This is a genomic window from Streptomyces sp. NPDC107765 (genome assembly GCF_055657085.1).
The window spans coordinates 1-225,132 of the sequence record NZ_JBVKBL010000008.1 but is presented as its reverse complement, the minus strand read 5'-3'; the positions used below and the strand labels follow the sequence as shown (position 1 = coordinate 225,132).

The window sequence follows — 225,132 nt, the reverse complement described above, 5'->3', positions numbered from 1 at the left end:
AGCCGAGCGCCGGGGTGCGCCGGGCGGCCGCCTCCATCACCACCAGGCCCCACCCCTCGACCAGCGACGGATGCAGCAACAGCCAGGCGGAGCAGAGCAGTTCGTGTTTGCGCCGTTCGGAGATCCGGCCGGTGAAGGTGACGCCCGGGCCGGCCAGCGCGGTCAGCCGGGCGCGTTCCGGCCCGTCGCCGACGATCACCAGCCGGCCGCCGGTCACCGGCCGGACCCGCTCCCACAGCCGCAGCAGCAGATCGATCCGCTTGTACTCGACGAGCCGGCCCATGGCCAGGAACAGCGGCTCGGGCGCCTTCGGGACCAGCGGCGCCGGTTCCTCCACGCCGTTGTGCACCAGCCGGATGCGCCCCGGGTCCACGCCCAGCTCGTGCAGCGCGGCCGCGGTCGAGCCGGAGACCGCGACCATCAGGTTGCGGCGGTGCGCGCCGGCCAGTGCCCAGTGCTCCAGTTGCCGGCCCAGCCGGGCGGCCGGTCCCGGGTAGCGCAGCCGCCACAGATCCGTGTGGACGTGGTTGACCAGGCACAGCGTCGGTCCGCGGTGCCACAGCGGGGCGAGGTACGGCATGCCGTTGCAGACCTCGACCAGCAGGTCGCAGCCGCCGACCCGGCGGTCCAGGTGGCGCGGCGCGCGCAGGAAGTGGCCGGCGTCGCCGCCCGCGGACACCACCCGGTAGTCCCGGTCGAAGGCGGGCCCCCCGCACACCAGGGTGACCTGGTGACCGTGCGCGGTCAGGCCCTCGGCGATCCGGTCCACCAGCAGCTCGGAGCCGCCGGCAGCCGGATTGCCCAGGTCGCGGCGGGCGAGGAAGACGATCCGGCGGGGGAGCGGGGGCGGGCCGCCGGCGGGGGGACCGGCGTCCGCGGCCGGGGCGAGCGAGCGGGCGGGGGAAGCGGGCCGTACGTGTGGGGGCATGGGCGGATCCAACTCGTCTCAGGGTGCGGTACCGGGGGTGGGGGACGTACTGCGTGCTGAGTCGTGCGGGCCGTGCTGCGCCATGGGGTGGACAGTTTTGGGCCGGGCGCCGGGGCGCGGCTACTCACCGGGGTGACAAAATCCGCGCGTTGTTGAACTGACGGTTCATCACTTCACTCAAGGGGCGTCGCTCCGGCGGGCGCCGCCCGTCATGCGGTGCTGTCCGTGCGCCGCCGTCCCCGCGCCACCCGGAGCGCCCCGCCGGCCGTCAGCAGCCCGCCCGCCACCGCGGCGCCCACCGGCAGCGTCCCGCCCACCAGCGCCAGCTTGCCGCTGTCCGCCGCCGCCAGCCGCAGCTGCGCCCGCCGCGTCGCCGGCGTGAACCGCAGCCGCTCGCCGCGCAGCAGGGTCACCGCGTCGTGCCGGCCGCCGGGCGCCCGCAGCGTCTTGACCGGCGAGATCACCGCATCCACGATCCGGCCGGTGCGCTGCTCGGCGACCAGCTCGATACCGGAGTTGGCGTACCACTCCTCGGCCTGGATCTGGCCCTGCCGCGGCCGGCCGACCAGCCGCCCGGGGACCTGCCGGCCACCGGTCCTGGTGGCCGGCACGGTCCCGGTGAAGCGGTAGAGCACGAGCCCCCCGGCCCGCCGTTCACCGGCGAAGCGGAGCGGTACGGCGGCGCCCAGCGTGTTGTCCCACCAGCGGTATCCGGTCCGCCGCAGATCGAAGGGGAACTTCAGGTAGGCATCGCCGTCGAAGCGGGTCGGGGCCTCGCCGCAGCAGTGCACCGGGGCGTTGCTGCGCCGGTCGGTGACCCAGCGCTCGGTGGTCCACTGGAACGCCCGGCGTGGATCCTTCAGAGCCAGCGTCTTCGGGGTGTCGACCGTGGTGGAGACGTCCCACACGGCCCGCCCGCTCTTCCCGCTCGCCGCGACGTCGCCCAGTACGTGCCGGGTGAGGGTGATCCGCTGCCGATCCCTGGTGCGCAGGGCGTCGGTGTCGAAGTAGCTGCCGGTGCCGGTGAAGACGGTGGTGACGTCGACGTCGACCGGGGTGACCTTCGCCCGCGGCGTGACGTACCAGGTCAGCAGGGGGGCGAGGACGAGCAGGAAGACGCCGAGGCCGAGCAGCGCCAGGGACATCGGGGCGGCGGTGCGGGCGCCGGTGACCGTGGTGGCGGGGGCCGGGGGCGGGGCGGAAACGGAGGTGGGGGAAGGCATACGGGCACTCCTGGAAGCGGTGGGGGATCACGCTCTGGTGCACGTGCGGAAGGGGCGGGCGGCCGTCCCGGGAACGGCGTCGGACGGGCCGGGCGCCCATGGGCCGGGAACGTAAGGGAACTCTTGACAGACCGTCAATGCCCTTCCACACTCGGCAGTCACCACGACCGAGTGGTGCCGCGCTGTGGGACGCGGTACGAGCCGGACCCCGCATCGCACCCCTGGGGACCGCGCCGTGTGCCGTACCGACCCGACGGAGACCGCTTGAGGTCTCCGGCCCCGACGAAGGGCTCGCCGCGCCATGCACCGGATGCTCGCCGCCGCACTGACCGCGCTGACCGCCGCCGCCCTGGCCGTCGGCGCCGCGCTCGGTATCGCCGCGGCGCTCGACGCCACCCCCGAACAGCCCAATGTGCCGCTGGTGACCTTCGACCGGGCCGGCGAGTAGGCGGGCGGTATGCGCAGCGCGGCCGGCCGCCGCGTACGAAGGAGGTCCTCGGCATGGTGACCGCCGTCCGCTCGGCCTGGCGGGACGTCCCGTCCTACCAGGTACGGCAGTTCGCCACCCTGGCGCTGGCGGAGGTGCCCACGCTGGCTCAGGACATCCTGCGCGAGATCCGCCATGAGTACCCCCAACTACCGCTGGTTCCGGACGAGTTCGGGGAGCCACGGGCGCTGGTCGGCATCCGCCAGTCGCTGGAGCACTTCGTCACGCACCTGACCACGGGACCGGACCGGCCGCACGTCCACCCGCGGGTCTTCCAGGAGTTCGGCCGCGGCGAGGGCGTCCAGGGCCGCAGCCTGGACGCGCTGCAGGCCATCTACCGGCTGGGCGTACGGCTGGCCTGGCGGCGGCTCGCCGAGATCGGCCAGCAGGTCGCCATCCCCGCCCCGGCGATGTACGAGCTCGCCGAGTCCGGTTTCGAGTACCTCGACGGGCTGGTGGCCGAATCCGTCCGCGGCTATGCCGAGGCCGCCGCCCGCCAGGCCGGGGAGCGGCTGCGGCAGCAACGCCGCCTGATGGAGCAGCTGTTCGGCCTCGCGGCCACCCGTACGCGACGCAACGGAAGCGGAACGGCCGGTCCCGGGCCGGCCGGAACCGGCGGGGTGCCGGCGGCGCTCGCCGAACGCGCCGCCCGGCTCGGCTGGCCGCTGCCCGAACGCGTCGCGGTCGCCGTCCTGCTGCGCCCGGACCGCGCGGCGGTGGCCCCCGCCGTCGCCCCGGACGTCCTGCTGGACATGGAGTGCGAACGGCCGCGGATGGTGGTGCCGGAACCGGACGCCCCGGGCCGGCGCGAGCTGCTGGGCCGGGCCGCGGCCGGCTGGTCGGGCGCGCTCGGCCCGGTCGTCCCGCTGCCGGCCGCCGCAAAATCGCTGCGCTGGGCCGGGGCCGCGGCCGACCTGATCGAGGGCGGACTGCTGCCGGCCGGGGAACTGCTGCAGTGCACCGAACACACCGAGGCGCTGGTCCTGCTGCCGCCCGAGGAGCTGATCGACGACCTCACCCGCCGCCGCCTCGCCCCCCTCGACGGCTGCGGGCCGACCCACGGGCGGCGGCTCGCCGAGACCCTGCTCGCCTGGCTGGAGACCCGTGGCGGCGCCCCGGAGATCGCCGCCCGGCTCGGCGTCCACCCCCAGACCGTGCGCTACCGGCTGCGCCAGATTCGGGAGTTATGGGGACCGGAGGTGGACGATCCGGACCGCCGCTTCGAACTGGAACTGGTGTTACGGGCCAGACGGCTCCGTGGGGAACTCAACTGAGCCCAGGGCCTTGCCCGTTGCCCCGGCAGACGCCCCTACCCGGCTCCGCCTTCGACCAGTACCGCCATGCCGTCCAGGAGACGCGCCAGACCGAACTCGAACAGCGTCTCGTGGTTGAAGGAATCCTCCGGGGCGCCGGAGACCGCCGCGTACATGGGGTACGCACCGGACTGGAAAATGCCCTCGAACTCCGGCTCCAGCGCGGCCATCCACTGGTCCTGGTCCATCCCGGTCTCCTGCTCGGCCTCCAGGTCCTCCTCGAAACCGGCGGCGGTGGACATCACGAAACCGACCAGCGTCACGGCCATGTGGAGCTGCGTCACCGGGGTCATCCCCTCGACCCGCCCCACGGTCCACTCGATCAGCGCCATCGCCCGCGGCATCGGCTGCGGGCGGCTGATCGACAGGTACTTCGCCAGCCACGGGTGCCGGCGGTAGAGCGCCCACTGCAGCCGCGCCCCGGCCTCCATCCGTTCGCGCCAGCCGTCCGGTGCCGGATCGGGCAGTTCCACCTCCGCGAACACGGCGTCCGCCATCAGCAGCTCCAGCTCGTCCTTGCCGGCCACATGGCGGTAGAGCGCCATCGACGACACCCCGAACTCGGCGGCGACCCGGCGCATCGACAGCGCGCGCAGCCCCTCGGCGTCGGCGACCTTGATCCCGGCCCGGACGATCCGCTCCCGGCTCAGCCCGCTGTCCGCGTCCCGCGGCCGCCGCTCCCGCGGGGCCGGACCGGGCGCCGTCCGGGGCTGCGGCTGCGGCTCGGCCACGACCGTCCCCACGCCCGGCACCGCCCGTACGGCCCCCTCCTGACGCAGCGTCGTCAGCACCTTCGTGGCGGTGGCCATCGCCACCCCCCATTCCTGGGTGATCCGCCGGGTCGACGGCACCCGGTCGCCCGGCGCCAGCTCGCCGGCGTCGATGCGGCGCCGGATCTCCGCGACGATCCGGCGGTAGGGCGGTGCGCTGGGCTGCGCCACAGGGCGGCCTCCTCCGTATTGGTGCCGTATCAGCTCGGTGCCGTATCGGCGCCTCTCCCTGCCGTACTAGTGCACCAGAGCCTCTCCACTGGCGCCGACCCTAGCAGCGCGGTGCATCCCCAGCCCGCCACCTGCGGCTCTTCGACCGCGTGCACTAGGCAGGTGCACTAGTGTGATGCACCTCCAATTCCCTTGCTATCCCTGATGTTTGCACCGTAAGCCGTGCGTGCTTACTGTGTCACTCATGTCGTTTACCTCGTACACATCCCCTGCCCCTGCCCCTGCCCCCGAGCCGCGGGCCGGCCGCCGGGAGTGGATCGCCCTCGCCGTCCTCCTGCTGCCCTGCCTCCTGGTCTCCATGGACGTCTCGGTGCTCTACTTCGCCGTGCCGTTCCTGACCGCGCAGCTGGAACCGAGCAGCATCCAGCAACTGTGGATCCTGGACGTCTACGGATTCGTCCTGGCCGGCCTGCTCATCACCATGGGCGCGCTGGGCGACCGCATCGGGCGCCGCCGGCTGCTGCTGTTCGGCGCCCTGCTCTTCGCCCTCGCCTCCGGGGTCGCCGCCTACGCCCGCAGCGCCGAAATGCTCATCGCCGCCCGGGCGTTGCTCGGTGTCGGTGGCGCGACCCTGATGCCGTCCACCCTGGCGCTGATCCGCAACCTCTTCCACGACGCCAAGCAGCGCGGCAAGGCCATCGCCATCTGGTCGGCCGCGACCATGGGCGGGATCGCCGTCGGACCGGTGCTCAGCGGGCTGCTGCTGGAGCACTTCTGGTGGGGCTCGGTGTTCCTGATCAACACCCCGGCGATGGTGCTGCTGCTGGTCTCCGGGCCGCTGTTGCTCCCGGAGTTCAAAAACCCGACGACCGGCCGCTTCGACCTGCCCGGCTCGCTGCTCTCCCTGCTCGCCATGCTGCCGATCGTCTACGGCATCAAGGAGATGGCCCGCAACGGCGTGTCCGTCCTGCCCGTCCTCGCCCTCGTCGTCGGCCTGCTGGCCGCCGCGGGCTTCGTGCACCGCCAGCGCACCGCCCGCCACCCCATGCTCGACCTCGAACTCTTCCGGCACCGCGGGTTCAGCGTCTCGGTGCTGATGAACCTGCTGGCGATGTTCGCGATCGTCGGCTGCGCGGTCTTCTTCACCCAGTACCTGCAGACCGTACGGGGCATGAGCCCACTGGAGGCCGCGCTGTGGAACCTGCTGCCGACCCTCGCCGTGGGCGGCATGGCCGCGGTGGCCACGGCGCTCGGCCAGCGGATGGACCGGGCGCACGTCATCGCCCTCGGCTTCGTCCTCGCGGCCGGCGGCTTCGTCTGGCTCTCCTTCGTGGAGCCGGGCTCGGCACTCTGGTACGTCCTGGTCGCCTCGTCGGTCTACGCCTCCGGCCTGGTGATGGTGGCGTCGCTCGGCAACGAACTGGCCCTCGGCGCGGCGCCGCCGGAGCGCGCGGGCTCCGCCTCGGCCGTGCTGGAGTCCGGCACCGAACTGGGCGGCGCGCTGGGCATGGCGCTCCTGGGCAGCATCGGCAGCGCCGTCTACCGCGGCCACATGGACGACGCCCTGCCGGCCGGCCTCCCGCAGGGCGCGGCCGACGCCGCACGCGAGACGCTGGCCGGCGCCGCCGCGGTGGCCGCACACCTCCCGGCGCAGGCCGGCCGGGCGGTGCTGACCGCGTCCCGCGCGGCCTTCACCGACGGTCTGCAGACGGCCGTGCTGAGCGCCGCGGGCGTGATGCTCTGCGCCGCCGTACTGGCCGTGGCGCTGCTGCGGGGCGTACGTCCCGCGCCGGCGGAAGCTCCGGCGGACACGGCCCCTGCCCCGGCCCCCTCGGGAACGGTCAGCTGAAGTCGAACTCGCCGGTGCGGGTCCGCTTGAGCTCGAAGAACTTGTCGTAACCGGCGAGGAGGCGGGCGCCGTCGAAGACCCGCACCGCGTCCTCGCCGCGCGGGATCGCCATCAGCACCGGCCCGAAGAAGGCGACCCCGTCGATGTGGATCGTGGGCGTCCCGACGTCCTCGCCGACCGGGTCCATGCCCTCGTGGTGGCTCTTGCGCAGCGCATCGTCGTACGCGTCGCTCTCGGCCGCACGGGCCAGCCCGGCCGGCAGCCCGACCTCGGCGAGCGCTTCCTCGATGACGGCCGCGGTGTCCTCGCGGCCGTTGTTGTGGATACGGGTGCCCAGCGCGGTGTAGAGGTCGCGCAGCACGCCCTCGCCGTGCTCCTGGGCCGCCGCGATGCACACCCGCACCGGGCCCCACCCGGAGTCCAGCAGCTCGCGGTACTTCTCGGGGAGGTCCGTGCGGCCCTCGTTGAGCACGGACAGGCTCATCACGCGGAACCGCAGGTCCAGCTCGCGGTGCTGCTCGACCTCCAGGATCCAGCGGGAGGAGATCCAGGCGAACGGGCAGATGGGGTCGAAGTAGAAGTCGACGGAGTGGCGGGAGGCGCTGGGCTGTGTCATACCGCGACCCTAAGCCGCCACCGGCCCGCCCGCCCGGTCCACCTGGCCACGGTGATCGTGGGCCAATTGCCGCGTCTCCTGCGCGTCTCCTCCGCGTCTCCTCCCGCCTCCTCCGGCGTCTACTCCGCGGTGCCGCCCAGCATCCGCTGCAGCAGCTCCTTCAACAGCGTGCGCTCGGCGATCGTGAGCTTGCCGAGCGGCTCGCGGGCGAAGTGCAGCGACGTCCGCAGGGCCTCGGCGGTCCGCGCGCCCTCGTCCGTCGCGGCGGCGAGCTTGACGCGGCGGTCGTCCGGGTCGGGCCGGCGCTCGACCAGGCCGCGGGACTCCAGGCGGTCCACGATGCCGGTGACGTTGGACGGCTCGCACTTCAGGCAGTTGGCGATCTTGCGCATGGGCTGCGGCCCGACCGCGAGCAGGCTGAGGACCCGGGCCTGCGTGCCGGTGAGGGAGTGCTCGGCCGCGGCGTGCTCGTACTCCTCGTGGTAACGGGCGACGACGGTGCCGATGAGATCGACGACCTCGACGGTCAAGGAGTCTGGACGCGGTGTCATGCGGACCAGGATAGCCGATTACTTGACATCATGAAATATCGAGTCCATGGTTGTTTCAGCACCTGAAGCATTAGGAGGATGGCTCTCATGTCCGCACTGCCCACGACCAGCCGCGAATGGCACCTCGTCGCCCGCCCGCACGGCTGGCCCACCCCGGAGGACTTCGCGCTGCGCGAGGCCGCGGTGCCCGAGCTCGCCGAGGGCCAGGTCCTCGTCCGCAACCAGCACTTCTCCGTCGACCCGTACATGCGCGGCCGGATGAACGACGTGAAGTCCTACGTCCCGCCCTTCCAGCTCGACGAGCCGATGGACGGCGGCGCGGTCGGTGAGGTCATCGCCTCCCGCGCCGACTCCCTCGCCGTCGGCGACCACGTCCTGCACGGCCTCGGCTGGCGCGAGTACGCCGTCGTGGACGCCAAGCGGACCGCCAAGGTGGACCCGTCGCTGGCCCCGCTCACCGCCTACCTCGGCGTCCTGGGCATGCCGGGCCTGACCGCCTACGCGGGCCTGCTGGAGGTCGCGTCCTTCAAGGAGGGCGACGCCGTCTTCGTGTCCGGCGCGGCCGGTGCGGTGGGTAGCGAGGTCGGCCAGATCGCCAAGCTCAAGGGCGCCTCCCGGGTCATCGGCTCGGCCGGCTCCGACGAGAAGGTCAAGCTCCTGGTCGAGGAGTACGGCTTCGACGCCGCCTTCAACTACAAGAACGGCAACGTCACCCAGCAGCTGAAGGAGGCCGCGCCCGACGGCATCGACGTCTACTTCGACAACGTCGGCGGCGACCACCTCGAAGCGGCCATCAGCGCTCTCAACGTCCATGGCCGGGCGGCCATCTGCGGCATGATCTCGATGTACAACGCCACCGAGTCGAGCCCCGCGCCGCGCAACCTCGCCATGGTCATCGGCAAGCGGCTGCGCCTCCAGGGCCTGCTGGTCAGCGACCACTCCGCGCTGCAGCCGCAGTTCGTCGAGGAGGTCTCCGCCTGGATCCGCTCCGGCGAGCTGAAGTACAGCGAGACCAAGGTCGCCGGCATCGAGCGCGGCGTGGACGCCTTCCTGGGCCTGCTCCGCGGTGAGAACACCGGCAAGATGATCGTGAGCCTGACGGAAGCCTGAGCGATCACCGGCGGCGGCCGCCGGACGGCGAGCCCTCCTCGCCGTGCCCTTGCGCGGGCCCGTTAGGCTCGGCGGCAAGCCGTCGCGATCCGTGGGCGCGAGTCGCGGCGAACCACAGGAGGATTTCCTATGTCCATCCAGACCGTCGACGTCGTCTACACCGCCGTCGCCACCGCTGAGAACGGCCGTGACGGCCGCGTCGCCAGCGACGACGGCAAGCTCGACGTGGTCGTCAACCCGCCCAAGGAGCAGGGCGGCAGCGGCGCCGGCACCAACCCCGAGCAGCTGTTCGCGGCCGGTTACAGCGCCTGCTTCCAGGGCGCGCTCAGCGTCGTCGCCCGCCGGGAGAATGCCGATGTCTCCGGCTCCCGGGTGACCGCCAAGGTCGGCATCGGCAAGACCCCGGACGGCGCCTTCGGCCTCACGGTCGAGATCGTCGCCTCCATCCCCACGGTCGACGCCGCCACCGCCAAGGACCTCGTGGAAAAGGCACACCAGGTGTGCCCGTACTCCCACGCCACCCGCGGTAACATCGACGTCAAGCTGACGGTCGCCTGACCATCGTCTGACGGTCGTCTGGCGGTCGTCCGACCGACCGCCGCGGCGAGTCTCCTGCAGAGGCGTCTTCCGCAACGGCATCTCCCGTGACGGCATCTCCCGTCACGGAGCCTGCCGTACCGGCATTTCCCGACGGCGATTCCCGTAACGGCGTCTCCGTCCACGTGCCAGGGGCCGCATCCCGGACCGACCCGGGGTGCGGCCCCTTTCATCTGCGGAGCCTGCCTGTCGAGTTGCGTATGCCGAGCCTGGACGCCGAGCCCGTATGCCGACCTTGGGCGCCGAGCCCGTATGCCACGCCGCGTCACGCCCCCTCGCATGACCTCATAGGCCCGCCGCGCACCCCCCATGTGGCGCAGGCCACACGTACCGAACCTTGACGCCCCCGCCATGTAATCGATTTCGTAGCCCTCACGACACCTCGTGAAAACGATTACACGCCGATGGCGAGAGTCTCCCCACCCGAACGGAACAGAACAGAACGGAACGGCAACGGCGCATGGCGAACATCAAGGACGTGGCAGAGCGGGCAGGGGTCTCCGTGGCCACGGTCTCCCGGGTCCTCAACGGGCACAGCCCGGTCGCCGAGACCCGCGACCGGGTGCTCGCCGCCGTAAGCGAACTGGGCTACCGCCCCAACAACGTCGCCCGCGCCCTGCGCACCGCCCGGACCGGCGCGCTCGGCCTGATCATCAGCGATCTGACCAACCCGTTCTTCACCGAGCTGGCCGACGCCGTCGAGGACGCGGCCCGCAGCCTCGGCTACAGCCTGGTCATCGGCAACGCCGGCGAACGCCCCGAGCAGCAGGACGACTACATCCGCACCCTGCTCGACCGCCGGATCGACGGGCTGCTGGTCAGCTCGGCCGGTACCGGTTCGGCGATGCTCCGCGAGGTCGTCGCCTCCGGTACCCCGCTGGTCCTGCTGGACCGCAGCGTCCCCGGCATCGACGCCCCCTGCGTACGCGCCGACGGCCGCGCCGCCCTCACCGAACTCGCCGGCCATCTCGCCGCGCTCGGCCGCCGCCGCCCCGCGATCATCGTCGCCCCGGCCGGCACCCCCACCGGCGACGAGCGCCTCGCCCTGTTCCGTACGGCGCTGGCCGACCACGGCATCCCGCTGCCCGACGAACGGGTCGGCGCCACCCCCGACCTCCAGCCCACCGGCGGCCGCCAGATGATGCGCGGCTTCCTCGACCTCCCCGAGCCACCGGACGCGGTCCTGGCCACCGACAACCTGATGGCGCTCGGCGCGCTGGACGAACTCCGCGCCCGCGGACTGCGGGTCCCCGACGACATGGCGCTGGTGGTCTACGACGACGTGCCCTGGTTCGCCCACACCGATCCGCCACTGACCGCCATCGCCCAACCCACCCGCGACCTGGGCCGGGCCGCCGTCCGCACCCTGCTCGCCCGGATCGAGGGCCGGCCCGCCGAATCGGTACTGCTCCCGGCCCGGCTCGTGTCCCGCCGCTCCTGCGGCGAACCGCCGGTCGGCTGACGGGTGGGCGGCACGTATGCCTCCGACCCGCGGACGGCACGTACGCCTGCCCCCGTGGACGGTACGTACGCCTGCCCCCGTGGACGGTACGTACGCCTCCGACCGGCGGCATCCCGCCTCGATCGACTCCGGTCCCCGTGCTTCGCAACAGCCAGACCAGAGAGCAGCCAACGCCAGCAGCCAGTAGCCGGCAACCAGCAACCAGCAGCCATCAGCGAAGTCGCACGAGGACGAGAGGGGCAGCGCATGACCGGCGTCAACGATGACGTTCCGGACGGCATACCGGATGGCGTGCCGGACGGCATACCGGCCGATGTGCGGGGCGGTGCACCGGATCGCGTATCGGCCGAGGTGCCGGACGACGCACCGGCCGACGTTCCGGACGGTCGCGAACTGCTGCGTGTGGAGGGGGTGACCAAGTCCTTCCCGGGAGTGCGCGCGCTGGACGGCGTGGACCTGAGCCTGCGCGGCGGCGAGGTGCACGTCCTCCTCGGGGAGAACGGCGCGGGCAAGAGCACGCTCATCAAGATGCTCTCCGGCGCCCACCGCCCCGACCAGGGCCGCATCCTCGCCGCCCCCGGTACGGAACGGCCCGACGCGGGGCCCATCACCAGGCCCACCAGGCCCCGGACCAGGCCCGGCACCAGGTCCACCACCAGGCCCGGCACCCGGCCCGACGCCCCGCCCGGCGGCCTGCGCGAGGTGCACATCCGCTCGGCCCAGGACGCCGAGCGGCTCGGCATCGCCACCATCCACCAGGAGTTCACCCTCGTCCCCGGCCTGACCGTCGCCGAGAACCTCTTCCTCGGCCGCCAGCCGCGTACCCGCCTCGGCCTCATCGACAAGAAGACGATGCGGGCCCGCGCCACCGAACTGCTGCGGCGCGTACGCCTGGACGTCTCCCCGGACACCCCGGTCGCCGAACTGGGCATCGCCCGCCTCCAGATGGTCGAGATCGCCAAGGCACTCAGCGTCGACGCCCGGGTGCTGATCATGGATGAGCCGACCGCGGTGCTCACCTCCGAGGAGGTGCAGACCCTCTTCGGGATCGTCCGCGAACTGCGCGCCGCCGGTGTCGGGATCCTCTTCATCACCCACCACCTGGAGGAGATCGGCGCGCTCGGCGACCGCGTCACGGTGCTGCGCGACGGCCGCTCGGTCGCCCAGGTGCCGGCCTCGACCGGCGAGGACGAACTGATCCGCCTCATGGTGGGCCGGGACATCGCCGAGCAGTACCCGCGGCAGCGCCCCGACCGGCCCGGCCCGCCGCTGTTGCGGGTCCGCGGCCTGACCCGCCACAGCAGTGGGACCGGACCGGTGTTCCAGGACGTCGACTTCGAGGTGCGGGCCGGTGAGGTCGTGGGCCTGGCCGGACTGGTCGGCGCCGGCCGTACCGAGGTGGCCCGGGCCGTCTTCGGGGTGGACCCGTACGACGCCGGCACGGTCGAGATCGACGGCGAGCGGTTGGCCCGCGGCGACGTCCGCGCCGCGATGCGCGCCGGGCTCGGCCTCGTACCGGAGGACCGCAAGGGCCAGGGCCTGGTCCTGGACGCGTCCCTCCAGGACAACCTCACCCTGGCCCGGCTCACCCGCGACACCCGCGGCGGGCTGGTGGACCGCGGCGCCCAGCGACGCCGAGCGGCCACCGTGGCCGAGCAGTTGAAGGTCCGGATGAGTGGCCTGGCGCAGCCCGCCCGGACGCTCTCCGGCGGCAACCAGCAGAAGATCGTCATCGGCAAATGGCTGCTCGCGGACACCCGGCTGCTGATCCTCGACGAGCCCACGCGGGGTATCGACGTCGGCGCCAAGGTCGAGATCTACCAGCTCATCAACGAGCTGACCGCGTCCGGCCGGGCGGTCCTGATGATCTCCAGCGACCTGCCGGAGGTGCTCGGCATGAGCGACCGGGTGCTGGTGATGTCCCAGGGCCGGCTGGCCGGTGAACTCACCGCCGAAGAAGCCACCCAGGACGCCGTAATGGAACTGGCCCTCCACACGGCCCACGACACCGACCGCACCAGAAGCCACGACACCTACCGCGACCGGGACCGCGGCACCGATCGCGGCAGGGCCCACGGCACGGACGGAGGCAGGGCGTCCGACACCGACAGCGGGAGGGCGTCCGACACCGACCGCGCCCAGGGCGCCGACCGACGCAGGGCGCCTGACACCGGCCCCGTCACGGCCCCCGACACCGACCCTGGCACGACCGATGACACCGATCGCGGCAGGGCCCACGGCACGGACGGAGGCAGGGCGTCCGACACCGACAGCGGGAGGGCGTCCGACACCGACCGCGCCCAGGGCGCCGACCGACGCAGGGCGCCTGACACCGACCCCGTCACGGCCCCCGACCCCGGCACGACCCACGACACCGACCGCGGTAAGGGCGCCTGACACCGACCCTGGCACGACCGATGACACCGACCGCGGCAGGGCGCCTGACACCGACCACCGCACGGCCCCCGACACCGGCCACCACAACCACCCCGACAAGAGCGCGACGGAGGGCTCTGATGTCCGCTGAGTTGAAGACAGGAGCCGCCGCTGAGGCGGTGGGACGGGCACCGGACCGGCACCCGGGCGGCCGCCGGCCCGCGGAGTGGTTCTCCCGGGCGGTCCTCAAAAACGGCCCGCTCGGCGGCCTGGCCGCCCTGGTCGTGGTGATGGCCGCGCTCTCCAAGGACTTCCTCAACGGCCAGAACCTCCTCAACGTCGGCGTCCAGGCATCCGTCACCGCGATCCTCGCCTTCGGCGTCACCTTCGTGATCGTCTCGGCCGGCATCGACCTGTCCGTCGGATCGGTCGCCGCGCTCGCCGCCACCGTCGTCGCCTGGGCCGCCACCGGCCAGGGCCTGCCCGTCTGGATCGCCGTACTGCTCGGCCTCGCGGTCGGCGCGGGATCCGGACTGCTCTCCGGCGCACTGGTCGCCTACGGCAAACTGCCCGCCTTCATCGCGACGTTGGCGATGCTGTCCGTGGGCCGCGGTCTGGCCCTGGTCATCTCCGGCGGCTCGCCGATCCCCTTCCCCACCTCGGTCAGCAGGCTCGGTGACACCCTCGGTGGCTGGCTGCCGGTACCGGTGCTCGTCATGATCGGCATGGGGCTGGTCGCCGCGCTGATCCTGGCCCGTACATACGCCGGCCGCGCGATGTTCGCGATCGGCGGCAACGAGGAGGCGGCCCGCCTCTCCGGCATCCACGTCAAGCGCCGCAAGCTCGTCATCTACGCGCTGTCCGGACTGTTCGCGGCGGTCGCCGGCATCGTGCTCGCGGCCCGCCTCACCTCCGCCCAGCCCCAGGCGGCCACCGGCTACGAACTGGACGCGATCGCAGCCGTGGTGATCGGCGGGGCCAGCCTCTCCGGCGGCTCCGGCAAGGCATCCGGCACCCTCATCGGCGCGCTGATCCTGGCCGTGCTGCGCAACGGCCTCAATCTGCTGAGCGTTTCGGCCTTCTGGCAGCAGGTGGCCACCGGCCTGGTCATCGCCCTCGCGGTCCTCCTGGACACGCTGCGCCGCCGGAGCACGCGATGAGGCCGGGGGCATGGGCGCGGACGGCCGCGAAGGGTGCCCGCGGGGAGGGCCGTCGGGACGCCCGGAGGGGTGCTCGTAGGGAGACTCACGGGCGTGCCCATAGTGGGAGGACGCTCGCGACGGCGACGGCGATGGCGGCGACCCTCACGGCGGCCCTCGCGCTCACCGGCTGCGACCGCGGCGGCAACACCGACCTCGGTCTCGCGCTGTCCACGATGAACAACCCGTTCTTCGTCGGCATCAAGAAGGGCGCACAGGCCGAGGCCGACGCCCGCGGGCTGCACATCAACATCACCGATGCCCAGAACGACCCCACCCAGCAGATCAACCAGATGGAGACGTTCACCAGCCAGAACGTCAAGGCCGCCATCATCAATCCGGTCGACTCGGACGCCGCCGTCCCGGCCGTCGGTGTCGCCAACCGGGCGAAGGTGCCGGTCATCTCCCTCGACCGCGGCGTCAACGGAGGCACGGTCGGCTCGACCATCGCCTCCGACAACGTCGCCGGCGGCCGGCTCGCCGCGAAGACGCTGGCCGAATCGCTCGGTGGCAAGGGCAAGGTGGCCTTCCTCGAAGGGCAGCCCGGCACCTCCGCCGCCCGCGAACGCGGCCGCGGCTTCGAGGAGGGCCTGAGGAAGTACCCCGGCATCCAGGTCGTCGCCCGCCAGCCCGCCGACTTCGACCGCACCAAGGGCATGGACGTGATGACCAACATGCTCCAGGCCCACCGCGACCTCGCCGGTGTCTTCGCCGCCAACGACGAGATGGCGCTCGGCGCCGCCAAGGCACTGGGCGGCCGGTCGGGCAAGGACGTCAAGGTGGTGGCGTTCGACGGCACACCCGAAGGCATCACGGCCGTCCGCAACGGCACCCTGACCGCCACCATCGCCCAGCAGCCGGAACTCCTCGGCAAACAGGCCGTGGACTGGGCCCTGAAGGCCGCCCACGGTGAGAAGCTGCCGCAGTCGGTCAAGGTCCCGGTGGTACTGGTGACCCGTAAGAACGCGGCCACGTTCGACGGCGGATGAGGCCCAACCCACCCCCAGTCCCGAACAGACCCGCCACGGTGACCGGACCCACTCCCCACACAGGACAGCAACGACAGGCACTACAGCAACAGCACGCGCGACAACGACAACACACACGCGAGAGCAACCCACGGAAAACCACACGCCACAACCACACACGTGTCAGCAAAAGCCTCGACAGCAACATCGTCGACTGCGCCAACCTGACAGCAACACCTCAACTGCAACAACACGACTGCAACCACACGACCAACGCACCACACACGAGAACAGAAAGAGAGCGGCGCATGGACAGCCACCGGCAGGACCGGGCGACGCTCGGAAACGGGAGAACGGCGCATGTATGACGTCCTGGTGGTCGGCTCGGCCAACGCGGATCTGACGGTACGGGTCGAGCGGCGACCCGGCGCGGGGGAGACCGTGCTCGGCACGGACCTGGTCGAATCGGCCGGCGGCAAGGGCGCCAACCAGGCGGCCGCCGCGGCCCGGATCGGCGGGCGCACCGCGCTGCTGGCCCGGGTCGGCGGCGACGCCTACGGTGAACTGCTGCTGCACGCCCAGCGCGAGGCGGGCACCGATGTCACGCCCGTCATCGTCGACGAGACGGCCCGCACCGGCACCGCGATGATCATCGTCGATCCGGACGGCGACAACAGCATCGTCGTCTCCCCAGGCGCCAACGCCGCCCTCACCCCGCAGGACGTGGCCGCGGCGAAGCACACCATCGCCGCCTCCGCGGTGGTCTCCCTCCAGCTGGAGATCCCCATGGAGTCCGTACGGGCCGCCGCAGCCACCGCCGAACAGGCCGGTACCCGCGTCGTCCTCAACCCCTCCCCGGCACCCGAGACGGCCCTTACCCCGGAACTCCTCGCGGTGGCCGACCCGTTGGTGGTCAACGAGCACGAGGCCCGCCAGCTCTCCGGCCGCGCCGACGGCACCCCCGTCGAGTGGGCTCGGGCACTGCACGACCAGGGTGCCCGCTCCGTCGTCGTCACCCTCGGCGGCGACGGCGCACTGGTCCTGGACGCCGCCGGAGCCACCGAGGTGCCCGGCGTACGCGTCAAGGCCGTGGACACCACCGGCGCCGGCGACGCCTTCACCGGTGCCCTGGCCACCCGACTGGCCCGCGGCGACACCCTCCCGGAGGCCGCCCGCTTCGCCGTACGGGTCGGAGCCGCAGCGGTCACCAAGCCGGGCGCCCAGCCGTCCTATCCCACCCGCGCCGAACTGGAAGCCATGGTCCCGGAAACCGCCCAGGACACGGGTGACGGCAGCTAAGGCGCGTGCCGGCCTGAGGCGGCCACCGTCCCGGCTGGGCCGGCGTGCGGCCACCGCCCCGGGCCGTGGCGACCTGAGGTCACCGTCCCCGGCCTTGCCGGGGACGGCCCCGGCCCCCTACCTCATGGGGCGGCAGGACCGGGCGACCGACTGACACCTGCCCTCTTCTACCTCTCCTAGCTACCCCTCCCTCACTAACCCTCCCTTGCTACCTGTCCTTTGCTACCGCTCCTTTTGCTACGAATCCCTGGTCACCAGCCCTTTCACCCTTCCTCCCTCAACTCCTTCGGCCCGTACAGCGCACGGTCCGCGCCGGTCGCCACTGCCCAGTAGCGGTCGCCGTAGGACCAGTGCCACCACTCCGTCGGATAGTTGACCAGCCCGGCGGCGTTGAGCGCGGCGCTCACTATGCGACGGTGCTCGCGCGCCGCGGGGGACAGGCCCGGCGCGGCCGTGTAACAGGCACCGTCGCTCTCCTCCGGGGAGGCGTTGATCGGTGTCCCCATGTCGACCTCTTCGCCGTCGGCGGTGACGAGCGTGAGGTCCACCGCACCCCCCGCACTGTGCGGGGCTATCTCCGGCGGGGACACATACCGGCTGGCGGCCTCATGGACCCGCGCCCCGTCCCAGTCCGGGTGCGCGGCGCGCAGTTCGTCCGCGTACTCCTCGAAATAGCGTCGCTGGAGGCCCGGCGGGCGGTACCCCTCGACGAACTGCAGCCGCAGCCCGTCCGGCAACGTCTGCTGCGCTTCCAGCAGCCGCCGCAGTACCCCCTCCCGCAGATGCGCGAACGCACCCTGCTCGTCGCCCCGGTCCGCGGCCACCAGCAGGCCGGGCGCCGCGGTCCGTACGTCCACCAGCGGCTCACCGCACTCCTCGACCGGTATCGCCGCCACCGCCGGGTCCGACATCAGCGTGATCCGGTCACGGGCGTCGCTCAGCACCAGCTCCGCACCGTCGCCCGGCACCGGCGCGGTCCACTCGGCGGCCGCCGCCACCCGCTCACCCGACGGCAGCCAGACCCCGCTCAGCCCGCAGGCCGGCCCGGGACTGCCGACCTCCATCCCGTTGGCGAGCACGACCAGGAGTCCGTGCTCGCGGGCCATCTCGCCGTACCGCGCCACACGCTCCGCCGAATCGTGGAAGGCGCTGGAGAGATACACCCGGCAGCCGTCCGCCGCGGCCCGCGCCGGCACCTCGGGGAAACTGTTGTCGAAGCACGTCGCCAGCGCGAACCGGATCCCGCCGAGGAAGAAACGCCCCGCAACGCTGCCCCGCGCGAAGACCTTGCTCTCGTCCTCGGACACATGGACCTTGTCGTAGCGGGTCAGCAGAGCACCGTCCGGCCCATAGACGAACGAGGAGATCGTCGGCCGGCCACCGGGCTCCACGGCCCGGCCCGCAGCGTTCACCACCGCCGCCACCCCGCTCGCCCGGCAGGCGTCCCGGACCGGCGTCAGCCGGGCATCGTCGGGAGCGACCGTCAGCCGGTCCGGATCAGCCGCTATGAGCCGCAGGTCGTAGTGCGTCAGGGCGAGTTCGGAAAAGACCACCAGGCCGGCGCCACGGCTGGCGGCCTCCCCGATGAGCGCGGCCATCCGCGCGGCGTTGGCCTCGATATCCCCTGGCACGGGGGCGAACTGTGCGGCTGCGGTGATCATTCCCCCATGATGCCCGCCGTGACCCCGACGCGTGCGGGCCTGTGGATAACTCTTCGCAGGCCCGCACGCGCCGGCTGTTCGCCCCCCCCGCCCCCCTCGTCCCCTCCTTTCGCTACGAGGTACCGGCCTGCGCGCCGCCCGCCGAGTCGGCCGCAATCGTCACGATCTCCCGCACCTGCCGGGTGATCGCCATCCGGTTCTGCACCAGGACCGGGTCGGTGACCTGCCCGTTCGTCGGATCCGTGTTGTCGGGCCCGAACTCCAGGACGGGGGTGTGCAGATGCCCGCCCGGCAGCGTCGGACGCCCGACCGCATCCCGCAGCAGTGTCGCCCGATAAGCGATCTCATTGGACAGATAGTCCCCACCGCCCCCGGCCCGGGCGGTCGATCCCGGAGTCGGCCCGTCCGGCCGCTCGACCGGCGCCGTGCCGCCCGCCGGGATCTCCGTCACGGCGGTGTGATCGACCACTGGGTACGGCCCGGTACCGGCCGCCACGATCCGCGCGTACGGCAGGCTTGTGGTCGTCCACTGCGGCTGCGGCGTCACGGTCGGTACCCCGGGAGGAATCGGCACGGTCTCCGTACGCGACTCCCGCACATTGTCCGGATAGCCGCCCCGCCACGCCCCATTGGTCCGCTCCACGTCGAACCGCCCGGGCCGCCCCTGGCTGATCGTCGTGAACAGGTCCACCTGCCGCGGCCCGCGCCGGAAATACGGTGCCAGGGTGCGTTCCACCGTCCCCCGCGCGAAATCGGCCCACCGTACGGGGAAGACCGCGGCCTCGATCCGGGCCGGCTCACCCGACGCGGTCCGAATCGTCGTCCCGTCCAGCGCGAGCGCCGCCGCTCCCGACGGATTGCTCCGCCGCGGATCGGCATCCAGCTGGAACGGGTCGAACCCGGTCACCACGATCCGCAGCAGGCGCTTGCCCGCAGGCAGCACGATCGAGTCCTGGCCACGTGAACCGCGCTCCAACGCACCGAGCAGCGCCTCCCGTTGAGCGGCCGACAGGTCAAAGCCCGGCCGCCACTGCCGCAACTCCTTCGACATCCCCAACCGCGCCCAATACAGCGGACGGTCGTCGTCCCGACTGAGATCGCCGCCCGCGGGCCCACGCCCCTGTGCCCGGTCCACGGCACGCCGCCACAACGCCCGCCCCTCCGTCTCCACATACCGTCTGGCCTGCGGGTACGTGCTCATCTGCGCCAGCCCACGGGCGAACTCTCCTGGCCATACGGCAAACCCACTGCGCCGCAGGATCTCCTGAGGGGCGGCCTGCGTCAGTCGGCCCTCCTCCACGGTGAGGTCCGTCGTCGTAGCCGTATTGGCGGCGGTTATGGGTCTCGCGGAGGCCCTGGGCGCTCGGGAGGTTATGGAAGCTGCGGTGGGGGTGGCGACGGCAGTGGTGGCAGCGGTGGCGGTGGTGGCGGTCGTTGTGGTCGCCGGGGTCGCTGCGACCGATGGGCTGGGAAGGGACAACGGAACGGCGGCCAACAGCGCGGCACCGAGCGTGCGCAGCCCAGCAGTTGAGCGCCCGGGGTTCGCCATGGGTGAGGGGTTGAAGAGCGATCTCATGGGGTGAGTAAAGCGGGGGAGCGGGACGCGAGGGTAGAGGGCGGGTGCAAGGCCCTGCGCGGCCACGGATAGGGTTTCCCGTCCGGTTCCGGTTCCGGTACCCGCCCGGTTTCGGCCCGGTTCCCGCCCGGGTTCGGCCCGCTCCCGCGCGGCAAGCGCTCGTCGGGGCACTGTTTTCGACTCGCTTGCGGGCCCTGACCGGGCTCGATGCCGTACATGACAGGGCATGTACGTGCTTGTGCTCCACACAACTCAGGGGGATCTCTGTGGCCACCCCGCCACCACCGCACGGCCCGCACCCGTACGCTCCGCCGCCGAGCCAGACCGGCTCGAACCCGTACGGCCCGAACCCGTACGGCCCACCGCCGGGTTACCCGGCATCGACGCCCGCCCCGGCCCCGATCCCGGCCGCCCAGGCACCGCACGCGTACGCGCACCCTCAGCAACCCCCGGCGCCCCAGCAGCACCCGCAGTACCCGTCTCACCAGTACCCACCCCAGCACTCACCCCAGCACTCACCCCAGTACCCGCCCCACCAGCACTCGGATCCGTACGCCCAGCCGTATGGTGTGGCCGCCGCCCCCGCCCCCGCCCCCGGTTGCGTGTTCTGCGGTGCGCAGCCGGCCGTCCAGGCCACCGTGCGAGGCCATCAGGGCATCCTCTACGTCATGCGGTTCCTCAGTCGCAGCGGCATGTTCTGCCGTTCGTGCGGACTGGCCACCTACCGGGAGATGTCGGCGAAAACCCTGTGGCAGGGGTGGTGGAGCCCGCTCTCCGTGGCCATCACACCGCTCACTCTCCTGATGAATCTCGGCCCCCGGGCCCGCTTCCGCAAACTGGCACCTCCGATGGGGGGCTTCCGGCCCGCGCTCGATCCGGGCAAGCCGCTCACCCGCCGCCCCGAGGCGATGCTGTTTCTGGTGCCGATGGTGCTGCTCGCACTGCTGCTGCCGGTGCTGTTCGTCATCGGCCTGCTCGCAGACGACCCGTACGACAGCTCGTCCACTACGGGAGGGGAGAAGGCACAGACCCTCATCGTCGGCGACTGCGTACACAATGACGGCAATTGGCACGACCAGGACCTGCGGACACTGGACTGCGGATCGGCCGATGCACAGTTCAAGGTGACCCGCACCCTCGACTCCTCGGGGGACCAGTGCGCCGACGGGGACTACCTGGCCGACACCAAGTACAGCTCGGACGGGATGACGAGCTCCTGCCTCACCCCCCTCCGGTAGACGTCCGGCGGCCCTCCCGTCCGCCGACCCGCCCGTCACGTCCTCCGCCGGGTACTTTCTCCCTCGCTCGTGCCGTCGCCCCGGTCGTCGCCCGTTCCGTGGCCCGTGCCGTCACTCGTCCCCTCGCCCGTCCCGTCGCCCGTGTCGTCACTCGTCCCCTCGCCCTCCCCACCCCGGAGCAACGCCACAAAGTCCCGGAACGCCGCCGGCATATCGACGTTCTCCGGGTCCAGCAGCCACTGCAGTTGGAGCCCGTCCATCACCGCGACCAGCAGCGGAGCCGCGCGCTCCGGCGTCAGGCCGCCGGGCAGCCGGTCCCCGAACTCGGCCCGCAGCGCCGCCGCCATCGCCGCGCGTACGGTCCCGAACCGGGACTCGAAGAAGGCGCGGGCCGGGTGGTCCTCGGTGACGCTGTCGGCGGACAGGACGGTGTAGGTCTGGACGATGCCGGGGCGGGTGGCGTTGTAGTCGACGAGCTGGGCGAGCGTGTCGGTGCGCCAGGTGCCGGACGCGGCGGCGGACGACGCCAGATCCCAACGGTCGCGCGCCTCCAGCACACCGACCAGCAGCAGTTCCTTGGTGGGGAAGTGGTGCAGGAGCCCTTGCTGGGTCAGCCCGGCGCGCTCGGCGACGGCGGCCAGCGAGGTGCGGCGGTAACCCCGCTCGGCGATGAGTTCCATGGCGGCCTCCAGGATGGCCTCGCGCCGCTCCGCGCGCTGGGCCTCCCGTCCGCCACCGCCCCGCCGCGGTCCCGTCCGACCGTCGCGGGAGGCGCCCTGATCTCGTGCAGTCACCGGCCGAGCGTAACCCCGGAGTGGAGAACTCGTACGGGCGAGGTAACGGACAGGTCACAATGCCTACCGTTCGGGAGGTTGACGGATCAGAATCCGGCCAGGGGACGCCACATGACGTCCCGGGCGGGGCAGTAGATCGCACAGGTCCCACAGGTCCCACAGGCCCCAACAGCCCGACAACCCCAGCAGCCCAACCGCCCCGCCAGCCCCTACAGGCCCGCCAGCCCCAACAGGTCGAACAGGATCAACAGCGAGACCGGAGAGCTGTATGACCGACGCCCAGTCAGACCGCCCGTCCCGCGACAACCGCCCGTCCCGCGACGCCACCCCCGTCCATGCCTCCACTCATGCGGATTCACACACCGAGATGCACGCCGACGACCACACGGAGGCATACGGCGGGATGCATGCCAGCGACCACACGGAGTCATACGGCGAGGCGCGCTGCGGCGACCACACGGAGGCATACGGCGAGACGCACCCCGGCGAGCACGAGAATGCACTCGCAGCCGAACACGCCGCGGCCGTCGAACGCGCGCTCACCGCGCTCGACCTCGACACCAAGGTCCGGCTGCTGTCCGGTCAGGACATGTGGACCCTGCCGGCCGTCCCCGAGATCGGCTTGCGGTCGCTGGTGATGTCGGACGGCCCGATCGGCGTACGCGGCCAGCAATGGAGCGCCGAAGACCCCTCGGTCGCCCTGCCCAGCCCCACCGCCCTGGCCGCGACCTGGGACCCCGAACTCGCCCGCCGCGCCGGGCACCTTCTCGCCCAGGAGGCCCGTCGCAAGGGAGTGCACGTCCTTCTGGCGCCGACCGTCAATCTGCACCGCTCCCCCTTGGGCGGCCGGCACTTCGAGTGCTACTCGGAAGACCCGCTTCTCACCGGCGCGATCGGCACCGGATACGTACGGGGGGTGCAGGAGGGCGGCGTCGCCACCACGGTCAAGCACTTCGTCGGCAACGACGCCGAGACCGACCGGCTCACCGTCGACAACCGCATCGCTCCCCGCCCGCTCCGCGAGCTGTACCTCGCGCCGTTCGAGCACATCGTCACCCACGCCCGCCCCTGGGGCATCATGACCGCGTACAACCAGGTCAACGGCTCGACGATGACCGAACACCGCTACCTCGTCCAGGACGTCCTGCGCGGCGAATGGGGCTTCGACGGCTGCAACGTCTCCGACTGGACGGCCGCCCGTGACACCGTCCGGGCGCTGCGCGGCGGCCTGGACGTAGCGATGCCCGGCCCGCGCACCGTCTACGGCGCACCGCTCGCCGAAGCCGTCCGAGCCGGCGAGGTGGCCGAGAACGAGGTGGACGACGCGGTCCGCCGCGTACTCCTGCTCGCCGCTCGTACGGGATGCCTCGCGGGCGTACCAGCCGCCGTCGCCCCGGCCGACGTCCCCCAGTATGTCGACGGCCCCGCGATGGCCCGCGAAATCGCCCGACGCGCGTTCGTCCTGCTCCGCAACGAGCCGATCGCCGGTGAACCACTGGCCGACGCGCCGGTAGCGGACAAACCAGCGACCCAAGCGCCGGCAACCGAGACGTCGGCGACCCAGACGTCGCTCACCCATGCGTCGGTAGCGGATGAGGCGATGACCGCCCCACCAGTGGGCGCCGCCCGCCGAGTACTGCCCCTCGACCCAACGACGATCCGCTCCCTCGCCGTCATCGGAGCCACCGCGCGCGACGCCCGCGTCCTCGGCGGCGGATCCGCGACCGTCTTCCCCGACCGGATCGTCACCCCGCTGGACGGGCTACGCGCGGCCCTGCCCGACGACGTCGAGGTCACCTTCGCCGTCGGTGCCGACCCGCGCACCCGGATCCCCCACGCCCGTGCAGGGTTCACCCTGCACGCCCGTTACCTCGACGCGAACGGCAACCTCCTGGCCGAAACTCCGCAGTTCGACGGGAAAGTGCAGGTGATGGGCCGCTTCCCCGACGGCGTCACCCGGCACAACCTCAGCGCCGTCGAACTGACCGGCACCTACACCCCCCACCTCGGCGGCGCCCACACCTTCGCCGTCGCCGGCACCGGCGCCCTCCGGCTGACCGTGGGTGGCATGGTCCTCTTCGACGACACCGTTGTACCCGAGGGCAGCGACCCCTTCGAGGCGTTCATGAAACCCGCCGAGCAGCAGGTGACGGCGGAACTGGCAGCGGGGGAGCGGGTCGACGTCACCCTGCGGTTCGTACCGCGCAGCCTCGGGCTGGGGGAGGGGCTGGACGCGCTGAACTTCACTCTCGGCCACAACGCGCCGCAGCTCGACGCGGACGCCGAGATCGAGGAAGCGGTCCGCGCCGCGGCCGCCGCCGATGTCGCGGTCGTGGTCGTCGCCACGACCGAAGAGGTCGAGTCGGAGGGCTTCGACCGACGCGATCTACGGCTTCCCGGCCGCCAGGACGAGCTGGTCACCCGCGTCGCCGCGGTCAACCCGCGCACCGTCGTCGTGGTCAACTCCGGTTCCCCGGTGGAACTGCCCTGGCGCGAGCAGGTAGCCGCCGTCCTGCTGAGCTGGTTCCCGGGACAGGAGGCAGGCACAGCACTCGTCGATGTCCTCCTCGGGACCCACGAGCCCGGCGGTCGACTCCCCACCACCTGGCCGGCCCGCCTCGACGATGCCCCGGTCACCACCGTCACCCCCACCAACGGCCAACTCACCTACTCCGAAGGCCCATTCATCGGCTACCGCGCCTGGCAGCGCTCCGCGTCCCTCCCCACCCCCGCCTACCCCTTCGGCCACGGCCTCGGCTACACCGACTGGGAGTACGAGTCCCTGGACACCACCCCCGACTCGGTACGCGTACGCCTGCGCAACACCGGCCCCCGCCCCGGCCGCGAAACCGTCCAGATCTACCTGGCCCCCACCCCCACCACCCCGAACGGCGCTGAGCCCACTCCGACCGCAACCGCCGACGCCACCCCGCCCACCCTTCACGGCATCGAGCTCGCACCGTACACCGCCACGTCCGGCACTGGCCCCGCCCCGATGGCGACCGCCGACGCCACCCAGGAGGCACCCGAACGACCGGCCCGCTGGTTGGTCGGCTTCGCCGTCGTCGAGGCCGGTCCCGGTGAGTGCACCGAGGCCGAAATCCCGCTCCCGGACCGTGCCTTCGAGATCTGGGACGAGGAGGCAGACGACTGGCGCCGCATCAAGGGCGTCTACACCGTCGAGGCGGCCCACAGCCTCACCGACTGCCGCCTCACAGCGGAGGTCACCGCCGCTTGACAGCCGAGAAGCACCGCGCCCTGGCAGCCCAGGTCACCGCCACCAGCCCAGGTCACGGCCACCTGACAGCCAGGGCCGCCGGTCACCGCCGCCTGGCTCAAGCCCCGGGCCTGGGCCCCGCCCCCGCCCCCCACCTCCTCCTCCCACGGTGTTCCTTTGCCAGCCCACGCGACATGCAGCGCGTCCACATCGCGGCACCCTGCCTACAGCGCGTCTACATCGAGGCACCCCGGATGCAGCGCATGCATATCGCAGCCCCCTGGCTACAGCGCATCCATATCGCGGCACCCTGGCTACAGCGCGGCCACAACACGGCACCCCGGCGCGCTGCACCCACTCGCCCTGCCGGTGCAGCACCGCGCACGCCCGCTCGAGCCCACCTCCCTGCCAGGAATCCGCATCAGCCCTGGGTCGGTATCAGCCCGGACCGCATCGACACCAAGAGGTGGAGCCGACAGGCCGCGACAGGTGCCCACCAGCGAAACAGGTGCCCACCAGCGTCGACAGGTGCCCGCAGGCGACGACAGATGACAACAGGTGACGACAGATGGCGACGACCAGTGGGCGATGAGAAGACCGCGACCGCGATCGCGACCGGTCCTTAAGAGGTCTGCACCGACACATCGCCTCCGCTCGTGTGGGCCGTCACCTTGTGCGGGGAGTGCGGGTCCGTCGGTACGGAGACCTTGCTGGTGCCGCCGGAGGTTGTGGCCTTGACCGCGTAACTTCCCTTCGGGAGGCGGACGGTGACGTTGCCTCCGCTGGTGCGGGCCGAGATGTCGTCTGGCATCGTGGTCAGCGTCAGGTCCACGTCTCCGCCGCTGGTTCTGGCCTGGGCTCTGCGGGCCGTGGAGTCCGCGATGGTGACGTCACCGCCGCTGGTCTCCGCGTCGATGGCGCCCGAGGTGCCGCGGATGGTGACGTCTCCGCCGCTGGTGTGCAGACTGACGGAGGCATCGCGCGGCAACAGCACCCGGAAGTCCACCTCGCACTTGCGGCCCATGCCGCAGTCCTCGGCCTTCAGGGTCAGCCGGCCGTCCTTGACGCTGTGTGCGGGAGTTGGCTTGCGGTCGTTGTAGCGGTACTTCTCCGTGACCTTCACCGAGCCGCCGGCCGCGACCGGGACCACCTCGATGTCCCCGCCATGGGTCGTCGCCGAGAGAGCAGTGATCTTTCCGTCCACGGTGTACGTGCGCTTCGCCTCTTTGGTCGGGCCGAAATCGGAGAGCGAGCAGCCGGCCACCAGCGCGGTCAACGCCGCACAGGACAGGACGATATGAGGAGCGCGGAGGCGGGCCATGGTGATACGTCTCCCGAGACGAAGGGAAGGGGACCGAAGCGGTTCCGGCCGGGTGGGCCGGACACTGATCATCTTCGGGTATCGCGAATCGGGAATCGTCACCGCAGGGTATGACCTTTGGCATCACCGCACGGTATGAGAAGCCCCTAGGGGATGGCCCCCAGGACCCCTAAGGGCTGCCCCCTGGGCTGCTCTCTGGGGAGGCCCGCAACAGCCCCCGGCTCACGCCGCGCCCTCCTCCCGTGGGCGTACCGAGAAGCGGTACACGGTCTCCGAGTGGTAGACCTCGCCGGGGCGCAGGACGGTGCTGGGGTAGTCCGGGCGGTGGGGAGAGTCCGGGAAGTGTTGGGTCTCGAGGGCGAGGCCGGCCGCCGGTCCGTAGGGCAGGCCGGAGAAGCCGGTCAGGGAGCCGTCGAGATGGTCGGCGGTGTAGAGCTGCAGACCGGGTTGCGTCGTGGCCAGCTCCAGGGCGCGGCCGGAGGCCGGGTCGTACAGCTCCGCGACCGGACGCGGGGTGGTGGTCACGCCGCCGTCCAGCACGAAGTTGTGGTCGTACGGGCCACCCACCGCGCGGGCGGTCCGGAAGTCGAAGCGGGTGCCGGCGACCTCGGCCGGAGCGCCGGGCAGCGGAATGCCGGTGTCGTCGACGGGCGTGTAGCGGCTCGAGGCGAGCCGCAGCTCGTGCCCGGTGGCGCTGCCGCTGCCGTCCCCGCCCAGGTGGAGGTAGGTGTGGTTGGTGAGGTTCACGACGGTGGGGGCGTCGGTGTGCGCGTCGTAGGAGAGGTGCAGGGCGCCGCCGTGCGGGCCGGGGGAGAGGGTGTAGGCCACCCGCACGTCCAGGTTGCCGGGGAAGCCCTCCTCGCCGTCGGGGCTGACCCGGCGGAGCTCCACTCCGTTCTCGATCTGCCGGGCGTCCCACACCACGCGGGAGAAGTTGCGCGGCCCGCCGTGCAAGCTGTTGCGCCCGTCGTTCGCCGTCAGCGGGTACGTCCTGCCGTCGAGGGGGAAGGCAGCCCCGGCGATCCTGTTGGCGTAGCGGCCGACCAGCGCGCCGAAGTGGGAGCCGCCGTGGGCCACGTAGGAGGCCAGGTCGCGGAAGCCGAGCGCCAGCTGGCCGGACCTGCCGTCCCGGTCCGGGGCCTCGACGGTCTGGACGATGCCGCCGTACGTCAGGATCCGCACCCGTAGTGCGCCCGGTCCGGTGCCCGCCTCCAGGGTCCAGCGGTCGACGCCGGTTCCGTCGTCCAGCGTGCCGAAGGGTTCCCTGCTGACCTGCGTCTTCATGGGCATGAGCCTATGCCTGGCCGGAAGTGGATGCCTGGGTGGAGGCGTTCTGCCGCGCGCCCACGGGACACGTGTTGCCCACGTGCGCACCGTCCGCACCACGTGCAGACCATCCGCCCCACGCCGCAGACAGTCCGAACACACCATCCGCCCCCGCCGCACACCGCCGGCCCAACACGCCGAACCCCACCGCCCAATGGGACGGGCCCGCCGGACGGGCCTGCCGGACAAGCCTGCCGAACGGGCCCGCCGCACGAGCCTGCCGAACAGGCACGCTAGGCCGCCCCGCTGGACCGACCGACCCGCTGGCCCCACCGCCCCGCTGGACCCGCCGCCCCGCTGACCAGCCCCGCTACCCCTGCCTGCGCGTGATGGTCCGGAACGCCAGCTCCGCCAGTTCCTTCTGGCCGCCGGCTCCCGGGTGGAACCAGTCCCAGGTGCTCAACTGGCGGCCGGTGAAGCGGTAGTCGAAGACGGCGGGGTCGAAGCGGCACAGCGGGTCCTTGCCGCAGACCTTGGCCAGCACCGAGTTGTAGGCCATGACCCGCTCCCGCACCTTCTCCCGCCGGTCCTGGGCCGGCTTCGTCAGGTCGTCCGGGTGCTGCAGCATCGAGCCGCAGATGCCGAGCTTCCAGACTTCCTTGCCGAGCGGGTTCTTGCGCCCCTCGGACCACAGCCGCAACAGGTCGGGCACCGACGCGACATAGACCTGTGTGTGCGGCAGAGAGCGCCGCAGCGCCTTAAGGGAGCGCGTGAAGTCGGCGCGGAAGGAGGCGGTGGGGGTCATCGCCCCGACGTTGGGGCGGCAGGCGTCGTTGGCTCCGATCAGGACCGTGACCAGTTCGGGCTTCCGTACGGCCGCGGCGGCTACCTGGCCGGGCAGGTCGTTCATCAGGGCACCGGCCCGGGCGAAGTTCCAGCTGTGGGTGGCGGGACGTTTCAGCAGGCGACTGGCGAGGCTGTCGACCTTGGGGTCGGTGCCGGTGGACCAGGAGACCTCGGGGCACTCGGAAAGGATGGTGCAGGCGTTGAAGCCGACGGTGATCGAGTCGCCGAGCGCCGCGATCGAGCCGGGGTGGGTGCGCCAGGCGGGCGCCTGTTTCGCCTGGCGGCCGGTCGACGGGCTGGAGTGGGGACGTGCACCGTCGCCGGCACTACAGGAAGCGAGGGCGAGCAACAGGGTGGAGACCGCGGAGACGGCGGTGACGGTGCGTGTGCGACGTGCGCGACGACTGTGGCGACGGAGGCGAAAGGGCCGATCGATCTGGGTCATCCCCTGTCCCCTCCGGCGTGCGAGTGATATCTCTTCGGGTACCGACGGTACGTCACCCCCTCGTCCGGCACCGCGCGGTAGCTTTGCCCCGTGCCTGCCGGGCGGTGACCCAAAGTGGCACGTGCGGTCGGCACAGACAAATTACATCACGTCATTTCCTGTCCCTTTTGCGGCAAATTCCGCCTAATGGTGTTTACTGTAGGTCACCTCGCAGGCTGGTGCCGAAGTGATCACTGGGGCAGAATGACAACTGTCCCGGCCGCAACCGGAACGGGCACGAGGCCGCTGGGGAAGGCGAACCTCGAACCGCACTGGAGGTCCCGGTGACGACACGTGGAGTTCTGTACGTCCACTCCGCTCCGCGCGCGCTGTGCCCGCACGTCGAATGGGCCGTGGCGGGCGTCCTCGGAGTGCGCGTCAACCTCGACTGGATCCGGCAGCCGGCGTCGCCGGGCACGTGGAGAGCGGAGTTCTCCTGGCAGGGCGAGGCCGGTACGGCCTCCAAGCTCGCCTCCGCGCTGCGCGGCTGGCACCTGCTGCGCTTCGAGGTGACCGCGGAACCCTGCGCCACCGCTGAGGGGGAGCGCTACAGCTCCACCCCCGACCTGGGCATCTTCCACGCCGTCACGGGCATCCACGGCGACATCCTGATCCCCGAGGACCGGCTGCGCGCCGCCGTCGCCCGCTCCGCGCGCGGCGAGACCGAGCTGGCCGCCGAGGTCGCCAAGCTCCTCGGCAAGCCCTGGGACGACGAACTGGAGCCCTTCCGGTACGCCGGTGAGGGCGCCCCGGTGCGCTGGCTCCACCAGGTCGTATGAGCGGCGAGGCACCCGTGCGCTGCGTTCCCCAGGTCGTATGAGGAGTCAAGCACCCGTCTGCCGCCTCCACCAGGACCTTCACTAGGACGCTGCCTCCATCAGGGCGCCTGACGCCCCGCCGCCGCGTCCGGAGGGCGACACACCGCCCCGGTTGTCCTGGAGTGCGCTCGAAGACTTAGCGTGCCCTCATGGCCGACAACAACTCTCCCGACACTCTGTCAGTAGCCGTCCTGGGCACCGGAATCATGGGCACGGCGATGGCCCGCAACCTCGTCCGGGCCGGGCTGGACGTCCGTGCGTGGAACCGTACCCGGGCCAGGGCCGAGCCGCTGGCGGCCGACGGGGTGCGGATCGCCGACACGCCCGCGGAGGCGGTGGGCGGCGCCGATGTGGTGCTCACCATGCTGCTCGACGGGGACGCCGTCCTGGACGCGGTGCGGCAGGCCGCCCCGGCGCTGCCCGCCGGCGCCCTCTGGCTCCAGATGAGCACGGTGGGCGACGAGGCGCTCGACCCGCTCGCCCGTTTCGCCGACGACCACCGACTGCGGTTCGTCGACGCCCCCGTATTGGGCACCAAGGCACCTGCCGAGAAGGGTGAGTTGACGATTCTGGCGGCCGGCGCGCCGGACGTGCGGGAGCGCGCCGAGCGGGTCTTCGGGATCGTCGGCAGCCGCACCCAGTGGGTGGGCGAGGACGGCGCGAGCGGCGCAGCCAGCCGGCTCAAACTGGTCGTCAACAACTGGGTGATGACCCTCATCACCGGCACGGGGGAGACCATGGCGCTGGCCAAGGGGCTCGGCGTGGACCCGCGCGAGGTGCTCGCGGCGGTCGCCGGCGGGGCGCTGGACGTGCCGTATCTGCGGATGAAGTCCGACCTGATCCTGTCCGGTGAGTACCCCGCGAGCTTCACCGTCTCCGCCGCCCGCAAGGACACCCGCCTGATCACCGAGGCCGCCCACCGGGCCGGCGTGCGGGTGGATCTGGCCGAGGCGGCCGCCGAGCGCTTCCGGCGGGCCGAGGCGCAGGGGCACGGCGACGAGGACGGCGCCGCGGCGTACTTCGCCAGCTTCGACGACTGAGAGCACCCGACCGGGAAGACGGAGGGCCCGCCCGGTGAATGTCACCGGGCGGGCCCTCTCACGCGTCCAGCGGCGCGCCTCAGACCGTGCGGAAGGCGAGCACGACGTTGTGGCCGCCGAAGCCGAACGAGTCGTTCAGCGCCGCGATCGTGCCTTCGGCCGGCAGCTTGCGGGGCTCGCCGCGGACGATGTCCGCGTCGGCCTCCGGGTCGAGCTGGTCGATGTTGATCGTCGGCGGGGCGATGCGGTTCTTGAGCGCGAGGATCGTGGCCACCGACTCGATGCCGCCCGCGCCGCCCAGGAGGTGGCCGGTCATCGACTTCGTGCTGGTGATGGCCATGTGATCGACGTCGTCACCGAACGCCTTGCGCAGCGCCCTGAGCTCACCGACGTCACCGGCCGGGGTCGACGTCGCGTGCGCGTTCACGTGCACGATCTCCGCCGGGTTGAGACCGGTGTTGTCGATCAGGTTCGTCAGCGCCGCCGCGATGCCGTTGCCGGACGGCTCGGGCTGCGTGATGTGGTGTGCGTCGGCGGAGATGCCCTGGCCGATGGCCTCGGCGTAGATCGTGGCGCCGCGGGCCTTGGCGTGCTCCTCGGACTCCAGGACGATCACGCCGGCGCCCTCGCCGAGCACGAAGCCGTTGCGGTCGACGTCCCACGGGCGGGAGGCGCCCTGCGGGTCGTCGTTGTTCTTGGACATCGCCATCATGTTGCCGAACGCGACGATCGGCAGCGGGTGGATGGCGGCTTCCGTGCCACCGGCGACGACGACGTCGGCGCGGCCCGAGCGGATCATCTCGATGGCGTAGCCGATGGCCTCGGCGCCCGACGCGCACGCCGAGACCGGCGTGTGCACACCGGCGCGGGCGTTGAACTCGATGCCGACGTTGGCGGACGGCGAGTTCGGCATCAGCATCGGCACGGTGTGCGGGGAGACGCGGCGTACGCCCTTCTCCTTGAGCACGTCGTACTGGTCGAGCAGGGTCGTCACACCACCGATGCCGGAGGCGATGACGGCGCCCAGACGGTCGGGGTTGACCGACGTGTCCTCGCCCGCCTTGGCGGTGAAGCCCGCGTCCTTCCAGGCTTCCTGGGCCGCGACGAGCGCGAACTGCGCCGAGCGGTCCAGCTTGCGGGCCTGCGGCCGCGGGATGATCTCGGACGGCTCAACGGCGATCTGCCCGGCGATGCGGACGGGCAGCTCGGCGGCCCAGTCCTGTTCGAGGGTGCTCACGCCGGAACGTCCGGCGAGCAGGGCCTCCCAGGTCGAAGCGCTGTCGCCACCCAGCGGTGTGGTTGCGCCGATACCGGTGACGACCACGGTGCGATTGGTCGCGTTCACGGGAATTCTTACTCCACGGGTAGAGGGGTCTGAATCGACGGCGCCACCGCGGGGTGGCGACATGCGCGGGAGCTGGATCAGCTCTGGTGCTTCAGGATGTAGTCGGTCGCGTCGCCGACGGTCTTGAGGTTCTTGACGTCGTCGTCCGGGATCTTCACGTCGAAGCGCTCTTCGGCGGCGACGACGACCTCGACCATGGACAGCGAGTCAACGTCCAGGTCGTCGGTGAAGGACTTGTCCACCTGGACGTCCTCGGTGGGGATCCCGGCGATCTCGTTCACGATCTCGGCGAGACCGGCAACGATCTCTTCCTGAGTGGCGGCCATGATGGCGCTCCTTCGGTCATTTTAAGGGGAAACTGCGTTACTTGCGGTGAAGATCCGTGCGGCGCCCGGCACGTCCGGAGACGGACGGTGCTGCGCAGATCTTGCCTAGGGGAGGGTAACGACCGTCGCGGCGTACACGAGACCCGCCCCGAAGCCGATGACCAGCGCGGTGTCGCCGCTCTTGGCCTGTCCGGTCGCCAACAGCCGCTCCATGGCGAGCGGGATGGAGGCGGCCGAGGTGTTGCCGGTGGTCTCCACGTCGCGGGCGACCGTCACGCTCTCCGGCAGCTTCAGAGTCTTCACCATCGAGTCGATGATCCGCATGTTGGCCTGGTGCGGGATGAAGACGTCCAGGTCGTCCGGATTGACTCCGGCCGCGTCCAGCGCCTGCTGGGCGACCTTCGCCATCTCGAACACCGCCCACCGGAAGACCGCTTGGCCCTCCTGGGTGATGGCGGGGTACCGGATCTCCTCCAGGGCGGGGCGCGCCTCGGGTCCGTCGCCTCCGGGGGTCGGCGTGGAACGGTAGACGTCCCAGCCGAGGGTCTGCTTGATCGTTTCGGCCTTGTCGCCCTCCGAGCCCCAGACCGTCGGGCCGATCTCCGGCTCGTTGGCCGGGCCGACGACCACCGCGCCGGCGCCGTCACCGAACAGGAAGGCCGTCGCACGGTCCTCCAGGTCGGTCAGGTCCGACAGCCGCTCGACGCCGATGACCAGGACGTACTCCGCCGAACCCTCCGTCACCAGGCCCTTGGCGAGGGTCAGTCCGTAGCCGAAGCCCGCGCAGCCCGCCGAGATGTCGAAGGCGGCCGGCTTGCCGGCGCCGATGCGGTGCGCGATCTCGGTCGCGATCGCCGGGGTCTGCTTGAAGTGCGAGACGGTGGAGACGATCACGGCGCCGATCTGCTCGGGCGTGATGCCGGCGTCGGCGATGGCCTTGCCGGACGCCTCGACCGACATCTGCGCCACGGTCTCCTCGGGGCCCGCCCAGTGGCGGGTCGCGATGCCGGACCGCGAGCGGATCCACTCGTCGGACGAGTCGATGTGCTTGAGGATCTCCTCGTTGGGCACGACACGGGTCGGCCGGTAGCCGCCGACGCCCATGATCCGGGCGTACGGAGCGCCCTTGGAGGGCTTGATCTTCGAGGTCATGCGCTTCGGACTCCTATTCGACCGGTGCCGAGCCAGCTGCGGTGGCGGCGGACGCCTCGGCGATCAGCGTGCGGGCCGCGTCGAGGTCGTCGGGCGACTTGAGGGCGAGGGTCCGCACGCCGGGCAGGGCGCGCTTGGCCAGGCCGGTGAGCGTGCCGCCGGGGGCGGCCTCGATGAGCGCGGTGACGCCGAGCGCCTTGAAGGTCTCCATGCACAGGTCCCAGCGCACGGGGTTGGCCACCTGGCCGACCAGCCGCTGCACCAGTTCCTGGCCGGAGGAGACCAGCTGCCCGTCCTTGTTGGAGACGTAGCGGGTGTGCGGATCGGCGACCGACAGCGAAGCGGTCGCGGATTCCAGCGCGGAGACGGCGGGTGCCATGTGGTGAGTATGGAACGCGCCGGCCACCTTCAGCGGTACGACCCGGCGAGTGCCTTCCGGCTTGTTCTCGACCAGCGCGGCGATCTGCTCGGCGGTGCCGGCCGCGACGATCTGGCCGGCGCCGTTGACGTTCGCCGGGGTCAGGCCCAGCCGCTCCAGATGGGGGAGCACGACGGCCTCGTCGCCACCCAGGAGGGCGGCCATGCCGGTTTCGGTGACGGCGGCGGCCTCGGCCATCGCCAGGCCGCGGCGGCGTACCAGCCCCATCGCGGCCTCGTCGGAGAGCGTGCCGGTCAGCGCGGCGGCGGCGAGCTCACCGACGCTGTGGCCGGCCGCGGCGCCCACCTTGGAGGAGAAGTCGTCGGCCGTCGCGAACAGCTGACGGGTGGAGATCAGGGCGGACGCCACCAGCAGCGGCTGCGCCACCGCGGTGTCGCGGATTTCCTCTTCGTCCGCCTTCGTGCCGTAGTGAACCAGGTCGAGGTCGATGGCGGCCGACCACTCACGGAGCCGGTCTTCGACACCGGGGAGGTCGAGCCAGGGGGTCAGGAAGCCGGGCGTCTGGGCGCCTTGGCCGGGAGCGACGAGTACGAGCACCCTCACACTCTCTCTTGTGGGTGGTTCCGCCCGCCCGTGGGGACAAGGACGAAGAACCATCGGGGGAATTGTTGGTCTCCGACAAAAGTCTAGAGTTGCGCCTCACCGTCAGCCAGACGCCCCAGAATCAGTGCGATACGGAGGGTGAAGGCCGAGCGCACATCGGAGGGTGACCACCCGGTGACGTCCGTCACACGTCGCAGCCGATAGCGCACGGTGTTGGGGTGCACGAACAGCATCCGGGCCGCGCCCTCCAGACTGCTCGCCTGCTCAAGATAGACGCTCAGCGTCTCCAGGAGCGCCGACCCGGCTTCCTCCAGCGGTCTGTAGATCTCCTCCACCAACTGCTCCCGCGCGACCGGGTCCGAGGCCATCGCGCGTTCCGGAAGCAAATCGTCCGCGAGCACCGGGCGCGGCGCGTCCGGCCAGGCCGCGCACGCCCGCAGACCGGCCGCCGCGGCCTGTGCGGAACGGGTCGCCGCCAGGAGGTCGGAGACCACCGGGCCGGCCACCACGGGACCGGCGGCATACGGGCCGATCAGCGCCTTCGCCGCCTTGAGCGGATTGTCCGAACCGCCCGCGATCACCACCAGGCGCGAGCCCAGCACCCCGGTCAGCACCTGCAGCTTGGCGTGCCGGGCGGCCCGCCGGATCGCCTCCACGGTCAGCTCGCTGTCGCCGTCCGGGGCGGTGCCCAGCACCACGCACACGTGCTCGGGGGAGTTCCAGCCCAGCGCCGCCGCCCGGGAGACCGCGCCCTCGTCGGCCTCCCCCGAGAGCACCGCGTTGACCACCAGCGACTCCAGGCGGGCGTCCCAGGCGCCGCGGGCCTCGGCGGCCTGCGCGTACACCTGGGCGGTGGCGAAGGCGATCTCCCGGGCGTACACCAGGAGCGCCTCGCGCAGCACGGACTCGTCGCCGGGGGCCGCGACCTCGTCGATCGCCGCCTCCATGACCTCGATGGTCGTCCGGACCATCTCCACGGTCTGGCGCAGCGTGATCGCCCGGGTCAGCTCGCGCGGCGCGGTGCCGAAGACGTCGGTGCTGATCGCCTGCGGGGTCTCCGGATGCCGGAACCACTCGGTGAACGCGGCGATACCGGCCTGGGCGACCAGGCCGATCCAGGAGCGGTTCTCCGGGGGCATCGCGCGGTACCACGGCAGCGTGGCGTCCATGCGGGCGATGGCCGCGGCCGCCAGCGTGCCGGAGGAATTCTCCAGGCGCCGGAGGGTCGCGGAGTGCGGGTGCGCGTCGCGCGATGCGGGTTCAGACACGGGACAAGCCTGCACTATCGGGGCGAGGAGGTGAGGGGGCGGGGCTACCGTGGGCCCATGATTCAGGTGCGCAGGGGCGAGGAACGCTATCGGGGCGGCGATCCGGACGCGGGGATCGAGTCGCTGCACGCATTCTCCTTCGGGCCCCACTTCGACCCGGACAATCTGCGCTTCGGTGCACTTATCGCCTGCAATGAGGAGCGGCTGGCGGCCGGTGCCGGCTTCGACGAGCATCCGCACCGCGACACCGAGATCGTGACCTGGGTGATCGAAGGTGAGCTGACCCACCGCGACTCGGCCGGACACGAGAGCACCGTACGGCCCGGCGATCTCCAGCGGCTCAGCTCCGCCGGCGGCGTGCGGCACGTGGAGCGCAACGCGGGCGGGGCCCCGCTGCGCTTCGTCCAGATGTGGCTGGCCCCGCAGGAATTCGGCGGGGAGCCGGCGTACGAGATCGTCCGCGGCATCGCCGACGGCACGCCGTACGCGGTCCCGCGGGCCGGCGCCCTGCTGCATGTGCGCCGTCTCACGGACGGCGAGCGCACCGCCGTCCCGGACGCGGAGCGGGTGTACGTGCACGTCGTGCGGGGAGCGGTCGGGATCGGCGGGCAGCGCCTGGAGGCGGGCGACGCGGCGCGGATCACGGACCGGACCGGGCTGGAGCTGACGGCGCTGGCGGCCGCGGAGTGCCTGATGTGGGAGATGGGGCCGGAGCCGGCCTACGGGTGAGCGGGCGGCAGTGGCGGGGCCGGGCGGGCGCGGTTCCGCTTCGTCGTCCTACGGGGGCGCGCGCCCGGCCGCCGGCCGCGTCAGACCGCCGCGTCAGACCGCCCGCGCCAGCTCGTCCAGCACCGCGTCGGTCAGCTTCGGCCAGACCTCGATCGCCCACGGCCCGAAGGCCCGGTCGGTCAGCGCCACACAGGCGGCCCCGGCCTCCGGGTCCACCCACAGGAACGTCCCGGACTGCCCGAAGTGCCCGTAGGTGCGGGGCGAGGACCCGGCGCCCGTCCAGTGCGGCGACTTGCCGTCGCGGATCTCGAAACCCAGCCCCCAGTCGTTCGGCTTCTGGTGGCCGTAGCCCGGCAGCACGCCCGTCAGCCCGGGGAAGGCCACCTGCGTCGCCTCCGCGAGCGTCTGCGGCGCGAGCAGCCGCGGCGCCTGCAGTTCGGCCGCGAACCGGATCAGGTCGGCGACCGTGGAGACGCCGTCCTTGGCGGGCGAGCCGGGCAGTTCCGTCGCGGTCATGCCGAGCGGCGCCAGCACCGCCTCGTGCAGATACTGCGGGAAGGGGATGTCGGTCGCCTTGGCGATGTGGTCACCCAGCACCTCGAAGCCGGTGTTGGAGTAGATCCGACGGGTGCCGGGGGCGGCCATCACGCGCTGCTCGTCGAAGGCGAGGCCCGAGGTGTGCGCGAGCAGATGACGGACCGTGGAACCCTCCGGTCCGGCCGGCTCGTCCAGCTCGACGGCGCCCTCCTCGACGGCCAGCAGGGCGGCGTACGCGGTCAGCGGCTTCGTCACCGACGCCAGCGGAAACCTCTGCTCCAGAGGGCCGTACGATCCGGCCACCGACCCGTCGGCTCGTACGACGGCGGCCGCAGCGGTGGGCACCGGCCAGTTCTCGATCATCCGCAGGCTCTGCATGCTCCGAGCCTAACCTCCCCAAATTCAGGTCAAGTCTGCGCCCGATCCGCGCTTGCTTGGAGTGCGCTCGAACTCTCTAGCGTTGAAGACGTCGCAAGGCATCCGGCGCAAAGCCGTGAGGTCCGCGGCGAAGTCGAGAGCAATCCGGCGAAACAGGGGAGACGGTGCATGACGGTCACGCAGAGCGAACCGGTCACGAGCAGCGTGGCAGCGACCGCCGAACGGCCGGTGAGGGCCCGCAACTGCGGCTCCCCGCCGCCCCCGCACCCCAAGCCCACCGGCCAGGACCGGTACACGATCAGCGAGGTCTCGGAGCACACCGGGCTCAGCGCCCACACCCTCCGCTGGTACGAGCGGATAGGCCTGATGCCGCACGTGGACCGGACGCACACCGGGCAGCGCCGCTTCCGCAACCGTGACCTGGACTGGCTGAGCCTGGTCAGCAAGCTGCGGCTGACCGGCATGCCGGTCGCCGACATGGTCCGCTACGCCGAACTGGTCCGGCAGGGCGAGAGCACCTTCGCCGAGCGTGAGCAGCTGCTGACCGCGCACCGCGAGGACGTGCGGCAGCGCATAACGGAGCTGCAGAGCACGCTGGACGTACTCGACTACAAGATCGACATCTACGCCGACGCCCGGCGGGCATCCGAGAGGTTCTGAGGTTTCATGGGTAGCGAGAAGATCGAGACGGTCGAGCTGGGTACCGGCGGCCCCCGCGTCGGGGTACAGGGCCTCGGCTGTATGGGCATGAGTTTCGCCTACGGGCCCACGGACGCCGACGAGGCGCGGGCCACCCTGGAGCGCGCGCTGGAGCTGGGCGTGACGCTGTACGACACCGCCGACATGTACGGCAGCGGGGAGAACGAGAAGTTCATCGCCCCCTTCATCCAGGCGCACCGCGACGAGGTCGTCCTGGCCACCAAGTTCGCCATCTCCCCCGACCCGGACGCCCCGGACGACCCGTACCGGCGCATCATCCGCAACGACCGCGCCTACATCCGCCAGGCCGTCGAAGGCAGCCTCCAGCGGCTGGGCGTGGACGAGATCGACCTCTACTACATGCACCGCCGCAATCCGGACGTCCCCCTGGAGGAGTCGATCGGGGCGATGGCCGAACTGGTCACCGAGGGCAAGGTCAAGCACCTGGGGCTGAGCGAGGTGACCGGCAGCGAACTGCGCGCGGCGCACGCCATCCACCCGATCGCGGCCGTCCAGTCCGAGTGGTCCCTCTTCAGCCGGGACATCGAGGCCGGCGTGGTGCCCGCCGCGGCCGAGCTCGGCGTCGGCCTGGTGCCCTACTCGCCGCTCGGCCGCGGCTTCCTGACCGGCGCGTTCGTGCACGCCGACCAGGAGCTCAGCACGGACGACTTCCGTCGGACCCAGCCGCGCTTCACCGGCGACAACGCGGCCGCCAACGCCGCACTGCTGGAACCGGTCCGGACGGTCGCCGACGCCCACGACGCCGCGCTCGGCCAGATCGCCCTGGCCTGGGTGCAGCAGCAGGCCGCCGTACACGGCCTGGCCGTCGTCCCGATCCCCGGCACCCGCAAGCGCCACCGCGTAGAGGAGAACACCGCCGCCACCCGCATCCGGCTCACCCACGAGGAACTGGCCCTCCTGGAGCCGATCGCCGACAAGGTGGCGGGCGAGCGCTACGCGGACATGACGCACACGTCGGCGGGGCGGGAGTAGCTCGCGGTCGGGGCGGGTCCTCACGGGGCGTCCTCACGGGGCGGGCGCTCACGGGGTGGTTCGCTCGGGGGGTTGGGCTCCTCATGAGGGGCCGCTCATCGAGGGGCCGCTCACGGGGGTGTCCTGCTGGGGCGTCGTCCGGGTGTCCTGCTGAGGCTTTCGGCCGGGGCGTGCTGCCTGGGCGTTCCGGTCGGTCCGTGGGCTCGGGTGGCTCGGTGGCGTTCCGGGCGGTCCGTGGGGTCCGGGCAGTTCGACAGGCACGGCCCCCGGGCTGCCGCGCCCCGGCCCTACGCCAGCCCCAGCGCGAACGCCGCGAACGCGGTGGCCAGGAGCGCGGCGAGGGCGCGGCGGGCGCGGGTGACGTCCGTCCAAGGGGCCTCGAAACGGCGGGTGCTGCGGGCGATCAGCAGCAGCGCGACGGCGAAGACCGGCAGCCAGGCGAGCCGGACGAGGATCCACCCCGGCGTGACGGGTGCGACGGTCAGACCGGGCACCGCTCCGAGGAAGGAGGCGGGCACCGCCGCGGACAGCATCGCCGTCTGGTGCCAGCACAGGATCGTCATCGCCGACAGGTTGATGACCACGACCGGCGCCCACAGGGCGGGCCGGCGCAGGAGGCGGGCGATCCGGTCCCGGAGCAGGATCGCGGCACCGGACTGGGCCGCCGCCAGCGCCAGGACCAGCAGCGACGGCGGATGCGAGTTCGTACGGTCCTGGCCGGGGACGCCCACCATGCTCGCCGGGTAGTGGAAGAACAGCAGCAGCGCCGCGAACAGCGCCGCCCCGCCGAACAGGAGCGTCCAGGCGGCCCGCCGACCGAGCCGCCGCTCACCCCACGAGACGCCCAGCTGGTAGGCGAACATCCAGCCGGGGAGCAGATTCAGCAGGCTCAGCCAGGACGGCATGGCGTCGGCGAACGGCCCGTAGCGCAGGAAGTCCACCGCCGCCACGGCCACCAGCAGCGGCGCGGCAGCCCAGGCGCCCATACGGCCCGCCGCGCGGACGCAGTACGGCGTCAGCGCGGTGATCGCCGCGTACACGCCGACGAACCACAGCGGCTGGATCACCAGCGTCGCGCCCGTCCGCAGGGTCGCCTCCGGCACGCCCACGCTGTACAGCAGCGGCAGCAGCGCCGCCCATACGGCCGTGACGCCGAGCACCGGCCGGCCAAGTCTGACGAGCCGTCCGCGCAGCCAACTGCCCACGGACTCGCCGCGTCCGGTGGCGCGTCGGTAGGACAGCACCGAGGCATAGCCGCCGACCAGGAAGAAGATGCCGAGCATCTGCAGCACCCAACTGGCGGGCGCGAGTAAGCCCAAGGCGGTCAGCGGACTGGCGTTGTGCAGCGCACCCTCGGCGTCCAGGGTGAAGCCACCGAGCAGCCAGTGGCCGGTGGGTACCGCGAGCAGCGCGAGCGCCCGCATCCCGTCGATCGCCCGGTCCCGTTCCGCGGGGGTGCGCGCCTCGATCGCGCGGACGGCTGAACGGACTGTGGAGGTGGTTTTCATGGGTCCTTGGCCTCTGCGTCCTGAAGGTGGATGGTGCAGGGAGGTGCCGGGTGGTGCAGCGGTGCCGTGAGGGTGGGCCGTGCAGTCGTGCCGCGAGGGTGGTGGTGCGGGGGTAAGCGGCGGGGTGCCTCGGCGCCGTGCCGCGCCGGGCTGCGACCTGCCACGCCATGCGGTGCCGTGCCGCGCCCCCGCTTGTGCGCGTCAGCTGACCCGGCCGTACCGGCCCAGCACGATGGCCGCGAAGTTCTGGAGTGAGTCCGTCCCGGGGGCGAGGTAGCCGGTGTGGCCCTCGGCCCGCTTCGCGGAGACGTGCCGGGCGCCGAAGGCGGGGTCGGTGGGGTCCTCGCCGTGGCCGAGGCCCAGCAGCTCGACGTTCGGGATGTCGCCGATCCAGTCGGACGCGTCCCGGGCCGCCCAGACCCGGGCCGAGGTGTGCAGTTCCGCCACGCCGTCCCGCCGCATACCGGGGGAGCCGAAGACGATCAGATCGGCGACGCGACCCTGACCACCCAGCCGCGGCACCGCCAGTCCGCAGACCACCGAGCCGTAGCTGTGGCACAACAGGGCCGGTGCCGGCACGCCGGTGGCCGCCAGCCCGGACAGGAAGCGGGCCAGCCGGGGCGCACCGGCCTCGGCGAGCCGGCCGGTGGCGGCGTCCGGACCGATGCCGACCGGGGTGGTGTACCCGACCCAGGCGATGACGGCGGTACGCGTCCCGGGCGCGTCGGCGGTCATCTGGGTACGCAGCGACCTGGCCATCCCGGTCGGCGTGCCGTACGGGTCCCTCGCGCGGTCGAACGACGCCAGGTCGATGTCCGAGCCCGGCACGATCACGGCGGTGTGCTCCGCGGCAGCCAAGTCGCCGTAAACCTCCGCCACTTGACCACGTCCCCGCGGGTCGAAGGCGAGGATCCGGTGGCCGGGCTTGAGCAGGGCGGCACACCGGTCGGCCGCCTTCCTGGCCTGCTGGTGGTCCTGGAGGGTGCCGGCCGGATCCGTGGCACGGGCCAGCTGACGGGATCGTTCTTCCCTCAGGGCAAGGGAGTTGGCCGTGTACCGCAGCGCGATCGGGGCGCCGTCGAGATTGCCCACGGTGAGCGGGTGCCGGACGGCGAGAGCCTGCTGCTGGGCGTCGGTCAGCGAGGCGAAGAAGCGGGCGACGGCGGCGGGTCGGGCGGTCGCAGGGTCCGGCAACCGCACGCCGAGGGAGTGGTCCGCGCGCCAGGCGGCGGCGCCGGGCGGCGGGCCGGTGACGGCGGTCTGCGCGGAACCTGCCGCCCAGCCGCCGGTTCCGGCGGCCACGGTCACCGCGAGCGCGGCGGCGATCAGCGTGCGCTTGCTGCGTCGTGCGACGGTGCGCAGCACGGACATGGTGTGTCTCCCTCTCCCGTTGGTGTGGCGGAGGAAAGGTAAGGAGACGGTGTATGACACGGCGTCACACCGCGGAGCCAACTCCGGGGTGATACCGGGGTAGGGGGTCCGGCACCGCGCTCGTCCTCAGGAAGGAGCGCGCGAGGGGGCTGTAGGGGGAACGTAGGGGGCTGTAGGCGCAACGTAGGGGGCGTAGGCGGAACGTAGGGGGCGGCGTACGGGTTGCGGTGGGCGGGAGGGGTACGCGAATCGCGTCAGGGGCGGGCGACGGGCCACGGTGCCCCAGCCACCGGCCCGAAGAGGACCGGCAACCGTGACCGCCTCTACCGAGGGCTGTCGCCCCACCGCTCCCACTGCAACGCCAACGCCAACGCCAGCTCTAGCTCCAGCTCCAAGGAGAGCTTCAACTACAGCTCCCTCTACTGCTCTAGTTGCCACTCCCCGGCGCCACCAGCCCCGACTCGTACGCGAAGATCACGGCCTGCGCGCGGTCCCGCAGTTCCAGCTTGGCCAGCACCCGGCCGATGTGGGTCTTCACGGTCTGCTCGGCGAGGATCAGCGCCTCGGCGATCTCCTGGTTCGACAGACCGCGGGCGATCAGCTCCAGCACCTCGGTCTCCCGCGGGGTCAGGCCGTTCAGCCGCAGCGAGGCACGGTCCTTGCGGGGGGCCGGCCGCTGGCGGGCGAAATCGGCGATCAGCCGCCGGGTCACCGACGGTGCCAGCAGGGCTTCCCCCGCCGCCACCACGCGCACCGCGGAGATCAGATCGGCAGGCGGGGCGTCCTTGAGCAGAAACCCCGAGGCTCCCGCGCGCAGCGCCTCGTACACGTAGTCGTCGACGTCGAAGGTGGTCAGCATGAGCACCTTGGGGCGGTGGGTGACTCCGGGCGGCGGCGCGAGCAGTTGCCGGGCGGCCTCCAGCCCGTCCATCTCCGGCATCCGGACGTCCATCAGCACCACATCGGGGTGCGTCCGACGGCTCAGCTCCACCCCTTGCACACCATCAGGAGCGTCGCCCACCACATCGATGTCGCTCTGCGCGGCGAGCAGCGCGGCGAACCCCGCCCGCACCATGGCCTGGTCGTCGACGATGATCACGCGCGTGGTCATGAAGAGGCGGAATCCTTCGCTGAGAGGGGAGATGCCGAGGGGGAAGCGGCGGAGCCGGACGCGGGGGAACCGGGTGCTGGAGAACCGGCTGCTGGAGAACCGGGCGCGGGCGTGAGGGGCAGCTGGGCCGCGACCCGGAAGCCGCCGTCGGGCAGCGGGCCGGTGTCGAGCGAACCGTCCACCAGCCGCACCCGCTCCCGCATCCCCACCAGGCCGTGGCCGGTCCCGGCCGTCTCCAACGGCGCGGAGGGCGCGGACGCCACGGGCGGGGCGGAGTTGACGATCAGCACCGTCAGCCGGGTGCGGTCCGCGGTCGGGATGACCGACACCCGGGTCTGTGCGCCGGGGGCGTGCCGCACCACATTGGCCAGCGCCTCCTGCACGATGCGGTACGCCGACAGATCCACCGCCGGTTCGAGCACCACCGGCTCCTCCGGCAGCACCAACTCCACCGGCACACCGGCCCGTACGGTCCCCTCGACCAGCTTCGGCAGCATCGCCACCCCGGGCTGCGGGGTCTTCTCAGGGCCGCCCTGCCGTTCCGTCTCCTCGCTGCGCAGCACGCCGAGCAGCCGGCGCATCTCCGTCAGGGACTCGCGCGCGGTCGCGGCGATCGACCCGAACTCCTCCTCCGCCTCCTTGGGTATCCCGCTGATGCGGTACGGGGCGCTGTCCGCCTGGACCGTGATCACCGACATGTGGTGGGCGACCACGTCGTGCAGTTCGCGGGCGATCCGGGTGCGTTCCTCCAGGAGCGTCCGGCGGGCGCGTTCGGCCTCGCTGATGGTCTCCTGCTCTATCAACTTCCGCTGTGCGTCGCCCCGTTCCCGCAACGTGGCGCCCATCAGCAGCATCACGCCGGCGAGTACGAACATCAGCACCCAGGTGCTCTGGCTGCGCTCCGGGGTGATCGCCTCGGAGAGTATTCCGGCGAAGCCGGTCGTCAGCCAGACGGCTATCAGGGTGCGCCGGCGCTCGCGCAGGGACAGCGCCAGCATCAGCGCGAGATAGCCGACGATCGCCGGCGGAGTCCAGGGCCAGGCGCGGTCCGCCACGCCACCGGCCCCGGTGAGGGCGAGGGCGCAGACGACATCCGCGGCGAAGATCACCCACCAGGCCTGCAGCGGCCGGGTCACGGCCATCATCAGGGGCACGGTCTGGGCGGTGGCGAGCGCGCCGGCCAGGCCGCCGTTCATGCCGTAGTCGTTGCCGAGGACGTTGATGGTCGTCGGCAGCAACGACACCGTGAACGTGAAGGCGACGAGATACGGCACCCGGCGCAGCCAGCGGTTCTGGACACCGGCGAACAGCGGGATGCCGGGTTCGGTCGGGGTGCCGAGCTCTACGGCGAGGATGCGCAGCGCCTGCCGTGCGGCGCGCAGCGCTCTCGACCGGGCCGGCTCGCGCTCGGCGCTGCGGGCCGCCTCGGGGGCTGGGGTGGGGGATCGTCCGTTCATCGCGGAGTCAATGTAAGCGGACGGCCTGGGCCCGGGCGTCATACCACGGGTCGGCCTTCGGCCCCGTACCACGGTATGACCCACCACCGCACGAGACCGCCGCACGAGACCGCCGCACGAGGCCGCCGCACGAGGCCGCCGCGCGACACCGCCGGTCGGCAGCCGGCCCGCGGTGAGCCGCGAGCCCTACAACTCGGCCAGCAGCTCGGCCTTCTTCGTACTGAACTCGTCGTCCGTCAGCAGCCCGGCGTCGTGCAGCTCGCCCAAGTGCCGTATCCGGTCCGCGATGTCCGCGGGGTCCCGGCGGGCGTCCCCGGCCCGGCGGCACACCGGTTCGCGCTCCGCGCTCTCCTGCTCCGGCTCGGCGGCGCGCACCGCCTGCAGTACCGCGGCGGCGAACGGCAGCGACTCGTGGACCGGGCCGTACCCCAGCCCGAACACCACAGCTGCCGGGTCCTGGTCGGCCTCGCCCTTCCCTGGTTCGGCCGCCCCGCGTTCCAACAGCCGCAGGTAGCCGTTGAAGACCTCCGGCGAGCGCCACTCGACACCGGCCAACTCGCCCACCGTGAAGCTCTGGTCGCCGCACTTCCACTTCGCAGACGACGCCCCCGTCCAGAACCAGCGGAACGCGACCGAACGGCCGTCGAAGGACGCCTTGCCGTCGTACGCCTTGAAGTGGAGCGGAGGTTCCGGTGCGGTCACCAGATGACGCTCGGCCGGTTCCTTGGCGTCGGGGCCGAACGCCGTGCGCAGCTCGTCCGCGTAGAACTCCGCCAGCGTCTCGCGTTCGGCCGGCAGCACCAGCCGGTACGGGTCGGCCTCCTCCTTCAGCTGCCCGTTCGCCGCCTCCATCAGGGGGTCGGCACCAGGCCGGGGCACGGCGTGCAGCACCACCGTGCCGCGTCTGCCCTCGGACAGCTCGACGGAGCTCAGCGCCTCGTACGGAATGCGTCGCTCGCCGAGCGCCTGGAAGAGCTTCGGCCTGCGGATCCCCCGTTCGAAGCGGATGAGTACGGAGTCCGTGTCGAACTCCCAGACGGCATGAAAACCGGCCAGCACATCACCCATGCGGCTCATCGTATGCGGGCGGTTGCCCGCCCGTCCCCCTTCCGGACACCTCGGAGGCGCCTGCCAGGACTACGCGCGTCACGCGCCTTCGGCCCGGCCGCTTCCGGCCCTTGTCCCATTGACGCGCTCGCCACCGGGGACGGTTCCCGTCGGCACGGCCCGTCCCCGGGCGCCGGGCCGTGCCGGCGGGAACCGGCCATATCTGCGCGGGAGATCAGGCCAGGCCCGTGCTGCAGCGCGGATCGTCGGTCGCGCAGTCCACCGAGTCGAGCGCCCCGACCCCGACCAGGGCGAAGTTGCGCAGGCTGCGGGTCCCGGGCGCGAAGTAGCCGGCGTGCCCGACGGCACCGTCGGCGGACAGGATCCGGGAGCCGAAGGACGGATCGACCGGGTCGGCTCCGTGGCCGAGGCCGCCGACCTCCAGGTACGGCACGTCCTGGATCCAGTCGTCGGAGTCCCGCATCGCCCAGACCCGGGCGTGCGTGCCGAGCCCGGAGAGGCTTTCCGCCCGCATGCCGGGGCTGCCCGCGACCGCGATGTCCTCGACGTTCGCCGGCAGGTGCCGGGCGGCGACGCCGCACACCACGGAGCCGTAGCTGTGGCAGAACAGCGAGACGGTGTCGGAGGACGGCAGTGACTTCACCAGGGCGCGCAGCCGGACCGCGCCGGCCTCGGCGAGGTTCCCGGTGACGGCCTGTACACCGAGGCCGGACGGCGTGGTGTAGTCGGCCCAGGCGATCACGGCCGTCCGCACACCCGGTTTGGCCGTGCGCTCGGCGTCGTAGAGGGAACGCGCCATGCCGACGGGCGCCGCGGTGGCCCGTACGGTCCGTTCGAAGGTCGACAGATTGGTGTCGACGCCGGGCACCACTACGGAGATCCGCTTTGCCGCCGGGAGGCTGCCGAAGACCTCCGCCGCCCGCCCGCCGCCGGCCGGATCGAAGGCGAGGATCTGTCGCCCGGGGCTCATCATCGACTCGAAGCGGTGCATCAGCCGGCCGGCTTCCTGGCGGCCCACGGGCGTGAGCCGGCGGTCGGCCATCCGCCGCTTCTCCACGGCGCGGGCGTCGTCGAGCGCCATCCGGTTGGCCCGGTAACGCAGTGCGGCGGGCGCGCCGCCCATGTTGCCGACGACCAGCGGATAACGGTTGGCGAGCTGCTGCTGCTGGGCGCCGGTGAGCGCGGCGAAGAAGGTCCGCAGGGTGGCCGGGGAGCCGTTGGGGTCGGGCAGCGGACGCCCGAGGAAGGTGGCGTGCTTCCAGGCGGTTCTGGCCGTGGCCAGGGGGTTGGCGTCGTCCTTGGTGCCTCTGACGGCCGTCCAGCCGGTCATGGCGAGCATCACGAACACCACCGCCAAGGCGAGTGCCGCACGCCAGGCGGTGGACTGCAGAAAACCGGAGGAGGGGCCCAGGCCCGGGAAGGAAGTCACCGCGGGCCACCCTAGGAGACCGGGAAGGCCCGCTGCCGGGCCCGTGAGTGATCTCACGTTTCGCGGAGGGTATTTCGACCAAAACGGACATGAATTGCCGATTTCCTGCGCTCAGTCGTGCGGAAGTGGTCTCATCATGCGGTTAATGGGTTGCTCAGCGGCGGCTGTCCGTTACGGGCAGTTGCGGTGGGTTCGACCTCAGCGGGCGAAGCGCCAGTCGCCGCCGATCGCCGGCTGGATGTGGTCGAGATAGGACTGGGTCAGCTCGCGAATGGACGCCACGCTGCAGTCCGGACCCTCGCCCCACACCTTGCCGGCCACCCGCATCACCCCGCAGAACGCGGCGACCAGCACCCGCGGCCGCGGATCGGCATCGACGTCCAGCCCCTCGCGCCCGGCGATCAGTCCCGCGATCCGCTCCTCCAGTTCGGACGAGCGCCGCAGATGGGAGGCCACGAGCGTCGGCGTGGACTCGATCATCCGGTACGTCCGCATGTACAGCTCCACCGGGACCACGGACTCGATGGCGCTGCCGATGTCGTCCCACGCCACCATCACCGCGCTGCGCAGCGCCGTCAGTGGATCTTCCGAGGCGGGGCGTGCGGTCAGCTCGTCGAGGAAGCGGGCCTCGACCATCTTCTGGACCGCGAAGGCGACGTCCTCCTTGTTGGCGAAGTACCGGAAGTACGTCCTCTGGGAGACGTCCACCGCCTCGGCGATCTCGTCGACGGTCGTCTCTTCGTAGCCCTGCTCCGTGAACAGTTCGAGCGCGGCGCGGATCAGGGCGTCGCGGGTGCGCTGTTTCTTGCGTTCGCGCAGTCCGCCTCCGGGGGCCGTCTGCGGCGTCGAGGTGGCCATCCTGCGCCGCCTTTCCGTGGTGTTCTCGCTGCTCAGGTTACCTGTGAGGGAGATGACAGTTACCGACTGATGAATTGCTTTGTCAACTGTCAGTCGCTGACATTAGCCTCGGGGTATGAGTTCCCAGACCCCGGTCGCCCACGCCGCGCCGGAACTTCCCGTACCGGAGCCCCCGCGGGGGCTGCGAGGCCATCCGTGGCTGACCCTCTTCTCCGTCGCCATCGGCGTCATGATGGTGGCCCTGGACGGCACGATCGTCGCCATCGCCAACCCGGCGATCAAGGATGACCTCGGCGCCTCGTTCGGCGACGTGCAGTGGATCACCAACGGCTACATGCTCGCGCTGGCCGTCTCGCTGATCACGGCCGGAAAGCTCGGTGACCGCTTCGGTCACCGCCAGACCTTCCTCATAGGCATCGTCGGGTTCGCCGCCGCCTCCGGAGCCATCGGCTTCTCCAGTCAGGTCACGCTGGTCATCGTCTTCCGCGTGTTCCAGGGCCTGTTCGGCGCGCTGCTGATGCCCGCCGCCCTCGGACTGCTGCGCGCCACCTTCCCGGCCGAGAAGCTCAACATGGCGATCGGCATCTGGGGCATGGTCATCGGCGCCTCCACCGCCGGCGGCCCCATAGTCGGCGGACTGCTGGTCGAGCACGTCAACTGGCAGTCCGTGTTCTTCATCAACGTCCCGGTCGGCGTGCTCGCCCTGATCCTCGGCCTGGTGATCCTCAAGGACCACCGCGCGGAGAACGCCCCCCGCTCGTTCGACATCCCCGGCATCGTGCTGCTCTCGGCCGCGATGTTCTGCCTCATCTGGCCGCTGATCAAGGCGACCGACTGGGGCTGGGGTGACATGAAGACCTGGGGCTTCCTCATCGGGGCCGTGGTCCTCTTCGCGCTGTTCGCCCTCCTGGAGACCAAGGTCCGCGAACCGCTCATCCCGCTGCGGATGTTCCGCTCCGTGCCGCTCACCGCCGGCACGATCCTGATGGTGCTGATGGCCTTCGCCTTCATGGGCGGTCTGTTCTTCGTGACGTTCTACCTGCAGAACGTCCACGGCATGAGCCCCGTGGACAGCGGCCTGCACCTCCTCCCGCTCACCGGCATGATGATCGTTGCGTCGCCGGTGGCGGGCGCCCTGATCACCAAGTTCGGCCCGCGCATCCCGCTGGTCGGCGGCATGGTCTTCACCGCGATCGCCACGTACGGCATGGCCGGCCTGGACACCGGCACCGGCACCGGCCCGATGTCCGTCTGGTTCGCACTGCTCGGCCTCGGACTCGCGCCCGTCATGGTCGGCGCCACCGAGGTCATCGTCGGCAACGCGCCTCTTGAGCTCTCCGGCGTCGCCGGCGGCCTCCAGCAGGCCGCCATGCAGGTCGGCGGCAGCCTCGGTACGGCCGTGCTCGGCGCGGTCATGGCCTCCCGCGTGGAGAACGACCTCCCGGGCAAATGGCAGTCGGCGGGCCTCCCGCCGATCCCGCCCGCCCAGATGCCGAAGGTCTCGGACGCCGTCTCGGCCGGTATCGCGCCGGTCCCGAAGCACACCCCGCCGGAGTTCGCGCAGAAGATCACCTCGGTCGCGCACGACACCTTCGTGTCCGGAATGGGCCTGGCCTTCACCGTCGCCTGCGGTGTCGCGGTCGTCGCGGCGATCGTCGCGCTCTTCACCAAGCGCGGAGCGAACGCCGAGACAGGTGCCGGCGTCGGCCACATCTGACCCTGGCGCCGAGGGGCTTTGAGCGCCCCAGGGCCACCCACAGCACCCGGCGCGCGGCCGGTCGAGGCACTCCTCGGCCGGCCGCGCGCCGTCGCGTAACCAGCCTCGCGTGCACCGCCGTTGCCTACGCCACCGTCGTGCGCCCGCCGTCGCCCGGCCGCGGCGCGGAGCCGCCGGGCCGGCCGCGTCAACCACCCGGTCCGGGGCCGCCGCACGGCCCACCGGCCAAGCACCAAGCGGCAGTTGACCCCTTCCGGAACACCGAATCCCTCATCCTGGTGAGCCGTGCCGGGAACCGCCCCGGCCCCTGCGCGCATTACAGGTGACGCCCCTGCCGCCGCCCCCGCCGGGCGGCCGCGAAGAACGGTTTCCGCGACCCGTCCGGCCGGCCCGCACCGCGTCAACCTCGTGCGCCGCAGCCCCGCTTCCGGCCGGTCTGCTTGTCCACATACCTGATCCGGGTGGTGGACCCGGCCGGGCCTTGGCAATCGCACCGCGGCCCGGCGAAGGTCGATGACGAACCCGCCGCGGGCAGCCCGCCCGCCGCGGCACATCACGTACCTCACGGGGGAGAGATTCCAATGCGTCTGCGTCTGCGCACGTCCGCCACCACCACCGCCACCGCCCTGTTCACCGGCCTCGCCACCCTGGCCGCCGCGCTCACCCTCCCGACCGCGCTCGGCACCGTCCCCGCACACGCGGCCACCACCGGCCGCCACGCCGCGGCCTCGGGCGAATGCGCGGCGGGACAGCTGTGCCTCTGGCCGAGGGCGGACTTCGCCGGCAAGCGGCGGACCTTCGAACTGTCCGACACGGACATCGAGAGCTGCATTCCGCTGCCCAAGGGCGTCAGCGCCGCCTCGTTCGCCAACCGGATGGGCCGGCCGGTCACCACGTACCAGAGCGCGGAGTGTGCCGAGACCGCCGAGTACAACACCTACCCCGGCGGCGGCACCTGGGTACCCCGCTCCCCTTACCAGGTAAGGGCGTTCAAGGTGTGGGAGCGATGAACCGCGCAGCGGCGGTCCCCCGCGAGGTGCCGGCCCGCCGGGCTGCACACCACCGCGCCCCCCGGCCGGTGGAGGACACCGGCCGGGGGGCGCGACGGAAGCGGTGCGGCGGCAGGCCGCGGGGTGATCAGGCGTCGCCGCCGGCCTCACCCGCGTCGGCGGCCGCGACGTCCAGGAGCTGGTAGCGGTCGATGGCCTGCTTCAGCAGGGAACGGTCGACCTTGCCCTCCTTGGCGAGCTCGGTGAGCACGCTCAGGACGATGGACTGCGCGTCGATGTGGAAGAAGCGACGGGCCGCCCCACGGGTGTCCGCGAAGCCGAAGCCGTCGGCGCCCAGCGACTGGTACGTACCCGGGACCCAGCGGGAGATCTGGTCCGGGACGGAACGCATCCAGTCCGACACCGCGACCTTCGGGCCCTCGGCGCCCTGGAGCTTCTGCGTCACGTACGGGACGCGCTGCTCCTCCTCCGGGTGCAGCAGGTTGTGCTCCTCGACGTCCACCGCCTCGCGGCGCAGCTCGTTCCAGGAGGTCGCCGACCACACATCAGCCTTGACGTTCCACTCGTCCGCGAGGATCTGCTGGGCCTCGACCGCCCACGGCACCGCGACGCCGGAAGCGAGGATCTGAGCCGCGTGCTCGCCCTTCTCGCCGGCCTTGATGCGGTGCAGACCCTTGAGGATGCCCTCGACGTCGACGTCGGCCGGCTCCGCGGGGTGCTGGATCGGCTCGTTGTAGACGGTCAGGTAATAGAAGACGTCCTCGGCGTTCTCGCCGTACATCCGCCGCAGACCGTCCTTGACGATGTGCGCGATCTCGTAACCGTAGGCCGGGTCATAGGCGACACAGGCCGGGTTCGTCGAGGCCAGCAGCTGGGAGTGGCCGTCGGCGTGCTGGAGGCCCTCACCGGTCAGCGTGGTACGACCCGCGGTCGCGCCGAGCACGAAACCGCGCGCGAGCTGGTCGGCCATCTGCCAGAACTGGTCACCGGTGCGCTGGAACCCGAACATCGAGTAGAAGACGTAGACCGGGATCAGTGGCTCGCCGTGCGTGGCGTAGGCGGAGCCCGCCGCGATCAGCGAGGCCGTGCAGCCCGCCTCGGTGATGCCGTCGTGCAGCATCTGGCCGGTCGGCGACTCCTTGTAGGCCAGGAGCAGTTCGCGGTCCACCGACTCGTACTGCTGGCCCAGCGGGTTGTAGATCTTGGCGGACGGGAAGAACGCGTCCATGCCGAAGGTGCGGTACTCGTCGGGCGCGATCGGCACGAAGCGCTTGCCGATCTCCTTGTCCCGCATGAGGTCCTTCAGGATGCGGACGAACGCCATGGTCGTGGCGATCTTCTGCTGGCCCGAGCCCTTCTTGGCGCCCGCGTAGGCCTTGTCGTCCGGCAGCTGCAGCGGCTCGGCGCGCACGACCCGGGTGGGTACGTACCCGCCCAGCGACTTGCGCCGGTCGTGCATGTACTGGATCTCTTCGGAGTCGCGGCCCGGGTGGTAGTACGGCGGCAGGCCGTCCTCCAGGTCCTTGTCCGGGATCGGCAGGTGCAGCCGGTCGCGGAAGCCCTTGAGGTCGTCGACCGTGAGCTTCTTCATCTGGTGGGTCGCGTTGCGGCCCTCGAAGTTCGGGCCGAGCGTCCAGCCCTTGACGGTCTGCGCGAGGATCACGGTCGGCTGGCCCTTGTGCGCCTTGGCCGCCGCATAGGCCGCGTAGATCTTCTTGTGGTCGTGACCGCCGCGGCCCAGGTGCAGGATCTGGTCGTCGGTCATGTTCTCGACCATCGCCCGCAGGCGGTGGTCGTCGCCGAAGAAGTGCTCACGGATGTACGCGCCGGTCTCGGTCGCGTACGTCTGGAACTGGCCGTCGGGGGTGGTGTTCAGCTTGTTGACCAGGATGCCGTCGCGGTCCTGCGCGAGCAGCGGGTCCCAGCTACGGTCCCAGACCAGCTTGATGACGTTCCAGCCGGCGCCGCGGAACTGCGACTCCAGCTCCTGCATGATCTTGCCGTTGCCGCGGACCGGGCCGTCCAGGCGCTGCAGGTTGCAGTTCACGACGAAGGTCAGGTTGTCCAGGCCCTCGCGGGCGGCGATGGACAGCTGGCCGAGCGACTCGGGCTCGTCCATCTCGCCGTCGCCGAGGTAGGCCCACACGTGCGACTTGGAGGTGTCGGCGATGCCGCGGGCCTCCATGTAGCGGTTCATCCGGGCCTGGTAGATCGCGCCGAGCGGGCCGAGGCCCATCGAGACGGTCGGGAACTCCCAGAAGTCCGGCATCAGCCGCGGGTGCGGGTAGCTGGACAGACCGTTGGGAGCCTTGGACTTCTCCTGGCGGAAGGCGTCCAGCTGGGCCTCGCTGAGCCGGTCGAGGAGGAACGCGCGGGCGTAGACACCGGGCGAGGCGTGGCCCTGGAAGAAGATCTGGTCGCCGCCGTCACCCTCGTCCTTGCCCCGGAAGAAGTGGTTGAAGCCCACGTCGTAGAGGGAGGCGGAGGACGCGAAGGTGGCGATGTGACCGCCGACGCCGATGCCGGGGCGCTGGGCGCGGGACACCATGACGGCGGCGTTCCACCGGGTCGCGTTGAGGATCTTGCGCTCGATCTCCTCGTTGCCGGGGAAGAACGGCTCGTCCTTGGTCGCGATGGTGTTGACGTAGTCCGTGCTGCGCATCTCCGGCACGGCCACGCGCTTCTCGCGGGCCCGCTCGATCAGCCGGAGCATGAGATAGCGGGCACGTTCCCGGCCTCGCTCGTCGACGGCCGCGTCGAGCGAGTCGAGCCATTCCTGGGTCTCTTCGGGATCGAAGTCCGGGACCTGGCTGGGAAGGCCGCCAATGATGATCGGGTTTCGATCGGATCCGGAAGCCACGCTGTTCCTTCGTGTTCGGGTCGTGTCGTGCTCCGCACGTTATTCATGCCGTGCACGGGACGAATGCTGTCTCTGCCTTGGTGTCGCGCCGTCTTCCATCGTGTACCGAGCCACAGCGATACGTCACCTCTACCGATGGGTAACCATCCGCTGAGAGATGGCGCTGAAAAGGCCGATTTCTCAGGTCGGCCAAATCGCAACCATACGCCCACGTCGAAAGTGCTTCGCGTACGGACGTACGCCCTTCGAAATGAGATCCGGTACCGGGCCCGGCCACCCCCCGAAGGGACCAGCCGCGCGCGACTACCCGATAAACCCCGCAGAACGCTGTGGTGTGAATCACTTCACCCTGTCTTCCGGGGGTCGCGGTTGCGGCGAGACGCCGCGAAACGTCACCGTTTCGGCGGTCTGGACCGCCGGGTACTTGCGCGATCCGCCCGGCCCGTGTGGACTACGCCCAATGCTCCGCGCACGCGCGGGGTCCCCGAGCATTTTCCGAAACATGACAGGAGGCAATCCGTGAGCGCGACCGCGGACCACGCGGAGGAGCGGACCAACCCTGCCGCCAGGCTGGGGTTCGAGCCCGGACAGGTGGTCCAGGAGATCGGCTACGACGATGACGTCGACCAGGATCTCCGCGAAGCCATTGAGACCGTGATCGGCCAGGATCTCGTCGACGAGGACTACGACGATGTTGCCGACGTCGTTCTGCTGTGGTTCCGCGATGAAGACGGCGACCTCACGGACGCGCTGGTGGATGCCATCGGTCTGATCGACGAGGGCGGCCAGATCTGGCTGATGACGCCCAAGACCGGCCGTGACGGCTACATCGAGCCCAGCGACATCAACGAAGCCGCGCAGACCGCGGGTCTGTCGCAGACCCGGAGCATCAACGCGGGCAAGGACTGGACGGGCAGCCGGCTGGTCACGCCCAAGTCCGGCAAGCGCTGAGCCGCAGGCCCCTCACTCGCCACCGAGCCCCCTCCGCCCTGTTCCGGAGGGGGCTCGGCCCCGCTCAAGACCGGGTCCCCGACGAGGCGCCCCGGCGCGTAGGGTGGTCGCGTTCTGTTGAGCGTGAGCGGAAGGGATGCACCCCCATGGCGATCGAGGTCGGCACGAAGGCTCCGGATTTCGAGCTGAAGAACCAGCACGGCGAGCTGGTCAAGCTCTCCGACTTCCGCGGCGAGAAGGCCGTCGTCCTCCTCTTCTACCCGTTCGCCTTCACCGGCGTGTGCACCGGCGAGCTGTGCGCCCTGCGCGACGAGCTGCCGAAGTTCGTCAACGACGACGTCCAGCTGCTGGCCGTCTCCAACGACTCCCCCTTCTCGCTGCGCGTCTTCGCCGAGCAGGAGGGCCTGGAGTACCCGCTGCTGTCGGACTTCTGGCCGCACGGCGAGGCCTCCCGCGCCTACGGCGTCTTCGACGAGGAGAAGGGCTGCGCGGTGCGCGGCACCTTCGTCATCGACAAGGAGGGCGTGGTCCGCTGGACCGTCGTCAACGGTCTGCCCGACGCCCGCGACCTGAACGACTACGTCAAGGCCCTCGAAACCCTCTGAGCCGGGGCGCGCTCCCACCCGCCGGTGCCCGCCGCGCCGACATCCGCAGCGATCCAGGTGCGATATCTGCAATCGGTGGGAACCGGTCACTAGGATCAATTCGTTGATCCGATGCCATGCACGATGGGGGCGCAGATCTCTACGTACCCCTCGAATCTACGGGAGGACTCGTGGGAGTCAGCCTCAGCAAGGGCGGCAACGTCTCGCTGACGAAGGAAGCCCCCAATCTGACCGCGGTCGTCGTCGGTCTGGGCTGGGACGCGCGTACCACCACCGGTACGGACTTCGACCTGGACGCCAGCGCCCTGCTGACCAACGACCAGGGCAAGGTGGCCAACGACCAGAACTTCGTGTTCTTCAACAACCTGAAGAGCCCGGACGGTTCGGTCGAACACACCGGTGACAACATCACCGGCGAGGGCGAGGGCGACGACGAGCAGATCAAGGTGAACCTCGCCGCCGTGCCGGCCGATGTCGCCAAGATCGTCTTTCCGGTGTCGATCTACGACGCCGAGACCCGCCAGCAGAGCTTCGGCCAGGTCCGCAACGCCTTCATCCGCGTGGTCAACCAGGCCGACGACAAGGAGCTGGCGCGCTACGACCTGAGCGAGGACGCCTCGACCGAGACCGCCATGGTCTTCGGCGAGCTGTACCGCAACGGCGCGGAGTGGAAGTTCCGCGCCATCGGCCAGGGCTACGCCTCCGGCCTGCGCGGCATCGCCCAGGACTTCGGCGTCAACGTCTGACCGGCCCCGAGCCGATCGCCGACGTTCGGCCGGGCGGCCACCGCGGTGGCCGCCCGGCCAGGAGAGTGACCGCGCCCGGCGCCGTACGCCCCTGTCCGGGGAGTGCGGCGCCGGGCGCGCGTGAAGGAGCCGGGCCGCGCCAGGGCGGGCCCGTACGACACCGGGGAGGAAGCGAACGATGAGTGTCACGCTCGCCAAGGGGGGCAACGTCTCGCTGTCCAAGGCCGCGCCGAATCTCACCCAGATCACGGTCGGCCTCGGCTGGGACGCACGGTCCACGACCGGCGCACCCTTCGACCTCGACGCCAGCGCGCTGCTGTGCCAGTCGGGCCGGGTGCTGGGCGACGAGTACTTCGTCTTCTACAACAACCTCAAAAGCCCCGAGGGCTCCGTCGAGCACACCGGTGACAACCTCACCGGTGAGGGCGAGGGCGACGACGAATCGATCCTGGTGGACCTCTCACAGGTGCCCGAGCAGGTCGACAAGATCGTCTTTCCGGTCTCGATCCATGAGGCGGATCTGCGCGGCCAGAGTTTCGGCCAGGTCAGCAATGCCTTCATCCGGATCGTCAATCAGTCCGACGGCAGTGAACTCGCCCGTTATGACCTGAGCGAGGACGCGTCGAGCGAAACCGCAATGATCTTCGGTGAGGTGTACCGCTACAACGGCGAATGGAAGTTCCGGGCGGTAGGACAGGGGTACGCGTCAGGGCTGAGGGGCATCGCTCTAGACTTCGGGGTCAACGTTTCGTAAAGCGCCGCGCGCTGCGCGCGGGGGACCCACACAGCGAGGGATTGGGTAGGCAGTGCTCCTGAAAACCTTTGGCTGGTCGTTCGCCGTCACGGTGGTCGGTCTTGCCTTGGCCGGCGTGCTCTGGGGGTGGCAGGGGCTCGCGATCGTCGGGATCCTGTCCGTTCTGGAGATCTCGGTCTCGTTCGACAACGCCGTCATCAACGCAGGCATCCTGCGCAAGATGAATGCCTTCTGGCAGAAGATCTTCCTCACCGTCGGCATTCTCATCGCGGTGTTCGGCATGCGGCTGGTCTTCCCGGTCGTCATCGTCGCGATCACCGCGAAGCTGGGGCCGATCGAGGCGGTCAAGCTCGCCCTCAACGACAAGGCGCACTACCAGGAGCTGGTCACCAGCGCCCACCCGGCCATCGCGGCCTTCGGCGGGATGTTCCTGCTGATGATCTTCCTCGACTTCATCTTCGAGGAGCGCGACTACAAGTGGCTGTCCTGGATCGAGAAGCCGATGGCCAAGATGGGCAAGCTCGACATGCTCTCCGTCATCATCGCGCTGGTCGTCCTGCTGGTGACCGCGATGACGGTGGCCACGAACGTCGCGCACGGCGGCGGTGACAAGACCGCCACGGTCCTGCTGTCCGGTGTCGCGGGCCTGATCACGTACCTCGTCGTCGGCGGCATCTCGGGCTACTTCGAGGACAAGCTGGAGGACGGCGAGGAGGAGGACGGCGAGGAGGCCACCGCGGCCGCCGCGCCGCCCGCGACGCAGGGCGCCGGCCCGGCGCTCGGCCTGGCCGGCAAGGCCGCGTTCTTCCTCTTCCTCTACCTCGAGGTCATCGACGCGTCGTTCTCCTTCGACGGCGTCATCGGCGCGTTCGCCATCACCAACGACATCTTCATGATGGCGCTGGGCCTGGGCATCGGCGCGATGTACATCCGCTCGCTGACCGTCTTCCTGGTCCGCAAGGGCACCCTGGAGGACTACGTCTACCTGGAGCACGGCGCGCACTACGCCATCGGCGCGCTCGCCGTCATCCTGCTCATCACGATCAAGTACGAGATCAGCGAGGTCATCACCGGTCTGGTCGGCGTGGTGCTGATCGGCCTCTCGTTCGCCTCGTCGGTGGTCCGCAACCGGCGCGAGGGCAAGCCGGGCGACACCTCCGGAGCACAACCGGAAGTCGTGTCCGGAGTGTGACGCGTCGCTGAATGAGGAACGCTCTCTGCGGGGCGGCCCGGGGTACGGACCCCGGGCCGCCCCGCGGTAATTGGGGCCGAGCAATGGGGTGGGCAAGGTGTCGTTCCTGGGGAACCTGTGGCGCGGTGGCGCCCAGAAATTCGACTTCGACAGCGGCGGGGCGTCGTACGTCGTCGAGCTGACGAAACGCAGTCCGGTCATCTCGCTGACCAAGCAGGGCGCGGCGGCCGGTCATCTGCGGGTCAATCTGCACTGGCAGATGCGGACCTCCGACTTCCACGAGCGGGGCGGACAGGGCAGGGGCGGGCTGCTGCGGCATCCGGGCAAGCTGTTCAAGCCCGAGATCGTCCAGGCGCAGGGACCGGCTGTGGTCAACGTCGACCTGGACCTGGCCTGCCTGTACGAGCTGAAGGACGGCACCAAGGGCGTGGTGCAGCCGCTGGGGAACTTCCTCGGGGACCTCAACGGCCCGCCGTTCGTCCAGCTCAGCGGGGACGACCGGTTCGGTTCGGGCTCCGGTGAGACGCTGTACATCAACCTGGACCACCGCGACGAGATCAAGCGGTTACTGATCTTCGTCTACATCTACGACGGCACACCGGCGTTCGACCGCACACATGCGGTCGTGACGCTCTACCCCAGCAGCGGACCGCGGGTGGAGGTCAAGCTGGACGAGCGGGCGCCGCAGGCCCGGTCCTGCGCGATCTTCATGCTGGAGAACACCAAGGGTGAGCTCACGGTGCGCCGCGAGGTCAAGTACGTCTACGGCTTCCAGGCGGAACTCGACCGGCTGTACGGCTGGGGGCTCCAGTGGGGGCGCGGGTACAAGTCCAAGGTCTGACCCGCACCCCGCCCGGTCGGCCGGCCGCCGGCTACCGGCGCTGGAACTGGGGGCCCTGCGGCGGCAGCACGAAGGACGGGTCCGGCGCGGGGTACTGCTGGGTCGGGTAGCCGTACGCCGGCGCCGGGGCCGGCGGTTGCTGCGGATAGCCGTACGCGGGCGGCTGCTGCGGTGCGTACTGCGGCGGCGGGCCCGGGTAGCCGTAGCCGGGCTGGGCCGGAGGCTGGGTGGGCGGCGGCGGGACGTGCGCCGGGTAGCCGTACCCGCCGCCGGTCGTCGGCGCGGGTGCCTGGGGCGGGACGCCGGCCGGGGGGAGCGGGGCGGCCGAGAACGGCTCGGGCATCGCGTCCGCCACGTGCTGGGTGACGGCCTCCGGGTCCGCCAGCGGGTAGTCCTCCGCGTCGCCCGCGGCTCCCGGGCCGGACGCCCCTTCGGGCCAGGTGCTCGGCGGCGGGGTGACGGCGCCGGCACCGGTCGGCCCGCTCGGCGGGGGCGGGCCGACCGCCGTCGTGGCGGCCGGGGCGGACGCCGCTGCTTCCGGTGCTGCTGCGGGGGCCGTTGCCCCGGCATCCGCGGGCGCGGCGCCGCCGGCCGCTTCGTCGTTCTCCTCCACGGAGATGCCGAACTCGTTCGCCAGGCCCGTCAGGCCGCTCTCGTACCCCTGCCCCAGGGCGCGGAACTTCCAGGAGTCGGCACGGCGGTACAACTCCCCGCAGATCAGCGCGGTTTCGTCACCGGTCTCGGGCACCACGTCGAAGACCGCGAGCGGCTCCCCGTCGCCCGCCGCCGCGTCGTACAGCAGAACCCGCAGGTCGGCCACGCCCGCGAAGGCACCGCCGTCGGACGATGCGGCCAGCACGACCCGTTCGACCGAAGGATCCAGGTCGGCCAGGTCCGCCTCGATGGTTTCGGCCAGACTTTCGTCGAGCCGGGCCTTGGGCAGATGCCGCACCAGACCGCTGGGATGCCGCGGCTGGTTGTAGAAGACGAAGTCCTCGTCGGAACGCACGCGCCCCTCGGGCCCCACCAGCAGCGCCGAGGCGTCGACGTCGGGGACATCGGCGCCGGGCGTCCAGCGCAGGACGGCCCGGACGGCCGTGGCGTCGAGGGGTACGTTCGACCCTTTCAACATCGCGTGCGTCATGCCGCAATCCTGCCTTCCCGGAGGTGGCAGGGACAACGCGGGGCACGCGAGCCGGTGCGTCGGGCGTCCGCCCCGACACCCGGGTGCCTCATGAGGGTTACGCGATTTTCACCCACGTGGGAACCAACCCCACCCCGCCGGACGTACGATTACCGGCTGGATCCAGACAGCGAGACGCAGCGGGGGTGCCCGGGTCCCGCAGGTATCGGGGAGTTATATGCGGCATTTTGGGCATCTTCCGCCCGCAATCCGGAAGACACTGTTCCACCAAGAGCCGGTGGAGTTCACCGCCGATTCCCCGGCCCGCACGCTCGCGGTCGCCCTCGGCGCCACCCTCTACAGCCCCGCCACCCGGCCGCGACTCGCCGCCGACGTCCTCAAACAGGCCGGGCGCGGCGTGCTGTCCATGGTGCTGTGCCTGGAGGATTCCATAAGCGACGCGGACGTCGCGGCCGGTGAGGAGAACCTCGTACGGCAGCTCGGCCTGCTCGACGAGGCGGCCGAGGCGGGCACGGACCTCCCGCTGCTGTTCATCCGCGTACGAGCGCCCGGGCAGATACCGGATCTGATCCGCCGTATCGGACCGGCCGCGCGCCGGCTGTCTGGATTTGTACTTCCGAAGTTCACCGAAGAACGTGGTGTGCCCTTCCTCGAAGCGCTGACCGCGGCCGAGTCCGCAGCCGACCGGCGGCTGTTCGCGATGCCGGTACTGGAGTCCCCGGAACTGCTCCACCTGGAGAGCCGCCCCGAGACGCTCCAGGGCATCGCCCGCACCGTCGACAAATACCGGGACCGCGTCCTCGCCCTCCGGCTGGGCGTCACGGACTTCTGTTCCGCCTACGGGCTGCGCAGGGCGCCCGACATGACCGCGTACGACGTCCAGATCGTGGCCTCCGTGATCGCCGACGTGGTCAACGTGCTGGGCCGGGCGGACGGCACCGGCTTCACCGTCACCGGGCCGGTCTGGGAGTACTTCCGGCTGCACGAGCGGATGTTCAAGCCCCAGCTGCGCCGCTCACCGTTCCTCGGGCGCGCCGAGGAGCTGCGCACCGCGCTGATCGAGCACGACATGGACGGCCTGCTGCGCGAGATCGAGCTCGACCGCGCCAACGGCCTGCAGGGCAAGACCTGCATCCACCCCTCGCACGTCGCGCCGGTGCACGCCCTCTCGGTCGTCAGCCACGAGGAGTTCAGCGACGCGGTCGACATCCTGCGGCCGGAACGCTGCGACGGCGGGGTCCTGCGCTCGGCGTACACGAACAAGATGAACGAGGTGAAGCCGCACCGCGCCTGGGCCGAGCGCACCCTGCTGCGCGCCGAGGCGTTCGGCGTCGCGAGGGAGGGCATCGGGTTCGTGGAAATGCTGACGGCGAGCCTGCCGCAGACCTAAAGCACCACCTGGGACACGGCACACCACATGAACGGTACGACGGAGGAGACGGAACGCGTGGTCTGGACGGGAGAATGGGTCGCCGGCCGGCTCGGCGTCTCGCTGAGCGGCGGGGACGAGCTGACCGGCCTGCTGGGGCTCGCGCTGCGGCGCAACCCCAAGCGGGCCCATCTGCTCGTGTCGAACGTGCTGGGCAAGCACGTGCCGCAGCGGCCGGACGTGGTGCACGGCGCCGGCCTGGGCCTGGGGCGCCGGGTGCGCACGCTGCTGGGTGACGAGGCGGCCGCCCGCGCCGTCGTTCTGGGCTACGCCGAGACCGCCACCGGCCTCGGGCACTCGGTCGCCGACGGCCTGGCGCTCGCGCCGTACCTGCACTCCACCCGCCGGCCGGTCGAAGGGGTGGCCCACCAGGCGGGGTTCGAGGAGGAGCACAGCCACGCCACCTCGCACCTCTTGCTCCCCGAGGATCCGCAACTCCTCGCGGGGGACGGGCCGCTGGTGCTCGTCGACGACGAGTTCTCCACCGGCCGGACGGTCCTGAACACCATCAGCGCCCTGCACGCCCGCTTCCCGCGCGACCACTACGTCGTCGTCGCCCTGGTCGACATGCGCTCCGACGCCGACCGCGGCCGGCTGGAGGAGTTCGCGGCGGAACTGGGCGCCCGGGTCGACCTCGTGACGCTCGCCGCGGGGGGCGTACGCCTTCCCGAGGACGTCCTGGCCCGCGGGCAGGCGCTCGTCGCGGAGTACGAGGCCCGCACGCCGCCGGCACCGGCGGTTCCGGAAAGCCCGCCCGGCCCCGGAGACGAGGGCCGCGCGGCCGCCGTACGCGTCGATCTCGGCTGGCCCGCCGGGCTGCCGGACGGCGGGCGGCACGGCTTCACCCCGGCGCACCGCGCCCGCCTCGAAGCCGAACTCCCCGGCCTGGCGGCCCGTCTCGCCCCGCATCTGGACGGCGCCCGCCGCATCCTCGTCCTCGGCAACGAGGAGCTGATGTACGCGCCGCTGCGGCTGGCCGGGGCGCTCGACGCCCACCTCGGCGCGGACGCGGAGGTCCGCTTCTCGACCACCACCCGCTCACCGGTCCTCGCCGTGGACGACCCCGGTTACGCGATACGCACCCGGCTGTCCTTCCCCGCCCACGACCGGCCCGCCGACGGCCCGGGGGAGCGGTACGCCTACAACGTCGCGGCCGGCAGCGACCCGGCCCGCCGCTTCGACGCCGTCGTCGCCGTGGTGGACTCGCACGGCGACCGCCCCGAACTGCACGCCCCCGGCGGGCTGCTGGACCGGCTCGCCGGCCACACCGACCGGCTGCTGCTCGCCGTCCTCCCCTCGTACGCCCCGCAACCCCAGGCCGCCCCCATGCCCCTCCCCGAGCCGCTGCGCGGCCCCGCCTTCTCCTCCTACGACGCCGACGAGGTCGGCTGGCTGCTGCAGGACCTCTCCGACGTCACCCTGGAAGCGCCCACCGAGGAACGCGAGGAGGCGATCCAGCGCGGCGGCGCCCACTACGCCGAGTCGCTGCCGGTCGAATACCAGCCGAGCGAGCGCTACCAGGCGCTGTTCCACAGCGCACTGCAGAGCTCCGCGCACCGGATCGCGCGCGCCGTCGGTACCGTCACCGAGACCGTGCTCGCCGAGCGCAGCCCCCGCCCCGTATTGGTGTCCCTGGCCCGGGCCGGCACCCCCGTCGGCGTGCTGATGCGCCGCTGGGCCCGGCACGCACACGGCCTCGACCTGCCGCACTACGCCGTCTCGATCGTCCGCGGCCGGGGCATCGACACCACCGCACTGCGCTGGCTGGCCGCCCACCACGACCCCGCGGACGTCGTCTTCGTCGACGGCTGGACGGGCAAGGGCGCCATCACCCGCGAACTCGCCCAGGCCGTCGCCGACCTCCCCGGCTTCGACCCGCGGATCGCCGTGCTCGCCGACCCCGGCGGCTGCGTCGAGACCTACGGCACCCGCGACGACTTCCTCATCCCGTCCGCCTGCCTCAACTCCACCGTCTCCGGCCTCATATCGCGCACGGTCCTGCGCGACGACCTGGTCGGCCCGGACGACTTCCACGGCGCCAAGTTCTACCGCGAACTGGCCGGCGCCGACGTCTCGCGGGCGTTCCTGGACACCGTCAGCGCCTGCTTCGACGAGGTCGCCGAGGACGTCACCGCCGAGGTGAAGGAGCTGGCCGGCGCCGACCGGGCCCCCACCTGGGAGGGCTGGGCGGCCGTCGAGCGGATCAGCGAGGAGTACGGCATCCACGACGTCAACCTCGTCAAGCCCGGCGTCGGCGAGACCACCCGGGTACTGCTGCGCCGGGTCCCCTGGAAGATCCTGGCCCGCCGCGGTGCCGGGACCGATCTCGACCACGTCCGGCTCCTGGCGGAACAACGGGGCGTGCCCGTCGAAGAGGTCGACGAACTCCCCTACAGCTGCGTGGGTCTGATCCACCCGCGCTTCACCCGCGGCGCCACCGGCACCGACGGCAAGGCGGTGGTCTCCTCATGAGCGGCCGGCCCCTCGCCCACCACCACCCTTCCCCGGAAGCGCTGCGCGCTGCCCCTCTTTTGGTCGCCAGCGATCTCGACCGCACCCTGATCTACTCGGCCGCGGCCCTCGGCCTCGCCGTGCCCGACGCCGAGGCCCCACGGCTGCTGTGCGTCGAGGTCTATCAGGGCGCACCGCTCTCCTACATGACGGAGACGGCCGCCGGGCTGCTCGCCGAACTCGCCGCCGGCACCACCTTCGTGCCGACCACCACCCGCACCCGCGAGCAGTACGGCCGCATCCACCTCCCCGGCCCGCCACCGGAGTTCGCGATCTGCGCCAACGGCGGCCATCTGCTCGTCCGGGGCGAGTCCGACCCGGACTGGCGGCGCACCGTCGCCGAGCGACTCGCCGCGCAGAGCGCGCCGCTGGAGGAGGTCCGGGAACACCTGGTCCGCACCGCCGATCCCGCCTGGCTGCTGAAGGAACGGGTCGCCGAGGACCTCTTCGCCTATCTCGTCGTGGAGCGGGCGCTGCTGCCCGACACCTGGGTCAAGGAGCTGGCCCGCTGGGCGGAGGAGCGCGGCTGGACCGTCTCCCTGCAGGGCCGCAAGATCTACGCGGTGCCCCGGCCGCTGACCAAGAGCGCGGCCGTGGCGGAGGTGGCGCGGCGCACCGGGGCGTCCCAGGTGCTCGCCGCCGGTGACTCCCTGCTCGACGCGGACCTGCTGCTGGCCGCGGACCGCGGCTGGCGGCCGGGCCACGGCGAACTGGCCGACTCCGGCTGGCGGGCCGACCACGTCACCGCGCTCGACGCCTGGGGCGTCGCCGCGGGCGAGGAGATCGTCCGGGCCTTCCTCGGGGCTGTGGATAACCGCTTGGCGGCACCGGACCTCGGCTAGTCTCGCGATGGCGGTCGGCCGCACTTCCGGTGATCGGCCGACACCCGATCCTTGACCCGGAGGAGAGCCAGTGGCCGAGTCCAAGAGCACGCCGATCACGGCGGAGATGTACGACTACGTCCTCGCCCACAACCCGCCGCTGAACCCCGCACAGCGCGAGATCGTCAACCTCACCCACCAGAAGTTCCCCGAGGCGGCGGGGATGCAGTCGGCCGAGGAGCAGGGGGCGCTGCTGGCGTTCCTGGTGCGCCTGATCGGGGCCCGGCACGTGGTCGAGGTCGGCACGTTCACCGGCTTCTCGGCGCTGTCCATGGCCCAGGCGCTGCCCACGGACGGCACGCTGATCGCCTGCGACGTCTCCGAGGAGTGGACGGCGTACGGCCGGGAGGCGTGGGCCCGCGCCGGCGTCGCGGACCGCATCGACCTGCGGATCGCACCCGCCCTGGAGACACTGCGGGCGATGCCGGCCGAACCGCACATCGACCTCGCGTACCTCGACGCGGACAAGGGCGGCTACATCGCGTACTGGGAGGAGCTGGTACCGCGGCTGCGGCCGGGCGGCCTGATCGTCGCGGACAACGTCCTCTATCACGGTGAGGTCGTCAGCCCGGCGGCCACCGGATCGGCGCTGGCGATCCGGGCGTTCAACGACCATGTGCAGGCGGACGCCCGGATGGAGGCGGTGATGCTCACCGTGGCGGACGGGGTGACGCTGGCCCGCAAGCGGTAGGGGGGACGAGCGGGGGCCGGGGGGCCGGGGGCTGGTCGGCGGGGGAGGGGAGGGGAGGGGAGGGAGGGGGGAGGGGGAGGGAGCGGCAGGCAGCTGATCGGCTGTCCGCTGACCGGCTGCCGGCCGACGGCATGGTGCGGGTCCGCGGTGGTGCGGACCCGCGGTGGTGCCGGTCCGCGGTGGTGCGGGCCGTGGCGGGTCAGCCGCAGCAGCCGCCTCCGCAGCAGCCGCCGCCCCCGCCGCTGGGCGCGCTCCGGGCCGGGGCGGCCGCCGAGCCGCCGACGGCGACCGTGGAGAGCAGCTTGACGGTGTCCTTGTGACCTTCCGGGCAGACGGCCGGGGCGGAGGACTCGGCCATCGGCCGGTTCAGCTCGAAGGTGGAGCCGCAGGGGCGGCACCGGTATTCGTAACGAGGCATGGCCACAGATTAACCGCGGTGCCGGTCAGCGCACGACGGTGCCGGGCGGCGCGTCCAGCAGGCCCAGCTCCGCGCGGGTCGGCGCACCCTCCCAGTCGCCGTGCGAGGCGACCGCGAACGCACCGGTGGTGACGGCCCGCTCCAGGCGTTCCGCGGGCCCCGCACCGTCCAGCAGCGCCGAAAGATATCCCGCCACGAACGCGTCCCCCGCGCCCACGGCGTCCACGGCGCGGACCGGTCTGGCGGGCCGGTGGAGGGGCTCCTCGCCGGTGAAGACCGCTGCCCCGTCCGCGCCCAGTTTCGCCACCACCTCGGCGACGCCCAGTTCCAGCAGCGGCGCGGCCCGCTCGGCGAGCGCGGCGACCCGCCCGGCGCCGGAGCCGTCTGTCGGGCGTGCACCGGGCCCGTCCACACCGCCTGCCCTTTCCGGCAGGCAGAGCGGAAGCTCTTCGTCCGAGGCGATCAGCACGTCCACGAACGGGATCCACTGCCGGAGCACGGCGGCGGCGTCCCCGGCGGTCCACAGGCGGCCCCGGAAGTTGACGTCGAGGCAGATCAACGAGCCGTCGCGGTGGGCCAGTTCGAGGGCGTGCCGGGCCGCCGCGAGGGCCGCGGGGCCGAGGGCCGGGGTGATGCCCGTCAGATGGAGGATGCGGGGCGGGGCGGCGGCGAAGGCGGCCTCGACCGCGTGCGCCGTGAGCCGGGAGCCGGCCGAACCCGCGCGGTAGTAGTGCACCCGAGTGACGTGGGGCAGCCGCGGCTCGAACATCACCAGGCCGGTGGGCGCACCAGGGTCGACGGTGGCGCCGGACACCGCGACGCCCTCGGCCCGCAGCGTACGGAGCACCAACTGCCCGGCCTCGTCGTCACCGACCGCGCCCGCCCAGCTCACGGCGTGCCCGAGCCGGGCCAGGCCGATCGCGACGTTGCTCTCCGCCCCGGCCACGGACACCTGCATCGTGCCGCCGAGCTTCAGCGGGCCGCTGCCGCGCAGCGCGACCATGCTCTCGCCGAAGGTGAGGACGTCGGGCCGGCCGGGCTGCGCCGGGGGAAGCGGGCGCGCGCTTGCCTCCGCTTTCGCCGTCGTCCCCGTCCCCGTCCCCGCCTCTGCCGGTGGTACCGCCACCGGCCCCGGGCTGCCTGCTTTCTCTTCCGCCCCCGCCTCCCTTGCCACCGGGGCCTCCCCCATCACCGGGGTCTCCGCTTCCCTCGGGGCTTCCCCTGGGGCATCCCTCGATGCTTCCCCCGGGGTCGCTCCCGTCATCGGGCGCATACCGCCCGGAACTCCGCCGCGCGCTTGCGCAGCTCGTCCAGATCACCGCCGTCCGCCGCGTCCCCGACCAGCGGTGAGCCCACCCCCACGGCCACCGCCCCGGCATCGAAGTACGCCTGCGCGATCGCCGCGTCCACCCCGCCGACCGGCACGAACGGCAGCTCGGGGAAGGGCGCGCGGAGCGCCTGCAAATACGCCGGACCGCCCGCCGATGCCGGAAACAGCTTCAGCGCCGAGACGCCCAGCGCCTCCGCCGCGATCACCTCGGACGGCGTCAGCACCCCGGCGAGCGTCGACAGCCCCTGCCGGACGGATTCCTCCAGCCCGGCCCCCAGGCCGGGCGTGACGATGAGGTTCGCCCCCGCCTCCGCGGCGCGCCGGGCGTCGCTGCCGGTCAGGACGGTGCCCGCGCCGATCCAGGCGGCGTCGCCGAGCTCGGCGCGCGCCCGCCGGATGACGCCCAGCGCGTCCTTCCCGCTGAGCGAGATCTCGACCAGCGGCAGCCCCGCCTCCGCGAGGGCCATGACCGTACGGAAGGACGCCTCCGCGTCACTGCCCCGGATGATGGCGACCAGCCGCTCGGTGCGGAGCGCTGTGCTGAAGTCCATGGCGTTTCCTACTTTCTCCCGTTCCCGCCCGGCAGATGCCAGGCGGGCGGGTCGTCCGGTCGCGCGGGTGCTGCCTCCGCCTCCGATTATTCCGGTCCGGACTGACAGACGCGCCGGACCTGCGGCGCCTGGTTGGGTCACCGGTCGGCGCGGTGGGCGAGCCAGTATTCGTCTCACCGGGCGGGTCACGGTGCGGCCCGCTGGGCGGGTCACCGTTCGTCTCACCGGGCGGGTCAGCATTCGGCTGACCTGGAGGGCCAGCGTTCAGCGCATCTGGAGGGCCGGCGTTCAGCGCATCTGGAGGGCCGGCGTGCGGTTCACCGGTGAGGGGCGGGATCGGGTTCACCATTCCGCGAACGACCCGTCCTCGTGGCGCCACACCGGGTTCCGCCAGGCATGTCCGTGCGCGTCGGCGGCCCGTACGGCAGCCTCGTCGACGTCCACGCCGAGGCCGGGACGATCGGTCCGCAGCAGTGCGCCGCCGTGGAAGTGGAACGGCTCCGGGTCCACGACGTAGTCGAGCAGCTCGGCGTCCCGGTGGTAGTGGATGCCGAGGGACTGCTCCTGGATGAGGAAGTTCGGGGTGGTGAAAGCGACTTGGAGGCTGGCGGCCAGGGCGACCGGCCCGAGGGGGCAGTGCGGGGCGAGCTGCGCCCCGTAGGTCTCCGCGAGCGCGGCGATCCGGCGCAGCTCGGACACGCCCCCGGCGTGCGAGATGTCGGGCTGGAGGATCGCCACCCCGGCCTGAAGCGGAGCCAGGAACTCCCGTCGGGTGAAGAGACGTTCACCGAGCGCGAGGGGGATGTTGGAGGCGTTGACGAGATCAGGGAGGGCTTGCATGTAGTCGGACAGCACCGGCTCCTCGACGAACATCGGTGCGTGCTCGGCCAGCAGGGGGAGGAGCCTGCGGGCGTTGGCGGGGGAGACCCGGCCGTGGAAGTCGAGACCGAAGTCCCGGTCGTCGCCGAGGACTTCACGTGCGGTCTCGGCGCGTCGCAGGCATGCCCGTACCTCGGCGCGGGTCGCCACCGGGCTCATCCGGCCGCAGCCGTTCATCTTGACGGCCGTGAAGCCGGCCTCGGTCTGCGCGGTGACGGCGTCGCGGATGGCTTCCGGCTCGTCGCCGCCGACCCATGCGTAGGTGCGGATCCTCTCCCGGACCGGCCCGCCCAGCAGCTGGTGTACGGGCAGGCCGTGCCGCTTGCCCTTGATGTCCCACAACGCCTGGTCCAGCCCGGCGACGGCGGACGACAGGACGGGCCCGCCGCGGTAGAAGCCGCCCTTGGTCATGACCTGCCAGTGGTCCTCGATCCGCTCCGGTTCCTGCCCCAGGAGGTACTCGGCCAGCACCTCCACGGCCGCCCGCACCGGCTCCGCCCGCCCCTCGACCACCGGCTCACCCCAGCCGACCAGACCCTCGTCGGTCTCGACCCGCACGAACATCCAGCGCGGCGGGGCGAGGAAGGTCTCGATACGGCTGATCTTCATGAGGGACCTCCGGAGCTGTGGGCCGGCCTGAGGGGGCGGGGTGGCGAGCTGCGCCGTCGGTGGTTCTCGCAGCGGTGGCTTCGCAGGGGTGGCTTCCGCAGCGGTGGCTTCCGCAACGGTGCGTTGGTGAGTCCTGTAGCGGTGGTTTCTGTGACGGGGGCTTCTGCCCCATGGAGAGGGCGTCGTAACGGGCCGCCGGGACGGTGACGGGCGGTGACGGGCGGCGGCGGGCGGCGGCGGGACAAAGGGGAGCCGCGTCACCGCATGCAGCTTCCCCGTTCGCCTCGCCGCCACAACCGTGCTCAGGGATGCTCGCGCGCGGACTTGTCGAGCAGTTCGAGCATCGCCATGTACGCGCCGTCCACGTCCCGGTCCCGTACCGCGTCGCGGACCGTGGCGTGCACCGCGTGCGGGTGCTCGAAGGCGCCGTCGGCACCGAGCACCGCCCGGTCACGCTGGACGAGCACCGGCACGATCACCCGGTGCATCTGCGCGTAGAACCGGTTGTTCGACGCGATCAGCAGCGCCGTGTGGAAGTCCGCGTCGGCCCGGACGAGCAGCTCCGGGTCGTCGTCGGTCGCGGCCATGGTGCTCAGCGCCGCGTCGAGGGCCGCCAGATCCCCCTCGGTACGGCGTTCCGCGGCGAGCGCGGCCGCGGCCGGCTCGATGGAACGCCGCAGTTCGAGCACGTCCGCGAAGAAGTCGGAGGACACGCCGGCCGCGAGCTTCCAGCGCAGTACGTCCGTGTCCAGCAGGTTCCACTCCGAGCGGGGGAGGACGAACGTCCCGCGCTGCTGGTCGGTGCCGAGCAGCCCCTTGGTGGTCAGCACCTTGACCGTCTCGCGCAGTACGGTCTGGCTGACGTCGAGCTCCGCCATCAGCTCCGGCATGACAAGTGATTCGCCCTCACCGTGGGCTCCCGTGAGGATCCGCTTGGCGAGCGCTTCGACCGCCGCGTGCTGCACACTGCTTCCCGCGGCGGGGGCGGGCTGCCCCGACCGGTTCATGCTGCCACTCCCTGCTTCCTGCTTCCGACCCCCGGTCCGATGCACGCACGACGTCACCGATGCTCCCGACGCCGAAAGCACCCGAAGCGCCCGAAGGCCCGACATCCGATGCGTGCGACTGCTGCTGCGTGCGGCTGCTGCGTGCGACGTCTTCTGCATGCAACGGCTGCTGCATACGACGTCAGGGCGTGCCGAACCCCGATCCCTCCTCGGCACGCCCTGACGCCTCCGCGCGACGCCGGCTCACGGTCGGCTCACGGCTCGTCGCCGCCGGAACCACTCGCGCCGCCCGCCTTACCGGACCCACTCAGGATCCACTCGTTCCGCTCGACCGGCCGGACGGCCCCGAGTCGCCGCCGCTGCCACTACTGCCGCCGCTGCCACTGCCTCCGGCGGGTCCGTGCGCCTCGGTGCCCGTACTGCGCCGGATGCCACTCCCACTGGTCCCGGGCCCGAACGAACCGCGCCCGGCGTGCGACGCACCCTGGATCTTGACGACCATCGCCTGCCGTCCGGCCGTCATACCGGGCACGGGATGCCACTCGCCGCGGTCGAAGCGCTCCGCTTCCTCCGGGTGCCGGGCGCGCCAGTACGGGTTGTCGGACGGGAGGCCGCCGCTGACCCGTCCGTACATGCCGAAGACCATCAGCATCAGGCCCACCACGAAGCTGAACAGCACGTTCTGGATCTTGAACGCCAGGAAGTTCGCGTCGGTCTGCAACAGCGCCAGGTTCACGAACCCGCTGAGGAGGAAGAGGATGCCGAAGGTGAGGTTGAGGTTCGAGGCGAAGTTCCCGCCGATCACCATGCCGACGAAGAGGATCACGCCGACGACGATCGAGAGCACGCTCAGGGCGCCATTGGTCTGCAGCCCGGCCACGGTGTCGCCGCCGGTGTCGAAGTAGCCGATGTGGTGGGTCAGTCCGAGGATGCCGAATGCGAGCAGTACCAGACCCATCAGCCCGGCGCCGATGCGGTAGACCCTGCTCAGCCCGTGGTCCACGGGCAGATGCTCATCGAGCCGGGTGCGTCGCTTCGCCCGGTGGAACCGCCCCCCGGGCAGAGCCTGGCCAGGAGCCCCAGTAGCCATGTCCGGCCTCCTTTGCGCAGAGGTGCCGACTGGGCCGTACTCAATCCAATCTCCAGGATCCGCCCACCTGCCGCATCACGCCATCGCTCCCGCGGGGGCCCGGCCGGGGACGACGCCAGGGGAGCGCACTGGGAGCGCTGTGGAGCGCGACTGGGCCCGTCGTGAAGGGCATGGGAAAGGCATGGGAAAGGGATGGATCAGGTGTGCCGTCGCTCCGCGCAACGGCAGGCAAAGAAGAGATACGGCCACCAGTCGCCCAGCCGCGGGCGCGACGCCAACCCAAGGGCCCGACGCCAGCCGCAGGCCCGGCGTCAGCCGCCCGTCCCCGTCCCCGTACCGCCCCGGCCCTCACGAATCTCCTGCACCACCCGGGCGGCCGTCTGCCGTACCGCCTCGGTCTCCGTCAGGAAGTGCCACCAGTCCGGATGCCGCCCCTCCAGGCCCGCAACCGCACGGTCCAGCCGTGCCACCGCGTCGTCCAGGGGCTGCGCGTGCCGGGGGTCCGGGGTGCTGCGCCCGGCCATCGCCAGCCGCTGGGCGTCCCGGATCGCGAAGCGCGTCCGGTCGACCTCCTTCTGCCGGTCGAACGAGACCGCATCGAGCCGCTGCAGCCGGTCGCCGGCCGCCGACACCGCCTCGTCGGTGGTGTCCAGCAGTGCCCGTACGGTCGCCAGCCGGCTCGTCGCGTCCGCCCAGCGCTGCTCGTCCCGCGCCTGCTGCGCCTCCCGCAGCTTGACCTCGGCCTGCTCGACGGACTGCGCGGCCCGCTCCGGAACGTGCTGGAGGTCCTGCCAGCACGCCGCGCTGTAACGCCGGCGCAGCTCGCTGACAATCGGCTCGACCTTCCCGGCCCGCGTCGTGATCGCCTGCGCCCGGGTCCGCAGCGACACCAGCCGCTTGTCGATCTCCGCCGCTCGCGCCGGCAGCCGCTCGGCCTCGGCGCGGATCTCCCCGGCCTTGCGCTGTACGTCGTCCGCCCGCCGGATCGTCTCCTGGACACCGTGCTGCCCGGCGCCCTGATTGAGCTTGGTCAGCTCGGGTCCGAGCGCCGCCAGCCGGGCGGCGAGCTCGTCCGCCCGCAGACCCTGCGCGCGGACGGTGTCCAGCGCATCGCTCGCCGCCATCAGCGCCTGCCGAGCCCGCTCGACGGCGGGGGCGAGCTGCGCCAGCTGGGTCTCGGCCGACTGCAGCAGCGGCGCCAGCCCCTGCGCGAACCGGTCGAGCTCGCCCTTCACCCGGTTCAGCTCGTCCTTGGCACGGGTCAGATCCGCCCGCGCCCGCGCCACCGCACCGCCGTCCAGATCGTCCCGGTCCAGGTCATGGGAGTCGACCGCGGTGATGTAGGCCTGGCTGACCTCGTCGATCCGCCGCCCGAAGTCCTCGTAGTCCTGCGCGGCCTGGCGCGCCCGCGGCGAACTGTCGACCGCGATGATCGTCTCTATGGTGATCCGCAGATCCCGCTGCGCGGTGTCCAGCTCGTAGAACGCCGCGGCCGCGGCATCCTTCGCGGCCTGCGCGTCGGCCCGCTGGCTCTCCCCGCGCCCGAACCACCGACGTGTGCCGCCCCCCGCGAACGACATCGTCGCCACCGCCGCCACCAGCGGCAACGGCAACAACATCAGCCCCACCACGTCACGGACCGGGCCACCCCGCGCACGACGACGTTCTCGCTGCTCAAGCGGCTGCGTATGTGTCGCCGTCACTTCCCTCTCCCGACCGGATCGCCCCAGAACCGAATGTCATTCTCGCACCCACCGGAAACGAACACACCGGCCGGTAAGTTCGCACTTCGCCCACTGGTTTGCAGAGCAACCCCGACGGCAAGGTAGTCTGTCGGCTCGGCCAGGGCGCATAGCTCAGCGGTAGAGCGCTGCTCTTACAAAGCAGATGTCACAGGTTCGAATCCTGTTGTGCCCACCAGCGAAAACGCCCCCGCGGAGTCCCCTCCACGGGGGCGTTGACGGTAGATCTTGACGGCAGTCCCTACTCCGGACACACCCGACGTCGCCGCAAGAGCCGATCCATGTGTCCCACCGCCTCCCGCCGTGAGTCCTCCGAGACGTGGGTGTAGACGTTCATGGTCACCGCGATCTGGGAGTGCCCGAGGATCTCCATCACGACCCGCGGCTGGACGCCAGCGGCGAAGAGGAGAGACGCGCAGCCATGTCGAGCGTCGTGCAGCCGAATGCGGGGCAGGCCCGCGGCTTGTCCGATCCGCTCGAACGACCGGCTGAGGTTCCGGGGCTCGATCGGTCGTCCTGTACGCGTTGTGAAGATGTGGTCACCCTCGCTTGACCAATCATCTCCGGCGGCGAGTCGCTGAGCTTCCTGCCGTAGGCGCTGCCACCGCAAGGGAGCGACGCACATCAGGGGCAGGGGGATAGTCCGGCTCCGGCGGTTCTTCGTGGAGTCCGTGTACAGCTCCTTCTGTACGCGCTGGAGCTGAGTCCGCACCGACAGAGTCCGGCGGTCAAGGTCGATGTCGCACCAGCGCAGCCCCAGGATTTCGCCCCGCCGCAGGCCCAGCGATACGGCCAGTACGAACGCTGTGTACAGCGGGTCCCTTCGCGCTGCCTCCAGGAATGTGGCGGTCTCGTCCACGGTCCACGGCTTCAGCTCCCTGGGCTGGACGCGCGGGGCGGGCACCAGCTGGGCCACGTTCCGGTTGATCAGCTCCTCCCGGCACGCGGCGGCGAGAGCCGACCGCAGGACCCGGTGTGACTCCTTGGCCGTGGGCGCCGATACCTGACGCTGCACGGCGGTAAGCATGCGGCGCACGTCGGCAACGCCCAGGGTCTCCAGCCGCTTCACGCCGATATGTGGCGTGAGGTAGAGGCGCACGTGCGTCTCGTACTTGGCGTACGTCGTCTTCTTGCGCTCGGGCCGTACGTACTCCTCCAGCCAGAACGGCAGCCACTCGGAGAGCTTGGCCGACCGGGTGGGCGTCGGGATGCCCTGCCGGTCTCGGCGGACCAGCTCCTGACGCTTGGTGTCGCACTCTTCCCAGGTGACGCCGTAAACGGTCTTGCGCTTGCGGGTGCCGTCGGGCTGCGGGACGTAGACGCGGGCTTCGTAACGGCCGTCTTTGCGCTGCCAGATGCTGCCGGCACCGTTCGGGTTTCTCTTGCGCGCCATCAGGCGGCCTCCTCGATGCGCTCGGACATGAAGGTTCGAAGGGAGTCGGCAGCGATCCGGCGGGACCGGCCGACGGTGAAGCTTTCGAGCTGACGGGAGCGGATGAGGTCGTAGACCTTGCTGCGGCTGATGCGCAGCGCCTCCATGACCTCCGGCACCATCAGCGACTCGATCGAGGTGAGCGGAGCTTTGCTCACGGCTGCCTCCACGGAACCGGGCTCTCTGCGAACGGGTTGGTATCGGTCTCCTCGGGGCCGGCGCCTGTCCGAGGTGCAGATTTCTGCGTCATCGCGTCACGCACGTCATTTGTGGCTCCGAGCTGCGGTTATGCGGTGACGCGGGCAGCTCGGGGCGTGTCACGGGGCGGGGCGGAGTTCTGTCACCCGTGACGCGGGTGACGCGGGATGACGGAGGTTTTGCCGTCTGCGTCACCGCTGTCGCCGCTGGTCAGAGGCCGGGTTCGGGTGTCTGGTGACGTGGGTGACGCAGGATCTCTTCTGTTAGGAAAAAGAGGGGTGGTGTCTGTGGTGGTGCGCGCGGCTCAAGACGTGAAGAAGGAGCCGCTTCGCGGCGCGCCTTGCGCAGCGGCGGCAAGCCGCCGGAACAGCAAGAGGAGCACGCCTCATCGCGGGGGTGCTCCTCTTGCTTGTTCGGTGTGGTGCCGTGATGGCGCGGGTCAGAACGCCGCTTCCTGCTGGTTTGGGGTCAGTGATGCGTGGCGGGTCATCTCGATGTAGCGGGCGGCGCTGGTGCGGCCCCAGTCGATGAGGACGCCGCGTGCGGCGAGGGTCGGCTCTAGCCGCTTGAGGCGGTCGGAGAGGACCTTGCCGGTGGTGGGCCAGCCCTTGGGCAGCGGCCGGCACTCCTCGCCGCTGTAGAGGCTTGTGAGGGAGTGCAGCCACTCCGAGGACGTCATACGGACTTCCGCACCCGCGTCGAGTCCAGCCGCGTGCTTGAGAACCGTCTGCGCCAGCAGGTCACCTTCGATGACGTCGTCGTTGAGGTCATCGAGGCTGGCCCGGTACGCGGCCAGCGAGCCAAAGCCAGTAGCAGTGTCGAGCTGCGCGCACAGGTGGGCGAAGTCCGCCATCCGCAGGTCGGTGGGGGTGTCAGCCTGGGCGGCACGTACCTTGACCGTCAGGTCCAGCAGGGAGCCGAGCACGGTCGGCAGGATCTCCGCGTACTCCGTCCACAGCTCTGCCTCGGTTCGCCGCACCCGGGGCCGCACAAGACGGAGCGGCAGGAGGCGTTCGGCAAGGTCGGGCCGGATGACGCCGACGTCGATGCCGGTCAGGAGCATGGGGCGCCGGTAGCGGGAGCGGACGACGTCGCCGTCGGTGAACAGGGCGCGCTTGATGCTCTCGGCGCCGGTCACGATGCAGCACATGAGGTCGGACAGGTCCGGGGGCAGGTGGGAGAGGTTGTCCAGGGCAGTGACCCATCCGGCTGCAACGGCCGTGATCATGTTCTCCTCGTCCTTCGGCGCCCGCCGCAGGTCACCGCTCATCCCCTCGATGATCCGCACCAGCATCCGGCCGCCGGTGGACTTGCCCGCCCCTTGGGGGCCGGTGAGGAACGGGGCCGGCACGGGCACGGACGGCTCCAGGCAGCCGATGAGCCAGGCGAGGGCCAGGCATTCGGTCTCGGCGCTGGCGAAGTTGCACAGGCGGAGCAGTTGGTCGATGCCCTTGCCGTTGGTGTCCTTTTCGGGCAGGGGGAGTTCGCCGGTGAGCTGGGTGCGCCGCCAGCAGACTTCCTGCGGGTCGGGGGTGAGAATGTCCCAGCCGGTGGGGTGGATTCGGACGGACTGGCCGTCGTCGCGCCCCAGGTCGAGCCAGGTCGCACCGTCGAATCCGGGCGCCACGCGGATGTGGGTGGGCTGTACGTCCTCGGTCAGTGCGAGTGCCTCGATCAAGTCCAACGCCTCCTTGAGTGCTGTGCCGTTGAACACGCCGGCCCCGTCCCTGTACAGGCCGACCATGAGTTCCTGACGGTGGCTTCCAGTCGTGCCCTGGGAGCGGATGGGCCGGGCCACGGGGTGGCCGTTCTGCTGCGCGTACACGGTGCCGTCGATGGTGCGGAAGTACCGGAAGTGCGCTTGCGCGTAGTCGGTGATGATCTGGCGGGCCGGCGTCTTCTCGTCGTCGGCCACGGTCACATCCCCAACTTCGCGCGGGCGTTGGCCCACGCGTCGGTGCAGTGCCGGGGCGATTCGCCCTTGGCCTGAGCGGCGGTGAACAGGCGCGCGATGTGGGCGTCGGTGAGGCAGCCGCACCGGCCGTGGGCGGACAGCACGGCGAGGAACGTCTGGTAGACGGTGGTGTGGACCGCGCTGCGGGCCTCGGTGATGCGCTGCTCGGCCATGGCGATGCCGCGCTCCAGGTAGGTAGGCATGCGGTGACGGCACTCCCCGCCCCCGGGCAATACGGGCACGGTGATGGCATGCGAGGTGCGCCGGCCCGTGTCCTTCACGATCAGGGCGCGGACGGCGTCGGGGAGGGGGGCCGAGGTGCCGGTGCCGGGCCCGAGCCACCGGGCGTAGGCCATCGTGGACTTGATGTCCACGTCGGGGCGTACGCGGTTTGCGGAGGACATGGCGCCGCGGTAGATCCAGTGCTCACCTCGCGTGGTCGGCACGGTCCGCGTGACGGGCAGGGTCTCGCGGGCCCAGGCGACGGCGGCGGCGTTGTCGAGGTCGAGGACGGTCAGCCCGGCGCCGGCCGGGTGGTAGGCGACCGCCACGGCGTCCCGCCAGGCTGCCGCCCACGGCTGGGAACCGAGGACGGCGGGGTCGGTGGTGGCGGCGGCCCAGCCGTGGCACGGCCTGGGGCACCGGCAGGGCCCCTCGTCCTTCATGTGCGGGCGGCCCCCGCAGGCATTTGCCGTGCAGGCGGCGCAGTTGCCGAAGGGACGCTTGCCCCGCCGCAGCGGCAGGACCGGGATACCGCGGGTGGCCAGCGTCAAAGCGGTCGTCAGGTGCTCGCTCACGCGGCCACCTCCAGGGCGGTGCGGGTGAGGAAGGCGTTGGCGAGCCAGCGGCCGTAGGCGGGCGGGATGGCCTCGGCGATTTCCTTGCGTACGTCGGTCCAGGTGATGCCCATGGCCTGCTGCCACTGGGCGACGGTGCCCTTGCCGCCGCCCTCGCCGTAGACGGCGAAGTACGGGCCGGAGTACCACTTGCCGTGTCGCATGCCGGCCACGCGGCCGCGGTGCGGCCGGTGGGTGGGCTTGAGCGTGGTCCAGTGGCCGAGTTCGAAGTTGCGGTGGCGGATGACGCCGAGCCCGAACATCTCCCCGCACAGCGTCACGTCCACCCGCATCCGCTTCGAGGCGCGCCCCGGCGGCTGTTCGATGGCGTAGGGGCGACCGGTGGCCTTAAGTGCCGCCCGGGTGGGCTCCAGCAGGTCGGGGTAGGTGGAGCGCTTGGCGGCGTTGGTGCCGGCGGTCAGGGTGCAGTCGAACTGGCACGGCGGCCCGGCGTGGATGAAGTCGTACTCGTGGCCGTGGGCGCGGATGTACTCGACCGCGTCGCCCTGGTGGAAGGCGTCGCCGATGTAGCGGGGTTGGGGGGCGAGGTCCACGCCGGTGACGTGGCAGCCGGCAGCGAGGTAGCCGGCGGTGTCGCCTCCGACACCGCAGAATGCGGCCAACACCCGCGGGCGGGCTCGCCGGATCGAGACTGCGTGGGTCATGCTGGAGGTCTCCTGTTCTGTGCAATGGACGGAGAGCCAGGGCGGCCGCGGATCTTTGGCGAGAGGAGCGGCCGCCCTGGGCGTTGCTAGCTGTGGGTGCTGGTCCGCGGGTCGTTCGTCTGGTCGGCGGCCCAGAGGGCGTACTGCTGGCGGACGTAGGCGCGCGGGTCGCAGCCCCGGGGCGCCTGGTCGATGTCCAGCAGGACGATGGCGGTCGCCTCGGCGTCCTCCGCGGCGCAGGTGTCCTGGTCGGGGTCATCGCGCAGGGCGACGCGGTCCAAGAGCGCGGCGTGCCGCAGGTACCAGTCCCGGTCCAGCTCGTCGGCGGAGGCGTTGGCGGTGCTCTTGGTCCACGCCTGCTCGTAGGCGATGGCCGGGGCGTCGGCGTACGCCTCTTCGGGCGTGGGCCACTTCTGAGCCAGGCGACGGGCCGCTTCGTAGGTGTCGGCGGCCATGTCGTCGAGGGCGACCAGCAGTGCGTCGAGCTGGCGGCGGGTGATGTCGCAGGTGTGGGGCTTGGTCCAGCCCGGGCAGTCCAGTTCGACGGTCACGATCTCGTTGTCGCTGAAGTTCACGTCAGCTCTCCTAGCGGTGGTTGATGGTTCCGTTGGCGCGGCCGAAGAAGCCGGTCGCGGTGATGTTCTGAGTGATCTGTGCAGGTGCAGGGCGGCGGCAGCGCTTGAGCAGGGCCATCGCGGCTCCGCCGCCGGCGGCGATGAGGGCGACGGTGGCCCACAGGGCGTGGCTCATGGCGATCAGTCCCGGTGCGGCGTAGGACAGGCCAACTCCGGCGGCACCGATGCCGAAGCCGGTGGTGGGCACGAGCAGGGCGGTGGTCTTGGCCCAGGCCGGGACCGGCTGGGCGGCCGGAGCTGCGGTCACGGGCGGCGGGGTGGGCTGGGTGTAGGCGAGGGTGCGGATGCCGCTGGGGAGGGTGACCAGCTCGACTCCGGGCGGGATCTCGTGGAGCGGCATCGGTTGTGTGGGTCGGTGCTGGAGGTAGGCGGGCGCCTGGTGGGTTTCGGCGGTGGTGATCGTGTACGTGGGTCGGGGGTCCACAAGTCCTCCTCCTGCTAGGCGGTGAGGTGGGTGAGGGTGTCGGCTACGGCCTGGCACAGGTTGTGGATGGGCTTGTAGGCGCCGGTGCCGGCGACGAAGAAGCCGAAGAGGAACAGCACCAGCGCGTTTCCGAAGCTGACGTGTCTGCCGCGCAGCAAGACGACGGCGAGGAGGCCGAAGAGGACGGTGGCGGAGAGCGTCAGGGCCACAGGTGTTCTCCTGTCGGTACGACAGTGGGCGGCCCTTCCAAGAGGAAGGGCCGCCCACGCGATGGTCACGGTGTGTAGCTGTAGTGGGTAGTGAGTACTGGGTAGTGGGTAGTGGGGCGTCTACTGGGGAGGGCCTGGTGAGAACCCACAGGTGGACGGTTCGCGGGGTTAGTGGGTAGTGGGGTGTCGCGCCCCACTACCCACTACCCGGTAACCGTGTGTGAGGTCAGGTGTGCTCGGGGTGGACGTAGACCGAGTGCGGTCCGCGGTCCCGGTAGACCAACTCGCCGCGTTCGGCGGCGGCTTTGAGGGCTTCGCGGACGGTCTTTCGGTCCCGGCCGACAAGGTCGGCGATGGCGGCCGGCTTCATGCCCATCGCCCCGGCGGACTCGATCGCGTCGATCGCGGTGGGCAGCCACTCCGGCCCGGCCGGTGCCGCCGCGGCGGCCTCCTCGTCCGCAGCGGTTTCGGCGGCCTGTTCGGTGATGCGCTCGAACTCCTCCAGGGCCCGCGCGATTGCAGCGGCCACCTGCGGGTCCTCCTCACCACCGCTGGAGCCTCCGCCGGTGGCGGGCTCGGTAGCCGGGGCGGTGGGCTCCTGCGGCAGTTCGGCCTGCGGGTTCTTGGCCTTGTCGATGTAGTACTCGATGGGCTTCATCGGGGTGAGCGTCCCGATGCCCCCCGCCTGTCCCGGTGCGCTGTTGCCGCCCGCGGCGCTGGTCCCGCCCGCCGCGGTGCGGGCGCCGGTGCCGGCCGGGGTGGGCAGGCCCAGGGCGTCCAGCAGCCAGGCGATCCGCTCGGGGTTCGACCAGCGCTCGTGGTAGCCGAACGACGCGGCGTCCTCCTGCGCGGCCTGGTCCAGGTCGGGGCGGATGTCCCAGCGGGCCACGGCCAGCTCTTCGATGTCGTGGCGCGGGGTGCCGTCGGCGTGCTCGTCTTCGTCGTTGGCGAAGTAGACCTTGCCGCGCTCCGGCCCGATCCCGCCTTCCTGTGCACGGGCCTGGTCGAGGATGTAGAGGGCGCCCTTGCCGGGGAGCTTGGACAGGTCGACTTGCTGGTAGTGGCCGGGGAAGACGAACTGGCCTTCCTGCTTCTTGGCGAAGCGCATGCCGATGGTGATGTCGTACTGCGAATCGACTTCTCCGCCGCCGGTGTTGGGGCCGGTGCCGCGCTGGACGGCGTCGACCACGTCCACGGCGGCCTTCCGGCCCTTCTTCAACAGTCGGATCTTCGCCTTCAAGGCTTCCGGCGTCCACGCCATCAGGTCGGAGTTCTCGTCCGACAGCACGATGACGGCGGGTTCGCTCTCCTTGGGCTGGATCTTCCCGCCCTTCATCCGGCGGGCCCGGCCGTCGGCGATGGCCAGGGCGGCGTTCAGCAGCCGCACCGCCTCGGCCGGGTCGGTGGCCACCCAGTCCAGGATCGGGCGGTCGATCAGGCGGCCGTCGGTGTCCTTCCACTGCTGGGCCCAGGGGCGCAGCCAGCGCTTGGCGGTGTTGCCCTGTGCCATGTCGATCATCCAGATCACCGCGTCGGTGCAGCGGGTCAGCAGGGAGATGATGACGTGGAGCAGGACGCTCTTCCCGGACCCCTTCATGCCCGCGATCATGATGCTGACCTGGCGGAAGAGGATCTCGATTGGCTCCCCCGACTCCAGCAGGCCCAGGGTCAGCGGTTCCCGGATGGTCAGCGGGTGGGCCTCGTCGGGCAGGTCGATGGTCTCGGCCAGCACGTTGCGGGTGGTGACGTGCAGCATCGCTTCGGAGGCAAGGCCGGATTCGCTGCGGACCAGGCGGAGGGAGCCGGGGCGGATGTCGCCCTTGCGGGTCTCCAGGGCGGGCAGCATCGTGAGCAGCTGCTCGTAGGAGGTGCTGGTCAGTCGGAGCGGCATGGCGTAGCCGCCGCGGGTGCGCTGGCTCTTGCCGACCTCCACTCCCTTCGCTCCGACCTCTTCGAACAGACGTGCCCATTCGGCGCGGTCCCCGTAGCCGGTGCCTGCTTCGGCGGCCCACTGGGCGGTGATCTCCTCTGTTCGGAGCCCCCGGTCGATCGCATAGAACGGGGTGAGGGCGGCGGTGGCGGCGCCGACGACGGCCGCGGATGCCAGGGTCCAGGGGCTGTTGTGGGCGGTCCAGTTGATCCAGGCGTAGGCGGCGCTGGTCCAGGTGGCGGTGAAGCCGGTGTGGAACCAGCGGCGGAACTTCGACTGGCCGGAGGTGCGGATGAAGCGGGAGGTGGCCGCGGCGACGATGCCGGTGAGGGAGCCGACGCCGATCCAGCCCAGCGGCAGCGCGGCACCAGCGTCCGCGGCCAGCCCGAGGCCGAGGCCGCCGGCGTAGACGGTGGCGGCGGTGAACAGCGGGGTGGACACCACGCCGTGCCGCCAGGGGATCGGCTCGTGGTTGCTGGGACGGCTCAGCATGAGCAGGGTCTCCGTTCGATCGGTCGAGGTGAGCCGGGAAGGCCGCAGGCCAGGCACCGGCGGTCGGTGCCCGGCCTGCGGCGATGACGGGCAAGCGGGTTACTGCCAGTTGGCGGACTGGTCCCACTTGGCGCCCTGGATCGTGGGGTTCTCGATGTTGTCGATCTGCTCGGCGTGGATGATCCGGTACAGCGTCGGGATCGAGTCCAGGCGTCCGGCCAGGGCGTGGGCGTAGACGGCGGTGTCGTCGTACGCCTCGGGGATGGCCGCGTTGACCTTGAAGCTCTCCCGGCTGGAGTGCGCGGCCATGGCGATCACGTCGCCGATGGCGCGCTGGATCTCCGCCAGGCTGTTGATGGTGGCCTCGTAGCCGACCATGTTGCCGGCCGGGTTGAGGACCATCATGGCGCCGGCGGTGCGGACGGCATCGGCGGCGTACTGCAGCGGCAGCGCGGGTTCGATGGAGGACACAGGAACTCCGTTCGTCGCGGGGGTGGTGATGCGGGTCGGGCTGTGCACCGCCCGGTGCGCTCCGGCCGTCCGGCCGCCGGTCGGTGCCGTGCGGCGGGTCTTGGGCGGGGTGAGGGTGGTTCCGGCGCCGGTGTGCCGGTACATCCAGCGGTTCAACCAGCCCCAGGTCCCGGCCCAGGCAAGGGCGCGGGCGGCGGGGGTGGTCAGGGTGTGGAAGACGCGGGCCAGCGGGCGCAGCCAGTTCGGCCCGACGGTGGAGAAGCGGACCGAGCCCAGGGCCAGATGCCCGTTGAGCAGGGCGCGCGAGCCGTAGCGCCAGGCATGGGCCAGCAGCGGCGAGCCGTGCCGGGCCACCAGGCGGGCAGTGGCCCGCAGCGGGGTGGCGGCCTTACGCAGCCGACCCCGGGTCAGGGGGCTGAGGTGCTGGCGCAGCTTCCGCCCCACCCAGTACGAGCCTTGCTTGGTCAGGCGCGAGCCGTGGCGCAGCCCGCGCCAGGCGCCCCGCAGCTTGGACGTGGTGTGCCCTGCGTTGCGCTTGGGGCGGCTCTTGAGCTTGCCGGGGTTGGGCTGCTTGCCCGACTGCCCCCGGTTGCGCAGGGCAGCCTGGGTGAGGGCTTTCGCGGCCTTCCGGGCCCGCCCGCCGGCCGAGGTGGCGCTCTGCTGCGGGGCGGGCTTGTAACCGCCCTTGCTGTTGCCCGGCTGCTGCCGGCCGCCGCTCTTCGGCTGCTTGGCACCACCTGTTCGACGCGCCCCGCCCTGCGGGGTGTTGACGCCGGCCGCGGTGGTGGGGGACTTGCGGCTGAACGTCCGGGCCAGCCTTCCCGCGGCGCCGGAGAGCGTCGGGGCGGCGCCCCCGCCCGTGTGCTTGCGGAGCGACGCGCCGCCGGTCGGCTTGGGTGCCGTCCGCGGCGCCGCGCCGCTGGGGGTGGTGCGGCGGCCCGGCCCGCCCAGCGCCGCCGCGTTCCGTCCCAGCGCGCCCGGCTGATGACCGGAAAGATTCGGCGTGGCCGCGCCCAGCGGCTTCGGCTTCGCGGCCAGACCACCGGGCTTCCGTGAGGTGCCACCGGCGCGGCCGACTGCCGACGGCGTGCCGCTGGGCGGCTTGCGCAGGGACGGTCCGGCCCCGGACCGGGCGGCAGGAACCCTCCCACCGCCACGTCCCGCAGGGCCGGAGGCAGCACCGCCACGGTGGCCGGTGCCTGGTGCGCGCAGCGAGGCACGCCCCAGACGGCCCGAGCCTGCCCGCCGAATGCGCCGCCCGGCCCGCACGGCCAGCGTGGCTGTGGCGACCGCGGAGCAGGCGACGATGGCCAGGAGGACGGCGGGCAGGCCGAATTGATGGCAGAGCCAGCAGAACCCGATCAGGCCGGTCAGCGCTCCGCCGGGGATCAGCACCCCGGCCAGCGTCTGCCCCGGCGCGGAGGCCGGTTCCTTGGTCTGTGCGGCCGGCTTCGGCTGCTGCTTGACGGCTTCGGGGGTGGTGGTGGGGGTGGGTGGTTTGGTCTCGGTTGCGGTTGAGGGCATGGGAGCCTCCTTCATGCGGCCAGCGCGGGAGCGTCCGCGCAGGGCACACACACGCCGAGTGAGGTGGAGAGGGTGTAGCCCGCGTCCCGCCCGCAGGCGGGACAGGTGCGGCGGGCGGCGTTCGCCTTGGCCAGAGCCGCGCATTTCGCCGGGGTCATGGGCCGGACGGGCTTGGCCTGGTCGATGCGGTAGAGGTAGCCGACCAGCGGCCCGCGCCGACGACGGGCCGCTCGATCTGAGCGACCACCGGCTGGCCGCCCGGCCGCAACCCCATCGCGCGGAGCTGGCGGCGGGTGGCCAGGCCGTCCGGGGCCAGGCGCCACCGGTAGACGGGCAGGGCGGTCACGGGGTGCTTTCCTCCTGCGTCATCAGCACACCCCAGGCGGCGCGGACACGGTTCTCCGCGCCGACGTAACCGGCGTCCCGGAACGCGGCGGCGGCCTGCCGGTAGGACAGCGGCGGATCGTCCGAGTACCGCAGATACCGCAGCGCCACGACCAGTTGGTCATCGGCGAGCGGTTCGGCGGGCTTGGGAGTCGTCACGCCCGCGACGGCGGCGATGTCCTCCAGCGTGACGGCACCCTCGCTCGCGCCAGGCTCCTCCTCCGGCTCACGCTCGGCCGGCGGCGTGTCCTGGTCCGGCGTGACGGGCGTGACGGGCGTGACGGGTTCAGGGGTCACGGTCGTCACGATCGGTGTGACGGCGCCTGTCTCACCGGGGCTGACCTGTGTGTCGTCCTCGTCACGCGAGGGCACTGAGCGCTCCAGCTCCGGCAGCGCCAAAGGGCCGACGGCCGTGGCCGCGTCCGGCGTCACGGCGGGCGTGACGGGCCGCATCACGGTGAACATGTCGGCCAGGGCCGCGTCGGCGCCGTCCGTGACGCGATCGCGCTGGACGCCCAGCAGCCGCGTCCCCAGCGACGCATCCCCGACACCGACCTTGCGGGCCAGGCGCCAGGACCGACGCTCCGAACGCTTCCGGACCGATTTGTCAGGGTGGTTGGCGGAACGTGCCCGGTGATAGGCCAGCGCCTGAACGACGGAGGCTGCCTTTCGCTCGGCTTCAGCATCCCGGCCGTCGGTGTGGACCACGATCCGACGGGCCAGGAACGCCATGCCCTCCGCTGACACGCACATGCCCATCGGCGTCACGGCATAGATGACGGTGCGGCCCGGATCGTCCCCGGCCATGGCCGCCATCACCGACGCGGCCGTCGGCAGCGCCCACAGCCCGGCCCGGATCACCAACGGCGACGACTGCCCCAGCAGCGTCAGGCCCAGCAGGACCAGCGCCAGAACGGCGGTAGCGCCCTCACCGGCCGCGACCGCGCCCAGCGCGGTGCCCTTGCCGTAGGCGCGACTGATGTTGGTGAACGTCCCCACCCCACCAGCCACGCCTGTGGCGAGCATCGGCACGAAAGCCGCACGCAGGACCCTCTTCTGCACCAGGGTCAGGGACTGCCGGACAGCGGTCACGATGCACCACCCCACGCGATCACCGCAGCGACCACCAGCAGCCCACCGGCAACGCAGGTGAGGTCGATGGCGCACCGCAGGCGGCTGAACTTAGCGACGGCGATGCGGGACAAGGCGGCGATGTGCGCGGGCCGGTCGTCCTGGCTCAGCGCGTCCCGGATCTCGTCGGGGGTGAGGGTGGCCCACTTGGGGAAGCCCTGCGGGCGGGCGCCACCGAGGTCCGGGCGGACCGTCCGCAGCAGGTACGTGGCCGCGGCCAGCAGCACCACCACCCCGGCGGCCCCGAACACCATGGCGGCCGGGGGCAGGTGGACGCTGGTGGCGACCGTCCAGGCGCCGGCCAGCATCGCGCCGGTGAACGCCAGCAGCAGACTGGCCTTCGTGTCCGTACGGGCAAGCTCCGCCTTGACCTCCGCGTGCGCCGCGGTCAGCGCGGTGTCCTGGTAGCTCACGCCCCCACCTCCGGCACGAACGCCGCGGCGGACAGGTTGGCCAGGTCCCGGCGGGCCGCCAGCACCCGGCGGCGGGCCCGGCGGATGCGCTGCTCGTCAACCTCGGACGGCGTCCGGTCGAGGATCATGATCTGCGCGTCCAGCAGCTCGACCTCCGCCGAGATGACCGGCATCTCCGCCTCGATCGCATCCAGTTCAGCGGCCGTCGGGCCACCGGTGGGCGGGTTGGCGGTAACAACCGCCTGAAGTGCAACGATGGTCTTCATGGGTCGTGATCCCTTCGAAGGTGGACGGCCCGAAGCGGCCCCGGGATCGCCCCCCGGGGCCGCACGCCGTTGTGGAACCAAGTGGATTCCGGCTCCCCTCAGCCCCGCCCGTACGAGCCGTCCCCACACGGGGAGCGCCCGAACGGGCAGAGGAGGCAACCGGCCGCGGCTATCCCGCGGTAGCTCCGGATGAACCGCGCGCGGCGGAGCGCGGATGTCTCCGGCGCCGCCCCGGGCGGGACGCAAAGGGCATCACTGCTGCCTTACCGGTCCAGCATCGGCAGCGCCCTACAGATGTCGTGTCACGACGACTCCTCTGTGGAAGCGGACATGAACAGGTGTCTCCTTCGGGAACACGGGCTCCCGTTTCAGGCGTATGGAGACGTGACCTCTCGGTCTAAGCCCTCCCGGATGCAAAGGGCCCGGGGTCCCTCGCCCCCGCCGAAGCGGGGCCTCATGACCCCGCCGAAGCAGGGCCCTTTAGTCGTGCATTTGCGCAGGTCAAGCAATGCGACTTCCGGAGCCCAGTGGTGGCGCCCCGCGGCATGAGATACATGTAATACCTGTATCTCACGTGCTGTCAAGAACCCGCCCTCAGAAGGGCGTTCTCTCGGCGTGCTTCCAGATTGCTGCCTGAACGGCAGACGTACGACCGCCCCCATGGACGGCTCCGGGACGGCTGGCTAGGGTCGAAGTCGTCCCAAGACGTCCCAACGCGTAGGGAGAGACGGGGAGATGGCGAACGAGCGACTTCGTGGCGCGATCACCGAACGAGGGCTCACCATCGAGACCGTCGCCGAACGCCTCGGGGTGGCCAGCAAAACCGTCGAACGGTGGATCAACCAGGGCCGCAAACCGTATCGCCGCTTCCAGTACGCGGTGGCTTCGCTCCTCCGCTACGAGGTGTCCTACCTATGGCCCGACGAACGGACGATGGCTGAGGTTGCGTCAGCCGGCGGCGCAGAGCTGGTGAAGCTGTACCCACACCGTTCAGCGGTGCCCCCGCGTCTCTGGCCACAGCTTTATTCGTCGTCCAGGACGTACTTCGATGTGCTGGTCTACTCCGGGTTCTGGCTGACTGAAGATCCCGAATTCCTCCGCCTGGTCAAGGAAAAGTCGGCGGATGGCGTACGGGTTCGTTTCATGCTTGGCGACCCGGACTGCCCCGAGGTTGCGACCCGTGGTGCAGACGAGGGAATCGGCGATGCGATGGCCAGCAAGATTCGCAACGCCTTGATGAACTACCGCGGGCTCTTCGGCCTGCCGGGCGTCGAGTTCCGCTTGCACAGCACGACCCTCTACAACTCCATCTACCGTGCCGACAACGAACTACTTGCGAACGGCCACGTATACGGAGTTGGTGCCTACCTTGCCCCTGTTCTCCACCTACAGCGCGTCCCTGGTGGCGAGTTGTTTGATACTTATGCCGAGAGCGTGGAGCGCGTGTGGGACTCTGCCCGCGTGATCACCTCACCAACCGACTTCGCGGAGGTTCAGGCGTGAGCCGCAGGGACTACTTCAACGACCCGGAGGCCCCGAAAGCCAACTCTGTGGTGCCTTCGGTTACTGCCGTGGTCCGGGATGAGGACGGGCGACTCCTACTCATCCACAAGACTGACAACGACCTGTGGGCCCTCCCCGGGGGAGGCCATGACGTAGGCGAGTCGATCGCAGAGACCGTCGTCCGGGAGGTCGAGGAAGAGACCGGCTTTACGGTCGAGGTGGACGGTGTCAGCGGGCTCTACACGGACCCGCGCCACGTCATGGCGTACGACGATGGAGAAGTCCGGCAGCAATTCTCCATTTGCTTCCGCGCGCACCTCACAGGCGGCTCGCTGCGTACCAGCAACGAATCGAAAGAGGTCCGCTGGGTCTCTCCGGCGGACCTCGACCGGCTCGACATCCACCCCTCGATGCGGTTGCGCATTGAGCACGGACTGGATGACTCACGGACGGTGCCCTACATCGGCTGACCCGCGCCCACTGCGGCCATCCGCTGTTCCACCCTGCTCGCGGCAGCGTGAATCTCGGGTGCCGCCCGCTGGATGAAGCGCCCCACGATGGTGTCCGGACCATAGCGCGCCACGATCTCGTTCAGACGGTCGGCCGGCGCGGTGTGGCCGCCGTCCGGCGTCGTCGTCATGTCGCAGAAGATCAGGGCGTCCACGAGCTCCGGACGCTCCATCTCGAACTCAGTCGCCAGCTCGTCACGCAGTCCCCGCTCTTCCGCTTCAAGCAGTGCGCAGGAATGGTGGGCTACCAGGCGAACCACCCGTTCGTCAAACGACTCCTGCTCGCGGAGAAACCGGGCACCGTCGAGCGGATGGAACCCTGTCGTAGCGATCGATGGCGAGTAGCCGACGTCGTGGAGGACCGCGGCGGCCTCCATGACGTCGGCGTCGCGGCCGAGGATGGGGCGCAGGGTCGCCGCACGCTTGGCGACGCCGAGCGAATGCGCCCAGCGGCGCGGGAGGGGTTCAGCCAGCATCGATTCCGAGAGGGTAAATGCCTGCTCTGTGAGTCCCATGGGCTCCAGCCTACGAATCGTGTGTGCTCGCCGGGAGGGCGCGGACGAACCGCCCCTTCCCGTGCACAGCTTCCAGTAGCCCCTGGCCTTCCAACGCCGATAGAGCGCTCCGCAGAGCTGTCCGCGAGACGTCGAATTCCTCGCAGAGCCGGGCCTCGGACGGGAACGCGTCACCCGCGGTGAAGCCGCGCTGCGCGATCATGTCGCTCAGCCTTTGCGCCAAGGGGCGCCGCTCGCTGCCGTCGCTGACCACGCGGCCAATCCCTGGCTCGGAGCGGATGAGACCTTCCTTCTCCAAGATCTCCAAAGCGCGTCGTACGGTAGTCCGCGCCACCCCGTGCTCACGCATCAGCGCGGCTTCGGAAGGGAGCCCCTTCTCAGCGAAGTGCCCCTTCCCGATCTCCTTGCGCAGGGCATCCGCAATCAACAAATACGTCCCGCGCGGACTCGCTCCCGGCATCTGGTCCCCTCTCACCCGCTGATGTGCCGCATGGCAAGCGTCGCACAACGGGTATCAGGGCACCGCTCGCCGGGCAGGTGCCGCCGGCGGGTCCGCGAGCGGCGGGGGTGAGTGCTGGCAGCCTTCGGTACAGGACGCCGGCGGGGTTCTCCCGGGATGCCGGTCTGCCTCAGCTTCCGTCTCATGCATCTCCGAACGGTGATTCCGTGGTTGGGCGGGTGCCGTACACATGGCCGCAGCTCAGAGCCGCAGTCTCAGTGGTGGGCTCGATTGGTTCATTCGGCGCTGCGCAACAACGACACGGCCAAGGGAGACCGGCCGGTCCCGAACCCGCCGCCGCTCATGTCTGAAGGTCCGGCGGGAGGGCGTACTCCCGAGGGCCCCTGGTGACCCGACTCCGTGCCAGAGACTGACCGCCGCTTCGCAGCGGTGGCCGCACCCGTCTCCGCATCGGCCCGAGCGGCGCTTGACCGCTGTGTATAAACCAGTGGGGCCCAGTGCGCGCAGTGGCGAATTGGCCTTGCGCGGTGCCGTAGGTCGTACTGCCGCCCAAGAAATTGCCTTTTGATCCCACGCGAGACGATCCAGCTCCTCTGCTCCTGCACCGCCAGGGGCAACGTCACCGCTGCCAGCCCCCTCGACGATGTCCTCACGAGTTCTGCTCACGGGAGTCGGCCAGTGCATCGCCATGTATTGGACTAAAGAAACTCAACGAACGCTCGATAGAGACCAACTTCGAAGTCGTCCATTGTCTCCTCCCGCGCCCGACTCAGACGCTCCAACAGATGGTCCATCGTCTCGGCGTTGTAACTGCGGCCTTGCAGGATCTTCATGGCCACCTGAACAGGGAGGCCATAGTCTTCCACGTCGGCAACGAAGCGGGGGAGGAAGAACCCCTTTGCCGAAGTCGCGTATGCAGAGTAGTCGCAACCGTCGAACCCCGCCTCTTGAAGTATCGGCCGCACGACACTTTCCAATGCCATGAGGAGGCGAGGGAATGTGAACCCTGGCCAGTACCTCAAGAAATCTAGAACGTTCTCGACTGCATCGTCAGGTTCTGGCGTCTCATACGGGTTGGCAAGTTCGCGCGCGATCAGTTCGTGAACGTCACCTTGCGCACCGTTTACGACATTCATCCTCAAGGCAAGTTGACGGGCAGATGCGACGCCGTGCAAACGCCCCCTGATTGGGTGAAGAAAATTAACAATCAGCTCACAACAAGCCTCAAGTTCCTCGTACTGAGGCCAACCGCTCCATGCCAGATTTTCGGCGAGCCGTGAGATGCTGCGCCGCACATACTTTGCGAGATTGATCTGACTCTGCGGATCTAGGCCGCTGTTCTGCTTGAGCACCTCCAGGGGAACTTCAGTTTGCGAGTGATACTTTTCAATTCTCTCGCGTGAACTGGGCAGCAATCCGGGTTCATCAACTTGAATTAGGAGGCTGTCCGGCACGCTGGGACCTTGGCTGTACAGGGGAACGTCAACGGTCGGGAGATCCTCCTGAGGCGGTGCCCTGAACAGGTAAACATTCCCCACGAAGTGCCGCATCATCCTGCCTGATCGACCTTTAATGTTCGAGAATGTGAAGAAGTCGAGATTCTTGCGGTTCAACTTGTGGTCGAATACCACGACATTCTTGGCTGAGGTATTAACCCCCTCAATCAGAGTTGATGTGCAAACCAGGAACTTCAGGTGCCCTGCGTTGAAGGCACTCACCTGGTACTGAGCCAATGCTCGTGGGATCTTTCCGTGGTGGACACCGATTCCTTTCGGAATCGATTTACACAGCGACCATTCCGGGTGATAGTTTTCCCCGATCCAATCGGCGGCTGATTGCAGCTCGGAGGCGGGCTCACCCACGCCGGCAGCAATCAAGTGTCGGGCCACGACGCGCGCACGCGCGGGAGACTGGCAGTAAATCAGCGTTGGCCCGTCCAGCTGCATGCACAGGCTTGAGAGTGCCTCGAGCTCTCCTCCCTTCGGGGGAGTGGGCATGAGCGTCACGTCGCTGACTACAGTCGCAAAGCTCGTGGAAATAAAGCTCGCTGCGAAGTCCTGTGGGAGCGACGCAGCCAGCGCGTGGATATTCGGCCCCGCCAAGTAGAATGTCGCTTGTGTGCGCATCAACCTTTGCAGTGCTTGGTTCAGCAGGATTCCGCGGTCTGTTTCACCTCGACTGATGTCAAGCTTGTAGAATTCATCAATCATGAATAGGTCGAGTTCTGGAAGTTCGGGGAGGTCGAGAATCCGCTCTTGTGTCATTACCAGAAGATTGCGCTCCCCCAGAGGCTGGGTCGGATGCGTGATAATCCGGTATTGTCCCCGGAATCGAGAGAGTCGCTTGCGCGTCTCATCGATTAGAGCGATGGTAGGCAACACCACCGCCACATTACTGAACTTGGCGGACGCGATTAGCGCGTCAAGCACCAAACTCTTACCGAAGCTTGTCGGCGCACTGAGGATTACGTTCTCCCCTGACATCAACCGCTGGTAGACCTTTGCCTGTACTTCATGGAATACAACGTCCTCGTTGTCGTAATCCAAGGGGCGGTGGGCCTCGTAAGCGATCAGGTCGGGGAGTGAAAGGTTGGACGGGGTGGCATAAGGGAAGAGCCCGGCAGTACGTAGCAGGGAATCAAGCAACTCGCTGTAACCGCTGAATTGCGATGGCTGATCCAAGATGCGCAGCAGCAACTCCCTAGCGGACGACTGTTGCTGCGCGTCGCGAATCAAGTGGGAGATGAGTTTGAGAATTTCGAACTGACGCCCCTCCGGCCTGCCATGGGTGAGCAAGTCACGGGCCATGGGAACGGTCAGGCTGTTGCTTCCTGCCAAAGCTTTAGCCTTTCATGTAGGGCATCAATTAGGGATTTCTTCAGATGCAGTGGCACAAGGATCAGACGGATGCGCACCTTGCGGGGTAGACCAGCAGCAACGAAAGCGCCCCAGCCCTTGCGGACTTCTTCCTCGAATGCAGCTCTGTAGGCTTCCCTGGTTTCACTCGAACCCTTAGGGTCACCGGATAGCTCTGCAACACGCGCTGCTACGGCCGGGCTGTCGTATGTGAGCAGGACAGGGATAGTGATACTCTCGAATATCTCATCAAGGCTGACATCCTCATGGATCATACTGAGCAGCTTGGGAGCATGCTTCCACGATCTATCGATTTTCCCTTCGACCGCAAGAAACTCGCCGCGTAGATAGTTCGAGTCGATATGATCGTGAAGCTCCGCAACGACATCCCGAATAGCGCTGCTCAACCTATTATAAAACTTGACCTCACCCAGCCATAGCTCCAGCCCCGTACCGTTGTCAACGATATGGACGGCATCAAACCCCTTCACGGTCTCGTTGCTGCCATCTTTGAAATAGATCTTACTGAGCGCCGTTTCAGTCTTAAAAACTTCACGAAGAGCCATATGCAGAAGAAGTTCACCGAACTCACCTCTTCTTGCATATTTTTCCGACGTGTAAATCTTGCGCATTGCGCGACCTACCATCAACATGCCTGTATCCGAGTTGAACTCCTGGCGCTCGGAATGGGACAAGGCGAAGTCGATTACGTCGTCAAATAGTCTCTTGGCCAACTGCCGGGTCCGCCACTGCCCAGATTCGAACCCAGCGCAGATCCCGGATAGGGGCGGATCGATGGAAGCGTCATCCACGATCACCTCAAGGAAAGCGCGTTGTACCTGCACCTGGGTGCCCCCCGAGGGTCGTCTCAGTAAGGTCTCCCCCTCCCTCCCCGAGAGGTGGTGACCCGAAGCGTCGGACCAATGATGCCGGGTTTGACCGCTCCCGTCTGCAACCTCACCGATGTCAAGGTCGCCGATTGGAGCGGTGCCTGCTCCCCCGAAGCCGCAACGGCGTCTGTCGTCATGGGGCGACTCTAGGGCGAGCCACTGACAACAGCCGTCGACCAGGCGGCTAAGCCAGTCGTCCTCTCCTGGTCCTCGGAGTGGCCTGAGGGAACCCGCGCACGGTATGCGATGCGGGCACTGTGTGCTCGCCTCCCCGCGGTCTGACAGCAGGTTAGTGCTCCAGCCGGCGCCATCGACAAGGTCGCGCTGCCGCAAGCCTGGGTGCCTGCGGGCGAGACGTCGACGGGTGGAGGAGGTCACCGACGGCAGTAGGTGACGGCAACGCTCGTGGACACCGATGCATGAACGGCCACAAGGATGCACCGGCCGGGGCTTGATGGATGCGCGACTCGAAGGCCGACGAGACGTTCGATCGAACTTACAAAGCAGATGTCACAGGTTCGAATCCTGTTGTGCCCACCCTTACCGACCATGAGGTCAGCAAGCCCCCGACTCGTTCGAGTCGGGGGCTTTTTGCGTGCTGGGGCGGTGGGGCGGGCGCTGTTGTGTGGGTGGGGGTGGGAGGTATGGTGAGGCTCGGTAAGGATTGAAGTTTCAAGTAAATGCATGGCAAGTGAATGCTCGTGGGTCAGGAGGAGGGGTTCATGGCTGTGCGGCGGCTCAATCATGCGGTGTTGTATGTGCGGGATGTGGCGCGGGCGGTCGCTTTTTACACCGAGGCGCTGGGGCTTGTGGTGGATGTTGAGATGCCGGGGCGGGCGGCGTTTCTCAGTGCTCCCGGGTCGCTCAATGATCATGACCTGGGATTGTTCGCGGTGGGGGCGGGCGCGCCGGGGCCGGAGGGTGGGCGGGTCGGGCTGTACCACCTGGCGTGGGAGGTCGGCACGCTGGGGGAGCTTGCGGCGGCTGAGGCGCGGCTGGTGGAGAGGGGGGCGCTGGTCGGCGGCAGTGATCATCTCGTCTCCAAGTCGCTGTACGGCAAGGACCCGGACGGCAACGAGTTCGAGGTGATGTGGCGGGTGCCGCGGGAGGACTGGCCGGGGCCGGACGAGTCGGACCGGCTGCGTCCGCTTGATTTGGCGGGGGCGTTGCGGCGTTGGGGGCCGGATCTGGTGACGGGGGCGGCGGCCGGCTCGGCGACGTAGTGAGGTGTTCGGCTGGGGGTTGCCCGGAGTGGGGTGAGGGTTGCTGGGTCTGGCTCTGGCCAGTACCTCGGCTCTGACCGGCAGCTCGGCTCTCGCCAGTACCTCGCCGACCGGGTCGTGCTTCTCGGCGAACCGCTTGACCTTTCCGGGCTCCTGGGCGGTCGCGGCTAGTGGCCCAAGGGGGAGTAGTTCAAGGTCGAGAGGAAGGTGTGGAGTTCCTGGTCGAAGAGGGGGGTGTTCTCCAGGTTCACCATGTGGCCGGCGCCGGGTATGCGGATTCTTCGGGCGCCGGGGACGGTCAGCGCTATTGCATGGGCGTTGGCGGCGATGTCCGTGCTGTCGAGGTCGCCGTCGAGGACGATCGTGGGGACCTGGATCTCGCCCAAGCGGTTGATGGCCCCGACTTCGAGGGGGATGCCGGCGCCCGCGCCGTCGGCGTGGACCATGACGTTGGCCTCGGCCGAGGCGCGCATCCGCTCGCGGAAACCCGGGTGGACGGCGGAGGGTTGCCGATGGGGGCCGTCCACCCACATCCGGAGGAAGTGCTCGACATAGCGCTCCGCGCCGTCCGGTGCGCCGATCGCGGCCACCTGCTCCTTGATGTGCGCCAGGACGAAGGGATCGGTGAAGGCGCGGCCGCTGATCCCCGGGGAGGCGAGTGCGAGGGCCGCGACCCGGTCGGGGTGGGCTATGGCGGTGTCCAACGCGACCCGTGAGCCATGGGAGAGGCCGACGAGGACGGCACGGGGTACGTCGAGGGCGTCGAGCAGGGTGATCAGGTCGTCGTGGTTGGCGTAGTCCCCGGTGACCGTGGACGACAGGCCGTGGCCCCGTGAGTCGTAGCGGATCGCGCGCAAGCCGGAGTTCACCAGCCAGCTGAACTGCTCGTCCCACATGTGCTGGTCGAGCATGCCGCCGTGCAGCAGCACCACCGCGGGTCCCGAGCCGGCCGTCTCGTAGAACAGCTCGCCGTCCTCGACCGGCACGATCCCGTTGTCGATCTCGGACCAGTCGGTGAGGGGCTGGGTCATGTCACGACCGTCCTTTACGTGGGGCACGGCGGCCGCCGAGGGTGTCCGGATCATCCTTGATATCACCTGTCTCGCGAATGCCCGGACTGTCGCGACGGGCTGAGGTGCGGTGGGTATCGGAGGGCGTTGCGGGGGCGGAGGGGGTGGACGCCAGGTGGTGGAATTCCTCGCCGATCCGGTCGAGCACGTGCAGTGCGGTGTGGACGTCTGCGGCGGGAAGGTCGGCCAGGCGCTGCCGTAGTTCCGTGGCTTCGAAGTCCTGGATGCCGCGTATCACCTTCGTGCCTTCTGCGGTGAGCTCGATCAAGGACGAGCGGCGGTGCGCGGGGTTGGGGGCCGTGACGACCAGGCCCAGCTCGGCGGCGTGATTCACCCAGCGCTGGACCGGCTGCCTGTCGAGCCCCATGGTGCGCGCCAACTGCGGCACCGTGCGCGGGCCTTCGGTGCGCAGTGCGTCCAGCAGGGCGTGTTCGCCTGCGGTCAGGCCCGTGCCGGCGAGCTCGCGCTCCACCGCGCGGACGACCGTGCGGTGCAGTGGCCACAGGCGGCGGATGACGCCGTACAGCAATTCTTCGGTGGGGGTCGCCCGCGCGAAGTCGCCGGCGTCGTCATCGGCATCGTCAGCGTTGCGTCGATCCCTCTCAATGACACTCATGATGTCATGATGACATCGCTGATGTCCTTTGGAAAGGGGTGTGGATGCGGAGAGGCTGGGCTTGCGGGAGTGTCGAAGGGGCTTGAAGGGGCTTGAGGCAGGAGGGAGTTGGTCGTGCGGGTGAGGCTGCTGAGGGTGGTGGGGGTGACCACCGCCGTCTATGGGGTGGCGGTGTCGGTTGTCCCTGATCTGTTGGCCCGGCCTTCGGGGCTGGTCGACGAGGAGGGGCGGGTCGCGCCGGCGACCCGGATCTCGTTGCGTCCGCTGGCCTGGCGGGATGCGGCGAGTGGGCTGGCGCTGGCGCTGGCGCCCGAGGGCCCGGCGCTGCGTACCGCCGCGTACGTCCGGATTGCGGCGGACCTCGGGGACGCCGTCCTGCTCGGTCTGACGTTGCTGGACCGCGACCGGAGGCGGAAGGCGGTGGCGGTGTCCGTGGGGTGGGGCGCGTTGTCCTTGCTCGGCCTGGTGGGCCGGGGTCAGGGCGAGGCTGATGGCGGGTAGGGCAGGGAGGGGTGTCAGTCGGTCTCTGGGGGCGGGGCTTCCTCGGGGGTGAAGGTGATGACCAGGTCGGCGCGGCGCCGGGTCGCCGCCACTACGCGGGCGTTGGCCTCGTCCGAGGCGTGCACGAAGCGCTCGGCGTCGGCGCGGGCGCGGCCGAAACGCTCGTGACGGTCGACCAGCCGCCGGATCCGCTCCTCGGTGTCCAGCTCCACGTACCAGACCTCGTCGAGCAGCTCGTGCACCCGCGCCCAGGGGCCTGAGTCGAGGAGGAGGTAGTTGCCCTCGGTGACGATGAGGGGGATGTGAGGCGCCACGGGAATGCTGCCCGCGACCGGTTCCTCGATGCGGCGGTCGAAGGCGGGGGCGTAGACGGCGGTGTCCGGCTCGGGGGAGCGCAGGCGGCTCAGCAGCGCGGCGTATCCGGCCGGGTCGAAGGTGTCGGGTGCGCCCTTGCGTTCCGTACGGCCGAGGCGGTGCAACTCCGCCTCGGCGAGATGGAAACCGTCCATCGGGACCAGCGCCGCCTGGCCGGCCAGCCCCGCCACCAAGTGGGCGGCGAGGGTGGACTTACCGGCACCGGGCGGGCCGGTGATGCCCAGCAGCCGGCGCTCGGTGGGGCGCGCGGAACCGGCGAGTCGGTGGGCGCGGGACAGGAGGTGCTGGAGGTCCATGGTGCGCCCATGGTGCCTGACGGGAGGGGCGGGCGCCTCTCTGGCCGGAGCCGTCAGGTCCGGTACTCCATGCCGTGTTTCGCGCCGATGCGGTTGAGGCGGTCGAGGTCGGGACGGCCGTCCTTCATGGCGACCGGGCCGGCCTCGAACATGTCCTCCATGAAGGTGTCCCAGCCGCCCGGCGAGGAGATCTGCAGGCAGCGGGCGGGCGGCTGGGAGGCGTTGCGCAGCGCGTGCGGTACGCCGTGCGGCAGCAGCACGCACATGCCAGGGGTCAGGCGATGGGTGGCCCCGTCGAAGTCGACCTCCATCTCGCCCTCCAGTACGTAGACGAACTCATCGGCCTGGTGGTGGACGTGGGGCGGGATGTCCACGTGGAGCTGGTTCTCCAGGATGGCGAGCCGGCCCTCGGTGTCGCTGGTGCGGGCCTTGACGGCGAGGCCGGGCGGTAGCGGGACGCGTCCTGGCCGTCGGTCGCCGGGCCGGAGGGCGAAGAAGCGGGCGGTGGAGGGGGAGAGGGAGGGGTCTGGTGCGGGGGCGGGGGTGGAGGGAGCCATGGGGGTCGCTGGTCCTTTCATCGAAGGAAGGTACACCGGAAGATGAACCGGAATCCGATTCCGTATTGGGAGCGTAGCAGTAGCATCGGCGTGTGGCACGCTCCTCCTCCTCTTCGGCTTCCTCGTCTCCTTCGTCCCCCTTGTCCGCCCCCTCCTCCCCGTCCTCTACGGGCCCTTCGGATGCTTCGGGCTCTTCGGCGTCCTCGACTCCTCAGCGCAGGCCGCGTGCGGATGCCGAACGCAACCGCGCCCGTGTCCTCGAAGCCGCGCGGGAGGTGTTCCGTGCGCGCGGTGACGAGGCGCAGATGCCGGAGGTCGCGCGGGCGGCAGGGGTGGGCATCGGCACGGTCTACCGGCACTTCCCCAGCCGGGCCGCCCTGATCGCCGCCGTGGGGGAGCAACGGCAGGCGGAGATCGTGGAGTTCGGGCGCGGCCGCTGTCTGGCGAGGGCGACGGCGGCGGAGGGGCTGGTCGCTTTCGTCGAGCACATCGGGGAGGTGCTCGACGCGGAACGAGGGCTGTCGGCGTCCATCGAGGCGGCGTTCGGATCCACCGAGCCGACGGGGGAGGGGCGGGCGCAGGCCGAGGCGGTCGCCGGCCAGCTGCTCGCCCGGGGGAAGGAAGAGGGCACGGTGCGCGCGGACGCCGAGGTCGGCGATGTGGTGATGATCGTGTGCGGGCTGGCGGCGGTGATCCGTAACGACGCGGGGGACTGGCGCCGTTATGTGCGCACCGCTTGTGCGGGGCTGCGGGAGCCGTAGGGGCGCGGCAGCAGGAGCAGGAGCAGGAGCAGGAGGAATAGCAGGAGCAGGGGGAGCAGCAGGGGCGGCAGGGGCGGGAGTGGTACCGCGTGTGCGATGCGCTTGTCCCTCCCCTGCTGCCGGAGCGCTGCGGGTTACGGCGTGTCTGCGGGCGCCGCGCGGTGGGCGAGGCCCAGGCGCCAAAGGGACGTCACTTCGGCCATGCGGGCCACGTGGAGCGGGTCCGAGGTGTCACGGGCGCGGGGGTGCCGTGGGGCGATGTCGAGGCGGCCGAGGACGGTGAGGCCCGCTTGCGCGATGGTGTCGAGGAGTTCGGTGCGCGGGCGCAGGCCGAGGTGTTCCGCGAGGTCGGAGAGGATCAGCCAGCCTTCGCCGGTCTCGGTGAGGTGGTCGGCGAGGCCGTTGAGGAAGCCGTGCAGCATGCGGTTGCCGGGGTCGTAGACCGCGTGCTCCACGGGGGACGTCGGTTTCGCGGGCACCCACGGGGGGTTGCAGACGATCAGTGGGGCGCGGCCGGACGGGAAAAGGTCGGCCTCGACCACCTCCACCCGGTCGGCGACGCCCAGCCGCTCGGTGTTCTCGCGGGCGCAGGCCAGCGCACGGGGGTCCTGGTCCGTGGCCACGACCCGGCGTACGCCGCGCCGGGCGAGGACCGAGGCCAGTACGCCGGTGCCGGTACCGATGTCGAACGCCAGGTCCTGGGAGGGGAGGGGAGCCTCGGCGACCAGGTCGATGTATTCGCCGCGGGCCGGGGAGAAGACGCCGTAGTGGGGATGGATGCGGTCGCCGCCGAGCGCCGGGATCTCCACGCCCTTCTTGCGCCATTCGTTGGCGCCGATCAGGGCGAGGAGTTCGCGGAGCGAGACGAGGGAGGTGGCGGGGGTGCCGTCCGCGGCCGTGGCCGTTTCCGTGACCCCACCCGGCGTGGGCTCCTGTGCAGGGGGCCCGTAGGCCCTGGTGCAGGCCTCGCGGACGTCGGGGGCGCGGTGCAGCGGGACGGCGTACGACGCATCGAGGGGGATCAGCAGCATGCCCAGGATGCGGGCGCGGTGGTTCTGCGCGGCGCGGTGCACATGGAACGCCTGGGTGGCATCGGCGGGCAGCGGTTTGCGGGGGCGGCGGTCGATGCGGTGGGCCATTGCCGTCAGGAGCTGGCGGGCGTTGTGGAAGTCGCCGCGCCACAGCAGGGCGGTGCCCTCGCAGGCGAGTTTGTAGGCGTCGTTGGCCCGGGTCCGGTCGTCGGCGATGACGATGCGGCGGGGTGGCGGGGAGCCGTTCTCGGAGTGCCAACGGGCGGAACGGGGCTGGTCGGCCTCGGTCCAATGGACGACCGGCGGTTGGTTCACCGAATGTGCCTCGCGTGTGTGGTTCGGACCCGGCCCGTGGGGCGCCGACGGGCGCTGCCTGCCCCGCCCGCGGAGGACGGCCGTGCTGACGTGGCCGCTTACGCAGGTGGCGGTTGGGTGGGCTGTGACGCTCGACTCTACTCCGTATCGGTGCCGCCTCGGTCAGTCGATGCCGAAGGGGGCGGCGTAGCGGACCGTGCCGCGTGGGGGCAGGGAGCCGTCCAGGGAGAGCGCGAGGAAGGCCCCGTCCGGCCAGGGCTGTGGGGGGAGGATGCCGAACCGGCTCGCGGCCGGGGCGAAGCCGAAGCGTGGGTAATACGGCGGGTGGCCGAGCACGATCGCGGTGCGCTCGTCGGCCGCACGCGCCGCATCGAGGAGTGCCCGGATCACGGCACTGCCCGCCCCGGACTTCTGGTGCGCGGGCAGCACAGCGCAGGGGGCGAGCGCGACGGCGGGTACGTCGTCGACATGGCAGCGGGTCAGCAGGGCATGGGCGGCCGGGGTGCCGTCCGGGGCGTCGGCGACGTACGAGAGTCCGGGCAGCCAGGCCGACGGGTCACGGCGCAGGGCATCGACGAGGTCCGCCTCCTCGGCCGTCTCGAAGGCCGCGAGGTTGATCCGGCGGACGCCCGGTATGTCCTCGGCGGTTTCCGGGCGGGCGTGCCAGGCGGACCGGGCCGCGGGGGACGGGCCCGCCGCGGCGGCCGGCTCGGGTGCGTCGTCGGTGCTGCTGGTCATGTCCTTCATCGTCGCAGCAGGGTCTGACAACGTGCCAGGAGATGTCCGCCGGGGCGGGCGGGATGCGGCCGGCCGGCCCCCGCCCCGGGGCCCGGCCGCCGTCCTCGCCGCGCCCCGCCTCAGTGGGCGGGGTGGCGTTGCGGGCGGCGCACCAGATAGGCGGCGGCCGATCCGGCGGCGAAGAGGGCGACGACCGAGAGTGCGGTGCTCATCCAGGACGTGCCGAGCCAGTGGCCGCCGAAGTAGCCGAGGCTCACGCTGTACGCCGCCCAGGCCAGCCCGGCCAGTGCGGACCAGGGGAGGAACTCGCGGACCGTACGGTGCGCGACGCCGGCACCGAGGCTGACCACGGACCGTCCGGCCGGGGCGAAGCGGGCCAGTACGACGAGGCCGCCACCGCCGCGGGTCAGCGCCGCGCCGAGGCGTTCCTGCGCGGCGGTGAGGCGCCGCGAGCGGCTGATGGCGCGGTCGAAGCGGTCGCCGCCGCGCCAGGCGAGCCGGTAGGCGACCATGTCGCCCAGTACCGACGCGGTGGCCGCGCAGACCACCAGGGAGATGACCGCGGCGAGGTGGCTGCCACCGTGGACGGACGAGGCCATCTTCACCGCGTCGCCGGCGGTGGTGGTCCGCGCGGCCGTGGTGCCGGCGGCCGTAGTGGCCGCGGCGATCACCAGGACGCCACTCGGCAGGATCGGGACGAACACATCGAGCAGGATCGAAAGACTGACGATCACGTACAACCAAGGGGTGCCGCTGAGGGCCCCCAGGCTTTCCAACAACGTCCTTCTCCCGGTCCGAACCCCGCCGCGACGTCGCTCGGTGCGGCAGGGGCGGCTTTACGGCCATACAGCGTACGCCTGGCCATTTCAGCCGGTAGGTCCGGCCCCCGGCCGCGGGGCGTGATACGCCGCGGCCCGTACGTGTGAACACGCCGCGGCCCGTACGGCGGAGGTGCCGTACGGGCCGTGGAAGCAGGCGCAGCAGTTGCCCCGGGGGGCATCAGGCGGCGGTGGGATCCCCCTGGGAGGCCGGGGCCGGCTCCTGGTCGCGGTCGCCGAAGAAGACCCGGTCGAGTGCCCAGGTGCCGGGGCCGGTGAAGAAGATCAGCAGGAAGGCCCAGCAGAACATCGCCGACGCCTCACCGCCGTTCTGTATCGGCCACAGCGCGCTGCCCTGGTGGACGGAGAAGTACGCGTACGCCATCGAACCGGAGCTGATCAGCGCCGCGGCGCGGGTGCCCAGGCCGAACAGCACCAGGATGCCGCCGGCCAGCTGGATCACGGCGGCGTACCAGCCGGGCCAGGCGCCGGTGGGGACGGTGCCGCCCTGGCCCATCGCGCCGCCCAGGACGCCGAAGAGCGAGGAGGCGCCGTGGCAGGCGAAGAGCAGGCCGACGACGACGCGGAAGAGTGCGAGCACGTGCGGCGTCGCTCTCTGGGTGAACGAGTTCAGCGGTGCTGACATGTGGGGAGCTCCTACGGTTTCTGGGGACGATGGGAACCGCGGAGCATAGGTTAGGGGGACCTAACCAGTACTTGCAAGTTCAACCTTTGGTCAAACGTGATCTTTGGTTCGCCCCAGTCGTCTCCGGGCTGGTCAGCGCGGCCCTGAGCGCGGCCCGGGCCACCGCGTCCGTATCGGCCAGCGTCACCGAACCCACCCCCGGGCGCGCCCCCGCGGCGGTCACCCAGTGCACGCCCTCCGTCGGCACCCCGACCGCGAACCGCCGCGGATGGGGCCGCCCGTCCGCCTCGACGAGGTGGTACGGGCTCGGCGTCACGTCCAGACCGCCGGTCTCGTAGCCGTCCACGGTGTGCGGCCGGCAGTCGCCGTCGGCCAGGAGCCGGGACAGCAGCGCGTCCCCGGTACGCCGCAGGTCGGGCTCCGGCAGCCGGGCCTCGATCAGCGTCGTCGCCGTCACCTCCGACCCGGGGACGTCCGGGGAAGCGGCCGTGAAACCGGGCCCGCGCCCGTCGGCGGCGCCCGTCCGGACCGCCATCCTGGGGCCGACCACCTCCAGCACGCCCGCCTCGATGAGGGCCGCCATCTCCGCTATCCGGCGGCGCGGCGGCCCGATGGACAGGAAGGCGTTGAGCGGGGTGTACCAGCGGTCCAGGTGATCGCGCCGGGAGGCGCCGGCCAGGCCGCCGTGGTCGACGATCTGCCGCAGTTCGTTGCGCAGGTCCCGCAGGACGTCGAGGGCCGCCTTGACGGGGCCGGAGACGTTGTTCTGCCGGGCCTGCGCGATGTCCTCCCGCAGATGGTCCAGCAGCCACTCCCGGAAGGCGGCGCGGTCGGCGAAACCGTGCTCCGTGTGCGGCCGGGAAATCCGGTCCCAGTCCCAGCGGTCGGCGGGCGCGATGCCGAACGCGTCCAATACGGCGGCCTCTTCGGCGCCACGGTGCGCCGTACCGAGGAAGCGCTCGCGGAAGCGGTACCGGGTGGGGGCGGGGTCCTCGGGGTGCCTCCGGGAAGGGACGGAGTCGCCGGAGTCGTGGGAGCCGCCGGAACGCGTGGCCCGGCGCGGGGCCGTCGCCTCGCGTCGGGTCAGCAGCGCCTCGTAGTAGACGGTCTCCACTTCCTTCGCCACCAGGGGCCAGACCTCCGTCAGGAAGTCGGGCAGGTCGCCGGAGTCCGCGCGCTTGCGGAAGGCGGCGATCACGTCCGGCGTCAGGAGCAGCGGCAGATGGCGGCCGTGCGCGCCCTTCGCGTTGTCGCCGCGCGCGTGGTACGGAACGCCGCGCCGGGACCCCGCATACAGCCGCGGCTCGCGTCCGGACGGCAGATACCGCAGCCGGCCGTCCGCGCCGGGCACGAACCTGCCGCCGCGGGCCGTCGTCAGCAGCGCCATGTGGTCGAAGAAGTTGAGGCCCAGACCGCGCAGGATCACCGGGCGGCCGGGCGCCAGCGCCTCCAGGTCGGCGGCGAGGTCGGCCGGGTTGGCGGGCGGCAGATAGCGCAGGCCGTGTCCGGCGGCGTACGTGGCCAGCCGCTGCTCCTCGGGCCCGGGGCGGGTGGGCAGATGGCCCTGGGCGAGGATCACGGCGCCCAGGCCGTGCAGGGTCCGGCCGTCGTCCAGGGTGAGCGACTGCGATCCGTCGGGGGCCTCGGTCAGCCGTACCGCGCGGGCCCGGTGGACGTCGACGGTCACCTCCTCCGAGGCGGTGCGCACCGTACGGCGGAAGACCCACTCCAGATAGCGCCCGTACAGCGCGCGCCCCGGATAGTCGTCGGGTCCGACCTCGCACCCCTCCCAGGCGTACAGGCTCGGACCGGTGCGTATCGGGCCGGCGCACTCGACGCTGTCGTCGGTGAAGAGCGTGACCTGGGAGGCGACGGTGTTCATCAGGAGCTCGGGCGGCTGGGCGGTGCGCCATACCTGGCCGGCGCCGGGCGGGGCGGGATCGACCACGTGAACGGTCAGCCGGGTGCTCGGGGCCAGTTCGGCGGCCGAGGCGCAGATCCGCTCCAGCACGCTCGTCCCGCGCGGCCCCGCACCGACGACGGCGAGGGCGGCGACGGGGCGGGGGCGGCGGTCGGCGAGGTGGTCGGCGGCCAAGAGGGGCTCTCCCTGGGGCGGTGGACGGCCGGCGCGCGGGCGCGGCCGCCCGAGCGTGCGGGCGACGAGGTGCGCCCCATCATCACCGCCCGCGGCGCCGCCGCGGCACCCGGGTGCGCTGAGAATCACACCGGTACCGCAGGGCGGCGACCGGCCGCCGGGCAGGTCGCCCGGATTCGCCGGGAACGCCCACCGAGAGCGCCCGCCGACCGGGTGTCCGGTCGGCGGGCGGCGGCGGCCGTCCAGGGGTGTCCCCGGGGACCCTCAGCAGCGGTCCAGGATCTTCTTCAGGGCGGCCTTCTCCGCGGCGTCGGCGGTCATGCCGTACTCGTGCTTCACCCAGACCCACATCCGGGCGTACTGGCAGCGGTACGACGCCTTCGGCGGCAGCCACTTCGCCGGGTCCTTGTCGCCCTTCTCCTGATTGACGTTGTCGGTGACCGCGATCAGCTGGGAGTGCGTCAGGTCGTTGGCGAGTGCCTGGCGGCGGGCGGTGGTCCACTTCGCGGCGCCCGACTTCCAGGCTTCCGACAGCGGGACGACGTGGTCGATGTCGATGTCGGACGCCTTGGTCCAGGTCGCACCGTCGTAGGGCGAGACCCAGGTGCCGCTCACGGCCGCACAGCTGCCGTCCTGGTGCACGTTCTTGCCGTCGCGCTTGAGCACCACCTCACGGGTGTTGCAGCTCTTGCCCTGGTCGATCCAGTGCGGGAACTTGGCGCGGCTGTAGCCGTCCTGCGGCCCCTCGGGCTGCTGCTTGATCTGGGTGAGGTACGTACGGGCGGTGGCCGCGCTCGGCGGGCTGGGCGGCGCGGCCTGGGCGGACTGTCCGCTCAGCACCAGCGTGCCGAACAGCGCCGCGGTCGAACCCGCGGCGATGGACATTCGACGCGCGTAGACCTTCGACACGGTCTTTGCCATCGGAACTCCCTTGGAGTGGGGGGTGGTTGACTGCGGTGCGGGCCCATGGTGGTGAGGTGGGGTTGCCGTGGGGTGGGCACCAGGTAACAGAGTGACGACATGCTCACGACAGATCAAGAGCTGACGGCCCGCCATAAGTGCGTGACGGCACTCCGGTTGGCGTGGATGGCGCCACTCCGATTGGCCCGCTGAGGTGTCTGCGCCGGCCGAAGTGCCTGCGTCCGCTGTCGTCCGCCCTACAGTGAGCGCGTGCTGCTGCCGGTCAATACCACCCTCGGGGTCGTCCTCGCCGTCCTCCTGGTCGCCGCCGTGGCCGTCGCCGGCCTGACGCATCTGGGCCATGGCCGGGCCATCGCGGTCGCCGGACTACGGGCGGCCGCGCAACTCGCCGCGGTCTCCTACCTCATCGGCTGGGTGGTGGGCGCACTTCCGTGGCTGCTGTGCTTCCTGGTGCTGATGTTTGCGGTCGCGGTACGGACCGCGGGCCGGCGGATCACCCAGAACCGCACCTGGTGGTGGGCCGCCGTGCCGATCGCCACCGGGGTGGTCCCGGTCGTCGGGCTGCTGCTGGCGACCGGTCTGGTGCCGCCGCGGGGCCTCAGCCTCATCCCCGTCACCGGGATCCTCATCGGCGGTGCGCTGACCGCGACCGTGTTGGGCGGGCGGCGGGCGCTGGACGAGCTGGAGACCCGGCGGGGCGAGTTCGAGGCGGGGCTCGCGCTGGGGCTGCTGGATCGCGACGCGCGGATGGAGGTCGCCCGCCCGGCCGCGTCGGACGCGCTGCTGCCAGGGCTCGACCAGACCCGGACCGTGGGGCTGGTCACACTTCCCGGGGCGTTCGTCGGCATGCTGCTGGGCGGCGCCTCGCCCGTACAGGCGGGCGCGGTGCAGCTGTTCGTGCTCATCGCCCTGCTGGCGGTGCAGGTGGCGGCCTGTGCGGTGGTGCTGGAGCTGGTCGCGCGCGGACTGCTGCACCGCGTACCCTTGAGGACAGCAGAAGGGGAGTAGCTCTCCGCCGGACCGTCGACATACTGCCCTCCCTCGTGGGGGGCCGGCGCCCGGAGCGCGATGCGGACACCGCAAGGCGGTACGCAGCGCGCCAGCGAGACCTTCGGCCGCAGTGTCCGACGCTGCCGTGCCGAAGCGACCCCTCTCCCGGGCCCCTTATGGTGCGGCCCAACCGATCGAGGTATTCCACCCCGTGTTCAGCCTGACCGTCGCCGCCGTCGTCTTCGGCGTCATCTTCCTCGCCGAACTGCCCGACAAGACCGCCCTCGCCGGACTGATGCTCGGCACCCGTTACCGCGCCTCGTACGTCTTCGCGGGGGTCGCCGCCGCCTTCCTGCTGCACGTCGCGCTCGCGATCGCGGCGGGCAGCGTGCTCACCCTGCTCCCGCACCGCGTCGTCCAGGGCGTGGTCGGGGTGCTCTTCCTGGTGGGCGCGGCGGTGCTGCTCTTCAAGAAGGACGAGGACGAGGAAGACGTGGCCAAGCCCGCCGACCAGAGCTTCTGGAAGGTCTCCGGGGCGGGCTTCATGATGATCCTGGTGGCCGAGTTCGGTGACCTCACCCAGATCATGACGGCCAACCTCGCGGCCCGTTACGACGACCCGCTGTCGGTCGGCGTGGGCGCGGTGCTGGGCCTGTGGGCGGTGGCCGGGCTCGGCATCCTGGGCGGCCGCACGCTCATGAAGCACGTCCCGCTCAGGCTCATCACGAAGATCGCAGCGGGTGTGATGGCCCTGCTGGCGGCGTTCAGCTTGTACGAGGCGCTGGCGGGCTGAGGTCCGCGGGCCGGGGCGGGGCGTGGCCAAGCGTGGGCCGGGTGGGGGCGTGGCCAAGCGTGACCCGAGCCCTCCGCCCGGAGGCGGGGGGCCTCAGCCCTCGACGTGGACCGCGATCCCGCCGTCCGGCAGCGCCTCGACGCGGAGCTGAGTGAGGTCGCGGACGTGGGCGGTGGGAGCGTACGCCGCCGCGCGGTCGCCGACGCCGATCACCCGCATGCCGGCCGCACGGCCCGCCTCTATGCCCGCCTCGGAGTCCTCGAAGACCAGGCAGTCCTCGGGGGCGAAGCCCAGTTCGGCGGCGCCCTTGAGGAAGCCCTCCGGGTCCGGCTTGCTGGCGCTCACGTTCTCCGCGGTGATCCGTACGGCGGGCATCGGCAGCCCGGCCGCCGCCATCCGCGCGTCCGAGAGCGGGACGTCCGCGGAGGTCACCAGGGCGTGCGGCAGGTCCGCGAGGGCGGCCAGGAAGGCGGGCGCGCCGGGGACCGGTACCACGCCGTCCATGTCGGCGGTCTCCTGCGCCAGCATCCGGCGGTTGTCCGCCAGGTTGAGTTCCATCGGGCGGTCCGGGAGCAGTGCGGCCATCGTGGCCCAACCCTGGCGGCCGTGGACGACCGCGAGGACCTCGTCCGCGCCCAGCCCCTGCTCGGCCGCCCAGCGGCGCCAGCAGCGCTCCACGACGGCCTCGGAGTTCACGAGCGTGCTGTCCATGTCGAGCAGCAGGGCGCGGGCGGTGAGCGTGGTGGTTGCCGTCATCGGCGGGGGCTCCTGGGCGCTACGGGTGCTCGGGCGGCGCGGAACCGTACGAGCGCAGGGAGGTCAAGCGGCTCCGCCCGCCGGTCAGGGAGTGCGGGCGGAACCACTTTGTTTTCTCACGATACAAAATGCGGAGCGGCGCGACAACCGGGGGTGGTCGGCCCGGCCCCGCCGGCCACCCGGCTCCCTACGGCTTCCGGGTGCGGACTCCCTACGGCTTCCGGGTGCGGGCCTCCAGTGATTGCCGGGTGCGCGGGCCGTAGACGCCGTCCGGGTCGCCGGTGACGCGGTAGGCCCGCTGGTAGCGCGAGACGGCGTCCCGTACGTCCGCGTCGTACCAGCCGTCCCCGGCGCCCAGATAGAGGTCGAGCTGGCGCAGCCGCTCCTGGAGCTCGGTCACCTCCGGTCCGCCGGAACCCTCGCGCAGCACGATCGGCCCGGTGGGGGCGGGGCTGGGGTCGTCGCCACCGGGGGAGTCGGTGACGCTGCCGGAGGCCCTGGTGGGCGCGGGCGGCGGCGGCACGGCCGTACGGGAGAGCTGCACGGTGGCCTGGGGGGTGACGGTGCCGGTGGCACCGGAGGAGGGCGAGCGAGGGGGGGACGGGGGTGGAGAGGGGGCGTTCCGGGTGGCGGAAGGGGCCCCGCCGGTGGGGAAGGCAGCGGTGGGGGAGACGGTGCCGCGGTCGGGTGGCGCGGCGCGGTCCTGTGTGCCGGCGGACAGCGCATCGGTGCTGATCAGGACCGCGGTGGCGGCCACCGCCGCGCCGGCCGCGACCAGTGCGGCGGGCAGTGCGCGCCGGCGGTGGGACGGGCGAGCGGGCGGTGGGAGCGCGGACGGCGGGGGATCGGGCGGGGGCGGAGTGGCGGGGCCGGAGCGGTACGTCCGCGAGGTCGGTCCGGCCGGGCGGCGCGCTCGGGGCACCAAGGGCTCCGCGGCGGAGGCGGCGGGGAGGGGCGGCGGGCCGTTCGCTATGTGCACGGCGGCGTCGACCCCCGGTAAGTCCTCCCACGCGTCCGCCGTCCCCCTGGCCGGCGGGCCCGCACCGTAGTGGGGCTCCCTCCCGGCGTCGGCCTCCGGCCCGTGGGCGGTCCGCGTCCCGTCGGGCGGCTCCTCCTCCGGCAAGGACACGTACGGCCGTACGCGCAGCGGATCGAAGTCCTCCGCATCGGCCGCCGCACACAGGCACGTGGGCCGGCCGTTGCTCCGTACGGGGGCCGAGCAGTGCGGGCAGGTCCGTAATGCCGTCACGAGTGCGCTCCTCCCTGGAGGCCCGAACAGGCAGCGATTATCCAGACGCCGCCGCGCCCGCGCAGGTGCTCGCGGACATCCGCCCGGCATACCCGAGGTGTCCGCCGGCCGACGAGGCCCGCCGATCACCGCTCGGCGGGCCATATCGGCCGGAACCGCCCACCATGGAACGCGACGGAAGACGTCTGGAAGCCCGGAACGCGGGCACCCGGACCCGAACCCGCCGTACCCGCAACGAAGGAGACGCACATGGCGCCGGACACCAGCGCCCCTGCCGTCCCGGGGGAGCGCCGGTCGCAGCGGACGGTTCTCGTCGCGATCGGCGCGCTGCTGCTCGGCCTGCTCATCGCGGCGCTCGACCAGACCATCGTCGCCACCGCGCTGCCCACGATCGTCAGCGAACTCGGCGGTCTCGACCACCTCTCCTGGGTGGTCACCGCCTACCTGCTGGCCTCTACGGCAGCGACGCCCCTCTGGGGCAAGCTCGGTGACCAATACGGACGCAAGAAGCTGTTCCAGGCCGCCATCGTGATCTTCCTGATCGGCTCGGTGCTGTGCGGCATCGCGCAGAACATGGGCGAGCTGATCGCGTTCCGGGCCGTCCAGGGCCTGGGCGGCGGCGGTCTGATCGTGCTGTCGATGGCGATCGTCGGCGACATCGTGCCGCCCCGCGAACGCGGTAAGTACCAAGGACTGTTCGGCGCGGTCTTCGGCGCCACGAGCGTCCTCGGACCGCTGCTCGGCGGGCTGTTCGTGGACCACCTCAGCTGGCGCTGGGTGTTCTACATCAACGTCCCCATCGGGATCGTCGCGCTCGCCGTGATCGCCGCCGTCCTGCACATCCCGAGCGACCGCACCCCGCACCGGATCGACTACCTCGGCACCGTCACCATCGCCGCGGTCGCCGCCTGCTTCGTGCTGATGACCTCGCTCGGCGGCGTCAGCTACCCATGGTTCTCCTGGCAGATCATCGGCTTCGGCGTGCTGGGCGTCGTCCTCCTGGTGGCCTTCGTCCTCATCGAGCGCCGGGCCGCCGAACCCGTCATTCCGCTGCGCCTGTTCCGGCTGCGCACCTTCTCGCTCACCGCCGTCATCGGCTTCGTCATCGGCTTCGCGATGTTCGGATCGATGACGTTCCTGCCGACGTTCCTGCAGATCGTCCAGGGGGTGTCACCGACGCTGTCCGGTGTGCACATGCTGCCGATGGTGTTCGGCATGCTGCTCTCGTCCACCGCGTCCGGCCAGATCGTCAGCCGCACCGGTCACTACAAGGTCTTCCCGATCGCCGGCACCGCCGTGGTGATGCTCGGACTCCTGCTGCTGCACCGGCTCGACCCGTCCAGCGGCGTCGCCGAGATGAGCGGCTACTTCTTCGTCTTCGGCTTCGGACTCGGCCTGGTCATGCAGGTGCTGGTGCTCATCGTGCAGAACGCCGTCGCCTATCAGGACCTCGGCGTCGCCACATCGGGCGCGACGTTCTTCCGCTCCATCGGCGCCTCGTTCGGCGTCTCCCTCTTCGGCACGATCTTCGCCAACAAGCTCGGACCGCGGATCGCGGCCGCACTGGCCGGGCAGCAACTGCCGCCCGGCGTCGACCCCGCGAAGATCGCCCAGGACCCGCGCGCCGTCGCCCGGCTGCCGGCCCGGCAGGCGGCCGGCGTGCTGCACGCCTACGCGAACTCCATCACCGACGTCTTCCTCTACGCCGTGCCGGTCGTCTTCGTGGCGTTCGTGCTGGCCTGGTTCCTCAAGGAGGAGCCGCTGCGCGGCAGCGTGACCGCCCCGGACACCACCGAGGTGCTGTCGTCCAACCCCGTCGAGCGGTCGTCCCGCGACGAGTGCGCCCGTGCGCTGTCCAAACTCGGCAGCATGGAAGGGCGCAAGCACATCTACGAGAAGATCACCGAGCGGGCCGGCCTCGACCTCAAACCGGCCGCCAGCTGGCTGCTCCTGCGGATCCACCGCTACGGATCGGTCGAACCGGGGCTGCTCGCCGAACGCACCACCGTCCCGCTCGGCGTGCTCGCCGAGAGCGTCCGCCAGGTCGAGGAACGCGGACTGGCCACCCGCGACGGGCTGTTGATGCTGCTGACCGACCGGGGGCGGGAGGTCACCGAGCGGCTGTCGGCGGCCCGCCAGGAGTCGCTGGCCGAGATGCTGGGTGACTGGTGGACCAAGGACCGGCCCACCGACCTCACCGAGCTGGTACGGGAGTTGACGGCGGAGCTGTGCGGCTCGGACGCGGAGGAGCCGCACGTCGGCCACGCCCGGCAGCCGGTGCCGCGCCCCGCCGCCTCCCCACGGCCGCCCCGGCCACCGGATCGTGCGCGGTGAGCCGCTAGAGGCGCTTCTCGAAGAAGATCTCCGCGTAGATGTCGTCGTGGTACGGAGCGATCTCGACGAAACCGTGCCGCCGGTAGAGCGCGATGGCCTCCGTCAGGTCCAGGCGGGTGTCCAGCCGGATCCGCTCCGCACCCAGCCGGGCCGCGGCCGCCTCGGCGGCCATGAGCAGCCCGCCACCGCCACCCAGGCCGCGCGCGGCGGGCCGGACGAACATCTGCTTGAGCTCGGCCGTGCGCGCGTCCAGCAGCCGTACGCCGGCGCAGCCCGCCGGCCCGCCGCCGCGGCGGGCCACCAACAGCACGCCGTGCGGCGGCGCGAGATCTGCCACGGGGTACTCCGCCACTCCCTCGTCGATCTCCTGCGGGGTCGAGAGACGGTCCTCGTGCAGCGTGAAGTAACGGTCCGCCACTTCGGTGTAGTACTCCCGCAGCAGCGCCCGCGCGTCCGGCGAATCGACCGGCTCCGTGGAGATGGTCCAGGGAGTGGAGGGGGAAGCGGGAGTGGCGGTGCGGAGGATGGCGGCGTCGCTCATGGCGCCCATTGTGGCGGCCGGGACCGGGCCGGCCGCAACGGAATTGAGGGCGGGACGGGTTGCCGGCCGGGCGGTCGAGGGCTGGACAGTTGAGGGCCGGACGACCGGTGGTGAAAACCGGCCAGGCGATCAAGTTGCACGACCGGTATCCCCGAGAGACGGTCGTAAGAGCGCATACCTATCTGTTTTCGGCAGGGGGGAAGGACGGAAAAGTCCTCACGGAAGTAGGAAAAAGCGCCATGAGCACCCAGCAGCCCCAGGATCCCCGCAGCAACCGACCTCCCCAGCAGCAGTACCCGCCGCAGTACCCGCCGGCGCAAGCTGCTCCGTATTCATACCAACCACAGCCGACGAGCGGTAAAGCCGTGGCATCCATGGTTACCGGAATCGCGTCCCTGGTCATCCCTTTCATAGGAATCGTCACGGGGCCGCTTGCCATCGTCCTGGGCACCAGAGCGCGCGGCGAGATACGGCGCACCGGGCAGAAGGGCGATGGGCTCGCCATAGCGGGGCTGGTGACCGGCATCATCGGCTGCGTCGGCTACGCGATCTTCTTGGTCCTCCTCATCGTCGGCGCGGCCACCGGATCGTGACGCCGGGAGACGCATGACAGGACCTCTTGGCGCAGCGGGCTTTCGACACCGCAGTGGCTACCAAGAGGTCCTGGTCGTTCGCGTCACTTCCTTCGCGTCACTTCACCGGGTTCCGGCCCTCTCCCGGCGATCAGTTCGGGGCGGTCAGGTGAGAAGCGGCGATCAGCTTGTGGCGATCAGCTTGGTCACGCGTTCTTGGGAGCTGCTTGCTGGACGACCTCGAACGACCACAGGGTGGATCCGCTGGCAGCGGGCTTCGGTCGCTCGCCGCCGCCCTGGTCGCCGCCGCCCTGGTGCGCCGCCTTCATGGGCCCCTCCATCCACGCCTGGAAGGACTCCTCGTCACGCCACCGCGTGTACACCAGGTAGTTGTCGGTGCCCTCCACCGGGCGCAGCAGCTCGAACCACTCGAAGCCGTCCGAGGAGTCCACCGTGCCCGCGCGGGAGGCGAAGCGCTTCTCCAGGACCTCGCGCTGTTCGGTGGGGACGGTCAGGACGTTGATCTTCACGATGCTCATGGCCCCATCGTGCCGTACGGGACTGCCAAGGCGGCGTAAGGGGCGGCCGGGTGCCCGCTCAGTGCGCTCACCCGGTGGCGGGGGACATGCGGCGGCGCCTGCGGGCGGCGACCGACAGCGCCAGGGCTGCCGCTGCTGCCTGGAGGAGCAGCAGGGTCCCGGCGACCGTCACGATCCAGGCCGGGACGCCGGCCACCGTCAGCAGCGCGTACTCGTACCTGACCCGCCGGTACGGGGTGTCGTGGGCGGTGCGGCGCAGTTCGTGGTCGCCGGTGATGCGGTGCGGTTCCGGGAAGCTCTGGTCCAACGCCGTGAGGAAGACCGGGCGGCTGCCGGCGAGGTCCTGCACGGGTCCCTCGGGGCGGATGCGGCCTGCGAAGAAGACCTCGGGGCGGGAGCCGCCGATCGTGCTGCGCGGTTCCATCCGGTGCGGTGCGAGGACGTAGAGGCCCAGGGATTGCGGGGTCGTGGCCAGGGCGGAGAGCCGCATCGGGTAGACGAGCCGGGCGCTGGCGAAGGTCAGCTGCAGGGGATCGAGGGTGCCGGAGAGCGTGCGGTGCCGTTTGGCGGGGGCCAGGCGGATCGCGACGTACTCCCAGTGGTGGGCGACGTAGGGACGGAGGGCGCTCGCCAGCGGGGCGGGGAGGTGGAAACCGTGTGTTTTCAGCCAGTTGCGCAGGGCGCCGGGGTCGGTGGCGGTCAGCCGGGCGACGTCGAACGGGCCCAGCCGCTCGCGGCCGACGACCCCGACGCCGGGGCTGCCCGCCGACGGCGGCGGGGCCTCGGCGGCGTCCCCGTTCTGCCCGAAGGGCCAGTCGCCACCGTGCGGCCAGAAGTAGTGGCGCTGCGCGACGGCCGGTTCGGTCAGTGTGGCGAGCCGGTCGAAGACCGCCGGATCGCCCAGTTTCACCGTGGCCCGGTGCGGTACGGGCATGATCCACGCGGCGTCGGGGGCGGTGCCGTTGACCTGGAGGCTCATCACGATCTGCTCGGTCGTCCCGTCCCAGCGCACGACCGAGGTCTCCCGGCCCACGGCCATGGTGGTCCTCGGGTCGTGCACCATCGCCCCGCAACCGCAGGCGTACGCCGGGCGGGCCAGCGACACCAGCTGGACGGCCAGCAGCATCAGGACCACCAGCAGCGCCTGCCGGTGCGCCCGCCGCCGTCCGCCGGCCCGCGCCGCCGCCCGTCGCGCCCGTGGCCGGACCGTCGCCAGAGCCATGTCGTCCCCCGCCCCTCTTCCCGCACCGTGTCTGACCTGGGCGTCTCACCCGGCAGACTGCTCGCTGCCGCCGGCACCCGGCGCCCGGCAGCGTCGACACAGACGGTGGGGAGGGGGTGGCCGGTTCCCGACCCTGCCGTCCCGAGCGCCGCGCCTCAGCCACCACCGGCCCGGAGATGCGGCGAGGGCCCGGCCGGAGGTCTCCGGCCGGGCCCTGCTCAGGAACGGAAGGGTGCGGTCAGCGGGCCGCCCGTACGACCTCCTGGGCCTCGGCCGCGGTCTCGACGGCCGGCGGGGAGCCCGGGAGCGGCTTGCGGGCGCTCTCCGACATCCGCCAGACGGCGATGCCACCGATCACGGCCGCCGCCATCATGTAGTAGGCGGGCATCATCGTGTTGCCGGTCGCGCCGATCAGGGCGGTGACCACCAGCGGCGTGGTACCGCCGAAGAGCGACACCGAGATGTTGAAGCCGATCGACAGCGAGCCGTAGCGCACCTTGGTCGGGAACAGCGCGGGCAGCGCGGCCGGCATCGACGAGGTGAAGGTGACCAGCAGCAGCCCCAGCGCGGCCATGCCCAGCGCGATGGCGACCAGCGACCCCTGCCGGATCAGCAGCAGCGCGGGCACCGACAGCACCAGGAAGCCGGCGCAGCCCGCGGCGATGACCGGGCGGCGGCCGAAGCGGTCGGAGAGCAGGCCCGCGAACGGCTGGACCACCATCATCAGCACCATCACCGCGAGCACGACCAGCAGACCGTGCGTCTCGTCGTACTTCAGCTCCGAGGTCAGATAGCTCGGCATGTACGACAGCAGCATGTAGTCGGTGACGTTGAAGACCAGCACCAGCCCGACGCACAGCAGCATCGAACGCCACTGGCCGAAGACCATCTCGCGGATGCCGATCCGCTTCTCGGCCTCGCGGCGCGCCTTCTCCTTGGTCCGCGCCTCCTTCTCCAACTGGGCGAAGGCCGGGGTCTCTTCGAGCCGCATCCGGAGGTAGAGGCCGATGATGCCCATCGGGCCGGCGATCAGGAACGGGATCCGCCAGCCCCAGGAGTTGAGGTCGTCGGTGGACAGCAGGGCCGTCATCAACGTGACCAGGCCGGCGCCGCCGACGTAACCCGCCAGCGTGCCGAACTCCAGCCAGCTGCCCAGGAATCCGCGCTTCTTGTCGGGTGCGTACTCGGCGATGAAGGTCGAGGCGCCGCCGTATTCGCCACCGGTGGAGAAGCCCTGCACCAGGCGGGCGACGAGCAGCAGGATGGGCGCGCCGACGCCGATGGTGGCGTACGACGGGATCAGGCCGATGGCGAAGGTGCCCACCGCCATCATGATCATGGTGATCGCCAGCACCTTCTGGCGGCCGATCCGGTCACCGAGCGGCCCGAAGACCATGCCGCCGATCGGTCGCACCAGGAACGCCGCCGCGAACGCGCCGAACGTCGACAGCAACTGCGCGGTCGGATTCCCGGACGGGAAGAAGACGTGCCCGAGAGTGACCGCGATGTAGCTGTAGACGCCGAAGTCGAACCACTCCATCGCGTTGCCCAGCGCGGCCGCCGACACCGCCCGTTTGACCATCGCGGGGTCGACGACGGTCACCTCGGGGGAGGACTGCTGCGGCTCTGCGTGCCGGTCCGGTCGCAGACCGGGGGACTCGGCACCGGCACTGCTGCCGATGGGGGGACGGGGGCCGGGTGCGACGGGAGACTTCGTCGGCACGTGTTCGCTCGCCTGCGCTCTCTGGGACGACTACAGGAACCGCCCGCCATCGGGTGGCGGGACATGACCCGCCATGGCAGCGACGGGCAGGCCCGCCGTCGAGCGGCGGGCAAAGGTCGACCATAGGGGCAGAACGGTTCATCACGGACAGTGCGCGGATGACCGCGCAGGCGGTCGTATACCCGCTCCTTGCAGGGGAAACTCCCTTTTGCCGAGCAAGGTGAGGGACCTTCGTCTGTGATCCATCTCGCGGGGATCGACTGCAACCGTCCACTGGTTTGTGGCATGCGTCACTCGACAGGGCCGTCCGGCTCGACAGGCCGGGGCCCACGCCGCCGGGCCGTACGCGAAACGGCGCGGCGGCACACAGCACCGCCGCGCCGAAACGGGATCGTCGCGTCCCCTCAAGGATCGGCCATGCCGCGCCGCCCCGCCACTCGGGAGCCCGGGCCGCCCGTCACGGCATCCACGCCTCGTACGACATCACCTGGCCCGCCTTCACCTTGAAGTCCGGCTGGTCGGTGGTGAAGGTCTCCTCCAGGCCCAGCAGTTCGCCGGTCCGCGGGTCGAGGATCACCATCTGCCGCAGGCTCGCCCCGTCGTGCACATACGCCTCACCGCGCCGCCCCAGCCGGTCGGTGACCGAACCGGCCGGACGCAGGCCCCCGGCATCCGCCAGCATCCGTGCGACGGCGGCCGTTTCGCGCGGACCCGGGGTCCACTCCCCGCGGAACGAGGAGAGCGCCTGCAGCAGGGGGGAGACGGTACGGGCGCCGCCCGCCCCGCCGTACAGCCACCCCAGCTCCGCGCGCAGCTTCGCCGGGTCCGTCGGCGGCCGGGTACGGGAGGCCAGGCCGCCGTGCTGCGCCTCGGAGCCCGCCGGGTAGGTCCTGCGGTGCAGGACCTTGCCGTCGCTGACGGTCCGCCAGTGGCCGTCGTCGTCATGGATGACCGGCCGGCCCGGGTGCCGGGGGTCGGTGGCCACGACCAGTTCGGAGCCGCTGCCGTCCGCGTGCCACCGGGTGATGCGTTCTTCGGGCACGGTGACGGGCGGTGCCGCGTCCGGGCCCTCCTGCATGCTCAGGTACCAGCTCTGCACATGGCTGCCCCGGTGCGGCCCGTCCCCCGGAGCGGCCGCCCGGGCCCTGGCCTCGGCCCTGCGCGCGAGTGCGGCCAGCGGGACCGGCCGGGTGTCGGCGCGCGGCACGAGCGGGCCGGGCGCCGCGGCCGCGGGGCTGCTGCCGGCGTCGGACAGCAGGAAGCAGACCACCGCCACCAGCGCGAGCACCGCCGCCTCCGCGCGCAGCATCAGCCGGCGCCCGGCCCGCCGGGTGCGCGTGTGGTGCAGCAGACGGGCAAGGCCCGCTTCGGCGCGGGCGTCCAACGGGCGGTCCCGCCAGCGCCCCGCGCCGGCCGGTACGGGATCGGCCGCGCGCAGCAGCTCCAGTTCGTCACCCATTGCGGCCCCCATTGCCGTCCTCTCCTGCTCGTGCGGACACCGTCGTCCGCATACGGTCGATCTCCGCGCGCAGGCGGCGGCGCGCCCGGTGCAGCCGCATGGCCGCCGCGCCCCGGCCGCACCCGAGGGTCACCGCCAGCTCCTCGACGGTCAGTTCCTCCCAGGCGGTCAGCCGCAGCACCTCCTGGTCGGCGGGCGAGAGCCGGGCCAGCGCCTCGTGCACCCAGGAGCCGGGCCGCTCGGTGTCCGGACTCTCCACGGTCTGCCGCCGGTGCGCCGTCTCGTGGTTGCCGAGGCGGTTCAGCAGCCGCCGGTACCGGCTCAGTCCGCGCACCGTGTTGGACAGGCAGTTGCGGGCCACTCCGTAGAGCCAGGGCAGCGGGGACTCGGGGAGCTCGGTGCGGCGCCGCCAGGCTATGGAGAAGACCTCCGCCACCACTTCCTCGACCTCGTGTGCCGACCCGTCCAGCCGTCGCGCCACGAAGCGGCTGACCGCCCAGTAGTGGGCGCGATAGGCCTCGGCGAAGGCGTCGTCCGTGCTCATGAACCGTTGGTGTCCGGCATGCCCCCGATCTTCACACCCGCACCGAGTGACACATGCCACCCAGTCTCGCCCTGCCCGCGGGCCGGTTGGCGGTGAGGATGACGGCCCTCCCGGACACCAACGGGGCATGAAGCTCCCCGTGAAGTGGCTCACCACCACCGACCACAAGACGATCGGCACGCTCTATCTGGTCACCGCCTTCGCGTTCTTCTGCGTCGGCGGACTGCTGGCCCTGCTCATGCGCGCCGAACTCGCCCGCCCGGGCCACCAGATCATGTCGAACGAGCAGTTCAACCAGGCGTTCACGATGCACGGCACGATCATGCTGCTGATGTTCGCGACGCCGCTGTTCGCCGGATTCGCGAACTGGATCATGCCGCTGCAGATCGGCGCGCCCGATGTCGCCTTTCCCCGGCTGAACATGTTCGCCTACTGGCTCTACCTCTTCGGCTCGCTCATCGCGGTGGGCGGATTCCTGACCCCGCAAGGGGCGGCGGACTTCGGCTGGTTCGCCTATGCGCCGCTGTCGGACGCCACGCATTCCCCCGGAATCGGCGGCGATATGTGGATCATGGGTCTGGCCTTCTCCGGGTTCGGCACGATCCTGGGTGCGGTCAACTTCATCACGACCATCATCTGCCTGCGTGCGCCCGGCATGACGATGTTCCGGATGCCGATCTTCACCTGGAACGTGCTGCTGACCGGTGTGCTGGTCCTGCTGGCCTTCCCGGTGCTCGCGGCGGCACTGTTCGCGCTGGAGGTGGACCGTAAATTCGGTGCGCACGTCTTCGATGCCGCGAACGGCGGGGCGTTCCTCTGGCAGCACCTCTTCTGGTTCTTCGGGCACCCGGAGGTGTACATCATCGCGCTGCCGTTCTTCGGCATCATTTCCGAGGTCATTCCGGTGTTCTCCCGGAAGCCGATGTTCGGTTACCTCGGTCTGATCGCGGCGACGATTTCGATTGCCGGCCTTTCGGTCACGGTGTGGGCGCACCACATGTACGTCACCGGTGGCGTGCTGCTGCCGTTCTTCTCCTTCATGACGTTCCTCATCGCCGTGCCGACCGGTGTGAAGTTCTTCAACTGGATCGGCACGATGTGGAAGGGCTCGCTGTCCTTCGAGACGCCGATGCTCTGGGCGGTCGGCTTCCTGATCACCTTCGTCTTCGGTGGTCTGACCGGGGTGATCCTGGCCTCGCCGCCGATGGACTTCCATATCTCCGACTCGTACTTCGTCGTGGCGCACTTCCACTACGTCGTCTTCGGGACGGTCGTCTTCGCGATGTTCTCCGGCTTCCACTTCTGGTGGCCGAAGTTCACCGGCAAGATGCTGGACGAGCGGCTCGGCAAGATCACGTTCTGGACGCTGTTCGTGGGCTTCCACGGCACGTTCCTCGTCCAGCACTGGCTCGGCGCGGAAGGCATGCTGCGCCGTATTCCGGACTATCTCGCGGCCGACGGATTCACCACCCTCAACACCGTCTCCAGCATCTTCTCCTTCCTCCTCGGACTGTCGATCCTGCCGTTCCTCTACAACGTGTGGAAGACCGCGAAATACGGCGAGAAGGTCGAGGTCGACGACCCGTGGGGCTATGGCCGTTCGCTGGAATGGGCCACGTCCTGCCCGCCCCCGCGGCACAATTTCCTCACCCTGCCCCGCATCCGCTCCGAATCCCCGGCGTTCGATCTGCACCACCCGGAGACCGCCCGGGAACTCACGGCCGCGACGGATACCGAGGACCGGTCCGGTACCGGGATCGAGGCCCGGGCATGAGCGAGCGCATCCGCACCGGTGAGGAAAGGACCTGGGACGGCGAACGGGAGCTGGACCGGGCCGTCAACGAAATCGAGGGCTTTCTGCTCTGGGAGGCGGAGAAGGACCGCGCCCGCACCCGCGCGGAGGCCTTCTGCGCGGCGCTTCCCTGGCTCACCGACACCCAGCGGCAGGAAGTGGCCGTCCGCTATTGCCAGGACCAGCACGACACCTCGCGGGCCTATCTGCACCGTATTGCGGTCCGCAGCGCGAGTCTGCGGACCGAATACGAAGGCGTCTACCGGGTCCTTCGGCGACGGCTGGTCACCGCGTGCGTGAGCGCCACGACGGTGCTGGTGGCCCTGGTGGCGGTGGCGGCCGCCGGCCTCACCCGGTGACGGTGATCTGGGACGCCGGATCGGTGGTGTCGCGCACCTGATAGGTGGCGTTGAACGTCGAACTGGTCGCACTGGTCGGGCAGCCGAACCCGCCCACCACCTTCACCGGCACCGAGGCGTTGCGGAAGGCCAGGGTGGACGGTGCCCCGTTGGTCCAGGTGCCGTCGACGGTGGCCGCAGTGGTGGGCGCCGCGGTCACCGTGCAGGACGCCAGACCGCTGGTCCTGAGCACGAACCCGCCCGAGGGGATGGTCAGCCCGGCGGTCACCGGTGTCCCGTTCTGCATGGCCACGCCCCAGGTGCCGGTGGTGGTGACGGTCGCGCTCACCCCGGGCATGCTCGTCGTACAGGAGCCGTAGGTCGCGGGGGTGGTCGAACTGCTCACCGGCCCGGCGTCGTTGTGGTTGCCGGGCGCGGCCGGGACCTGGCCGCTGGACGTCGAGGTCGTGCACGTCACGGTCACCGATCCGGCGGTGAAGGTGGCCTTGCCGCTGAGGGTGGCGGTGAAGGCATGGCCGGCGGGGGTCACGGTCGTGGCGGCGCCGGTTCCGGCCGGCTGCGCCATCGCCGGACCGGTCACCCCCGCCGCCAGTCCGACCGCCGCGGCGATCCCGGCACCGGCGACGACCAGCGCCCGCCTACGGGACGTACGGGAGGTAAGGGAGGTACGGGAGGCCCAGGGTCGGGCGGATGTGGGGTCCTGAGCATGCGTCATGGTGGGGCTCCTTCCAGAGGGGGTTCCAGAGGGGGTTCCAGAGGGGGTTCCAGAGCGGTTCCGGAGGGGGTTCCAGGGGGTGCACAGGGCGGTTCCGCACGGGAGTTGGTTACGGAGACGGCGGTTCCGCCGCCTCGGTCGGCTGCCAGGCGAAGATCATCGAGCCGCCGAGGATCCCGATGACCGTGCCGATCAGGAAGCCGCCCAGGTTGGACATCACCAGTGCGGCCGCCGCACACAGGACGGTGAGCATCCCCGCGAGCCCCCGGTAGTGCGGTGCGCACCACGCCGAGAGGCCCATCAGGATCATCACCAGTCCCATCAGGACGGACGGGATGCCGGCGATGCCCTGGTGCAGCATGATCTTCAGGGGCGCCAGAGGGATGGCGCAGATCTCGGCGCCGGCGACGACGGCCGCCAGACCGCCCCAGAAGGGCCGTCCCGTCCGCCAGCGCCGCCAGGTCAGAAGCATTCCTTGGTGCCCTTGGAGATCTTCATCTGCAGGCCGGTCAGCTTGAAGGTGCCGGCATTGGTCGCCCAGGCGGTCTGCCGGAGCTTGGTGATGCTGACGTCGTCGGCCTGCTGGGCGAACAGGTCCTGCATGCCCTGCGCGCTGGCCGGGCCCTTGTCCAGCGTGGAGGCGTCCCGGCCGATCTCGATGGCGTGGAAGGACGCGTTGCCGGAGAGCTGGGTGGCGTCCACGAACAGGTCGCTGGCCTCGACCGGCGTACTGCCCGTACCGGCACTGAGGTTGAGCGAGATGTCACCGATGACGGGCAGGTGGGTGACCACCGACTGGCAGAGGTGGTGGAGTTGGGCCGTCTTGATGGCGGTGACCGCGACCGGCAGGAGATCTCCCCTGGCGTTCGCGTCCACGCTGCCGTACTGGGCGAATCCGTCGCCCTTGAGGCTGTCGGCGGACACCTTGAACTGCTGTCCCGATACGGCGAACGAGGCGGCCAGCGCCCCGTTGGCCAGGGCGATGCCCAGGGCCGCGGTGCCGGCGAGGGCCGGGACGGCCAGCACGGCGAACTTGCGCCAGCTGGTGCGTCCCGTGACAGGTCTGCCGTGTGCGTCCTGCATGGTGTGGGTCCCCTTCGTCAGAGCGGTGGAGCGCGCTGTCACGAGATGTGGGGGGAGTGGCGTGGAGGGTGCGCAGGGGAACCGGGCGCGGCACGTGAGGGGGGAAGTCCGGGTTACCCGCGGTTACTTACTGGCGAGTTCGAATGTAAGTCTGCACCTGACGGCTGGCAAGGTTGAGCGGCAATCGGTTTTCGGACATATGGCGGCGCCCGGTGGCCCCTGCCGACCACCGGGCGCCGCGGGGCAACATCGACTCAGCCGTACTGCACCTGGAGTTCCTTCACGCCGTTGAGCCAGGCCGAGCGCAGCCGCCGTGGATCGCCCGCCAGCGAGATGTCCGGCATGGCGTCCGCGATGGCCTGGAAGATCAGGTTGATCTCCAGTACGGCCAGCGACTTGCCGAGGCAGAAGTGCGGTCCGCCGCCTCCGAAGCCGAGGTGGGGGTTGGGGTCGCGGGTGATGTCGAAGACCTCGGGCTCGTCGAAGACCTCGGGATCGTTGTTGGCGGACGAGTAGAAGATCCCGACCCGCTGGCCCTTCTTGATGTGTGCGCCGCCCAGTTCGGTGTCCTGGGTGGCGGTGCGCTGGAAGGACACCACCGGGGTGGCCCAGCGCACGATCTCCTCCGCCGCGGTCGCGGGGCGCTCGCGCTTGTAGAGCTCCCACTGGCCGGGGTGGGTGAGGAAGGCGTGCATGCCGTGCGTGATGGCGTTGCGGGTGGTCTCGTTGCCGGCCACCGCCAGCAGCAGCACGAAGAAGCCGAATTCGTCCGAGCCGAGGTTCCCCTCGTCCTCCGCCGCCACCAGCCGGCTGACGATGTCCTTGGCCGGGCATTCCTTGCGCGCCGCGGCGAGGTTCATCGCGTACGAGATCAGCTCCATCGCCGCATTGCTGCCGACCTCTTCGGTGATGGCCAGTTCGGGATCGTCGTAGGCCACCATCTTGTTGGACCAGTCGAAGATGCGGGCCCGGTCGTCCTGGGGGATGCCGATGAGTTCGGCGATGGCCTGGAGGGGCAGCTCGCAGGCGACGTCGGTGACGAAGTCCCCCGAGCCGTTCGCCCGGGCCTGGGTGACGATCTGGGTGGCCCGGTGGCGCAGCGCGTCCTCCAGCGCCCGTATGGAGCGCGGGGTGAATCCGCGCTGCACTATCTGGCGGACCCTGGTGTGCTCGGGCGGGTCCATGTTCAGCATGATCAGCTTCTGGACGTCGATCTGCTCCCGGGTCATCGAGGCGTTGAACCGGATGATCGAGGTGTTGAGGTTCGCGGAGAAGACCTCCGGTTTGGTGGAGACCTCCTTGACGTCCTGATGGCGGGTGACGACCCAGTAGCCGTCGTCGTCGAAGCCGGCGATGCCGTGCGGCTGGGCGTTCCACCACACGGGCGCGGTCTGCCGCAGCAGCGTGAACTCGGGGAGCGGGACGCGGGACCGGTAGACGTCGGGATCCGTGAAGTCGAACCCCTCGGGCAGCGCTGGGCATGGCATCGGCGACTCCTGATCCGTGGGCCATCGGGTATCTGACGCAACGTCAGGTGCGGGGTCGCGGTGAAGGTAGTGACGAGTTCCGTAAGTGGCAAGGGTCTCGGCGATTCCCGTTCCGGACAAGGGGGTTGCATGCCCCTTGCGCGCCGGGTGGCGGCTCACGAGACTGTTCGCAGAACTAGAACGCGTACTAGTTCTGTTCCGTGGGTGCCGGGACGCCCGCGGACGCGAGGAGAGGACGAGTCAGTCATGGCCGCGGAACCCGTCATCGTCGAAGCAGTACGCACCCCGATCGGCAAGCGCCAGGGCGCGCTCGCCAACCTCCACCCCGCCTACCTCCTGGGGGAGACCTACCGCGAACTGCTCGCCCGTACGGGCATCCAGCCCGACTGCGTCGAACAGATCGTCGGCGGCACCGTCACCCACGCCGGCGAACAGTCGATGAACCCGGCCCGCAACGCCTGGCTGACCATGGGCCTCCCCTACGAGACCGCCGCGACCACCGTGGACTGCCAGTGCGGCTCGTCCCAGCAGGCCAACCACATGGTCGCCAACATGATCGCCGGCGGAGTGATCGACATCGGCATCGGCTGCGGCGTCGAGGCGATGTCCCGGGTACCGCTCGGCAGCGGCTCCAAGCACGGCCCCGGCAAGCCCTGGCCCGACGAGTGGAACGTCGATCTGCCCAACCAGTTCGAGGCGGCCGAACGCATCGCCCGCAACCGCGGCCTCACCCGCGAGAACGTCGACTCCCTCGGACTGATCTCCCAGGAACGCGCGGCCACCGCCTGGGCCGAGGAACGCTTCAAACGCGAGACGTTCGCCGTCCAGGTCCCCACCACCGAGGACGAGCAGGCCGCGGGACAGGGCATGTGGCGGCTGGTCGACCACGACGAGGGCCTGCGCGACACCAGCATGGAGGCGCTGGCCCGCCTCAAGCCCGTCATGCCGACCGCCGTCCACACGGCCGGCAACTCCTCACAGATCTCCGACGGCGCCGCCGCCCTCCTGTGGGCCTCCAAGCGGATGGCCCGCGCCCTCAAGCTCCGGCCGCGCGCCCGCATCGTCGCCCAGGCCCTGGTCGGCGCCGACCCGCACTTCCACCTCGACGGCCCGATCGACGCCACCCGGGCGGTGCTCGGCAAGGCCGGGATGTCCCTCAAGGACATCGACCTCGTCGAGATCAACGAGGCCTTCGCCTCCGTCGTGCTCTCCTGGGCCCAGGTCTTCGACCAGGACCTGGCGAAGGTCAATGTGAACGGCGGCGCCATCGCCCTGGGCCACCCCGTCGGCGCCACCGGCGCCCGGCTCCTCACCACCGCGCTGCACGAACTGGAACGCGCGGACAAGGAGTTCGCGCTGATCACCATGTGCGCGGGCGGAGCACTGGCGACGGCGACGATCATCCAGCGGCTGTAGTCACCGCGTGTCAACTCCCCCTCGCCGGCTCCCCCGTCGGCTGCTCCTCGCCGAAGGAGACCGGGACGTCGAAGGCGGCGCGGCGGGTCGCGCGGCGCAGCGCCTTCAGGACGGTTCCGCCCAGCGTGCCCGTGAGGACCACGGTGACCAGGGCGCGGGGCAGGTCCCAGCCCAGGGAGGTGGCGAGGCAGTACGCGACGTAGCGGGCGAGGTTCTGGTCCAGCGGGTCGCCCGGCACGAAGGAGACGCCCGAGGCCATGCCCGCGAGGTACGGCCAGCCCTGGAGGTTCATGATCAGGCCGTAGAGGACCGCGGAGACGGCACCGTAGGCGGCGAGCAGTGCCAGCTCACGGCGTCCGCGCAGCTGGTCGGCCCCCGGCAGCAGACCGGCACCCATCGACACCCAGCCCATCGTCAGCATCTGGAAGGGCATCCAGGGGCCGACACCGCCGGTCAGCAGCGCCGAGGCGAACATCGCCACGGAACCCAGCACGAAGCCGAAACCGGGCCCGAGCACCCGGCCCGCCAGCACCATCAGGAAGAACATCGGCTCGACCCCGGCCGTCCCCGCACCCAGCGGACGCAGCGCGGCCCCGGCCGCCGCCAGCACACCGAGCATGGCGATCGCCTTCGCGTCCAGACCGGAGTCGGCGATCGTCGCCATCACCACGGCGAGCAGCATCGGCAGCAGCGCGGCGAACAGCCACGGCGCGTCCTGGGAATGGGCGAGCCCGGACGCCGAGTCGGCCAGCAGCGGCCAGCCGAACGCCATCACGCCGACCGCCGACACCAGGACCAGCGCGGCGACGGAACGGGGCCCGAGCCGTACCGCACGGGCCTGCCGGCCGGCCGTCATACGGCGCCCTCCAGGGCACCGGCCACCTGCGGAACGGTCAGCCACGGCAGCGGTGCGAGCACCTTCGCGACCTGCGGGGCGAACGACGGCGACGAGACCACCACCTCGTCGGTCGGACCGTCGGCGACCACCTCACCGTCCGCGAGGATCACCACCCGGTGCGCCAACTCGGCGGCGAGCTCCACGTCATGCGTGGCCAGGACGATGCCGTGCCCCTCGGCCGCGAGCGAGCGCAGCACCTCGACCAGGCGGGCCTTGGCGGCGTAGTCCAGGCCGCGGGTGGGCTCGTCGAGCAGGAGCAGGGGCGGCCGGGCGGTCAGCACGACCGCGAGGGCCAGCGCGAGCCGCTGACCCTCCGACAGGTCCCGCGGGTGCACCGGGTCCGGCACACCGGGCAGCAACTGCGCCACCAGCGCCCGGCAGCTGCCGGCGGGGGCGGCCGCGTCCCGGTCGGCCGCGGCGCACTCGGCGGCGACGGTGTCCGCGTAGAGGAGGTCACGGGGTTCCTGGGGCACCAGACCGACCTGCCGCAGCAGCTCCCGCGGACCGGTCCGGTGCGGCACGAGCCCACCCACGCGCACGGTGCCGGACGACGGCTGGTGCATCCCGACGAGGGCGCCGAGCAGCGTGGACTTCCCCGCGCCGTTCCGCCCCATCAGGGCGACGGTCTCGCCGCGCCGGACGGCCAGGTCCACCCGGTGCAGCGCCTCGATCCGCCCCCGGCGCACACCGAGTCCCGTGACCTCCGCGACCGGCGCGGCCCCCGGGTCGGCTGCGGCGTCGACCGGCCGTGGCGCTGTGACGGCCGCCAGCCGCGTCCGCAGGGGAGCGGCCTTGCGGCGGGCGTCCCGTACGGACAGCGGGAGCGGGGACCAGCCGGCGAGCTTGCCCAGGGCCACCACCGGGGGGTGGACGGGGGAGACCGCCATGACGTCGGCCGGTGCGCCCATGACCGGCGGTGCACCGGGAGCGGGCAGGAGAATGACCTGGTCGGCGTACTGGATCACACGCTCCAGCCGGTGTTCGGCCAGCAGGACCGTGGTCCCCAGATCGTGCACCAGACGCTGGAGGACGGAGAGCACCTCTTCGGCGGCGGCCGGGTCCAGGGCCGAGGTCGGCTCGTCCAGGACCAGGACCTTGGGGTGGGTGGTGAGCACCGAACCGATCGCCACCCGCTGCATCTGACCGCCCGAGAGGGTGGCCAGGGCCCGGTCCCGCAGCTCGGCCAGGCCCAGCAGGTCGAGGGTCTCCTCGACCCGGCGGCGCATCACGTCCGGAGCGAGGCCCAGCGACTCCATCCCGTAGGCGAGCTCGTCCTCGACGGTGTCGGTGACGAAATGCGCCAGCGGGTCCTGGCCCACCGTCCCGACCACATCGGCCAGTTCGCGCGGTTTGTGGGTGCGGGTGTCACGGCCGTCGACGGTGACCCGCCCGTGCAGAGTTCCCCCGGTGAAGTGCGGGACCAGCCCGCAGACGGCGTTCAGCACCGTCGACTTGCCGACGCCGGACGGACCGACCAGGAGGCACAGCTCACCCTCCGGGACGGTCAGGTCCACCCCCTGGACGGCAGGCGCGGCGGCGTCCCCGTAGGTGACCGAGACCTGCTCGAACCGGATCACGGGCTGGGCTCCTTCTGGACGGTCTGGGCGGTCTCGGAGGTCTGGGAGGGCTGGGTGGTTCCGGTGGTCCGGGCGGTGGCCGGATCCGCGGCCGGGGCGGTGGCGGTGGCCGGGGGCGGGGCCGGGGCAACGACGGCGGGGAGGAGGCCGACGAGGAGGGCGGCGGCGGGCCAGAGCGGCAGGACCGGGGCGGTGAGCGGGTAGGCGGGCGGGTGGAGCGCGACGGGGGCGTAGTCGCCGGCCCAGATCGTCAGCACGGCCACGGCGATGCCGGAGGCCGCCACCAAGCAGGCGCGCGGACCCCACCGTTCGGGGCGGTAACGGGTGCGCACGGAACGGCGGCCACCCAGCCACAGACCGGCCAGCGCCGCCGCCAGCCCGGCCAGCAGGAGGGGCAGCCCGTAGCCGGCCCCGGTGTCACCGAGCAGGCCGTAGGTGCCCGCGCAGACGCCGAGCAGACCGCCGAGGGTGAGGGCGGAGGTGGTGTGCCGCACGGCACGCGGGACATGGGCACTACGGCCGTAACCGCGGGCGTCCATGGCCGCGGCCAGCGCCACCGAACGCTCCAACGCGCCCTCCAGCACCGGCAGTCCGACCTGGAGCAGCGCCGTGAAGCCCCGGTCGCGCCGGCCGCGCAGCCGGCGGGCGGCCCGCAGCCGCTGGACGTCGGCGACCAGGTTCGGGGCGAACGTCATCGCGACGACCACGGCGACGCCCGCCTCGTACAGCGCACCGGGCAGCGACTTCAACAACCGGGACGGGTTGGCCAGCGCGTTGGCGGCGCCGACGCAGATCAGCAGGGTGGCCAGCTTCAGCCCGTCGTAGAGGGCGAAGACCATGCCCTCCGCGGTGACCCGGCCGCCGATCCGGACGCCCTCGGCCCAGTCCGGCAGCGGCACTTCGGGAAGCGTGACGAGCGTGTGGGTACCCGGGATCGGCGACCCGAGGACGAACGCGAAGACCAGCCGGATGCCGATCACCACCAGCCCCAGCTTCACGAACGCACCGTACGAGCGGGCCCACGGCGCGTCCGTACGCCGCACCGCGACGACATATCCGGCCACCCCCACCAGCAGCCCCAGCAGCAGCGGATTGGTGGTCCGGGAGGCCGCGGTGGCCAGTCCGAGCGCCCACAGCCACCACGCGCCCGCGTGCAGCGCGGTGGTCCGGGTCGCCTGCGGGGCGCTCATCCGCGCCGGCGGCGCGCCTGCCACACGGCCGCCGCACCGAGGACGAGGACGGCCGCACCGCCGCCGAGCAGACCGGCGGACGGGCCGCCGCCGGCGTCGTGCGCGTCGTCGGCCTTGTGGGTGTTCCCCGCACCGGAGTCGGCAGAAGGGGAGCGGGAACCGGAACCGGAGCCTCGATCGGGGTCCTTGACCTGGTCCGCGCAGCCCGCTTTCGGGTAACCGGCGATCCCGCACAGCAGCGCGTTGGAGTCGTAGCGCAGCGGCCGGGCGACCGCGGCCAGGGCCTCGCCGGCCGAGGCGTCCTCGGGCACCTGGGCACAGGCGGTCCGCGCCTTCGGCGGCCGCTCGCCGCCCGGGGCGTCCGCGGCGGTACCGAAGTCGAGGACGATGCCGATCCGCTTGCGGCCGTCCTTGGCGGGCGTCGCACCGCAGACGGCGTCGAAGTCGGCGGCCGCCCGCGGCTTCCCGGCCGCGGCGGAGTCCGCGCCGACGGTGAAGCGGAAGCCCTCGACCGCGCCGTCGGCCGGCCGCAGGGTGGCCGGCCCCTGGGTGGCGTACGCCCAGGAGCCGTCCTTGCCGCCGCCGTTCCAGAACGACCAGTAGCGGTACTCCTGCGCCTGGGCGGGGGCGGCGGCCAGACCGGTGAGGGTGCCGGCCGCCAGCACCGCCGTCAGTGCCCGACGCATCAGAGGCCGTTCGTGCCGCGGTTCTTGCGGCCGCTCAGCAGGAAGCCGATGCCGGCACCGATGGCCAGGCCGACGGCGACGACCCACACGATGCCCATGCCCCCGCCCTTGCCGTCGTCGCTCTTCTCGGACTTCGTGGACTTCTCGGACACCGCGGCCGGCTTGGGGCCGGTGGCGTTGAGGGCGGACACCAGGTCGGTGCCGCCGAACGCGCGCGGGTCCGTGCCCGTGGCGTGCGCGGCGAGCACCAACTGCGCGTACGCGGCCGGGCCGTTCTGCCGGGCCCAGCCGGCGGCGTGCTTCTCCAGCCACGCGAGCGGCCGCTGCGCGGCGGAGCGGTGGCCCCCGGCGGCCAGCGCCACCACGGCGTCGGCGGTGTTGCCGACGTCCGGCTGCTTCTCCGCGCCCGGCATCGCCGACATCAGATGCTGCCCGTTCTTGTCGAGCTGAGCGACGAGGTAGGCGGCGCCGCCGTCCACGGCCCGCGCCCGGTCCGCCGCGGCCGCCCCTGCCCGCTTGCCCTTGCCGACGCCGTCTTCCTTGCCATCCTTGCAGGTCAGCGGCTTGACGGGAGCGTCGGCGGCACCGTCCGCAGGGGCGACGACAAAGCCCTTGCCGAGCGCGCCGGTCGCGGCGGCCGCGGTGGCATCGGCGTTCGGCGCCGCGCCCTTGAGCTGGAAGGTGAACGCGCCGCGCCCCTCCTCCTCGGCGTCGCAGCCCAGCCGGAAGGTGAGCAGCCCGTCGTACGGGGTCCTGCCGCCCTTCTTCGACGTGACCGACTCCGGCTTCTCACCGGCCGCCGCCAGCGCGCCGATGACCACGGAGGTGGAGTTGGCGTCGCTGGGCGAACCGGGCATCGAGGGCCAGCCGCCGTCGTCGTTCTGCACCGACTTCAGCCACTCCACGGCCTTCGTCACGGTCTTGCCGTGCCCGCCGAGCGCGGCCAGCGCCTGCACCGCGGCGGCCGTCTGGTTGGTGTCCCGCATCACCTTGGCGTCACACGCCTTGGCCGGATCGGCCCGGAACGCGGTGTACGCACCGTCCGCGCACTGCTGCCCGACCAGCCAGTCCACCGCCGAGGCCGCGGGCCGCACGCCCACCGTGTGCTGCGCCAGCAGCGCGAACGACTGCCGCCAGACACCGTCGTACTGCGGGTCCTTGGTGCCGTACAGCCCGGCCGGCAGCTTCTGCGGGGAGGGGGCGGCGGCGGGCGCCGGGTCGGCGAACGCGGCGGGGGCAGCGGCCGCACCCAGCACCACCGCGGCCGCCAGCGCCGTGGCGGCGCGGCGTGCCAGGAAGGCGACGGGGTGCGTCGAAGGGGCCTGGTGGGCCATGGAAGCCATGGGGGCCATCGGGTCGGTGCCTCTCGGGTCGGGTCGCGGCGGTGCACGCAGCCGCGCTCGGCCCACCACCCGCGCAGCGATCCTGTGATCGGGCGCGGTGGCACCGGGCTCGGCTCCGTATACCTCGACGGTGCCGCGCACCGGCCGTCCGCAGGTGGCGGTACCGGTGGCGCGAGCCTTGGCCGTGCCCCATCGGGTGCTCCGGCTCGTCCGGCCGGATCGCCGCGCGCGGCGTGACCGGCCGTCCTCACGGACGGGGGTGCCCCCGGGCTCGTGAAGCCGAGAGCTTGGGGGAGGGTCAGCGCCGGATTTCCACCGGCTTCCCCCGATCGGGTACGGATGACGTTGTCCCGCACACCTTAACCGGCCCCCGACCGGGGGTGACCGGCGCGGGGAGGGGCCCCGGGGTGTGCTAGGAGGCCGTGGCCTCGCGGTCGCCGCGTACGGCGACGACGAAGGCACCACGGTCGTCCGCCCCGCCGCCGTCCGTCTTTCCGCCACCGTCGGCTCCGGCCTTACCGGCCTGCCAGTCCAGGGCCTGCCCGTCCAGGGCCCGCCCGTACGACGCCGCGACCGTCTCGCGGGCGTACGTGCGCGGCCGCCAGCCGTGCCGGCCCAGCCAGTCGTCGGCCGGCTCGTCGAGGCCGCCCTTCCACAGGGCGCTGATCTCATGCATCGACGGCAGGGCGCGGCCGCCGGCCATCATCGGGCTGTGGCGGAAGTCCCCGGAGCCGGGGAAGGCGAGCCGGCTGCCCGGGGCGGACTGCTCGCCGAGGGTGGTCAGCAGCCGGGCGGCTTCCGCCGCCGACAGATAGACCAGCAGGCCCTCGACGAGCCAGGCGGTCGGCTCGTCCGGCGCGAAGCCGGCGGCCCGCAGCGGTGCGGTCCAGTCCGTGCGCAGGTCGGCCGCGACGGCGGTACGCGCACACCGCGGCCGGGCGCCCTGCTCGGCCAGCACCCGCTCCTTGAAGGCCAGTACCTCCGGCAGGTCGACCTCGTAGAGGCGTACGCCGTCGGGCCACGGCAACCGGTGGGCGCGGGTGTCGAGGCCGGCGGCGAGCACCACCACCTGGCGGAGGGCGTGTTCGGTGGCGGCCGCGGTCAGGTAGTCGTCGAAGAAGCGGGTACGCAGCACGACGTGCCGGAACAGCCCGCGGTAGAACGCCTCCCGGTGGGCGGCGGGCACCTCCGCGTCGTCGGCCCGCGCGGCCGCGGCGGGCGAGGGCGGGGCGGCGGCCACGAAGGCCGCGGCGTACGGGTCGTCGAAGAGCCGGTCCGGGCGGGCGCTTTCGGCCGCACGGATCCGGGCCACACCGAGTGCCGTGGCGGCGACGCCGCGCAACTCGCCCATGAGGGGCCTCCGGAGGTGAGGAATGCAGAAGCGGATGAAGTGGAACGGTGAGCAGAGCGGTGGCCAGGCTACCCGATATAGTTGCCTCAGGCTACTGAATTCTGCCCGGGTGGCTACACCGCCCGGTACCGCGCCGGACCTCCGTCCGCCGCTCGCTCCACCTGCTCCACCTGTCCCAGCTTCACCAGGCGGCGCAGATGGGCCTCGGCCTCCGAGACCGCGATGTTCCGCGACCCGTAAGGGATCTGCTCCCAGGGGCGGTTCCACTCCATGCGCACGGCGAGCTCCCAGGGGGTGAGGGGTTCCCGGAGTAGTGCTCTCAGTCCGGAGAGGCGCTCTTCATGGTGAGCGATGAGCTCGCGTACGCGTCCACCGGCATCGGTGAAGGCGTGCTGATGCGCGGGCAGGACCTCGGCGGGTGCGAGACGGGCGACGCGTTCGAGGGAGTCGAGGTAGTCGCCCAGGGGATCGGTGGCGTCCCCCAGGCCCTCCACCCCGTTCGAGCGGGGAGGACCCCCCTCGTCGTCCGGAGCCTCGTACAGGCCGATGTGCGGGGTGATACCGGGGAGGAGATGGTCACCGGAGAACAGCCGCCCGAAGCCGTGCCCTTGACCGTGCCCGCCCTGCCGGGGGCCCGCACCGGCACCGGCACGCGCACCGGCATCGGCCCCAGTACCCGCACCGGCCCCCGGATGCTCCTCCTCCAGGTGCAGGCACACATGGCCCGGCGTATGGCCCGGCGTCCAGACGGCGCGCAGCCGACGCCCCGGAAGGTCGAGCAGCTCGCCCGGGGCGATGTCGCGGTCCGGCAGTGCGGCCTGCCGGCCCGGCGGTCGGCGGCCGCTCCTCCCCTTGGCGCGCGCCTCCCGCAGTCGGGCCAGATGCGCGTCCGGTGCGCCCGCGGTGACGAGCTTGGCGATCAGGTAGTCGAGCCACTGCCCCGGCACGGCCGCGCGGGTGCGGCGTACGACGGCGGTGTCCGCGGCGTGCATCGCGATCCACGCGCCGGACGCCTCGCGCACCTTGGCGGAGAGTCCGTGGTGGTCGGGGTGGTGGTGGGTGATCAGTACGCCGTGGAGATCGATGAGGGCGAAACCGCAGGCGGTCACACCGGCCACCAAGGTGTCCCAGGAGTCCGGGTCGTCCCACCCGGTGTCGATCAGCACCGGCCCGCGGTCGGTCTCCAGAAGGTGGACGAGGGTGTGGCCGAGCGGATTGTCCGGGATGGGGACGGCGATGCTCCACACCCCGCCCTTGTGGTCGATCACCTGCGCGCCCATCGTGGTCCCCTCTCGTCGAAACCGCCCTCACTATAACTAGAACGGGTTTCAGCAGATGGGGTAAGTGTCCACCGCGTCCGGGGAGTTGACGGGGCTCGGATTCGGCCCGCGCCGTGGACTCCTCCCACTGGAACTGGTAACAGTTCCTGATGCGGCAGAGTTCCTGACGGGTCATCAGGAAGCGGCAGCAGGCAGGGATGTGCAGCAAAGGTGCGCGGTAACGCCATCGTCCACAGCAGGTCATTGTCATCGTCGGGAGGCGGCAGCCATGAGCGACCTCGTCGAGCACGGAAGGCTCTACATAGGCGGTGAGTGGGTCGATCCGGCCGGCCGGGACACGATCGAGGTCGTCTCGCCGCACACCGAGCAGGTCATCGGCCGGGTCCCGCACGCCTCGCGGGCCGATGTCGACCGTGCGGTGGCCGCGGCCCGCACCTCCTTCGCGTCCGGGGTGTGGGCGAACGCCCCGCTCGCGGACCGGATCGAGGTGGTGACCCGCATCAAGGACGCCTTCGCCGCGCGCAGCGAGGAGATCGCCAGGGTCATCAGCTCGGAGAACGGCACCCCGTACACCTCGGGCGTCATGGTGCAGTCGCTGGCCGCGGTGCTGGCCTGGGACGCGGCGCTCACGGTGGCCCGGGACTTCCCGTTCGAGGAGCGGCGGGCCGGGGTGCTGGGGCCGATCCTGGTGCGGCGGGAGCCGGTCGGGGTGGTGGCGGCCGTGGTGCCGTGGAACGTGCCGCAGTTCACCGCCGCCGCCAAGCTCGCCCCGGCGCTGCTGGCCGGGTGTTCGGTGGTGCTGAAGGTGTCGCCGGAGACCCCGCTGGACGCGTACCTCCTCGCGGAGATCGCGACCGGGGCCGGGCTGCCGGAGGGGGTGCTCTCGATCCTGCCGGCGGAGCGTGAGGTGAGCGAGTACCTCGTCGGGCATCCCGGCGTGGACAAGGTGTCGTTCACCGGGTCGGTGGCGGCGGGCAAGCGGGTCATGGAGGTCGCGGCCCGGAACCTCAGCCGCGTCACGCTGGAGCTGGGCGGCAAGTCGGCGGCGGTGATCCTGCCGGACGCCGATCTGGACGCGGCGGTGGCCGGCATCGTGCCGTTCGCGTGGATGATCAACGGGCAGGCGTGCGTGGCGCAGACCCGGATCCTCGCACCGCGCAGCCACTACGACGAGATCGCCGAGCGCTTCACCGCGGCGGCGTCCGCGCTCACCGTGGGCGACCCGCTGGATCCGGCCACCGAGGTCGGTCCGCTGGTCGCCCGCCGGCAGCAGCAGCGCTCGCTGGACTACATCGCGCTCGGCCAGAAGGAAGGCGCCAAGGTCCTGACCGGCGGCGGCCGCCCGAAGGGGCAGGCCACCGGCTGGTACGTCGAGCCGACGCTCTTCGGCGAGGTCGACAACGGCATGCGGATCGCCCGGGAGGAGATCTTCGGACCGGTGATCTGCCTGCTGCCGTACGAGGACGAGGCCGAGGCGGTACGGATCGCCGACGACTCCGACTACGGGCTGTCCGGCTCGGTGTGGACGGGCGATGTCGAGCACGGCATCGACGTGGCGCGGCGGGTGCGGACCGGTACGTACTCGGTGAACACGTTCAGCATCGACATGCTCGGGCCGTTCGGCGGCTACAAGGACTCCGGGATCGGGCGGGAGTTCGGGCCCGAGGGGTTCGGTGAGTATCTGGAGCACAAGATGATCCACCTGCCGGCGGGTGCGTGATGGCGGACGCGGAGGAGCGGACGGCGGCACGGTGGCGGGTGGCCGTCGACCGGGGCGTGTGCATCGGGTCGGGGATGTGTGTCGGCGCGGCACCGGACGGGTTCCGGCTGGACAGCGCGCGGCAGTCCCATCCGGTGGCGACGGAGACGGAGCCCGGCGATCGGGTGCTGGCGGCGGCCGAGGGGTGCCCCGTGGAGGCGATCACGCTCACCGTGGCGGACAGCGGGGCGGCGGTCTTCCCTCCGGAGGATTGAACGGCGGCCTGCTCTCCGGAGGAGGGAAGGGGGGCGGGGGCGCGCGGGGGGCGGGCGGGAGCCCCTTAGGGGGTGGGGGCGGTGAACCCTTAAGGGTCGTACGGGCCCCTTGCGGAGCCAACTACCCGAGGGGGAGGCGGAGTTAACGCGTCCGGTGCGGGCGTCCCTTGCCCCCCGCCCCCTCAGCCCCCTGCCCCGCACCCCTCAGCCTGCTCCCCCTGCGCCAGCCCCCGACCCCGTCCCCGGTGACGTCACGTCGATCAACCGGCAGACCGTTTCGATGTCGATCTTGACTTGGGCGATCGAGGCGCGGCCGGAGAGCCAGGTGATCAGGGCCGAGTGCCAGGTGTGCTCGATGACGCGGACCGCGGAGAGCTGTTCGGGGGTGGGCGGGCCGTCCAGGCGCATCGCGTCCAGGATGATCGCCGTGGTCAGCCGGGAGACCGTGTCGACCTCGGGGCTCACCGAGCGGTCGGCGAAGGTCAGGGCGCGGACCATGGCGTCCGCGAGGTGCGGTTCGCGCTGCAGGGCGCGGAACGCCCGCATCAGGGTCTGGGCGACCCGGGCGCCCGGGTCCTGCTCGGACGGCGGGCGCTTGCGCAGCGTCTCGTGCATGTGCTGGAGCTGGTCCTGCATGGTGGCGACCAGCAGGTGCACCTTGGACGGGAAGTAGCGGTAGAGGGTGCCGAGCGCGACGCCCGACGACTCGGCGACCTCGCGCATCTGCACGGCGTCGAAGCCGCCACGGGAGGCCAGTTTGGCGCTGGTGTGCAGGATGCGGCGGCGCCGGGCCTCCTGACGCTCGGTCAGGGGAGGACTCGCGGGAAGCGCCGGCCTGGCTGCCTTGGATTCCGTAGTCATTGTTCCCATTCCATGGCTGTTCCGTGGCCGTCCGTGGCGTTCTGTCCGCGATGTGGTGAGTGCCGCTGCCGTGACCGGCACAGCATGGCAGGGGGTCGGGTGGTGGCGCGAATCACCTGGTGCGGCTCTTTTCGCATCGTTCTCGGCCGGTAGATTCGAAGCTCGGTGAACTGATCAGTAGCCCAGCAGTTCTGAAACTTGTTCTAGATTACCGCCAGCGGTTACGCTCCGGCGAAAGTCCAGTGAGAAGGGGGCCGAGCGTGACCGCAGAGGCCGTTCAGGCAGCCGCGCCTCGCCCTGCCGGGGACTCCTCGGCCACCACCCCCGAGGACCACGGGCGCCCGGAGCGCACCGCGGTCACCACTCACGAGAGCCACGGGCGCCCCCTGCGCATCGCGATGCTCACGTACAAGGGGAACCCGTTCTGCGGCGGTCAGGGCGTCTACGTCCGCCACCTCTCGCGCGAACTGGCCCGGCTCGGCCACACCGTCGAGGTGATCGGCGCCCAGCCCTACCCGGTCCTCGACGAGGGCGTGCGGCTGACCGAGCTGCCGAGCCTGGACCTCTACCGCCAGCCGGACCCGTTCCGCACGCCGAAGCGCGGCGAGTACCGCGACTGGATCGACGCCCTTGAGGTGGGCACGATGTGGACCGGCGGCTTCCCCGAGCCGCTGACCTTCTCGCTGCGCGCCCGGCGGCATCTCGCGGCCCACCGCGGCCAGTTCGACGTGGTCCACGACAACCAGACCCTCGGCTACGGCCTGCTCGGCGGCCCCGGCGCGCTCGGCGCCCCGCTGGTCACCACGATCCACCACCCCATCACCGTCGACCGCCGGCTCGACCTGGCCGCCGCCACGGACTGGAAGCGCCGCGCCTCCGTCCGCCGCTGGTACGGCTTCACGCGGATGCAGAAGCGGGTCGCCCGCCGGCTGCCGTCCGTGCTGACCGTCTCCGGCTCGTCCCGCCAGGAGATCGTCGACGACCTCGGGGTCCACCCCGAGCGGATCCACGTGGTCCCCATCGGCGCCGACACCGACCTCTTCTCGCCGGACGCGTCCGTCCCCGAGGTACCGGGCCGGATCGTCACCACCTCCAGCGCCGACGTCCCCCTCAAGGGCCTGATCCACCTCGTCGAGGCGCTCGCCAAGGTGCGCACCGAGAACCCCGACGCCCATCTGGTGGTCGTCGGCAAGCGCGCCGACGACGGACCGGTCGCCGCCGCCATCGAACGACTCGGGCTGGCCGGCGCCATCGAGTTCGTCAAGGGCATCAGCGACCCCGAGCTCGTCGACCTCGTGCGCAGTGCCCAGATCGCCTGTGTGCCCTCCCTCTACGAGGGGTTCTCGCTGCCCGCCGCCGAGGCGATGGCCACCGGCACCCCGCTGCTCGCCACCACCGGCGGCGCCATCCCGGAGGTCGCCGGGCCGGACGGCGAGACGTGTCTGGCGGTGCCGCCGGGCGACGCCGGTGCGCTGGCGGCCGGGCTGCTGCGCCTCCTCGGCGACCCGGAGCTGCGCCGCCGGCTGGGCACGGCCGGCCGGGAGCGGGTGCTGGCCCGCTTCACCTGGCGCCAGGCCGCCCTCGGCACCGCCGAGCGCTACCGCGAGGCCATCGCCCTCCAGGGCAGCCGGTCCGCCGCCGCCCGCAGATAGCTCCGTCACCTCGCCGGCGCCGCCTCCCGGGCGCCCCGCCGTCGTTTGCCGCACCACCGCCACCCACTGCCGGACGAAAGCAGAACGCCGTGCTGACCGTCGACTTCTCCCGATTCCCGCTCGCTCCCGGCGACCGCGTGCTCGACCTGGGCTGCGGCGCCGGCCGGCACGCCTTCGAGTGTTACCGGCGCGGTGCGCAGGTCGTCGCCCTCGACCAGAACGGCGACGAGATCCGCGAGGTCGCCAAGTGGTTCGCCGCGATGAAGGAGGCGGGCGAGGCCCCGGCCGGCGCGTCCGCCACCGCCATGGAGGGCGACGCGCTGGCCCTGCCGTTCCCCGACGACAGCTTCGACGTCGTCATCATCTCCGAGGTGATGGAGCACATCCCCGACGACAAGGGCGTGCTCGCCGAGATGGTGCGGGTGCTGCGCCCCGGCGGCCGGATCGCCGTCACCGTGCCGCGCTACGGCCCGGAGAAGATCTGCTGGGCGCTCAGCGACGCCTACCACGAGGTCGAGGGTGGCCACATCCGCATCTACCGGGGCGACGAACTCCTCGACAAGATGCGGGAAGCCGGCCTGGAGCCGTACGGCACGCACCACGCCCACGGGCTGCACAGCCCCTACTGGTGGCTCAAGTGCGCCTTCGGGGTGGACAACGACAAGGCGCTGCCGGTGCAGGCGTACCACAAGCTGCTGGTCTGGGACATCATGAAGAAGCCGCTGGCCACCCGGCTCGCCGAGCGCGCCCTCAACCCCGTCATCGGCAAGAGCTTCGTCGTCTACGCCACCAAGCCGCACCTGCCCGAGGCGCCGGTCGCCGACGGGACGGGCGCGGCCGCCGAGGCGCCGGAGCCGGCCGCCCGGCCCGCCGCGCGCGGCCGGAAGACCGCCCCGTCCTCCGCCAAGGCATCCGCCAAGACCTCCGCCAAGTCCACCGCCGGGGCCGCCAAGTGACGAGTCCCGGGCGTACCGAACGGCTCGTCCTGCCGGGGGTGCTCACCGCCGAAGAGGCCGCCCGTACGGTCGAGGGCATCCTCGCGACCCAGCGCACGGACGGCGCCATCCCCTGGTTCCGGGGTCACCACCTCGACCCGTGGGACCACACCGAGGCCGCCATGGCCCTGGACGCGGCCGGCGAACACGAGCGCGCCGAGGCCGCGTACGACTGGCTGGTGCGGCACCAGAACCCGGACGGGTCCTGGTACGCGGCCTACGCCGACGGGGACGCCGAGGCGCCCACCGACCGCGGCCGGGAGACCAACTTCTGCGCCTACATCGCGGTCGGCGTCTGGCACCACTACCTGTCCACCGGCGACGAGGCCTTCCTCGACCGGATGTGGCCCGCGGTCCACGCCGCGATCGAGTACGTCCTCGAACTGCAGCAGCCCGGCGGGCAGATCGGCTGGAAGCGCGAGGACGACGGCACGCCGGTCCGCGACGCGCTGCTGACCGGCTCGTCCTCCGTCTACCAGGCGCTGCGCTGCGCGCTGGCGCTCGCCGAACAGCGCGAGGAGCCGCAGCCGGACTGGGAGCTGGCGGCCGGCCGGCTCGGCCACGCGATACGCAGCCACCCCGAGCGGTTCCTGGACAAGGCCCGCTACTCCATGGACTGGTACTACCCGATCCTCGGCGGCGCGGTCCGCGGCCAGGCGGCCCGGGACCGGATCGACGCCGACTGGGACCGCTTCGTGGTGCCCGGCCTGGGCGTGCGCTGCGTACTGCCCAACCCCTGGGTCACCGGCGGCGAGAGCGCGGAACTGGCGCTCGCGCTGTGGGCGATGGGGGAGTCCGAACGGGCCGTGACGATCCTCAAGTGGATCCAGCACCTGCGTGCCGAGGACGGCATGTACTGGACCGGCTACGTCTTCGACGACGACGCCATCTGGCCGCTCGAACGCACCTCCTGGACGGCCGGTTCGCTGCTGCTCGCGGTGGCGGCCGTGGGCGGCGACGAGGCGACCACCCTCGTGTTCGGCGGCGAACGGCTGCCGACGGGGCTCGATCCGGACTGCTGCCGATAGGCGCGGCGCGGCCGGCGCGGCGCGGCCCGCGCCCGCGCACGGCATCAGCGGACCCGGCGCGCCGTCAAAGAGGACGCCCCGGGTCCGTGATGCGCACTACTGTGCGGCCATGACTCTTCAAGGTTCCCTCAGCCACGACACCTACTGTTCCCAACTCCTCGACGAGACCGGCCGGTTCCGGGAGATCGTGCGCAGCGCCGACCTCTCCGTGACCGTGCCGACCTGTCCCGACTGGACCCTGGCCGACCTCGCCCGGCACGTGGGCGGAGCGCACCGCTGGGCCGGCATGATCGTCGCCACCCGTGCGGAGAAGCCCGTCGGGCCCGAGGACGTGCCGGACGGAGCCGGCCCCGAGGGGGAGGACGCGGCGGCCCTGGACGCCTGGCTCGCGGAGGGCGCGGAGAAGACCGTGGCGGCACTGCGCGAGGCCGGGCCGGACGCCGCGGTGTGGACCTGGGCGCCGCCGGTGCAGCGGGCCGGCTTCTGGGCCCGCCGGATGACCCACGAGACGGTCGTGCACCGCGTGGACGCCGCGCTCGCCGCCGGCGTCCCCTTCGACGTGCCGCAGGAGGTGGCCGCCGACTGTCTGGAGGAGTGGCTCCAGTTGTGCGCGCTGCCGGAGGCCGCCGAGCGGTTCGCGGCGCACGGCGTGACGCCCTTCGGGCCCGGCCGCACGATCCACCTGCACGCCACGGACACCCCGGCCGAGCTGAACGCCGAATGGCTGCTCGACCTCACCGGCGACCGGTTCACCCACCGCCGCGCCCACGAGAAGGCGGCGGTCGCCCTGCGCGGCCCGCTCACCGACGTGCTCGGCGTCCTCTACCGCCGGCTGCCCGCCGACAGCGACCGGGTCGAGGTGCTCGGCGACCGGACGCTGCTCGACACCTGGCTGACGTACGCCTCGTTCGGGTGAGCGGCGGGCGCCGGGCGTCAGGCGTTGAGCTCGGCCAGCACCCGTAGTGTCCGCGGGTCCGGTGCGGTGACCAGCAGGTCGGTGACCGGGCCCGCGCGCCACGACTCCAGCCGCTCGGCGATCCGTTCGCGCGGCCCGACCAGGGAGATCTCGTCGGCGAACGCGTCCGGTACGGCGCGTACCGCCTCCTCCTTGCGGCCCTCCAGGAAGAGCTGCTGGATCCGGCGGGCCTCCTCCGGATATCCCATACGGGCCATCAGGTCGGCGTGGAAGTTCTTCGCCGCGTGCCCCATGCCCCCGATGTAGAAGCCGAGCATCGCCTTCACCGGCCACAGTCCCTCGGCGACGTCGTCACAGACCACCGCGCGGGCCATCGGCGCGATGCGGAACCCCTCGGGCGCGCCCGCCAGTGACTCCTCGTGGACGCCGGTGCGCCGCGGCGACCAGTACAGCGGCAGCCAGCCGTCCGCGATCCGGGTGGTCTGCGCGATGTTCTTGGGGCCCTCCGCGCCCAACAGGAGGGGCAGGTCGGCGCGCAGCGGGTGGGTGATGGGCTTGAGCGGTTTGCCCAGGCCGGTGCCGTCCGGGCCGCGGTAGGGGAGCGGATGGAACAGCCCGTCGGACCGCACCGGCCGCTCGCGGCGCAGCACTTGGCGGACCACGTCCACGTATTCGCGGGTGGCGGTCAGCGGGCTCTTGGGGAACGGCCGCCCGTACCAGCCCTCGACGACCTGCGGCCCGGACAGCCCCAGGCCCAGCAGCATCCGGCCCCCGGACAGGTGGTCCAGCGTCAGCGCCTGCATGGCGGTGGCGGTGGGCGTACGGGCGGCCATCTGCGCGATGCCGGTGCCGAGTTCGATCCGGGAGGTGTGCGCGGCGATCCAGGTGAGGGCGGTGAACGCGTCCGAGCCCCAGGCCTCCGCGGTCCACACCGAGCCGTAGCCCAGGCGCTCGGCCTCGCGGGCGAGTTCGAGGTGCCGGGGGTCGGGACCGCGGCCCCAGTAGCCCAGTGCCAGACCGAGTCGCATGGCGACCGCCTCTCTCCGTACCCGCCCAAGGAAACTGACTCTCCGTCAGTTCGCGGTGGTGCGGCGCACTGTACGGCCGGTGTGCGGGCAGCGCAACGGCCCCCCGCCGGAAGGCGAGGGGCCGTGGAAGGACCGCTGGGGGACGGTGGGCGGCGGGTCAGCCGCGCTGGATGCCGGTGGTGTCCTGCAGGACGCCGCGACGGCCGTCCTGGGTCTGCGCGATCAGCGCCTGGCCGCGCTGCTCCACCGCCAGGTACCAGGTGCCGGGCGCCAGTTCGGCGATCGGCGAGGGCGAACCGTCCTCGCCGTACAGCGGGCGGGCGACCGGGACCGCGAACCAGAACGGGGCGAAGTCCGCCGGGGCGCCGGCCGCGGGGGCCGCGCCCGCCGCGCCGCCGGCCGTGGCGTCGGCCGCCGGCTGGCCGGGCGTCTGGCCGGTCTGCTGCTGGCCGCCCGGACCCGGGTAGCCGTAGCCCTGGGCCGCCGCCTGCTGCTGGGCGCCGGGGTAGCCGTAGCCCGGGGTGGGGCCCGCGCCGTACGGGGCGGCCGGCGGCTTGGGCGCGCCGATCAGCTCGGCCTTCAGTGCCGGGACGAGCGGACCGGCGACCGCGCCGCCGGCCAGCACCAGCGCGGCGATCAGACCCACGATCAGGCCGGCGCCCGCGCTGGGGGCGTCGATGATGTCCCAGAACGCCGTCCACGCCGCGAAGATGGTCAGCGCCACGCCGAACTGGCCGAGGTCCAGACCGGCGACCTTGCGCTGCTGCGGAAGCGCGCGGCTGAGGATGATGATCGCCGCGCCGATCACGCCGGCCAGGTACACGCTCATGAGCACGGAGACGGAGCTCCAGGCGTTGCTGCTGCTGTAGTCCTGTGCCTCGCAGTACTTGGCGAACGGGCCGGTGCAGTCCGGGGCGCCGGCGAGGCCGAGGAACGAGGCGATGAACAGCAACACCGCTGCTCCGATCACCACGCCGTCGCCTCTAGTGAGGGAGCGGATGTTCACGTAAGGGTCCTTTGTCTCTTTCGTGGTCTATTCGTCGCTGTCGCGGTGCGCGCGGTGCGAGGCACGGCGGTGACCACCCATCGTAAAGGGGAACCTCTCGCCGAATCCGGCGGGTCGGCCTGTTGGTTTCGATGCGTTATCGGCCGGGGTCGCGGGCGTCGTAGGTGGTCAGCGCGTCAGGAAGTCCGTAATGCCCTCGGTGATCCCACGGGCCGCTTTTTGCCGCCACCCTCCGTCGGTCAATTGCGCGGCGTCCTTGGCGTCGCGCATATTGCCGCACTCGATGAACACCTTCGGCACCGTGGAGAGGTTGAGCCCGCCGAGATCGCCGCGGACGTCCAGCCCGGTGCCGCCGCCGACGTAATTGGACCGCGCACTTCCGGTTACCGCCCGGAAGCGGTCGGCCAGCCGCTCGCCCAGCTGCCGCGACGGGCCGGTGATCGCGGTGGTGTCCGCCGGGCCGGCGGTGACCCGGGCGGGCAGGATGACGTGGAAACCGCGGTTGCCGGCGGCCGAGCCGTCGGCATGGATGGAGACCGCGGCGTCCGCGTGCGCCTTGTTGCCGATCGCCGCCCGCTCGTCCACGCACGGCCCGTACGGCCGGTCGCCGTCCTGGGTGAGGACGACCTTGGCGCCCTGGTGTTCCAGGAGGGTGCGGACCCGGCGGGCCACGTCCAGGGTGAAGGACGCCTCCGGGTAGCCGCCGTTGGTGGCGGTGCCGGTGGTGTCGCACTCCTTGCGTGCGCTGCCGATGTTCACCAGCCGGGCGATCTGCCCGGTGTGCCGGCTGTTGTGCGGATTGTGCCCGGGGTCGATCAGCACGGTCCTGCCCTTGAGGCTGCCGTGCGGATCGCCCTTGCCGCCCGGGCGAGGGGTGGCGCCGTGGCTCGCTTTCCCGTCCGGGGCGCCGCCGGTCCCACTGCCGCTGCTGCCGCTGCCGCCCGCCGTCCGGCCGGGCGCGGGCGAGCCGTCCCGGGCCGACGGGCCGCCGTGGCCGCCCGCCTGCCGCCAGAACAGCCAGCCGCCGACGGCGACCAGGGCCACGGCGGCCAGCACCAGGAGTACGGTGCCGCGCCGGCGGCGGGGAGGGGGGAAGGTGCTGCCGTTCGACATCTCCGCGATGGTAGCCCGCGGCCCGGGTCAGCTGCCGGGGCCGGTGCGTCGCAGCACGCGCAGCGTCCCCTGCGCCGAGACCTCGGTGAACGCTCCGGAGGCCAGTGCGCGCAGATAGATCCGGTACGGCGCCTGGCCGGTGAACTCGTCCTCGGGGTGCGGGTGCACGTCGTGGATGACCAGCAGCCCGTCCGGCGCCACGTGCGGCGCCCAGCCCTCGTAGTCGGCGGTGGCGTGCTCGTCGGTGTGCCCGCCGTCGATGAAGACCAGCCCGACCGGTCGCCCCCACACGGCCGCGACCTGCGGGGAACGGCCGACGACCGCGATCACGTGGTCCTCCAGCCCGGCCGCGTGCAGGGTCCGGCGGAACGTGGGCAGGGTGTCCATCCGGCCGACCTCGGGGTCCACCACGGACGGGTCGTGGTAGTCCCAGCCGGGCTGCTGCTCCTCGCTGCCCCGGTGGTGGTCCACCGTGACGGCCGGCACCCCGGCGGCCCGCGCCGCGTCGGCGAGCAGCAGGGTGGACCGGCCGCAGTACGTGCCGACCTCCACCAGCGGCAGCCCCAGCCGCGCCGCCCCGGCCGCCGCCGCGTACAGCGCGAGCCCCTCGTCCACGGGCATGAAGCCCTTCGCCGCCTCGAACGCGGCGAGGATCTCCGGCTGCGGGGCGGTCGGCGCCGTGGGAGCGGACATGGGCTTCCTCCTGGTGGTGCGGTGGGAGGGCTCATCGTGCCGTACGGGCCGGAGGTGGCCGAGCGGGGGTTCGCATTTCGTGCGGCTTTCCGGCCGGCCGTGCGGTGCGGGGGAGTCACCGCGGCGGATTCCGGGCCGTTCCCGCCGGTTTATCGCCGGACCTTTCCCGGATGTCCGGAAACGGAAAGGTGCGGGACCCGCGGGGGTGGAAACCGCCGGGGCGGAAACCACGGGGGCGGGAAACCGTCGGGCGGGCGAATGGCATTCCGTACCGGAATTCACCGGACCGTTTCCCGGCCGCCGCCGGACCGTTCCCCGCGGCACCCTCGCCGGGTTCCGCCGGGCGGAACATTCCGGGCCACCTGACCTTCCGTCAGATTGAAACGTGTTCTAGTCTGCCCCGCATGGGCATCGGAATCACACCGGACCACCGCGACCTGGCCGAGGCGGCAGGCGGCTGGGCCCGCCGGGCCGTACCGCCCGAAGAGGTCCGCGCACTCCTCGACACCGCACCCGCCCGCCCCGGGCGCCCCGCCTACTGGGACGGCCTCGCCGCCCAGGGCCTGCTCGGCCTCCACCTCCCCGAGGCCGACGGCGGGGGCGGCGGCGACCTGCTGGACCTCGCCGTCGTCCTCGAAGAGCTGGGCCGCGCCGCACTCCCCGGCCCGTACCTGCCCACCGTCCTCGCCGCCGCGCTGCTCCACCACGGCGGCGCGCACCGGCACCTCGTCCGGGCCCTCGCCACCGGCGGGCTGATCGGTGCCGTGGCGCTCGGCCCCGGCACGCTCACCGCCACCCCGACGCCCGACGGTTACCTCCTCGACGGCACCGCGCCGCCGGTCCTCGCCGGGGCCGACGCCGACCTCCTCGTCCTCGCCGCCCGCACCCCCACCGGGACCGTCCACCTCGCCGTCGACGCCGCGGCACCGACCGTACGCGTCCAGGACAGCGCCGACCCGACCCGGCCCACCGCCGAGGTCCGGGCGGACGGCGTCCCGGTGCCCGCGGACCGGCTGCTGGCGATCGACGACGCGCTCGTCCGCGACCTGGCCGGGGTGCTGTGCGCGGCCGAGAGCTGCGGGACGGCGGCCTGGGCCCTCGCCACCGCCACCCAACACGCCCGGGTCCGCGAGCAGTTCGGCCGCCCCATCGGCCAGTTCCAGGCCGTCAAACACCTCTGTGCCGACATGCTCGTCCGCTGCGAACAGGCCCGCGCCCTGGTCTGGGACGCGGCCCGCGCCCACCGCGAGCCGCCCGAGGTCCGCGGCCTGGTCGCCGCCCTCGCCACCGCCACCGCCCTCGACGCCGCCTTCAGCTGCGCCAAGGACTGCATCCAGATCCTCGGCGGCACCGGCTTCACCTGGGAACACGACGCCCATCTGCACCTGCGCCGGGCGACCGTGGCCCGCCAGCTGCTCGGCGCCGGCGACACCCACCGGCTGCGCGCCGCCGCCCACGCCGCCGACGGCGCCCGCCGCCCGCTGAGCCTCGAACTCCCCGCCGCGGCCGAGCAGTTCCGCACCGAGGCCCGCGAGGTCGCCGACCGGGTGCGCGGCCTGGACCCCGCGGCCGCCCGCCGCGAGCTCGCCCCCACCGGCTACGCCGCACCGCACCTCCCCCCGCCCTACGGGCTCGGCGCCGGCCCCGTCCAGCAGCTGGCCGTCCAGCAGGAACTGGCCGCCGCCGGGGTCACCGTCAGCGACCTGGGCATCGCCACCTGGGTGGTGCCCTCCCTGCTCGCCCACGGCACCGCCGAGCAGCAGCAGCGCTATCTGATGCCGTCGCTGCGCGGGGAGATGTGGTGGTGCCAGCTGTTCTCCGAACCGGAGGCCGGGTCGGACCTGGCCGGCCTGCGCACCCGCGCCGAGCGGGTGGACGGCCCCGACGGCCCCGGCTGGCGGATCAACGGACAGAAGGTGTGGACCTCGGCCGCCCAGTGGGCCGACCACGGCATCCTGCTGGCCCGCACCGACCCGGACGCCCCCAAACACAGGGGGCTGACCTTCTTCGTCGTCGACATGAAGACCCCCGGGATCGACGTCCGCCCGCTGAAGGAGATCACCGGCGAGGCGCTCTTCAACGAGGTCTACTTCGACGACGTACTGCTGCCGGCCGACGCCGTGGTCGGCGAGACCGGCAACGGCTGGAAGGTGGCCCGCACCACCCTGGACAACGAACGCGTCCACATGGCCGACCAGTTGACCTTCGACACCGGACTGACCGCGCTCCTCGACCGCACCGTCGGCCTCGACGGCTCGGTACGCGCCCGGGTGGGCGCCCTGGCCGCCGAGGCGCACGCCCTGGCCTGCCTCACCCTGCGCACCACCCTCCAGCAGGTCTCCGGCCTCGAACCGGGCGCCGGCGCCAGCATCCGCAAGCTGGTCCAGACCCCGCACCAGCAGAAGGTCGCCGAACTGGCGCTGGAACTGCTCGGCCCGGACGGCGCGGTGCGCGAGGGCGCCGGCGAACGCGCCCTGCACGGCTTCTTGATGTCGCGCTGCCTGACCATCGCCGGCGGCACCACCCAGGTGCAGCGGAACGTCGTCGCCGAACGGCTGCTCGGACTGCCCCGCGACCCGGAGCCCCGCCCCCTGATCTGACTCGCTCTCAGGTCGTTTCACCCCCTTCGTCCGGCCCCGCACGACGCCCGGCCGGTGACTCACCAGGAGGACCTGTATGGCAGGCACGGCGTACCTCGTCGGCGTAGGGATGACGCACTTCGAGAAGCCCGAGACCCGCGAGTGGCAGTACTGGGACATGGCCAAGGAGGCGGGCGAGGCGGCGCTCGCGGACGCCGGGATCGGCTACGACGCCGTCGAGCAGGTGCCGGTCGGCTACTGCCACCAGCCGTCCACGGCCGGTCAGCGCGCCGCGTACGAGCTGGGCCTGACCGGTGTCCCGGTCTACAACGTCAACAACAACTGCGCGACCGGATCGACCGCGCTGATGATGGCCCGCCAGTTCGTCGCCTCGGGCCTCAACGACTGCGTGCTGGCACTCGGCTTCGAGAAGATGAAGCGCGGCGCGCTGGGCGGCGGTGCGGACGCCGCGGGTGACTTCGCCGCCTCGCCGGTCGCCCGCCACTACGGCGTCATGGCGGCCGCGCACGGCTTCGAGCGGACCCCGCCCACCGCCCAGATCTTCGGCAACGCGGCCCGCGAGCACATGGCGAGGTACGGCACCACGGCCGAGCAACTGGCAGCGGTCGGGGCCAAGAACCACCGGCATTCCGCGCACAACCCGCGCGCCCAGTTCCAGGACGTCCACACGGTCGAGGAGGTGCTGGCCGCCAAGGTCATCCACCGCCCGCTGACCAAGCTCCAGTGCTCGCCGACGTCCGACGGCGCGGCCGCGGTGGTGGTCGCCTCCGAGCGCTTCGTCCGGGCGCACGGACTGGCCGACCGGGCGGTGGAGATCGTCGCCCAGGCGATGACCACCGACACCGGGGAGAGCTTCGCCACCGGCTCCTGCATCGACGTCGTCGGCAAGCCGATGTCGCGTGCCGCCGCCCGGCAGGTCTACGAGGCGTCCGGGCTCGGCATCGAGGACGTGGACGTCATCGAGCTGCACGACTGCTTCTCGATCAACGAGTTGCTGACGTACGAGGCGCTGGGCATGTGCGCGGACGGCGAGTCGGGGAAGCTGGTCGCCGACGGAGCCACCACGTACGGCGGCCGCTGGGTGGTCAACCCGTCCGGCGGCCTGATCTCGAAGGGCCACCCCCTGGGCGCGACCGGCCTCGCCCAGGCCGCCGAACTCGTCTGGCAACTCCGCGGCACCGCCGGTGCCCGCCAGGTCCCCGACGCCCACGTGGGCCTGGCCCACAACATCGGCCTGGGCGGCGCGGCGGTGGTGACACTGCTGCGGAGGTGAGGCGTCAACTCCGCCTCCGCTGCGGGTAGTTGGCCCGTCAGGGGCCCTCCCGACCCTTAGGGGACGGCCGCCCCCAACCCCTAGGGGGCGCACCCCCGGCCCCTTCCTACCCCGCCCCCTTCCTGCCCCGCCGCCTCCGCCCACCGACCTAGGTCCCCGGCCAGGTGGCGTATGCACCCATATTCCGATGCGGGGCGTGTGGGGTGGCTGCGAGCATGGTCCGCATGCCCCCGATAGCCGAGTCCGCCACGCTGTCCACGACCTCCCGCCGGAGCGCCGCACCGGCCTGGCTGGTGATGCTGCTGGTCTGCGCCGGCCAGTTCCTGGTCGTCCTGGACGTCTCCGTGGTGAATGTGGCGCTGCCCGCCGTACGGACCGGCCTGGGGCTGAGCGAACTGGGCCTGCAGTGGATCGTCAACGCGTACGTGATCACCTTCGCCGGCTTCATGCTGCTCGGCGGCCGGGCCGCCGACCTCTTCGGCCGTAAGCGGATCTTCGTCCTCGGGCTGGCGTTGTTCACCGTCGCGAGCCTGGGCGGCGGCCTGGCGCAGCAGCCCTGGCAGCTGATCGCGGCGCGTACGGTCCAGGGCATCGGCGCCGCCGTGCTCTCGCCGGCCACCCTCACCATCCTCACCACGTCGTTCCCGGCCGGCCCGGCCCGGACCCGCGCGATCGCCACCTGGACCGCGGTCGGCGCCGGCGGGGGCGCGGTGGGCGGCCTGGTCGGCGGGGTGCTCACCGAGTACCTGTCCTGGCGCTGGGTGCTGCTCATCAACGTGCCGGTCGGCGCGCTGGTGCTGACCGGCGCGGTGCTGTGGCTCACCGAGAGCCGGCAGGGCGCGGCCCGACGGCTCGACGTGCCCGGTGCGCTGCTGGTGACCGGCGGGCTGGGGCTCGTCGCGTACGGGATCGTGCAGACCGAGACGGACGGCTGGGCATCCGCGTCCGCACTGCTGCCGCTGGCCGCCGGGCTGGTCGTGATCGCGGCCTTCCTCACGGTCGAGGCGCGGACCAAGGCGCCGCTGATGCCGCTGGGGCTGTTCCGGCTGCGCTCGACGTCCTCGGCGAATGCGGCGATGGTGCTGGCCGGCGCCGCGATGTTCTCGATGTGGTACTTCCTGTCGCTCTACGTCCAGAACGTGCTCGGCTACAAACCGCTGCAGGCGGGGCTCTCCTTCATCCCGCACTCGCTGTCCATCGTCCTGGGGTCCAAGATCGGGCCGCGGCTGATGAACCGGCTGGGCGCCAAGACCCTGGCCGTCACCGGCGCGGTGATCTCCGCGTCCGGCATGGTCTGGCAGGGCACGATGGACGTCGACGGCACCTACCTCGGCACGATCCTCGGCCCCGGCATCCTGATGGCACTGGGCGCGGGCCTGACCGCCACCCCGGTCGCCGCCATCGCCACCTCCGGCGCCGACCCGGCCGACCAGGGCCTGGTCTCCGGCCTGATCAACACCTCCCGGCAGATGGGCGGCGCCCTGGGCCTGTCGATCCTGTCCACCGTCGCCGCCTCCCGCATCGAGGCGGGCCACGGCGCGAAGGCGGCCCTGGCGGACGGCTACGGGCTGGCCTTCCAGGTCGGCTCGGGAGTGCTGCTGGCCGGCATCCTGCTGATGCTGCTCGCCCTGCCGCGACGCCGCACGGACGTCGCCAACGGCTAGCGCCTGCCCGGCGGATCATGCTGATCACCGCAGCCGATAAGGTCGCCCGCACCGGTCCACCAAGTGGAGTGCGAAGGAGTTGCTGGACGTGTGGCCCGACCCGTGGGCGGTGGTCGACGAATCCGATCGGGCGCAGTGGGACTATGCGCCACTTGAACGTGTCGGCCCCCTGCGCTTCGGTATGAGCCCGCAGGAAGCGACCGTCGCCATGGAGGCACGCGGATACGTCTCCGGGGTTCTCTCCAAGGTCGGTGAGTTCGGCCCCTTTGAGCAGATGCGCACGCGATTCCGCGCCGTGGGGGCCCCGTCGTACCGGGACGACGTGGTGGCCTACTACGTCGGCCCGATGGGACTGACCTGCATCGCCGTCGACGCCTTGTCCGGCCCCCAGGTCTCCTGGGACGGGATCCGGCTGATAGGCCGGCCGCCTTCAGAACTCTCAGCTGATCTCAGCGCCTACCTGGAGCGGACCGGCAGGGACATCGAGATCACCACCGAAGGGGACATCGGCTCACAACAGCTCGGAATGAACCCGCGTGCGCAGCGAGCCGGCGATGTTCTCCTCACGCGGCTGGTCTTCGGTCGTCCCAACGACTGGGCCAACACCGTGTTCGACTGCATTCCGGCCGAGGAATGGCGCATGCACTGAGCACGACCGCACTTCTCGGGCGGGCGGGCGTTTTCTCCGGTCGAGAAACAGGGGCCCCGTCCTCCCGGCCCCCGCCCTCCCGCCTACAGCCACCCGTTCTGTCGCGCCGCCCGGACCGCCTCCATACGGTTGCGGGTCCCGGTCTTGCCGATCGCCGCGGAGAGGTAGTTGCGGACGGTGGCCTGGGAGAGGTGGAGCCTGCCGGCGATGTCGGAGACGGTGGCGCCGTCCACCGCGGCGGTCAGCACGTCCCGTTCCCGCTGGGTCAGCGGATTGGGTCCGGCGCTGAGCGCCGCCGCGGCCAGCCCGGGATCGATCACCCGCTCCCCGGCGAGGACCCGCCGGATCGCCGCCGCCAGGTCCTCCACCGGCCCGTCCTTCACCAGGAAGCCGGACGCCCCGGCCTCCATGGCGCGGCGCAGATAGCCGGGCCGCCCGAAGGTCGTGACGATCAGGACCTTGCACGACGGCAGCGCGGTGCGCAGGTCGGCCGCGGCGTCCAGCCCGCTGCGGCCGGGGAGTTCGATGTCCAGCAGGGCGATGTCGGGACGGGCGTCCAAAGCGGCCGGAACGATCACGTCACCCGCCCCGACCTGCGCCACGACCTGCATGTCCTCTTCCAGGTCGAGCAGCAGCGCCAACGCGCCCCGCATCATCCCCTGGTCCTCCGCGAGCAGGACCTTGATCACCTGGTCAACCCTTCCGTCTCCGTCATCTCCCCCGTCCCCACCGGCAGTTCGGCCGTCACCCGGAAGCCGCGCCGGCCGTCGGGGCCGCTGCTCAGTGTGCCGCCGGCCGCTGCCAGCCGTTCGGCCAGGCCCTTCAGGCCGGTGCCGCCGACCGGGCCCGGTGTTCCGGGTGGCGTGGTGGCGCCCGCCGCACGGTCCGTACCGGCGGCGTCGCCGTCGTGTCCGGGGGCGCGGTCGCGGGACCGGGTCCGGCCGGCCGTCGGGGCCGCACCGGAGCTTACGGGACCCCGGCCGTCGTCCGTGATCGTCAGCCGGACCCGTTCCTCGTCGGCGTGCACCGCGATCTCGCAGCGGGTGGCGCCGCTGTGCCGGACCGCGTTGGTGACGCCCTCGCGGACCACCCAGCCCAGCAGCGCACCGGCCTGCGGGGGCAGCGGCGGCCCGGCCTGCCGGACGGCGGCTTCGATGCCGGCCGCTTCCAACGCCGACCGGGCCCGGTCGAGTTCGGTGCTGAGGCTGCCCTCGCGGTAGCCGGTGACCGCCTCGCGGATCTCGGTCAGCGCCTGCCGGCCGACCGCCTCGATGTCCGCGGCCTGGGCGAGCGCCGCGTCCAGATCGCGCGGCGCCAGCCGGCGCACCGCCTCGGCCTTGACCACGACCAGGGACATCGTGTGTCCCAGCAGATCGTGCAGGTCCCGGGAGAAGCGCAGCCGCTCCTTCTCCACGGCGCTGCGGGCCAGTTCCTGCCGGGTGGCCCGCAGTTCCTGGATGGTGTCGAACAGGCTCAGCACCGTGGACGTCACCATGCCGGAGAGGAACGTGCCGTAGCCGACGCCGAACGAGTCGCTGGGGTCGGAGCTCTGCCAGCCGGACAGGAACCCGGCCGTACCGCTGAGCGCGATCAGCCACAGTGCCAGCTTCCTGCCGCGCAGCGCACGGACCGTACCGGAGGCCAGCGACAGCAGCGGGAAGAACAGGAACCAGCTGCCGCCGAAGCCGAGCGCGATGGCGAACGTGATGGCGGTGAGCACGCCCAGGGCCACGACCGGGTAGCGGGTGTCCCGGAGCCGGGGGCTGAAGGCCGACCAGATGACGGTGAGGTAGAAGGAGTTGAAGGCCAGCAGCCCGAGGCCGGCCAGCCAGGGGCTGCCGGTCCTGCCCTGCACGATGTTGGAGAAGGCGCCGAGTCCCATCAGCAGCCAGGGCAGGAAGGAGTATTTGCCCGGGCCCTTCTCGAGCTTCCGGCCGGGTGGCCATTTCGACGAGCACGCCGTGCCGTCGTCCCCGGTCACCCCGTCGCCCCCGGCCGTCCCGTCCGTCCCCGCCGTCCCGCCGGGCGTTCCGCCGGCGGGGTCCTGCTCCGTCGTCCGCTGCACTGTCGTTTCCCCGGTCCGTGCCCTCTGCGCCATCGCGGGTCACACCGTCCGTGCGGCCCGCCGGTACGCGTACACCGCGTAACCGCCGAAGACTGCCAGCCAGGCGGCCAGCACCGCCACTGCCGCCAGGCTCGGTGCGCCGCCCTCGGTGACGCTCCGGCCCAGTTCGGCGAAGCGGTTGCCGGGCGTCCAGGCCGACAGGGCGCGCAGCCAGCCGGGGAACAGCTCGGCCGGGAACCACAGTCCGCCGATGATCGAGAGCAGCAGCATGCAGCCCGTGTTGACCACACCGGTGGACTGCGCCGAGAGGCGGTAGCCGTTGCCCAGTCCGAGCAGGGTGAACGGGGCGGTGCCGAGCCACAGCAGGCCCGCCAGCGCGGCCCACTGCCAGGCCGGCATCCGGACGCCGTTGACCAGCGCGCCCACCAGCAGCACCGCGGCGATGGCCGGCAGCACCGTCACCGATCCGGTCAGTCCGCGGCCCACCACGGCCCGCAGCGGACCCATCGGGGTGATCCGCAGCTGCCGCAGCCAGCCCAGCTGCTTGTCCTCGGCGACGCCGGTGCCGGTGCCGATCGCCGCGCCCAGTGCGCCGTAGGCGGCCATCCCGACCATCGAGGCGGTCCGCCAGCCCATGTCGGCGCCGCCGGGGCCGGTGCCGATGTTGGTCATCAGGACGTACATCAGCACCGGCATGCCGATGCCGAAGATCACGAAGCCCCGGTCGCGCAGCGTACGGCGGACTTCGAGACGGAGGTAGGCGAGCATCACGCGGTCTCCTTCAGGGCGTCGCGGGTCGGGCCGTCGGAGTGCGGGGTGTCGGAGTCCGAGCGGTCGGGGGAGGTGAGGGTGAGGAAGGCGTCCTCCAGGCTCGCGGCGGTGACCTCCAGGCCGCGGACCAGGCCCAGGCCGGCCAGCGCCAGGACCGTGGCGTCGGAGTCCGCCGTCCGCAGCAGGGCGCGGTCGCCGCGGACCTCCACGGTGTGCACGCCGGGCAGTGCGGCCAGCGGCGCGGTCGGCGCGCCCGCGAGGTCGAAGGAGACCAGCGATCCGCCGGCCCGCCGCTTGATCGCCTCGCCGCTGCCGTCGGCGACCACCCGGCCCCGGTCGATCACCACGATGCGGTCCGCGTGGTCGTCCGCCTCCTCCAGGTAGTGGGTGGAGAAGATGATGGTGTGGCCGCGCCGGGCGTACGCCCGCATCGCGCGCCAGAACGTCCGGCGGGCCTCCACGTCCAGGGCCGCGGTCGGCTCGTCGAGGACCAGCAGGTCGGGGTTGCCGGCCAGCGCCACCGCGAACCGGACGCGCTGGGCCTGGCCGCCGGAGAGCCGGTCCACCCGCCGCCCGGCCAACTCGGCCAGGCCCGCCAGCTCCAGCGCCTCGGTGACGTCCATCGGCCGCGGGTAGGTGGCGGCCACGAAGCCGACCAGTTCGCGGACGGTGACCCGGGGCACGGCCTTGCCGTCCTGCAGCATCGCCCCGACCCGGCCGGCCCGTACGGCGGTCTCCGGCTCGCCGCCGAACAGCCGCACCGTGCCCGAGGAGGGCGGCAGCAGGCCCAGCAGCATGTTCAGGGTGGTGGACTTGCCGGCGCCGTTGCGGCCGAGCAGCGCCACCGTTTCGCCGGCGGCGATCCGCAGGTCGATGCCGTCCACGGCCCGCACCGCGCCGTAACTCCGGGTGACGCCGGAGAACGCCACGGCCGTCCCGCCGCCGCCCCGTTCCCCCTGCCCCGCCGCCCGTGTGCTGCCCGGTGTCCCACCTGGTTTCATAGCCGCCCCCTCGGGTCGTTTCCTGTCCATGACGTTACGGAGCGTGGGCGGGCGGGGGCAGGGGCGAATGTGGGTGATGACCCCTGACAAATGTCATGGGCGCGGACCCGGCGACGACTCGTGGGCGCGGACGGCGGTAACGGCACATGGGCGGCCCCCGGCCGCGACGCGTTTCTGACAAACCGTCAGAGGTCTTCCCGGTGTCGGGCGGATCGGCTATACATGAAGGCCATCGGCTAGAACGCGTTCTAGAAGTGTGGCGGTGTCCCGTGCTGCGCCGCCGCCCGGCCGCGGTCCGCGCCGGGCCGGTGTCCCGTGCGGCACCGCCGACCCGCGCGCGGTCCGAGCCGACCAGAGACGACCCCGGCCGGGCCGACGGTGCGGACGGCACGGCCGGGGTCTTTTTGACGAACTCCACCGTGGTGAAGGAGCAACCGCCCCCATGCCCATCGACGTCGCCAAGGCCACCGCCGCCGAACCACGGACCACCGAACTCGCCTGGGACCACAAGGACGTCCAGCTCTACCACCTCGGCATCGGCGCCGGCGCGGCCACCCCCGAGAAACCGCAGGCCGCCACCGACCCGGACGAACTGCGCTACACCCTGGAGAGCGCGCTGCACGTCCTGCCCAGCTTCGCCACCGTCGCCGGCGGGGGCATGGCACTGGCCGGCGGGCTCTCCGCCCCCGGTATCGACGTCGACCTCGCCGCCGTGCTGCACGGCGGGCAGACCGTCACCGTGCACCGCCCCCTGCCGGTGCGCGGCCGCGCCACCCAGACCTCGACCGTCCCCGCCGTGTACGACAAGGGCAAGGCCGCCGTCATCGTGCTGCGCTCCGAAGTCGCCGACGACGACGGTCCGTTGTGGACCTGCGACACCCAGATCTTCGTCCGCGGTGAGGGCGGCTTCGGCGGCGACCGCGGCCCCTCCGCCCGCCTCGAACTCCCCGACCGCGCCCCCGACCTGACCACCGAGCGGCAGGTCCGCGCCGACCAGGCGCTGCTCTACCGCCTCTCCGGCGACTGGAACCCGCTGCACGCCGATCCGGAGTTCGCCAAGCTCGCCGGCTTCGACCGGCCGATCCTGCACGGGCTGTGCACCTACGGGGTCACGCTCAAGGCGGTCGTGGACACCCTGCTGGACGGGGACGTCTCCCGGGTCCGCTCGTACCGCACGCGCTTCGCCGGGGTGGTCTTCCCGGGCGAGACGCTCCGCATCCGGCTCTGGCGCGAACCCGGCCGGATCCAGGTGTCGGTGACGGCCCCGGAGCGGGACGAGGCGGCAGTGCTGGCGGACACCATCGTCGAGCACGCCTAGTCGCTGATCGCCGCCGCCCGACGTCGCCGGCTGTCGCCCGATGTCGCTCGCCGCCGCTCCAATGTCGCTTTGTCGCCTTCGAATGGTGGCCGCCGGGTCACCACCGTCGAGTTGTTGCCTCCAGTTGTCGTCTCCGAGGGGAGCCGTGAGATGCGCGCAGCCGTACAGCACGAGACCGGGCAGGACAAGCTGGAGGTCCTCGACGACGTCGAGGCGGTGGGGTTCGGGCCCGGCAAGGTCAGGATCCGCATCCGGGCGACCGGACTGTGCCACTCCGACCTTTCGGCGATGAACGGGGTGCTGCCGCAGCCCGCGCCCTTCGTCCCCGGCCACGAGGGCGCCGGGGAGGTCGTCGACGTCGGCGACGGCGTCACCGGCCTGGCGGCGGGCGACCGGGTGCTGATGTGCTGGCTGCCCGCCTGCGGCAGCTGTCCGTCCTGCAAACGCGGTCAGACGCACCTCTGTCTGGCCGGGTTCATGAACGCCGGTACGCCCAACTTCCGGCGGCCCGGCGGGGACGTCTTCGGGTTCGCCGGCACCGGCACCTTCGCCGAGGAGGTCGTGGTCGCCGCCAACTGCGCGGTCCCCGTCCCGGACGACGTCCCGTACGAGATCGCCGCGCTGATCGGCTGCGGCGTCACCACCGGCCTCGGCGCGGCGCTCAACACGGCGCAGGTGGCGGCCGGCTCCTCGGTCGCGGTCATCGGCTGCGGCGGGGTCGGGATCTCCGTCATCCAGGGCGCGCGGGTCTGCGGCGCGGCCCGGATCGTGGCCGTCGACCCGGTGCCCGCACGGCGCGAGGCGGCACTGCGTTTCGGTGCCACCGATGCCGTCGTCCCGGAGGAACTCGACGGCGCCAAGGCCGAGTTCACCGGGGGCGAGGGCTTCGACTACGTCTTCGAGGTGGTCGGCAGGTCCGCCACCGCCCGCACCGCGTACGAGACGACCCGGCGCGGCGGGACCCTGTGCGTGGTCGGCGCCGGCGCCATGGACGACACCTTCCGGGTCAACATGTTCGAGCTGTTCTTCGACGAGAAGCGGATCCTGCCGTCCCTCTACGGCGGCGGGGACGTCCTGCGCTCCTACGAGCGGGCCATCGCCCTGTGGCGGGCCGGCCGGATCGACCTCGAAGGGTTGATCACCCACCGCGTCCGGCTCCCGGAGATCAACGACGCCCTCGACCAGATGCGCTCCGGGACGGCACTGCGCACCTGCATAGAGATCTGACCACCAAGAGATCCGACCGCCAGAGATCCAACCGCCGAGAGATCCAACTGCCAAGAGACCCGACCGGCCGGTGACGGGACCCCGATCCGGCCGGCAGACCGAGAGGACGGGAACGCCAGATGGCACAGCCACTTGAGGGCCTGACCGCGAGCGTCACCGGGGCCGGCCGCGGCCTGGGCCGCGCCGAGGCCCTCGAACTCGCCCGGCTCGGCGCGGCGGTCGTGGTCAACGACTACGGGCAGCCGGGGCGCGACGGAACCGGTGCCGCCTCCGCCGGCCCCGCCGAGGACGTCGCCGCCGAGATCCGCGCGGCGGGCGGCCGGGCGGTGGCCCACGTCGGTGACGTCGCCGACCACCAACAGGCGGGGGAACTCGTCCAGTTGGCCATCGACACCTACGGCCGGCTCGACATCCTGGTCAACAACGCGGGCATCCTCCGGGACCGGATGGTGTTCTCGATGACCGAGGACGAATGGGACACGGTCATCCGGGTGCACCTCAAGGGCCACTTCAACACCACCCGCTTCGCCGCGGCCCACTGGCGCGAGCGGTCCAAGGCGGCCGGCGGCCCGGTGCACGGCCGCATCATCAACACCTCCTCGGAGGCGTTCCTCGCCGGCTCGGCCGGCCAGCCCAACTACGCCGCCGCCAAGGGGGGCATCGTCGGCCTGACCACCTCCACGGCGCTGGCGTTGGCCAAATACGGCGTGACGACCAACGCGATCTGCCCGCGCGCCCGCACCCGAATGACCGAGGACGTCTTCGCCGGCTTCGGAGAACCGGCCGACGGCCGGCTGGACCCGCTGGCCCCCGAGCACGTCGCCCCGCTCGTCGGCTATCTGGCCGCACCGGCCGCGGCCCGGGTCAACGGTCAGCTGCTCGTCGTCCATGGCGGCATGGTCGCGATCGCCGAACGCCCCCGGATCGCCGCCAAGTTCGACACCGCGAAGGAGCTCTTCACCTTCGAGGAGCTGGACGAGCTGCTGACGCCCTACTACGCACAGCGCCCGCCGCACGAGACGTTCGCGGCGGGCGAGGTGCTGGCTCTCAAGCACGGCTCCTGAAGCCCGGCTCCTGGAACACGGCTGCTGAAGCACGGCTGCTGGGACGCGGTTCCCGAGGTGCGGTATCCGAGACGCGGCCCCGGAGCCCCTGGGGCCGGCCGCCCTATGCGTCCTGCGTCTGCTTATCCCGGCGGTGCCGGCCGTGCGCGGTGAAGTCGGCCTCCTCCGTGGCGGCCGGGCCACGGTGCCTGCCGGAGCTTGCGGCCGCGGCGGCCTGGGCGGATGCCTCCTGGGGGCGCGCCTGGGTCGTGTCGGTTCGGGCTTCGGACATGGGAAGAGTCACTCCGTCGGATCGCTTGCTGCTGTACGCGTCGGGACCCCGCCCGACCGCCGAGGGGCCGTACCCCGAGCGGCGTGATCGGTGGCCGGTCAACCGGCTGCGTAGCCCCCACCCGAAAGTTTAACGGGGCGGGAAATCACGCTCCACCGGCCCTAGCGGGACCCCAGAGGCGCCTGTTGCAGCGGAACTGGCCTGCACATATGGGGATGTGCGGGGGAGCGCCGCGGTTCCGTGCCGACGGCCTTCGGTTGTGCAGATGCTGTGGAGTGGTTGGTGGCATCCCCTGCATCCGGGACAATCCCCCCGCCGCGTACGACCTCCCCGTCCGCCACCGCCCGTACGGTCCCCACCGGCCTCGCCGACCCCACCGGCCTCGCCGACCCCACCGGCATCCTGGGCTCCACCGGCTCCAGCGGTATGGCCATCCTCGCCAGCCCGCACGGCTCCGCGTCCGTCGCGCACGGCAGCAGCAGTTCGCCGTCGGCCGTCCACAGTCCGGTCCCCGCCAGCCACCCGTCCGGTACGGGCAGTTGCCGCAGCCGCCGGCTCCAGGGGCGCCAGATCCCCAGCCGGGTGCCGTGCGCCGCGTCCACCCGGAACGCCACCGCACAGCTCTCCGGCGCCAGCATCTGCCCCGGCTGCACGGCGAACGGCGTCACCGCGGCATCGGCCGGCCGCAGGCACTCCGGGAACCGCACCGGCAGACGGCTGCCCAGCACGCCCCAGCCCAGCCGGTCGTGGCCCGGCGCGTCCGAGCGGACCAGCAGCAGCCCGCTGTCCGGATCGGCCAGCAGCAGCCGGTCGTTGCTCTCCTCGGTGATCTGCAGCAGTGGCCCGGTCTCGCCGCCCCGCGCCAGATCGACCAGCACGGTCTTCGTCCGGCCGTTCAGCTCCCGGTCCAGGGCCAGCAGCCGCCCGCCGCGGTCCAGCCACGCGCCGCCCGTACAGCGCCCGGGAATCTCCACGATCCGCTCGGGCCCGCCCGCATCACCGGGCACCCGCCACAGCGTGGTGTGCCCGCCCGCCGGCGCCAGGGCGTACGCGTCGGTGCCGCCCGGCGTCGGCGGGAGCAGGGTCAGTTCCGCCGCTTCCACGGTGCCCAGCAGGAGTTCACCGGTCCCGGGACCGGTCGGGTAGAGCAGGGAGAGGGCGAAGCGGTCGGCGACCCGGCGCAGGATCAGCACCCGGCCGTCCGTGAGCGGCAGCAGTTCGCTGTCCGGCTCCTCGGGCTGGCTGCCGGGCAGCGGCACCGCGTACGGCTCCGGGCCGCTCAGCGTCCAGCGCTCCGGGAACCAGCTCCGGTCGGCGTCGTCGTGCCGGGCGAGCCGGGCGGCGTACGAGCCGTCGGCGGCGATCGTCAGGGCCGCGCGGTGCGGGTAGTCGAGTGCCGTGGCGTCCTCAGTGGCACAGATCGTCATGAAGTGGTCACCTCCAGTCGGCAGACCGACGCTAGTTTTCGCACTTCCGGCCGATCGCCGCGAGTTGCGGCACTTCACGCATAAGGGTGGCGGATGTCCGGTTCGCCGGTACCGGATGGGGTGGTTGTGCTTCCTGCTTCCACGGCGGGCCGCCGTGGGCGGGTTCACCGGTGCGCCCGCGCGCGGGCGGCGGCGGTGCGGGTTCCCGCCCGGGAGGTAACCTTCCACCCGTGCCCGTACTGTCTGAAGTCCTCACCGCGCTCGACGCCCTCTGGCCCCCCGAGCGGGCCGAAGGGTGGGACGCCGTCGGCACGGTCTGCGGAGACCCGGACGCCGAGGTCCGCCGCGTGCTGTTCGCCGTCGATCCCGTCCAGGAGATCGCCGACGAGGCCGTACGGCTCGGCGCCGACCTGCTCGTCACCCATCACCCGCTCTACCTGCGCGGGACGACGACGGTCGCGGCCTCGACGTTCAAGGGCAAGGTCGTGCACACGCTCATCAAGCACGACATCGCCCTGCACGTCGCGCACACCAACGCCGACACCGCCGACCCCGGCGTCTCCGACGCCCTGGCCGGCGCCCTGGACCTGCGCGTCCTCGGCCCACTGGTGCCGGACCCGAGCGACCCGGCGGGCCGACGCGGCCTGGGCCGGATCTGCGAGCTGACGCACCCGATGCCGCTGGCCGAGTTCGCCGCGTACGCGGCCGCGCACCTGCCGGCCACCGCGCAGGGCATCCGGGCGGCCGGCGACCCGGACCGCGAGATCCGCACCGTCGCGGTCTCCGGCGGCTCCGGCGACAGCCTCTTCGACGACGTCCGGGCGGCCGGTGTGGATGCCTTCCTCACCGCCGACCTGCGCCACCACCCGGCGTCCGAGGCCACCCAGACCACCGGACGGACCAGCCCGCCGGCGCTGCTCGACGCGGCCCACTGGGCCACCGAATGGCCGTGGTGCGAGCAGGCCGCGGCCCAGCTCGACGCGGTCTCCGACCGGCACGACTGGGGACTGCGCACGCACGTCTCCCGTACGGTCACCGACCCCTGGACCGCCCACGCGGCGTCCACCCCGATCTTCACCCCGACGCACACCACAGGAGCCCCCCGCTGAACGCCGCGCCCGCCGACCAGATCCGCCTTCTCGACGTCCAGGGCCTCGACGTCCGGCTCACCCAGCTCGCGCACCGGCGCAAGAACCTCCCCGAGCTGGCCGAGCTGCAGACCCTGGAGGCCGACCTCATCCAGCAGCGCGACCTGCTCGTCGCCGCGCAGACCGAGGAGAGCGACACCAGCCGCGAGCAGACCAAGGCCGAGCAGGACGTGGACCAGGTGCGCCAGCGCGCCGCCCGCGACCAGAAGCGGCTCGACTCCGGCGCCGTCACCTCCCCCAAGGACCTCGAGAACCTCCAGCACGAGATCGCCTCGCTCGCCAAGCGCCAGGGCGACCTGGAGGACGTCGTCCTGGAGGTCATGGAGCGCCGCGAGGCCGCCCAGGAGCGGGTCGCCGAGCTGACCTCCCGGGTCGAGGCCATCCAGGCCAAGGTCGACGACGCCGTCGCCCGCCGCAACGCCGCCAGCAGCGAGATCGACGCCGAGGTCGCCGCGATCACCAAGGAGCGCGAGCTGACCGTCGCCGACATCCCGGCCGACCTGCTCAAGCTCTACGACCGCATCCGCACCAAGGAGGGCGGCGTCGGCGCGGCCCGCCTCTACCAGCGTCGCTGCGAGGGCTGCCGCCTGGAGCTGAACATCACCGAGCTGAACGACGTCCGGGCGGCCGCCGCCGACGCCGTCCTGCGCTGCGAGAACTGCGGTCGGATCCTGGTCCGCACGCCGGACTCGGGCCTGTAGGCCGTGCCGCGCACGCTGATCGTCGAGGCGGACGGCGGGTCCCGGGGAAACCCGGGGCCGGCCGGCTACGGCGCGGTCGTCCTCGACCCGGAAACGGGCGAGGCGCTCGCCGAGGCCGCCGAGTTCATCGGCACCGCGACCAACAACGTCGCCGAGTACAAGGGCCTGGTCGCCGGGCTGCGGGCCGCGCACGCGCTGGACCCGGAGGCCCGCATCCAGGTCCGGATGGACTCCAAGCTGGTCGTCGAGCAGATGTCCGGGCGCTGGCAGATCAAGCACCCGGGCATGAAGCCGCTGGCCGCCGAGGCCAGGTCGATCTTCCCGGCCGACCGGGTCACCTACGAGTGGATCCCGCGCGCCAAGAACAAGCACGCCGACCGGCTCGCCAACGAGGCGATGGACGCCGGGAAGGTCGGCAAGCAGTGGGAGCCGCGGGACTCCCGGGCCGCGCTGGACACCGCCGCCGCGCCGGCCCGCAGCGCCGCCGCCCGGGCCGCCGACGAGGCCGCGGAACGCGCGGAGACCGAAGCGGAGCGGGCAGCGGCCGGAGCGGAGCGGGCAGCGGCAGCCGCGGCCCCCGAGGCGGTGGCCGCCCCGCCGGTCGGCTGGGGCGCCCCGGACCTCGGTGTCCCCGCCACGTTCGTGCTGCTGCGGCACGGCGAGACGGCGCTGACCCCCGAGAAGCGGTTCTCCGGCAGCGGCGGTACCGACCCCGAACTCTCCGCCGCCGGCCAGCACCAGGCCCGGGCCACCGCGGCCGCGCTGGCCGCCCGCGGCACGATCCAGGCCGTGGTCAGCTCACCGCTGCGGCGCTGCCGGGAGACCGCCCAGGCGGTCGCCGACCGGCTCGGCCTGGACGTACGGGTCGAAGAGGGCCTGCGCGAGACCGACTTCGGGGCCTGGGAGGGGCTGACCTTCGCCGAGGTGCGCGAGCGCTACCCCGAGGACCTCGACGCCTGGCTGCACTCCTCGAAGGCGGCGCCCACCGGGGGCGGCGAGTCCTTCGCGTCGGTCGCCCGCCGGATCACGGTCACCCGCGACAAGCTGCTGGCCCGGTACGCCGGCCGGACGGTCCTGCTGGTCACCCACGTCACGCCGATCAAGACCCTGGTCCGGCTGGCCCTGGGCGCCCCGCCGGAGTCGCTGTTCCGGATGGAACTCTCCGCCGCCTCGCTGTCCGCGGTCGCGTACTACTCCGACGGCAACGCCTCCCTGCGCCTGCTGAACGACACGTCGCACCTGCGCTGAGCGGCGCGCCGGGCGCTGCGGCGTGCGGTGCGCTGCGGGGCCGGCACTGCGGTGTGCTGCGCGGCTGACGCCATGGCGTTCGGCGGGCGGCGTTCGGTGTGGAGCGCGGCTGACGGGCCTCGGAGGGCGTGGCCCTGAGGGTCAGTCGCGGAGCGCCGCCGCCTCATGGGCCAGCCGCTCGATCCGCGCCCAGTCCTTGGCGGCCAGTGCGTCGGCCGGCAGCATCCACGTGCCGCCCACACAGGCGACGTTGGGCAGTGCGAGGTACCCGGGCGCGGACGCCGGGGTGATCCCGCCGGTCGGGCAGAAACGGGCCTGTGGCAGCGGGGCGGCCAGCGACTTCAGGTAGGCCGTCCCGCCGGCCGCCTCCGCCGGGAAGAACTTCAGCTCGGTGACGCCCTCGTCCAGCAGGGTCACCACCTCCGAGGCCGTCGAGACGCCCGGCAGGAAAGGCAGGCCGGAGCCGCGCAGCGCGCCCAGCAGCCGTGGCGACCAGCCGGGGCTGACCAGGAAACGGGCACCGGCCGCGCGGGCCGCGGCGACCTGCTCGGGGTTGAGCAGGGTGCCCGCGCCGACCACCGCGTCCGGGACCTCGTCGGCGATCGCCCGGATGGCGTCCAGCGCGGCGCGCGTCCGCAGGGTCACCTCGATCGCCGGCAGCCCGCCGGCAACCAGCGCCCGGGCCAGCGGAACCGCGTCAGCGGCCTCTTCCAGCACGACGACCGGGATGACGGGGGCGAGCCCGAGCACCGACGGGGCCGAGGGGCCGGAGGCGAAGGAGGGGCCGGAGCCGAACGAGGGGGAGGAACCGGACGCGGGGGAGGAGGCGGCGCTGGTCACGCCGCCCATACTGCGCCCCCTGCCCACCCTGCGCAACGACCGTTGCGCAGGGCGCAATCAACCCCTCCGCTGTTGCGGTACCGGTTTCAGAGCTCCGTCACGATCACATCGAGCGCCCACGGCTTGCCGCCCTTCGCCGGGGCCTCGGCCTCCACCGCGTACCCCAGGTCACGCAGGGCCTCCACCAGCTCCGCCGGACCCTCCGGCGTCACACCCGCCGACAGCAGATCGCGGACCAGCCGGCCCTTGGTCGCCTTGTTGAAATGGCTGACCACCGTGCGCTTCTCCACGCCGTTCACGGTCTTCGACTGGAGCACCCGCACCGACGCGGTCCGCCCGGCCACCTCGCCCTTGGGCTTCCACGCCGTCGCGTACGCCGCCGACCGCAGGTCGAGCACCAGGCCCGTACCGGCCGCCGCCGGCAGCACCTCCGCCATCGGCGCCCGCCAGTACGCGCCCAGCGCGCCGAGTCCCGGCAGCTTCACCCCCATCGAGCAGCGGTACGACGGAATCCGGTCGGTGATGCGGACGGCGCCCCACAGCCCGGAGAACACCAGCAGTGACCGCTCGGCCCGCTCCCGGGCCGGGGCGTCCAGGGACGCGAGGCCGAGCGCGTCGTACAGAACACCGGTGTAGATCTCGCCGGCCGGCCGCGTCCCGGCCGTCCGCAGCCCCGCGTTCTTGGCGATCTCGCCCTTGAGGCCGTCGCTGAGCCCGAGCACCTCCTGGGCCTTGGTCTCGTCCGCCGCGCACAGTTCGGTGAGCTCGCCGAGGACCGTCTCCCGCGCGGCGGTCAGCCCGGGCAGCGACAGCGCGCCGGTGTCCAGCGGCGCCCCGGCCGCTCCCGGAGCCTTGCCTTCGGACGGCGGCAACAGCACGAGCACGGTGTTCTCCTTCACGGCGGTACGGGCGGGGGTGCGGCCCCCGGAAAGCGTATGGCCTGCGGCGCCCGCCCCGAGAACCGCGGCCAAGAGCTGAGAACCGCGGCCATGACCTGAGAACGGTGGCCAAGGCCTGAGACCTGCGGCCATGACCTGCGACCTGCGGCCCGACCCGAGCTGCGCCCGCCACCCGCGCCAGGCGCGCTCCCCGCCCCGATCCCCCGCACACCACCCGCGCCGGCTGCGCCCCCCGCCCCGATCGCACGGCGCGCCACCTCCGCCATCCGGTCATACGCTCGGTTTCATGCCCCGTCGCCATATGCATGTGACCGACGCAGCCGAGGCCCCGCTGCGCGCCGCGCTGCGGGAGCTGCGGATCGACCTGGAGGTCCCGGACCACTTCCCGCCGACGGCCCAGGCCGAGGCGGACAGCGCCGCCCGGGCCCCGCGGATCCCGGCCGCCGACGGCGCGGTGGCGACCGAGCACGCCCTGGACGACGCCACCGACCTGCCCCTCTTCACCATCGACCCGCCCGGTTCCCGCGACCTCGACCAGGCGATGTTCCTCTCCCGCCACCCCGACGGCAGCTTCCGCATCCACTACGCCGTCGCCGACGTCGCCTCCTTCGTGACGCCGGGCGGTGCGCTGGACGCCGAGGCCCACCACCGCGTGACCACGCTGTACTTCCCCGACGAGCGCATCCCGCTCTTCCCGTACGCGCTGAGCGAGGGCGCCGCCAGCCTGCTGCCCGACCAGGACCGTCCGGCCGTCCTCTGGCAGCTCGACCTCGACCCGGAGGGCGTTCTGGTCGCCACCTCCGTCCGCCGCGCCCTGGTCCGCTCCCGCGCCCGCCTCGACTACGCGGGCGTCCAGCGGGCCATCGACGAGGGGACGGCCGAGGAGCCGCTCGACCTGCTCCGGGAGATCGGCCTGCTGCGCGAGGAGCTGGAGGTCACCCGGGGCGCGATCTCGCTGCACGCCCCCGAGCAGGAGATCGTCGAGCGGAACGGCCGCTACCGCCTGGAGTACCGCGCGCCCCTGCCGGCGTACGGCTGGAACGCGCAGATCTCCCTGCTCACCGGAATGGCCGCGGCCGAACTGATGCTGGCGGCCGGCACCGGCATCCTGCGGACCCTGCCCACCGCGCCCGACGGCTCGGTCGCCCGGCTGCGGCTGACCGCCCGGGCGCTCGGCGTCGACTGGCCGCACCACACCTCGTACTCCGCGCTGATCCGCAGTCTCGATCCGCACTGCGCCCGGCACGCCGCGTTCCTGCAGGAGTGCACGGCCCTGCTGCGCGGCGCCGGCTACACCGCCTTCGACGGCACCCCGCCCACCGCCTCCGAAGCGCTGCACGCCGCGGTCGCCGCCCCGTACGCGCACGCCACCGCACCGCTGCGCCGGCTCGTCGACCGCTACACCTCCGAGCTGTGCCTGGCCGCGTCCGCCGGCCACGAGCCGGCGGACTGGGTGCGCAGTGCGCTGCCCGCGCTGCCGCACGAGATGGAGACCGGCTCCCGGCGCGCCAACCAGGTCGAGCGGGCCTGCGTCGATCTCGTCGAGGCCGCGCTGCTGCGCGACCGGGTCGGCGAGACCTTCGAGGCCGTGGTCGTCGACATCCAGGAGCAGGACCCCACCCGGGGCACCGTCCACCTCTACGAACCGGCCGTCATCGGCCCCGTCGAGGCCGCCCCGGAGGGCCCCGCGCTCCCCCTCGGCCAGCACATCCAGGTCCGCCTGGCGGAGGCCGACCCGGGCCTCGAACCGGTCCGCTTCACACCGGCGTGACGCCGTCCGCCGTGGCGGAGTGACCCCCTTCGCGTCCGCGGCCCTTCCGGGGGTCTGGCGCCTTTTCCCGGGCCCCGAACCCCTGCACGGCCCCTGCACGGCCCCTGCACGGCCTCTACGCGGCTTCTACGCGCCCCCCGCGACCGGCCCCGTCCGCCCCCGCGGCCGGCCCGTCCGCCCCCGCGACCGACCCGTCCGCCGCCGGGGTCCGCCCGTCCGCCGTCGCCTTCGCCGCCTTCGCCGCCCGTACGGCCGCCACCGCGCCCCGTGCGTCGTCGGCGTGGAACCGCACCGTCCGCACCTCGTCACGACGCCCCGACAGCCGCACCCCGACGACCGGGACGGTCAACTCGACGGTCACCGACGTCTGGCCACCCACGCTCAGCGCCCACACCCCACCGCCGCCCGTCTCCTTCCTGTCGCCTCCGTCCTTCCCGTCCTTGGGGAAGCGGAGGTCGTACCGGACGGAGGCGATCCGGTCCAGCGGAATGCGGATCTCCCGCCGCGCGCCGTCCCGGAGCAGCAGATGGTCCGCGCCGAGCACATGCGGCCGGGTGACCGCGGCCGCCTGGAAGCCCAGAATCATCAGCACGGTATAGACATCGACGACCAGCATCGCCGCCCGTGCCACCGGAGCGCCGGCGAGCATCGCATGCACCCCGGCCGTCTCCACCACGCACACGAACGTCAGCCCGTAGACGAGCGCCGACTGCGCCGCCGCGTACGGCAGGGCCCGTTCGCCCGGCGTCACCCCGAACCGCCGCCGCGCCACCCACCACACCAGACTCACCAGCCACCGTCCCTCATGCGCCAGCAGCCGCCGCACCATCCCGTGCTTCCGGTCTGCCTCGCCCCGGCTCATTGGGCACGCTCCGCGACCAGCCGGATCGCCCGGCGCATGGCCTCGGCCTGCGCGGGCGGGAAGTGCGCGTAGTACGCCGCCATGAAGCCGTCCGTCTCCCGGCCCGCATCGGCCGCGCGCGCCCAGTGCTCCCCGCCGACCTCGGCGACCACGGTGTCCGGAATACAGTCGGCGACCGCCTGCGCGACCCGTTCCACCTGCGGATCGTCCGGTGCGACCGCCGCCAGCGCGTCCAGCAGCCCGTACACCTCGTACGCCCGCTCCATCGCCCCCGGCGCCGTGGTGAAGTCCCCGAGGATGCCGGCGACCCGCTCGCCCGCCCCGCCGCCCGCCGACTCCAGCAGCGCCAGCACCTCCCGTTCCTTCGCCGCCATCGCGGGCTCGGGACCGGGCAGCGTCGCCGAGGTGCGGGCCATCTCCCGGAACATCGCGGCCAGTTCGTCCGACACCGGACCCTCCGCCGGCAGTCCGCCGTGCTCCTCCGCCTGCTGCCGCAGCACGGCCAGCCGGGCCCGCCGCGCCCGGATCTCCTCCTCCTGGCGCGCCAGATCGGCGTCCAGTTCGGCCAGCACCTCGTGCAGCTCGCGCCCGGAGTCGTCGGCGAGGACGTCCCGGACCTCCTCCAGCCCGAGACCCAGCTCCGTCAGCCGGCGCAACCGGGCGAGCGCGACCGCGTCCCGCAGCCCGTACTCCCGGTAGCCGTTGGCTAGGCGTCCCGGTTCGGGCAGCAGTCCGAGGTGGTGGTAATGCCGGACGGCACGCGTACTGACGCCGACGAGACCTGCGAGCTCACCGATTCTCATGCCGCCAGTAGAAACGTTGCCGCTGCGACAAGGTCAAGCGCGGACCGGGTGCATTCTCAGGGGAACGGTGCCGGGACGCGGGGCCGGTTCCGCGCCGGGTAGCATGGTCGCCACGGCGGACGAGCCGGCCGGACGGCCGCGTGGGGATCGGCAACGATCCTCCCGAGGAACGTCCGGGCTCCACAGGGCAGGGTGGTGGGTAACACCCACCCGGGGTGACCCGCGGGACAGTGCCACAGAAAGCAAACCGCCGGAGGCTTCGGCCTCCGGTAAGGGTGAAACGGTGGTGTAAGAGACCACCAGCCTCCGAGGTGACTCGGAGGGCTAGGTAAACCCCACCCGGAGCAAGGTCAAGAGGGGGCATCCACGATGCCCCTGCGCGGACGACCGAGGGCTGCCCGCCCGAGTCCGCGGGTAGACCGCACGAGGCTGTCGGCAACGGCAGCCCTAGATGGATGGCCGTCTCCCCCCGGCCCGCAAGGACCGGGGGCGACAGAACCCGGCGTACAGGCCGACTCGTCCGCCATCACGGCTCTGACCTGGGGGATTGCCCTGGTCGGGGCCGTTGTGCGTCCAGCCGGACTTCCTGCCCTGGAAGTTTCTGGTGGAGGGTGGGGAGGCCGATGGACAGCGCTTTTCTAATCCTGGTCCAGAGTTCGATTCAGATCAGCTAGGTCCTGTTTCATCTGTTGCAGCTTTTGCGAGTCGATCATGGGGTCGAACTGCGTCGCGATGATATCCAGCTCCACCTTGCGGGACCTGGCCAGGAGACGGAGGAGCGACTGCATGGTGGCGCCGACATCCTCAACGCTATGGGTGGCTTTTTCCAGGCCCTGTAACCGCTTGTCGGCCCTGGCTCCCAGCCGTTCCACCATGCGGCGAATCTTCGTGCACGGTGCGCCTAGTGCTGCCTCAAGGTTTCCGCTGGCTTGAGGGGCGAAGGTCGCAGCGGTAATTCCAGCCAGGTCGGAGGGCAGGGCGGGAGGGTTCGTGCGGTCGTAGAGCATGAAGGTGCGATCGCGACCCAACGCTCCGGTGAAAAGGCCCAGTTCGAAAAGAACATTGTCCCTGGCTGTGGACCTTTCCACATTGCGGGAGAGCGTCAAGTCGTCGGCGGTGAGCACGAGCAGGGCGAAATCGAAGCGTGGCAGAGCCGTGACGAGGGAATCCAGCGTTCCCTGAGTGAGTCCGAAGATCCCCTGGGTCCAGAGTTCCACCTCGCACACCTCGTCGAGAACGACCTGAACGGCCTCCGCGATCCGCAATCCCTCGGATGACGACCCGACAAAGAGTGAAGGACGAACCATCGAACCCTCCCGCGATGCGCACACCCGGACGCTGAACGACGTGAGGCGTCGAGCGCCGATGCTACCGGGCGGCAGGTGCTTTCGGACGAGGATGAGGGATACGTGGAGGGGCATGGGAGGGAGTTGAGCGAGCTGTACGAGGGGACGCACCGAAGGCTCGTGTGCAACCGGACCGTAGTCCCCCACCCATTTCGTCCGCCTCTACGGCGAGTACGGGTATTCCCCAACGGGCCGGTTCCAGGAGACTGGCTGACATGGTGACAGTCCTCGGTGTCGACGCCTGTCCGGGAGGTTGGCTGGCGGTCGAGCTCCGGGACGGCCGCTTCGCGGAGGCGCGGGCCGTCCCGACGTTGCGCTCCCTCTTGCCCGTTGCCGCGGCCGGCGGGGTCGCGGTCGTGGCCGTGGACATGCCGCTGGGGCTCCTCGACACCGGGTGGCGGCGGGCGGACAGCGAGGCGGCGGCCCTGCTGGGACCGCTCAGGGGGAGCGTTTTCCGCGTGCCGCCGCGCGCGGTGTGGCAGGAGGAGACGTACGACGCGGCGCGGGGCCGGTGCCGCGAACTGACCGGGGCCGGGCTGAGCCGTCAGAGCTGGGGGCTCGCGGCCAAACTCCGTGAGGCGAACGCCTGCTTGGCGGAACCTGGGGGCGAGCGGCTCTTCGAAGTGCACCCGGAGGTGTCGTTCCGGGCCCTGGCGGGCGGAACGGCGCCGCTTGCCCGGAAGAAGAGCTGGGCGGGGCAGATGGCGCGGCGCTCGCTCCTCGCCACGGCCGGCATCGTCCTCCCGGACGACCTGGGGGCCGCGGGGCGCACCCCGCCGGACGACGTACTGGACGCGGCCGCGGCCGCATGGACGGCCCACCGGATCGCCCACGGCCGTGCGCGTTCCCTCCCGGACCCGCCCGAGCGTGATGCCGACGGGCGCCCGATCGCCATCTGGTACTGATGCCGACCGTTCGTTCCGTGGCCGCCCGCCTGCAGTTGCGCCGATCCGTCCCGTACGCCGTGCCCCGGAGGGTGAAAACCCCTCATCCGTAGGGGTGTGGACCAGCTCTCACATGGGTAACACCCCTTTCCCGTAAGGGGTGTTGCGGCGGGGGGTCGTGACTTCTGAGTGGGGGGAGAGCCGGATGTCCGACCTGGCGACCGTATCGGCCGAGATCGCGCCCTATCTGACCATGGCGGCGAACAGCCTCGGTACGTCCGTGATCAGCGCTGCCCAGCAGCGGATCGCGGAGCGCACCGTGTCGGCCGGGGAGGGGTTCTTCCGTCGGCTGCTGCGCCGCGGAGGCGAGGTGGACGGGGCCGACGGGGGGCCGGTCGGCGGGGACGGGCGGGTGCTTCTGGACCAGGAGCGGGCGGATGCCCTCGACCGGCAGCTGGCGGCCCTCGGTGACGACGAGCGGCGGTTGCTGGCCGAGGCGGTGGCCGTCTGGCTGGCGGAGCCCGCCGACCGGCGGGACGGGCCGCACCTCCTGCGGCAGATCGACCGGCTCGCCGCGCCCGCGGGCGGCCGCACCGTCCACCACCACGTCACCGCGACCGGCCAGGGCTCGATCGCGGCAGGTGAGATCCACGGCGACATCCACATGGGAGGCAGCGCGGACACCCGGAACGGTTCATGAGCCGCCCGGCGGGCGGTGGCGACGCCCATCACAGCACGACCTCGCACGGCGATCACTCCATCGCGGCCCACGACATCAGGAACATCTTCATCAAGTGGGTGATGCACCCCAGCGCCCGTTGGCTGCCGCTGCTGCTGGCCTGCGCCGCCGTGGTGATCGCCGGCACCGACTGGCCGGACGGACCGGCCCGCCAGTACACCCTCTGGGGCCTGCTCACCGGCCTGTCGGTGCTCACCGCCGCGGCCCGCGTCCTCGACCGCAGCCCGCGCGACGCCCGGCTGGCCGGTGTGCTGTCCCTGGTCTCCGTATTGGCCACGGTCGGTGGCTGGCTGGCCTTCCAGAGCGTCCGGACGCACGGCGAGATCGATGTGACCGGGCAGGTCCGTGCGGAGGGCAGCCAGCCGCTGGACGACGCCGCGCACCGCACGCTCACCCTCCGGCTCGACGCCCGTGCGCTGGCCGAGCCGCGGAACGCGCTGCGGCTGACGCTGGGCATCACCGACCACGACCCGGCCGGCCCGACCTGCCTGCCGGACACCCACGCCACGCTCTCGCTGCTCACCGCGGGCGCCGCGGACCGGACCGCGGACCTCCGGCCCGGCGGCACCGCCGACTTCGCCCTCGGAGCACGGACGACCACGGTGACGATCGGCGTCCGGCTGCACACCGGCCGCGGCTGCCAGATGGACGTACGGACGGTGAGTGCGGTGTTGCACGACCGGTGACGTGCCGTCAGTACCGCCCTGTAAGAAGCAGCACACGTCGGAACGGGGGAGACCGATGAGGACCACACGAAGCACAAGCACCACACGAAGCACGAGCACGACAGGAGCCGCGAGCACCACACGAGCCGCGAGCACCACACGAGCCGCGAGCGGCACGCGAGCCGCCGGCACGACGCGAGCCGCGAGCGCGGTGCTCGCACTCACCGCGCTCGTGGCGACCGCCTGTGAATCCTCGGAGCCGCCCTCGCTCTTCGCGGGTGGCAAGGTGTCGGTCGGTGCCAAGAACGACCAGCCCGGCACGGGCGTCGTCCACACCTACAAGTTCTCCGGTTTCGACATCACCGTCGCCCAGCAGGTCCTCAAGGCGGTCGGCGCCGAGCCGGACTTCGGGATCGTGCCGTCGGAGGACCGCAGTGCGGTGCTCACCGAGAAGAAGAAGGACCTGGTCGTGGCGACGTTCTCGATCACCGTCGACCGGATGAAGACGCTGGACTTCGTGGGCCCGTACGCGTCCACGTACCAGGGCATCATGGTCCGCAAGAACGACAAGCGGATCCGCAAGCCCGAGGACCTCTTCGGCAAGCGCGTCTGCACCTGGCCCGGGACGACGTCCGCCACCACGCTGGAGGGGCCGCAGTACGCCCGGGTCGCGGTCTACGAGCGGCCGGACGCGTCGAGTTGCCTCACCGACCTCAAGGTCAAGAAGGTGGCCGACGCGGTCTCGACCGACCAGATGATCCTGTACGGCTTCACGCAGGAGAACCCGGACCTCAAGGTCGTCCCGGACATCACCTACGGATCCGTCAACCACTACGGCATCGCGATGGCCAAGGGGCACCGCAAGGACTGTCTGCGGCTGCGCGACGCGCTGCGGGACTACGTCAACAGCAACAACTGGAGCCACGACTTCTCGACGTCGCTGTGGGCCGTCACGAAGGCGGACCCGACCTGGGAAACCGACTACAAGCCGCGCGCCGAGACCCTCGACGCCCTCTCCTGCCGGGACCGGCCGCGGACCTGATCACGTAGGGGGCGGGTGCCCCTCACGCCTCCTCGGGCCCCCTCACGCCTCCTCCGGTCCGCCGTTCCGGGTGTACCGGAGCAGTACGACGCCGTTGCCGAAGGCCCGGGTCCCGGTGAGTTCGAGGCGGGTCCTGGTGTCCGCGTCGAGGAAGAGCGGGGTGCCGCGGCCGATGAGGACCGGGTGGACGTAGATGCGGTACTCGTCGACCAGGCCGAGCCGCAGGAAGGACGCGGCGAGGTGGGCGCCGCTGAGCACCAGGTCGCCGCCCGGCTGCGCCGTCAGCTCCCTGATCCGCGGGGCCGTGACCTCCCGCAGGATCGTGGTGTTCCAGTCGGCTCGCTCCAGGGTCCGGGAGAACACGAACTTGGGCATCTCCCGCCAGATCCCGGCGAACTCCGCCTCCGGCCCGCTGGCGTCCGGATCGGCGTCGGCGGTCGGCCAGTAGCCGGCCATCAGCTCATGGGTGACACGGCCGGCGAGGAGGCCGCCCATCGTCCTGAGCTGGTCGTTGAAGTGCTGGTGCAACTCGTCGTCGACGACGTGCCAGCCGATGTCGTGGTCCGGCCCCTCGATGAAGCCGTCGAGAGACATCGACATCATCAGGACGATCTTTCGCATGGCGGTCCTCCCGGCGGCACCCTACGCCCGCCCGGCCGTCCTGCCCCGGAACCGCGCCCGCGGGGCCCCGGCGGCCCCGGCCTCGACATGCGAACGTGGCGTGATCGGGTCGATACTTTGTGCTATGAATGAACGATTTGTACCCATTCCTGGCAGTGAGCGGGCTGCCGCGCCCAAGGCGCGCCCCGCCGGTCCGCTCGACGGTTCCACCCCCGTGCACGCGACGATCATGCTGCGCCGGCGGGCCGAGATCCCCCGGGACCTGATCACCGGGCCGGACACCATCTCGCAGGCCGAGCTGGCGCAGCGGTACGGCGCCGACCAGGCCGACGCCGACCGCGTACGCGAGGTGCTGGGCCGCCACGGCGTCGACGTGCACGAGGTCGACCTGGCGTCGAGGCGCATGAAGGTGTCCGGCACCGCGGACCAGATGGCCGCCGCGTTCGGGACCCAGCTGTCCCGGGTGGCCAGCCCCGACCCCACCCACGGAGAGCTCGTCGAGCACCGGCACCGCGAGGGTCCGCTGCAGCTGCCCGCCGAGCTGGACGGCGTGGTCGTGGCGGTGCTCGGTCTGGACGACCGCCCGCAGGCGCGGCCGCACATCCGGCACGCCCGGTCCCGCGCCCGCCACACCTCCTACAAGCCCTCGCAGCTGGCCGGCGTGTACCAGTTCCCGCCGGACACCGACGGCAGCGGGCAGACGCTGGCGATCGTCGAACTCGGCGGCGGCTTCACCCAGGACGAACTGGAGGAGTACTTCCGGTCCCTCGGGCTGCCGAAGATGCCCAAGGTGACGGCGGTCAGCGTCGGCACCGCCCGGAATCAGCCGACCGGGGACCCGCACGGTGCCGACGGTGAGGTGCTGCTGGACATCGAGGTCGCCGGTGCGCTGGCGCCCGGCGCCGAGCAGAAGGTGTACTTCGCGCACAACACCGACCAGGGCTTCGTCAACGCGGTGACCCAGGCCGTCCACGACACCCCGACCCCGGCCGCGCTGAGCATCAGCTGGGGCGCCGCGGAGCCGTTCTGGACCGACCAGGCCCGCGCCGTGTTCGACGAGGCGCTGGCGGACGCGGCGGCGCTGGGTGTGACGGTGTGTGCCGCGGCCGGCGACGACGGCAGCAGTGACGGCGTCCCCGACGGCCGTCCGCACACCGACTTCCCGGCCTCCAGCCCGCACGCCCTGGCCTGCGGCGGCACCCGGCTGGACGCCGACCCGGCCTCCGGTCTGGTGCGCAGCGAAGTGGTGTGGGGCGGCGACGGCGGGGGCGCCACCGGCGGCGGTGTCAGCGAGGCGTTCCCGCTGCCGTCCTGGCAGGCCACGGCCGGTGTGCCGCACAACGGCAGCGGTCCGGGCCGCGGTCTGCCGGACGTCTCCGGTGTCGCCGACCCGGCCACCGGCTACGAGGTGCTGGTGGACGGCCACCGCTCGGTGATCGGCGGCACCAGTGCCGTCGCCCCGCTGTGGGCGGCGCTGACCTGCCGTCTGGTCGAGGCGCTCGGCCGCCCGCTCGGCATGCTGCACCCGCTGCTGTACGCCGGTGCGACCCCCGGGCACACCGCCCGCGGCTTCCGTGACGTCACCGACGGCACCAACGGCGACTTCGATGCCACTCCTGGCTGGGACCCCTGTACCGGTCTGGGTGTCCCGAACGGCGTCGAACTCCTCGCCTCCCTGCGGGAGATGGTGACCCACTGACCCCCTGCCCCTGACCCGCCGGGCCGCTCCACCGCCTTGCCCGATCGTGCGGTGGAGCGGTTCCGCGGCCGGTACTCTCGGGGGGATTTCCCTCGAATGGGTGTACGGCACGGGTGTACGGGTGGGGGCTGCGGTGCTCAAGCACTACTACCGGCTGGTGTATTGGAAGCGGCGGATCAGCCGGTCCCTGGGGTGGCGTCGCGGTATGGGCCCGGGGGCCCTGGGACCGCAGCGGCGGCGGACGCGCGCCGGGCGGGGACCCGGGCGCAGCCGTCAACTCCTTTACGGGGCACGCCCGTTCCTGATCTTCGGCGCCCTGGTCGCGCTCGTCGTGGTGGCCTCGGCACTGGTTGCCGGTGGCTACGACGACGTCGGCCGGTCGGTGACGACCGGGGTGGCGGACGGGGAGTAGACCCCGCCCGCCGTGTCGGTCAGGACGACTGTGCCGTGTTGTACAGGTTCTTGGCGTCGTCGCCGAAGTACGGGCCGAACATGGTGTTGGGCAGGAACTGGTAGCCGAAGCTGTTCACCGAGGACTGCAGCCCGGTGCCGGTCTTCTCGTCGAACGAGGTGAACCACGGGCCGCCGCTGGAGCCGCCGGTCATGGTGCAGGACAGGCCGTGGTCGTGGGAGAACAGCGGGTCCTTCATGGTGGTGCCGCTGCAGTAGATCAGCTTGGTGCCGTCGTACGGGGCCGCCGCCGGGTAGCCGAAGGCGTACATCGTCTTGTTGTAGCCGGAGTTGAAGGACAGGCCCTGCCCGCCGACGACGTCGGTGAGCTTCTTGCCGTCGAGCGGGGCGACGACCGCCGCGCCGACGTCGTAGTTGATGTCCTCGCTCGCCGTCCACTGCGGCGTGGAGAGCGTCTTGGCGGCCGACCACTTGCCGTACGGGGCCTGGCCGTCGTGGTAGCCGGGCACGAAGACCCAGTTGGTGTGCCAGGCGCCCTGCAGCTTCACGCAGTGCCCGGCGGTGAGCACGGTGCTCTTGTTCGCGCTGGTCACCGCGTCACCGGAGCAGGAGGCGGTACGGCCCTGGTAGGTGAAGAACACCCGGCCGGCGGTCTTGGTGACCGCGCCGCCGCCGGTCCACGGCCCGCCCGGCTGGGCCGCGGCGGTGGGCCGCAGGACGGGGAGGGCCGGCAGCCTGGGCAACCGGGGCAGTGTCGGCCGTACGGTGAGCGGGGCGCTGCGCGGGACCGCGGTGCGGTGCTGCCGCGCCGGTGCGGCGAGGTCGAGCGGGGTGGCGGACCGCATCCGCGCCGCGGTCCAGAAGGCGGCGGCGGTGCGCTGCGGGGTGGCGGAGCGGTGGGAGTTCTGCGGGGTGGCGGCGCCGGCCGGGCCGGTGGGGAGCAGCAGGGCCAGCAGCGTACCGGCGGCGGTCAGGGTGCCGAGGACGGCCCGGGATCCGCGCGCCGGACGCCGCGTCGCTATGCCGTCAACTGCCGTTCCGCCACGGTCGTTTCGTCTCACGCGTAACTCCTTCTGCGGGGGCCGCGCACGCCGGGCGCGCGGCCGCGGGTGGGGATCCCCCTGCTCTTGTGGAGCCCGGGGGAGGACCGCCGCAGGCGGCGGTCCGGCAGACGAGTGGTGCGGTGAGAGGTAAGCGTGCCACCGGAAGCGAGCGGAGGGCAGGGGTCGGACGGAAACGGTCCGGTGGAGGCGAGGTGACGGCCGCCGGGCCGACGGCCGGTCAGCCCCGCCCGATGTAGGGCATGGTGGTGGCCATCACCGTCGCGAACTGCACATTGGCCTCCAGCGGCAGCTCCGCCATGTGCACCACCGTCCGGGCGACGTCCGCGGCGTCCATCACCGGCTCCACCACCGTCTGCCCGTTCGCCTGCAGGATCCCGGTCTGCATCCGGCCGGTCATCTCCGTCGCCGCGTTGCCGATGTCGATCTGGCCGCAGGCGATGCGGTACGGACGGCCGTCCAGGGACAGCGACTTGGTCAGCCCGGTGATCGCGTGCTTGGTGGCGGTGTACGCGACGGAGTGCGGCCGCGGGACGTGCGCCGAGATCGAGCCGTTGTTGATGATCCGGCCGCCCTGCGGTTCCTGCTCCTGCATGGTGCGGAACGCGGCCTGGGCGCAGAGGAACGCACCGGTGAGGTTGACCTCGACCACCGCGCGCCAGTCGTCGTACGAGAGCTCGGTGAGCGGCACCGCCCGGCCGAAGGTGCCGGCGTTGTTGAAGAGCAGGTCGAGCCGGCCGAACCGGTCGCGGACCGCCGCGAACAGCGCGTCGACCTGTTCGGGGCGGGTGACGTCGGTCGGCACGGTCACGACCGCGGGGCCGGCCGGCTCGGTCAGGCCGGCCAGACGGGCGGTCTCCGCCAGTGCCTCGGCGCGCCGGCCGGCCAGCGCCACCGACCAGTTGGCGCGCATCAGCGCCTGGGCGACCGCCCGCCCGATGCCGGATCCGGCACCGGTGACCACCGCGACCTTACGGGGCGCCGCGCCGCCCTCCCGTGCCTCCTGGACCACCGCCGCGGTCTGCGGGGTCTGCCCGCCCCGGGTGGCCGGCGCCGGCAGTGTGGGCCGGGGCGCGGTCGCCGTGCCGCCCACGTGCCCGGCCCGCGCCACCGGCGTCGCCTGTGCTGCCCCTGCCCGCTGTGTGTTCTCTGCCATGGCGGCAGCGTAAACGGCGGTGGGGAGCGAACCGGGCGCCCGCCGCGGCGACTCAGCCGCCGGTGTCGAAGCGCCGCAGCACCGCCGCTTTCGTGGCGGTGAACTCCTCGTCGGTCAGGATGCCGTCGCGGTGCAGCTCGCCCAGTTCGCGCAGCCGGCGCAGCAGCGCGTCGTGGTCGTCGGCGGGGGCGGCCGGGGCGGTGGCCGGCGGTGCGGACGCGGGCGGTGCGGCGGTCAGCGCGGCCACGGCCGGAGCGGGCGCGGGAAGGTGCCGGGCGGCGGGCGCCGAGGGGTGCGGCAGCCGGGCGGTGACCGCGGCCGCCAGCAGCGCGGTGGTGCCGCTCTCCTTCTTGAAGCCCCACAGTTCGATGGAGTTCGGGTCGTGATCCGGCTTGAGCCGTTCCTTCGCGCCGTGCGGACGGAAGCGCAGGAAGCCGGACTCCAGGCCGACCGCCGGGCGCCACTCCACCGCTTCGAGGTCGGTCAGGGCGTAGTCCTGCGGACCCCATTGCCGCTTGGTCTCACTGGTGTTCCAGCGCCACTCCAGGCGCACCCGTTCCCCGTCGAAGGTGGCGACGCCGTCCACCCCGGCGGCCGTCAGCGGCACCGAGGGGCCGGGCAGCAGATAGCGGTCGCAGGGCCCGTCCGGCACCTGCTCCAGCAGCAGCGCCTGCCGGACCGCGTCCACGAAGTACTCGGCGACGTCCACCCGTGCGGCGTCCACGGCGACCTGATACGGATTCGCATCGTCCGGCAGCCCGCCGCCGGTGACCTGGAGCAGCGGGTCCGCGCCGTCCCGCAGCCGCAGCCGGAGCCGGCCGCCCTTGCGGCCCGGTTCGTGGGCGATGCCGGCCAGCGCGGCCAGCGGAACCGTGAACTCGCCCAGGTCCAGGCGGAGTTTGTGCACCCCGCGCTCGCGCCCCGGCACGATGCGTATGCCCTCTCCGTCGAAGGTCCAGGTGCCGTCGCGCACCATCAGTTCAGCCATGTCCCGAATCCTACGGAGAGCCGGCGATGCGTGCCGCGTGCCGTGATTGTCCGGCGCCGTCCGGTGCCGGACCCACCCTCGTCGAGCGCTCAAGGGCTGCGGGGCGGCGGGCCGCCGACCCGGGTACGACGCAGGCCGCGTCCTACGTCACCGAGACCGGCAACCCGGGCATCGGGTCGGCCTGAGGGGACCTTCGGACCTAGGTCCAATGGCATACCCGGTAAGGGGCCCGAAGCTGCTCTGGGCATGACACCATGGTTGCACTCACCACGTACCCATGGAGACGCACATGACGGAGCCCGGCACCAGCCCGGCCGACACCTCGGACACCCCCGCGATAGCCGGGCGGGACGCGGCAACAGCACCACCTCCCGCCGCGTCCCGCCGCACCAGCCTCCTCGTCACCCTCGTCCTCGGCGGCCTCACCGCGGTCCCGCCGCTCTCCATGGACATGTACCTGCCGGCCCTGCCGCAGGTCACCGCCGCCCTGCACAGCCCGGCCGCCACCGTCCAGCTCACCCTCACCACCTGCCTCGCCGGCATGGCGCTGGGCCAGATGATCGTCGGCCCGATGAGCGACAAGTGGGGACGCCGCCGCCCGCTGCTGGCCGGCATGGTCGTCTACGTCCTGGCCACCGCCCTGTGCGTGATCGCCACCAACGCCGAACTCCTCATCGCCTTCCGCCTGTTGCAGGGGCTGGCGGGCGCCGCCGGCATCGTCATCGCCCGCGCCGTGGTGCGCGACCTCTACGACGGGGTGGCGATGGCGCGGTTCTTCTCCACCCTGATGCTGATCTCCGGGGTGGCGCCGGTCGTCGCCCCGCTCATCGGCGGGCAGATCCTGCAGGTCACCGACTGGCGCGGCGTCTTCGTCGTCCTCACCGCCGTCGGCCTCGCCCTCACCCTCCTCGTCTGGCGCTGCCTGGCGGAGACCCTGCCGCCCGCCCGGCGGCACCCCGGCGGCGTCGGCGAGGCCCTGCGCACCATGCGCGACCTCCTCGCCGACCGGGTCTTCTCCGGCTACCTCCTCGTCGGCGCCTTCGCCTTCGCCGCCCTCTTCGCGTACATCTCGGCCTCGCCGTTCGTCGTCCAGGAGATCTACGGCGCCTCACCGCAGGTCTTCAGCCTGCTGTTCGGCATCAACTCCGTGGGCCTGGTGGTGCTGGGCCAGATCAACGGCAAGGTGCTGGTCGGCCGGGTCGCCCTGGACAAGGTGCTGGGCGCCGGCCTGACCGTGATCGCGCTCGCCGCGGCCGCGCTGCTGCTGATGTCCTCCGGCGTCTTCGGACACGTCGGACTCCTCCCGACGGCCGCCGGACTGTTCGTGCTGATGGCCGCCATGGGCCTGGTCATGCCGAGCACCAACACCCTGGCGCTGCTGCGCACCCCGCACGCGGCCGGCTCCGCCTCCGCGCTGCTGGGCACCTCGACCTTCCTCCTCGGCTCGGTGGCCTCACCACTGGTGGGCATCGCCGGCGAGCGGACGGCCGTACCGATGGCACTCGTCCAGCTCTCCTGCGCCGTTCTGGCGCTCGGGAGCTTCCTGGGACTGTGCCGTCCGTGGCAGCGTAAGGGGGAGAACAGCTCCGGCGGGAGGACCGCACTCTGAACGCACCGCGACTCACCTCTGGCACCCCGGCCCGGGCGGGACTGGACCCCGCCTGGGTCGAGCGGCTGGTGCGCGGGGTGCGGGAGCTGCCCGAGGGCCGGCCGCCGTGGAGCCCCGGGGTCGTGGTGCTGGCCGGCCGCGGCCCGGTCGTGGCCGCCGAGGAGGCCGCCGGCTGGGCGCACCGCTACCGCGCGTACGACCCCGAGCGGGACCGCGGCCTGGACCTGCCCCGCGACCTGTGGGTGCCGATGCGGACCGGCACCGTCTTCGACCTGGCCTCGCTCACCAAGCTCTTCACCGCCATCGTCGCCGTCCAGCTGGCCGAACGCGGCCGCCTCTCCCTCGACGACGAGGTCCGGGCCCATCTGCCGGCCTTCGCCCCCGGGCGCACCGTCCGGCAGCTGCTCACCCACACCTCCGGGCTCGCCCCCGAGCTCCCCTTCTACGACCACCCCGACCGGGCCGCCCAACTGGCGCTGCTGTGGGGGGAGGCGGCGGCCCCCAGCGGCGGCACCGGTGCCGGGTACCGCTACTCCGACCTGGGCCTCATCGCCCTGGCGCTGATCCTGGAGCGCTGCACCGGGCGCCGCCTGGACGCGCTGGTCCGCGAGCAGATCACCGGCCCGCTCGGCATGACCTCCACCCGCTACGGACCGCTGCCGCCGCACGGCGTGGCGGCGACCGAGGACCAGCGGCGGCCCTGGGCCAAGGCGGACCGCGGCATGCTCCGCGGCGAGGTGCACGACGAGAACGCCTGGGCGCTGGGCGGGGTGGCCGGCCACGCGGGCCTGTTCTCCACCGCCCAGGACCTGGCCGTGCTGTGCCGCACCCTGCTCAACGGCGGTGCGTACGGCACCACCCGGATCCTCGGGCCCGCCGCGGTCGAGGCCCTCCTCGACCCGCCGGGCCTCGGCTTCGTCGTGGACCAGCCGTACTTCATGGGCGAGCTGGCGGGCCGCGGCGCGGCCGGCCACACCGGCTTCACCGGCACGAGCCTGGTCCTGGACCGCGCCACCGACACGTTCCTGGTCCTGCTGGCCAATACGGTCCACCCGCGGCGCCGCAACGCCGGCAGCGGCCCGCGGGCCGCTGCCGCGAGCTGCTTGGCGCGGGGCGCCGGCTGATTCCCACGTTGTCGGCTTGCCCGCCGTGGGGGTTGCTGTCTTTTTCGCCTTCGGCGGGGTGGGGTTTGGGCCGGGGGCGCCTGGTGGGTGGGTGGTGCCGGGTGCGGCCCTCCGGCGCCTGTGTTGTGGACTGCTTCGCTTTACGTCCACAACACAGGCGCCTCCGGGCCGCCCCCTCCCGTCCGGTGGGGCGCCCCCGCCCGGGGAGGGCATGGGACTGGGGCAGAGCCCCAGTCTGTTTTCCCCCACCGGGCGGGGGCGCGATTCCGGCCGTAGGGGGTGGGCCGGAGGGGGCGGGTTTCCGGACGTAAAGCGTCAGCAGTCCGGAAACCCGCCCCCGGAGGCCCACACCCGGCACCACCCACCAACCGAGCGCCCCCCGGCCCAAACCCCCACGCCCGCCGAAGGCGGAAGAACCGCAACCCCCGCGGCGGGCCAGCCGAAAACGTGGGAGGCAGCAACCCCCACGGCGGGCAAGCCGAAAACGTACGTAGAATTTCGTCGATGCACGACGAACTGCGCGCCGCACTGGCCGGCCTGCTCGACGGCCTGCCGCCCAAGCAGGCCGCGCAGGCCGTGGAGCGGCTGATCGCCAACTACCGGGGGCGTACCCCCACCGACGCCCCGGTCCTGCGTGACCGCGCGGACGTGGCCGCGTACGCCGCCTACCGGATGCCGGCCACCTTCGAGGCGGTCCGCGCCGCGCTGACCGCGTTCGCCGCCCGGGTTCCGGACTGGTCCCCGGCCAGCCACCTCGACATCGGCGGCGGCACCGGGGCCGCGACCTGGGCCACCGCCGCCCTCTGGCAGGGCCACCACAGCACCGTCGTGGACTGGGCCCAGCCGGCCCTGGACCTCGGTGCCGAACTCGCCGCCGGCACCCTCCCGGACACCACCTGGCGCCGCGGCACCATCGGCGCCGGGCTGACCGTCCCCGAGGGCACGGACCTGATCACCGTCTCCTACGTGCTCGGCGAACTCCGCCCCGAGGACCGCCGCGCGGTGGTCGCCGCGGCCGCCACCGCCACCGCCGTCGTCCTGATCGAACCGGGCACCCCGGACGGCTACCTCCGCATCCGCGAGGCCCGCGACCAGCTCATCGAGGCCGGCCTGCGGATCGTCGCCCCCTGCCCGCACGCCGGGACCTGCCCCATCGTCGTGGGAGAGGACTGGTGCCACTTCTCCGCCCGGGTCAGCCGCTCCTCCCTCCACCGCCAGGTCAAGGGCGGCGCGCTGCCGTACGAGGACGAGAAGTTCTCCTACGTCGCCGCGACCGCCCTGCCGGCCGAGCCCGCCCCGGCCCGGATCGTCCGCAAACCGCAGCTCCGCAAGGGCCAGGTCCTCCTCGACCTGTGCACCGCGGACGAGGGGCTGCGGCGCACCACCGTCACCAAGCGGCACGGCGCGCAGTACCGCGACGCCCGGGACGCCGCCTGGGGCGACACCTGGCCCGGCGCCTGATCACGCCGGGCCCGGGCGGTCTCATCCTTTCCCGGCCGCTCGTTCCTGGAATTTGCGCAGCAGCTCCTGCCGTTGGGCCTGCGCCCCGGCGCGGTCCGGGCCGCCCCGGCCGCCGCCGGGGCCGCCGCGCAGCGCGCCGCGCGACAGCTTGCTGCGGGTGCCACCGACGCCGAGCATGCCGTCTCCGTTGCCCTTGCTCATGGGTTCCTCCTCGGTCGTCACGATGAAGCGAGACGTTCCGTCTCGCGTAACGGGATCCAGCATGTACGAGACGTACCGTCTCGTCAAGACGATACGTCTCGCCTAGCTGTCGCTACACTCACCGCATGGCCGACACCTCAGCCCCCTCCACCGCCAAAGCCCCCGACTCCTCCCGCCGCAGTGAGCGCTCCCGGCAGGCGATCTTCGACGCCGCGCTCACGCTGGTCGGCGAGGTCGGCTACGACAAGCTCACGATCGAGGGCATCGCCTCCCGGGCCGGGGTCGGCAAACAGACCATCTACCGCTGGTGGCCCTCCAAGGCCGCGGTCCTCCTCGACGCCTTCACCGCCGGCGTCGACGAGGACTACGAAAAGGGCCTCCCGGACACCGGTGACCTCGCCGCCGACCTGAAGACCGTGCTCCGCGCGACCGCCGACGAATTCAACGACCACGCCTGGCAGGCTCCCTACCGCGCCCTCGCCGCGGCCGGCGCGAACGACGAGGAGCTCTCCCGTACCTTCGTCGCCCGGCTGATGGAGCCCGGCATCCGGGTCTACGCCGACCGGCTGCGGCGGGCCCAGGAGGCCGGCGAGGTGGCCGACGACATCGATGTGCGGGTGGCCGTCGAGATGCTGCTGAGTCCCTTCTCACAGCGCTGGCTGATGCGCACCGGCGAATTGACCCACGACTTCGTCGACACCCTCGTCGACCAGGTATTGCGTGGTCTGCGGCCACGGGACTGACCCGGCCGGGCGAGCGCCGGGCAAGCGCGGCGACCTGTCGGTGATGGCCGGAAATGCCGGTATTCGCACCCCTTCTGTTCACCCCGGATCCGCACACCGGTCACCCCGGGCGCAGGATGGTGGCAGCATTGATCCCAGACCACCGCTCGAAGTGAGGGGATAGATGGAACGCAAGAGCAGGTTCTCCCAGTGGCTGCGCCGGCCGAAGAGCGGATCGGACGGCGGCGATACGGACACGGGATCGGTTGCCGCGCGCGGCCGCGAGGACCTGCTGCTGGCCGCGGCCGATGCGGGCTTCCCGATCGCCCCGGCGGCGCACCCCTCCGGCTACGGCTGTTCCTGTGAGCGCATCGGCTGTCCCACCCCCGGACGCCACCCCATCTCCTTCGGCTGGCAGACCGTCGCCACCACCGACCGCGACAAGGTCGCCGCCTGGGTCCGGACCCTCCCGCAGGCCAACTTCATCACCGCCACCGGCATCGCCCACGACGTCCTGGACGTGCCCGTCGAGGCCGGCCGCAGCGCCCTCGGACGACTGGAGGCGGCCGGCATCGAGGTCGGCCCGATCACCCTCAGCGGCGGCGGCTTCGGCGACGGCCGGATGCTGTTCTTCACCGCTACCCGCGGCACCCCGGACGACGAGGACGAGTGGTGGCCCTGCGAGCTGGACTGCCACCCCGAGACCATGGACGAGCATCCCGGCCTGCGCTGGCACTGCCGCGGCAGCTACGTCCTCCTGCCGCCCTCGACCCTCCCCGGCGACCAGCCCGCGGTGACCTGGCTGCGCGGCCCGGAACTCCCGCTGCCCGACCCGCTGACGCTGCTCGCCTCGCTCACCGACGCCTGCGCCGAGTTCAACGAGCGCGCCGACGGCGAGCACTACCACGAGACCGCGGCCTGGCCGATCAGCCACTGACCGCCGCCGCGCCTGCACCTTCACGACCCCGCCGTACGGGCAAGGGGCCGCCGGAAACCTCCCGGCGGCCCCTTGCCCGTATCGCGTGCCGCGGATCCGACGTCCGGCTCCCGGCCGGCCTACAGCGGCTTGACCGACGTCTTGGCCTCGCGCCGGTTCAGCACCGTGATCTTGCCCCCGGAGCCCTTCGCCGGCACCGTCACCGCCTGCGCGGAGACGGTGGTGAAGGCCATCTTGTTGGTCTTCTTCGTCGGCCCGTCCATCAGGCCCTGCAGCTGGGCCGGCACCGTGATCACCGACCCGGTGGAGACCGTCTTCTGCTGGTGGTAGAAGGTCGCGAAGAACACCAGCGCGCCGCCGTCCGTGGTCCGCAGCGCCACCGGCGGGTAGCCGGCCGCGGTGTCCTCCCACAGGATGCGGGCGCCCGGCTGGTTGGTGTCCCGCGCGCGCCGGGCCCGCCAGCCGTCGGTGTTCGGGCCGGACGCGAAGGCGCTGCCCTTGCCGGTGTTGAGGTAGTCGGCGTAGGTCCGGCTCAGCTTGCCCGGGTCGACCGTCAGCCCGGACTTCGCGCCGGCCGGCACCGCCTCGGCGAAGCCGTCCTGGTCCGTCTTCAGCTCCGGCGCCTTGTTGCCGGCGAACTCCGCCAGGTAGACCGCCCGCCACTTCTCCTTGAGGCCGTTGCGGCTGAACACCAGGAACCAGCGGCTGTACGAACCGTCGGCCGCCTTGCGGTTGCTGGCCGCGTCGGCGATGAAGTACTTCGGCCAGCCCGCCTGCTTGGGGACCGTGAAGTGCGCGTCCTTGAACGCCAGGGCCGGGTAGGCCGGGTCGCCCTGCGGCTTCAGCGCGTGCGCCGCCTTTATCCCCGCCTGGTCGAGGGCGAGCAGTGCGCCGCCCTCGAACGAGGGGTTGAGCTCCGGATCGAGCTGCCGCTTGGCCTTGTTGAAGCCGGCCGCGAAGCGCTGCAGCGCCTTGGCGCCGTCAGCCTTCGTCACCGCCGGCAGCATCTCCCGCTCGCCGTGCACCGTCATGCAGCCGCTCAGTATCACCAGCGCCGTCGCTGCTGACGTCACTGTTGCGGGCACCCGGAACGGCGACCTGCGTGTCATGGGGCTCGGGCTCCTTCGGGGCGACCGGGGCGGGCGCGGTGGCCGCCGGGGTGGCACGATTCGGCGCCACCCTACCGGGGGCGAGGAAGAGGCCGAGCGTGGGGATCAGATAGAGAGCCCACACCGTGACCTGGAGGACGGTCGGGTCCGGCTGGAAGTTGAAGATGCCCTTCAGCAGGGTGCCGTACCAGCTGTCGGCCGGGATCTGCGCGCTGATGTCGAACGCCTGCGAGCCCAGCCCGGGCAGCACGGCCGCCTCCTGAAGGTCGTGGAAGCCGTACGCCAGCACGCCCGCCGCGACCACGACCAGCATCCCGCCGGTCCAGGTGAAGAACTTCGCGAGGTTGATCCGCACCGCACCGCGGTAGAACAGCCAGCCCAGCACCACGGCGGTCGCCAGCCCCAGCAGCGCCCCGACCAGCGGCCGTACGCCGTCGTTGGCGGACTGCGCGGCGGTCCAGATGAACAGCGCGGTCTCCAGGCCCTCCCGGCCCACCGACAGGAACGCGGTGACCACCAGCGCGACGGTGCCCATCTGCAGCGCCGCGTCCAGCTTGCCGTGCAGTTCCTTCTTCAGGTGCCGCGCGGTGCGCCGCATCCAGAAGACCATCCACGTCACCAGGCCCACCGCGATGATCGACAGCGAACCGCCGAGCGCCTCCTGCGCCTTGAACGTCAGCGTCTCCGAGCCGAACTGCAGCGCCGCCCCGAACGCGAACGACAGCACCACGGCGAGCGCGATGCCGAGCCAGACCGGGCGCAGCGCCTCCCGCCGGCCGGTCTTGACCAGGTAGGCGATGAGGATGCACACGACGAGGCTGGCCTCCAGCCCCTCGCGCAGTCCGATCAGGTAGTTGCCGAACACGCCGGTCCCTTCCCTTCCTTCATACGGCCGCCCGTTGTGGACGGCGATCTCGTCGGTGGTGGCGGTGTCAGGCGAACAGTCCCCGGCCCCACCAGTCGTCCGCCTTCCGGACGCCCGGCGGGACTGCGAAGACCGCGGAACCCACGTGCTGGATGTACTCGTTGAGCGCGTCGTTCTGCGACAGCTTCTGCTGCAGCGGCACGAATCCGTGCCGTACGTCGCGCTGGTAGGCGAGAAAGAACAGTCCGGCGTCCAGCCGGCCCAGTCCGTCCGTGCCGTCGGTGAAGGAGTAGCCGCGGCGCAGGATGCGGATCCCGCCGTTGGACTCGGGGTGCGCGAGCCGGACGTGCGCCGTCGGCAGCATCGACTTCAGGTGCGGCTCGTCGCGCTCGTTCTTCCGGCCGACCGGGGCGCCCTCGCCCTTGTTCCGGCCGAAGATGTCCTCCTGCTCCTTGAGCGAGGTGCGGTCCCAGGTCTCGATGTGCATGCGTATGCGGCGCGCGACGAGGTACGAACCGCCCGCCATCCAGCCGGCCTTGCCCTTCTCGTCCCCGTCGCCGACCCACACGTGCTTGTCCAGCGCGGCGGTGTCGGTGCCCGCGATGTTCCGGGTGCCGTCCTTGAAGCCCATCATGTTGCGCGGCGTCTGGGCGTCCGGCGTCGTCGAGGACGTCTTGCCGAAGCCGAGCTGCGACCAGCGGATGGCGATCTTGCCGAAGCCGATCCGGGCGAGGTTGCGGATGGCGTGCACCGCCACCTGCGGGTCGTCCGCGCACGCCTGGACGCACAGGTCGCCGCCGCTGCGGGACTTGTCGAGGTTGTCGCCGGGGAACTGCGGCAGATCGATCAGTGCCGCGGGCCGCCGGTCCTTGATGCCGAACCGGTCCTTGCCGTCCTTCTCGAACAGCGTCGGGCCGATGCCGAAGGTGAGGGTGAGCCGGGACGGCGGCAGACCGAGCGCCTCACCGGTGTCGTCCGGCGGCGCCTCCGCCAGCCCGCCGACCGCGCCGTCACCGACCGCGTCACCGGCCGTCATCCGCGCGGCGGCCTTCGTCCACTCCTTGAGCAGGGCGATCAGCTCGTCGCGGTCGTCGGTGGTGACGTCGAACGCGGCGAAGTGCAGCCGGTCCTGGACGGCGGTGGCGATGCCTGCCTGGTGCGGGCCGTGGAAGGCCACCGCGGCGCCCGCGGTGGCGTCCGCGCCGGCCGGCGCCACGTCGTTGCCGGCCCGCAGCGCCGCGGCCGTACCGCCGGCCGCCACCGCGCCGAGCGCCAGCCCCGCACCGCCCCAGCCGAGCAGCGAACGCCGGGACGGCGCCCGCCCGCCGGCGGCCTGCCCGTCCGCGGGGGCCCCGGCGGCCGCGCCGGTCGCCTCGGTCGCCTCGTCCGTCTTGTCTGCCATACCGTCCTCGTCCTGCGTCATCCTGATCCCCTGCCCCGGCGGCGGACTACTTGGCGGTGGCCACGGCTGCGGCCAGCTTCGACAGCGGCTCGGCCAGCGCGTTGACGCCGTCCGAGAGCTTCTTGCGGTCGCCCTTGCCGACCGTGTCGTACGAGACGAACCCGTCGGTGGACTTGTCGTCACGGTGGTCGTCGAGCAGCGCGCGGATCGCCGCGAACTGCTTGTCCAGCTCCTTGGCCAGCGCCGGCTCGTTCTTGACGACGACCGGCTTGAGCAGCTGGTACGCCTTCTCGGCGCCCTCGACGTTGCCCTGGAAGTCGACCAGGTCGGTGTGGCTGTAGCGCTCTTCCTCACCGGTGACCTTGCCGGTGGCGACCTCGTCGAGCAGCTCCTTGGCGCCGTTGGCCATGCTGGTCGGGGTGATCTCGGCCTTGCCGACCCGCTTCTGCCAGTCCTTGAGGTCGGTGATCAGCTGGTCGGCCAGCTTCTTGTCGTCCCCGGAGATCTTCTTCTCCTCCCACAGGGACTTCTCCAGCTTGTGCCAGCCGGTCCACTTCTTGCCGTCGGGGAGACCGTCGGCCCGCACGTCGACCTTGGGGTCGATGTCGCCGAAGGACTCGGCGACCGGCTCGGTGCGCTCCCAGCCGATCCGGGACAGCGCATAGGCATTCTTCGCGGCCTCCAGGTCGCCGCCCTTGACGGCGTCGGCGAACTTCTGGGCCTTCGGCAGGGTCTGGTCGGCCTGCTCCTGGACGTAGCTGCGGTACGCGGCGACCGCGGCGTCCAGCTTGGGGTCATGCTTGGCGGCCGCGCTCTTGCCGCTGACCGTCACCTTCTGCCGGATGCCCTTGCCCTTCATGCCCGGCTTGCAGGCTATTTCGTACGAACCGGCCTTGATCTCCGCGGTGATCTCGGCGTTGGTGCCGGGGCCGATGTTCTCCCGCTCGGTCACGATCCGGTCGCCCGGGGCGTAGACGTAGACCTCGGTGACCTGGGAGCCCTTGTTCTCCACCGAGAACTGCACGTGCCCGGCCGGGAACTCCTTGGTCGACAGCTCGCAGCTGGAGTCGGTCGCGGTCACCTTGACCGCGCCCTTGCCGCCTCCCTTGCCGTCGTTCTTCGCGGCGCAGCCGGCGACGGCGGTGACGGCCGTGGCCGCGGCGAGGGCGGCGACGGCGGAGGAGCGAAGGGCTCGCATACGGGGCTCCAAGCGGGCTAGGACGAAGAAACTGTGCACAGGAACGGTAAACAATGGCCGGAGCCACCACTAAGGCGCCCCTAACTTATCTGAGGCTTACCTATTTCTGCCCGCCCTGTCCAGTGAGCCCGCTCTCATACGCAACGGCCCCATCACGGATTGGCCCGCCGCACATCACGGAACGGTCATGCGCCGGTCAAGGTAAGGGCCCACTGTCGAGACGGCCTGTGACCGGGGCTTTTCGGCCCTCGTCACCCGCGGGGCGATGATCCCGCCCCGCATTAATTAGGTTAGCCTTACCTGAGTAATCATCCCTGGGGGTGCTCCATGACGCCGTTCCCGCCGACCGTGACCCGCGCCCGCGTGCTCTGCGCCGGACTGCGCCGGACCCTGGTCCGCGCGGTCTCGCCCGGCCCCGCGGTTCAATGTGCCGATGACCGCATACGACGTACTCCGGGTGTTCTGCGGACCGGACGGAGCCGGGGGCAATGAACTGGCGGTGGTGCGGAACGGGGCCGCGCTCCCCGGTCCCGCCGCACGCGCCGCCCTCGCCGCCCGGCTCGGCTTCAGCGAAACCGTCTTCCTCGACGACCCCGACCGGGGCACCGTCGACATCCACACCCCGAGCGTCCGGCTCCCGTTCGCCGGGCATCCGCTCGTCGGTCTCGCCTGGCTCCTGCGCGAACAGGGCCGGCCGCCGCGCACCCTCAACCCGCCGGCCGGCGAGGTCGCGGTGAGCTTCGAGGACGACCTCACCTGGGTCCGCGGCCGCCCGGAATGGGTGCCGCCGCGCCGCACCGAACGCCTCGCCTCGGTCGCCGAGGTCGACGCCCTGCCCGCCCCGCCGCCGGGGGAGGGCTGGCTCTACGCCTGGGCCTGGCAGGACGAACCCGCCGGCGTGGTCCGCGCCCGCGGCTTCCCGCGCCGCGGCGACACCATCGCCGAGGACGAGGCCACCGGCGCCGCCGCCATGCTCCTCACCCACCAGCTGGCCCGCCCCTTGACGATCCATCAGGGAGCCGCGTCGCAGATCTTCACCCGGATCCATCCGGACGGCACCCTCGCCGTCGGCGGCCGGGTGCGACGCCCGGCGGCGTAACCGCCCGCCGCCGCCCGCCCGTTGCCCTTCCTACGCGCTGAGCGGGAACTCCTCACCCAGTGCGTGGAAGACCGCGCCGTTCAGGCGGAAGGCGCGGCGGCACTCCTCGACCACCCGCTGCTTCTCGACCTCGTCCACCGGCAGCGCGTCCAGCAGGGCGCGGTAACTGCGCTTGAAGGCGGCGGGGTTGGCGATGTGCTCGAAGACGTAGAAGCGCACGCCGTCGCCCTTGCGCGCGAAACCCCAGGTCTTCTCGGCGGTGCCGCGGATGATCTGGCCGCCGGAGAGGTCACCGAGGTAGCGGGTGTAGTGGTGCGCCACATAGCCGGCCGGCCAGGTGCGGGCGCATTCCGTGACGCGGGCGGCGTAGGCGGCGGTGGCCGGCAGCGGCCGCAGGCCCGTGCGCCAGGACGGGCCGCCGAGATGGGCGAGATCGCGTTCCAGCTCGGGGGTGCGGGTCAGTTCGGGACGGAGGAACGGGCCCGCCACCGGGTCGCCGGCGAGCGCCCCGGTGGCGTCCTCCAGCGCGCGGTAGACGAACCACAGCTGCTCGGTGTAGCGCCGGTACGCCGTGACGCCGAGCCTGCCGCCGAGGAGGTCGCTCATGAACGAGGAGTTCTCGGCCTCGGTGTGCTGCGCGTGGGACGCGGTCCGGATCACCGTCGAGAACGGGGTGGCCGGAGTGCGCGGGGCGGGCGCGACGGGCGAGGTGCGCGGGGCCGGGCTGGACGGTTCCATGACGGACCTCCGGGGCCGAGGGGCGCGAACGGCCGGCAGATTTACCGACTCGGTGTCGGTAAATCAGTGTAGGGGCGTTTCCGACGCGCTGTCGGTAAAAATTCTGCCAGGCCCGTGCCCCGGGCGCGAGGCGGCCACGGACCGGGGCCGCCCCGCCCGCCGGGCCCGTGGTCAGGGAAGGGTGAGGATCTCCGCGCCGGTCTCGGTGACCACCAGGGTGTGCTCGAACTGCGCGGTCCGCTTGCGGTCCTTGGTGACCACGGTCCAGCCGTCCGCCCACATGTCGTACTCGTGCGTCCCCAGCGTCAGCATCGGCTCGATGGTGAACGTCATGCCGGGCTTGATGTCGGTGGTGTGGTGCGGGCTGTCGTAGTGCGGAACGATCAGACCGGAGTGGAACGACGAGTTGATGCCGTGACCGGTGAAGTCACGGACCACGCCGTAGCCGAAGCGCTTGGCGTAGGACTCGATGACCCGGCCGATGATGTTGATCTGACGGCCGGGCTTGACCGCCTTGATCGCGCGGTTGAGCGCCTCCTGCGTGCGCTCGACCAGCAGCCGGGACTCCTCGTCCACCTCACCGCACAGGTAGGTGGCGTTGTTGTCGCCGTGCACACCGTGGATGTACGCGGTCACGTCCAGGTTCACGATGTCGCCGTCCTTGAGGACGGTGGAGTCCGGGATGCCGTGGCAGATGACCTCGTTGAGTGAGGAGCACAGCGACTTGGGGAAACCGCGGTAGCCGAGCGTGGACGGGTAGGCACCGTGGTCGCACATGAACTCGTGCGCCACCCGGTCCAGTTCGTCGGTCGTCACACCGGGCTGGATGTGCTTGGCGGCCTCCGCCATCGCCTGCGCGGCGATCCGGCCGGCGATCCGCATCTTCTCGATCGTTTCGGCGTCCTGCACCTCCGGCCCGGTGTACGGCGTGGGCGCGTCCTTCCCGACGTACTCGGGGCGCCGGATCGAGGCGGGGACGGGACGGGTGGGGGAGATCTTCCCCGGGACAAGAAGCGACTGGCCAGACATGCCAGCGAGTGTATCCGCGGCCCGTCGGGCAGGATGGTGGCACGGAGCACCCCACAGGAGGCGGCGATGGCGCTCTTCAAAAGGCGGACGGTCGGAAAGCCGGGCGAGTGGTTCTACTGCCTCAAGCACGGCACGGTCGAGGAGGGCCCCCAGTGCCGCGCCGCCGACCGCTTCGGCCCCTACGGCACCCGCGAGGAGGCCGCGCACGCCATGGAGACCGCCCGCGAGCGGAACCTGGAGTGGGAGACCGACCCCAAGTGGCACGACACGGCCAAGGGCGGGGACCGCGAGGAGGACTGACCGGCCGGTCCTCCAGGTGGCGAGCCGCTAGGCGGTGAGGGCCTCGCCGGTCCCGGGGGCGGCCGGGGCGGCGGCCCGGCGCTCCCGCATGCGGCGGGCGTGCTCGTCGGTCCGCGCGTCATACCCCATCAGCTTCGGCAGGCCCAGCGCGAGCAGCCCGACCCCGGCGAAGCACAGCAGACCGCCCAGTGACACCGAGGCCCGCACACCGGTCAGGGCCGCCATCCCTCCGACGCGGACCTGGCCCAGCTGGGGGCCCGCCGAATACGACAGCAGCTCGATGCCGGCCAGCCGGCCGCGCAGCTCGTCGGGGATGGTCTGGTTCCACAGCGCCGAGCGGAAGATGCCGCTGATCATGTCGCAGGAGCCGGCCAGCGTGAGGCACAGCAGCACCAGCCAGACGTTGCGCAGCTGCCCGGCCGCCGCGACGGCCAGCGCCCAGCCGGCCGCCGCCAGCGCGATCGCCCGCCCCTGCCGGTGGATCCGCGAGGTCCAGCCGCTGGTCAGGCTGACCAGACAGGAGCCGGCCGGCAGCGCCGCGTACATCAGGCCCAGCGCCCAGGGCGCGTGCAGCTCGTCGGCGAGGAACGGGAAGATCGCCAGCGGGAAGGCGAAGAGCATCGCGGTGAGGTCGATCGCGTAGGTGCCGAGCAGCTCCTTGCGGGACCAGGCGTAGCGCGCGCCCTCGGCGATCGCGCGCAGGGACGGCTTCTCGGCGTCGTGCGCGGCGGGCGACGGGGCCAGCCGCACGGAGAGCAGCAGCGAGCCGGCGTAGGTGGCCGCGTCGACGCCGTACGCCCAGGACGGGCCGGCCCAGGCGAGCAGCCCGCCGGCCAGCGCCGGGCCGGCGATCGCACCGACCTGCCAGCGCAACGAGTTGAGCGCGGCGGCCGCGGCGAGCTGGTCGTGCCCGACGATCCGCGGCACGATCGCGTCCAGCGCGGGCCGCTGCAGCCCCGTCAGCGCACTGGACGCCGCCGCGCTCGCATAGAGCGGCCAGACCGCTGGATGCGGCAGCAGGCTGTTGACCAGCAGGCCCACCGCGATCAGGCCCAGCGCGGCCTCGCTCCCCACGATCATCCGGCGGCGGTCCACGGCGTCGGCCAGCGCACCGCCGTAGAGCCCGAAGACGATCAGCGGGACCAGCTCCACCGCGCCCAGCGCCCCGACCGCGACGGTGGAACCGGTCAGCTGCTTGAGCTGGAGCGGCAGTGCCACGAACGTCAGGAAGCTGCCGAAGACCGTGATCGCGCCGGCGCACCACATCAGCCGGAAGTCGCGCGAGGACCGCCAGGGGGCGAGGTCCGGCAGCAGGGAGGCGAGCCGCCGCCGGGGTGCCGGCGCGGGCGGGGGTGGGGGGTCCTCGGTGGTCACGAGGGTTCATCGTGCGGGGCGGGAAGCGGGCCCGCAAAGGGTTTTCGGCGGTGGAGCGGGTGGTCGCACGGGCCGGCCCACGGAGGGCGGAGGACGCGCCCTCTCCTCCCCGCCCCGCTACCAGCGCGGTGGTGGGGGAGCGGTCAGTTCGTCGGCGAGCCGGGCCAGGCGGTCCCGGAAGCGGCGGCGGCCGCGGGGCGCGGGCAGGCTGTTCTCACCGGCGGCCGCGCTCACCAGGTGCTGGACCGTATCGAGATCGAGGCCCTGGGAGGCGATGTCCTCGGGATCGGGACCGGTGCCGGTGCAGGTGCCGGGGGCGCCGTCGGGACTGCCGCCGGGGGTGCCGTCGGGCGGGGGCGCCGACGCGGTCAGGGCGTCGTGCGCGAGCGCGTGCAGATCGCGGTCGCCGCCGTCCAGGGCGAGCACCGTGGCGCCGTTGCGGCGGGCGTCGTGCACCCGTTCCAGCAGCTCGGCGCCCGGCTGCCCCGGCGCGACGACCAGCAGTGTCTCGCCCCGCCCGGCCGCGGCCAGCCGGCCCGGCCCGACGGCCAGATGGGCCGGGGCGCCGGCGGGAACGCGGTGCCGCACCAGGGTCGGCGACAGCTCCGGCAGCCCCGACCAGGCGGCCTCGTCGTCCAGATGGGCGGCCAGATGCCAGGGCTCGTACCCGGCGCCGCCGACCAGCAGCAGTCCGCCGCCGTGCGGGGCGACGGCGGTGCGCAGCGACCCGGCGAACCGCCGGGTGGCCTGGATCCACTCGGTCCCGGCGAGCACCTCACGCAGCAGGGCGACCCGTACGGCATCCATGGCCCGGATCCTGCCGCAGCGCCCCGGAACCCGGTTGTTCCTTCACCCGATGTCACCCGTACGGACCACCGGCTCCAGACCGGCGGCCGTCAGCCGACGTCCTACCTCCCGGACCGACTCCTCGCTCAACGGCAGCTGGGGGAAGGCGGTGGTGCCGTGCTCGATGACGCCCAGGAGCCGCAGTGCCGCCTTGAACGCGCCGAGCGCCGAGGAGCTGCGGCCCATCGCGGCCTCCGGGCCGGCGTCGACCATCCCGAACAGCGCGACCAGGCGCTCCTGTTCGGCGGCCGCGCGCTCCCAGTCGCCGGCCCGCGCCGCCTCGTAGAGGCGTACGTAACCGGCCGGATCGACGTTGCCCAGCCCCGGGACGACGCCGTCCGCGCCCGCCAGCAGGGCGCCGTCCACGGTCAGTTCGGAGCCGGTGAGGAGGGTGAAGCCGGGGGCCGGGCCGGTGTGCCGGCCGGTGCGGCCGCCGAGTGCGACGAGCAGCCGGCGCAGCGCTCCCTCGTCGCCGCTGCTGTCCTTCAGCCCGGCCAGCGTGCCGTCCTCGGCCAGCTCGCGTACCACGGTGGGGGTGAGCCTGCTGGGCACGGCCATCGGGATGTCGTAGGCGAACAGCGGGCGGTCCACGGCCGCGCGCAGATGGCGGAAGTGGGCGGCGATCTCCCGGGGGTGGGTGCGGGTGTAGAAGGGCGCGGTGGCGACCAGGGCGTCGGCACCGAGCGCGGCGGCGGCGCGGGCGTGGTCCAGGACGCGGGGGGTGGTGGTGTCGATGACGCCGGCGAGGACCGGGACCCGGCCGTCCGCGGCCTTGAGGACGGTCTCCAGGGCGGTGGCCCGTTGGTCGTCGGTGAGGTACGCGACCTCGCCGGTGGAGCCGAGGGCGAAGAGTCCGTGCACCCCGGCGGCGAGGAGGTGGTGCACCAGGCGCGTCAGGGAGGCGGTGTCCACCTCGCCCCGCCGGTCGAGCGGGGTGCAGAGCGGGGGAATCACGCCGTGAAGAGGGCTGCGGAGGGGGCCGTGGAGGGGCGTGGGCAGGGCCATGGCGGGCTCCGGGTGGTCGTGACACACATAGGACATGGGATGTCCTATGTCAGAGCACAATAGACCTGATCACAGGCGGTCGGAAGGATCCGCAGGCCCCGGCGGGGGCGGGCGGGAGGGAAGTCCCCCTGCTCCCCAAGAGCAGGGGGGAGGCCCGGCGGCGCGGCAGCGGTGCGTGCGGGAGAGGGAGAACGCCATGGCACGAGGGACGATGGCCGAGGAAGTGCAGGGGCGGATCAAGCAGTTGATCCTGCGCCGCAGACTGGTCCCGGGCGATCCGCTGCCCACCGAGGCCGAACTGGTCGACCTGCTCGACGTCAGCCGCAACTCGGTGCGCGAGGCGCTCAAGGCGCTGCAGGCCATGCGCATCGTCGAGATCCGGCACGGCTTCGGCACCTACGTCGGCCCGCTCACCCTGGAGCCGTTCGTCGAGGGCGTCGCCTTCCGCGCCGCGGTCCGCCACCACCAGGGCGAGCCGAGCCTGTACGAGCTGATGGAGGTCCGCGAGGCGCTGGAGGCCGGGCTGATCGCCGCCGTCGCCCGCCGGCTGCCCGCCGAGGACCTCACCGTCCTCAAGGGCCTGGTGCAGCGGATGGCGGAAGAGGCGCGCGGCGGCATGGTGCAGAGCGCCACCGACCGGGCCTTCCACCTCGCCCTGTACCGCTCGATGGGCAACCACCTGCTCAGCGAGGTGCTGGACGCCTTCTGGGCGGCGCTGCGCCGGGTGCGCGAGGACCTCTCCGACGACCGCCCGGACCCGGAGCTGACCTACCGTCAGCACAAGGAGATCGTCGACGCGCTGGAGGCCGGCGACGGCGACCGCGCCGTGGAGGCCATGCACCGGCACTTCGACGGCATCCGGCGCCGGCTGGCCGAGTAGCGGAGGGCGCGGGCCCGGCCCAGTGGTGCGGGCGGGCGACGCGGGGCCCCGCCCCGGGCCCGCCCGTTCACCGCGATGTCACGCCCCGTCAGCCGCCCCGTTGCCGATACCGAAAAGCGTCATGTGCGCTGCCTTGACGGTCAGTTGGGCGCTCCCTATGGTCCCCAGGACAAGGGACATCCTACGTCCTTGCCCTCTGGGGGTGACCCATGGCGTACGAGAGCTCGGTGCCGTACCGGGCCGGGACCGAGCGGTACACCAGCTTCCGGATCCCCGCTGTCCCGCCCGCCGACGGCCGCCGCGTAGGGCTCCGGCACAGCGACGACGACGGCGCGCCCTGGAACCCGCCCCGCGACCTCACCGACCAGGTCGAACGCCTGATGACCCGGCGCGCGCAGGACCAGGACACCGCCGCACCGCTCCACGAGACCGGCGGCCGCAGCGCGCACCCGACGATCACCTTCCGCCGCATCCCCGTGGAGGAGCCGGCATGACCAACCCCGTGCCCCATCTGCCCCGTACGCCCCGCAGAACGGTCCTCGGCGGGGCGGCCGCGCTCGCCGCCGGTCTCGCGCTCGCCGGCTGCGGCGACGGCGGGGACGGCGACGCCGACGCGCCCCGGCAGCGCAAGAAGGGCCAGAAGATCACGCTGACCTTCTGGTCCTGGGTGCCGGGCATCGACAAACCCGTCGACCTGTGGAACCGCAAGAACCCCGACGTCCAGATCAAGGTCGAGAAGGTGTCGGCCGTCAACGGCGAGCAGTACGCCAAGATGCACGCCGCCATCAAGGCCGGCAACCCGCCCGACCTCGGCCAGATCGAGTTCCCCGTCGTCCCCAGCTTTCTGCTCGACAACGGACTGCTCGACCTCGCCCCGCTCGGCGCCGCCCGCCACAAGGACAAGTTCTTCGGCTGGCAGTGGCAGCAGTCCGTCTTCGGCAAGGGCATCTACGCCATCCCGCAGGCCTCCGGCCCGATGGGCCTGTTCGTCCGCCAGGACCTCTTCGACACGTGGGACCTGAAGGCTCCCGGGACGTGGGACGAGTACGAGGCCGCCGCCAAGGTGATCCGCAAGAAGGGCGCCTGGATCGAGACCTTCGCCCCCACCAACGGCAACCGCTTCGCCGGCCTCGCCTGGCAGGCCGGCGCCAAGTGGTACGCGACCCACGGCGACACCTGGATCGTGCACATCGACGACGAACCCACCCGCCGGGTCGCCGACTACTGGGAGTCCCTGGTCAAGCAGAAGCTCGTCAAGACCATCCCGGACCGCCAGAACGCCTGGTACAAGGACCTCCAGACCGGCGCCATCGCCGCCTGGGTCGGCGCCAGTTGGGGCGACGCCCTGCTGGTCGGCAACGCACCGGGCACCAAGGGGAAATGGCGGGCCGCGCCGCTGCCCCAATGGAAGGCCGGCGACCGGGTCTTCGCCAACTGGGGCGGCTCCACCACCGCCGTCTTCGCCAAGGCGAGCTACCCCAAGGACGCCCTCGACTTCGCCGTCTGGCTCAACACCGACCCCGCCTCGATCGCCCTCCTGATCGCCGGCGGCTACGGCTTCCCCAGCGCCAAGCAGGGCTACGCCACCGACGCCCTCGACGCCGACCGGGCCTTCTTCGGCGGCCAGGCGTACAGCAAGGTCTTCGCCGACGCCGGTGCGCACGTCGACACCAGCTGGCGGTGGGGCCCCGGCGTGGACACCCTCTACCAGCGGCTCGGCGACGCCTTCACCGACGCCCTCGCCGACGGCAGCTCGTTCCGCGCAGCCCTCACCAAGGTGCAGCGCCAGACGCTGTCCGACCTCCAGGGCAAGGGCCTGAAGGTGGAGAGCGGCGGGTGAGCCGGGACACCCTCCACCACACCGCGCCGGACACCGCCCGGCGGCCGGACCCGCCCGGCCGCCGCCGGCGTCGGATCTCCCGCACCGAGGCCCGCAACGCCCGCGCCGCCGCCGGCTTCGTCCTGCCCTTCCTCGCCCTCTTCGGCCTCTGCTTCGTCGCGCCCATCGTCTACGCCGTCCAGCAGAGCCTGCACCGCACCGAACGCACCGGCCCGCTCGGCCTCGGCGGCCACGAACACGAGGCGTTCGCCGGCCTCGCCAACTACGCGCACGCCCTCGCCGACGAGCGGTTCCTGGCCGGCTTCGGCCGGGTGCTGCTCTTCGGCGCCGTACAGATCCCGCTGATGATCGCCCTCGCCACCGCCCTCGCCCTGCTCCTGGAGAGCGCCGGCGCCCGCGGCATCGCCTTCTTCCGCAGCGCCTTCTTCCTGCCCTACGGCGTGCCCGGCGTGATCGCCTCGATCCTCTGGGGCTTCCTCTACGTCCCCGGCATCAGCCCGCTGGTGAAGATCGCCGACGCGGCCGGCTGGGACGTCGACTTCCTCTCCCGCGGCACCGTCCTGTGGTCCATCGCCAACATCGTCACCTGGCAGTTCACCGGCTACAACATGCTGGTCCTGATCGCCCAGCTGAAGTCCGTACCCGGCGAGCTGTACGAGGCGGCCCGGATCGACGGCGCCTCCGCCTGGCAGGTCGCCCGGCACATCAAGCTCCCGCTCATCCGGCCCGCGCTCGTCCTCACCACCGTCTTCAGCATGATCGGCACCCTCCAGCTGTTCGCCGAGCCGATGGTGCTGCGCCCGCTCGCCTCGTCCATCGACTCCGGCTTCACCCCCAACCTGCACGCCTACAGCGAGGCGTTCGTCGGCAACAACCCGCACGTGGCGGCGGCCGAGGCGGTGCTGCTCGCGCTGGTGGCATGCGTGCTGTCGTTCGGCTTCCTGCGGCTGGTCGGCGGGCGGACGAAGGAGCGACGCCGATGACCCGCCCCACCGCCCGCCCCCGGCCCACCGTCCGCACCCGGACGACCCTGCCGCCCGTCCGCCACCGGATCATCACCGCCTCCCTGCTGACCGTCGCCGCGCTGTACTTCCTGGTGCCCGTCTACTGGCTGGTCGTCTCCACCACCAAGAACAGCGCCGAACTCTTCGGCACCTTCGGCTTCTGGTTCGCCGGCCACCCCGACCCCCTCGGCCACCTCGCCGACGTCCTCACCTACGACCACGGCATCTACGCCCGCTGGTTCGCCAACTCCCTGCTCTACGCCGGGATCGGCGCGGTCTGCGCCACCCTGCTGTCCGCCGCGGCCGGCTACGCGCTGGCCACATTCCCGTTCCCCGGCCGGGAGGCGGTCTTCAACCTCGTCCTCGCCGGCGTCCTCATCCCCGGCACCGCGCTCGCCCTCCCGCTCTACTTCCTCTTCAGCGCGATGGGCCTGGCCGACACCTACTGGGCGGTGCTGATCCCGAGCGTGGTCAGCCCGTTCGGCGTCTACCTCTGCCGGATCTACGCGACCGCCGCGGTCCCCGACTCGCTGCTGGAGGCGGCCCGGATCGACGGCGCGGGAGAGGCCCGGATCTTCGCGGGCGTGGGCCTGCGGCTGATGACCCCGGCACTGGTCACCGTCTTCCTCTTCCAGTTCGTCCACATCTGGAACAACTATTTCCTGCCGCTGGTCATGCTCTCCGACTCCGACCTCTACCCGATCCAGCTGGGCCTGACCAGCTGGACCGGCTACGCGGACCGGCAGCCGGTGCTCTACCAGTACACGGTGGGCGGCGCGTTCCTCTCCGTGGTGCCGCTGATGGTGCTGATGACCGTCCTGCAGCGGTACTGGCGCACGGGGCTGACGGAGGGCAGCGTCAAGGCGTGACCGCGCCGTGGTGGGCCGTAACGGCGTGGCAGGATCGCTGTCATGACTACTCCTGACGATGCGCTGTCCCCGAACGCCGCGACCCGCGCGAAGGCCGCCCTGCGGCGCGACCCCTGGGACCTCCCGGACGTCTCCGGTCTCGTGGTCGGCGTCCTCGGCGGCACCGGCGACCAGGGCCGCGGCCTGGCCTACCGGCTCGGCCGGGCCGGCCAGAAGGTGATCATCGGATCCCGGGCCGAGGAGCGCGCCCGGACCGCCGCCGAGGAACTCGGCCTCGGCATCGAGGGCGCCGAGAACGCCGAATGCGCCCGCCGCAGCGACATCGTGATCATCGCCGTGCCGTGGGAGGGCCACGCCAAGACGCTCCAGGCCCTGCGCGAGCCGCTGGCCGGCAAGCTCGTGATCGACTGCGTCAACCCGCTGGGCTTCGACAAGAAGGGCGCCTACGCGCTGAAGCCGGAGGAAGGCAGCGCGGCCGAGCAGGCCGCCGCGCTGCTGCCGGAGTCCCGGGTCACCGCGGCCTTCCACCACCTGTCCGCGGTGCTGCTCCAGGACCCCGAGGTCGAGCAGATCGACACCGACGTGATGGTCCTCGGCGAGTCCCGCGCCGACACGGACCTGGTCCAGGCCCTGGCCGCCCGCATCCCCGGCATGCGCGGCGTCTTCGCGGGCCGCCTGCGCAATGCGCACCAGGTGGAGTCCCTGGTGGCCAACCTGATCTCGATGAACCGCCGCTACAAGGCGCATGCGGGGGTCCGTGTTACGGACATTTGATCCCCCCACGTACTTGGCCGTCCCGCCGTGGGGGTTGTTCGCCGTTGCGCTTTGCGGCGCCCCGCACGTGGCTGTCTGCGGCGCCGCGGGTGTTGTTCGCCGTTGCGCCTGCGGCGGGCTGGGTTTGTTGTGGGTGCGGTGACGGGCCTCCGGGGCCGGTTGTGTGGACTGCTGACGCTTTACGTCCACACAACCGGCCCCTCCGGCCCGTCCCCTCCCGTGGGGGGGAGTGTGCGGGTGGGTGGGGGCGTGCGTCGTTGCCCGCGCACCTGGTGTCATGTGGTCTTGGGAATGCCTCGCCCAGCCTGTTGGGTTGTGGCCCCGCAGGGGGCCCTCTCAACCCTTACGGGTTCTGTTCGACCATCCCGTAGGGGTAGCCAGGCCCCCTTGCATGCCTCAACGTCCACCCCCACACACCGCATTCCCCTCCCCACAACGGGAGGGGACGGGCCGGAGGGGCCTTGTTCGTGGACGTAAAGCGTCAGCAGTCCACGAACAAGGCCCCGGAGGCCCGTCACCGCACCCGACACCCACCCAGCCCGCCGCAGGCGCAACGGCGACCAAGCCCCGCGGCGGGAGAGACGGGTACGTGCGGGGGCGCCGCAAAGCGCAACGGCGAGATGCCCCGCGGCGGGACGGCCAGCTACGTGGGGGACACTAGAAGGAACCGTTACCCCCGACAGGAGCCGATCTCATGCCCCGCCTCGCTCTCATGGCCCTTGCCGTCTGCGTTCTTGCCGTTGCCGCTGCCGTCGTTTCCTTCGTGGAGGGCAGCTTCGTGGGGATCGTGTGGGTGTTGCTGGCCGGTATTTCCAGCAACATGGCGTGGTTCTACGTGCGCAAGGCCAAGATCGAGCGGGAGCAGCAGGCCGCGACCTCCGGCTGAGTCAGGGGAGCTGCTGGCCCTGCCAGAAGCGGAAGAGTTCCTGGCCGAAGTAGGTGTCGACGCGGGATACGCCCAGGCCGCGCAGGACCGTGTCCACCAGGCCGAAGAATGCCTGGTTGACCTCGGGGAGCCACAGCAGGGCGAAGACCGCCAGCAGGCCGAAGACCGCGTACGGCTCGATCTGGCGGCGCAGTGCCGGAGGCAGCCAGGGCTCGATCACGCCGTAGCCGTCCAGGCCGGGGACCGGCAGGAAGTTCAGGATCGTCGCGGTCACCTGGAGCAGGGCGAGGAACGCCAGGGCGAAGCGGAACGCGGTGGGGACGCCGGTGAGGCCGTCCAGCCAGAACGGGGCCGTGCAGACCACCGCGAAGGCGGCGTTGGTCAGGGGGCCGGCCGCCGAGATCAGGCTGTGCCGCCAGCGGCCGCGGATGCGGGCGTCCTCGATGTAGACCGCGCCGCCCGGCAGGCCGATGCCGTTCACGATCAGGAAGATCAGCGGCAGGATGATGCTGAGCAGGACATGGGTGTATTTGAGGGGATTCAGGGTGAGATAGCCCCTGGCCTCCACCGAGATGTCGCCGCTGTGCCACGCGATACGGGCGTGTGCGTACTCGTGCAGGCAGAGCGAGACCAGCCAGCCGGACGTGACGAACGCGAAGACCGCGACGCCGGTGTGCGTGCCGAGCGTTCCCTTCCAGACGGCCCAGCCGGACACCGCGAGGACGGCGACGAGCGCGAGGAAGACCGGGCTGATGCGCCGGTCGGCGCGCCGGATGGCGGTGGTCATGGTGCGGGCTCCCGGGGACGGTCTCGGCAGGGGCAGCCCCGACCGTAACCGCGCCGGGGCCGACCGCGCACGGCTGCGGCAGTGGCCGGTCGTCGCCCGGAACGGAAACTCGGTGCAAAGCGGCCGCCGCCCTGAACGACAATGGGCCGGTGCGCTATGGAATTCTCGGCACCGCCCAGGCCGACCGACCCGACGGCACCCCCGTGGCCCTCGGCGGCGCCCGCCTGCGCGCGCTGCTCACCGCCCTCGCCCTGCGTCCGGGCCGGGCGCTGCCGTCCGAGGCGCTGATCGCCGACATCTGGGGCATGGATCCGCCCGCCGACGCGCCCGGGGCGCTGCAGGCGCTGGTCGGACGGCTGCGGCGGGCCCTCGGGCACGCCGCGATCGCCTCGGTCGACGGCGGCTACCGGCTGTGCGCCGAGCCCGACGCCGTCGACCTGCACCGCTTCGAGCGGCTCACCGCGGACGGCGGCCGGGCGCTCGCCGACGCCGATCCGGGCCGGGCCGCCGACCTGCTGGACGAGGCGCTGGCGCTGTGGCGCGGCCCGGCACTCGCCGACCTGCCGGACGCCGGTGCCGAGGCGGCCCGCGCGGACAGCCGCCGGCTGGACGCCCAGCGCACCCGCCTCGCCGCCGACCTCGCCCTCGGCCGGGCCGACCGGGCGCTGCCCGCCCTGCTCGCGCTGTGCCGGGAGCACCCCCTCGACGAGCCCCTCCAGGCCCTGCGACTGCGGGCGTTGCGCGCCGCGGGACGTACCGCGGAGGCCCTGGCCGCCTACGAGGAGATACGCACCGGCCTCGCCGACCGCCTCGGCGCCGACCCGGGCCCGGAACTGCGGGCCCTGCACGCGGAGCTGCTGCGGCTCGGTGCGGACGAGCCGGTCACGGCCGTGGAGGAGGCCCCGGTGCCGCCGTCCCGGCCCGCCGGGCGCGGGCCCGGCAACCTCCGTGCCCGGCTCACCTCGTTCGTCGGCCGGGACGCCGACCTGGCGGCGCTCCGGTCCGATCTGGCCGAGCACCGGCTGGTGACCCTGCTGGGCCCGGGCGGGGCGGGCAAGACCCGGCTGTCGCAGGAGGGCGCGGAGAGCGCCGCCGCGGCCCGGCCGGGAGCCTGGCCGCACGGCGTGTGGCTGGCCGAGCTGGCACCGGTGGACGATCCGCAGACCGTGCCGGAGGCGGTACTGACCGCGCTGGGCGCCCGCGAGACCGTCGTCCGCGGCACCACCGCCGAGGGCCTGCGGGCCGCCGCCGACCCGACCGCCCTGGACCCGCTCGGCCGGCTCGCCGAGCACTGCGCGGGACGCCGGATGCTGCTGGTCCTGGACAACTGCGAGCATGTGATCGGTGCCGCCGCCGCGCTCGCCGAGCGGCTGCTGGCCGACTGCCCGGGCGTCACCGTCCTGGCCACCAGCCGCGAGCCGCTGGCCGTACCGGGCGAGGTGCTGCGGCCGGTCGAGCCGCTGCCGGACCCGGTCGCGCTGCGGCTGCTGGCCGACCGGGGCGCCGCCGCCCGCCCCGGCTTCCGGATCGACGACGACGTCGCGGCCTGCACCGAGATCTGCCGCCGGCTGGACGGTCTGCCGCTCGCCATCGAACTCGCCGCCGCCCGGCTCCGGCTGCTCACCCCCCGCCAGCTGGCCGACCGGCTCGACGACCGCTTCCGGCTGCTGACCAGCGGCAGCCGGACCGTACTGCCCCGCCAGCAGACCCTGCGCGCGGTGGTCGACTGGTCCTGGGACCTCACCGACGAGCCCGAACGGGCCGTGCTGCGCCGGCTGTCCGTCTTCGCCGGCGGCTGCGACCTGGCCGCCGCGGAGGAGGTCTGCGCGGGCGACGGCGTCGAGGAGTACGAGGTCGCCGGGCTGCTGGGGTCGCTGATCGACAAGTCGCTGGTGGTGGCCGCGCCGGCCGACCAGGGGCGCGGCGTCGACCGCTCCGGTGAGCAGGCTCTCCCCTCCTCCGGCGGAGCCGAGAGCCCGGGCAACGGTGCCTGGGCCGGAAACCAGATGCGCTACCGGCTGCTGGAGACGGTGGGGGAGTACGCCGCGGAGCGGCTGGACGAGGCGGGGGAACGGGCCGGTGCCGAGCGCCGGCACCTCGTCGCCTACCGCGAACTGGCCCGCACCACCGACCCGTTGCTGCGCGGCCCCGGCCAGGGCGCGGCCATGGAGCGGCTGGAACTGGAACACGACAACCTGCGCACCGCGCTGCGCCGGGCGATCGCGGCCGGGGACGAACACGAGGCGCTGTGCCTGGTGCTGTCCCTGCAGTGGTTCTGGTCGCTGCGCGACCACCGCAGCGACGCCCGCCACTGGGCCACCGCGGCCGGCGAGCTCGGCCCCAACCCCTTCCTGGCCCCCGTCGAACCGGCCCCCGCCCTGCACCGGCGCCCCATCGACACCCCGCCGCCGATGTCCCCCGAGCAACTGGCCGAGGCCCGCCGCGAGGTCCACCTGGTCGCGCTGACCAGCCTGGACAGCGACATCGAGGCGCTGCGCAACCCGGAGATGCAGCAGGAGCTGGCCGGAGTGCTCGCCGCCTACCACCCCGAACTGCCGCAGACCTGCAAGGTGCCCGGTGTGATGTGGTACTTCGCGGTGCTGCTCACCGGGCGGTTCGACGAACTGGCGGAGCTGATCGACGGCGCGGTGGCGGCCTGCCGCGCCCACGGCTACGAATGGGAGCTGGCCTACGTCCTGCAGATGCGCTCCAAGATCTTCAACGACCGGCCCGGCGGACTGGCCCAGGCGTCCCGCGACGCCGACGAGGCACTGCGGATATTCCGCGCCGCCGGGGACGCCTGGGGCGCGGCCGAGGCACTGTCCGGGCGCGGCGAGTCCCACGAGAAGCGGGGGGAGTACGAACTCGCGGCGCGCGACTACCGGGCGGCGATGGTGCACGCCGAGGAGTTGGGTGCGCACGGCCAGACCCTGCTGCTGCGCTGCCGGCTGGGTGCCGTGCTGATCGAGGCCGGCCAGGCGGAGCCCGGGGAGCGGATGCTGCGCGAGGTGCTGGCCGAGGCCGCGAAGGGCAGCAGCGGCCGGGACACCGAGCCGTTCGCCCGGCTGACCCTCGCCATGTGGCTGTCGGTGAGCGGGCGGCCGCAGGAGGCGCGGGCCGAACTCCACACCGTGCAGGAGATGTTCGTGCCGCGCGCCCCGGACCTCTTCGCCGGCGTCGTGGAGTCCTCGCTGATCTCGCTGGACATCGAGGAGGGCCGCACCGAAGACCTGCTGCCGCGCTTCCGGGAAGCCCTTGCGCTGATGCAGGACGAGCTGACCCATATGGTCGCCCCCGACCTGCCGGTGATCCAGCTCCTGACCGGCGCACGGGTGCTGATGGCCGTACGGGGCGACGAGGCGGCGGGCCGGGACGCGGCGCGGCTGGTCGGGGCGTACGACGCACTGCGGGCCATCGGCCATGTGCCGACCCTGGTCATCCGCGACGAGCGGGCCCGCACCGAGGAGGCGGCGCGAAAGCTGCTGAACGACGACGCCTACGCGCGCGCCTACGCCGAAGGCGGTGGCCTCTCCCTCGAAGAGGCCACCGCCCTCATCTGACGCGAGCCGGGCGGAGGCTGCCGCCCGCAGGGAAGCCCCCTGCGGGGCGTGCGTCAGGTCTTCGTGCGGAACTTCGCCACCGCGAGCGGCATGGTGACGGCCGTGATGGCCACCGTCCAGCCGAGGGTGACCAGCGCCGGGTGCGCCACCGCGCCCTCGTTGTTGAGCAGTGCACGGGCCGCGTCCGCCAGCGTGGAGAGCGGGTTGACCTTGGTGAAGCCCTCCAGCCAGCCGGGCATCGAGGTCGGCGGGGCGAAGATCGACGAGCCGAACTGCAACGGCATCAGCACGAGCATCGCCATGCCCTGGACCGCCTGAGGGGTCTTCACCGAGAGCCCCAACAGGATGAAGATCCACATCAGTGCCGCGCCGAAGGCCGTGGACAGCGCGACCGCGGCGAGGAAATCCAGGGCGCTGCCGCGGATTTCGAAGCCGAGCAGGAAGCCCATGCCGAGCAGGATCGCGATGGCGACCAGCATCCGGCCGATCTCCACGACGATCTTGGCTATCAGGACCGAGGAGCGGGCGATGGGCATCGTCCGGAAACGGTCCATCACGCCCTTGCGGAAGTCCTCGTTGACGCCGGTGCCGACCGCCATGGCGATGTTCATGCCCATCATCGCCATCATGCCGGGCACCAGCCGCTGGATGTAGTCGCCCTGGTGGTCCTTGCCGGCTATCGCACCGCCGAAGACGTAGGTGAACAGCAGGATGAAGACGACCGGCATCAGCAGGACGTCGAACATCGACTCCGGGTCCTGCTTGATCTGCAGGGCGTTGCGCCGCACCAGGGCACCGATGTGCCGCAGGTTGCCGCGCAGCCCGATCCGGCCCTCGTCCGCGCCGGGCTTGGTGAGCGGCGCCGTCATCGTCGCGGCAGTCATGCCGATACCTCCGCGTACTGCTGGTCTTCCGTCAGGTCGTCCGACTCCGGGGCGCCGGAGGTCTTCTGGCCCGTGATGGCCAGGAACACCTCGTCCAGGCTGGGCAGATGGGTCGATATCCCGGCCAGCGCGAAGCCGCGGCCGCCGAGCACCGCGACCACCGCGGTCAGCTGCTCGTCGCTGATGATCGGTACGTTGACCACACCCCCGGCGTGGTCAGCCGTCGCGCCCGCGATGCCGTCCAGCCCCGCCTGGGCGATCGCGCCGACCATCCGGTCCAGCTCCCCGGGGTCGGCCGGCCGGATCTGCAGGGTCCGCCCGCCGACCTTGGCCTTGAGCTCGTCGACCCGGCCCTCGGCGATCACCCGGCCGCGGTCGATGACCGTCAGCTCGTCCGCCAACTGCTCGGCCTCCTCCATGTATTGCGTGGTCAGCAGGACCGTGGCGCCCTCGCGGACCATCCGCTGGACCTCCTCCCACACCTCGTTGCGGGTGCGGGGGTCCAGGCCGGTGGTCGGCTCGTCCAGATAGAGCACGGCCGGCCGGCCGATCATCGAGGCGGCGAGGTCCAGCCGGCGGCGCATACCGCCGGAGTACTTGGCGGCGGGCCGCTTGGCGGCCTCGGTCAGCGAGAACCGCTCCAGCATCTCGTCCGCGCGGGCGCGGGCGTCCTTGCGGGAGAGGTCGAGCAACCGCCCGATCATGTAGAGGTTCTCCCAGCCGGAGAGCTTCTCGTCGACCGAGGCGTACTGCCCGGTCAGGCCGATCGTGCGGCGCAGCGCGCGGGGCTGGCGCACCACGTCGTAGCCCGCCACCACGGCACGGCCGGCGTCCGGCACCAGGAGGGTGGACAGGCAGCGCACGAGCGTGGTCTTGCCGGCGCCATTGGGGCCGAGCACGCCGAGTACGGTGCCTTCCTGCACGTCCAGGTCCACTCCGTCGACGGCCTTGACGTCGCCGAAGTGCTTGACCAGACCGCGCACCTCCACGGCGTTGCCGCCCTTGGTGGTCATCGTCTGTCGCGTCATGAGGTCAACGGTGCCAGGGCCCACCGACAACGTGCCGACATCCGGCCTACAGGGGTGCCTCCCACGTACCTGTCTGTTCCGCCGCGGGGGTTGCCGTTGTGCGCTTGCGGCGCGCCGCACGTACCCGTCTGTTCCGCCGCGGGGCTCGCTCGCCGTCGCGCTTTGCGGCGCCGCGGTACGTACTTGGCCGTCCCGCCGCGGGTCGTCTCGCCGTTGCGCCTGCGGCGGGCTGGGTGGTTGTCGGGTGCGGTGACTGGCCTACGGGGCCTGGTGTGTGGACTGCTGACGCTTTACGTCCACACACCAGGCCCCTCCGGCCTGTCCCCTCCCGTTTGGGGGAGTGTGCGGGTGAGTGGGGGCGCGCGTTGTTCCGCGAGCATCTGGTGTCGTGAGGTTTGGGGAATGCCTCGCCCGGCGCGTCGAGTTGTGGCCCCGCAGGGGGCCCTCGCGACCCTTACGGGTTCTGTTCGACCGTCCCGTAGGGGTACCCAGGCCCCCTTGCATGCCTCAACGCCCGCCCCCACCACCGCATTCCTTCTCCCCAACGGGAGGGGACGGGCCGGAGGGGCCTTGTTCGTGGACGTAAAGCGCCAGCAGTCCACGAACAAGGCCCCGGAGGTCCGTCACCGCACCCGACAATCACCCAGCCCGCCGCAGGCGCAACGGCGAGACGCCCCGCGGCGGGAAAGACGGCTACGTACGCGGCGCCGCAAAGCGCAACGGCGGCCAAGCCCCGCGGCGGGAAAGACAGCCACGTACGCGGCGCCGCAAAGCGCAACGGCGAGCGAGCCCCGCGGCGGGACAGACGGCTACGTACGCGGCGCCGCAAAGCGCAACGCCCCGCGGCGGGACAGCCAGGTACGTGGGATTACTGAAACGTGTGCTGCGGCGCAGGGAACGTGCCCTCCACGACCTCCTCGGCGAAGGCCTTGGCCGCGCCGCCGAGCAGTTCACGCATTTCGAGGTACTTCTTGACGAACTTCGGTACCCGGCCGGAGGTCATTCCGGCCATGTCGGTCCACACCAGGACCTGCGCGTCGCAGTCCAGGCCCGCGCCGATGCCGACGGTCGGGATGTGCAGGGAGCGGGTGACCTCGGCGGCCAGTTCGGCGGGGACCGCCTCCAGGACCACCGCGAACGCCCCCGCGTCCTGCACCGACTTGGCGTCCCGCAGGAGTTGCTGGGCGGCCTCTTCGCCGCGGCCCTGGACCGGGTAGCCGCCGAAGGCGTGTACCGACTGCGGGGTCAGTCCGACGTGTGCCATCACCGGGATGCCGGAGGAGACCAGCAGCTCCACCTGGTCCGCGGAGCGCTCACCGCCCTCCAGCTTGACCGCGCCGACCCCGGCCTCCTTCACCAGCCGGGTGGCGTTGCGCAGGGCCTGGACCGGCCCTTCCTGGTACGAGCCGAACGGCAGGTCCGCGACGACGAGGGAGCGCTTGGTCCCCCGGACGACGGCCGCGGAAAGGATCGCGATCTCGTCCATCGTGACCGGCACGGTGGACTCGTAACCGAGGTGACAGTTGCCCATCGAGTCGCCGACGAGCAGGACCGGGATCCCGGCCTCGTCGAAGACGGAGGCGGTCATCGCGTCGTAGGCGGTGAGCATCGGCCACTTCTCGCCGCGCTCCTTGGCGGCGGCGATGTCACGCACGGTGATCCGGCGCGAGCTCGTACCCCCGTACAGGGACTTGGGCACCGGCTTCTGGGCAGGCGAAGGCTGCGTCATGGTGACGGCTCCTGTTCGTCATCTCGAGGCACCCTGACGGTGTCCCCGGACTCCCCACCATGCTGGCACGAGCGCGCGGCAAAGGAAAAGGGAGGGCGCAGCGGGAGCCGGAACGCCGCAACCGCGGGAGAGTGGTACGTACGGCCGCCCCGCGGGGAATCGGCCGCGGAGTCGCTGTTTCCCTCTCACTGTTTCCTTATCAATACGGAACGGAACCGTATCGAAAAGCTAGGGTGTCGGCATGGCCACCTCATCCACCCCGCCGACCGCACCGGGCGGTCCGCCCGCCCGGCAGGTCCCCGACCGGGTGCACCGGCGCCGCTGGGCGATCCTGTCCGCCCTCATGCTCAGCCTGCTGATCGTGGTGCTGGACAACTCCATCCTCAACGTCGCCATGAAGACGATCGCCACGCCGGCCCCGCACGGCCTCGGCGCCACCCAGAGCGAACTGGAATGGGCGATCAACGCCTACACGCTGGTCTTCGCCGGGCTCCTGTTCACCGCCGGCCTGCTCGGCGACCGGCTCGGCCGCAAGAAGACGCTGCTCTTCGGTCTGGCGGTGTTCGGCACCGGCTCGGTGCTCGCCGCGTTCGCCGGCTCGCCGACCCAGCTGATCGCCTTCCGCGCCCTCATGGGCCTGGGCGGCGCCTTCGTCATGCCGGCCACCCTCGCCGTCCTGATGAACGTCTTCGAGCGCGACGAGCAGCCCAAGGCGATCGGCATCTGGGCCGGTGGGGTGGGCCTGGCCATCGCGATCGGCCCGATCGCCGGCGGTTTGCTGCTGAACCAGTTCTGGTGGGGCTCGGTGTTCCTGGTCAACGTGCCCATCGTGCTGATCGCGCTGACCGCCATGCTGATCCTGGTGCCCGACTCCAGGGACCCCAGCCCCGGCCGGCTGGACCCGGTCGGTGTGCTGCTCTCCGTCGTCGGACTGGTCCTGCTGGTCTACGGGATCATCAAGGGCGGCCAGCTCGCCGACTTCACCGAACCGCAGGTGATCGGCACGGTCGTGGCCGGCCTGGTGGTGCTCGCCGGGTTCGTCGTGCACCAGAAGCGCAGCGACCACCCGTCGATCGACGTCAACTATTTCCGCAAGCCCGCGTTCTCCGCCGCGATCGCCGCCATCGCCCTGGTCTTCTTCTCCCTGATGGGCGTCACGTTCTTCATCGTCTTCTACGTGCAGAGCGTGCGCGGCTACACCCCGCTCCAGGCCGGCCTGCTGCTCCTGCCGCTGGCCGCCGCCCAGATGATCTTCGCGCCGCGGGCCCGGCTGGCCGTGGACCGCTACGGCGCCCGCGCGGTGTGCACCTTCAGCATGTTCGTGGTGGCCGACACCATGCTGGGCCTGCTGCTGCTGGACACCCACACCCCGATATGGGTCATGGAGGCGCTGTTCTTCCTGCAGGGCGCCGGCATGGCGCACATCATGCCGCCGGTCACCGTCTCGATCATGCAGTCGCTGCCCCGCGAGAAGGCCGGTTCCGGCTCGGCGCTCAACAACGTCTTCCGGCAGGTCGGCGGCACCCTCGGCGTCGCCGTCCTGGGCTCGCTGCTGTCCACGAGCTACCGGGACCGCATCCAGGGCGTCCTCGACGCGGTGCCCGGACTGCCGGCCGGCGCCCGGCACGCGGCCGGGGAGTCGATCGAGGCCACCCTCGGCCTCGCGGACCGGATGGGCGCTCCGGGCCGGCCGCTGGTCATCGCCGCGAACGACGCCTTCGTCCACGCCATGCACGTCACCGCCCTCGGTTCGGCCACCGTCTCGGCCGTCGGCGCCCTGGTCGTGCTGGCCTTCCTGCCGGGCAAGAAGGGACCGGCGCCGCAGTCCGCGGAGCCGCAGGGCGAACGGACGGCGGGCGCAGCGCGATGAGCCGGGCGGCACGGGACCCCGGGGCGGCGGTGGCCGGGGCGGGGCCGGACCCGGCGGCACCGGAGCGCCGCGGCCGGCCGCGCAGCGCCGCGGCCGACTCCGCGATCATCGAGGCGGTGCTCCGCCTGATCGAGAACGGGGCGTCCATGGGCGAGCTGTCCATGGAAGGGATCGCCCGCGAGGCCGGCGTCGGCAAGGCCACGGTCTACCGCCGCTGGTCCGGCAAGGACGCCCTGATGCTGGACGTCATGCGGTCCCTGGACGCCCCGCTCCCGCCGCTGGACGGCGACTCGGTCCGCGACGACCTGGTGTCCCTGCTGGAATTCCTCCGCCGCCGCGGCCTGGCCAAACGGGACTCCGCGCTGCTGCGTACCGTCGTCAGCCACGTCCAGGCGCACCCGGAGCTGTGGGAGGAGTACCACCGCTCGGTCGTCCGGGCCCGCAACGAGGCGCTGCTCGCCGTCCTCCGCCGGGGGATGGCCAACGGCGAGATCCGCACCGACCGCCCCGTCGACACCCTCGCCGACCTCTTCGTCGGCCCGATACTGGCCCGGGCCTTCCTCCACAGGGGGAAGGACCTCCCCGAGGGGCTGGCCGAGGACATCGTCGACACGGTCCTCGACGGCGTACGGCCCCGCCCCCGGGCCGCGGCGGGCTGCGCGCCCGCCGGCCCGCCCGGGCCCGCGCACCGCGCCATATGACCGGACCGTGCCCGTTCTGTCACAGCCGTTGTCACGGACCCCGTGACCGGAACCCCACCCGGCAACCCCGCCGTCCTCCCCTCCGAAGAGCGCGCGGCACGGCCCGGCGCGAATCTAAGAAACCGCATTACGGCCATCACCTAGGGTCGGTGATCACGGGTGACAGCATCGGAGCAAGGCAGTGAGGACGGCGGAATGGCGCAGGCATACATGACGGAGCCGGAGCAGGGGCGGGGGCTCGAAGGGGCCGGTTCCCGGGCCGGACGCCTGCGGAACTGGTGGCGTCCCGACGGGATGTGGCGGCGCGGCATCGTGCTGGCGGTGCTGGCGGTGGTGCTCGGGCTGCTGATGATCCTGCACGCCCGGGTCCCCAACGACATCGGGAACCTGGGCAGCCTGCTGGAGACCTTCCTGCCGTGGCTCGGCCTGGGCATCCCGCTGCTGCTGCTCGCCGCGGTCCTGCGCCGCTCCGCGACCGCCCTGATCGCGCTGGTCCTGCCGGTCTTCGTCTGGGGCAACCTGTTCGCCGGGCAGCTCACGGACAAGGCCGGCACCGGCGGCAACGTCACCGTCGTCACCCACAACGTCAACGCCGACAACCCCGACCCGGCGGCCACCGCGCGGGACATCGTGCACTCCGGCGCGGATGTCGTCGCCCTGGAGGAGCTGACCGGCGACGCCCTGCCCACGTACCGCAAGGGCCTGGCGCAGGCGTACCCGTACCACACCGTGCAGGGCACGGTCGGCCTGTGGAGCAAGCTGCCGCTGAGCGACACCCGGCCGGTGGACATCAAGATGGGCTGGACCCGCGCGCTGCGCGCCACCGTCACCGCCACCGACGGCCAGCAGTTCGGCGTCTACGTGGCCCACCTGCCGTCGGTCCGGGTCAAGGTCGAGGCCGGCTTCACCGCCAACCAGCGCGACGGCAGCGCCGAGGCGCTGGGCGAGGCGATCGCCGCCGACCCGGTCAAGAAGGTCATGCTGCTCGGCGACCTCAACGGCACCATGAACGACCGCTCGCTGGCCCCGGTCACCTCGCAGATGCGCTCCGCCCAGGGCGCCGCCGGTGACGGCTTCGGCTTCAGCTGGCCGGCTGGCTTCCCGATGGCCCGGATCGACCAGATCATGATGAAGGGCATGGACCCGGTCAAGGCGTGGGTGATGCCCTCGACCGGCAGTGACCACCTTCCGGTCGCCGCCTCGGTCAAGGTGTGACGGGCGGACGCGGCCCCGTAACGTCCCGTTCCCCCGCTGGAATACTGCGCCTGGGAGACTTTGTTCCGTAAGAGAACTTAAGAGACCGTGGGAGTCCCGTGCGTCCTGCCCGACCGGCAGGACGCACGGCCACGTCTCTGCCCGCACGTACGGAACACGTCCCCGAAAGGTCTTCCATGCCCTTGGCTCTGCTCGCACTCGCGATCTCGGCCTTCGGTATCGGCACCACGGAATTCGTGATGATGGGCCTGCTGCCCGATGTCGCGGACGACCTGGGCACCTCGGTGCCCACCGCCGGCTACCTCGTCTCCGCCTACGCCCTCGGCGTCGTCATCGGCGCCCCGCTGCTGACCGCCCTCGGGTCCCGCATCCCCCGCAAGCGGATGCTCGTCCTGCTCATGGCGGTCTTCACGGTCGGCAATCTGGCCTCCGCCCTGGCCCCGAACTTCGGGCTCTTGATCGCCGGCCGGCTGCTGGCCGGCCTCCCGCACGGCGCCTTCTTCGGCGTCGGCGCGGTGGTCGCCGCCCGGCTGGTCCGCGAAGGCCGCCAGGCCCGCGCGGTCGCCACCATGTTCCTCGGCCTGACCATCGCCAACATCGTCGGCGTGCCCGCCGCCACCCTCCTCGGCCAGCGGCTCGGCTGGCGCGCCACCTTCCTGATCGTGGCCGCCATCGGACTGATCGCCATGGCCTCGCTGGCCCGCCTGATCCCGCCGCTGCCCGCCGAGGAACGCACCGGCCTGGCCCGCGAACTGCGCGCGCTCGGCAACCGCCAGGTGCTCCTCGGCCTGCTGACCACGGTCTTCGGCTTCGCCGGCATCTTCGCCGTCTACAGCTACCTGGCGTCGATGCTGACCCGGGTCACCGGCCTCGCCGAGAGCTCGGTCCCGCTCGTGCTCGCCCTCTTCGGCATCGGCATGACCCTCGGTGCGCTCGCCGCCGGCCCGCTCACCGACCGCGCACTGCGCCCCACCCTCTACGGCTCCCTCGCGGGGCTGGCCCTGGTCCTGGCGGCCCTGCACCTCGCCGCCCCGGTGGCGTGGGCCGCCATGGTCACCGTCGTCCTCGTCGGCGCGATCGGCTTCCTGACCACCACGCCCCTGCAGATGCTGGTCATGAACAAGGCCCACCAGGCCCCCACCCTGGCCGCCGCCTCCAACCAGTCCGCCTTCAACCTCGCCAACGCGGGCGGCGCCTGGGCCGGCGGGCTGGCCCTCTCGGCCGGCTGGGGCTGGACCTCCCCGGCCCTGGTCGGCGCCGTGCTGGCCGCCCTCGGCCTGGCCGTCGCGGTGACCGCCGGCCTGCTGGACCGGGCGCCGCACGACCCCTCACGCATCGTGGCCCGCAGCGACGACGCCCCGGCCCCGGCCGAGGCGGGCGCCCGGACCGGCGGCGGGTCGTAACCGGCCGGCGCCCCGCGACCGGCCGGCCACCCCGGGGGAGGCGCCCCCGGGCGAAGCGCCCCCAGGGCCCTCAGCGGCCCTCGCGCCAGTGGTTGGTGATCGGCAGCCGGCGGTCCTTGCCGAAGCCCTTCGCGGAGATCTTGGGGCCCGGCGGGTACTGCCGGCGCTTGTACTCGGCGTGGTCGACCATCCGCAGGACCCGGGTGACCAGCGCGGCGTCATAGCCCTGGGCGACGATGTCGGCGTGGCCGCGGTCCCGGTCGACGTAGAGCTCCAGGATCCCGTCCAGCACGCCGTAGTCGGGCAGCGAGTCGGTGTCGACCTGGCCGGGGCGGAGCTCCGCGCTCGGCGGCTTGGTGAGGGTGTGCTCCGGGATCGGCGGGGTCCGGCCACGGTCCGCGGCGGCCTGGTTGCGCCACCGGGCCAGCTCGTAGACCACGGATTTGTAGACGTCCTTGATGGGGCCGTAGCCGCCCACCGAGTCCCCGTAGAGCGTCGAATAGCCGCAGGCCAGCTCGGACTTGTTGCCGGGGGCGAGGACCAGGTGGCCCTCCTGGTTGGAGATCCCCATCAGGGTCGTGCCGCGCAGCCGGGACTGGAGGTTCTCCTCCGCGAGACCGGTCAGGGAGAGCGAGTCCATGTAGGCGTCGAACATCGGCCCGATCGGGACCGTACGGAACGCCAGGCCGGTCCGGCGGGCGAGTTCGGCCGCGTCGCTGAGCGAGTGCTCGGAGGAGTAGCGCGACGGCATCGCCACCGCGTGCACCTGCGCGGCGCCCAGCGCGTCACAGGCGATCGTGGCGACGAGGGCCGAGTCGATGCCCCCGGAGAGACCGACCACGACGCTGGAGAAGCCGTTCTTGGCCACGTACGCGCGCAGGCCGACGACCAGCGCGGTGTAGATCTCCTCCAGGTCGACGAGGCGTTCGGCCTCCCCGCCGGGGCTCTGCGGCGGGTACGCCGGCAGCGGGTCGGCGGAGAGCACGAGGTGGTCCACGCGCAGTCCGTCGTCCAGCACACCGGCCGGCGGCTCCGGCGCCGCCGCGGGCAGGTCCAGGTCGACCAGCACACAGCCCTCCGCGAACTGCGGCGCCCGCGCGATCACCCCGCCGTCCTTGTCCACCACGATCGAGTCGCCGTCGAAGACCAGCTCGTCCTGGGCGCCGATCATGGCGAGGTAGGCCGTGGCGCAGCCGGCCTCCTGCGCCCGCTTGCCGACCAGCTCCAGCCGGGTGTCGTCCTTGTCCCGCTCGTACGGGGAGGCGTTGATGGACAGCAGCAGCCCGGCCCCCGCACTGCGGGTCGCCGGCACCCGGCCGCCGTCCTGCCACAGGTCCTCGCAGATGGCCAGCGCGATGTCGATGCCGTGCAGCCGGACGACGGGCAGCGTGTCGCCGGGCACGAAGTAGCGGAACTCGTCGAAGACGCCGTAGTTGGGCAGGTGGTGCTTGGCGAAGGAGAGCGCGATGCCGCCCCGGTGCAGTACCGCGGCGGCGTTCTGCGGGGCGCCGGCCGGGCGTCCGTAGCGCGGCCGGTCCTGCTCGCAGCGGTCGAGATAGCCGACGACGACGGGGAGTTCGCCCAGGCCCTCGTCGGCCAGCCGGCCGGCCAGCGCCCGCAGCGCGGCCCGGCTCGCCTCGACGAACGACGGGCGCAGCGCGAGGTCCTCGACGGGATAGCCGGTGAGCGCCATCTCGGGGAACGCGACGAGATGGGCGCCCTGGTCGGCGGAGTGCCGGGTCCAGCGCACGATCGTCTCGGCGTTCTGCGCGAGGTCCCCGACGCAGGAATCGATCTGATTGAGGGCGAGGCGGAGTTGAGGCACCCCGCCAGTGTAATCGTCTTTCTGACGCAATGTGGGGGAGAGGCGGAAGGGCGGGCCCTGGCCGGCGTCCGGGGGAGGGCGCCGGCCGGCCGTCCGGCCGCTACGAGCGGTAGCCCAGGATCGTCATCATCCCCGACTCCGAGTGGTAGATGTTGTGGCAGTGGACCATCCACAGCCCCGGATTGTCGGCGTCGAAATCGACCGCCAGCCGCCGCCCCGGCAGCATGATCGTGGTGTCCTTCCGGGGCCCGCCGTGCGGCAGCGTGAAGTGGTGCCCGTGCAGATGCATCGGATGCCACATCCGGGTGTGGTTGCGGAAGACGATCCGCACCCGCTCACCGGACCGCACGGGGTAGCGCTGGTACGGGGAGTACGGCCGGCCGTTGATCGCCCAGTTGTAGCGGGCCATGTTGCCGGTGAGGGTCATGTCGATGACGCGGTCGGGGCGGCGCGACGAGAGCCGTGCGGAGGCGGCCGCCTTGAGGCGGTCCGCGGTCATCAGCCTGCCGCGCAGCTCCGCGGGCCGGTCGGACGGGCCGGGCGCGGCGCCGCGCGCGGTCCGCAGCACGGCCAGCGCGGAACGGTTCCGCTTGCCCTCGGCGAGCGCGGTCAGCGGGAAGACGCCGTCCTCGGCGGTGACCAGGACGTCGTAGCGCTCGCCCACACCGAGCAGCAGCGCGTCCGTCGTGGCGTGCCGTACGGGGTAGCCGTCGGTGTGGGTCACGGTCATCCGGTGGCCGCCGAGCGCGACCCGGTAGGACGTGTCCCCGCCCGCGTTGATGAACCGGATGCGGATCCGGTCGCCGGGCCGGGCGCGGTAGGTGTGCGGGTGCCGGGCGGTACGGCCGTTGATGAGGTGGAGCGGGTGGTCCACCGAGCCCGGGTCGCCCCAGAGCCGCCGGTGCCCGCCGAACAGCCGCCGCGCCGAGCCGTGCTCGTGCCCACGCCGGTGGCCGTGCTCGTGCCCGTGGTCGCCCTTGCCGTGCCCGTGCCCATCGTGCCCGTGCCGGGTGGCGGTCCCGCCGCCGCCCTTCCCGTCGTCCCCCATGTCCATGCCCATACCGCCCATGTGGCCCATGCCCCCGCCGTGCCGGCCCGCGCGCTTGAGGAATCCGGCCAGGACGGCGTCCGGGGTGCGGCCGTCGATCCCGTCGATCCAGTCGTCGATCAGGACGACCCACTCCCGGTCGTACGAGAGCGGCTCCCGGGGGTCCTCGACGATCACCGGCGCGTACAGCCCGCGGTCCAACTGCACGCCGACGTGCGGATGCAGCCAGTGCGTACCGGGCTCGGTGACCATGACGCGGTAGTCGTAGGAGCCGCCGGGCCGGATGGCCCGCTGGGTGAGGTCGGGGACGCCGTCCATGTCGTTGCGCACGTGCAGCCCGTGCCAGTGGACGGTGGTGGACTGCGGCAGGTGGTTGTGCAGGGTCAGCGCGATCCGCTCGCCCGCGGTGACCCGGATCTCCTTGCCCGGCAGTTCGTCGCCGTACGCCCAGGTCCTGACGGTCCGGCCGCCGCCCAGTTCGATCCGGGTCGCGGCGGCGGTCAGGGTGAAGTGCCGGACGGGTCCCGTGCCGCGCTCGCGCTCGCACTCGGCCACCTCGGGGCCGTCCGGGTCGACATAGCCCCGCGGGGGCCTCCCGCCGGAACCACCGCCGTGGGAGCCGTGCGCCCCATGGGATTCGTGGGAGCCGTGCGTGCCGTGGGAGCCGTGCGCGTCATGGTCCTTGTGGGTGTGCGGTGCCGGACCGCCGGCCGGGCCGTGCAGGCCGGGGGAGCCGTGCGCGCTGGGGGACGCGTGCGGGCGGCGGGAGGGGTGGGCGCCGTACAGACCGGCCTTGACGTCCGGGCCGGAGCCGGTGTCCGGCGTGCCGCAGGCGGCCAGCAGCCCGCTGCCGGCGACCGCGGCCCCCGCACCGAGCAGGGCGCGCCGCGAGGGCGTCCGCGGGCCGGCGGGCCGAGCGTCACCCGGCGCATCGGACCGGCCTTCCGGCCGTACGTCCGACGGGCCTTCCGGCGGGCGTGGCGACGGGTCACCGGACGGGTCGTCGTGCAGGGCAGGGCGCTGCGAATCGCGCATGGAAGAGAGCACCTCGAAACGGTGTCGGTGTGAGCAGGGTCGGCTGCGGGTCGGCTGACGGGTTTCCGCCGCGGACTCCCGGGGACGTCGGCGGCGGGGCGCGCTACTGGGCGCGCGGCACCGACGAGGGGGCGGGGAATATGGGGCGCGGCGGCGCAGATATCGGCCACCGGCCGGGCAGCAGACCCGCGCGTACCGTCCTCGTGCACCGCGGCAGCCGGCCGCACCACGCGGCGGCGGCCGTGCCCTGTGCACGCATCGCGGACCTCCCGACGAGGACGGCGGACACCGGAGGGGGCCGCCGGTTCGCACCCTACCCCCGAGGGGTATGACCCTCCACCGGAGCGCCGCCGAACGGGGCGTCGCCCGCCTATCCTTGGCCTTCCCGCCCCACCGGCGGGCCCCGGGCACCTCCGGCGCGGCCGGGAACCCCCGTACGGCCGGCCGGGTCCGCCCGAGCACCCGGATGTCCGTGACCGGTACAGGAGATCCCCCACCGATGAGCAGCCACCGCCTTCCCACCCCCGGCCGGTTCGTGCGCGTCGACGGGGTGCCGCTGCACGTCGTCACGGAGGGCTCAGGGCCGCTCTGCGTGCTCAGCGGCGGCCTCGGCATGGCGTGGTTCGACTGGGACGCGGTCGCCGCGCTGCTCGCCCCGCACCGCACCGTCGTCCGCTTCGACCGCCCCGGCCTCGGACTCAGCGCCCGGGCGCCCGCGCCGCCCACCCTGGCCGCCGAGGCGGACCGGATCGCCCGGCTCCTCGACGCGCTCGGCCACCGCGGCCCGGCCACCGTCGTCGGCCACTCCCTCGCCGGGTTCCACGCCGAGGCGTTCGCCCGGCTCCACCCGGACCGCTGCGCCGGGGTCGTCCTCGTCGACGGCAGCATCGAGGAGGACCCGCGGCCCCTCCTGCCGCGGGCGGTGCGGACGGCCTGGGCCGGCGGGGTGGCCGGGGTGCTCTCCGCGGCCGGTCTGCCGCGCGCCCTGGGCCCGGCCGCCCGCCGCCTGGTGGGCCGCGCCTCGACGGTCGGCAGCCATCCGCCGCACCCCTGGGAGCGGGCCGGCTACCGCACCAGCCGGGTCGCCCGGGCCTGCGTCCTGGAGAACGCCACCTACCCCTACCAGGCCGCCGAACTCGCCGCGCTGCGCCGGGACCGCCCGATGCCACCCGTCCCGGTGACGGTCCTGGCGGCCTACGACGGCAGCGAGACCGCCGGCCGGCTGCGCTGGCTGGAGCGGCAGCGGGCACTGGCCGCGGAGCTCGGCGGGCGGTTCGCCCTCGCCGCGCCCGCGGGCCACCTGGTGATGGCCGACGTCCCGGAATCCGTGGTCCACGCCGTCCTGGACCTCACCGGCACCGGCCGGGACACCGCCCCGCTCGGGTAGCCCCGTAGGCACCCGCCGTCCCCGCCCGGTCACGACCCGGCAACCGTCGGCGACCGGCACGGAACGCCCCGCTCAACAGCTGGTCAACGGCCCCTCAGGGCCGCTTCAAGAGTGGGCCAAGCGACCCGATTGCCGCCGCCGGCCGCGCTGAGCTTGCTCGCTGCGGGAAAGGATGCGGGAAGGAAGCGGAGCGGGGGTTACGGGTCAACGGTTCTGGTTCAGGCCAAGGGTGCGTAATGTGACGGTAACCCCCTCACGTGATACTGGTTGCCACGCGCGTCGTTCGACGTACGTGGACAGGCCGATTGACCTGCAAGGATTGGTGACCCATGGACAAGCAGCAGGAGTTTGTGCTCCGGACGCTGGAAGAGCGCGACATCCGCTTCGTCCGGCTGTGGTTCACCGATGTGCTCGGCTTCCTGAAGTCGGTGGCCGTCGCGCCCGCCGAGCTGGAGCAGGCCTTCGACGAGGGCATCGGTTTCGACGGGTCGGCCATCGAAGGGTTCGCCCGGGTGTACGAATCCGACATGATCGCCAAGCCCGACCCCGGCACCTTCCAGATCCTGCCCTGGCGCGCCGAGGCCCCCGGCACCGCCCGGATGTTCTGCGACATCCTGATGCCGGACGGCTCACCCTCCTACGCCGACCCCCGGTACGTCCTCAAGCGGATCCTGGCGAAGACCTCCGACCTCGGCTTCACCTTCTACACCCACCCCGAGATCGAGTTCTTCCTGCTCAAGGACAAGCCCGTGGACGGCTCCCGGCCGATCCCCGGCGACTCCTCCGGCTACTTCGACCACACCCCGCAGAACGTCGGCATGGACTTCCGCCGCCAGGCGATCACCATGCTGGAGTCGATGGGCATCTCGGTGGAATTCAGCCACCACGAGGGCGCCCCCGGCCAGCAGGAGATCGACCTCCGGTACGCCGACGCGCTCTCCACCGCCGACAACATCATGACCTTCCGGCTGGTCATGAAGCAGGTCGCACTGGAGCAGGGCGTCCAGGCGACGTTCATGCCCAAGCCGTTCTCCGAGTACCCCGGCTCCGGCATGCACACCCACCTCTCCCTCTTCGAGGGCGACCGCAACGCCTTCCACGAATCCGGCGCGGAGTACCAACTCTCCAAGGTGGGCCGCTCGTTCATCGCCGGACTGCTGAAGCACGCCGGCGAGATCTCCGCCGTCACCAACCAGTGGGTCAACTCCTACAAGCGCATCTGGGGCGGCACCAACCGCACCGCCGGCGCCGGCGGCGAGGCCCCCTCGTACATCTGCTGGGGCCACAACAACCGCTCCGCCCTGATCCGCGTCCCGATGTACAAGCCCGGCAAGATGGGCTCCACCCGGGTCGAGGTCCGCTCGATCGACTCCGGCGCCAACCCCTACCTCACCTACGCCGTCCTGCTCGCCGCCGGCCTCAAGGGCATCGAGGAGGGCTACGAGCTGCCGGCCGGCGCCGACGACGACGTCTGGGCGCTGACCGACTCCGAGCGCCGGGCGATGGGCATCGAGCCGCTGCCGCAGAACCTCGGCGAGGCCATCGAGCTCATGGAGCGCAGCGAACTCGTCGCCGAAACCCTCGGCGAGCACGTCTTCGACTTCTTCCTCCGCAACAAGAAGCAGGAGTGGGAGGAGTACCGCTCGGAGGTCACCGCCTTCGAGCTGCGCAAGATGCTGCCCGTGCTCTGAGCCACCGCGCCACCGAGAGGCTGGACCATGGCACTACCCGCTCCGCAGGGACGGCGGAGCAGCACGTTCGGCCGGCTGCTGAGGCACGGGTTCACCGACCCCTCGGCGGCCGGGGAACTGCTCGACGCCCCCGGACTCGCCGCCGTCCGCGACGACTCGGTCCTCCTGGAGGCCTTCGGCGGCACCGCCGACCCCGACCTGGCCCTGCGGGGTCTGGTCCGGCTGGTGGAGGCGCTGCCGGAGGACGAGCAGCAGGCGCTGCTGAGCACCCTCGTCGCCGCGAAACCCCTGCGCGACCGGCTGCTCGGCGTCCTGGGCGCCTCCGAGGCGCTCGCCGACCACCTCGCCCGCCACCCCGGCGACTGGCGGTCGCTGGTCACCTACGAGTCGGCCGACCTGCACCCGACCACCCCCGAGTTCGAGCAGGCGCTCGCCGAGGGCATCTGGGGCGAGCAGGGCGCCGGCCGGCCCCGCGCCGACGCGCTGCGCGCCGCCTACCGCCGGGCCCTCCTCGGCATCGCGGCCCGCGACGTGTGCGGCACGACGGACGTCGCCGAGGCCGCGGCCGAACTCGCCGACCTGGCCACCGCCACCGTCCGCGCCGCCCTGCAGATCTCCTACGAAGAGGCCCCCGGCGACGCCGCGGTCTGCCGGCTGGCCGTCATCGCCATGGGCAAATGCGGCGGCCGGGAGCTCAACTACGTCTCCGACGTCGACGTCATCTTCGTCGCCGAGGCCAAGGACGGCGTCGACGAGGCCAAGGCACTGCAGGCCGCGACCCGGATCGCCGCCCGGATGATGCAACTGTGCTCGGACAACACCGTCGAGGGCACGATCTGGCCGGTCGACGCCAACCTGCGCCCCGAAGGCCGCAACGGGCCCCTGGTACGCACCCTCAGCAGCCACCTCGCCTACTACCAGCGCTGGGCCAAGACCTGGGAGTTCCAGGCACTGCTCAAGGCCCGCCCGATGGCCGGCGACCTCGGCCTGGGCCAGGAGTACGTCGACGCGCTCGCCCCGATGGTGTGGGAGGTGGCCGAACGGGACAACTTCGTCTCCGACGTCCGCCAGATGCGCCGCCGGGTCGTCGAGAACATCCCCGCGGCGCAGATCGAACGCGAACTCAAACTCGGCCCCGGCGGCCTGCGCGACGTCGAATTCGCCGTCCAGCTCCTCCAGTTGGTGCACGGCCGCAGCGACGCCACCCTGCGCAGCGCCACCACCCTGGACGCCCTGGCCGCCCTCGCGGCCGGCGGCTACGTAGGACGGCAGGACGCCGCCGCCCTGGACGCCGCCTACCGCTTCCTGCGCACCCTCGAACACCGCATCCAGCTGTTCCGCCTCCGCCGCACCCATCTGATGCCCGAGGACGAGGCCGAACTCCGCCGCCTGGCACGGTCGTTGGGACTGCGGACCGAGCCCGTCGACACCCTCCGCAGGGAGTGGCGCTGGCACGCCAGGGAGGTGCGCCGACTGCACGAGAAGCTCTTCTACCGCCCCCTGCTCGACGCCGTCGCCCATCTGGAACCCGGCGAGGCCCGGCTGTCGGCCAAGGCCGCCGGTCACCGCCTCGAAGCGCTCGGCTACGCCGACCCGGTGGCCGCACTGCGCCACCTGGAGGCGCTGGCGTCCGGCGTGACCCGTAAGGCCGCCATCCAGCGGACCCTCCTCCCGGTACTGCTCGCCTGGTTCGCCGACTCCGCCGACCCGGACGCCGGACTGCTCAACTTCCGCAAGGTCTCCGACGCACTCGGCAAGACCCCCTGGTACCTCCGGCTGCTGCGCGACGAGGGCGCGGCCGCCGAGAACCTCGCCCGGGTGCTCTCGGCCGGCCGCCTCGCCCCCGACCTGCTCCTCCGCGCCCCCGAGGCGGTGGCCCTCCTCGGCGCCCCGGACGGCCTCCAGCCCCGCAGCCGCGCCGCCCTGGAACAGGAGGTGCTGGCCGCGGTCGGCCGCGCGGACGGCGCGGAGGCGGCGGTCGCGGTGGCCCGCGGGGTCCGCCGCCGGGAGATGTTCCGCACCGCCGCGTCCGACGTGATCGGCGCGTACGGCACGGAGTTCAGCCCCGCCGACACCGATCACGGCCACTCCGTCGACGCGGTCGGCTCCGCACTCTCCGACCTCAACGCCGCCACCCTCGCCGGTGCGCTGCGCGCCGCGGTCCGCGCGCAGTGGGGCGACACCCTGCCCACCCGCTTCGCGGTGATCGGCATGGGCCGCTTCGGCGGCCACGAGCTGAGCTACGGCTCGGACGCCGACGTCCTCTTCGTCCACGAACCCCGCGAGGGAGCCGACGAACAGGAAGCCGCCAAGGCCGCCCACGCGGTCGCCAACGAAATGCGCCGACTGCTCCAACTCCCCTCCTCCGACCCGCCGTTGCTCATCGACGCCGACCTCCGCCCGGAAGGCCGCACCGGCCCCCTCGTACGCACCCTCGCCTCCTACGCGGCCTACTACCGGCGCTGGTCGCTGGTCTGGGAAGCACAGGCCCTGCTGCGCGCCGAACCGGTCGCCGGCGACCCCGACCTCGGGCAGCGCTTCATCGAGCTGATCGACCCGCTGCGCTACCCGGCCGAGGGCCTGGGCGACGAGGCGGTGCGCGAGATCCGCAAGCTCAAGGCCCGCATGGAGTCCGAACGGCTGCCCCGCGGCGCGGACCCGACCACCCACGCCAAACTGGGCCGCGGCGGCCTGAGCGACGTCGAGTGGACGGTCCAGCTGCTCCAGATGCAGCACGGCTGGGAGATCCCCGGCCTGCGCACCACCCGCACCCGCGAGGCCCTGTCCGCCGCCCACGCGGCCGGGCTGATCGCCACGGAGGACGCCCAGATACTGGACGAGGCGTGGGTCCTGGCGGCCCGGGTCCGCAACGCGGTGATGCTCGTACGCGGCCGCCCCGGCGACACGTTCCCGGTCGACGGCCGGGAACTGGCCGCCGTCGGCCGCTACCTCGGCTACGAGGACGGCCTCAGCCGCCGCCCCACCGAAAACAACCGCGGCCCCGAGGCCTCCGGCCGCAGCGGCGAAATGATCGACGACTACCGCCGCATCACCCGCCGGGCCCGCAGCGTCGTGGAGCGACTTTTTTACTCCTGACCCGTCCGCTGCGCTTTGCGGCGCCGCCCACGTACCTGGCTGTCCCGCCGCGGTGGTTTCTCGCCGTTGTGCTTTGCGGCGCCGCGTACGTGGCTGTCTGCGGCGCCGCGGGGCGTCTGGCCGTTGCGCCTGCGGCGGGCTGGGTTTGTGGTGGGTGCGGTGACGGGCCTCCGGGGCCTTGTTCGTGGACTGCTGGCGCTTTACGTCCACGAAC

General features: G+C 71.9%; 199 protein-coding genes, 1 tRNA gene, 1 other RNA gene and 3 pseudogenes (1 of these 204 only partly in view). 87 read left to right on the top strand and 117 right to left on the bottom strand.

Annotated elements, in window-relative coordinates; genetic code table 11:
* Together ACZ7MX_RS21310 and pgfA are read right to left on the bottom strand one after the other, a co-directional pair.
* Positions 1-928, bottom strand: the 5' portion of a protein-coding gene (locus tag ACZ7MX_RS21310; protein ID WP_472134271.1) for a glycosyltransferase family 4 protein. The gene continues 233 nt to the left of window position 1, outside the view; only the first 928 of its 1,161 coding nucleotides appear in the window; the start codon lies at positions 926-928; the stop codon falls past the left edge of the window.
* 209 nt (positions 929-1,137) lie between these two features.
* The gene (pgfA, locus tag ACZ7MX_RS21305) at positions 1,138-2,073 is read right to left on the bottom strand and encodes a cell envelope lipid trafficking protein PgfA (protein WP_472134550.1); all 936 of its coding nucleotides are present in this window, start codon (positions 2,071-2,073) and stop codon (positions 1,138-1,140) included.
* Positions 2,074-2,452: 379 nt separating this feature from the next.
* Here pgfA and ACZ7MX_RS21300 point away from each other — a divergent pair, with 379 nt between their 5' ends.
* Both ACZ7MX_RS21300 and ACZ7MX_RS21295 read left to right on the top strand, forming a co-directional pair.
* Positions 2,453-2,599 (top strand): hypothetical protein, encoded by a 147-nt coding sequence (locus ACZ7MX_RS21300; RefSeq protein ID WP_472134269.1) that lies wholly within the window; start codon positions 2,453-2,455, stop codon positions 2,597-2,599.
* A 53-nt stretch (positions 2,600-2,652) separates the two neighbouring features.
* Positions 2,653-3,912, top strand: coding sequence for a PucR-like N-terminal domain-containing protein (locus ACZ7MX_RS21295; protein WP_472134267.1), 1,260 nt, complete (start codon positions 2,653-2,655; stop codon positions 3,910-3,912).
* A gap of 35 nt (positions 3,913-3,947) precedes the next feature.
* Here ACZ7MX_RS21295 and ACZ7MX_RS21290 read toward each other — a convergent pair whose 3' ends face one another.
* A complete protein-coding gene (locus ACZ7MX_RS21290) occupies positions 3,948-4,892 on the bottom strand; it encodes a TetR/AcrR family transcriptional regulator (protein WP_472134265.1) in 945 nt (314 codons plus the stop codon).
* A gap of 244 nt (positions 4,893-5,136) precedes the next feature.
* Between ACZ7MX_RS21290 and ACZ7MX_RS21285 the strand changes: the two genes are divergently transcribed.
* The gene (locus ACZ7MX_RS21285; RefSeq protein WP_472134263.1) at positions 5,137-6,741 is read left to right on the top strand and encodes an MFS transporter; all 1,605 of its coding nucleotides are present in this window, start codon (positions 5,137-5,139) and stop codon (positions 6,739-6,741) included.
* Here ACZ7MX_RS21285 and ACZ7MX_RS21280 read toward each other — a convergent pair.
* Together ACZ7MX_RS21280 and ACZ7MX_RS21275 are read right to left on the bottom strand one after the other, a co-directional pair.
* Complete coding sequence (locus ACZ7MX_RS21280; RefSeq protein ID WP_310724630.1) at positions 6,734-7,357, bottom strand: mycothiol-dependent nitroreductase Rv2466c family protein; 624 nt, start codon at positions 7,355-7,357, stop codon at positions 6,734-6,736. The two genes, ACZ7MX_RS21285 and ACZ7MX_RS21280, sit on opposite strands and share 8 nt — an antisense overlap.
* A gap of 119 nt (positions 7,358-7,476) precedes the next feature.
* Entirely contained in the window at positions 7,477-7,908 is a 432-nt protein-coding gene (locus ACZ7MX_RS21275) for a MarR family winged helix-turn-helix transcriptional regulator (protein ID WP_030806174.1), read from the bottom strand.
* An 87-nt stretch (positions 7,909-7,995) separates the two neighbouring features.
* On the opposite strand from ACZ7MX_RS21275, the gene ACZ7MX_RS21270 reads away from it, so the two are divergent.
* The 6 genes and pseudogenes from ACZ7MX_RS21270 (at position 7,996) to ACZ7MX_RS21245 (ending at position 16,919) form a co-directional block, all read left to right on the top strand.
* Positions 7,996-9,018: an NADP-dependent oxidoreductase gene (locus ACZ7MX_RS21270; protein ID WP_472134261.1), complete on the top strand. Its 1,023-nt coding sequence runs from the start codon at positions 7,996-7,998 to the stop codon at positions 9,016-9,018.
* Between the two features lie 129 nt (positions 9,019-9,147).
* Positions 9,148-9,576, top strand: a complete 429-nt coding sequence (locus ACZ7MX_RS21265) for an organic hydroperoxide resistance protein (RefSeq protein WP_030806167.1) — start codon at positions 9,148-9,150, stop codon at positions 9,574-9,576.
* Positions 9,577-10,075: 499 nt separating this feature from the next.
* Positions 10,076-11,077: a LacI family DNA-binding transcriptional regulator gene (locus tag ACZ7MX_RS21260; protein ID WP_472134260.1), complete on the top strand. Its 1,002-nt coding sequence runs from the start codon at positions 10,076-10,078 to the stop codon at positions 11,075-11,077.
* 246 nt (positions 11,078-11,323) lie between these two features.
* The gene (locus ACZ7MX_RS21255; protein ID WP_472134258.1) at positions 11,324-13,474 is read left to right on the top strand and encodes a sugar ABC transporter ATP-binding protein; all 2,151 of its coding nucleotides are present in this window, start codon (positions 11,324-11,326) and stop codon (positions 13,472-13,474) included.
* A gap of 269 nt (positions 13,475-13,743) precedes the next feature.
* Positions 13,744-15,641, top strand: a pseudogene (locus ACZ7MX_RS21250) (ABC transporter permease/substrate-binding protein).
* Between the two features lie 339 nt (positions 15,642-15,980).
* Entirely contained in the window at positions 15,981-16,919 is a 939-nt protein-coding gene (locus ACZ7MX_RS21245) for a ribokinase (protein ID WP_472134256.1), read from the top strand.
* A 263-nt stretch (positions 16,920-17,182) separates the two neighbouring features.
* On the opposite strand, the gene ACZ7MX_RS21240 is transcribed toward ACZ7MX_RS21245, so the two are convergent.
* The 3 genes from ACZ7MX_RS21240 to ACZ7MX_RS21230 all read right to left on the bottom strand — a co-directional run bounded on the left by ACZ7MX_RS21240 (position 17,183) and on the right by ACZ7MX_RS21230 (position 20,806).
* Complete coding sequence (locus tag ACZ7MX_RS21240; RefSeq protein WP_472134254.1) at positions 17,183-18,580, bottom strand: nitrilase-related carbon-nitrogen hydrolase; 1,398 nt, start codon at positions 18,578-18,580, stop codon at positions 17,183-17,185.
* Between the two features lie 112 nt (positions 18,581-18,692).
* Positions 18,693-19,955: a pyroglutamyl peptidase gene (locus tag ACZ7MX_RS21235; protein ID WP_472134548.1), complete on the bottom strand. Its 1,263-nt coding sequence runs from the start codon at positions 19,953-19,955 to the stop codon at positions 18,693-18,695.
* Positions 19,956-20,671: 716 nt separating this feature from the next.
* Complete coding sequence (locus ACZ7MX_RS21230) at positions 20,672-20,806, bottom strand: hypothetical protein (RefSeq protein ID WP_472134252.1); 135 nt, start codon at positions 20,804-20,806, stop codon at positions 20,672-20,674.
* Between the two features lie 18 nt (positions 20,807-20,824).
* Between ACZ7MX_RS21230 and ACZ7MX_RS21225 the strand changes: the two genes are divergently transcribed.
* On the top strand, positions 20,825-21,394 hold the full coding sequence (locus tag ACZ7MX_RS21225; protein WP_472134250.1) for an LppU/SCO3897 family protein: 570 nt from the start codon (positions 20,825-20,827) through the stop codon (positions 21,392-21,394).
* Positions 21,395-21,429: 35 nt separating this feature from the next.
* On the opposite strand, the gene ACZ7MX_RS21220 is transcribed toward ACZ7MX_RS21225, so the two are convergent.
* Positions 21,430-22,188 carry a TetR/AcrR family transcriptional regulator gene (locus tag ACZ7MX_RS21220; RefSeq protein WP_472134248.1) on the bottom strand — a complete coding sequence of 253 codons (759 nt, stop codon included), beginning with the start codon at positions 22,186-22,188 and terminating at the stop codon, positions 21,430-21,432.
* A 268-nt stretch (positions 22,189-22,456) separates the two neighbouring features.
* Here ACZ7MX_RS21220 and ACZ7MX_RS21215 point away from each other — a divergent pair, with 268 nt between their 5' ends.
* Positions 22,457-25,426, top strand: a complete 2,970-nt coding sequence (locus ACZ7MX_RS21215) for a beta-glucosidase (RefSeq protein ID WP_472134246.1) — start codon at positions 22,457-22,459, stop codon at positions 25,424-25,426.
* Between the two features lie 601 nt (positions 25,427-26,027).
* Here the strand turns inward: ACZ7MX_RS21215 and ACZ7MX_RS21210 are convergent.
* The 3 genes from ACZ7MX_RS21210 to ACZ7MX_RS21200 form a co-directional block, all read right to left on the bottom strand.
* Entirely contained in the window at positions 26,028-26,726 is a 699-nt protein-coding gene (locus ACZ7MX_RS21210; protein WP_472134244.1) for a DUF4097 family beta strand repeat-containing protein, read from the bottom strand.
* A 222-nt stretch (positions 26,727-26,948) separates the two neighbouring features.
* Entirely contained in the window at positions 26,949-28,010 is a 1,062-nt protein-coding gene (locus tag ACZ7MX_RS21205; RefSeq protein WP_472134243.1) for an aldose epimerase family protein, read from the bottom strand.
* A gap of 352 nt (positions 28,011-28,362) precedes the next feature.
* The gene (locus tag ACZ7MX_RS21200; protein ID WP_472134241.1) at positions 28,363-29,283 is read right to left on the bottom strand and encodes an SGNH/GDSL hydrolase family protein; all 921 of its coding nucleotides are present in this window, start codon (positions 29,281-29,283) and stop codon (positions 28,363-28,365) included.
* Positions 29,284-29,606: 323 nt separating this feature from the next.
* Between ACZ7MX_RS21200 and ACZ7MX_RS21195 the strand changes: the two genes are divergently transcribed.
* Together ACZ7MX_RS21195 and ACZ7MX_RS21190 are read left to right on the top strand one after the other, a co-directional pair.
* Positions 29,607-30,101 carry a DUF3145 domain-containing protein gene (locus ACZ7MX_RS21195; RefSeq protein WP_030414591.1) on the top strand — a complete coding sequence of 165 codons (495 nt, stop codon included), beginning with the start codon at positions 29,607-29,609 and terminating at the stop codon, positions 30,099-30,101.
* Between the two features lie 188 nt (positions 30,102-30,289).
* On the top strand, positions 30,290-31,180 hold the full coding sequence (locus tag ACZ7MX_RS21190; protein WP_472134239.1) for an NAD(P)-dependent oxidoreductase: 891 nt from the start codon (positions 30,290-30,292) through the stop codon (positions 31,178-31,180).
* A 79-nt stretch (positions 31,181-31,259) separates the two neighbouring features.
* On the opposite strand, the gene fabF is transcribed toward ACZ7MX_RS21190, so the two are convergent.
* The 5 genes from fabF to ACZ7MX_RS21165 all read right to left on the bottom strand — a co-directional run bounded on the left by fabF (position 31,260) and on the right by ACZ7MX_RS21165 (position 36,253).
* On the bottom strand, positions 31,260-32,525 hold the full coding sequence (fabF, locus tag ACZ7MX_RS21185; protein WP_472134237.1) for a beta-ketoacyl-ACP synthase II: 1,266 nt from the start codon (positions 32,523-32,525) through the stop codon (positions 31,260-31,262).
* A 77-nt stretch (positions 32,526-32,602) separates the two neighbouring features.
* Entirely contained in the window at positions 32,603-32,851 is a 249-nt protein-coding gene (locus ACZ7MX_RS21180; RefSeq protein WP_006605825.1) for an acyl carrier protein, read from the bottom strand.
* A 105-nt stretch (positions 32,852-32,956) separates the two neighbouring features.
* Positions 32,957-34,003 (bottom strand): beta-ketoacyl-ACP synthase 3, encoded by a 1,047-nt coding sequence (locus tag ACZ7MX_RS21175; RefSeq protein WP_472134235.1) that lies wholly within the window; start codon positions 34,001-34,003, stop codon positions 32,957-32,959.
* Between the two features lie 13 nt (positions 34,004-34,016).
* Positions 34,017-34,979 carry an ACP S-malonyltransferase gene (locus tag ACZ7MX_RS21170; RefSeq protein WP_030414587.1) on the bottom strand — a complete coding sequence of 321 codons (963 nt, stop codon included), beginning with the start codon at positions 34,977-34,979 and terminating at the stop codon, positions 34,017-34,019.
* Between the two features lie 89 nt (positions 34,980-35,068).
* Positions 35,069-36,253, bottom strand: a complete 1,185-nt coding sequence (locus ACZ7MX_RS21165; RefSeq protein WP_362136629.1) for a PucR family transcriptional regulator — start codon at positions 36,251-36,253, stop codon at positions 35,069-35,071.
* Between the two features lie 57 nt (positions 36,254-36,310).
* Between ACZ7MX_RS21165 and ACZ7MX_RS21160 the strand changes: the two genes are divergently transcribed.
* A complete protein-coding gene (locus ACZ7MX_RS21160) occupies positions 36,311-36,982 on the top strand; it encodes a pirin family protein (protein ID WP_472134233.1) in 672 nt (223 codons plus the stop codon).
* Positions 36,983-37,075: 93 nt separating this feature from the next.
* Here ACZ7MX_RS21160 and ACZ7MX_RS21155 read toward each other — a convergent pair whose 3' ends face one another.
* Complete coding sequence (locus tag ACZ7MX_RS21155; protein ID WP_472134231.1) at positions 37,076-37,897, bottom strand: serine hydrolase domain-containing protein; 822 nt, start codon at positions 37,895-37,897, stop codon at positions 37,076-37,078.
* Positions 37,898-38,065: 168 nt separating this feature from the next.
* On the opposite strand from ACZ7MX_RS21155, the gene ACZ7MX_RS21150 reads away from it, so the two are divergent.
* Both ACZ7MX_RS21150 and ACZ7MX_RS21145 read left to right on the top strand, forming a co-directional pair.
* Complete coding sequence (locus ACZ7MX_RS21150; protein ID WP_472134229.1) at positions 38,066-38,557, top strand: MerR family transcriptional regulator; 492 nt, start codon at positions 38,066-38,068, stop codon at positions 38,555-38,557.
* Between the two features lie 6 nt (positions 38,558-38,563).
* Positions 38,564-39,589: an aldo/keto reductase gene (locus ACZ7MX_RS21145; RefSeq protein WP_472134227.1), complete on the top strand. Its 1,026-nt coding sequence runs from the start codon at positions 38,564-38,566 to the stop codon at positions 39,587-39,589.
* A 287-nt stretch (positions 39,590-39,876) separates the two neighbouring features.
* Here the strand turns inward: ACZ7MX_RS21145 and ACZ7MX_RS21140 are convergent, their stop codons facing one another.
* The 7 genes from ACZ7MX_RS21140 to ACZ7MX_RS21110 form a co-directional block, all read right to left on the bottom strand.
* Positions 39,877-41,097 (bottom strand): acyltransferase family protein, encoded by a 1,221-nt coding sequence (locus ACZ7MX_RS21140; RefSeq protein WP_472134225.1) that lies wholly within the window; start codon positions 41,095-41,097, stop codon positions 39,877-39,879.
* 201 nt (positions 41,098-41,298) lie between these two features.
* Positions 41,299-42,468, bottom strand: a complete 1,170-nt coding sequence (locus ACZ7MX_RS21135) for an alpha/beta hydrolase (protein ID WP_472134223.1) — start codon at positions 42,466-42,468, stop codon at positions 41,299-41,301.
* 427 nt (positions 42,469-42,895) lie between these two features.
* Positions 42,896-43,579 carry a response regulator gene (locus ACZ7MX_RS21130; protein WP_467700255.1) on the bottom strand — a complete coding sequence of 228 codons (684 nt, stop codon included), beginning with the start codon at positions 43,577-43,579 and terminating at the stop codon, positions 42,896-42,898.
* The gene (locus tag ACZ7MX_RS21125; RefSeq protein ID WP_472134221.1) at positions 43,576-45,036 is read right to left on the bottom strand and encodes a sensor histidine kinase; all 1,461 of its coding nucleotides are present in this window, start codon (positions 45,034-45,036) and stop codon (positions 43,576-43,578) included. Before ACZ7MX_RS21125 ends, ACZ7MX_RS21130 begins: the two co-directional genes overlap by 4 nt.
* A 186-nt stretch (positions 45,037-45,222) precedes the next feature.
* Positions 45,223-46,104 carry a DUF4429 domain-containing protein gene (locus tag ACZ7MX_RS21120; protein WP_472134219.1) on the bottom strand — a complete coding sequence of 294 codons (882 nt, stop codon included), beginning with the start codon at positions 46,102-46,104 and terminating at the stop codon, positions 45,223-45,225.
* A 214-nt stretch (positions 46,105-46,318) separates the two neighbouring features.
* The gene (locus tag ACZ7MX_RS21115) at positions 46,319-47,533 is read right to left on the bottom strand and encodes an alpha/beta hydrolase (RefSeq protein ID WP_472134217.1); all 1,215 of its coding nucleotides are present in this window, start codon (positions 47,531-47,533) and stop codon (positions 46,319-46,321) included.
* A 198-nt stretch (positions 47,534-47,731) separates the two neighbouring features.
* Complete coding sequence (locus ACZ7MX_RS21110) at positions 47,732-48,391, bottom strand: TetR/AcrR family transcriptional regulator (protein WP_472134215.1); 660 nt, start codon at positions 48,389-48,391, stop codon at positions 47,732-47,734.
* Between the two features lie 115 nt (positions 48,392-48,506).
* Between ACZ7MX_RS21110 and ACZ7MX_RS21105 the strand changes: the two genes are divergently transcribed.
* Together ACZ7MX_RS21105 and ACZ7MX_RS21100 are read left to right on the top strand one after the other, a co-directional pair.
* Positions 48,507-50,108, top strand: coding sequence for an MFS transporter (locus ACZ7MX_RS21105; RefSeq protein WP_472134214.1), 1,602 nt, complete (start codon positions 48,507-48,509; stop codon positions 50,106-50,108).
* Between the two features lie 581 nt (positions 50,109-50,689).
* The gene (locus ACZ7MX_RS21100; RefSeq protein ID WP_472134212.1) at positions 50,690-51,118 is read left to right on the top strand and encodes a peptidase inhibitor family I36 protein; all 429 of its coding nucleotides are present in this window, start codon (positions 50,690-50,692) and stop codon (positions 51,116-51,118) included.
* Positions 51,119-51,245: 127 nt separating this feature from the next.
* Here the strand turns inward: ACZ7MX_RS21100 and aceE are convergent, their stop codons facing one another.
* The gene (gene aceE, locus ACZ7MX_RS21095; RefSeq protein WP_472134210.1) at positions 51,246-53,978 is read right to left on the bottom strand and encodes a pyruvate dehydrogenase (acetyl-transferring), homodimeric type; all 2,733 of its coding nucleotides are present in this window, start codon (positions 53,976-53,978) and stop codon (positions 51,246-51,248) included.
* Between the two features lie 519 nt (positions 53,979-54,497).
* Between aceE and ACZ7MX_RS21090 the strand changes: the two genes are divergently transcribed.
* The 6 genes from ACZ7MX_RS21090 (at position 54,498) to ACZ7MX_RS21065 (ending at position 59,067) form a co-directional block, all read left to right on the top strand.
* Complete coding sequence (locus ACZ7MX_RS21090) at positions 54,498-54,929, top strand: DUF3052 domain-containing protein (protein WP_030414571.1); 432 nt, start codon at positions 54,498-54,500, stop codon at positions 54,927-54,929.
* A gap of 146 nt (positions 54,930-55,075) precedes the next feature.
* Complete coding sequence (locus ACZ7MX_RS21085; RefSeq protein ID WP_030414570.1) at positions 55,076-55,534, top strand: peroxiredoxin; 459 nt, start codon at positions 55,076-55,078, stop codon at positions 55,532-55,534.
* Positions 55,535-55,704: 170 nt separating this feature from the next.
* Entirely contained in the window at positions 55,705-56,280 is a 576-nt protein-coding gene (locus ACZ7MX_RS21080; RefSeq protein ID WP_261951750.1) for a TerD family protein, read from the top strand.
* A 178-nt stretch (positions 56,281-56,458) separates the two neighbouring features.
* Positions 56,459-57,034 (top strand): TerD family protein, encoded by a 576-nt coding sequence (locus ACZ7MX_RS21075; RefSeq protein ID WP_472134207.1) that lies wholly within the window; start codon positions 56,459-56,461, stop codon positions 57,032-57,034.
* A gap of 52 nt (positions 57,035-57,086) precedes the next feature.
* Positions 57,087-58,226, top strand: a complete 1,140-nt coding sequence (locus ACZ7MX_RS21070; RefSeq protein WP_472134205.1) for a DUF475 domain-containing protein — start codon at positions 57,087-57,089, stop codon at positions 58,224-58,226.
* Between the two features lie 97 nt (positions 58,227-58,323).
* Positions 58,324-59,067, top strand: coding sequence for a TerD family protein (locus ACZ7MX_RS21065; RefSeq protein ID WP_472134203.1), 744 nt, complete (start codon positions 58,324-58,326; stop codon positions 59,065-59,067).
* A gap of 31 nt (positions 59,068-59,098) precedes the next feature.
* On the opposite strand, the gene ACZ7MX_RS21060 is transcribed toward ACZ7MX_RS21065, so the two are convergent.
* Positions 59,099-60,211, bottom strand: coding sequence for a TerD family protein (locus tag ACZ7MX_RS21060; protein WP_472134201.1), 1,113 nt, complete (start codon positions 60,209-60,211; stop codon positions 59,099-59,101).
* Between the two features lie 217 nt (positions 60,212-60,428).
* On the opposite strand from ACZ7MX_RS21060, the gene ACZ7MX_RS21055 reads away from it, so the two are divergent.
* From ACZ7MX_RS21055 to ACZ7MX_RS21040, 4 genes are all read left to right on the top strand, one after another.
* On the top strand, positions 60,429-61,601 hold the full coding sequence (locus ACZ7MX_RS21055; RefSeq protein WP_472134199.1) for an HpcH/HpaI aldolase/citrate lyase family protein: 1,173 nt from the start codon (positions 60,429-60,431) through the stop codon (positions 61,599-61,601).
* 27 nt (positions 61,602-61,628) lie between these two features.
* Positions 61,629-64,112, top strand: coding sequence for a phosphoribosyltransferase (locus ACZ7MX_RS21050; RefSeq protein WP_472134197.1), 2,484 nt, complete (start codon positions 61,629-61,631; stop codon positions 64,110-64,112).
* Positions 64,109-64,993, top strand: coding sequence for an HAD family hydrolase (locus ACZ7MX_RS21045; RefSeq protein ID WP_472134195.1), 885 nt, complete (start codon positions 64,109-64,111; stop codon positions 64,991-64,993). The genes ACZ7MX_RS21050 and ACZ7MX_RS21045 overlap by 4 nt, the downstream gene beginning before the upstream one ends.
* Positions 64,994-65,099: 106 nt before the next feature.
* On the top strand, positions 65,100-65,723 hold the full coding sequence (locus ACZ7MX_RS21040) for an O-methyltransferase (RefSeq protein ID WP_472134546.1): 624 nt from the start codon (positions 65,100-65,102) through the stop codon (positions 65,721-65,723).
* 199 nt (positions 65,724-65,922) lie between these two features.
* Here ACZ7MX_RS21040 and ACZ7MX_RS21035 read toward each other — a convergent pair whose 3' ends face one another.
* The 7 genes from ACZ7MX_RS21035 to ACZ7MX_RS21005 all read right to left on the bottom strand — a co-directional run bounded on the left by ACZ7MX_RS21035 (position 65,923) and on the right by ACZ7MX_RS21005 (position 73,310).
* Positions 65,923-66,141, bottom strand: coding sequence for an FmdB family zinc ribbon protein (locus ACZ7MX_RS21035; protein WP_472134193.1), 219 nt, complete (start codon positions 66,139-66,141; stop codon positions 65,923-65,925).
* 25 nt (positions 66,142-66,166) lie between these two features.
* Entirely contained in the window at positions 66,167-67,267 is a 1,101-nt protein-coding gene (locus ACZ7MX_RS21030) for a sugar kinase (RefSeq protein ID WP_472134191.1), read from the bottom strand.
* A 134-nt stretch (positions 67,268-67,401) separates the two neighbouring features.
* Positions 67,402-68,022: a bifunctional 4-hydroxy-2-oxoglutarate aldolase/2-dehydro-3-deoxy-phosphogluconate aldolase gene (locus ACZ7MX_RS21025; protein WP_030415256.1), complete on the bottom strand. Its 621-nt coding sequence runs from the start codon at positions 68,020-68,022 to the stop codon at positions 67,402-67,404.
* A gap of 342 nt (positions 68,023-68,364) precedes the next feature.
* The gene (gene dgoD / locus ACZ7MX_RS21020; protein WP_472134189.1) at positions 68,365-69,510 is read right to left on the bottom strand and encodes a galactonate dehydratase; all 1,146 of its coding nucleotides are present in this window, start codon (positions 69,508-69,510) and stop codon (positions 68,365-68,367) included.
* Positions 69,511-69,812: 302 nt separating this feature from the next.
* Positions 69,813-70,517: a FadR/GntR family transcriptional regulator gene (locus ACZ7MX_RS21015; protein WP_472134187.1), complete on the bottom strand. Its 705-nt coding sequence runs from the start codon at positions 70,515-70,517 to the stop codon at positions 69,813-69,815.
* Positions 70,518-70,824: 307 nt separating this feature from the next.
* Positions 70,825-71,607, bottom strand: coding sequence for a DUF4383 domain-containing protein (locus ACZ7MX_RS21010; RefSeq protein ID WP_472134185.1), 783 nt, complete (start codon positions 71,605-71,607; stop codon positions 70,825-70,827).
* Positions 71,608-71,918: 311 nt separating this feature from the next.
* Positions 71,919-73,310 carry a hypothetical protein gene (locus ACZ7MX_RS21005; RefSeq protein ID WP_472134183.1) on the bottom strand — a complete coding sequence of 464 codons (1,392 nt, stop codon included), beginning with the start codon at positions 73,308-73,310 and terminating at the stop codon, positions 71,919-71,921.
* Between the two features lie 142 nt (positions 73,311-73,452).
* Between ACZ7MX_RS21005 and ACZ7MX_RS21000 the strand changes: the two genes are divergently transcribed.
* Positions 73,453-73,527 (top strand) — tRNA-Val (locus tag ACZ7MX_RS21000).
* 63 nt (positions 73,528-73,590) lie between these two features.
* On the opposite strand, the gene ACZ7MX_RS20995 is transcribed toward ACZ7MX_RS21000, so the two are convergent.
* The 14 genes and pseudogenes from ACZ7MX_RS20995 to ACZ7MX_RS20930 form a co-directional block, all read right to left on the bottom strand.
* Positions 73,591-74,742, bottom strand: a complete 1,152-nt coding sequence (locus ACZ7MX_RS20995) for a tyrosine-type recombinase/integrase (RefSeq protein WP_472134181.1) — start codon at positions 74,740-74,742, stop codon at positions 73,591-73,593.
* Entirely contained in the window at positions 74,742-74,939 is a 198-nt protein-coding gene (locus ACZ7MX_RS20990) for a helix-turn-helix domain-containing protein (RefSeq protein ID WP_069567902.1), read from the bottom strand. Before ACZ7MX_RS20990 ends, ACZ7MX_RS20995 begins: the two co-directional genes overlap by 1 nt.
* Positions 74,940-75,418: 479 nt before the next feature.
* Positions 75,419-76,894, bottom strand: coding sequence for an ATP-binding protein (locus ACZ7MX_RS20985; protein WP_472134178.1), 1,476 nt, complete (start codon positions 76,892-76,894; stop codon positions 75,419-75,421).
* 2 nt (positions 76,895-76,896) lie between these two features.
* Positions 76,897-77,730 (bottom strand): bifunctional DNA primase/polymerase, encoded by an 834-nt coding sequence (locus ACZ7MX_RS20980; RefSeq protein WP_472134176.1) that lies wholly within the window; start codon positions 77,728-77,730, stop codon positions 76,897-76,899.
* Positions 77,727-78,434: a class I SAM-dependent methyltransferase gene (locus ACZ7MX_RS20975; RefSeq protein ID WP_472134174.1), complete on the bottom strand. Its 708-nt coding sequence runs from the start codon at positions 78,432-78,434 to the stop codon at positions 77,727-77,729. The genes ACZ7MX_RS20980 and ACZ7MX_RS20975 overlap by 4 nt, the downstream gene beginning before the upstream one ends.
* 86 nt (positions 78,435-78,520) lie before the next feature.
* Positions 78,521-79,009, bottom strand: coding sequence for a hypothetical protein (locus tag ACZ7MX_RS20970; RefSeq protein WP_472134172.1), 489 nt, complete (start codon positions 79,007-79,009; stop codon positions 78,521-78,523).
* Positions 79,010-79,019: 10 nt separating this feature from the next.
* A complete protein-coding gene (locus ACZ7MX_RS20965; RefSeq protein WP_472134171.1) occupies positions 79,020-79,493 on the bottom strand; it encodes a hypothetical protein in 474 nt (157 codons plus the stop codon).
* Positions 79,494-79,507: 14 nt separating this feature from the next.
* Positions 79,508-79,702: a hypothetical protein gene (locus ACZ7MX_RS20960; RefSeq protein WP_472134169.1), complete on the bottom strand. Its 195-nt coding sequence runs from the start codon at positions 79,700-79,702 to the stop codon at positions 79,508-79,510.
* 226 nt (positions 79,703-79,928) lie between these two features.
* The gene (locus tag ACZ7MX_RS20955; protein ID WP_472134167.1) at positions 79,929-82,124 is read right to left on the bottom strand and encodes a hypothetical protein; all 2,196 of its coding nucleotides are present in this window, start codon (positions 82,122-82,124) and stop codon (positions 79,929-79,931) included.
* Positions 82,125-82,223: 99 nt separating this feature from the next.
* Positions 82,224-84,119, bottom strand: a complete 1,896-nt coding sequence (locus ACZ7MX_RS20950; protein ID WP_472134166.1) for a hypothetical protein — start codon at positions 84,117-84,119, stop codon at positions 82,224-82,226.
* An 11-nt stretch (positions 84,120-84,130) separates the two neighbouring features.
* Positions 84,131-84,465, bottom strand: a pseudogene (locus tag ACZ7MX_RS20945) (RRQRL motif-containing zinc-binding protein).
* Positions 84,462-85,529, bottom strand: coding sequence for a hypothetical protein (locus tag ACZ7MX_RS20940; RefSeq protein ID WP_472134544.1), 1,068 nt, complete (start codon positions 85,527-85,529; stop codon positions 84,462-84,464). The pseudogene ACZ7MX_RS20945 and the gene ACZ7MX_RS20940 overlap by 4 nt, the downstream one beginning before the upstream one ends.
* Before the next feature lie 62 nt (positions 85,530-85,591).
* On the bottom strand, positions 85,592-86,047 hold the full coding sequence (locus ACZ7MX_RS20935) for a Pycsar system effector family protein (RefSeq protein ID WP_472134164.1): 456 nt from the start codon (positions 86,045-86,047) through the stop codon (positions 85,592-85,594).
* Positions 86,044-86,313 (bottom strand): DUF6284 family protein, encoded by a 270-nt coding sequence (locus tag ACZ7MX_RS20930; RefSeq protein ID WP_329128056.1) that lies wholly within the window; start codon positions 86,311-86,313, stop codon positions 86,044-86,046. The genes ACZ7MX_RS20935 and ACZ7MX_RS20930 overlap by 4 nt, the downstream gene beginning before the upstream one ends.
* Positions 86,314-87,048: 735 nt before the next feature.
* On the opposite strand from ACZ7MX_RS20930, the gene ACZ7MX_RS20925 reads away from it, so the two are divergent.
* A complete protein-coding gene (locus tag ACZ7MX_RS20925; protein WP_472134162.1) occupies positions 87,049-87,816 on the top strand; it encodes a helix-turn-helix domain-containing protein in 768 nt (255 codons plus the stop codon).
* Positions 87,813-88,286: an NUDIX domain-containing protein gene (locus ACZ7MX_RS20920; protein ID WP_472134161.1), complete on the top strand. Its 474-nt coding sequence runs from the start codon at positions 87,813-87,815 to the stop codon at positions 88,284-88,286. The genes ACZ7MX_RS20925 and ACZ7MX_RS20920 overlap by 4 nt, the downstream gene beginning before the upstream one ends.
* Here the strand turns inward: ACZ7MX_RS20920 and ACZ7MX_RS20915 are convergent.
* The 4 genes from ACZ7MX_RS20915 to ACZ7MX_RS20900 all read right to left on the bottom strand — a co-directional run bounded on the left by ACZ7MX_RS20915 (position 88,274) and on the right by ACZ7MX_RS20900 (position 92,967).
* Positions 88,274-88,840 carry an HD domain-containing protein gene (locus ACZ7MX_RS20915; protein WP_472134160.1) on the bottom strand — a complete coding sequence of 189 codons (567 nt, stop codon included), beginning with the start codon at positions 88,838-88,840 and terminating at the stop codon, positions 88,274-88,276. The two genes, ACZ7MX_RS20920 and ACZ7MX_RS20915, sit on opposite strands and share 13 nt — an antisense overlap.
* Positions 88,841-88,850: 10 nt before the next feature.
* Complete coding sequence (locus ACZ7MX_RS20910) at positions 88,851-89,300, bottom strand: GntR family transcriptional regulator (protein WP_472134159.1); 450 nt, start codon at positions 89,298-89,300, stop codon at positions 88,851-88,853.
* A 698-nt stretch (positions 89,301-89,998) separates the two neighbouring features.
* On the bottom strand, positions 89,999-92,137 hold the full coding sequence (locus ACZ7MX_RS20905; protein ID WP_472134158.1) for a DEAD/DEAH box helicase: 2,139 nt from the start codon (positions 92,135-92,137) through the stop codon (positions 89,999-90,001).
* Positions 92,116-92,967, bottom strand: coding sequence for a HamA C-terminal domain-containing protein (locus ACZ7MX_RS20900; RefSeq protein WP_472134156.1), 852 nt, complete (start codon positions 92,965-92,967; stop codon positions 92,116-92,118). Before ACZ7MX_RS20900 ends, ACZ7MX_RS20905 begins: the two co-directional genes overlap by 22 nt.
* An 800-nt stretch (positions 92,968-93,767) precedes the next feature.
* Between ACZ7MX_RS20900 and ACZ7MX_RS20895 the strand changes: the two genes are divergently transcribed.
* Positions 93,768-94,268, top strand: coding sequence for a VOC family protein (locus tag ACZ7MX_RS20895; protein ID WP_472134155.1), 501 nt, complete (start codon positions 93,768-93,770; stop codon positions 94,266-94,268).
* A 167-nt stretch (positions 94,269-94,435) separates the two neighbouring features.
* On the opposite strand, the gene ACZ7MX_RS20890 is transcribed toward ACZ7MX_RS20895, so the two are convergent.
* Positions 94,436-95,299: an alpha/beta fold hydrolase gene (locus ACZ7MX_RS20890; RefSeq protein WP_472134154.1), complete on the bottom strand. Its 864-nt coding sequence runs from the start codon at positions 95,297-95,299 to the stop codon at positions 94,436-94,438.
* 1 nt (position 95,300) lies between these two features.
* Positions 95,301-95,954 (bottom strand): MarR family winged helix-turn-helix transcriptional regulator, encoded by a 654-nt coding sequence (locus ACZ7MX_RS20885; protein ID WP_472134152.1) that lies wholly within the window; start codon positions 95,952-95,954, stop codon positions 95,301-95,303.
* A gap of 114 nt (positions 95,955-96,068) precedes the next feature.
* Between ACZ7MX_RS20885 and ACZ7MX_RS20880 the strand changes: the two genes are divergently transcribed.
* Entirely contained in the window at positions 96,069-96,455 is a 387-nt protein-coding gene (locus ACZ7MX_RS20880; RefSeq protein WP_472134151.1) for a hypothetical protein, read from the top strand.
* 14 nt (positions 96,456-96,469) lie between these two features.
* On the opposite strand, the gene ACZ7MX_RS20875 is transcribed toward ACZ7MX_RS20880, so the two are convergent.
* Together ACZ7MX_RS20875 and ACZ7MX_RS20870 are read right to left on the bottom strand one after the other, a co-directional pair.
* Positions 96,470-97,126, bottom strand: coding sequence for a nucleoside/nucleotide kinase family protein (locus ACZ7MX_RS20875; RefSeq protein WP_472134149.1), 657 nt, complete (start codon positions 97,124-97,126; stop codon positions 96,470-96,472).
* A gap of 53 nt (positions 97,127-97,179) precedes the next feature.
* The gene (locus tag ACZ7MX_RS20870) at positions 97,180-97,683 is read right to left on the bottom strand and encodes a cupin domain-containing protein (RefSeq protein ID WP_472134147.1); all 504 of its coding nucleotides are present in this window, start codon (positions 97,681-97,683) and stop codon (positions 97,180-97,182) included.
* Positions 97,684-97,775: 92 nt separating this feature from the next.
* Here ACZ7MX_RS20870 and ACZ7MX_RS20865 point away from each other — a divergent pair, with 92 nt between their 5' ends.
* Positions 97,776-98,444: a TetR/AcrR family transcriptional regulator gene (locus ACZ7MX_RS20865; RefSeq protein WP_472134145.1), complete on the top strand. Its 669-nt coding sequence runs from the start codon at positions 97,776-97,778 to the stop codon at positions 98,442-98,444.
* A 134-nt stretch (positions 98,445-98,578) separates the two neighbouring features.
* Here the strand turns inward: ACZ7MX_RS20865 and ACZ7MX_RS20860 are convergent, their stop codons facing one another.
* The 6 genes from ACZ7MX_RS20860 to ACZ7MX_RS20835 all read right to left on the bottom strand — a co-directional run bounded on the left by ACZ7MX_RS20860 (position 98,579) and on the right by ACZ7MX_RS20835 (position 104,996).
* Complete coding sequence (locus ACZ7MX_RS20860) at positions 98,579-99,790, bottom strand: methyltransferase (protein ID WP_472134143.1); 1,212 nt, start codon at positions 99,788-99,790, stop codon at positions 98,579-98,581.
* 162 nt (positions 99,791-99,952) lie between these two features.
* Positions 99,953-100,528: a GNAT family N-acetyltransferase gene (locus ACZ7MX_RS20855; RefSeq protein WP_472134142.1), complete on the bottom strand. Its 576-nt coding sequence runs from the start codon at positions 100,526-100,528 to the stop codon at positions 99,953-99,955.
* Between the two features lie 119 nt (positions 100,529-100,647).
* Entirely contained in the window at positions 100,648-101,307 is a 660-nt protein-coding gene (locus tag ACZ7MX_RS20850) for a DedA family protein (protein WP_472134141.1), read from the bottom strand.
* Between the two features lie 220 nt (positions 101,308-101,527).
* A complete protein-coding gene (locus tag ACZ7MX_RS20845; RefSeq protein WP_472134140.1) occupies positions 101,528-101,992 on the bottom strand; it encodes a DoxX family protein in 465 nt (154 codons plus the stop codon).
* 79 nt (positions 101,993-102,071) lie between these two features.
* Entirely contained in the window at positions 102,072-104,087 is a 2,016-nt protein-coding gene (locus tag ACZ7MX_RS20840) for an FAD/NAD(P)-binding protein (protein WP_472134139.1), read from the bottom strand.
* 264 nt (positions 104,088-104,351) lie between these two features.
* The gene (locus tag ACZ7MX_RS20835) at positions 104,352-104,996 is read right to left on the bottom strand and encodes an HNH endonuclease family protein (protein WP_472134542.1); all 645 of its coding nucleotides are present in this window, start codon (positions 104,994-104,996) and stop codon (positions 104,352-104,354) included.
* Between the two features lie 261 nt (positions 104,997-105,257).
* Between ACZ7MX_RS20835 and ACZ7MX_RS20830 the strand changes: the two genes are divergently transcribed.
* Both ACZ7MX_RS20830 and ACZ7MX_RS20825 read left to right on the top strand, forming a co-directional pair.
* Positions 105,258-106,016, top strand: coding sequence for an ABC transporter permease (locus ACZ7MX_RS20830; protein ID WP_472134138.1), 759 nt, complete (start codon positions 105,258-105,260; stop codon positions 106,014-106,016).
* Positions 106,017-106,209: 193 nt separating this feature from the next.
* Positions 106,210-106,791: a TMEM165/GDT1 family protein gene (locus tag ACZ7MX_RS20825; RefSeq protein ID WP_472134137.1), complete on the top strand. Its 582-nt coding sequence runs from the start codon at positions 106,210-106,212 to the stop codon at positions 106,789-106,791.
* Positions 106,792-106,884: 93 nt separating this feature from the next.
* Here the strand turns inward: ACZ7MX_RS20825 and ACZ7MX_RS20820 are convergent, their stop codons facing one another.
* Together ACZ7MX_RS20820 and ACZ7MX_RS20815 are read right to left on the bottom strand one after the other, a co-directional pair.
* Complete coding sequence (locus ACZ7MX_RS20820) at positions 106,885-107,547, bottom strand: HAD-IA family hydrolase (protein ID WP_472134135.1); 663 nt, start codon at positions 107,545-107,547, stop codon at positions 106,885-106,887.
* Between the two features lie 211 nt (positions 107,548-107,758).
* Complete coding sequence (locus ACZ7MX_RS20815; protein ID WP_472134134.1) at positions 107,759-108,796, bottom strand: peptidoglycan-binding domain-containing protein; 1,038 nt, start codon at positions 108,794-108,796, stop codon at positions 107,759-107,761.
* A 249-nt stretch (positions 108,797-109,045) separates the two neighbouring features.
* Between ACZ7MX_RS20815 and ACZ7MX_RS20810 the strand changes: the two genes are divergently transcribed.
* Positions 109,046-111,130, top strand: coding sequence for an MDR family MFS transporter (locus tag ACZ7MX_RS20810; protein ID WP_472134133.1), 2,085 nt, complete (start codon positions 109,046-109,048; stop codon positions 111,128-111,130).
* 4 nt (positions 111,131-111,134) lie between these two features.
* Here ACZ7MX_RS20810 and ACZ7MX_RS20805 read toward each other — a convergent pair whose 3' ends face one another.
* A complete protein-coding gene (locus tag ACZ7MX_RS20805; protein WP_472134132.1) occupies positions 111,135-111,671 on the bottom strand; it encodes a GNAT family N-acetyltransferase in 537 nt (178 codons plus the stop codon).
* A gap of 239 nt (positions 111,672-111,910) precedes the next feature.
* On the opposite strand from ACZ7MX_RS20805, the gene ACZ7MX_RS20800 reads away from it, so the two are divergent.
* On the top strand, positions 111,911-112,264 hold the full coding sequence (locus tag ACZ7MX_RS20800; RefSeq protein WP_472134131.1) for a DUF4190 domain-containing protein: 354 nt from the start codon (positions 111,911-111,913) through the stop codon (positions 112,262-112,264).
* A 185-nt stretch (positions 112,265-112,449) separates the two neighbouring features.
* Here ACZ7MX_RS20800 and ACZ7MX_RS20795 read toward each other — a convergent pair whose 3' ends face one another.
* From ACZ7MX_RS20795 to ACZ7MX_RS20775, 5 genes are all read right to left on the bottom strand, one after another.
* Positions 112,450-112,782, bottom strand: coding sequence for an antibiotic biosynthesis monooxygenase family protein (locus ACZ7MX_RS20795; RefSeq protein ID WP_472134129.1), 333 nt, complete (start codon positions 112,780-112,782; stop codon positions 112,450-112,452).
* Positions 112,783-112,849: 67 nt separating this feature from the next.
* A complete protein-coding gene (locus tag ACZ7MX_RS20790) occupies positions 112,850-113,908 on the bottom strand; it encodes a DUF2330 domain-containing protein (protein WP_472134540.1) in 1,059 nt (352 codons plus the stop codon).
* A gap of 334 nt (positions 113,909-114,242) precedes the next feature.
* Entirely contained in the window at positions 114,243-115,727 is a 1,485-nt protein-coding gene (gene proP, locus ACZ7MX_RS20785) for a glycine betaine/L-proline transporter ProP (protein ID WP_472134128.1), read from the bottom strand.
* A 457-nt stretch (positions 115,728-116,184) separates the two neighbouring features.
* A complete protein-coding gene (locus ACZ7MX_RS20780; protein ID WP_472134126.1) occupies positions 116,185-117,186 on the bottom strand; it encodes a CU044_5270 family protein in 1,002 nt (333 codons plus the stop codon).
* Complete coding sequence (locus ACZ7MX_RS20775; protein ID WP_472134125.1) at positions 117,179-117,730, bottom strand: RNA polymerase sigma factor; 552 nt, start codon at positions 117,728-117,730, stop codon at positions 117,179-117,181. The genes ACZ7MX_RS20780 and ACZ7MX_RS20775 overlap by 8 nt, the downstream gene beginning before the upstream one ends.
* A gap of 136 nt (positions 117,731-117,866) precedes the next feature.
* Here ACZ7MX_RS20775 and ctaD point away from each other — a divergent pair.
* Positions 117,867-119,504 (top strand): annotated as a pseudogene (ctaD, locus tag ACZ7MX_RS20770) (aa3-type cytochrome oxidase subunit I); the annotation flags it as partial.
* Positions 119,501-119,881 (top strand): hypothetical protein, encoded by a 381-nt coding sequence (locus ACZ7MX_RS20765; RefSeq protein ID WP_472134124.1) that lies wholly within the window; start codon positions 119,501-119,503, stop codon positions 119,879-119,881. The pseudogene ctaD and the gene ACZ7MX_RS20765, both read left to right, overlap by 4 nt.
* On the opposite strand, the gene ACZ7MX_RS20760 is transcribed toward ACZ7MX_RS20765, so the two are convergent.
* The 4 genes from ACZ7MX_RS20760 to ACZ7MX_RS20745 all read right to left on the bottom strand — a co-directional run bounded on the left by ACZ7MX_RS20760 (position 119,871) and on the right by ACZ7MX_RS20745 (position 123,166).
* Positions 119,871-120,596 carry a hypothetical protein gene (locus tag ACZ7MX_RS20760; protein WP_472134122.1) on the bottom strand — a complete coding sequence of 242 codons (726 nt, stop codon included), beginning with the start codon at positions 120,594-120,596 and terminating at the stop codon, positions 119,871-119,873. The two genes, ACZ7MX_RS20765 and ACZ7MX_RS20760, sit on opposite strands and share 11 nt — an antisense overlap.
* 109 nt (positions 120,597-120,705) lie before the next feature.
* On the bottom strand, positions 120,706-121,068 hold the full coding sequence (locus tag ACZ7MX_RS20755) for a DUF6114 domain-containing protein (protein ID WP_472134120.1): 363 nt from the start codon (positions 121,066-121,068) through the stop codon (positions 120,706-120,708).
* Positions 121,059-121,679 carry a DUF6230 family protein gene (locus ACZ7MX_RS20750; protein ID WP_472134119.1) on the bottom strand — a complete coding sequence of 207 codons (621 nt, stop codon included), beginning with the start codon at positions 121,677-121,679 and terminating at the stop codon, positions 121,059-121,061. The genes ACZ7MX_RS20755 and ACZ7MX_RS20750 overlap by 10 nt, the downstream gene beginning before the upstream one ends.
* A gap of 254 nt (positions 121,680-121,933) precedes the next feature.
* Entirely contained in the window at positions 121,934-123,166 is a 1,233-nt protein-coding gene (locus tag ACZ7MX_RS20745; RefSeq protein ID WP_472134118.1) for a cytochrome P450, read from the bottom strand.
* 246 nt (positions 123,167-123,412) lie between these two features.
* Here ACZ7MX_RS20745 and ACZ7MX_RS20740 point away from each other — a divergent pair, with 246 nt between their 5' ends.
* Positions 123,413-124,582: a steroid 3-ketoacyl-CoA thiolase gene (locus ACZ7MX_RS20740; protein ID WP_472134117.1), complete on the top strand. Its 1,170-nt coding sequence runs from the start codon at positions 123,413-123,415 to the stop codon at positions 124,580-124,582.
* Positions 124,583-124,592: 10 nt separating this feature from the next.
* Here the strand turns inward: ACZ7MX_RS20740 and ACZ7MX_RS20735 are convergent, their stop codons facing one another.
* The 7 genes from ACZ7MX_RS20735 to ACZ7MX_RS20705 all read right to left on the bottom strand — a co-directional run bounded on the left by ACZ7MX_RS20735 (position 124,593) and on the right by ACZ7MX_RS20705 (position 132,907).
* Positions 124,593-125,438 (bottom strand): ECF transporter S component, encoded by an 846-nt coding sequence (locus tag ACZ7MX_RS20735; protein WP_472134116.1) that lies wholly within the window; start codon positions 125,436-125,438, stop codon positions 124,593-124,595.
* Complete coding sequence (locus ACZ7MX_RS20730; protein WP_472134114.1) at positions 125,435-127,057, bottom strand: ABC transporter ATP-binding protein; 1,623 nt, start codon at positions 127,055-127,057, stop codon at positions 125,435-125,437. Before ACZ7MX_RS20730 ends, ACZ7MX_RS20735 begins: the two co-directional genes overlap by 4 nt.
* Positions 127,054-128,247: a CbiQ family ECF transporter T component gene (locus ACZ7MX_RS20725; protein WP_472134113.1), complete on the bottom strand. Its 1,194-nt coding sequence runs from the start codon at positions 128,245-128,247 to the stop codon at positions 127,054-127,056. Before ACZ7MX_RS20725 ends, ACZ7MX_RS20730 begins: the two co-directional genes overlap by 4 nt.
* The gene (locus ACZ7MX_RS20720; RefSeq protein ID WP_472134112.1) at positions 128,244-128,933 is read right to left on the bottom strand and encodes an SCO2322 family protein; all 690 of its coding nucleotides are present in this window, start codon (positions 128,931-128,933) and stop codon (positions 128,244-128,246) included. Before ACZ7MX_RS20720 ends, ACZ7MX_RS20725 begins: the two co-directional genes overlap by 4 nt.
* Positions 128,933-130,285, bottom strand: a complete 1,353-nt coding sequence (locus ACZ7MX_RS20715) for a prenyltransferase/squalene oxidase repeat-containing protein (RefSeq protein ID WP_472134111.1) — start codon at positions 130,283-130,285, stop codon at positions 128,933-128,935. The genes ACZ7MX_RS20720 and ACZ7MX_RS20715 overlap by 1 nt, the downstream gene beginning before the upstream one ends.
* Positions 130,286-130,688: 403 nt before the next feature.
* Positions 130,689-131,627 (bottom strand): SAM-dependent methyltransferase, encoded by a 939-nt coding sequence (locus tag ACZ7MX_RS20710; protein WP_472134109.1) that lies wholly within the window; start codon positions 131,625-131,627, stop codon positions 130,689-130,691.
* A 113-nt stretch (positions 131,628-131,740) separates the two neighbouring features.
* Positions 131,741-132,907: an MBL fold metallo-hydrolase gene (locus ACZ7MX_RS20705; protein ID WP_472134108.1), complete on the bottom strand. Its 1,167-nt coding sequence runs from the start codon at positions 132,905-132,907 to the stop codon at positions 131,741-131,743.
* 268 nt (positions 132,908-133,175) lie between these two features.
* Between ACZ7MX_RS20705 and ACZ7MX_RS20700 the strand changes: the two genes are divergently transcribed.
* Positions 133,176-134,627 carry an aldehyde dehydrogenase gene (locus tag ACZ7MX_RS20700; protein ID WP_472134107.1) on the top strand — a complete coding sequence of 484 codons (1,452 nt, stop codon included), beginning with the start codon at positions 133,176-133,178 and terminating at the stop codon, positions 134,625-134,627.
* The gene (locus tag ACZ7MX_RS20695; protein WP_472134106.1) at positions 134,627-134,881 is read left to right on the top strand and encodes a ferredoxin; all 255 of its coding nucleotides are present in this window, start codon (positions 134,627-134,629) and stop codon (positions 134,879-134,881) included. Before ACZ7MX_RS20700 ends, ACZ7MX_RS20695 begins: the two co-directional genes overlap by 1 nt.
* Before the next feature lie 204 nt (positions 134,882-135,085).
* Here the strand turns inward: ACZ7MX_RS20695 and ACZ7MX_RS20690 are convergent, their stop codons facing one another.
* Positions 135,086-135,742 carry a TetR family transcriptional regulator gene (locus tag ACZ7MX_RS20690; RefSeq protein WP_472134105.1) on the bottom strand — a complete coding sequence of 219 codons (657 nt, stop codon included), beginning with the start codon at positions 135,740-135,742 and terminating at the stop codon, positions 135,086-135,088.
* 260 nt (positions 135,743-136,002) lie between these two features.
* Here ACZ7MX_RS20690 and ACZ7MX_RS20685 point away from each other — a divergent pair, with 260 nt between their 5' ends.
* The 4 genes from ACZ7MX_RS20685 (at position 136,003) to ACZ7MX_RS20670 (ending at position 140,333) form a co-directional block, all read left to right on the top strand.
* Complete coding sequence (locus tag ACZ7MX_RS20685) at positions 136,003-137,394, top strand: glycosyltransferase family 4 protein (RefSeq protein ID WP_472134104.1); 1,392 nt, start codon at positions 136,003-136,005, stop codon at positions 137,392-137,394.
* Between the two features lie 89 nt (positions 137,395-137,483).
* Positions 137,484-138,350 (top strand): class I SAM-dependent methyltransferase, encoded by an 867-nt coding sequence (locus ACZ7MX_RS20680; protein ID WP_472134103.1) that lies wholly within the window; start codon positions 137,484-137,486, stop codon positions 138,348-138,350.
* Positions 138,347-139,417, top strand: coding sequence for a prenyltransferase/squalene oxidase repeat-containing protein (locus ACZ7MX_RS20675; RefSeq protein ID WP_472134102.1), 1,071 nt, complete (start codon positions 138,347-138,349; stop codon positions 139,415-139,417). The genes ACZ7MX_RS20680 and ACZ7MX_RS20675 overlap by 4 nt, the downstream gene beginning before the upstream one ends.
* A gap of 109 nt (positions 139,418-139,526) precedes the next feature.
* The gene (locus ACZ7MX_RS20670; protein ID WP_472134101.1) at positions 139,527-140,333 is read left to right on the top strand and encodes a maleylpyruvate isomerase family mycothiol-dependent enzyme; all 807 of its coding nucleotides are present in this window, start codon (positions 139,527-139,529) and stop codon (positions 140,331-140,333) included.
* 17 nt (positions 140,334-140,350) lie between these two features.
* On the opposite strand, the gene ACZ7MX_RS20665 is transcribed toward ACZ7MX_RS20670, so the two are convergent.
* From ACZ7MX_RS20665 to ACZ7MX_RS20650, 4 genes are all read right to left on the bottom strand, one after another.
* Positions 140,351-141,361 (bottom strand): LLM class F420-dependent oxidoreductase, encoded by a 1,011-nt coding sequence (locus ACZ7MX_RS20665; RefSeq protein ID WP_472134100.1) that lies wholly within the window; start codon positions 141,359-141,361, stop codon positions 140,351-140,353.
* Between the two features lie 157 nt (positions 141,362-141,518).
* Positions 141,519-142,367, bottom strand: coding sequence for a DUF5336 domain-containing protein (locus tag ACZ7MX_RS20660; RefSeq protein ID WP_472134098.1), 849 nt, complete (start codon positions 142,365-142,367; stop codon positions 141,519-141,521).
* Between the two features lie 168 nt (positions 142,368-142,535).
* Positions 142,536-143,480, bottom strand: a complete 945-nt coding sequence (locus tag ACZ7MX_RS20655; RefSeq protein WP_472134097.1) for an N-acetylmuramoyl-L-alanine amidase — start codon at positions 143,478-143,480, stop codon at positions 142,536-142,538.
* Positions 143,481-143,507: 27 nt separating this feature from the next.
* Positions 143,508-144,173, bottom strand: coding sequence for a class I SAM-dependent methyltransferase (locus ACZ7MX_RS20650; RefSeq protein ID WP_472134095.1), 666 nt, complete (start codon positions 144,171-144,173; stop codon positions 143,508-143,510).
* Between the two features lie 404 nt (positions 144,174-144,577).
* Between ACZ7MX_RS20650 and ACZ7MX_RS20645 the strand changes: the two genes are divergently transcribed.
* The 4 genes from ACZ7MX_RS20645 to ACZ7MX_RS20630 all read left to right on the top strand — a co-directional run bounded on the left by ACZ7MX_RS20645 (position 144,578) and on the right by ACZ7MX_RS20630 (position 150,359).
* On the top strand, positions 144,578-146,773 hold the full coding sequence (locus tag ACZ7MX_RS20645; protein WP_472134093.1) for an acyl-CoA dehydrogenase: 2,196 nt from the start codon (positions 144,578-144,580) through the stop codon (positions 146,771-146,773).
* Between the two features lie 76 nt (positions 146,774-146,849).
* A complete protein-coding gene (locus tag ACZ7MX_RS20640; RefSeq protein ID WP_472134092.1) occupies positions 146,850-148,046 on the top strand; it encodes a lipid-transfer protein in 1,197 nt (398 codons plus the stop codon).
* A gap of 215 nt (positions 148,047-148,261) precedes the next feature.
* Positions 148,262-149,710 (top strand): MFS transporter, encoded by a 1,449-nt coding sequence (locus ACZ7MX_RS20635; RefSeq protein ID WP_472134091.1) that lies wholly within the window; start codon positions 148,262-148,264, stop codon positions 149,708-149,710.
* Between the two features lie 79 nt (positions 149,711-149,789).
* On the top strand, positions 149,790-150,359 hold the full coding sequence (locus tag ACZ7MX_RS20630) for a hypothetical protein (RefSeq protein WP_472134090.1): 570 nt from the start codon (positions 149,790-149,792) through the stop codon (positions 150,357-150,359).
* 83 nt (positions 150,360-150,442) lie between these two features.
* Here ACZ7MX_RS20630 and ACZ7MX_RS20625 read toward each other — a convergent pair whose 3' ends face one another.
* The 4 genes from ACZ7MX_RS20625 to ACZ7MX_RS20610 all read right to left on the bottom strand — a co-directional run bounded on the left by ACZ7MX_RS20625 (position 150,443) and on the right by ACZ7MX_RS20610 (position 154,196).
* Entirely contained in the window at positions 150,443-151,048 is a 606-nt protein-coding gene (locus tag ACZ7MX_RS20625; protein WP_472134088.1) for a response regulator, read from the bottom strand.
* Positions 151,045-152,241, bottom strand: coding sequence for a sensor histidine kinase (locus ACZ7MX_RS20620; protein WP_472134538.1), 1,197 nt, complete (start codon positions 152,239-152,241; stop codon positions 151,045-151,047). Before ACZ7MX_RS20620 ends, ACZ7MX_RS20625 begins: the two co-directional genes overlap by 4 nt.
* Positions 152,242-152,463: 222 nt before the next feature.
* Complete coding sequence (locus ACZ7MX_RS20615) at positions 152,464-153,192, bottom strand: ABC transporter permease (RefSeq protein ID WP_362136236.1); 729 nt, start codon at positions 153,190-153,192, stop codon at positions 152,464-152,466.
* Complete coding sequence (locus ACZ7MX_RS20610; protein WP_472134086.1) at positions 153,192-154,196, bottom strand: ABC transporter ATP-binding protein; 1,005 nt, start codon at positions 154,194-154,196, stop codon at positions 153,192-153,194. The genes ACZ7MX_RS20615 and ACZ7MX_RS20610 overlap by 1 nt, the downstream gene beginning before the upstream one ends.
* A 442-nt stretch (positions 154,197-154,638) precedes the next feature.
* Between ACZ7MX_RS20610 and ACZ7MX_RS20605 the strand changes: the two genes are divergently transcribed.
* The 3 genes from ACZ7MX_RS20605 to ACZ7MX_RS20595 all read left to right on the top strand — a co-directional run bounded on the left by ACZ7MX_RS20605 (position 154,639) and on the right by ACZ7MX_RS20595 (position 157,805).
* Entirely contained in the window at positions 154,639-155,514 is an 876-nt protein-coding gene (locus ACZ7MX_RS20605; RefSeq protein WP_472134085.1) for a MaoC/PaaZ C-terminal domain-containing protein, read from the top strand.
* A gap of 150 nt (positions 155,515-155,664) precedes the next feature.
* Complete coding sequence (locus ACZ7MX_RS20600) at positions 155,665-156,741, top strand: Zn-dependent alcohol dehydrogenase (RefSeq protein ID WP_472134083.1); 1,077 nt, start codon at positions 155,665-155,667, stop codon at positions 156,739-156,741.
* A gap of 119 nt (positions 156,742-156,860) precedes the next feature.
* A complete protein-coding gene (locus tag ACZ7MX_RS20595) occupies positions 156,861-157,805 on the top strand; it encodes a 3-oxoacyl-ACP reductase (RefSeq protein ID WP_472134081.1) in 945 nt (314 codons plus the stop codon).
* A 103-nt stretch (positions 157,806-157,908) separates the two neighbouring features.
* Here the strand turns inward: ACZ7MX_RS20595 and ACZ7MX_RS20590 are convergent, their stop codons facing one another.
* The gene (locus ACZ7MX_RS20590; RefSeq protein ID WP_472134079.1) at positions 157,909-158,076 is read right to left on the bottom strand and encodes a hypothetical protein; all 168 of its coding nucleotides are present in this window, start codon (positions 158,074-158,076) and stop codon (positions 157,909-157,911) included.
* Positions 158,077-158,237: 161 nt separating this feature from the next.
* Positions 158,238-159,503, bottom strand: a complete 1,266-nt coding sequence (locus ACZ7MX_RS20585; protein WP_472134077.1) for a hypothetical protein — start codon at positions 159,501-159,503, stop codon at positions 158,238-158,240.
* A 230-nt stretch (positions 159,504-159,733) separates the two neighbouring features.
* Here ACZ7MX_RS20585 and ACZ7MX_RS20580 point away from each other — a divergent pair, with 230 nt between their 5' ends.
* Genes ACZ7MX_RS20580 through ACZ7MX_RS20570 form a run of 3 tightly spaced genes read left to right on the top strand, consistent with a single transcriptional unit; the run spans position 159,734 to position 162,600 of the window.
* Entirely contained in the window at positions 159,734-160,612 is an 879-nt protein-coding gene (locus tag ACZ7MX_RS20580; protein ID WP_310728149.1) for a Nif3-like dinuclear metal center hexameric protein, read from the top strand.
* A complete protein-coding gene (locus tag ACZ7MX_RS20575) occupies positions 160,609-161,352 on the top strand; it encodes a zinc ribbon domain-containing protein (protein WP_472134536.1) in 744 nt (247 codons plus the stop codon). The genes ACZ7MX_RS20580 and ACZ7MX_RS20575 overlap by 4 nt, the downstream gene beginning before the upstream one ends.
* A gap of 3 nt (positions 161,353-161,355) precedes the next feature.
* Complete coding sequence (locus tag ACZ7MX_RS20570) at positions 161,356-162,600, top strand: bifunctional RNase H/acid phosphatase (RefSeq protein ID WP_472134076.1); 1,245 nt, start codon at positions 161,356-161,358, stop codon at positions 162,598-162,600.
* 141 nt (positions 162,601-162,741) lie between these two features.
* On the opposite strand, the gene eda is transcribed toward ACZ7MX_RS20570, so the two are convergent.
* Positions 162,742-163,449, bottom strand: coding sequence for a bifunctional 4-hydroxy-2-oxoglutarate aldolase/2-dehydro-3-deoxy-phosphogluconate aldolase (gene eda, locus ACZ7MX_RS20565; RefSeq protein ID WP_472134075.1), 708 nt, complete (start codon positions 163,447-163,449; stop codon positions 162,742-162,744).
* Between the two features lie 77 nt (positions 163,450-163,526).
* Positions 163,527-164,324, bottom strand: a complete 798-nt coding sequence (gene yaaA / locus ACZ7MX_RS20560; RefSeq protein ID WP_472134074.1) for a peroxide stress protein YaaA — start codon at positions 164,322-164,324, stop codon at positions 163,527-163,529.
* A 301-nt stretch (positions 164,325-164,625) separates the two neighbouring features.
* On the opposite strand from yaaA, the gene ACZ7MX_RS20555 reads away from it, so the two are divergent.
* A complete protein-coding gene (locus tag ACZ7MX_RS20555) occupies positions 164,626-166,110 on the top strand; it encodes an RNB domain-containing ribonuclease (protein WP_472134073.1) in 1,485 nt (494 codons plus the stop codon).
* 115 nt (positions 166,111-166,225) lie between these two features.
* Here the strand turns inward: ACZ7MX_RS20555 and ACZ7MX_RS20550 are convergent, their stop codons facing one another.
* Positions 166,226-166,972, bottom strand: a complete 747-nt coding sequence (locus ACZ7MX_RS20550) for a hypothetical protein (protein WP_472134072.1) — start codon at positions 166,970-166,972, stop codon at positions 166,226-166,228.
* A complete protein-coding gene (locus ACZ7MX_RS20545; protein ID WP_472134071.1) occupies positions 166,969-167,775 on the bottom strand; it encodes a MerR family transcriptional regulator in 807 nt (268 codons plus the stop codon). The genes ACZ7MX_RS20550 and ACZ7MX_RS20545 overlap by 4 nt, the downstream gene beginning before the upstream one ends.
* 120 nt (positions 167,776-167,895) lie before the next feature.
* Between ACZ7MX_RS20545 and rnpB the strand changes: the two genes are divergently transcribed.
* Positions 167,896-168,298, top strand: an RNA gene (gene rnpB / locus ACZ7MX_RS20540) — RNase P RNA component class A.
* 115 nt (positions 168,299-168,413) lie between these two features.
* Here the strand turns inward: rnpB and ACZ7MX_RS20535 are convergent.
* The gene (locus ACZ7MX_RS20535) at positions 168,414-169,196 is read right to left on the bottom strand and encodes a TIR domain-containing protein (protein WP_472134070.1); all 783 of its coding nucleotides are present in this window, start codon (positions 169,194-169,196) and stop codon (positions 168,414-168,416) included.
* Positions 169,197-169,336: 140 nt separating this feature from the next.
* Here ACZ7MX_RS20535 and ACZ7MX_RS20530 point away from each other — a divergent pair, with 140 nt between their 5' ends.
* From ACZ7MX_RS20530 to ACZ7MX_RS20515, 4 genes are all read left to right on the top strand, one after another.
* Positions 169,337-170,026 (top strand): DUF429 domain-containing protein, encoded by a 690-nt coding sequence (locus ACZ7MX_RS20530; RefSeq protein WP_472134067.1) that lies wholly within the window; start codon positions 169,337-169,339, stop codon positions 170,024-170,026.
* A 184-nt stretch (positions 170,027-170,210) separates the two neighbouring features.
* Positions 170,211-170,705 (top strand): hypothetical protein, encoded by a 495-nt coding sequence (locus ACZ7MX_RS20525; protein WP_472134065.1) that lies wholly within the window; start codon positions 170,211-170,213, stop codon positions 170,703-170,705.
* Positions 170,702-171,430 carry a hypothetical protein gene (locus ACZ7MX_RS20520; protein WP_472134064.1) on the top strand — a complete coding sequence of 243 codons (729 nt, stop codon included), beginning with the start codon at positions 170,702-170,704 and terminating at the stop codon, positions 171,428-171,430. Before ACZ7MX_RS20525 ends, ACZ7MX_RS20520 begins: the two co-directional genes overlap by 4 nt.
* A 190-nt stretch (positions 171,431-171,620) precedes the next feature.
* Complete coding sequence (locus ACZ7MX_RS20515; RefSeq protein ID WP_472134063.1) at positions 171,621-172,451, top strand: transporter substrate-binding domain-containing protein; 831 nt, start codon at positions 171,621-171,623, stop codon at positions 172,449-172,451.
* Positions 172,452-172,493: 42 nt separating this feature from the next.
* Here ACZ7MX_RS20515 and ACZ7MX_RS20510 read toward each other — a convergent pair whose 3' ends face one another.
* Positions 172,494-173,072: a dihydrofolate reductase family protein gene (locus tag ACZ7MX_RS20510; RefSeq protein WP_472134061.1), complete on the bottom strand. Its 579-nt coding sequence runs from the start codon at positions 173,070-173,072 to the stop codon at positions 172,494-172,496.
* 124 nt (positions 173,073-173,196) lie between these two features.
* On the opposite strand from ACZ7MX_RS20510, the gene ACZ7MX_RS20505 reads away from it, so the two are divergent.
* On the top strand, positions 173,197-174,771 hold the full coding sequence (locus ACZ7MX_RS20505; protein ID WP_472134059.1) for a S53 family peptidase: 1,575 nt from the start codon (positions 173,197-173,199) through the stop codon (positions 174,769-174,771).
* 100 nt (positions 174,772-174,871) lie between these two features.
* Positions 174,872-175,183, top strand: a complete 312-nt coding sequence (locus ACZ7MX_RS20500; RefSeq protein ID WP_472134057.1) for a hypothetical protein — start codon at positions 174,872-174,874, stop codon at positions 175,181-175,183.
* Between the two features lie 19 nt (positions 175,184-175,202).
* On the opposite strand, the gene ACZ7MX_RS20495 is transcribed toward ACZ7MX_RS20500, so the two are convergent.
* The 3 genes from ACZ7MX_RS20495 to ACZ7MX_RS20485 all read right to left on the bottom strand — a co-directional run bounded on the left by ACZ7MX_RS20495 (position 175,203) and on the right by ACZ7MX_RS20485 (position 178,387).
* On the bottom strand, positions 175,203-176,243 hold the full coding sequence (locus ACZ7MX_RS20495) for a trypsin-like serine peptidase (protein WP_472134056.1): 1,041 nt from the start codon (positions 176,241-176,243) through the stop codon (positions 175,203-175,205).
* Between the two features lie 220 nt (positions 176,244-176,463).
* Positions 176,464-177,399, bottom strand: coding sequence for an SDR family oxidoreductase (locus tag ACZ7MX_RS20490; protein WP_472134055.1), 936 nt, complete (start codon positions 177,397-177,399; stop codon positions 176,464-176,466).
* A gap of 52 nt (positions 177,400-177,451) precedes the next feature.
* Complete coding sequence (locus tag ACZ7MX_RS20485) at positions 177,452-178,387, bottom strand: DUF4429 domain-containing protein (protein WP_472134054.1); 936 nt, start codon at positions 178,385-178,387, stop codon at positions 177,452-177,454.
* Positions 178,388-178,676: 289 nt separating this feature from the next.
* Between ACZ7MX_RS20485 and ACZ7MX_RS20480 the strand changes: the two genes are divergently transcribed.
* The 3 genes from ACZ7MX_RS20480 to ACZ7MX_RS20470 all read left to right on the top strand — a co-directional run bounded on the left by ACZ7MX_RS20480 (position 178,677) and on the right by ACZ7MX_RS20470 (position 182,581).
* Positions 178,677-179,996, top strand: a complete 1,320-nt coding sequence (locus ACZ7MX_RS20480) for a multidrug effflux MFS transporter (protein ID WP_472134052.1) — start codon at positions 178,677-178,679, stop codon at positions 179,994-179,996.
* Positions 179,997-180,073: 77 nt separating this feature from the next.
* Positions 180,074-181,120, top strand: a complete 1,047-nt coding sequence (locus tag ACZ7MX_RS20475; RefSeq protein ID WP_472134050.1) for a serine hydrolase domain-containing protein — start codon at positions 180,074-180,076, stop codon at positions 181,118-181,120.
* Between the two features lie 504 nt (positions 181,121-181,624).
* Entirely contained in the window at positions 181,625-182,581 is a 957-nt protein-coding gene (locus ACZ7MX_RS20470; protein WP_472134049.1) for a small ribosomal subunit Rsm22 family protein, read from the top strand.
* A gap of 21 nt (positions 182,582-182,602) precedes the next feature.
* On the opposite strand, the gene ACZ7MX_RS20465 is transcribed toward ACZ7MX_RS20470, so the two are convergent.
* Entirely contained in the window at positions 182,603-182,782 is a 180-nt protein-coding gene (locus ACZ7MX_RS20465) for a DUF6243 family protein (protein WP_472134048.1), read from the bottom strand.
* Positions 182,783-182,907: 125 nt separating this feature from the next.
* On the opposite strand from ACZ7MX_RS20465, the gene ACZ7MX_RS20460 reads away from it, so the two are divergent.
* Entirely contained in the window at positions 182,908-183,525 is a 618-nt protein-coding gene (locus ACZ7MX_RS20460) for a TetR/AcrR family transcriptional regulator (protein WP_472134046.1), read from the top strand.
* A gap of 163 nt (positions 183,526-183,688) precedes the next feature.
* Complete coding sequence (locus ACZ7MX_RS20455) at positions 183,689-184,441, top strand: bifunctional DNA primase/polymerase (RefSeq protein ID WP_472134045.1); 753 nt, start codon at positions 183,689-183,691, stop codon at positions 184,439-184,441.
* Between the two features lie 119 nt (positions 184,442-184,560).
* On the opposite strand, the gene ACZ7MX_RS20450 is transcribed toward ACZ7MX_RS20455, so the two are convergent.
* The 4 genes from ACZ7MX_RS20450 to efeO form a co-directional block, all read right to left on the bottom strand.
* Positions 184,561-185,490, bottom strand: coding sequence for an SCO2278 family lipoprotein (locus ACZ7MX_RS20450; protein ID WP_472134534.1), 930 nt, complete (start codon positions 185,488-185,490; stop codon positions 184,561-184,563).
* Complete coding sequence (gene efeU, locus ACZ7MX_RS20445) at positions 185,423-186,415, bottom strand: iron uptake transporter permease EfeU (RefSeq protein ID WP_472134044.1); 993 nt, start codon at positions 186,413-186,415, stop codon at positions 185,423-185,425. Before efeU ends, ACZ7MX_RS20450 begins: the two co-directional genes overlap by 68 nt.
* 67 nt (positions 186,416-186,482) lie before the next feature.
* Positions 186,483-187,817 (bottom strand): iron uptake transporter deferrochelatase/peroxidase subunit, encoded by a 1,335-nt coding sequence (efeB, locus tag ACZ7MX_RS20440; protein ID WP_472134043.1) that lies wholly within the window; start codon positions 187,815-187,817, stop codon positions 186,483-186,485.
* Positions 187,818-187,863: 46 nt separating this feature from the next.
* Entirely contained in the window at positions 187,864-189,015 is a 1,152-nt protein-coding gene (efeO, locus tag ACZ7MX_RS20435; protein ID WP_472134041.1) for an iron uptake system protein EfeO, read from the bottom strand.
* A 433-nt stretch (positions 189,016-189,448) separates the two neighbouring features.
* On the opposite strand from efeO, the gene ACZ7MX_RS20430 reads away from it, so the two are divergent.
* Entirely contained in the window at positions 189,449-190,114 is a 666-nt protein-coding gene (locus ACZ7MX_RS20430) for a PhzF family phenazine biosynthesis protein (protein ID WP_472134040.1), read from the top strand.
* Positions 190,115-190,144: 30 nt separating this feature from the next.
* On the opposite strand, the gene ACZ7MX_RS20425 is transcribed toward ACZ7MX_RS20430, so the two are convergent.
* Positions 190,145-190,852, bottom strand: coding sequence for a biliverdin-producing heme oxygenase (locus ACZ7MX_RS20425; protein WP_472134039.1), 708 nt, complete (start codon positions 190,850-190,852; stop codon positions 190,145-190,147).
* A 171-nt stretch (positions 190,853-191,023) separates the two neighbouring features.
* Positions 191,024-191,881, bottom strand: a complete 858-nt coding sequence (gene map / locus ACZ7MX_RS20420; protein ID WP_472134038.1) for a type I methionyl aminopeptidase — start codon at positions 191,879-191,881, stop codon at positions 191,024-191,026.
* A 66-nt stretch (positions 191,882-191,947) separates the two neighbouring features.
* On the opposite strand from map, the gene ACZ7MX_RS20415 reads away from it, so the two are divergent.
* Positions 191,948-192,181 (top strand): hypothetical protein, encoded by a 234-nt coding sequence (locus tag ACZ7MX_RS20415; RefSeq protein ID WP_472134036.1) that lies wholly within the window; start codon positions 191,948-191,950, stop codon positions 192,179-192,181.
* A 27-nt stretch (positions 192,182-192,208) separates the two neighbouring features.
* On the opposite strand, the gene ACZ7MX_RS20410 is transcribed toward ACZ7MX_RS20415, so the two are convergent.
* From ACZ7MX_RS20410 to ACZ7MX_RS20400, 3 genes are all read right to left on the bottom strand, one after another.
* Entirely contained in the window at positions 192,209-193,555 is a 1,347-nt protein-coding gene (locus ACZ7MX_RS20410; RefSeq protein ID WP_472134034.1) for an MFS transporter, read from the bottom strand.
* A 117-nt stretch (positions 193,556-193,672) separates the two neighbouring features.
* On the bottom strand, positions 193,673-194,362 hold the full coding sequence (locus ACZ7MX_RS20405) for a hypothetical protein (RefSeq protein ID WP_472134032.1): 690 nt from the start codon (positions 194,360-194,362) through the stop codon (positions 193,673-193,675).
* 42 nt (positions 194,363-194,404) lie between these two features.
* The gene (locus ACZ7MX_RS20400) at positions 194,405-195,406 is read right to left on the bottom strand and encodes a dihydrodipicolinate synthase family protein (protein WP_472134532.1); all 1,002 of its coding nucleotides are present in this window, start codon (positions 195,404-195,406) and stop codon (positions 194,405-194,407) included.
* A gap of 196 nt (positions 195,407-195,602) precedes the next feature.
* On the opposite strand from ACZ7MX_RS20400, the gene ACZ7MX_RS20395 reads away from it, so the two are divergent.
* The 7 genes from ACZ7MX_RS20395 (at position 195,603) to ACZ7MX_RS20365 (ending at position 201,659) form a co-directional block, all read left to right on the top strand.
* The gene (locus ACZ7MX_RS20395; RefSeq protein WP_362136161.1) at positions 195,603-196,286 is read left to right on the top strand and encodes a FadR/GntR family transcriptional regulator; all 684 of its coding nucleotides are present in this window, start codon (positions 195,603-195,605) and stop codon (positions 196,284-196,286) included.
* 209 nt (positions 196,287-196,495) lie between these two features.
* Positions 196,496-196,780: a hypothetical protein gene (locus ACZ7MX_RS20390; RefSeq protein WP_472134030.1), complete on the top strand. Its 285-nt coding sequence runs from the start codon at positions 196,496-196,498 to the stop codon at positions 196,778-196,780.
* Complete coding sequence (locus tag ACZ7MX_RS20385; RefSeq protein ID WP_472134028.1) at positions 196,777-198,126, top strand: ABC transporter substrate-binding protein; 1,350 nt, start codon at positions 196,777-196,779, stop codon at positions 198,124-198,126. Before ACZ7MX_RS20390 ends, ACZ7MX_RS20385 begins: the two co-directional genes overlap by 4 nt.
* A complete protein-coding gene (locus ACZ7MX_RS20380) occupies positions 198,123-199,109 on the top strand; it encodes a carbohydrate ABC transporter permease (RefSeq protein ID WP_472134026.1) in 987 nt (328 codons plus the stop codon). The genes ACZ7MX_RS20385 and ACZ7MX_RS20380 overlap by 4 nt, the downstream gene beginning before the upstream one ends.
* On the top strand, positions 199,106-199,999 hold the full coding sequence (locus ACZ7MX_RS20375; protein ID WP_472134024.1) for a carbohydrate ABC transporter permease: 894 nt from the start codon (positions 199,106-199,108) through the stop codon (positions 199,997-199,999). The genes ACZ7MX_RS20380 and ACZ7MX_RS20375 overlap by 4 nt, the downstream gene beginning before the upstream one ends.
* 42 nt (positions 200,000-200,041) lie before the next feature.
* The gene (npdG, locus tag ACZ7MX_RS20370) at positions 200,042-200,773 is read left to right on the top strand and encodes an NADPH-dependent F420 reductase (protein WP_472134022.1); all 732 of its coding nucleotides are present in this window, start codon (positions 200,042-200,044) and stop codon (positions 200,771-200,773) included.
* Between the two features lie 694 nt (positions 200,774-201,467).
* Positions 201,468-201,659 (top strand): hypothetical protein, encoded by a 192-nt coding sequence (locus ACZ7MX_RS20365; RefSeq protein WP_030814415.1) that lies wholly within the window; start codon positions 201,468-201,470, stop codon positions 201,657-201,659.
* A 1-nt stretch (position 201,660) separates the two neighbouring features.
* Here the strand turns inward: ACZ7MX_RS20365 and ACZ7MX_RS20360 are convergent, their stop codons facing one another.
* Positions 201,661-202,446, bottom strand: coding sequence for a site-2 protease family protein (locus tag ACZ7MX_RS20360; protein ID WP_472134020.1), 786 nt, complete (start codon positions 202,444-202,446; stop codon positions 201,661-201,663).
* 149 nt (positions 202,447-202,595) lie between these two features.
* Here ACZ7MX_RS20360 and ACZ7MX_RS20355 point away from each other — a divergent pair, with 149 nt between their 5' ends.
* Positions 202,596-206,006, top strand: a complete 3,411-nt coding sequence (locus ACZ7MX_RS20355) for an AfsR/SARP family transcriptional regulator (RefSeq protein ID WP_472134018.1) — start codon at positions 202,596-202,598, stop codon at positions 206,004-206,006.
* 53 nt (positions 206,007-206,059) lie between these two features.
* On the opposite strand, the gene ACZ7MX_RS20350 is transcribed toward ACZ7MX_RS20355, so the two are convergent.
* The 3 genes from ACZ7MX_RS20350 to panB form a co-directional block, all read right to left on the bottom strand.
* Positions 206,060-206,890, bottom strand: a complete 831-nt coding sequence (locus tag ACZ7MX_RS20350; protein ID WP_472134016.1) for an ABC transporter permease — start codon at positions 206,888-206,890, stop codon at positions 206,060-206,062.
* Positions 206,887-207,918: an ATP-binding cassette domain-containing protein gene (locus ACZ7MX_RS20345; protein ID WP_472134014.1), complete on the bottom strand. Its 1,032-nt coding sequence runs from the start codon at positions 207,916-207,918 to the stop codon at positions 206,887-206,889. The genes ACZ7MX_RS20350 and ACZ7MX_RS20345 overlap by 4 nt, the downstream gene beginning before the upstream one ends.
* A gap of 868 nt (positions 207,919-208,786) precedes the next feature.
* Complete coding sequence (gene panB / locus ACZ7MX_RS20340) at positions 208,787-209,647, bottom strand: 3-methyl-2-oxobutanoate hydroxymethyltransferase (RefSeq protein ID WP_472134012.1); 861 nt, start codon at positions 209,645-209,647, stop codon at positions 208,787-208,789.
* A gap of 241 nt (positions 209,648-209,888) precedes the next feature.
* On the opposite strand from panB, the gene ACZ7MX_RS20335 reads away from it, so the two are divergent.
* The 4 genes from ACZ7MX_RS20335 (at position 209,889) to ACZ7MX_RS20320 (ending at position 214,836) form a co-directional block, all read left to right on the top strand.
* Positions 209,889-211,517 (top strand): MFS transporter, encoded by a 1,629-nt coding sequence (locus tag ACZ7MX_RS20335; protein WP_472134010.1) that lies wholly within the window; start codon positions 209,889-209,891, stop codon positions 211,515-211,517.
* Positions 211,514-212,218: a TetR/AcrR family transcriptional regulator gene (locus ACZ7MX_RS20330; protein ID WP_472134008.1), complete on the top strand. Its 705-nt coding sequence runs from the start codon at positions 211,514-211,516 to the stop codon at positions 212,216-212,218. The genes ACZ7MX_RS20335 and ACZ7MX_RS20330 overlap by 4 nt, the downstream gene beginning before the upstream one ends.
* A 210-nt stretch (positions 212,219-212,428) precedes the next feature.
* Positions 212,429-213,433 (top strand): endonuclease/exonuclease/phosphatase family protein, encoded by a 1,005-nt coding sequence (locus ACZ7MX_RS20325; protein WP_472134530.1) that lies wholly within the window; start codon positions 212,429-212,431, stop codon positions 213,431-213,433.
* Between the two features lie 176 nt (positions 213,434-213,609).
* Positions 213,610-214,836 carry an MFS transporter gene (locus ACZ7MX_RS20320; protein ID WP_472134006.1) on the top strand — a complete coding sequence of 409 codons (1,227 nt, stop codon included), beginning with the start codon at positions 213,610-213,612 and terminating at the stop codon, positions 214,834-214,836.
* A gap of 70 nt (positions 214,837-214,906) precedes the next feature.
* On the opposite strand, the gene ACZ7MX_RS20315 is transcribed toward ACZ7MX_RS20320, so the two are convergent.
* Both ACZ7MX_RS20315 and ACZ7MX_RS20310 read right to left on the bottom strand, forming a co-directional pair.
* On the bottom strand, positions 214,907-216,661 hold the full coding sequence (locus ACZ7MX_RS20315) for an NAD+ synthase (protein WP_472134004.1): 1,755 nt from the start codon (positions 216,659-216,661) through the stop codon (positions 214,907-214,909).
* A 100-nt stretch (positions 216,662-216,761) separates the two neighbouring features.
* Complete coding sequence (locus ACZ7MX_RS20310; RefSeq protein WP_472134002.1) at positions 216,762-218,744, bottom strand: multicopper oxidase domain-containing protein; 1,983 nt, start codon at positions 218,742-218,744, stop codon at positions 216,762-216,764.
* A gap of 499 nt (positions 218,745-219,243) precedes the next feature.
* On the opposite strand from ACZ7MX_RS20310, the gene ACZ7MX_RS20305 reads away from it, so the two are divergent.
* The 3 genes from ACZ7MX_RS20305 (at position 219,244) to ACZ7MX_RS20295 (ending at position 224,918) form a co-directional block, all read left to right on the top strand.
* Positions 219,244-220,131, top strand: coding sequence for an alpha/beta fold hydrolase (locus tag ACZ7MX_RS20305; RefSeq protein ID WP_472134000.1), 888 nt, complete (start codon positions 219,244-219,246; stop codon positions 220,129-220,131).
* A gap of 329 nt (positions 220,132-220,460) precedes the next feature.
* Entirely contained in the window at positions 220,461-221,822 is a 1,362-nt protein-coding gene (gene glnA, locus ACZ7MX_RS20300; RefSeq protein WP_360951714.1) for a type I glutamate--ammonia ligase, read from the top strand.
* 27 nt (positions 221,823-221,849) lie between these two features.
* Entirely contained in the window at positions 221,850-224,918 is a 3,069-nt protein-coding gene (locus ACZ7MX_RS20295) for a bifunctional [glutamine synthetase] adenylyltransferase/[glutamine synthetase]-adenylyl-L-tyrosine phosphorylase (protein WP_472133998.1), read from the top strand.
* The last annotated feature ends 214 nt before the right edge of the window (positions 224,919-225,132 follow it).

Bases quoted from the DNA above. Each gene is read 5' to 3' on its own strand.
- pgfA (WP_472134550.1), bottom strand. From the start codon at position 2,073: ATGTCCCTGGCGCTGCTCGGCCTCGGCGTCTTCCTGCTCGTCCTCGCC.
- ACZ7MX_RS21300 (WP_472134269.1), top strand. From the start codon at position 2,453: ATGCACCGGATGCTCGCCGCCGCACTGACCGCGCTGACCGCCGCCGCC.
- ACZ7MX_RS21295 (WP_472134267.1), top strand. From the start codon at position 2,653: ATGGTGACCGCCGTCCGCTCGGCCTGGCGGGACGTCCCGTCCTACCAG.
- ACZ7MX_RS21285 (WP_472134263.1), top strand. From the start codon at position 5,137: ATGTCGTTTACCTCGTACACATCCCCTGCCCCTGCCCCTGCCCCCGAG.
- ACZ7MX_RS21280 (WP_310724630.1), bottom strand. From the start codon at position 7,357: ATGACACAGCCCAGCGCCTCCCGCCACTCCGTCGACTTCTACTTCGAC.
- ACZ7MX_RS21275 (WP_030806174.1), bottom strand. From the start codon at position 7,908: ATGACACCGCGTCCAGACTCCTTGACCGTCGAGGTCGTCGATCTCATC.
- ACZ7MX_RS21270 (WP_472134261.1), top strand. From the start codon at position 7,996: ATGTCCGCACTGCCCACGACCAGCCGCGAATGGCACCTCGTCGCCCGC.
- ACZ7MX_RS21265 (WP_030806167.1), top strand. From the start codon at position 9,148: ATGTCCATCCAGACCGTCGACGTCGTCTACACCGCCGTCGCCACCGCT.
- ACZ7MX_RS21260 (WP_472134260.1), top strand. From the start codon at position 10,076: ATGGCGAACATCAAGGACGTGGCAGAGCGGGCAGGGGTCTCCGTGGCC.
- ACZ7MX_RS21255 (WP_472134258.1), top strand. From the start codon at position 11,324: ATGACCGGCGTCAACGATGACGTTCCGGACGGCATACCGGATGGCGTG.
- ACZ7MX_RS21245 (WP_472134256.1), top strand. From the start codon at position 15,981: ATGTATGACGTCCTGGTGGTCGGCTCGGCCAACGCGGATCTGACGGTA.
- ACZ7MX_RS21240 (WP_472134254.1), bottom strand. From the start codon at position 18,580: ATGATCACCGCAGCCGCACAGTTCGCCCCCGTGCCAGGGGATATCGAG.
- ACZ7MX_RS21230 (WP_472134252.1), bottom strand. From the start codon at position 20,806: ATGGCCTCGCACGGTGGCCTGGACGGCCGGCTGCGCACCGCAGAACAC.
- ACZ7MX_RS21225 (WP_472134250.1), top strand. From the start codon at position 20,825: ATGCGGTTCCTCAGTCGCAGCGGCATGTTCTGCCGTTCGTGCGGACTG.
- ACZ7MX_RS21215 (WP_472134246.1), top strand. From the start codon at position 22,457: ATGACCGACGCCCAGTCAGACCGCCCGTCCCGCGACAACCGCCCGTCC.
- ACZ7MX_RS21210 (WP_472134244.1), bottom strand. From the start codon at position 26,726: ATGGCCCGCCTCCGCGCTCCTCATATCGTCCTGTCCTGTGCGGCGTTG.
- ACZ7MX_RS21205 (WP_472134243.1), bottom strand. From the start codon at position 28,010: ATGAAGACGCAGGTCAGCAGGGAACCCTTCGGCACGCTGGACGACGGA.
- ACZ7MX_RS21200 (WP_472134241.1), bottom strand. From the start codon at position 29,283: ATGACCCAGATCGATCGGCCCTTTCGCCTCCGTCGCCACAGTCGTCGC.
- ACZ7MX_RS21190 (WP_472134239.1), top strand. From the start codon at position 30,290: ATGGCCGACAACAACTCTCCCGACACTCTGTCAGTAGCCGTCCTGGGC.
- ACZ7MX_RS21180 (WP_006605825.1), bottom strand. From the start codon at position 32,851: ATGGCCGCCACTCAGGAAGAGATCGTTGCCGGTCTCGCCGAGATCGTG.
- ACZ7MX_RS21175 (WP_472134235.1), bottom strand. From the start codon at position 34,003: ATGACCTCGAAGATCAAGCCCTCCAAGGGCGCTCCGTACGCCCGGATC.
- ACZ7MX_RS21160 (WP_472134233.1), top strand. From the start codon at position 36,311: ATGATTCAGGTGCGCAGGGGCGAGGAACGCTATCGGGGCGGCGATCCG.
- ACZ7MX_RS21155 (WP_472134231.1), bottom strand. From the start codon at position 37,897: ATGCAGAGCCTGCGGATGATCGAGAACTGGCCGGTGCCCACCGCTGCG.
- ACZ7MX_RS21150 (WP_472134229.1), top strand. From the start codon at position 38,066: ATGACGGTCACGCAGAGCGAACCGGTCACGAGCAGCGTGGCAGCGACC.
- ACZ7MX_RS21145 (WP_472134227.1), top strand. From the start codon at position 38,564: ATGGGTAGCGAGAAGATCGAGACGGTCGAGCTGGGTACCGGCGGCCCC.
- ACZ7MX_RS21140 (WP_472134225.1), bottom strand. From the start codon at position 41,097: ATGAAAACCACCTCCACAGTCCGTTCAGCCGTCCGCGCGATCGAGGCG.
- ACZ7MX_RS21135 (WP_472134223.1), bottom strand. From the start codon at position 42,468: ATGTCCGTGCTGCGCACCGTCGCACGACGCAGCAAGCGCACGCTGATC.
- ACZ7MX_RS21130 (WP_467700255.1), bottom strand. From the start codon at position 43,579: ATGACCACGCGCGTGATCATCGTCGACGACCAGGCCATGGTGCGGGCG.
- ACZ7MX_RS21125 (WP_472134221.1), bottom strand. From the start codon at position 45,036: ATGAACGGACGATCCCCCACCCCAGCCCCCGAGGCGGCCCGCAGCGCC.
- ACZ7MX_RS21120 (WP_472134219.1), bottom strand. From the start codon at position 46,104: ATGGGTGATGTGCTGGCCGGTTTTCATGCCGTCTGGGAGTTCGACACG.
- ACZ7MX_RS21110 (WP_472134215.1), bottom strand. From the start codon at position 48,391: ATGGCCACCTCGACGCCGCAGACGGCCCCCGGAGGCGGACTGCGCGAA.
- ACZ7MX_RS21105 (WP_472134214.1), top strand. From the start codon at position 48,507: ATGAGTTCCCAGACCCCGGTCGCCCACGCCGCGCCGGAACTTCCCGTA.
- ACZ7MX_RS21100 (WP_472134212.1), top strand. From the start codon at position 50,690: ATGCGTCTGCGTCTGCGCACGTCCGCCACCACCACCGCCACCGCCCTG.
- ACZ7MX_RS21085 (WP_030414570.1), top strand. From the start codon at position 55,076: ATGGCGATCGAGGTCGGCACGAAGGCTCCGGATTTCGAGCTGAAGAAC.
- ACZ7MX_RS21075 (WP_472134207.1), top strand. From the start codon at position 56,459: ATGAGTGTCACGCTCGCCAAGGGGGGCAACGTCTCGCTGTCCAAGGCC.
- ACZ7MX_RS21060 (WP_472134201.1), bottom strand. From the start codon at position 60,211: ATGACGCACGCGATGTTGAAAGGGTCGAACGTACCCCTCGACGCCACG.
- ACZ7MX_RS21055 (WP_472134199.1), top strand. From the start codon at position 60,429: ATGCGGCATTTTGGGCATCTTCCGCCCGCAATCCGGAAGACACTGTTC.
- ACZ7MX_RS21050 (WP_472134197.1), top strand. From the start codon at position 61,629: ATGAACGGTACGACGGAGGAGACGGAACGCGTGGTCTGGACGGGAGAA.
- ACZ7MX_RS21045 (WP_472134195.1), top strand. From the start codon at position 64,109: ATGAGCGGCCGGCCCCTCGCCCACCACCACCCTTCCCCGGAAGCGCTG.
- ACZ7MX_RS21040 (WP_472134546.1), top strand. From the start codon at position 65,100: ATGTACGACTACGTCCTCGCCCACAACCCGCCGCTGAACCCCGCACAG.
- ACZ7MX_RS21035 (WP_472134193.1), bottom strand. From the start codon at position 66,141: ATGCCTCGTTACGAATACCGGTGCCGCCCCTGCGGCTCCACCTTCGAG.
- ACZ7MX_RS21025 (WP_030415256.1), bottom strand. From the start codon at position 68,022: ATGGACTTCAGCACAGCGCTCCGCACCGAGCGGCTGGTCGCCATCATC.
- dgoD (WP_472134189.1), bottom strand. From the start codon at position 69,510: ATGAAGATCAGCCGTATCGAGACCTTCCTCGCCCCGCCGCGCTGGATG.
- ACZ7MX_RS21015 (WP_472134187.1), bottom strand. From the start codon at position 70,517: ATGAACCGGTCGGGGCAGCCCGCCCCCGCCGCGGGAAGCAGTGTGCAG.
- ACZ7MX_RS21010 (WP_472134185.1), bottom strand. From the start codon at position 71,607: ATGGCTACTGGGGCTCCTGGCCAGGCTCTGCCCGGGGGGCGGTTCCAC.
- ACZ7MX_RS20995 (WP_472134181.1), bottom strand. From the start codon at position 74,742: ATGGCGCGCAAGAGAAACCCGAACGGTGCCGGCAGCATCTGGCAGCGC.
- ACZ7MX_RS20975 (WP_472134174.1), bottom strand. From the start codon at position 78,434: ATGACCCACGCAGTCTCGATCCGGCGAGCCCGCCCGCGGGTGTTGGCC.
- ACZ7MX_RS20955 (WP_472134167.1), bottom strand. From the start codon at position 82,124: ATGCTGAGCCGTCCCAGCAACCACGAGCCGATCCCCTGGCGGCACGGC.
- ACZ7MX_RS20950 (WP_472134166.1), bottom strand. From the start codon at position 84,119: ATGCCCTCAACCGCAACCGAGACCAAACCACCCACCCCCACCACCACC.
- ACZ7MX_RS20940 (WP_472134544.1), bottom strand. From the start codon at position 85,529: ATGCTCGCCACAGGCGTGGCTGGTGGGGTGGGGACGTTCACCAACATC.
- ACZ7MX_RS20930 (WP_329128056.1), bottom strand. From the start codon at position 86,313: ATGAAGACCATCGTTGCACTTCAGGCGGTTGTTACCGCCAACCCGCCC.
- ACZ7MX_RS20925 (WP_472134162.1), top strand. From the start codon at position 87,049: ATGGCGAACGAGCGACTTCGTGGCGCGATCACCGAACGAGGGCTCACC.
- ACZ7MX_RS20915 (WP_472134160.1), bottom strand. From the start codon at position 88,840: ATGGGACTCACAGAGCAGGCATTTACCCTCTCGGAATCGATGCTGGCT.
- ACZ7MX_RS20910 (WP_472134159.1), bottom strand. From the start codon at position 89,300: ATGCCGGGAGCGAGTCCGCGCGGGACGTATTTGTTGATTGCGGATGCC.
- ACZ7MX_RS20895 (WP_472134155.1), top strand. From the start codon at position 93,768: ATGGCTGTGCGGCGGCTCAATCATGCGGTGTTGTATGTGCGGGATGTG.
- ACZ7MX_RS20890 (WP_472134154.1), bottom strand. From the start codon at position 95,299: ATGACCCAGCCCCTCACCGACTGGTCCGAGATCGACAACGGGATCGTG.
- ACZ7MX_RS20885 (WP_472134152.1), bottom strand. From the start codon at position 95,954: ATGAGTGTCATTGAGAGGGATCGACGCAACGCTGACGATGCCGATGAC.
- ACZ7MX_RS20875 (WP_472134149.1), bottom strand. From the start codon at position 97,126: ATGGACCTCCAGCACCTCCTGTCCCGCGCCCACCGACTCGCCGGTTCC.
- ACZ7MX_RS20870 (WP_472134147.1), bottom strand. From the start codon at position 97,683: ATGGCTCCCTCCACCCCCGCCCCCGCACCAGACCCCTCCCTCTCCCCC.
- ACZ7MX_RS20855 (WP_472134142.1), bottom strand. From the start codon at position 100,528: ATGACCAGCAGCACCGACGACGCACCCGAGCCGGCCGCCGCGGCGGGC.
- ACZ7MX_RS20845 (WP_472134140.1), bottom strand. From the start codon at position 101,992: ATGTCAGCACCGCTGAACTCGTTCACCCAGAGAGCGACGCCGCACGTG.
- ACZ7MX_RS20820 (WP_472134135.1), bottom strand. From the start codon at position 107,547: ATGACGGCAACCACCACGCTCACCGCCCGCGCCCTGCTGCTCGACATG.
- ACZ7MX_RS20810 (WP_472134133.1), top strand. From the start codon at position 109,046: ATGGCGCCGGACACCAGCGCCCCTGCCGTCCCGGGGGAGCGCCGGTCG.
- ACZ7MX_RS20805 (WP_472134132.1), bottom strand. From the start codon at position 111,671: ATGAGCGACGCCGCCATCCTCCGCACCGCCACTCCCGCTTCCCCCTCC.
- ACZ7MX_RS20800 (WP_472134131.1), top strand. From the start codon at position 111,911: ATGAGCACCCAGCAGCCCCAGGATCCCCGCAGCAACCGACCTCCCCAG.
- ACZ7MX_RS20795 (WP_472134129.1), bottom strand. From the start codon at position 112,782: ATGAGCATCGTGAAGATCAACGTCCTGACCGTCCCCACCGAACAGCGC.
- ACZ7MX_RS20790 (WP_472134540.1), bottom strand. From the start codon at position 113,908: ATGCTGCTGGCCGTCCAGCTGGTGTCGCTGGCCCGCCCGGCGTACGCC.
- ACZ7MX_RS20780 (WP_472134126.1), bottom strand. From the start codon at position 117,186: ATGGGTGACGAACTGGAGCTGCTGCGCGCGGCCGATCCCGTACCGGCC.
- ACZ7MX_RS20775 (WP_472134125.1), bottom strand. From the start codon at position 117,730: ATGAGCACGGACGACGCCTTCGCCGAGGCCTATCGCGCCCACTACTGG.
- ACZ7MX_RS20765 (WP_472134124.1), top strand. From the start codon at position 119,501: ATGAGCGAGCGCATCCGCACCGGTGAGGAAAGGACCTGGGACGGCGAA.
- ACZ7MX_RS20760 (WP_472134122.1), bottom strand. From the start codon at position 120,596: ATGACGCATGCTCAGGACCCCACATCCGCCCGACCCTGGGCCTCCCGT.
- ACZ7MX_RS20755 (WP_472134120.1), bottom strand. From the start codon at position 121,068: ATGCTTCTGACCTGGCGGCGCTGGCGGACGGGACGGCCCTTCTGGGGC.
- ACZ7MX_RS20750 (WP_472134119.1), bottom strand. From the start codon at position 121,679: ATGCAGGACGCACACGGCAGACCTGTCACGGGACGCACCAGCTGGCGC.
- ACZ7MX_RS20745 (WP_472134118.1), bottom strand. From the start codon at position 123,166: ATGCCATGCCCAGCGCTGCCCGAGGGGTTCGACTTCACGGATCCCGAC.
- ACZ7MX_RS20740 (WP_472134117.1), top strand. From the start codon at position 123,413: ATGGCCGCGGAACCCGTCATCGTCGAAGCAGTACGCACCCCGATCGGC.
- ACZ7MX_RS20735 (WP_472134116.1), bottom strand. From the start codon at position 125,438: ATGACGGCCGGCCGGCAGGCCCGTGCGGTACGGCTCGGGCCCCGTTCC.
- ACZ7MX_RS20725 (WP_472134113.1), bottom strand. From the start codon at position 128,247: ATGAGCGCCCCGCAGGCGACCCGGACCACCGCGCTGCACGCGGGCGCG.
- ACZ7MX_RS20720 (WP_472134112.1), bottom strand. From the start codon at position 128,933: ATGCGTCGGGCACTGACGGCGGTGCTGGCGGCCGGCACCCTCACCGGT.
- ACZ7MX_RS20715 (WP_472134111.1), bottom strand. From the start codon at position 130,285: ATGGCCCCCATGGCTTCCATGGCCCACCAGGCCCCTTCGACGCACCCC.
- ACZ7MX_RS20710 (WP_472134109.1), bottom strand. From the start codon at position 131,627: ATGGGCGAGTTGCGCGGCGTCGCCGCCACGGCACTCGGTGTGGCCCGG.
- ACZ7MX_RS20705 (WP_472134108.1), bottom strand. From the start codon at position 132,907: ATGGGCGCGCAGGTGATCGACCACAAGGGCGGGGTGTGGAGCATCGCC.
- ACZ7MX_RS20700 (WP_472134107.1), top strand. From the start codon at position 133,176: ATGAGCGACCTCGTCGAGCACGGAAGGCTCTACATAGGCGGTGAGTGG.
- ACZ7MX_RS20695 (WP_472134106.1), top strand. From the start codon at position 134,627: ATGGCGGACGCGGAGGAGCGGACGGCGGCACGGTGGCGGGTGGCCGTC.
- ACZ7MX_RS20690 (WP_472134105.1), bottom strand. From the start codon at position 135,742: ATGACTACGGAATCCAAGGCAGCCAGGCCGGCGCTTCCCGCGAGTCCT.
- ACZ7MX_RS20670 (WP_472134101.1), top strand. From the start codon at position 139,527: ATGACTCTTCAAGGTTCCCTCAGCCACGACACCTACTGTTCCCAACTC.
- ACZ7MX_RS20665 (WP_472134100.1), bottom strand. From the start codon at position 141,361: ATGCGACTCGGTCTGGCACTGGGCTACTGGGGCCGCGGTCCCGACCCC.
- ACZ7MX_RS20655 (WP_472134097.1), bottom strand. From the start codon at position 143,480: ATGTCGAACGGCAGCACCTTCCCCCCTCCCCGCCGCCGGCGCGGCACC.
- ACZ7MX_RS20650 (WP_472134095.1), bottom strand. From the start codon at position 144,173: ATGTCCGCTCCCACGGCGCCGACCGCCCCGCAGCCGGAGATCCTCGCC.
- ACZ7MX_RS20645 (WP_472134093.1), top strand. From the start codon at position 144,578: ATGGGCATCGGAATCACACCGGACCACCGCGACCTGGCCGAGGCGGCA.
- ACZ7MX_RS20640 (WP_472134092.1), top strand. From the start codon at position 146,850: ATGGCAGGCACGGCGTACCTCGTCGGCGTAGGGATGACGCACTTCGAG.
- ACZ7MX_RS20635 (WP_472134091.1), top strand. From the start codon at position 148,262: ATGGTCCGCATGCCCCCGATAGCCGAGTCCGCCACGCTGTCCACGACC.
- ACZ7MX_RS20620 (WP_472134538.1), bottom strand. From the start codon at position 152,241: ATGGGACTCGGCGCCTTCTCCAACATCGTGCAGGGCAGGACCGGCAGC.
- ACZ7MX_RS20615 (WP_362136236.1), bottom strand. From the start codon at position 153,192: ATGCTCGCCTACCTCCGTCTCGAAGTCCGCCGTACGCTGCGCGACCGG.
- ACZ7MX_RS20610 (WP_472134086.1), bottom strand. From the start codon at position 154,196: ATGAAACCAGGTGGGACACCGGGCAGCACACGGGCGGCGGGGCAGGGG.
- ACZ7MX_RS20605 (WP_472134085.1), top strand. From the start codon at position 154,639: ATGCCCATCGACGTCGCCAAGGCCACCGCCGCCGAACCACGGACCACC.
- ACZ7MX_RS20600 (WP_472134083.1), top strand. From the start codon at position 155,665: ATGCGCGCAGCCGTACAGCACGAGACCGGGCAGGACAAGCTGGAGGTC.
- ACZ7MX_RS20595 (WP_472134081.1), top strand. From the start codon at position 156,861: ATGGCACAGCCACTTGAGGGCCTGACCGCGAGCGTCACCGGGGCCGGC.
- ACZ7MX_RS20590 (WP_472134079.1), bottom strand. From the start codon at position 158,076: ATGTCCGAAGCCCGAACCGACACGACCCAGGCGCGCCCCCAGGAGGCA.
- ACZ7MX_RS20585 (WP_472134077.1), bottom strand. From the start codon at position 159,503: ATGACGATCTGTGCCACTGAGGACGCCACGGCACTCGACTACCCGCAC.
- eda (WP_472134075.1), bottom strand. From the start codon at position 163,449: ATGGGCGGCGTGACCAGCGCCGCCTCCTCCCCCGCGTCCGGTTCCTCC.
- ACZ7MX_RS20555 (WP_472134073.1), top strand. From the start codon at position 164,626: ATGCCCCGTCGCCATATGCATGTGACCGACGCAGCCGAGGCCCCGCTG.
- ACZ7MX_RS20550 (WP_472134072.1), bottom strand. From the start codon at position 166,972: ATGAGCCGGGGCGAGGCAGACCGGAAGCACGGGATGGTGCGGCGGCTG.
- ACZ7MX_RS20545 (WP_472134071.1), bottom strand. From the start codon at position 167,775: ATGAGAATCGGTGAGCTCGCAGGTCTCGTCGGCGTCAGTACGCGTGCC.
- ACZ7MX_RS20535 (WP_472134070.1), bottom strand. From the start codon at position 169,196: ATGCCCCTCCACGTATCCCTCATCCTCGTCCGAAAGCACCTGCCGCCC.
- ACZ7MX_RS20530 (WP_472134067.1), top strand. From the start codon at position 169,337: ATGGTGACAGTCCTCGGTGTCGACGCCTGTCCGGGAGGTTGGCTGGCG.
- ACZ7MX_RS20525 (WP_472134065.1), top strand. From the start codon at position 170,211: ATGTCCGACCTGGCGACCGTATCGGCCGAGATCGCGCCCTATCTGACC.
- ACZ7MX_RS20520 (WP_472134064.1), top strand. From the start codon at position 170,702: ATGAGCCGCCCGGCGGGCGGTGGCGACGCCCATCACAGCACGACCTCG.
- ACZ7MX_RS20510 (WP_472134061.1), bottom strand. From the start codon at position 173,072: ATGCGAAAGATCGTCCTGATGATGTCGATGTCTCTCGACGGCTTCATC.
- ACZ7MX_RS20505 (WP_472134059.1), top strand. From the start codon at position 173,197: ATGAATGAACGATTTGTACCCATTCCTGGCAGTGAGCGGGCTGCCGCG.
- ACZ7MX_RS20490 (WP_472134055.1), bottom strand. From the start codon at position 177,399: ATGGCAGAGAACACACAGCGGGCAGGGGCAGCACAGGCGACGCCGGTG.
- ACZ7MX_RS20485 (WP_472134054.1), bottom strand. From the start codon at position 178,387: ATGGCTGAACTGATGGTGCGCGACGGCACCTGGACCTTCGACGGAGAG.
- ACZ7MX_RS20480 (WP_472134052.1), top strand. From the start codon at position 178,677: ATGACGGAGCCCGGCACCAGCCCGGCCGACACCTCGGACACCCCCGCG.
- ACZ7MX_RS20470 (WP_472134049.1), top strand. From the start codon at position 181,625: ATGCACGACGAACTGCGCGCCGCACTGGCCGGCCTGCTCGACGGCCTG.
- ACZ7MX_RS20465 (WP_472134048.1), bottom strand. From the start codon at position 182,782: ATGAGCAAGGGCAACGGAGACGGCATGCTCGGCGTCGGTGGCACCCGC.
- ACZ7MX_RS20460 (WP_472134046.1), top strand. From the start codon at position 182,908: ATGGCCGACACCTCAGCCCCCTCCACCGCCAAAGCCCCCGACTCCTCC.
- ACZ7MX_RS20455 (WP_472134045.1), top strand. From the start codon at position 183,689: ATGGAACGCAAGAGCAGGTTCTCCCAGTGGCTGCGCCGGCCGAAGAGC.
- efeB (WP_472134043.1), bottom strand. From the start codon at position 187,817: ATGGCAGACAAGACGGACGAGGCGACCGAGGCGACCGGCGCGGCCGCC.
- efeO (WP_472134041.1), bottom strand. From the start codon at position 189,015: ATGCGAGCCCTTCGCTCCTCCGCCGTCGCCGCCCTCGCCGCGGCCACG.
- ACZ7MX_RS20430 (WP_472134040.1), top strand. From the start codon at position 189,449: ATGACCGCATACGACGTACTCCGGGTGTTCTGCGGACCGGACGGAGCC.
- ACZ7MX_RS20425 (WP_472134039.1), bottom strand. From the start codon at position 190,852: ATGGAACCGTCCAGCCCGGCCCCGCGCACCTCGCCCGTCGCGCCCGCC.
- map (WP_472134038.1), bottom strand. From the start codon at position 191,881: ATGTCTGGCCAGTCGCTTCTTGTCCCGGGGAAGATCTCCCCCACCCGT.
- ACZ7MX_RS20415 (WP_472134036.1), top strand. From the start codon at position 191,948: ATGGCGCTCTTCAAAAGGCGGACGGTCGGAAAGCCGGGCGAGTGGTTC.
- ACZ7MX_RS20405 (WP_472134032.1), bottom strand. From the start codon at position 194,362: ATGGATGCCGTACGGGTCGCCCTGCTGCGTGAGGTGCTCGCCGGGACC.
- ACZ7MX_RS20400 (WP_472134532.1), bottom strand. From the start codon at position 195,406: ATGGCCCTGCCCACGCCCCTCCACGGCCCCCTCCGCAGCCCTCTTCAC.
- ACZ7MX_RS20395 (WP_362136161.1), top strand. From the start codon at position 195,603: ATGGCACGAGGGACGATGGCCGAGGAAGTGCAGGGGCGGATCAAGCAG.
- ACZ7MX_RS20390 (WP_472134030.1), top strand. From the start codon at position 196,496: ATGGCGTACGAGAGCTCGGTGCCGTACCGGGCCGGGACCGAGCGGTAC.
- ACZ7MX_RS20385 (WP_472134028.1), top strand. From the start codon at position 196,777: ATGACCAACCCCGTGCCCCATCTGCCCCGTACGCCCCGCAGAACGGTC.
- ACZ7MX_RS20375 (WP_472134024.1), top strand. From the start codon at position 199,106: ATGACCCGCCCCACCGCCCGCCCCCGGCCCACCGTCCGCACCCGGACG.
- npdG (WP_472134022.1), top strand. From the start codon at position 200,042: ATGACTACTCCTGACGATGCGCTGTCCCCGAACGCCGCGACCCGCGCG.
- ACZ7MX_RS20365 (WP_030814415.1), top strand. From the start codon at position 201,468: ATGCCCCGCCTCGCTCTCATGGCCCTTGCCGTCTGCGTTCTTGCCGTT.
- ACZ7MX_RS20360 (WP_472134020.1), bottom strand. From the start codon at position 202,446: ATGACCACCGCCATCCGGCGCGCCGACCGGCGCATCAGCCCGGTCTTC.
- ACZ7MX_RS20350 (WP_472134016.1), bottom strand. From the start codon at position 206,890: ATGACTGCCGCGACGATGACGGCGCCGCTCACCAAGCCCGGCGCGGAC.
- ACZ7MX_RS20345 (WP_472134014.1), bottom strand. From the start codon at position 207,918: ATGACGCGACAGACGATGACCACCAAGGGCGGCAACGCCGTGGAGGTG.
- panB (WP_472134012.1), bottom strand. From the start codon at position 209,647: ATGACGCAGCCTTCGCCTGCCCAGAAGCCGGTGCCCAAGTCCCTGTAC.
- ACZ7MX_RS20335 (WP_472134010.1), top strand. From the start codon at position 209,889: ATGGCCACCTCATCCACCCCGCCGACCGCACCGGGCGGTCCGCCCGCC.
- ACZ7MX_RS20330 (WP_472134008.1), top strand. From the start codon at position 211,514: ATGAGCCGGGCGGCACGGGACCCCGGGGCGGCGGTGGCCGGGGCGGGG.
- ACZ7MX_RS20325 (WP_472134530.1), top strand. From the start codon at position 212,429: ATGACGGAGCCGGAGCAGGGGCGGGGGCTCGAAGGGGCCGGTTCCCGG.
- ACZ7MX_RS20320 (WP_472134006.1), top strand. From the start codon at position 213,610: ATGCCCTTGGCTCTGCTCGCACTCGCGATCTCGGCCTTCGGTATCGGC.
- ACZ7MX_RS20310 (WP_472134002.1), bottom strand. From the start codon at position 218,744: ATGCGCGATTCGCAGCGCCCTGCCCTGCACGACGACCCGTCCGGTGAC.
- ACZ7MX_RS20305 (WP_472134000.1), top strand. From the start codon at position 219,244: ATGAGCAGCCACCGCCTTCCCACCCCCGGCCGGTTCGTGCGCGTCGAC.
- glnA (WP_360951714.1), top strand. From the start codon at position 220,461: ATGGACAAGCAGCAGGAGTTTGTGCTCCGGACGCTGGAAGAGCGCGAC.
- ACZ7MX_RS20295 (WP_472133998.1), top strand. From the start codon at position 221,850: ATGGCACTACCCGCTCCGCAGGGACGGCGGAGCAGCACGTTCGGCCGG.